The 167,157-nt window shown below is 32.5% G+C and carries 157 protein-coding genes and 2 tRNA genes (1 of these 159 cut by a window edge); 85 read left to right on the top strand and 74 right to left on the bottom strand.

Features of this window, described 5'->3' with window-relative positions:
• Both T1L09_RS08085 and T1L09_RS08080 read right to left on the bottom strand, forming a co-directional pair.
• Positions 1–1,976 (bottom strand): PKD domain-containing protein (locus tag T1L09_RS08085; protein WP_322550449.1); only part of this gene is annotated, 1,976 nt, incomplete at its 3' end.
• 11 nt (positions 1,977–1,987) lie between these two features.
• Entirely contained in the window at positions 1,988–2,383 is a 396-nt protein-coding gene (locus T1L09_RS08080; protein ID WP_322550448.1) for a hypothetical protein, read from the bottom strand.
• Between the two features lie 145 nt (positions 2,384–2,528).
• On the opposite strand from T1L09_RS08080, the gene folE reads away from it, so the two are divergent.
• The 4 genes from folE (at position 2,529) to lgt (ending at position 6,450) form a co-directional block, all read left to right on the top strand.
• Entirely contained in the window at positions 2,529–3,200 is a 672-nt protein-coding gene (gene folE / locus T1L09_RS08075; protein ID WP_322550447.1) for a GTP cyclohydrolase I FolE, read from the top strand.
• A gap of 310 nt (positions 3,201–3,510) precedes the next feature.
• Positions 3,511–5,001: a cysteine--tRNA ligase gene (cysS, locus tag T1L09_RS08070; protein ID WP_322550446.1), complete on the top strand. Its 1,491-nt coding sequence runs from the start codon at positions 3,511–3,513 to the stop codon at positions 4,999–5,001.
• A 52-nt stretch (positions 5,002–5,053) separates the two neighbouring features.
• Positions 5,054–5,311: a membrane protein insertion efficiency factor YidD gene (gene yidD, locus T1L09_RS08065; protein WP_322550445.1), complete on the top strand. Its 258-nt coding sequence runs from the start codon at positions 5,054–5,056 to the stop codon at positions 5,309–5,311.
• Between the two features lie 182 nt (positions 5,312–5,493).
• Positions 5,494–6,450, top strand: a complete 957-nt coding sequence (lgt, locus tag T1L09_RS08060; RefSeq protein ID WP_322550444.1) for a prolipoprotein diacylglyceryl transferase — start codon at positions 5,494–5,496, stop codon at positions 6,448–6,450.
• Between the two features lie 109 nt (positions 6,451–6,559).
• Here lgt and T1L09_RS08055 read toward each other — a convergent pair whose 3' ends face one another.
• The 8 genes from T1L09_RS08055 to T1L09_RS08020 all read right to left on the bottom strand — a co-directional run bounded on the left by T1L09_RS08055 (position 6,560) and on the right by T1L09_RS08020 (position 21,078).
• Positions 6,560–7,033, bottom strand: coding sequence for a gliding motility lipoprotein GldH family protein (locus tag T1L09_RS08055; RefSeq protein ID WP_322550443.1), 474 nt, complete (start codon positions 7,031–7,033; stop codon positions 6,560–6,562).
• A gap of 82 nt (positions 7,034–7,115) precedes the next feature.
• Positions 7,116–10,043 (bottom strand): protein translocase subunit SecDF, encoded by a 2,928-nt coding sequence (secDF, locus tag T1L09_RS08050; protein WP_322550442.1) that lies wholly within the window; start codon positions 10,041–10,043, stop codon positions 7,116–7,118.
• A 289-nt stretch (positions 10,044–10,332) separates the two neighbouring features.
• On the bottom strand, positions 10,333–11,265 hold the full coding sequence (gene mdh / locus T1L09_RS08045; protein WP_322550441.1) for a malate dehydrogenase: 933 nt from the start codon (positions 11,263–11,265) through the stop codon (positions 10,333–10,335).
• 278 nt (positions 11,266–11,543) lie between these two features.
• Positions 11,544–13,484 carry a DNA topoisomerase (ATP-hydrolyzing) subunit B gene (gyrB, locus tag T1L09_RS08040; protein WP_322550440.1) on the bottom strand — a complete coding sequence of 647 codons (1,941 nt, stop codon included), beginning with the start codon at positions 13,482–13,484 and terminating at the stop codon, positions 11,544–11,546.
• Between the two features lie 307 nt (positions 13,485–13,791).
• Positions 13,792–15,462, bottom strand: coding sequence for an asparagine synthase B (gene asnB / locus T1L09_RS08035; RefSeq protein ID WP_322550439.1), 1,671 nt, complete (start codon positions 15,460–15,462; stop codon positions 13,792–13,794).
• 225 nt (positions 15,463–15,687) lie between these two features.
• Positions 15,688–16,137, bottom strand: a complete 450-nt coding sequence (locus T1L09_RS08030) for a hypothetical protein (protein WP_322550438.1) — start codon at positions 16,135–16,137, stop codon at positions 15,688–15,690.
• A gap of 117 nt (positions 16,138–16,254) precedes the next feature.
• A complete protein-coding gene (locus T1L09_RS08025) occupies positions 16,255–18,012 on the bottom strand; it encodes a porin family protein (RefSeq protein WP_322550437.1) in 1,758 nt (585 codons plus the stop codon).
• A gap of 54 nt (positions 18,013–18,066) precedes the next feature.
• Positions 18,067–21,078, bottom strand: a complete 3,012-nt coding sequence (locus T1L09_RS08020; RefSeq protein ID WP_322550436.1) for a tetratricopeptide repeat protein — start codon at positions 21,076–21,078, stop codon at positions 18,067–18,069.
• A 189-nt stretch (positions 21,079–21,267) separates the two neighbouring features.
• Between T1L09_RS08020 and T1L09_RS08015 the strand changes: the two genes are divergently transcribed.
• Positions 21,268–21,951 carry a cell division ATP-binding protein FtsE gene (locus tag T1L09_RS08015; RefSeq protein WP_322550435.1) on the top strand — a complete coding sequence of 228 codons (684 nt, stop codon included), beginning with the start codon at positions 21,268–21,270 and terminating at the stop codon, positions 21,949–21,951.
• Entirely contained in the window at positions 21,952–22,833 is an 882-nt protein-coding gene (locus tag T1L09_RS08010) for a glycosyltransferase family 2 protein (protein ID WP_322550434.1), read from the top strand. It begins immediately after the preceding gene.
• Positions 22,834–22,854: 21 nt separating this feature from the next.
• On the opposite strand, the gene T1L09_RS08005 is transcribed toward T1L09_RS08010, so the two are convergent.
• From T1L09_RS08005 to T1L09_RS07995, 3 genes are read right to left on the bottom strand one after another with little or no spacing between them, the layout of a single operon-like run.
• Positions 22,855–23,931 carry a glycosyltransferase gene (locus T1L09_RS08005; RefSeq protein WP_322550433.1) on the bottom strand — a complete coding sequence of 359 codons (1,077 nt, stop codon included), beginning with the start codon at positions 23,929–23,931 and terminating at the stop codon, positions 22,855–22,857.
• Positions 23,932–23,983: 52 nt separating this feature from the next.
• Positions 23,984–24,382, bottom strand: a complete 399-nt coding sequence (locus T1L09_RS08000) for a sugar 3,4-ketoisomerase (RefSeq protein ID WP_322550432.1) — start codon at positions 24,380–24,382, stop codon at positions 23,984–23,986.
• Positions 24,336–25,178, bottom strand: coding sequence for a glycosyltransferase family 2 protein (locus T1L09_RS07995; protein WP_322550431.1), 843 nt, complete (start codon positions 25,176–25,178; stop codon positions 24,336–24,338). Before T1L09_RS07995 ends, T1L09_RS08000 begins: the two co-directional genes overlap by 47 nt.
• Positions 25,179–25,237: 59 nt before the next feature.
• Here T1L09_RS07995 and T1L09_RS07990 point away from each other — a divergent pair, with 59 nt between their 5' ends.
• Positions 25,238–26,422, top strand: a complete 1,185-nt coding sequence (locus tag T1L09_RS07990; protein ID WP_322550430.1) for a glycosyltransferase family protein — start codon at positions 25,238–25,240, stop codon at positions 26,420–26,422.
• Here the strand turns inward: T1L09_RS07990 and T1L09_RS07985 are convergent.
• The 3 genes from T1L09_RS07985 to T1L09_RS07975 are packed head-to-tail and all read right to left on the bottom strand — an operon-like array spanning position 26,360 to position 29,707.
• On the bottom strand, positions 26,360–27,607 hold the full coding sequence (locus tag T1L09_RS07985) for an O-antigen translocase (RefSeq protein ID WP_322550429.1): 1,248 nt from the start codon (positions 27,605–27,607) through the stop codon (positions 26,360–26,362). The genes T1L09_RS07990 and T1L09_RS07985 overlap by 63 nt on opposite strands.
• A 43-nt stretch (positions 27,608–27,650) precedes the next feature.
• Positions 27,651–28,730, bottom strand: a complete 1,080-nt coding sequence (locus T1L09_RS07980; protein ID WP_322550428.1) for a DegT/DnrJ/EryC1/StrS family aminotransferase — start codon at positions 28,728–28,730, stop codon at positions 27,651–27,653.
• Complete coding sequence (locus tag T1L09_RS07975; RefSeq protein WP_322550427.1) at positions 28,727–29,707, bottom strand: GNAT family N-acetyltransferase; 981 nt, start codon at positions 29,705–29,707, stop codon at positions 28,727–28,729. The genes T1L09_RS07980 and T1L09_RS07975 overlap by 4 nt, the downstream gene beginning before the upstream one ends.
• A 112-nt stretch (positions 29,708–29,819) precedes the next feature.
• On the opposite strand from T1L09_RS07975, the gene T1L09_RS07970 reads away from it, so the two are divergent.
• Entirely contained in the window at positions 29,820–31,607 is a 1,788-nt protein-coding gene (locus T1L09_RS07970; RefSeq protein WP_322550426.1) for a T9SS type B sorting domain-containing protein, read from the top strand.
• Positions 31,608–31,609: 2 nt separating this feature from the next.
• On the opposite strand, the gene T1L09_RS07965 is transcribed toward T1L09_RS07970, so the two are convergent.
• Positions 31,610–32,350, bottom strand: coding sequence for an RDD family protein (locus T1L09_RS07965; protein WP_322550425.1), 741 nt, complete (start codon positions 32,348–32,350; stop codon positions 31,610–31,612).
• 20 nt (positions 32,351–32,370) lie between these two features.
• Here T1L09_RS07965 and T1L09_RS07960 point away from each other — a divergent pair, with 20 nt between their 5' ends.
• The 21 genes from T1L09_RS07960 to T1L09_RS07860 all read left to right on the top strand — a co-directional run bounded on the left by T1L09_RS07960 (position 32,371) and on the right by T1L09_RS07860 (position 60,299).
• A complete protein-coding gene (locus tag T1L09_RS07960) occupies positions 32,371–33,348 on the top strand; it encodes a stage II sporulation protein M (protein ID WP_322550424.1) in 978 nt (325 codons plus the stop codon).
• Complete coding sequence (locus T1L09_RS07955; protein WP_322550423.1) at positions 33,332–34,270, top strand: hypothetical protein; 939 nt, start codon at positions 33,332–33,334, stop codon at positions 34,268–34,270. The genes T1L09_RS07960 and T1L09_RS07955 overlap by 17 nt, the downstream gene beginning before the upstream one ends.
• Positions 34,260–34,967 carry a DUF4129 domain-containing protein gene (locus tag T1L09_RS07950; protein ID WP_322550422.1) on the top strand — a complete coding sequence of 236 codons (708 nt, stop codon included), beginning with the start codon at positions 34,260–34,262 and terminating at the stop codon, positions 34,965–34,967. The genes T1L09_RS07955 and T1L09_RS07950 overlap by 11 nt, the downstream gene beginning before the upstream one ends.
• 1 nt (position 34,968) lies before the next feature.
• Entirely contained in the window at positions 34,969–36,156 is a 1,188-nt protein-coding gene (locus T1L09_RS07945; protein ID WP_322550421.1) for a DUF4350 domain-containing protein, read from the top strand.
• The gene (locus tag T1L09_RS07940; RefSeq protein WP_322550420.1) at positions 36,156–37,166 is read left to right on the top strand and encodes an AAA family ATPase; all 1,011 of its coding nucleotides are present in this window, start codon (positions 36,156–36,158) and stop codon (positions 37,164–37,166) included. The genes T1L09_RS07945 and T1L09_RS07940 overlap by 1 nt, the downstream gene beginning before the upstream one ends.
• 78 nt (positions 37,167–37,244) lie before the next feature.
• Entirely contained in the window at positions 37,245–38,525 is a 1,281-nt protein-coding gene (locus T1L09_RS07935) for a DUF58 domain-containing protein (RefSeq protein ID WP_322550419.1), read from the top strand.
• 285 nt (positions 38,526–38,810) lie between these two features.
• Entirely contained in the window at positions 38,811–39,809 is a 999-nt protein-coding gene (locus tag T1L09_RS07930) for an adenine-specific methyltransferase EcoRI family protein (protein WP_322550418.1), read from the top strand.
• Positions 39,810–39,812: 3 nt separating this feature from the next.
• Entirely contained in the window at positions 39,813–40,895 is a 1,083-nt protein-coding gene (locus tag T1L09_RS07925; protein WP_322550417.1) for an HNH endonuclease family protein, read from the top strand.
• Between the two features lie 100 nt (positions 40,896–40,995).
• Positions 40,996–41,727 carry a hypothetical protein gene (locus T1L09_RS07920; RefSeq protein WP_322550416.1) on the top strand — a complete coding sequence of 244 codons (732 nt, stop codon included), beginning with the start codon at positions 40,996–40,998 and terminating at the stop codon, positions 41,725–41,727.
• 729 nt (positions 41,728–42,456) lie between these two features.
• Positions 42,457–45,483, top strand: a complete 3,027-nt coding sequence (locus T1L09_RS07915; RefSeq protein ID WP_322550415.1) for an amidohydrolase family protein — start codon at positions 42,457–42,459, stop codon at positions 45,481–45,483.
• A gap of 2 nt (positions 45,484–45,485) precedes the next feature.
• Positions 45,486–46,778, top strand: coding sequence for an amidohydrolase family protein (locus T1L09_RS07910; protein WP_322550414.1), 1,293 nt, complete (start codon positions 45,486–45,488; stop codon positions 46,776–46,778).
• 63 nt (positions 46,779–46,841) lie between these two features.
• Positions 46,842–47,636 carry a TrmH family RNA methyltransferase gene (locus T1L09_RS07905; protein WP_322550413.1) on the top strand — a complete coding sequence of 265 codons (795 nt, stop codon included), beginning with the start codon at positions 46,842–46,844 and terminating at the stop codon, positions 47,634–47,636.
• Positions 47,637–47,772: 136 nt separating this feature from the next.
• Positions 47,773–49,989, top strand: coding sequence for a RelA/SpoT family protein (locus tag T1L09_RS07900; RefSeq protein WP_322550412.1), 2,217 nt, complete (start codon positions 47,773–47,775; stop codon positions 49,987–49,989).
• A 94-nt stretch (positions 49,990–50,083) separates the two neighbouring features.
• Positions 50,084–50,518, top strand: coding sequence for a Fur family transcriptional regulator (locus T1L09_RS07895; protein WP_322550411.1), 435 nt, complete (start codon positions 50,084–50,086; stop codon positions 50,516–50,518).
• A 29-nt stretch (positions 50,519–50,547) separates the two neighbouring features.
• Positions 50,548–51,819 (top strand): adenylosuccinate synthase, encoded by a 1,272-nt coding sequence (locus T1L09_RS07890; RefSeq protein WP_322550410.1) that lies wholly within the window; start codon positions 50,548–50,550, stop codon positions 51,817–51,819.
• A 113-nt stretch (positions 51,820–51,932) separates the two neighbouring features.
• Entirely contained in the window at positions 51,933–53,621 is a 1,689-nt protein-coding gene (locus T1L09_RS07885) for an OstA-like protein (protein WP_322550409.1), read from the top strand.
• A 45-nt stretch (positions 53,622–53,666) separates the two neighbouring features.
• A complete protein-coding gene (locus T1L09_RS07880; protein WP_322550408.1) occupies positions 53,667–54,860 on the top strand; it encodes an aspartate aminotransferase family protein in 1,194 nt (397 codons plus the stop codon).
• 125 nt (positions 54,861–54,985) lie between these two features.
• Positions 54,986–56,380, top strand: coding sequence for a tetratricopeptide repeat protein (locus T1L09_RS07875; protein ID WP_322550407.1), 1,395 nt, complete (start codon positions 54,986–54,988; stop codon positions 56,378–56,380).
• A 56-nt stretch (positions 56,381–56,436) separates the two neighbouring features.
• Positions 56,437–57,405: a DUF368 domain-containing protein gene (locus T1L09_RS07870; RefSeq protein WP_322550406.1), complete on the top strand. Its 969-nt coding sequence runs from the start codon at positions 56,437–56,439 to the stop codon at positions 57,403–57,405.
• Between the two features lie 65 nt (positions 57,406–57,470).
• Complete coding sequence (locus T1L09_RS07865; protein ID WP_322550405.1) at positions 57,471–58,226, top strand: shikimate dehydrogenase family protein; 756 nt, start codon at positions 57,471–57,473, stop codon at positions 58,224–58,226.
• A 189-nt stretch (positions 58,227–58,415) separates the two neighbouring features.
• The gene (locus T1L09_RS07860) at positions 58,416–60,299 is read left to right on the top strand and encodes a DUF349 domain-containing protein (protein WP_322550404.1); all 1,884 of its coding nucleotides are present in this window, start codon (positions 58,416–58,418) and stop codon (positions 60,297–60,299) included.
• Between the two features lie 160 nt (positions 60,300–60,459).
• Here the strand turns inward: T1L09_RS07860 and mazG are convergent, their stop codons facing one another.
• The 6 genes from mazG to T1L09_RS07830 form a co-directional block, all read right to left on the bottom strand.
• Positions 60,460–61,233 (bottom strand): nucleoside triphosphate pyrophosphohydrolase, encoded by a 774-nt coding sequence (gene mazG, locus T1L09_RS07855; RefSeq protein ID WP_322550403.1) that lies wholly within the window; start codon positions 61,231–61,233, stop codon positions 60,460–60,462.
• 108 nt (positions 61,234–61,341) lie between these two features.
• A complete protein-coding gene (locus T1L09_RS07850) occupies positions 61,342–61,785 on the bottom strand; it encodes a DUF5606 family protein (RefSeq protein ID WP_322550402.1) in 444 nt (147 codons plus the stop codon).
• A gap of 115 nt (positions 61,786–61,900) precedes the next feature.
• Positions 61,901–62,488, bottom strand: coding sequence for a peptide deformylase (gene def, locus T1L09_RS07845; protein WP_322550401.1), 588 nt, complete (start codon positions 62,486–62,488; stop codon positions 61,901–61,903).
• Positions 62,489–62,521: 33 nt separating this feature from the next.
• On the bottom strand, positions 62,522–62,932 hold the full coding sequence (ruvX, locus tag T1L09_RS07840) for a Holliday junction resolvase RuvX (RefSeq protein ID WP_322550400.1): 411 nt from the start codon (positions 62,930–62,932) through the stop codon (positions 62,522–62,524).
• Positions 62,933–62,965: 33 nt separating this feature from the next.
• Positions 62,966–63,292: an META domain-containing protein gene (locus T1L09_RS07835; protein ID WP_322550399.1), complete on the bottom strand. Its 327-nt coding sequence runs from the start codon at positions 63,290–63,292 to the stop codon at positions 62,966–62,968.
• A gap of 59 nt (positions 63,293–63,351) precedes the next feature.
• On the bottom strand, positions 63,352–63,816 hold the full coding sequence (locus T1L09_RS07830; RefSeq protein WP_322550398.1) for a copper resistance protein NlpE: 465 nt from the start codon (positions 63,814–63,816) through the stop codon (positions 63,352–63,354).
• A gap of 104 nt (positions 63,817–63,920) precedes the next feature.
• On the opposite strand from T1L09_RS07830, the gene T1L09_RS07825 reads away from it, so the two are divergent.
• The 3 genes from T1L09_RS07825 to T1L09_RS07815 are packed head-to-tail and all read left to right on the top strand — an operon-like array spanning position 63,921 to position 67,706.
• Positions 63,921–64,736, top strand: a complete 816-nt coding sequence (locus T1L09_RS07825) for a 2,3,4,5-tetrahydropyridine-2,6-dicarboxylate N-succinyltransferase (protein WP_322550397.1) — start codon at positions 63,921–63,923, stop codon at positions 64,734–64,736.
• Positions 64,737–64,764: 28 nt separating this feature from the next.
• Positions 64,765–66,642 carry an LTA synthase family protein gene (locus tag T1L09_RS07820; protein ID WP_322550396.1) on the top strand — a complete coding sequence of 626 codons (1,878 nt, stop codon included), beginning with the start codon at positions 64,765–64,767 and terminating at the stop codon, positions 66,640–66,642.
• The gene (locus T1L09_RS07815) at positions 66,642–67,706 is read left to right on the top strand and encodes a glycosyltransferase family 9 protein (RefSeq protein ID WP_322550395.1); all 1,065 of its coding nucleotides are present in this window, start codon (positions 66,642–66,644) and stop codon (positions 67,704–67,706) included. Before T1L09_RS07820 ends, T1L09_RS07815 begins: the two co-directional genes overlap by 1 nt.
• Here the strand turns inward: T1L09_RS07815 and T1L09_RS07810 are convergent.
• Positions 67,678–68,508, bottom strand: coding sequence for a glycosyltransferase family 2 protein (locus T1L09_RS07810; RefSeq protein WP_322550394.1), 831 nt, complete (start codon positions 68,506–68,508; stop codon positions 67,678–67,680). The genes T1L09_RS07815 and T1L09_RS07810 overlap by 29 nt on opposite strands.
• Before the next feature lie 24 nt (positions 68,509–68,532).
• Positions 68,533–69,297: a lipopolysaccharide kinase InaA family protein gene (locus T1L09_RS07805; protein WP_322550393.1), complete on the bottom strand. Its 765-nt coding sequence runs from the start codon at positions 69,295–69,297 to the stop codon at positions 68,533–68,535.
• 83 nt (positions 69,298–69,380) lie between these two features.
• On the opposite strand from T1L09_RS07805, the gene T1L09_RS07800 reads away from it, so the two are divergent.
• Positions 69,381–70,178 (top strand): glycosyltransferase family 2 protein, encoded by a 798-nt coding sequence (locus T1L09_RS07800; RefSeq protein WP_322550392.1) that lies wholly within the window; start codon positions 69,381–69,383, stop codon positions 70,176–70,178.
• On the opposite strand, the gene T1L09_RS07795 is transcribed toward T1L09_RS07800, so the two are convergent.
• On the bottom strand, positions 70,173–71,231 hold the full coding sequence (locus T1L09_RS07795) for a glycosyltransferase family 4 protein (protein ID WP_322550391.1): 1,059 nt from the start codon (positions 71,229–71,231) through the stop codon (positions 70,173–70,175). The two genes, T1L09_RS07800 and T1L09_RS07795, sit on opposite strands and share 6 nt — an antisense overlap.
• 167 nt (positions 71,232–71,398) lie before the next feature.
• Between T1L09_RS07795 and T1L09_RS07790 the strand changes: the two genes are divergently transcribed.
• From T1L09_RS07790 to T1L09_RS07765, 6 genes are all read left to right on the top strand, one after another.
• The gene (locus T1L09_RS07790; protein WP_322550390.1) at positions 71,399–71,968 is read left to right on the top strand and encodes an L-threonylcarbamoyladenylate synthase; all 570 of its coding nucleotides are present in this window, start codon (positions 71,399–71,401) and stop codon (positions 71,966–71,968) included.
• A 151-nt stretch (positions 71,969–72,119) separates the two neighbouring features.
• On the top strand, positions 72,120–73,535 hold the full coding sequence (locus tag T1L09_RS07785) for a CCA tRNA nucleotidyltransferase (protein ID WP_322550389.1): 1,416 nt from the start codon (positions 72,120–72,122) through the stop codon (positions 73,533–73,535).
• Positions 73,536–73,591: 56 nt separating this feature from the next.
• Positions 73,592–73,882, top strand: a complete 291-nt coding sequence (locus T1L09_RS07780) for a hypothetical protein (RefSeq protein ID WP_322550388.1) — start codon at positions 73,592–73,594, stop codon at positions 73,880–73,882.
• Positions 73,846–74,151, top strand: a complete 306-nt coding sequence (locus T1L09_RS07775) for a type II toxin-antitoxin system RelE/ParE family toxin (RefSeq protein WP_322550387.1) — start codon at positions 73,846–73,848, stop codon at positions 74,149–74,151. The genes T1L09_RS07780 and T1L09_RS07775 overlap by 37 nt, the downstream gene beginning before the upstream one ends.
• Positions 74,152–74,153: 2 nt before the next feature.
• Positions 74,154–75,173, top strand: coding sequence for a COX15/CtaA family protein (locus T1L09_RS07770; RefSeq protein ID WP_322550386.1), 1,020 nt, complete (start codon positions 74,154–74,156; stop codon positions 75,171–75,173).
• 54 nt (positions 75,174–75,227) lie between these two features.
• On the top strand, positions 75,228–76,001 hold the full coding sequence (locus tag T1L09_RS07765; protein WP_322550385.1) for a CDP-alcohol phosphatidyltransferase family protein: 774 nt from the start codon (positions 75,228–75,230) through the stop codon (positions 75,999–76,001).
• A 95-nt stretch (positions 76,002–76,096) separates the two neighbouring features.
• On the opposite strand, the gene T1L09_RS07760 is transcribed toward T1L09_RS07765, so the two are convergent.
• The 4 genes from T1L09_RS07760 to T1L09_RS07745 form a co-directional block, all read right to left on the bottom strand.
• On the bottom strand, positions 76,097–76,852 hold the full coding sequence (locus T1L09_RS07760; protein WP_322550384.1) for a LytR/AlgR family response regulator transcription factor: 756 nt from the start codon (positions 76,850–76,852) through the stop codon (positions 76,097–76,099).
• Positions 76,853–76,947: 95 nt separating this feature from the next.
• Complete coding sequence (locus T1L09_RS07755; RefSeq protein WP_322550383.1) at positions 76,948–77,316, bottom strand: 2TM domain-containing protein; 369 nt, start codon at positions 77,314–77,316, stop codon at positions 76,948–76,950.
• Between the two features lie 33 nt (positions 77,317–77,349).
• Complete coding sequence (locus T1L09_RS07750; RefSeq protein ID WP_322550382.1) at positions 77,350–78,693, bottom strand: 2TM domain-containing protein; 1,344 nt, start codon at positions 78,691–78,693, stop codon at positions 77,350–77,352.
• Between the two features lie 8 nt (positions 78,694–78,701).
• Positions 78,702–79,322 carry a hypothetical protein gene (locus T1L09_RS07745; RefSeq protein WP_322550381.1) on the bottom strand — a complete coding sequence of 207 codons (621 nt, stop codon included), beginning with the start codon at positions 79,320–79,322 and terminating at the stop codon, positions 78,702–78,704.
• 209 nt (positions 79,323–79,531) lie between these two features.
• Between T1L09_RS07745 and T1L09_RS07740 the strand changes: the two genes are divergently transcribed.
• From T1L09_RS07740 to T1L09_RS07700, 9 genes are all read left to right on the top strand, one after another.
• Positions 79,532–80,827: a chloride channel protein gene (locus T1L09_RS07740; protein WP_322550380.1), complete on the top strand. Its 1,296-nt coding sequence runs from the start codon at positions 79,532–79,534 to the stop codon at positions 80,825–80,827.
• The gene (locus tag T1L09_RS07735) at positions 80,806–81,405 is read left to right on the top strand and encodes an HPP family protein (RefSeq protein ID WP_322550379.1); all 600 of its coding nucleotides are present in this window, start codon (positions 80,806–80,808) and stop codon (positions 81,403–81,405) included. The genes T1L09_RS07740 and T1L09_RS07735 overlap by 22 nt, the downstream gene beginning before the upstream one ends.
• Positions 81,406–81,432: 27 nt before the next feature.
• Positions 81,433–82,347, top strand: coding sequence for a glutaminase (locus T1L09_RS07730; protein ID WP_322550378.1), 915 nt, complete (start codon positions 81,433–81,435; stop codon positions 82,345–82,347).
• Positions 82,348–82,394: 47 nt separating this feature from the next.
• Positions 82,395–83,348, top strand: a complete 954-nt coding sequence (locus tag T1L09_RS07725; RefSeq protein ID WP_322550377.1) for a lipid A deacylase LpxR family protein — start codon at positions 82,395–82,397, stop codon at positions 83,346–83,348.
• A gap of 85 nt (positions 83,349–83,433) precedes the next feature.
• Entirely contained in the window at positions 83,434–83,982 is a 549-nt protein-coding gene (locus T1L09_RS07720) for an IS1096 element passenger TnpR family protein (protein WP_322550376.1), read from the top strand.
• A 114-nt stretch (positions 83,983–84,096) separates the two neighbouring features.
• Complete coding sequence (locus T1L09_RS07715; RefSeq protein WP_322550375.1) at positions 84,097–85,155, top strand: nucleoid-associated protein; 1,059 nt, start codon at positions 84,097–84,099, stop codon at positions 85,153–85,155.
• A 143-nt stretch (positions 85,156–85,298) separates the two neighbouring features.
• A complete protein-coding gene (locus T1L09_RS07710) occupies positions 85,299–85,958 on the top strand; it encodes a TetR family transcriptional regulator C-terminal domain-containing protein (protein ID WP_322550374.1) in 660 nt (219 codons plus the stop codon).
• 56 nt (positions 85,959–86,014) lie between these two features.
• Positions 86,015–87,325 carry an ABC1 kinase family protein gene (locus T1L09_RS07705; protein ID WP_322550373.1) on the top strand — a complete coding sequence of 437 codons (1,311 nt, stop codon included), beginning with the start codon at positions 86,015–86,017 and terminating at the stop codon, positions 87,323–87,325.
• A 309-nt stretch (positions 87,326–87,634) separates the two neighbouring features.
• On the top strand, positions 87,635–88,399 hold the full coding sequence (locus tag T1L09_RS07700; protein WP_322550372.1) for an Eco47II family restriction endonuclease: 765 nt from the start codon (positions 87,635–87,637) through the stop codon (positions 88,397–88,399).
• Here the strand turns inward: T1L09_RS07700 and dcm are convergent.
• Entirely contained in the window at positions 88,375–89,613 is a 1,239-nt protein-coding gene (gene dcm / locus T1L09_RS07695) for a DNA (cytosine-5-)-methyltransferase (RefSeq protein ID WP_422718487.1), read from the bottom strand. The genes T1L09_RS07700 and dcm overlap by 25 nt on opposite strands.
• A gap of 469 nt (positions 89,614–90,082) precedes the next feature.
• On the opposite strand from dcm, the gene T1L09_RS07690 reads away from it, so the two are divergent.
• The 8 genes from T1L09_RS07690 (at position 90,083) to T1L09_RS07655 (ending at position 98,492) form a co-directional block, all read left to right on the top strand.
• Positions 90,083–90,811, top strand: coding sequence for a DUF3667 domain-containing protein (locus T1L09_RS07690; protein WP_322550370.1), 729 nt, complete (start codon positions 90,083–90,085; stop codon positions 90,809–90,811).
• Positions 90,812–90,907: 96 nt separating this feature from the next.
• On the top strand, positions 90,908–91,804 hold the full coding sequence (locus tag T1L09_RS07685; protein ID WP_322550369.1) for an ABC transporter ATP-binding protein: 897 nt from the start codon (positions 90,908–90,910) through the stop codon (positions 91,802–91,804).
• Positions 91,805–91,810: 6 nt separating this feature from the next.
• Positions 91,811–92,662 carry an ABC transporter permease gene (locus T1L09_RS07680; RefSeq protein ID WP_322550368.1) on the top strand — a complete coding sequence of 284 codons (852 nt, stop codon included), beginning with the start codon at positions 91,811–91,813 and terminating at the stop codon, positions 92,660–92,662.
• A 14-nt stretch (positions 92,663–92,676) separates the two neighbouring features.
• Positions 92,677–94,689: a choice-of-anchor L domain-containing protein gene (locus tag T1L09_RS07675; protein WP_322550367.1), complete on the top strand. Its 2,013-nt coding sequence runs from the start codon at positions 92,677–92,679 to the stop codon at positions 94,687–94,689.
• A 44-nt stretch (positions 94,690–94,733) separates the two neighbouring features.
• Complete coding sequence (locus T1L09_RS07670) at positions 94,734–95,744, top strand: DHH family phosphoesterase (protein WP_322550366.1); 1,011 nt, start codon at positions 94,734–94,736, stop codon at positions 95,742–95,744.
• 2 nt (positions 95,745–95,746) lie between these two features.
• Positions 95,747–96,304, top strand: a complete 558-nt coding sequence (gene gldI / locus T1L09_RS07665; protein WP_322550365.1) for a gliding motility-associated peptidyl-prolyl isomerase GldI — start codon at positions 95,747–95,749, stop codon at positions 96,302–96,304.
• A 2-nt stretch (positions 96,305–96,306) separates the two neighbouring features.
• Complete coding sequence (locus T1L09_RS07660) at positions 96,307–97,401, top strand: peptidylprolyl isomerase (RefSeq protein WP_422718486.1); 1,095 nt, start codon at positions 96,307–96,309, stop codon at positions 97,399–97,401.
• A 5-nt stretch (positions 97,402–97,406) separates the two neighbouring features.
• Positions 97,407–98,492, top strand: a complete 1,086-nt coding sequence (locus tag T1L09_RS07655; protein ID WP_322550364.1) for a peptidylprolyl isomerase — start codon at positions 97,407–97,409, stop codon at positions 98,490–98,492.
• 39 nt (positions 98,493–98,531) lie between these two features.
• On the opposite strand, the gene T1L09_RS07650 is transcribed toward T1L09_RS07655, so the two are convergent.
• The 6 genes from T1L09_RS07650 to proS form a co-directional block, all read right to left on the bottom strand.
• Positions 98,532–98,963, bottom strand: a complete 432-nt coding sequence (locus T1L09_RS07650; protein WP_322550363.1) for a hypothetical protein — start codon at positions 98,961–98,963, stop codon at positions 98,532–98,534.
• Between the two features lie 46 nt (positions 98,964–99,009).
• Entirely contained in the window at positions 99,010–100,806 is a 1,797-nt protein-coding gene (gene typA / locus T1L09_RS07645; RefSeq protein ID WP_322550362.1) for a translational GTPase TypA, read from the bottom strand.
• A gap of 138 nt (positions 100,807–100,944) precedes the next feature.
• Complete coding sequence (gene rpsT / locus T1L09_RS07640) at positions 100,945–101,196, bottom strand: 30S ribosomal protein S20 (RefSeq protein ID WP_322550361.1); 252 nt, start codon at positions 101,194–101,196, stop codon at positions 100,945–100,947.
• Between the two features lie 158 nt (positions 101,197–101,354).
• Positions 101,355–101,426, bottom strand: a tRNA-Glu gene (locus tag T1L09_RS07635).
• A gap of 30 nt (positions 101,427–101,456) precedes the next feature.
• Positions 101,457–101,528: transfer RNA gene (locus T1L09_RS07630), tRNA-Glu, on the bottom strand.
• Between the two features lie 84 nt (positions 101,529–101,612).
• The gene (gene proS, locus T1L09_RS07625; RefSeq protein ID WP_322550360.1) at positions 101,613–103,091 is read right to left on the bottom strand and encodes a proline--tRNA ligase; all 1,479 of its coding nucleotides are present in this window, start codon (positions 103,089–103,091) and stop codon (positions 101,613–101,615) included.
• Between the two features lie 101 nt (positions 103,092–103,192).
• On the opposite strand from proS, the gene T1L09_RS07620 reads away from it, so the two are divergent.
• The 4 genes from T1L09_RS07620 (at position 103,193) to T1L09_RS07605 (ending at position 107,758) form a co-directional block, all read left to right on the top strand.
• Complete coding sequence (locus tag T1L09_RS07620) at positions 103,193–104,248, top strand: hypothetical protein (protein ID WP_322550359.1); 1,056 nt, start codon at positions 103,193–103,195, stop codon at positions 104,246–104,248.
• A gap of 35 nt (positions 104,249–104,283) precedes the next feature.
• A complete protein-coding gene (locus tag T1L09_RS07615; RefSeq protein ID WP_322550358.1) occupies positions 104,284–105,822 on the top strand; it encodes an OmpP1/FadL family transporter in 1,539 nt (512 codons plus the stop codon).
• 247 nt (positions 105,823–106,069) lie between these two features.
• On the top strand, positions 106,070–107,374 hold the full coding sequence (rimO, locus tag T1L09_RS07610) for a 30S ribosomal protein S12 methylthiotransferase RimO (protein ID WP_322550357.1): 1,305 nt from the start codon (positions 106,070–106,072) through the stop codon (positions 107,372–107,374).
• Positions 107,375–107,380: 6 nt separating this feature from the next.
• Positions 107,381–107,758: a hypothetical protein gene (locus tag T1L09_RS07605; RefSeq protein WP_322550356.1), complete on the top strand. Its 378-nt coding sequence runs from the start codon at positions 107,381–107,383 to the stop codon at positions 107,756–107,758.
• 192 nt (positions 107,759–107,950) lie between these two features.
• On the opposite strand, the gene T1L09_RS07600 is transcribed toward T1L09_RS07605, so the two are convergent.
• The 5 genes from T1L09_RS07600 to T1L09_RS07580 form a co-directional block, all read right to left on the bottom strand.
• Positions 107,951–109,099, bottom strand: a complete 1,149-nt coding sequence (locus tag T1L09_RS07600; RefSeq protein ID WP_322550355.1) for a C40 family peptidase — start codon at positions 109,097–109,099, stop codon at positions 107,951–107,953.
• A 92-nt stretch (positions 109,100–109,191) separates the two neighbouring features.
• A complete protein-coding gene (locus T1L09_RS07595; RefSeq protein ID WP_322550354.1) occupies positions 109,192–110,733 on the bottom strand; it encodes an acyl-CoA carboxylase subunit beta in 1,542 nt (513 codons plus the stop codon).
• Positions 110,734–110,800: 67 nt separating this feature from the next.
• Positions 110,801–112,243 carry an acetyl-CoA carboxylase biotin carboxylase subunit gene (gene accC / locus T1L09_RS07590; protein ID WP_322550452.1) on the bottom strand — a complete coding sequence of 481 codons (1,443 nt, stop codon included), beginning with the start codon at positions 112,241–112,243 and terminating at the stop codon, positions 110,801–110,803.
• A 117-nt stretch (positions 112,244–112,360) separates the two neighbouring features.
• Positions 112,361–112,846 carry an acyl-CoA carboxylase biotin carboxyl carrier protein subunit gene (locus T1L09_RS07585; RefSeq protein ID WP_322550353.1) on the bottom strand — a complete coding sequence of 162 codons (486 nt, stop codon included), beginning with the start codon at positions 112,844–112,846 and terminating at the stop codon, positions 112,361–112,363.
• Between the two features lie 349 nt (positions 112,847–113,195).
• Positions 113,196–115,388 (bottom strand): B12-binding domain-containing radical SAM protein, encoded by a 2,193-nt coding sequence (locus T1L09_RS07580; protein ID WP_322550352.1) that lies wholly within the window; start codon positions 115,386–115,388, stop codon positions 113,196–113,198.
• Positions 115,389–115,503: 115 nt separating this feature from the next.
• Between T1L09_RS07580 and bshC the strand changes: the two genes are divergently transcribed.
• Both bshC and T1L09_RS07570 read left to right on the top strand, forming a co-directional pair.
• Positions 115,504–117,096: a bacillithiol biosynthesis cysteine-adding enzyme BshC gene (bshC, locus tag T1L09_RS07575; RefSeq protein WP_322550351.1), complete on the top strand. Its 1,593-nt coding sequence runs from the start codon at positions 115,504–115,506 to the stop codon at positions 117,094–117,096.
• A gap of 246 nt (positions 117,097–117,342) precedes the next feature.
• Positions 117,343–117,762: a nucleoside-diphosphate kinase gene (locus T1L09_RS07570; protein WP_322550350.1), complete on the top strand. Its 420-nt coding sequence runs from the start codon at positions 117,343–117,345 to the stop codon at positions 117,760–117,762.
• Positions 117,763–117,830: 68 nt separating this feature from the next.
• Here T1L09_RS07570 and T1L09_RS07565 read toward each other — a convergent pair whose 3' ends face one another.
• The gene (locus T1L09_RS07565; RefSeq protein ID WP_322550349.1) at positions 117,831–118,127 is read right to left on the bottom strand and encodes a DciA family protein; all 297 of its coding nucleotides are present in this window, start codon (positions 118,125–118,127) and stop codon (positions 117,831–117,833) included.
• 2 nt (positions 118,128–118,129) lie between these two features.
• A complete protein-coding gene (locus T1L09_RS07560; protein ID WP_322550348.1) occupies positions 118,130–118,546 on the bottom strand; it encodes a lipocalin-like domain-containing protein in 417 nt (138 codons plus the stop codon).
• A gap of 106 nt (positions 118,547–118,652) precedes the next feature.
• On the opposite strand from T1L09_RS07560, the gene T1L09_RS07555 reads away from it, so the two are divergent.
• Positions 118,653–119,708, top strand: a complete 1,056-nt coding sequence (locus T1L09_RS07555) for a serine hydrolase domain-containing protein (RefSeq protein WP_322550347.1) — start codon at positions 118,653–118,655, stop codon at positions 119,706–119,708.
• A 20-nt stretch (positions 119,709–119,728) separates the two neighbouring features.
• Here T1L09_RS07555 and T1L09_RS07550 read toward each other — a convergent pair whose 3' ends face one another.
• The 13 genes from T1L09_RS07550 to T1L09_RS07490 all read right to left on the bottom strand — a co-directional run bounded on the left by T1L09_RS07550 (position 119,729) and on the right by T1L09_RS07490 (position 128,236).
• A complete protein-coding gene (locus T1L09_RS07550; protein WP_322550346.1) occupies positions 119,729–119,905 on the bottom strand; it encodes a hypothetical protein in 177 nt (58 codons plus the stop codon).
• Between the two features lie 8 nt (positions 119,906–119,913).
• The gene (ftsY, locus tag T1L09_RS07545; RefSeq protein ID WP_322550345.1) at positions 119,914–120,867 is read right to left on the bottom strand and encodes a signal recognition particle-docking protein FtsY; all 954 of its coding nucleotides are present in this window, start codon (positions 120,865–120,867) and stop codon (positions 119,914–119,916) included.
• A gap of 101 nt (positions 120,868–120,968) precedes the next feature.
• Positions 120,969–121,121: a DUF4295 domain-containing protein gene (locus tag T1L09_RS07540; RefSeq protein ID WP_322550344.1), complete on the bottom strand. Its 153-nt coding sequence runs from the start codon at positions 121,119–121,121 to the stop codon at positions 120,969–120,971.
• 8 nt (positions 121,122–121,129) lie between these two features.
• Positions 121,130–121,312: a 50S ribosomal protein L33 gene (gene rpmG / locus T1L09_RS07535; RefSeq protein WP_008253902.1), complete on the bottom strand. Its 183-nt coding sequence runs from the start codon at positions 121,310–121,312 to the stop codon at positions 121,130–121,132.
• Between the two features lie 21 nt (positions 121,313–121,333).
• Positions 121,334–121,576, bottom strand: a complete 243-nt coding sequence (rpmB, locus tag T1L09_RS07530; RefSeq protein ID WP_008253904.1) for a 50S ribosomal protein L28 — start codon at positions 121,574–121,576, stop codon at positions 121,334–121,336.
• Between the two features lie 79 nt (positions 121,577–121,655).
• Complete coding sequence (locus T1L09_RS07525; RefSeq protein WP_322550343.1) at positions 121,656–122,903, bottom strand: CinA family nicotinamide mononucleotide deamidase-related protein; 1,248 nt, start codon at positions 122,901–122,903, stop codon at positions 121,656–121,658.
• Positions 122,904–123,026: 123 nt separating this feature from the next.
• Positions 123,027–123,371 (bottom strand): Hpt domain-containing protein, encoded by a 345-nt coding sequence (locus T1L09_RS07520; protein ID WP_322550342.1) that lies wholly within the window; start codon positions 123,369–123,371, stop codon positions 123,027–123,029.
• A 2-nt stretch (positions 123,372–123,373) separates the two neighbouring features.
• On the bottom strand, positions 123,374–123,985 hold the full coding sequence (locus T1L09_RS07515; RefSeq protein WP_322550341.1) for a fumarylacetoacetate hydrolase family protein: 612 nt from the start codon (positions 123,983–123,985) through the stop codon (positions 123,374–123,376).
• A gap of 60 nt (positions 123,986–124,045) precedes the next feature.
• The gene (locus T1L09_RS07510; RefSeq protein WP_322550340.1) at positions 124,046–124,816 is read right to left on the bottom strand and encodes a 3'-5' exonuclease; all 771 of its coding nucleotides are present in this window, start codon (positions 124,814–124,816) and stop codon (positions 124,046–124,048) included.
• A gap of 346 nt (positions 124,817–125,162) precedes the next feature.
• Positions 125,163–126,470: a dihydrolipoamide acetyltransferase family protein gene (locus T1L09_RS07505; protein WP_322550339.1), complete on the bottom strand. Its 1,308-nt coding sequence runs from the start codon at positions 126,468–126,470 to the stop codon at positions 125,163–125,165.
• Positions 126,471–126,554: 84 nt separating this feature from the next.
• Entirely contained in the window at positions 126,555–127,697 is a 1,143-nt protein-coding gene (locus T1L09_RS07500; RefSeq protein ID WP_322550338.1) for a glycosyltransferase family 2 protein, read from the bottom strand.
• A gap of 36 nt (positions 127,698–127,733) precedes the next feature.
• Positions 127,734–128,036, bottom strand: coding sequence for a type II toxin-antitoxin system RelE/ParE family toxin (locus T1L09_RS07495; RefSeq protein WP_322550337.1), 303 nt, complete (start codon positions 128,034–128,036; stop codon positions 127,734–127,736).
• Complete coding sequence (locus T1L09_RS07490) at positions 128,033–128,236, bottom strand: hypothetical protein (protein WP_322550336.1); 204 nt, start codon at positions 128,234–128,236, stop codon at positions 128,033–128,035. Before T1L09_RS07490 ends, T1L09_RS07495 begins: the two co-directional genes overlap by 4 nt.
• Positions 128,237–128,341: 105 nt before the next feature.
• Here T1L09_RS07490 and T1L09_RS07485 point away from each other — a divergent pair, with 105 nt between their 5' ends.
• The 7 genes from T1L09_RS07485 to T1L09_RS07455 all read left to right on the top strand — a co-directional run bounded on the left by T1L09_RS07485 (position 128,342) and on the right by T1L09_RS07455 (position 134,358).
• Positions 128,342–130,204 carry an ABC-F family ATP-binding cassette domain-containing protein gene (locus T1L09_RS07485; RefSeq protein WP_322550335.1) on the top strand — a complete coding sequence of 621 codons (1,863 nt, stop codon included), beginning with the start codon at positions 128,342–128,344 and terminating at the stop codon, positions 130,202–130,204.
• Between the two features lie 65 nt (positions 130,205–130,269).
• Positions 130,270–130,638: a four helix bundle protein gene (locus tag T1L09_RS07480; RefSeq protein ID WP_322550334.1), complete on the top strand. Its 369-nt coding sequence runs from the start codon at positions 130,270–130,272 to the stop codon at positions 130,636–130,638.
• Positions 130,639–130,677: 39 nt separating this feature from the next.
• A complete protein-coding gene (locus tag T1L09_RS07475) occupies positions 130,678–131,508 on the top strand; it encodes an O-methyltransferase (protein WP_322550333.1) in 831 nt (276 codons plus the stop codon).
• 97 nt (positions 131,509–131,605) lie between these two features.
• The gene (locus T1L09_RS07470) at positions 131,606–132,295 is read left to right on the top strand and encodes an ABC transporter ATP-binding protein (RefSeq protein WP_322550332.1); all 690 of its coding nucleotides are present in this window, start codon (positions 131,606–131,608) and stop codon (positions 132,293–132,295) included.
• Positions 132,296–132,311: 16 nt separating this feature from the next.
• Positions 132,312–132,479, top strand: a complete 168-nt coding sequence (locus T1L09_RS07465; protein WP_322550331.1) for a hypothetical protein — start codon at positions 132,312–132,314, stop codon at positions 132,477–132,479.
• Positions 132,480–132,720: 241 nt separating this feature from the next.
• Positions 132,721–134,109 carry an MATE family efflux transporter gene (locus T1L09_RS07460; protein WP_322550330.1) on the top strand — a complete coding sequence of 463 codons (1,389 nt, stop codon included), beginning with the start codon at positions 132,721–132,723 and terminating at the stop codon, positions 134,107–134,109.
• A 21-nt stretch (positions 134,110–134,130) separates the two neighbouring features.
• Positions 134,131–134,358 (top strand): hypothetical protein, encoded by a 228-nt coding sequence (locus T1L09_RS07455; RefSeq protein ID WP_322550329.1) that lies wholly within the window; start codon positions 134,131–134,133, stop codon positions 134,356–134,358.
• Between the two features lie 5 nt (positions 134,359–134,363).
• Here the strand turns inward: T1L09_RS07455 and meaB are convergent, their stop codons facing one another.
• Positions 134,364–135,455 carry a methylmalonyl Co-A mutase-associated GTPase MeaB gene (gene meaB, locus T1L09_RS07450; protein WP_422718493.1) on the bottom strand — a complete coding sequence of 364 codons (1,092 nt, stop codon included), beginning with the start codon at positions 135,453–135,455 and terminating at the stop codon, positions 134,364–134,366.
• Positions 135,456–135,573: 118 nt separating this feature from the next.
• Between meaB and T1L09_RS07445 the strand changes: the two genes are divergently transcribed.
• On the top strand, positions 135,574–136,971 hold the full coding sequence (locus tag T1L09_RS07445) for an FAD-binding oxidoreductase (RefSeq protein ID WP_322550327.1): 1,398 nt from the start codon (positions 135,574–135,576) through the stop codon (positions 136,969–136,971).
• Positions 136,972–137,091: 120 nt separating this feature from the next.
• On the opposite strand, the gene T1L09_RS07440 is transcribed toward T1L09_RS07445, so the two are convergent.
• Entirely contained in the window at positions 137,092–137,499 is a 408-nt protein-coding gene (locus T1L09_RS07440; protein WP_322550326.1) for a hypothetical protein, read from the bottom strand.
• Positions 137,499–138,071 carry a hypothetical protein gene (locus tag T1L09_RS07435; protein ID WP_322550325.1) on the bottom strand — a complete coding sequence of 191 codons (573 nt, stop codon included), beginning with the start codon at positions 138,069–138,071 and terminating at the stop codon, positions 137,499–137,501. The genes T1L09_RS07440 and T1L09_RS07435 overlap by 1 nt, the downstream gene beginning before the upstream one ends.
• Positions 138,072–138,371: 300 nt before the next feature.
• On the opposite strand from T1L09_RS07435, the gene T1L09_RS07430 reads away from it, so the two are divergent.
• Positions 138,372–139,040 (top strand): hypothetical protein, encoded by a 669-nt coding sequence (locus tag T1L09_RS07430; protein WP_322550324.1) that lies wholly within the window; start codon positions 138,372–138,374, stop codon positions 139,038–139,040.
• Positions 139,041–139,405: 365 nt separating this feature from the next.
• Here the strand turns inward: T1L09_RS07430 and carB are convergent, their stop codons facing one another.
• Positions 139,406–142,261, bottom strand: coding sequence for a carbamoyl-phosphate synthase large subunit (gene carB, locus T1L09_RS07425; RefSeq protein ID WP_322550323.1), 2,856 nt, complete (start codon positions 142,259–142,261; stop codon positions 139,406–139,408).
• Positions 142,262–142,504: 243 nt separating this feature from the next.
• Complete coding sequence (gene rpmH, locus T1L09_RS07420) at positions 142,505–142,666, bottom strand: 50S ribosomal protein L34 (protein WP_007136275.1); 162 nt, start codon at positions 142,664–142,666, stop codon at positions 142,505–142,507.
• Positions 142,667–142,834: 168 nt separating this feature from the next.
• On the opposite strand from rpmH, the gene T1L09_RS07415 reads away from it, so the two are divergent.
• Positions 142,835–143,353 (top strand): DUF2892 domain-containing protein, encoded by a 519-nt coding sequence (locus tag T1L09_RS07415; protein ID WP_322550322.1) that lies wholly within the window; start codon positions 142,835–142,837, stop codon positions 143,351–143,353.
• A 260-nt stretch (positions 143,354–143,613) separates the two neighbouring features.
• On the opposite strand, the gene T1L09_RS07410 is transcribed toward T1L09_RS07415, so the two are convergent.
• Together T1L09_RS07410 and T1L09_RS07405 are read right to left on the bottom strand one after the other, a co-directional pair.
• A complete protein-coding gene (locus tag T1L09_RS07410; RefSeq protein WP_322550321.1) occupies positions 143,614–144,504 on the bottom strand; it encodes a transglycosylase SLT domain-containing protein in 891 nt (296 codons plus the stop codon).
• On the bottom strand, positions 144,505–145,164 hold the full coding sequence (locus T1L09_RS07405; RefSeq protein ID WP_322550320.1) for an alpha/beta hydrolase: 660 nt from the start codon (positions 145,162–145,164) through the stop codon (positions 144,505–144,507).
• 51 nt (positions 145,165–145,215) lie between these two features.
• Here T1L09_RS07405 and T1L09_RS07400 point away from each other — a divergent pair, with 51 nt between their 5' ends.
• On the top strand, positions 145,216–145,497 hold the full coding sequence (locus tag T1L09_RS07400) for an N-acetyltransferase (RefSeq protein ID WP_322550319.1): 282 nt from the start codon (positions 145,216–145,218) through the stop codon (positions 145,495–145,497).
• A 47-nt stretch (positions 145,498–145,544) separates the two neighbouring features.
• Here the strand turns inward: T1L09_RS07400 and mtaB are convergent, their stop codons facing one another.
• Entirely contained in the window at positions 145,545–146,888 is a 1,344-nt protein-coding gene (gene mtaB, locus T1L09_RS07395; protein ID WP_322550318.1) for a tRNA (N(6)-L-threonylcarbamoyladenosine(37)-C(2))-methylthiotransferase MtaB, read from the bottom strand.
• 260 nt (positions 146,889–147,148) lie between these two features.
• Between mtaB and T1L09_RS07390 the strand changes: the two genes are divergently transcribed.
• On the top strand, positions 147,149–147,658 hold the full coding sequence (locus T1L09_RS07390) for a pyridoxamine 5'-phosphate oxidase family protein (protein WP_322550317.1): 510 nt from the start codon (positions 147,149–147,151) through the stop codon (positions 147,656–147,658).
• Between the two features lie 132 nt (positions 147,659–147,790).
• Positions 147,791–148,057, top strand: a complete 267-nt coding sequence (locus T1L09_RS07385; protein WP_322550316.1) for a hypothetical protein — start codon at positions 147,791–147,793, stop codon at positions 148,055–148,057.
• On the opposite strand, the gene T1L09_RS07380 is transcribed toward T1L09_RS07385, so the two are convergent.
• The 3 genes from T1L09_RS07380 to T1L09_RS07370 form a co-directional block, all read right to left on the bottom strand.
• The gene (locus T1L09_RS07380; protein WP_322550315.1) at positions 148,054–148,380 is read right to left on the bottom strand and encodes a hypothetical protein; all 327 of its coding nucleotides are present in this window, start codon (positions 148,378–148,380) and stop codon (positions 148,054–148,056) included. The genes T1L09_RS07385 and T1L09_RS07380 overlap by 4 nt on opposite strands.
• A 3-nt stretch (positions 148,381–148,383) precedes the next feature.
• The gene (locus T1L09_RS07375; RefSeq protein ID WP_322550314.1) at positions 148,384–149,559 is read right to left on the bottom strand and encodes a GlmU family protein; all 1,176 of its coding nucleotides are present in this window, start codon (positions 149,557–149,559) and stop codon (positions 148,384–148,386) included.
• Positions 149,560–149,693: 134 nt separating this feature from the next.
• Positions 149,694–149,948, bottom strand: a complete 255-nt coding sequence (locus T1L09_RS07370) for a type B 50S ribosomal protein L31 (protein ID WP_322550313.1) — start codon at positions 149,946–149,948, stop codon at positions 149,694–149,696.
• Positions 149,949–150,171: 223 nt separating this feature from the next.
• On the opposite strand from T1L09_RS07370, the gene T1L09_RS07365 reads away from it, so the two are divergent.
• The 6 genes from T1L09_RS07365 to T1L09_RS07340 all read left to right on the top strand — a co-directional run bounded on the left by T1L09_RS07365 (position 150,172) and on the right by T1L09_RS07340 (position 156,812).
• The gene (locus T1L09_RS07365) at positions 150,172–150,711 is read left to right on the top strand and encodes a DUF4199 domain-containing protein (protein ID WP_322550312.1); all 540 of its coding nucleotides are present in this window, start codon (positions 150,172–150,174) and stop codon (positions 150,709–150,711) included.
• Positions 150,712–151,653, top strand: a complete 942-nt coding sequence (locus tag T1L09_RS07360; RefSeq protein ID WP_322550311.1) for a glycosyltransferase family 2 protein — start codon at positions 150,712–150,714, stop codon at positions 151,651–151,653.
• A gap of 106 nt (positions 151,654–151,759) precedes the next feature.
• Positions 151,760–152,260, top strand: coding sequence for an ORF6N domain-containing protein (locus T1L09_RS07355; RefSeq protein ID WP_322550310.1), 501 nt, complete (start codon positions 151,760–151,762; stop codon positions 152,258–152,260).
• A 122-nt stretch (positions 152,261–152,382) separates the two neighbouring features.
• On the top strand, positions 152,383–154,110 hold the full coding sequence (locus tag T1L09_RS07350; RefSeq protein ID WP_322550309.1) for a phospho-sugar mutase: 1,728 nt from the start codon (positions 152,383–152,385) through the stop codon (positions 154,108–154,110).
• Complete coding sequence (locus T1L09_RS07345) at positions 154,110–155,939, top strand: ABC transporter ATP-binding protein (protein WP_322550308.1); 1,830 nt, start codon at positions 154,110–154,112, stop codon at positions 155,937–155,939. The genes T1L09_RS07350 and T1L09_RS07345 overlap by 1 nt, the downstream gene beginning before the upstream one ends.
• Before the next feature lie 174 nt (positions 155,940–156,113).
• Positions 156,114–156,812: a hypothetical protein gene (locus T1L09_RS07340; protein ID WP_322550307.1), complete on the top strand. Its 699-nt coding sequence runs from the start codon at positions 156,114–156,116 to the stop codon at positions 156,810–156,812.
• Positions 156,813–156,818: 6 nt separating this feature from the next.
• Here the strand turns inward: T1L09_RS07340 and T1L09_RS07335 are convergent, their stop codons facing one another.
• From T1L09_RS07335 to T1L09_RS07325, 3 genes are read right to left on the bottom strand one after another with little or no spacing between them, the layout of a single operon-like run.
• Positions 156,819–157,532, bottom strand: a complete 714-nt coding sequence (locus tag T1L09_RS07335) for a hypothetical protein (protein WP_322550306.1) — start codon at positions 157,530–157,532, stop codon at positions 156,819–156,821.
• Positions 157,533–157,570: 38 nt separating this feature from the next.
• Positions 157,571–160,039: a carboxypeptidase-like regulatory domain-containing protein gene (locus T1L09_RS07330; RefSeq protein WP_422718492.1), complete on the bottom strand. Its 2,469-nt coding sequence runs from the start codon at positions 160,037–160,039 to the stop codon at positions 157,571–157,573.
• A 9-nt stretch (positions 160,040–160,048) separates the two neighbouring features.
• Positions 160,049–161,731, bottom strand: coding sequence for a M23 family metallopeptidase (locus tag T1L09_RS07325; RefSeq protein WP_322550304.1), 1,683 nt, complete (start codon positions 161,729–161,731; stop codon positions 160,049–160,051).
• Between the two features lie 192 nt (positions 161,732–161,923).
• On the opposite strand from T1L09_RS07325, the gene T1L09_RS07320 reads away from it, so the two are divergent.
• The 3 genes from T1L09_RS07320 to rny all read left to right on the top strand — a co-directional run bounded on the left by T1L09_RS07320 (position 161,924) and on the right by rny (position 164,286).
• Positions 161,924–162,214, top strand: coding sequence for a hypothetical protein (locus T1L09_RS07320; RefSeq protein ID WP_322550303.1), 291 nt, complete (start codon positions 161,924–161,926; stop codon positions 162,212–162,214).
• Positions 162,215–162,221: 7 nt separating this feature from the next.
• Positions 162,222–162,515: a cell division protein ZapA gene (locus tag T1L09_RS07315; protein WP_322550302.1), complete on the top strand. Its 294-nt coding sequence runs from the start codon at positions 162,222–162,224 to the stop codon at positions 162,513–162,515.
• Positions 162,516–162,723: 208 nt separating this feature from the next.
• Positions 162,724–164,286 carry a ribonuclease Y gene (gene rny, locus T1L09_RS07310; protein WP_322550301.1) on the top strand — a complete coding sequence of 521 codons (1,563 nt, stop codon included), beginning with the start codon at positions 162,724–162,726 and terminating at the stop codon, positions 164,284–164,286.
• Positions 164,287–164,338: 52 nt separating this feature from the next.
• Here rny and T1L09_RS07305 read toward each other — a convergent pair whose 3' ends face one another.
• From T1L09_RS07305 to T1L09_RS07295, 3 genes are all read right to left on the bottom strand, one after another.
• Positions 164,339–165,838, bottom strand: a complete 1,500-nt coding sequence (locus tag T1L09_RS07305) for a sensor histidine kinase (protein WP_322550300.1) — start codon at positions 165,836–165,838, stop codon at positions 164,339–164,341.
• 103 nt (positions 165,839–165,941) lie between these two features.
• Complete coding sequence (xerD, locus tag T1L09_RS07300) at positions 165,942–166,841, bottom strand: site-specific tyrosine recombinase XerD (RefSeq protein ID WP_322550299.1); 900 nt, start codon at positions 166,839–166,841, stop codon at positions 165,942–165,944.
• A 75-nt stretch (positions 166,842–166,916) separates the two neighbouring features.
• On the bottom strand, positions 166,917–167,157 hold the end of the coding sequence (locus T1L09_RS07295; RefSeq protein ID WP_322550298.1) for a porin family protein. Its footprint extends 392 nt past the window's final position; the window shows 241 of its 633 coding nt (coding positions 393–633); the start codon falls outside the window, past its right edge; the stop codon is at positions 166,917–166,919.

The following is a 167,157-nucleotide window of genomic DNA, read 5'->3' as shown; positions in this document are numbered from 1 at the left end:
ATGGCATCTGCTGTTAAGATCGGCGTTGTGTATGTAGCACTTCCTGATGCATCTAATGTTACTGAAAAAGTACTTGTACCGTCACTAAAATCAACAACCGCACCAGGCGTTCCAGTGAAAGTCAACATTCCCACAGTACCTGAACAAATTGTATTAGCTGTAAAAGTAGCTGTGGGTGAAGGTGGTGAACAATCTATCATCACACAATTAAACTGAGTATATGCAGGACATGCAAGTGTAAAATCTTCTACTTTAACAAAAATTGGTGTTATCGCACTTGTTGCAGTAAAATTTACTGGTAATTGAGGAAAGCCTGCTTGAGCCTCAGCCGCTGATGCAAAGAAAAAAACATCATAATCAGCTGGATTTAAAGCCCCTAGAATTTCAGGAATTTCGTCACTTAAAATAAAATCATAAGTACAACTTTCTAAATCATCTGGCGTTAAATTAATAGGCGGCGCTGGCAAAACATCAATACATTTATTAACTACAGTTACACAACCGAAGTTATTTGTAATTGTAGCTGTGTAGCAAAAAGTACCATCTACTGGAGATTCAATTGTTGCCCCTGTAGGAGAAGATGCTGTAATAGTTGGGTCTGCTGACCAAACTACTGAAGTAATAGTAGGCGTAAAACTTAAACTAGCTGGTGTTAAAGCAGGATCAAAATTAATACTCCAATTGAATATATAACCATTATCAATACTATCCTCATCTGTAACTCTGATTGTCCAAATACCATTTAAAGGACTTCCTATCAAAGAAGCAAAACCTCCACTAGGCAAATATGTTCCCGCCTGAATTGTTGGGTTTCCATCTGTGGCATTTGTAGTAGGACCAGCAACTAAAGTTGTTGTACCTGTTGTTGCAAAACAGTAATTAAAACCAACCCCTGGCGTAGTAAACCCATCATCAACAGCATCACCTAAATAAGTACCACCTCCTCCCGGATAATCCTTTAGAACTGCTATTTGTCCTGATGGACTTATAATTTCAATACGTAAGTCACCTAAATACGAATGTTCCATATTAAGACAAATACCCTGTATTTGATTTACATTTGTCAACGATGTAGTTGAATTAAAACAATCTACAACGATGGAAGTTTCGTAAGCTACGCCGTTCCCATCAGGTAAAAAAGTTTGACCTGAAACTGGTGGAGCACAATTATAATCATATGTTTGAGGAAGAATGTCCAATTGAAGATTTAAAGGTGTGTTAAGACATGTTTCATCTGAAATAGACGTAATAGCCGCGACAGGAGGATCAGAAACCTGTATTACCTGGTTGATGAAATTTGAATTAATACATTGTAAAGCATCTCTAACAACAACATTTACTCTGTAAACTCCTGCAGTGGCAAAAGTATGTGTAACTGACTGACCCACTGCTGTGGCTCCATCATCAAAATTCCACGTGTAAGTTGCTCCTGCACCACTTCCAGAAAATGTGGAAGCGCCATTAAAATTGACAGACTGCCCTGCGCAAATTTTTATAATTCCATCTGCCGCTGCGGCAGGTGTAGCACTAGCTAAACTAGCCACAATTGTCTGACAAGGCGTAACACAACTTACATTTGCACTCCATCCTGATGCATTAGTAACACTGTCAGATGTAAATACAAATGTTAAACACCCAGAAGTATTTGCAGCAGTTGGTTGCAGCGTTAAAGGCAAATCGGTACCAGTATAAGTCACTAAAAGCGGCGCTGCTGTAGAATTTCCATCATAAACATAGAGAAAGTCAGCATTATTTTCTATATTAAATTGTGTGAAAACAAATCTAATTATACTTCCTGGCGTGCCGGGACAAAACGTTTTTGTGAAGTTTTGTGAATTTCCGTAATTACCCGTTCCACCTGAATCTACAAAAACCCCTGTACACGTAGTAACAGGTACATTTGACATAGTGTAAGTTTGTGCCGTTAATCCTATCGAAAATAAAATAAAGAAAAGAAAAATGTATTTTTTTATCATGATTGCTACGATTAAGGATTAATAATTATTAACCAATCTGAGTTATCAAAACGATAAACTTTGGTGTTTGGTGAAAAGAAATTCAAATTATATTTTAAAATATTGAAATTGTTTTCATCAAAATTAACATCTCTTTTTAATTCGCTTTTATATTTATTAAATAAGGGTGCATCTGAAATTTTTAGAAACTTTTCGTTTTCGTGACGTGGTTCTTGACTAAAAACAACTCTTTCACGCAATAGTTTCTGTAAATTTTTGTAGTGTTGACTATCTTTGGCGACGTTTTCGCCAAAAACTTCCTCAATAAATTGTTGCTCAAATCCGGGATTAGATTTAGCTGTAGTTTGTGAATATGTTATGTTAAAAACCAAAATGATTAACAGAACAAATAATTTATTAATTTTCATAGGTAATAAATAGTTTATTTAACAAATTTAACAAAAAATTATAACTAACAAATTATTTTTTGATAATTAACATATTCAAATTTTATTAAAGTTTAATTATTATCTTTGCTAGATTATAAAATTGCTAGTAATTTAATTGATACCAATGATACAAAACGAGGATTTTCAGGATGAATTAGGAAATAATCATGTTGCAACTAGTGCTGAAACGCCGATGCGTGCTGATGCTTTTGTGATTTCTGACGACGAAAAAATTGAATTGATAAAAAAAGATGTTGAAAAAATTCTAAACACCCTTGGTCTAGATTTAACAGATGACAGCTTAAAAGGAACTCCAAACCGTGTGGCTAAAATGTTTGTGAAAGAGATTTTTGGAGGATTGAATCCTGCAAAAAAGCCTAGTTCTTCAACATTTGACAACAAGTACAAATACAATGAAATGCTTGTTGAAAAAAACATTGTTGTTTACTCTACTTGCGAGCACCATTTGTTACCTATAGTAGGTCGCGCTCACGTAGCTTACATTTCTAAAGGAACGGTTGTGGGTTTATCAAAAATGAATCGTATTGTTGATTATTTTGCTAAAAGACCACAAGTGCAGGAACGTTTAACAATCCAAATTGTACAAGAATTGCAAAAAGTTTTAGGAACGGACGACGTAGCTTGTGTGATTGATGCAAAACACTTATGTGTGAATTCAAGAGGAATTAGAGACATCGAAAGTAGTACTGTAACAGCTGAATTTGGTGGTAAATTTAAAGATGATATTACAAGAAAGGAATTCTTGAATTATATTCAGTTGGATACGAAATTTTAAGGAAATTGTAGGTTATAAGTTCTAGGTTCTAGGTTGAATTAGATGATGAAATAAATTCAGTACGACAATACTGTTAATTAACTAAGTACTGACCACTGAATACTGAGACTGCCCACTGATTACTAACTTAGCCCTGATAGTAATGAAAAGCCCGGAACAAGAAAAATTTAGTTTTTGTTGTTTTAAAAATGCGACCTAAGAAGCACTTTTTAAAGCTTAAAAAAACAAATTTTTATGAGAGGACTTGCAATGAATAGCAGGATTGGCTTCAAAATATTGAAAAAAATTCAGCACAAGAAAATAATAAAACATGGAATTATATAAAAATCAAGCACTAAAAATCTACAACACACTTTCGGGTGACAAATCTATTTTTACTCCTATTCATGAGGGTACTATTGGAATGTATGTTTGTGGTCCTACGGTTTACAGCAATGTGCACTTAGGAAATGTTCGGACTTTTATGAGTTTTGATGTTATTTTTAGATACTTAAAACATCTAGGTTATAATGTGCGATACGTGAGAAATATTACGGATGCCGGGCATTTAACCGATGATGGTGACGTGGATAATGATCGTTTCGTGAAGCAATCGCGTTTGGAAAAATTAGAACCAATGGAAATTGTGCAGAAATATACTGTAGATTTTCATAAGGTTTTAGATACGTTTAATTTTTTACCGCCAACCATTGAACCTACAGCAACAGGCCATATTTTAGAGCAAATAGAATTGACAGAAAAATTAATTGCTGATGGTTTTGCTTATGAAAGTAACGGTTCTGTATATTTTGATGTGTTTGCTTACAATGCTAAAGGGTTGAATTATGGCGAATTAAGCAATAGAAATATTGAAGAATTATTCGCCAATACAAGAGATTTAGACGGTCAAAGTGAAAAGAGAAATCCGCAAGACTTTGCACTTTGGAAAAATGCTTCTCCAGCACATATTATGCGTTGGAATTCGCCTTGGGGTGAAGGTTTTCCGGGTTGGCATTTAGAATGTACTGCAATGAGCACAAAGTATTTAGGCGAAAAATTTGATATTCACGGTGGTGGAATGGATTTAAAATTCCCGCATCATGAATGTGAAGTAGCGCAAGGAAAAGCGAGCAATGGACATTCACCTGTAAACTACTGGATGCACACAAATATGCTAACAATGAACGGTTTACGTATGAGTAAATCGACAGGAAATTACATACTTCCGATGGAACTAGTGTCCGGACAAAATACTTTTTTTGAGAAAGCTTTTGCGCCAAATATCGTTCGTTTTTGTTTTTCACAGGCACATTATCGCAGTGTCTTAGATATTTCTAATGACGCAATGGTAGCAAGTGAAAAAGGTTTTAATCGTTTGATGGAAGCTTATAAATTAATGTCAAATTTAAACGCTAGTGCAACTTCGTCCTTTGACATAAAAGCATGGAGACAAACTTGCTATGATTCGATGAATGACGATTTTAATACGCCAATTTTAATTGCTCAATTGTTTGAAGGTGCGCGTTTTATTAATTTGGCAAACGATAACAAAGCAACCTTAACTTCTGAAGATTTACAACTTTTAGAAGCAACTTTTAATGGTTTCTTATTTGATGTTTTAGGGTTGCGAAATGAAGTTTCTGTCAGCGGAAGTTCAGATGCAACCGAAAAATTAAATGGTGTTGTTGAAATGTTAATTGGAATGCGCAACCAAGCAAGAGCCAATAAAGATTTCGCTATGTCTGACCAAATAAGAGATGAACTTTTAGCAATTGGTATTCAGTTGAAAGATGGAAAAGAAGGCACCACGTTTTCTGTATAACAAATAAAAAGTCTCTTTTACAGAGATTTTTTTATGTCCAAAATTAAAAATAATGTGTAAAAATAATAGTTCTATAAATCCAAAATCTTTAAAACAATGGTTAATTTTTCCGTTTGTTTTATTGGTTCGATTTTATCAAGTAGCTATTTCTCCTCTTACACCTGCCACTTGTAGATTTGAGCCGACCTGCTCTACTTACACGCTTCAAGCTTTAAAAAAGCACGGTTTATTTAGAGGCGGCTGGCTTTCATTTAAACGCATTGCGAGTTGTAATCCCTGGGGTAAAAGCGGTTACGATCCGGTTCCGTGATTTATCAAATTTAACTAAAAATTACCATTAAAACTTTATATATTTAAGCTTTCACTTCTTATCGCCCTTGAACTTGCGATTGTATTTGGATTTAAGCTTTAATTTCAAATTTCTTTGGACAATATTAACAACATTACCGATAATAATATTTATTTTTACTTTTTTAAAAAGAATAAGCACTTATGATTTACGCACTAAATATGGTTTGGAATCCTTCGGAAGGAATTGATTTAGGTTTTTTTATGTTACGCTTTTATAGCTTATCTTGGGTTTTAGCCTTTGGATTAGGTTGGTACGTGATGAAACCTATCTTTATAAGAGAAAACGAATCAGTAGATTCACTAGATAAACTTTTTGTTTATACGCTTGTAGCAACAATGTTAGGCGCAAGATTAGGGCACGTTTTGTTTTATCAATCTGAATTATTTTATGAAGATCCGTTGAGTATTATATTACCAATAAGTACAAGACCAACACTTCATTTTACAGGTTTTGCCGGCCTAGCAAGTCACGGTGCTGCCATTTCGATAATAATAACTATGTTTTACATTCAAAAAAGAGTCATTAAACGATCATTTTTATGGATTTTAGACCGCATTGTCATTCCGGTATCTTTGGGGGCAGTTTTTATTCGTTTGGGGAATTTTGTAAATTCTGAAATCATTGGTAAAGTAACAACGGCAGATAGTTTTCTGGCGATGAAATTTATCAAAGGAGAAGAATACAACGGTCCATTAGGCGCGCCGGCAATAACTTCACAAACTCAAATTCAAGATGCTAATCAGGCTTTTACAGCGGTTGCAAATGACCCTCAGTTTAGTTCGATTTTAGAAGCTTTTCCTTATCGCTATCCTGCACAACTATATGAAGCAATATGTTATATTTTTGTCTTCGCTATTTTGATGTTTTTATATTGGAAAACCGAAGCAAGAAACAAACCAGGCTATTTATTAGGACTGTTTTTAATTCTTTTATGGACGATTCGATTTGTAGTTGAGTTTTTCAAAGATAGCCAAGGTGGATTTGAGAAGTATCCGATATTTAACGCACTATCAACAGGACAATGGCTAAGTATTCCTTTTGTAATAATTGGCTTCTATCTCGTTTTAAAAGCAAAGGAAGTTAAACCATCGCTTTAGCCATTTACAAGCTTTAAAAAAAGAGTAAATTCTATTGTTGCAAAACCATATTAAAAATACAGTGTATAAAAAAAGCGATTAGAGATTCTAGTCGCTTTTTTTGAATCGGTTATTTAGTATTTTGGTGCTGTTCTTCGATATTGATTCCTATTCCTAAAACATTTGGTAAATAAGGACCGTTGAAATTATTTTTAATTCTGAAGGTATACTTTCCTTTTTGCAATTTGAAGTTGGGTTTAATTTGAAAATACACATCACAAATATCACCGGAGCAATCTCCAAGCTCTTTCCCTGAGTTATCTTTTAGTTGTAAATCTATTGGAAAGATTCCAGTACGTCCATCTGGTGAAGTAATTGCAACTTCTAAAGGAATCGATGCAAATTGGTAATCATAAATATGCCCAAAATGTAATTTTAACATCACCACAGCTTCTGAATTTTTATTTGAATACTCGAATAGTCTTTCGTCCGTTATATTCCAGCGATTATCTTTAAAATCTCTAGCAAAGGAACTATAGATTTCATTTGTATTGCAAGATTGAAACAAACTAAACATAAAGACAAAAAGCAATTTAGATTTCATAGCTATTAAATTTAAGAATTATAAATATAAAAAAAAGTCCTGACATACATCAGGACTTTTTAAAACTATATAAAATAAGTGTTTAGTCTTCTTTTTTGAATTCAGCCATTTTACGACCTTCTTTTTCTCCAATCGCATCTGCCATTACAGGTGTTGCGATAAATAATGAAGAATAAGTTCCTACTAAAATACCCACTAAGATAGCGAATACGAATCCTCTAATAGTTTCTCCACCCAAGATGAATATAGCCACTAATACAACTAAAGTTGTAGCGGAAGTATTCACAGTTCTAGATAATGTAGTGTTCAATGCTTTGTTCACTAATCCTTTGAAATCTGGCGACGAGTTATAATCTAAGTATTCACGTACTCTATCAAAAACAATTACGGTATCATTTAATGAATATCCAATTACGGTTAAGATTGCTGCTATAAATGCTTGGTCAATTTCCATGTTGAAAGGTAAAAAGCTATAGAAGAATGAGAAAATACCTAATACGATTATAACGTCATGCGTTACAGCGATTACGGCTCCAAATCCAAACTGCCATTTACGGAAGCTTATCATTAAGTAAACGAAAACAATAAATAAAGAACCTACAACTGCCCAGATTGAATTCGTTTTAATATCTTTTGAAACAGTTCCTGTTACTTTAGCCGAAGATAAAATACCGATAGTTTTTCCCTCATATAATGATGCAAATTTTTCGTAAGTTAAACCAGCTGGTAAATTTTTCTTTAAACCTTCAAATAATTTAACGTTTACCTCTTTGTCCACTCCTTCACCTTCGTCGTCAACTTTATATTTTGTAGTAATTTTTAATTGATTATCTGTACCAAAGATTTTAACCTCTGCTCCTGCTTCACCAAAAACAGCGCTTAAATCTTTCGTTACTTCATCTGCCACAACTGGCTTGTCAAAACGTACTTGGTATGTTCTACCCCCAACGAAGTCTATCCCTTGATTTAATCCTTTAGTAAATAAAGTAACTAAACTTAGTACCACCAAAATAGCTGAAATGGTGTAAGCCAATTTCTTTTTACCTAGAAAATCAAAGTTTAAGTTTTTAAACCAGTTCTTTGTTAATGTAGTAGAGAAGGTTAACTTTTCATTACGAGACAAACTAAAGTCTAAGATCATTCTTGTAACAAAAACCGCTGTGAACACAGAAGTAATAATACCAATTAATAAAGTCGTTGCAAAACCTTTAATCGGTCCTGTACCAAATACTAATAAGATGATTGCTGTTAAAGCAGTAGTTACGTTAGCATCAACAATTGAAGATAATGCTCCTTTCCAAGTAAATGCATAGTCAGTAGCTTCTTGAACTGTTCTTCCGTTGTCTAATTCTTCTTTTGCTCGTTCGAAGATAATTACATTGGCATCAACCGCCATACCTATCGTCAAAACGATACCTGCAATACCAGGTAAAGTTAATACCGCACCAAAACTTGCCAAAGCACCAAATATAAATAAGATGTTTACCAATAAAGCCAAGTTAGCGTAGAAACCAGCTTTCCCGTAATAAACTACCATCCATAATAGTACTAAAGAGAAACCTAAAACGAAAGAAATTAATCCGTTGTTGATTGCTTCTTGTCCTAAAGACGGACCTACTAATTCTGATTGTACAATTTCTGCAGTTGCAGGTAATTTACCCGCCCCTAATATTTTTGTTAAATCTTGTGCGTCTTCGATAGTAAAACTGCCCGAAATTCTTGAACTTCCTCCAGTAATTGCTTCGTTAACTTGAGGCGCAGAATAAACCGTGTTGTCCATTACAATAGCAATGAAACCTTGTTCTTTTGCAACTCTACTTGTTAATTTTTCCCACTCACGTGTTCCGAAAGTGTTCATATTCATACTAACGCCTTGTTTTCCAAATTCGTCAGCTTCAGCTCTTGTGTTAGTGATCATATCACCCGCTAACGCAGGTTTTCCAGAAGCATCACCTTTTAATAAATATAAACGTGTAAACTCTGGGTTTTTCTCATCTAATTTTTCCCAAGCTAATCTTGAATAAGTTAATTCAGATGGCAATAATGCTTTAATATCAGCTCTTTTAAAGTAAGAATTGATAAGTGCTGTATCTTTTACTTTAGCAATACCAATAACTGGTGAACCAACTGGTTGTTGTGATGTAGGTTGTAATTTATCAAAAAGTGGATTTACAACCGCAGTAGAATCTGCTTTATCTGTTAATAATGAATCGATTCCTGTTGTTTTAACCGGCGTATCTTTTTTAACAATTTCTGTTTTCTTTAATGCTTCATTTACTTGAATTAAGTAGCCAAAAGCTTCCGCATCTGTATGTGCAATCCAGAATTCTAATTGAGCAGAAGTTTGTAAGATTTTTTTAATTTTATCTACATCTTTTGCTCCCGGTAATTCTACCAAGATTCTTCCTGAATTTCCTAATAATTGAATGTTTGGTTGTGTAACACCAAATTGGTCAATACGCTCTCTTAGTACTTTAAAAGCACTTTCAACAGACTCATTAACTTTTTGTTTGATGATAGGTTCAACTTGTTTGTTGGTCATTCCTATAGTAACAATTCCGTCAAGATTTTTATTTCTAAAAATATCTACGTCAGCTAATTTTAAATTTGCTTTGTCAGCTTCATCAAAAAACGCATCTATAAAATCTTGATTTCCTTGTTGATTTAATTTTGCATCAGCAAGTGCTTTGTTAAAAGCTGGATTTTTTGTTTCGTTTGCCAATCCTTTAAGGATGTCTTTAACCGAAATTTGAAGAATTACGTTTAATCCTCCTTCAAGGTCAAGTCCTTTATTTATTTGGTTATCCGTTACTTCTTTGTATGTTTTTCCAAGAAATACTTTTTCTCTTTTTAAAGAGTCTAAGTACTGTAATTCTTTTTTGGAATCCCCTTTTGCGAACGCTTTAGCATCGTTTACAATGCCATTTGCTGCAAAGGTGAATGAAAGTTGGTACACACATACCAAAGCAAAGATAATTGCGAAAAATTTAATAAGTCCTCTATTCTGCATTAGTCTATAATTTATTATTCTTATTTTATAAAAACGGACAAATATATAATTTACAATAGGAAATAGCAATTTTATTTTGATTAAAATTCTTTTATACCCCTGATTGTAATGAAAAGCCTTTTATTTGTTAAAAATATCTAGATTTTACAACGAAAAACAGCGACCTAAGAAGCTCGTTTTTTGTTGATAAAACCTTATTTTTACAATAAAAGCTTGTAATGAAAAGCGGGATTAGGTTCAAAAAAAAACTGCCAATTTCTTGACAGTTTTAATATGAATTTACCTACTATTACAACACCGATTTTAAATCAGCATTCATAGCTCTAACTGCTTCTGCTGATTTTGCAAAAGCCGCTTTTTCTGTATCATTTAATTGTACGTCTATGATTTCTTCTACACCATTTCTTCCGATAATACATGGAACTCCCATGCAAATATCTTCTTGTCCATACTCGCCTTCTAGGAAAACTGAACAAGGAATCATACGTTTTTGGTTGTTTAAAATACTATCTACTAGATAAGCAACAGAAGCTCCTGGTGCATACCAAGCAGATGTTCCTAATAATCCTGTTAAAGTAGCTCCACCAACCATTGTAGAAGCCGCAACTTTGTCTAATTCTTCTTGTGATAAGAAGTTTGCAACTGGGGCTCCATTGTATGATGCTAAACGTGTTAATGGAATCATAGTTGTATCGCCATGACCACCAATAACCATTCCTTGTACATCATTAGCTGGTTTATCTAAAGCTTTTGATAAGAAGTACTTGAAACGAGAGCTATCTAGTGCGCCACCCATTCCAATTACTCTATTTTTAGGTAAACCTGTAGCTTTTAATGTTAAGTAAGTCATTGTATCCATTGGATTAGATACTACTACAATAATAGCTTCTGGAGAATGTGCTAAAATATTTTCCGCAACCGATTTAACAATTCCTGCGTTAATACCGATTAATTCCTCACGAGTCATTCCTGGTTTTCTTGGAATTCCTGATGTAATTACTACTACATCACTTCCTGCCGTTTTAGAATAATCTCCTGTTGTGCCGCTAACTTGTGTGTTAAAAACAGTTGTTGTAGCACATTGCATGATATCCATAGCTTTACCTTCAGCAAAACCTTCTTTGATATCGACTAATACTACTTCACTTGCAATTTCTCTGTACGAAATAACATCTGCGCACGTTGCACCAACATTACCAGCACCAACTATAGTTACTTTCATTTTGTTATGTATATAAAATTATTAAATTAAGATTAAATATTATGTTATTGTATTCTAATATTAACGATTACAAATTTACCAAAAAGCATTTAAAAAGTAGTTAAAATATTTGGTTATTTGATATCCATTTAAAACATTTTTGAAACTGTTTATCTTTTTTAGAATACAAAAGGGCATCTGAAAACAGACACCCTTTTTTTTATAATTTGAAGATAATTTGACTCATTTCTTTTTGTGATAAAAAGAAAGTAGCAAAACATCCTATTTTAAAATTTGAATTATGCATCAATTTTTGCGTAAGCAGCATTTTTCTCAATAAACTCTCTACGTGGCGGCACCTCATCACCCATTAACATAGAGAAAACTCTATCGGCTTCAGCTAAACTATCAATCGTAACTTTACGCATTGTTCTGAAATCTGGATTTAATGTTGTGTCCCATAATTGTTCTGCGTTCATCTCTCCAAGACCTTTATAACGCTGAATACCGGCACTTCCACCCATCCTTAAATTAGCAGAATCACGTTGATCATCATTCCAAGCATATTCTTTTTTGGTTCCTTTTTTAACTAAATATAAAGGAGGTGTTGCAATATAAACGTGTCCATTTTCGATTAACTCTTTCATGTAACGGAAGAAGAAAGTCAAAATTAATGTAGAAATGTGAGAACCATCGACATCGGCATCACACATAATCACCACTTTATGATATCTTAGTTTTGCTAAGTTCAAAGCCTTACTATCCTCTTCTGTACCAATTGTAACACCAAGCGCAGTAAATATATTTCGGATCTCTTCGTTTTCGAAAACTTTGTGTTGCATTGCTTTTTCAACATTCAATATCTTACCTCTTAAGGGCAGAATTGCTTGAAAAGCTCTATCACGACCTTGTTTTGCTGTTCCACCTGCCGAATCTCCCTCTACAAGGAAAATTTCACATCTTGCTGGATCTTGTTCCGAACAATCGGATAATTTTCCCGGCAATCCACCGCCACCCATAACGGTTTTACGTTGCACCATTTCACGTGCTTTTTTAGCAGCGTGACGTGCTTGAGCAGCTAAAATTACTTTTTGAACAATAATTCTTGCGTCATTTGGATTTTCTTCCAAATAATTTTCTAACATTTCTGAAACCGCCTGAGAAACGGGAGAAACTACTTCTCTATTTCCTAATTTGGTTTTTGTTTGCCCTTCAAATTGAGGTTCTTGTATTTTTACAGAAATGATCGCTGTTAAACCTTCACGGAAGTCATCTCCAGAAATTTCAAATTTTAATTTATCTAATAGTCCGGAAGAATCTGCATATTTCTTGAGCGTACGAGTTAATCCCATGCGGAAACCTTGCAAGTGCGTTCCTCCTTCGTGCGTGTTGATATTATTTACGTAAGAAAAAATATTTTCCGTATAACTATCATTATAAATAAGCGCTACTTCAACAGGAATATCGCCTTTTTCAAGCTCCATTGAAATTACATCACCAATTATAGGCACACGATTTCCGTCTAAAAATCTAATGAATTCTTTTAAACCTTCTTTAGAATGAAATGTTTCTAGTCTAGGTTCTCCTTTGTCATCTATATCTCGCTTGTCGGTTAAAGTGATTGTCAATCCTTTATTTAGGAAAGATAATTCGCGCAAACGAGAAGCTAAAGTATCGTATGAATATTCTAGTGTTTGTGTAAAAATAGAAGCATCAGGCTTAAAAGTGACTAAAGTTCCTCTTTTATCTGTTTCACCTATTTGTTTTACGGGATATAATGCTTTTCCTTTCTCATATTCTTGTTCGTAAACTTTTCCATCTTTAAAAACCGTTGCTCTTAAATGATCTGAAAGTGCATTTACGCACGAAACACCAACACCGTGTAATCCTCCAGAAACTTTATAAGAATCTTTATCGAATTTTCCACCGGCACCAATTTTTGTCATTACAACCTGAAGCGCCGAAACTCCTTCTTTTTTATGAAGGTCGACAGGAATTCCACGTCCGTTATCTTCTACAGAAACCGAATTATCTTCATTAATAGCTACAATAATAGTATCACAATGACCTGCTAAAGCTTCGTCAATTGAATTATCTACAACTTCATATACTAAATGATGCAAACCTCTTGTGCCCGTATCACCAATATACATCGAAGGACGCATTCTCACATGCTCCATCCCTTCTAAAGCTTGTATACTATCTGCTGAATAGCCACCTTTTTTAATTTCTTCACTCATATTTTTAAATCTTAAACGACTTTTCTATTAAACACACAAATATAACCTTTTAATAAAGAAAATGGCTAAAAAGCACCTTAAAATCGATTCAAGTTATCAACATTTGTTAATTTCTTCAAAGTCGCACAAATCGCATAAAAAAAGGCTAGAATCGAATTTTAGTTCGTTTAGCCTTAGGTTTAAAATGTAATATTTATAAAGTCGCTTAAAAGCCTTTTAATTGATTCATTTTTATTCTGGTAATTTCAGATTTTGGCATTAAAAATGCTAATTCACCAAATATCCGAAAATCAAACATCCAAAAATCTTAAACGAGATAAGCGTCTGAATGCACATTTGCAACTGCTCTCCCTGAAGGATCGTTCATATTTTTAAACGCTTCATCCCACTCTAACGCGATTTTTGTGCTACAAGCTACACTTGCTTCTTGCGGAACACTCAAAGCTGCTGCATCACTTGGAAAATGATTCGTAAAAATAGAACGGTAATAATATTCTTCTTTAGATGTTGGTGTTTGAATTGGGAATTTATATTTCGCATTCGCCAATTGTTCGTCAGAAACTTCTTTAGCCACGACTTCTTTTAAAGTATCAATCCAACTATAACCAACGCCATCACTAAATTGTTCTTTTTGACGCCAAGCCACACTCTCTGGCAACATATCTTCAAAAGCCTTACGCAAAACCCATTTTTCCATTCGTTCACCGTTAATCATTTTGTCTTGTGGGTTGATTCGCATTGCCACGTCCATAAATTCTTTGTCTAAAAATGGAACGCGACCTTCAATTCCCCAAGCGGCTAAACTTTTGTTGGCACGAAGGCAATCGTACATATGCAATTTACTTAATTTACGAACCGTTTCTTCGTGAAATTCCTGAGCATTTGGTGCTTTATGAAAATATAAATAACCACCAAATAATTCGTCCGAACCTTCTCCCGAAAGCACCATTTTGATTCCCATTGACTTGATTACTCTTGCCATTAAATACATTGGCGTTGACGCTCTAATTGTAGTTACATCATAGGTTTCAATGTTATAAATTACATCTTTAATAGCATCCAAACCTTCTTGAATGGTGAATTTTATTTCGTGATGAATCGTTGCTAAATGATCGGCAACTTTTCGGGCTGCAGCCAAATCAGGTGAACCTTCTAAACCCACTGCAAAAGAATGCAATTGCGGATACCAAGCTTCCGATTTTCCGTCGGTTTCAATTCGTTTTTGAGCATATTTTTTGGCTATAGCCGAAGTAATCGAAGAATCTAATCCGCCCGAAAGCAATACGCCATATGGAACATCACTCATTAATTGTCTTTTTACTGCTGCTTCTAATGCTTCTCTAATTTCGGTAATGCTTGTTTCGTTCTCTTTTACAGCGTCAAAATCCGTCCATTCTCTTTTGTACCATTGCACAAATTCGCCGTCATTGCTCGACATATAATGTCCTGGTGGAAATAACTCAATTTTAGAACACACTCCTTCTAATGCTTTTAATTCGGATGCAACAAAAAATGTTCCTTGTTGATCCCAACCTATATATAACGGTATAATTCCCATATGATCACGGGCAATGAAGTATTCATCTTTAGCAACATCATAGATTGCAAAGCCAAAAATTCCGTTCATTTCATCTATAAAATGCACTCCTTTTTCTTGGTATAAAGCCAAAATCACTTCGCAATCGCTTTCAGTTTGAAATTCAAATTTACCTTCGAATTGTTTTCTTAATTCTCGATGGTTGTATATTTCCCCATTAGCAGCTAAAACCAATTTTTTATCCTTTGATACTAAAGGTTGTTTCCCTGAAGCTGGATCAACAATAGCCAAGCGTTCGTGAGCCATTATTGCTTTTTCATCACTATAGATCCCACTCCAATCTGGTCCACGATGCCGCAATTTTTTTGACATTTCTAAAACCTTTGGTCTTACTGTTTCTGCTTTTTGTTTTAAATCGAATGCACATACTATCCCACACATAATTTTCAGTTTAAAAGGTTACAAGTTTAAAAGGTTAATTCAATAACCGTTTAAATCTTCAACAAAATTGAGTAATTAAGTTTAAGTACGAAACAATAAATTAACTATTAGTTATAAATAACAACTAAATAAATGCTTTTAGGCTTAATATGAAATCAAACAGAAGTGTTTTATTTACTTTTTATTACAAATCATAAAAAAACCACTTAAATAAGTGGTTTTGGTTTATTCTATAGTTCTAATTAGGAAAGTATTTAAGTTGATTTGAATGACATCACCTTCTGATTTACCCATTAATTGACTTCCCAAAGGAGATTCGGATGAAACGGCAATTATAGTTTTATCTTCTAATTGAATTTTAGGCAATGCACCGCTGATATAAAACCACATTTCATTGGCTTGAACCAAACTTCCCAAAGCGACTTTATTGTGTTTTGAATTGGCCTCAATTTTATCAATTATTGCTTTTTGATTTAGGTTTTCAGCCAATTTATGATTTAGTTTCTCTTGTTCTAAATGCATCATTGCTAAAGCGGTTTCGTGTTTATCACCAGCCGAACCTTTCGCATCATTTTGTGCATCTCGAGCTAAATCAGAAATCATAAAACGCAATTCTTGAATCTTTTCAGCTAAGAGACTTTGATAATGCGTTTTTATTTTTTGTTTGAATGTCATCTGTAAAAAAGTATTTAACCACAAAGTTCACAAAGAAAGCACGAAACACACAGCGAATTTTAAAGTAAAACGTAGTGAGCCTAGCGAAATCTTTGTGAACTTGTAGCTAATTTAACATTAAAAATCAAACTTATAATTTGCTCCTATCAAGATTTGTATTCCTTGCACAGGCATATTTGTCCAACGGTTGTATTGTTGGTTTGCTAAGTTATTTCCTTTTAAAAATCCCGTTAATCTTGCGTTGTATTTGTAACCAACGTGTGCATTTAAATCAAAATAACTGTCTAAATTTTGAACTTGTTGCGTGAATGTTGCTGGAAAAGCCATCATATCATCTTGCACTGTTACTCTATCTTTTCTTTCGCCTACAAAAAATACGTTCGCACCTGCGTACCATTTTTCATTGAGATCGAAATCAATTGAAGTTCCCACTTTTAATTGCGGTAAATTCCAAGCTTCTGATTCCATATCGGTTGAGAAGTTGTTATAAGTTGCATTAACTCCAAAAGTTACATTTTTAGAAAAGTCGGCTTTTAATTCTCCAAAAAGACTAATTGTTTTTACATTATCGTAAACAATTCCGAATGAATTTCCGTAAGCATAACCTTCCGTATTAGCATTTGCTGGATTGTATTCATTACTAACAAACATAACTTTATCGTCTTGATTCAAATAAGAAGCTCTTACATTGAAAGCAACTGAATTGGCTAATTTACCTTTTAAACCGGCATAAATGTCATATTTATTATCCGTTGGTGAAACCGAAATTGTTGGTGAAATAAATGCATTATCCTCCACGAAATCAGCATACGAATTTTGTTGTAAACTTCCTTCCGCACCAGCATAAGCGATCAAAATATCACCTACTAATTTGTAAGACGCTTTAACATTTGGATAAACAAAAATCTTACCATCACTTTCTCCATTTATTTTCGCAGTGGCATAGAAAACACCAACTCCAATTTGCACTGATAAATCATCTTGCTGATATAAAATACTTGGTTTAATTCCCGCAATAATAGTGCTGTACTTCAATTCTGAATTCACATCCAACATTCTTGCAAATGAACCACCTACGTAATCTACAACTAAATCAGCTTTAATTTTCTGACTCATTACTTCAAAGTCAAAATCTGGCTTGATGAAAAATCTGTTTTCACCTGAGCCAAATCCGTCAGAAAAACGTTTAAATTGCATCGTTGCATCCTTGAAAATTCCGTCTTTGAAACTCATTTTTCCTCCTAAAGCAATTGTGTTATAGCTTTGTTTTGAATCAATTCCACCTATTGTAGCATCATCAAAAAAGATGTTTTTAGTTGGTAAACCGTACCAATTATACACTTGATTTTTTACACCTAAATCTACATTCCAACTCATATCGCGTTCCCGCACACCATAAGTTAAATCTAAACTTGTGTTTCCATATTTATCGTCTAGTTCCAAATCTTTAATTCCGCCTTGAGAAGATAAATGACGGAACATTCCACCTACATAATTGCTTCGGCTTAAATTTTGTGTAATGAATAATTCGGCATTAATTGTTGGATAATTTCCAAAACCTAAAGTTGCATAATTATTGTATAATTTTTCTTTTTCGGTTTTATCAACTCCTGCTGCTTTTCCTTTTGCTGGTGTAAATGTTGATGCTACTGGAAACGAGAAAATATTATACTGAATCGTTTCTTTCTTTTGTTCTTCTTCATCTTCTAAAACTGGCGTTTCTTTTACTTTGAAAGCGTCAGAAATTGTTGGTGTGTAAGGTTTAACAATGTTTACAACTTCAGAACCAATGTTTTCATTCTTCTTTTGCGAAAACGAAAATTGGAATGCTGTGAAAACTATTAAAACGGATAAATATAATTTGTATTTGTTCATATTCTGATTATTTAGCTGCTAAAATTAATTCAGCAAGACAATGAAATTAGCTAATTATTTTGTGATTGATGAATTTCGTTTTGCTTCTTCTGATTTTATAAAATCTAATTCTTTTTGAGCTTCAGCCACTACATCTGCATATTCTGTAAAATTTTCAATAATACTTTTCAAAATTTCTGTAGCTTGGAAACTATCATTTAGTTGATAATAGTTCTTCGCCATTAACACCAATGCTTTTGCTCCAAAATATTTATAACCTGAATAATCGGTTGCAATTTTTTCAACTACTTTATTCGATGCTTCATATTTACCTTCTTTATTTTTGAAATAAGCATCAAAATACAAAGCTTCTGCCTTTAATTCGCCTTTTGCAATCTTATTCAAATTTGCGTAAGCCTCTTTTGCCTTTACTTCGTCATTTGTTTTAATTGCCGATCGAGCTACAATAATCTGTGCATCACTTTTTATTCGATCATCTACTTTGTCGTTTGCTAAAACTTTATCTGCATAAACTACGGCATTTGCATAATCCTGTTTTTCATAATATGATTTCATCAAATTTGATTTGGCGTACGTTCTGTTTTGAGGAAATTCAGCTTCTGCTTCTAGTCGTTTTAAAACTGGAATGGCACTGTCATAACTATTTAATTTTAAAAAGACCTGACACAATCTTGCTAACGCTTGCTCGGTGAATTCACTTCTAGGTTTTGCAATTACAAATTCATAATGTTTGACAGAATTTGCTTCCAAATTATCTGCAAAATATAATTGAGCTAAGTAAAAGTTTGCTTTTAACGAATGTAATCCGTTTGGAAATTTGCTAACATAACTTGTAAATCCTGAAATCGCTAATTTTGAATTATTTTGCAAATATTGTTTTTCGGCTGATTCATAAGTATCATTATCTAAATCTGCGTTTGAAACTTCTATGAATGATAGTGTTTTTACCCATTCTGCATATTCATCAACTTTTCCATTGTCTACATATATTAAGCGTGCTGTTGAAACCGCTTGAATTGATTCTGGCGAATTTGGAAATTCTGCCACAACCTTTTTGAATTTTACTAAAGCTGGTTCCGTTTTGTTTCCATTGTAATAAATTAATCCTTGTTTCAAAATTGCTTTCGCAACATAAGAACTAGATTTATAACCGTTAATTAACTTGTCATAGGTTGCAATAGCTTTTTCCGTTTGATTTTGATTTACATAAGTATTTCCTAATTCATATAAAGCATCATCTGCATATTGTGATTTTGGATATGTTTTCGAAAATTCCTCTAAATCTTCAATTTTACGATCAGGTTTACTAACAAATCCGTAACTAATTCCTTTTTGAAACGCCGCGTAATCTGCATCTACACTTTTCATATCGATTGCTTTATTGTAAGCGTCCATTGCTGGCCAATATTTTGTAGAAATGAAATTACAATCGCCCAAACGCAAATAAGCATCAGTCAATCTAACTTTATCGTCTTTTATGGCAACTGTAAAATCATCGAATTTTTTTATGGCATTATCGTAATCTTTCAATTTGAAATAAGCATACGCTAAATTGTAATTTGCATTTTTATATTCAGGTGTATTTGAAGCTTCTGAATTGTTTAAAAACTGTAAAAAACTTAATTTCGCGTCTTCAAATTGGTCCAAACTGTATTCTGTTTCTCCTTTCCAAAAAGTAGCTCTTGCCGTAAATTTTTTGTCTTTATTTTCGGCCAATGATTTCTTGAATAAACTGTAAGCATCCTTATAATTTCCATCCGTATACAATTCTAAACCTCGGTAGAAAGTAACTTTTTGATAAGCTAATTTATTTTCAGGTGATTTACTTTTTTCTAATAAAACTAAAGCTTCTTTATAATTTTTAGAAGTAATATATGAACTAATTAATAGCGTATTGATTTCTTGTTTGCTTGCCGAATTTGGGTATTTCGCCAAATAAGCATTCATAATCTCAGGAACCGATTGGTAGGGATTTCCAATTTCATAACTCAATTTAGCATAATTCAAAGAAGCATCTTCCTGAATTTTTGCATCGAATTGCATTTCAGAGGCTTTTTTAAACGCATTTAACGCTTGTTGTTTTTTATCAGTATTTAAATAACTTTCTGCTAAATGATAATAAGCATTTTGAGAAACTACATCATTTCCGTCGATAATTTTATTGAATTGCGTAATGGCGTTTTCGTAATCTTTTTGTTGATAATACGTATAACCCAACTGGTAGAAATCGGTGTTATTCCATTTTCCTCTTTTTCCTTTATAATCCAATAAATAAGGCAATGCTTTATCGTATTTCTTCAAGTTAAAATAACTTTCTCCAATAATCTTAGACAATTCACTTTTTTCATCCGCTTTCGATTTTGGCATTTGCGCTTCACCTAAATCAATTGCTTTTTGAAAATTCCCAAGTTTAAAATTCATATCGGCTTGAAAATAGCCCATTTTTTCTTTGTACTTGTCTTGGTCTGAAACTTGTTCGAAATATTCATTCGCACTTTTATAATCGTCGGTTTCATAAGACATAAACCCTAAATAATATTTGGCTTGACTTCCAAAAGTTTTAGAATTCACAACCATATTGAAGTATTTCGCCGCTTCTTTGTTGTTTTTAGTGGTGAAATAAGCATAACCTTTTTGAAAATTATATTTTTCTTTATCGGCAAATGACATCGAACTCGCATCGGCTTTATCAAACCATTCTATTGATTTTGGATAATTTCCTTCGTCAAAGTAATAATGTGCTACTTCAATATAAGCTTGATTCGTTTTTGTGCTTGTTGGATAATCTTCTACAAATTCTTCTACTAAAACATCCGCACCCATTTGGTTTAAACGAATAGCACAATTGGCAATATAATAAGCACAATCCGCTTCAACTTCTTGATTAGTAGCGTTGCTTTTCACTTTATCAAATAAAATTTGTGCCGATTGATATTGTTTGTCTTTATACAATTCAACAGCACGATCAAATTCGGTTAAGTCGTGAGTGTAAACGGCAGATTGTTGTGCAAAAAGAGTTCCAGAAAAGAAAACTACTAAAAAAGAAAGTTTTAAATACTTTATCATGTTTATTCGTTTATTATAAGTTCCAAATATAAGGCTTATTACTACTATAAACGAAGCAACTTAACATATTATTGTACTACTTTTGAACATAGTTTTTAACCAAAACTAGTTTATTTTGGCTAATATCATTTAAAATTTTGATACCGAACCATAAGTTGTTACTTTTACATTTTAAAATCTAAATTCACTATGGCAGAAGCAGTTCTATCTTTAAAAAACGTAACCATTTATCAAGATAAAAATCCAGTTTTAACCGATGTAAATATCGAAGTTCAAAAGGGCGAATTTATTTATTTAATTGGTAGAACCGGTTCAGGAAAAAGTAGTTTTTTAAAAACTCTTTATGCCGATTTAGCCTTAACTACGGGTGAAGGCAGTGTGGTTGACTACAATTTAGCCACATTAAAAGAATCTGAAATTCCTTATTTAAGAAGAAAATTAGGAATTGTTTTCCAAGATTTTAAATTATTACCTGATAGAAATATTAAAGAAAACTTACTTTTTGTTTTAAAAGCAACAGGTTGGGCAGAAAAAGCTGAAATGGAACTTAAAATTGAAGAAGTATTAGATAAAGTTGGCATGAAAGGTTTTGCACCGAAAATGCCTCATCAACTTTCTGGAGGTGAACAACAACGGATTGGTATCGCAAGAGCTTTACTAAATGACCCTGAATTAATTTTAGCAGATGAGCCAACCGGAAACTTGGACCCACAAACAAGTATTGAGATTATGGAAGTGCTTAGGAAAATTCATGAAAATGGAAAAACTATTTTAATGGCAACCCACGATTACGCTTTGGTTTTAAAATACCCTTCAAAAACTTTGAAATTTGATGAAGGTAAAATGTTTGAAGTAGTTCAAAGAGTGGTATAAATGTTATCGATACTAATTCCAACATATAATTATTCAGTTTTTCCGCTTGTTTTGGAATTAAAAAACCAAGCTGATTTATTAGCTATTCCTTATGAAGTTTTAGTTTTAGATGATGCAAGTACATTGTTTTTAGATGAAAATTCTAAAATACAAGAACTTGAATATTGTTATTATTTAAAAAATGAAATGAATATTGGTAGAACTGCAACAAGAAATTTTTTGGCTCAAAAAGCTAAATTCAATATATTATTATTCTTAGATTCGGACGTTTTACCTGAAAATAAATCCTTTCTATCTACTTATGCTGAAGCGCTTGATAATTTAGAAAACAAAGCAATTTTCGGAGGTTACAAATATTTTTCGGAAGTTCCTGAAGAATCACATTCTTTACGCTATTATTACGGAAAATCTAGAGAAGAAAAAGAAGCTTCGATCAGAAATAGAAATCCTTATGGATTCGTTTTTTCTGGAAATATGCTTATTCCAAAAGATGTTTTTTTAGCAAATAATTACAAAAAAGCTGATAATTTATATGGACTAGATATTATATTTTCATATCAACTTTATAATAATAAAATTCTAGTTACTCATATTGATAATGCAATTTTCCATTTAGGAATAGAAGAAAATGAAGTATTTTTCAATAAATCTTTAGCAAGTGTGAAATCGAGAAAAGAACTTTTATCAGACAATAAACAAGGCGCTGAAATAAATAGTTTATTACGTTATTTTCTGATTTTAAAAAAACTTAGACTCCTGTTTTTTGTAAAAACAGTATTTAAATTTAGTGAACGCTATTTAAAAAAACACGTAATTACAGAAAAACCAAACTTGTTTTATTTTGACTTATACCGTTTGGGATACATTTGCAACATCAAATAAATTCAAAAGATTTATCAAAATTTAAATTACAATAGCATTTCTCCATTTGTCTACTATTTGATCTAAATTATAATTTTCTGCCGTTTTGATTCCATTTTGAATGATCTTACTCAAATCGATTTGGTTTTTTAGAATTTGACTCAACTTTTGTTCAAATTCCTTGTGATTATCATCTTGAATCAAAAAACCACTAACATTATTGACTATAATATTTTTAGGACCAATTGGACAATCATAAGCAATTACGGGCAAACCACAGGTCATAGCTTCAATTAGAACAAGTCCAAAACCTTCATAACGCGAAGTCATTACTAAAACAGAAGATCCAAGATAAGCATCTTCGATATTATGAATTGGTTGTTTAAAAACAACTGAATCTTTTATTTTATAATTATCAACTAATTCAAACAAATATTTGGAGTAATTCGTTTCTTCTCCATAAATTTCTAAATGCCAATCTGAATTTTCTTTACTAACATTACTCCAAATAAGTAATAAACGATCTAAACCTTTCTCATGAGAATGACGTGCTATACAAATTACTTTTTTAGTTGTTCGCGCACTCTTTTTATTTGCCTTAAAAGGTAAAGGATTTGGGATTAATATGGGATTTGCAACATTCCACTCCTTAGCACTTTCTTCATTTAAGAAGATTACTTTATCATAATTTTTTAATCCTAGAAATCTAAAACTATTTTTAAAAAAAGTAGGGATAGAAAAACCTTTTGTAATATTTTCATATCTAGAAGTATGAATTTCAAAAATTAAATTAGAATTATGTTTTATAAAATAGGATAAGATAAAGCCTTTGAAACCATTATCAGTAACAATAATTGAATTTGGTTTTCTAATTTCCAATAATTCATTAATTTTTTTAAAATAGTTGGATAAATACTTTAAATTCGCTTTGTTTTTAGATAAATAATGAAGATTTATTTTCGTATTTAAATAGAAAAAAGGATTAATATTTTTTTCATCTTGACAAATTATATCAATTTCATAATTCCAATTTTCAATCAAATAATTTGCTTTTAAAGCAGTAACTCTAGCAACACCTCCATTATTTTTAATCGAAGGAACAATAAATACAATTTTCATATAGTGTATCTCTTTTATTTACGCCTGAGTTTAGAAAAACTTTCCAAATTTCTTAAGAGTTTAGAAAAAAATCTAATTCTCTTATATAATCATCCTCAGAAAAAACATCCGAAGCTAGAACTAAGCAAACGGCTCCCGAAGAAAAGTTTTTTAATTCACGCCAAATACCATTGGGAATTAACAACCCTTCGAAAGGTTTGTTTAAAGTAATTTTATTTATATTTTGACCATCATTCAGAATCACATCAAAACTTCCAGACAGAGCAACTAAAAACTCTTGTTGTTCAATATGAGAATGTCCACCGCGCTCCGCTCCGCTTGGTATATCGTATAGATAGTAAACACGCTTAATTTCAAAAGGAATAACTTTATTTTCAATAACTGATAAATTCCCTCTTGGATCTTCAATTTTTGGGATATTTAGTAGTTGGCAATTTAGTAGTGTTGACATAAGCTTGTTTTCCTTTTTTAGCCTGATTTATAAGATACGAAATTTCGGAAAAATTAATTTTACTTTGTTTGATATCAAAAAATAATTTCAAAGCTATCCAAAATAAATACATTTTACTAAAGATTCTATAAAAAACTGCACTTTGAATGTAGTAAATATCTGAAATATTAGATTTATCGATTGTGGAAGGAGAGTAATGAACTAATAAAACTTCTGGAAAAAAACCAATTTTTAATCCATTTTTAATTACATCAGCTACAAAAATTGCTTCTTCACCCATTGGAAATTTAGCTCCTAAACCAAAATCAGTATCAAAGTGAAGTTTAGAATTTTGAATACTTTCGCGTTTAAATCCTAATTCAACAGAAGATGTATTTAGAATTTGTAAATTAGATAATTTATCTTCAAAAACTTTGGGATATTTTTTTGCTAAACTACCTTTTCCATTTAAAAACTGAAAACGAAAGCCATGATGCGATATATGAGTATTAAAAGCTTCAAGGAATTTTGTCGTAAAATTCGGTTGAAAAACCACATCATCATCCGTAAAAATAATTAGTTCATTGCTGGCGTTTTTAAGTGCAATATTTCGACTATTAGATAAACCGTATGCAAAGCTATTGATCACCTTTATGTGCTCATTATCGGAAGTTAAAATTGCATTTTCAGTTGTTTGATTAACAATCAAAATTTTAAATTGCGAATAATCGGTAAACATAAAAATTGCTTTCAAAAAATCGAAATCTGTTCGATTCATTGTAGCAATTAAAATTTCGATATCTGAAATTTGATACATTTTTGGCAATTAAACTATATTTACACAAATATAGCGCATTTACAATTTAGAAATACAATATGAAAATACTTTTAGTTGGCGAATATAGTCGATTGCATAATTCTTTAAAAGAAGGATTGCTTGTACTTGGAAATGAAGTAACAATTGTAGGAACCGGAGATAAATTTAAACAATATCCTGTTGATTTTTCTATCTATGCCAGCATTTGCAACGACAATAAAATAGTGAATTTTATTTTTAAAAGTATTCGAAAAGTAACTGGCTTTGATTTTGAAAAAATTGAAAAAGCCATTCGATTTTATGTGCATTTGCCAAAATTTAATGACTTTGATCACGTTCAATTCATCAATTCGGATGCTTTAGAAACCTATCCCATTCTATCTCGCTTCTTGTATAAAAAGCTTTTAAAAAATATCCCAAGTAGCAGCTTGTTGATTTGCGGAGACGAAACACCTGTAATCGATTATTTACTTGAAAAGGAATTAAAAGATTCAATTTTAACCCCATTTCTAACTGATAATTTATTAAAGAAAGAATTCCATTTCCCTTTAAAATATAGAAAAGTTTCTTACCGGAAAACGTTTAACTGGTTGTCCAAAAATTGTCAACATTTAATTACGTCTGATTTAGATTATGAAATTCCGATGCAAAAAATGGGCTTTCAAACTACTTTTATTCCAAATCCTATAAATGTAGATTTGATAGCATTTAAAGAATTACAAATGGATGATAAAATCGTAATTTTTTTAGGTATAAATCGCTTAAGTTATGCTAGAAAAGGAATTATTTATTTTGAAAAAGCATTGCAAATTATTCAAGAAAAATATTGTGCTAAAGTGGAAATTATTATCACAGAAAACATTCCATATAGCGAATATATTAGCATTTATAACAGTGCTCATATTTTGTTAGACCAAGTATATGCAAATGACCAAGGTTATAACGCATTGGAAGCGATGGCACAAGGAAAAGTAGTTTTTACTGGAGCTGAGCCCGAATTTTTGGCACATTATAACCTCCCGGAGGATGCAGTTTGCATCAATGCTGTTTCTGATGCGTACGAAATAGTAAAGAAACTTTCGTTTTTAATTGAAAATCCTGATATAATAAGTGGAATTTCAACAAACGCGAGAAGTTTTATAGAAAAAGAACACGATTATAAACTTGTTGCGAAAAAATATTTAGCTATTTGGTCGGAGAAAAATAAACTTTCGAAAGTAAACACAAAGCACAATAAAATATAACACATTAGTTAGACCATAAGCCATAACTGCTCCGTTTGCATAATATATTGGAATCAACAAATAACTCAATAGGAAAAGCGCTCCAAAAGAAATAATTTCGGTAAAAAAATAAACTTTTACTATTTTTTTATAATAAAAACGGATTCCTAAAATTAAAGACATTGCTCTGAAAAAATCGCCAATCATTTGCCAAAAAAACAAATCGGAAACCGGAAGAAAACTTTTATTTAACAAAAATTGAATCGTTAAATTTCGAGAAAGATAAAGCACTATTAATCCTACTAAAAAAACAGGAATAATAGTTTTATAATAATTGAATGTAACAGTTCTTTCTGAGAAACTGTCTTTGTTTTTTGATAATTCAGGTAAAAAATAAAATGTAATTAACGAAGAAATAAAAAGCATATAAAATCCTGAAATTCGCAACATAGCTTCATAATATCCTGCAGCTTCTAAACTAGCCGTTTTACAAATTAAATTCCGAATAAAAATATAAATCATAGCGCCTATTGTAGCTGAAAAAAGCGTCATCAAACCTAGGGGTAGTAAATTTTTTAACTTCTGAAAATCGATCTTGTTTCTTGATAGGATTTCATTTAAAGTAAATAGTTTTTGAAAATAGCTTCCAGAAAATAAAAACTGGAAAAAGGAAAGAGCAGAAATTGAAATTAAAGCACCATAAACTCCAAATTTCCACATTAATATTAAAGAAATAAACAAACCCAGCAAAGTGCTATAAATGGTAATTTTTATAACTTTTTTATACAAACTAAACCCATTTATAATCGCAATAAAGAACAAATGAAACACCTGAAAAGGCAAGAAAAAAGCAACAAAATATAAAATATAATAGTAATTGTAATTGCTCCCAAAAATTTGATTTCCGAAAAATGAATTTCCAAAAACTAGAACCAAACATAAAGCCAAAACTACATAAAAAAGCGACCAAAATACATTGGCAACAAATTGAGTGGCTTCCTCTTTTTCGTCTTGATAATTTGCAACGGTTTTTACAATACCATTTTGCAACCCTAAGATTCCAATATTTTCAATAATGGTAGTGAAATTTCTTAAATTCCCCATCAAAGCCATTCCCGAAGGTCCAATAAGATAGGCTATCGCTTTGGAAGAAACAAAACCTGTAATTACTCGAGCTAAAATAGCCAAACTGTTTAAAGAAGACACTTTAAATACTTGATTCTGAAAAATTTTCTGGAAAATATTCAATTTAATACAAATTTAAAATGGTGCAAATCTTTTCAATTTCAACAGTTGTTAGCGTCGAATTCAACGGAATACTCAACACTTCCTTATGGATTTTTTCGGTAATTGGAAACGATAAATGATTCCAATCGGCCAACGCTTTTTGTTTGTGTGGCGGAATTGGATAATGAATCATCGAATCTATTCCATTTTCTTTTAAATGCGTTTGCAAAGCAGTTCTGTTTTCGGTCCGAATCACAAATAAATGAAATACGTGATTATTAGTTTCGTCCCAGAAAGGTAAAACTAGCTTGTCATTTTTAATTTGAGAAAGAAATATTTTTGCTATCGCTCTTCTTGTAGTATTTTCCTTATCTAAATGCGGAAGTTTTACATTCAAAAAAGTCGCTTGCAGTTCATCTAAACGTGAATTGACCCCAATAAATTCATTCTCATATTTGATTTTTGAACCATAATTTCGAAGCGAAAACAATACGTTTGCAACTTCAGCATCATTTGTTGTAATTGCACCGCCATCGCCTAAAGCACCCAAATTTTTACCCGGATAAAAGCTGTAAGCAACTGTGTTTTTACTTTTAGAATCTACTCCGTGAGCCTGAGCACCATCTTCGATTACAAGCAAATTATGTTTTTTAGCAATAGCATTTATCTGGTCCATTTCGCACAATTGTCCGTATAAATGAACAGGCAAAATAGCTTTTGTTTTTGAAGTAATTTTAGCTTCAATCAACTCCGGATTTATGTTATACGTTTCTAATCTAGGCTCCACCAAAACCGGAACTAAATCAGCTTGTAAAACAGCCAAAACACTTGCGATGTAGGTATTTGCTGGAACAATTACTTCATCTCCTTTTTGTAGTTTTCCTAAATGAATGTAAGCTTTAAAAATCAACACCAAAGCATCTAAACCATTTCCTACTCCAATACAATGTTTTGTGCCGCAACAAGATGCAAAATCAATTTCAAATTGCTTGACTTCATTACCTAAAATATACCAACCACCATCTAAGAATTGCTTCATCTTTTTTTGAAAAGCAACTTCAAAAGGTTGGTTTAATTTTTTTAAATCTAGGAATGGTATCATAATAATACGTTTTCTAAAAGTGAATAATTTTTGGTTTCTATTTCGTAGAAATTTTGAACAATTGTCCGAGCACCAAAACCTTCTTTCCAAAATTGAACGCCCCTATTAATATTTTGTCCTTGATTTTCGTTGGAAGGTCCAAGATCAAAATACTTTTTATGAACAAAAATTTCATTGATTAATTTTGAATATAAAAAATCTAAACTTCCCAATGCATTCGTTTCGGAATTACCAGAAATATATTGCGAATGAACCACATTTTTAGTTTCAAAAACTGTCGTTCCAGCAATAATTTTATTGTTGAAATAGACATTAAATTGTCGGATATTATTTGGAAATTTAGCTTTCAAACCCATAATTTCTTCTAATGAATGTACCGGATTTGTATTGTATTTTTGTTTTAGATTCGGAATTAAAACTTGATTCCAAAATTCCTCAAGATTCTCTTCTTCTATAACAACTAGATTATTTTTAATTCCTTTATTAATTTCTTGCTTTCTACTGTTCGAAAATTTATAATTCGAATGCAAATCGATTACTGATAAACTATCTTTCCGCACTAGTTTGGCATTTAAAATAAAACTCAAATAATCTACTTCATCCGAAGGAAAATCGCTGTAAATAGAAGGAATTTGCTTTAAATGTAATTTAGTAATTTCATTTTTATCTAAAAAAAACAGCAAACCATTTACCATTTCAATTACTTCCTGCAATTTTGTTTTTTGATGTAAAACTAATCCACCATAAGTTAAACCTTGATGCGAAAAAAGCGTCTCTTCTACTCTATTTGCGGGTAAAATAGCTTTCAAGTTTTGCTTTTCATCAAAAATAAGCAAAGAAAAATCGTGAAATCTATCCGAATGATATTCCATAAAATCGCGATGAAATAAAAATGTAGCATTTTTTGCATTGGCTACAAATTCATTCCAAATTACAACATCTTCCGATTGGTATTGTTTAACGATATACTTTTTCAAACCTTCTATTTAAAGTGGAAAATTACTAATTTTTTACTGGATAGGCTTTCAATATTCCATAATTTAAAAAAAATATAGTAAATTGGATCCATAAAATCTCAATTTCAACAAGTTGAAAAGAATAATTTGCCTTATTTTTCTCGTTCAAATCTTGTCTTCTACTTCCGCAAGAAGTCAGAATATTTCACTTTATGAACAAGTTAATGGTCGTTATGATTTCACTTTTGTAGGAAATACTATGAATAGTGCCGAAAATAATCCGTCACCTTTTTTGGTAACGGGAACTTCTTCTTCGGCCGATTTGAATTTAAATCCGGATGATACCTTACTAAAAGCCTATTTATATTGGGCAGGAAGTGGCGATGGCGATTTTGAAGTTGAATTAAATGGAATACCAATAACACCCGACCGAACATTTAGCCATTCTAGATTTTATGCTCCTTATAATTTTACTTATTTTAGTGCGTTCAAAGACATTACGACAATGGTTGCAGCGACAGGAAATGGCACTTATACTTTATCTGAATTAGATATTTCCCCCTTTGAAATGCTGCATTATAGTCGGAAAACCAATTTTGCAGGTTGGGCAATTTTAATCGTATACCAAAATGATGCACTTCCACTAAATCAATTGAATATTTATGATGGTTTACAAGGTGTTCCTGATAATTTACAAATTGATTTGACAAATTTATATGTGCTAGACAATAGTGGTGCAACGGCTGGTTTTATCGCTTGGGAAGGCGATTCACAATTAGCAACGGAGACATTTACGGTTAACGGAGTTGTTTTAAGTAATGCTTCAAATCCAGCAAATAATGTGTTTAATAGTACAAATTCCGTTACAGGTTCAAATACTTTATTTAATATGGATTTGGATATTTATGACATTGAAAATTATATTGAAGTTGGTGATACGCAAGCCACAATTAAGCTTTCTTCATCCCAAGATTTTATTATGATTAATACTGTTGTAACGAAATTAAACAGTCAATTACCCGATGCAACAATTGTTTTAGAAGATTATGAAACATCTTGTAATTCGGGAACCATCGAACTAAATTATACGGTTTACAATATAAATAGCACTGAATTATTACCCGCTGAAACTCCTATTTCTTTTTACATTGGCACCCAATTAATTGGCACTTCTGCGACTCAATTTGATATTTTAATCGGCGGAAATGAATCCGGAACAATCACATTAAATCTTCACGCTGAAACACCTGAAATTTTTACGCTTTTAGCGGTTGTAGATGATCTTGGAAATGGAAATGGCATCGTAACCGAATTGAACGAAAACAATAATTCAAATACTATTCAAGTTACGCAATGGTTGTCACCAAAATTCAATGCATTGCAAGATTTAATAAGTTGTAATTTAGGATTTACCAAAGCTATTTTTGACTTTTCAAACTATGAAGAATTAGTGAAGTCAGATGAAAATCACACCGTTTCCTTCTATAATTTTTTGGATGAAGCTATAAATGAAGTAAATCCGATTTCAAATACCAATACTTACGAGGCTTTTTATACACCAAAAGAAATCTTCATTCGAATTGAAAATGAACATTGTTATGCTATAACTTCTTTTAGATTACTATCAAGAAACTGCCCACCAATAGTTTATAATTTTGTTTCAGCAAACAATGATGGTTCAAATGACGGCTTTTTTATTGATGGTTTACGTGATATTTTTGTGAATTTTAAAGTCGAAATTTACAACCGTTGGGGAAGACATATTTGGACCGGCGATCAAAATTTACCCGATTGGAACGGTTATGTTGCGGAAGGAATTGGAAGTAAAAAAGCTCCAGCAGGAACATATTTCTACATTCTCTATCTGAACGATGTCGATTATTCACAACCATTAACGGGTTATTTATATCTTACGTATTAAGATTACATATTTTGGGTATAAAAATTATAATCTTTTAAAATAGTACGAATAAAATCTTGATCATTACCCGATTGATTTTTGATTCCGGTAACCGAAAGTACTTTATCTCGAAGTTTTATGATAGTTACATAATCTCTAGTAGAGGCTGCTGTTTCAAAAGTTTCTTTAATAATTCGGACATCATTATCCGATAATTTAATAACCAAAGGATAAGTCGGCACATAATCTGAATTTATATCTTGGATTATTGTATGATTGATGTTAATCTTATTCTTCAAACTAATTACAGCAGTTCCGGCAGCCATATCTCCTAGACGTTGGTTTTTGCTACTTGCAATTACAGCAATTAAGGCGATAATTCCGTTTCCAATCATAATTTCTACTAAACGAAACAACCAACGCACCAAATAATCACCAAAACCCGCTTGATAGCCGTCTAATTTAATAACTTTCGTTTTCATTATGCGTTTCCCGATGGTTTGTCCTTCAAATAAAGATTCCTGAATAATAGTGTAAAACATTATTGGCGAAAATATTACAAGATAAGCAGCCATTGTTGACCAATTGTCTAATGCATTAATTGCAGCTTCTAATCCACTTTGACTTAGAATAACACCAACAACTATCGCATAAGCTATCATCACCAGAATATCAAGTAGTTGCGCTACAATTCGATCGCCTACAGAAGCCGCAGTAAAATTTATATTAACATTTTGTGTCGTATTGATGGATAATTGTGTCATATTTTATATTTTAGCCTCAGATGAGAGAAATTGCATTTATTAAGCAAAATAAAGAAAAATGGCTTGAATTTGAACAAGCAATTTTTGGTAAAACTAAAAAAAATCCGGATGATTTAGCTAATTTGTACATACATTTAGTTAATGATCTTTCGTACGCACAAACCTATTACCCTAAAAGTAAGACGGTTGTTTACCTGAATCACTTAGCGGCTCAAACGTATCAGAAGATTTACAAGACCAAAAGAACGGAAACAAATCGAATAAAACATTTCTTTTTAACCGAAGTGCCACTTTTAGTTTATGAATATCGAAGATATATTTTATACGCTTTTCTACTTTTCGGAATTTTAACGGCCATTGGAGTTGTTTCCGCTAAGAATGATGCCAGTTTTGTTCGTTTAATTCTAGGCGATCAATACGTAAATATGACGTTGGAAAATATCGAAGAAGGAAATCCGGTTGCAGTTTATAAATCGGGAAGTAATTGGGGAAGTTTCATAGGAATTACGCTCAATAATTTACGCGTTGGAGCACTTTCTTACTTTTTTGGCATTTTTCTGGGTGTTGGAACCTTTTACATCTTGTTGAATAACTGCATTATGTTAGGTTCATTCCAATACTTTTTTTACCAAAGAGGAGTTTTTTGGGAAAGTGTCAGAGGAATTTGGATTCACGGTTCTATGGAAATTTTCGCAATTGTTATTGAAGCTGCCGCTGGATTTATATTAGGAGCCAGTATTTTATTTCCAAGAACATTTTCTCGGATGAATTCTTTTAAAATTGGTTTTAAAAACAGTTTCAAAATCTTCTTAAGTACGATGCCTTTTACCTTTGCAGCAGGTTTTTTAGAAGGCTATATTACCAGGTACGCAATGGAAATGCCAACCTATTTAAGCGTTGGAATCATACTAGTTACACTTTCCTTAATTAGTTTTTATTATTTAATTTATCCTTTTATCGTACATAACAAAACCAAAAAATATGTTTCAACTTTATAAAAAAAGAGATTTTAGTTCGTTAGTTGGTGCTACTTTTAACTTTTTTAAGTTGGAAGGAAAAAACTATTTCAAAAACTATTTCATCATCAACGGAAGTTTATTATTACTTTTAGTTGTTATCATCTATTTCTTCGCTAATATCTTTATTAAAGGTGCTTTTGCGAATCTTCAAACGGGTAACGAGGCAAATTTTATAAATGAAATGTATAGTAATTTGGGCTTATTCATAGGCCTTGGAGCTTTAATGCTATTACTTATTATTATTATTTCAATGTTAAACTATGCATTCCCATTAGGCTATCTAAAGCTGATGGAACAAAATAAAGAACGAAATTTCGAAAATCTTATTCACTATTTCAAAAGTAAATTAGGCCGAATTATAATTTTCTTTTTACTTTCTATCATAGTTTTATTTCCGTTGCTTTTCTTTGTAATGTTTCTTACTTTTCTATCTGTTTTTATCATTATTGGAATTCCTTTATTGTTTTTATTAATCCCAACAATGACAAGCTTTACTTCCCTTTTCTATATTACTTATATTTCGGAGGAAATTGGTTATTTTGAAGCTTTTGGAAAGGCTTTTAATATGTTAAAAAAGAACTATTTTCCTATAATTGGGGCAACATTTGTTATGTATATGATCATCCAAGTTACTTTGGGAATTTTTACGATGATTCCTTATATTATTGGGATGATATTCCTGTTTTCAAATCCAGAAGCTATCGAACAAAATGCAGAAAATAGTTTTTCTATTATAGCAATAATACTAATCGCAATTGTCATCATTTCAATCCTTTTCAATTACACATTACAAAATTTAATGCTTATCAATCAAGGAATTACTTATTACAGTTGTAAAGAAGAATTAGAAAATGTAAACCTTAACAACAGCATCGATTTAATTGGAACGGATGAAGCGTAAATTATTTCCATATTCCATTTTATTTTTCTTCGGAAATGCAATTGGCTTCTCGCAAGTGCAATCAGATACTATTTTTCATAACACGGGAAAATTTGGAAATTTAAAAGAGAAATATTCCGGTAACGATTTCAACTATATAGAAAGAACTAAAGTCGACACTTCAGCTTGGGATAGATTTTGGAGTGCCGTTGGTCGATTTTTAAGCAATCTATTCGATTTCGGAAATGGTGCAAAAGCATTGAGTGGTATTGAAATTCTAATGAAAATTATCGCTATTCTAGTCATTATTTTTGTAGTTTATCTCATCGTGAAAGTTTTAATAAACAAAGAAGGCGGATGGATTTTTGGAAAATCGGCAAAGAAAATAACTGTTTCAGAAATTACTGAAGAAGACATTCATTCGATGGATTTCTACAGTTCAATTACTAAAGCAAAAAAAGAAAACAACTGGCGATTAGCAACGCGATATTACTATTTATGGTTGCTGAAATCTTTTTCGGACAAGGATATTATTGAATGGGATATTGAAAAAACGAATGCCGATTATTTGAATGAAATTTCAAATTTGGAACTTAAAAAAGAATTTCAGTTTTTATCGTATGTCTATGAATACAGCTGGTATGGCGAATTTGATTTGACCAAAACCGATTTCGAAAGAACCGAAACTACTTTTCAAAAATTAATCGCAAGTAAATAAAATGCCAAAAAGTTTAAAAATATATTTATTCCTTTTAGTACTAATTTTTGTTGGTATTATTTGGGCTGATGCTACAAAAGATAAACCAATCAATTGGAGCGAAACCTATTCAATAAAAGATAAAATTCCTTTTGGGATGTATGTTTTCGACCAAGAACATAAAAATTATTTTAATACGCAAGAAGTAAAAAAGTTTAGCGAAACAGCTTATGAATATTTCGATAATAAATACAATCAAGAAGATTCAACTTATAACGTAAATGGAACCGTTTTATACATCGATAAAAAATATGCCATAGATGAAATTTCTGAAAAGGAATTGTTTTATTTTGCAAGTCACGGAAACGATGTGTTTTTGAGTACTTCCAATCTATCGCAATCAATGGCAGATTCTCTAGGTTTTGAAATCGGATACAATAATAATTTTATTGATTCGCTTCAATTCAAAACGGAATTGTTCGATAAACCAGATAATTTCTATTTTAAAAAAGGAGTAAACAATGCCTATTTTTCAAAAATCGATAGTACAACGACTTCAGTTTTAGGAACGCAAATCGATCCCAAAGGAAAATCAGAAACAAATTTTATTAGAGCTCCCTACAAAGGCGGTTTCTTCTATTTGCATTTGCAACCGGTAGTTTTTACCAATTATTATCTGTTGGATAAAAATATTAAATATGCCGAAGATGTCTTAGCTCCTATTCCTAGTGAATCAACAATTTATTGGAATGTCAATCAAGCAGAAGGCGTTTCGAATTCGCCAATGCGTTATTTATTGAGTCAACCGGCTTTAAAATGGGCTTGGTTTTTAGCTTGGATTACCTTTATCATTTTTATGTTTTTCAACGCGAAAAGAAGACAAAGAGTTATCCCGATTATCGAACCGTTGAAAAACACAACAGTTGATTTTACAAAAACCATTGGAAATCTCTATTATCAAGAGAAAAATCATCAAAATATTGCCGAAAAGAAAGTTATTTTCTTCTTGGAAAAAATCAGAAATGAATACTATATTGATACCTTTAATTTAGATGAAACGTTTATCAACAGACTGCATCAAAAAACGGGAAGCAATAAAAAAGATATAGAAGAAGTGGTTTTCTTAATTAAAAAAATCAGAAATCAAGGACAAACCACTGAAAAAGAATTAATTACTTTTAACAATTTACTAGAAAAAATCAACATATAATGGAAGATAATTTTGAAAATACAACTGAACAAAACGAAAACGTAAATTTCGAATCCCGTTTAAATTTACAACCGTTGCAAGAAAACGTTCAAAAAGTAAAAGCCGAAATCGGTAAAGTAATCGTAGGTCAAAGCAAAATGATTGACCAATTATTAGTCGCTGTTTTATCTAATGGACACGTTTTACTAGAAGGTGTTCCTGGTGTGGCAAAGACAATTAGTGCAAAACTTTTGGCAAAAACCTTATCGCTGGATTTTAGTAGAATTCAATTCACGCCCGATTTGATGCCTTCAGATATCATTGGAACATCCATTTTTGATTTGTCGAAATCGACTTTTGAATTTAAAAAAGGTCCGATTTTCTCTAATTTCGTTTTAATTGACGAAATCAATCGTGCTCCTGCAAAAACTCAAGCGGCTTTGTTTGAAGTTATGGAAGAACGCCAAATTACAGCAGACGGAACAACCTATATTTTAGAAAAACCGTTCTTAGTAATTGCAACTCAAAATCCAATTGAGCAAGAAGGAACGTATCGTTTGCCCGAAGCTCAATTAGACCGTTTCTTGTTCAAAATAACAATTGACTATCCAAATTTAGAAGAAGAAATTCATATCATTCAAAAAGAAAATGAATTACAAAGTCGTAATAAAATGGACACAATTGCTACCATTATTTCGCAAAGTAATATCATCGAATTTCAGGAATTAGTCAAACAAGTATTAATTGAGCCGAACTTAATTGAATACATTGCAAAAATTGTGTTGAATACGCGTGAAAATGCCTTTTTATATTTAGGTGCTTCGCCAAGAGCTTCGATTGCGATATTGAATGCTTCTAAAGGTTTTGCCGCTTTAAGAGGAAGAGATTTCGTTACGCCAGATGACATTAAAGAAGCGGCTATTCCGGTTTTGCAACACCGTGTTTTAGTTACTCCTGAACGTGAAATGGAAGGAATAACAAGTACTGAAATCATCAAACAAATTGTAGATTCTGTAGAAATTCCGAGATAAATACTTACGTTTTAATTCAAACTAATGATTCGATTTTTCAAACAACTTTACCTCAATAATTTCCTGTTTTATTGCCTTATGGGAATCATATTCCTATTTGTGGTAGCGGATTTTTTTCCGATGCTATATAATGGCGTTTGGTATTTGTTGTATCTTTTGATCTTATTTACAGCGATTGACATTTTACTGCTTTTTGCTTCTAATAAAAAGGTAATTGGCCTCCGAAATATGTCGGAAAAGCTTTCAAATGGCGATGAAAACGAAATTAGTATTGCATTAAACAATCAATTTACGTTTGCCGTTTCGGTAAAAATAATTGACGAAATTCCGTTTCAATTTCAACAGCGTAATTTTGAGGTGAAACGAAACATTAAACCCAAAGCAAAAGACGATTACCGCTATTTTTTAAGACCAACCGAACGTGGAGAGTATCTTTTTGGAAATTTAAATCTGTATGTAACTTCACCACTTCGGTTAATTAGCCGAAGATTTACTTACGATAACAATCAAATAGTGCCCACTTATCCATCGTATATGCAATTGCGTAAATACGATTTGATGGCTTTTTCTAATAATTTATCCCAATATGGTTTAAAAAAGATTAGAAGAATTGGCCACACAATGGAATTTGAGCAAATCAAGGAATATGTGCAAGGCGACGATTTGAGAACCATCAACTGGAAAGCTACGGCGAAGAAAAACCAATTAATGGTGAACCAGTTTCAGGACGAAAAATCGCAAAATGTGTATATGGTAATTGACAAAGGCCGCGTAATGAAAATGCCATTTAACGGATTGAGTTTGTTAGATTATGCCATTAACGCCACATTAGTTTTGTCCAACGTAATTCTAAAAAAACAAGATAAAGCCGGAATTTTAGCATTTTCCAAAAAAGTAGAAAATCGTGTAGTTGCCGAAAAAAGACAAAGTCAAATGCAACTCATTATGGAAAATTTGTACAATGTAAAGACTGATTTCTTTGAAAGTGATTTCAGTCGTTTGTATGTTGACATTAAGAAAAACATCAACCAAAGAAGTTTGATTATGTTGTATACCAACTTTGAAACGTTGGATGGTTTACACCGACAACTTCCCTATTTAAAAGGAATCGCGAAGAACCATTTGTTAGTTGTAGTGTTTTTTAACAATACCGAATTAAACGAATTAATACAGAAGAAAGCAGAGAATGTTCAAGAGATTTACGACAAAGTAATTGCTGAAAAATTTGTTTTCGAAAAGCGTTTAATTGTCAATGAACTAAGAAAATATGGAATCTATTCCGTTTTAACACAGCCCGATCAATTGACTTTAGATACCATAAATAAATACTTAGAAATCAAAGCAAGAGGGATTTTATAGTGCTATAATTTTACCGATGACAAAGAGCAAAATAGCTGATTTTGAAAATGAAGTTGTTAATTACATTATAGTTTTCTTTTTTCTCAACTACTACATTCACTTTTAAAAACAAGTTTTGATCTTTAGCAATTAGTTGTAGGCAATACTCGAGCTACACGAAACGCAGAGAAAAAAACATAAGAAAATGTGTTTTGAAATTTCAAAACACATTTTTTTTACTACAAAACTAAAAGTGGAAAATTCATATTAAAAAGCTATTTTTGTAAAACAACAATAAAAAATTAAATGGCAAAATCTTCAAATACAAATTTACGAAAAGCGGAAGGAGCTAAAAAAGATGAATTCTACACACAATTATCAGATATAGAAAAAGAATTAAGACATTATAAAGACCATTTTAGAGGTAAAGTTGTTTTCTGCAACTGTGATGACCCACGCGTTAGTAATTTTTTTCACTATTTTTCTTATAATTTTGAAAATTTAGGGTTAAAAAAACTCATTACAACTTGTTATAAAAATCAAGAAAGAGATTTATTCAGTGAAAATAAATCAGAAAAAGCAATTTATTTAGAATACAACGGTGATAAAAATGGAGATAAAATTCCAAATCCCGAAGAAATTGGTATAAATTATTTGGAAGGTGATGGCGATTTTAGAAGTGCAGAAAGTATTGAGCTTTTAAAACAAGCAGACATAGTTGTAACTAACCCACCTTTCTCTTTATTTAGAGAATATGTTAGTCAATTAATGGAATATGACAAAAAATTTATAATTATAGGGAATATGAATGCTATAACTTATAAAGAAATATTTAGCTTAATAAAATACGACAAATTATGGCTTGGTGCTTCTCTGGACGGTAGAAATATTTGGTTCAGAATACCAGATGAATATGAAAAATTCCATAAAATTGAGGATGGTGTAAAATATGCTTTTGTTGCAAGTACTGTATGGTTTACAAATTTAGATTATAAAAAGCGACACGATGATATTATATTATATAAAACATATGAAAATAATGAATCAGATTATCCTAAATATGACCATTATGACGCAATAAATGTTAATAAAACAAAGGAAATTCCAATGGATTATAAAGGTCTAATAGGTGTTCCAATTACGTTTTTAAATAAATTTAATCCTGACCAATTTGAAATTGTTGATGGTTTAAATAGATATAGTATTTTAGATGGACCAACAATTGAAACAAGAGGTAAATATTTAGCTCAAGTTAATGGAAAACCTTGTTACGTTAGAATTGTTATACGAAATAAAAAATTATAGAAAATGAAAATTGAACTTAAAGAAATATCTATTAGAGAAGTAGCAAATGAATATTTAAACGATAACGAAGAAGGGGTTGTAGGTTTTGGTGGTAAACTAAATATTCGTCCAAAATACCAACGTGAATTTGTTTACAAAGACAAACAAAGAGATTCTGTTATTGAAACAGTTGTTAAAGATTTTCCTCTAAATGTAATGTATTGGGTAAAAAATGAAGATGATACTTACGAAGTATTAGATGGTCAACAAAGAACAATTAGTATTTGTGAATATGTTACGGGAACATATTCTTTAAATTCAATGTACTTTCATAATCTTACAGATGTAGAACAAAACCAAATTTTAGACTATAAATTAATGGTTTACTTTTGTGAGGGTAACGATAAAGAAAAATTAGATTGGTTTAAAACCATTAACATAGCTGGTGAAAAACTTACAAATCAAGAATTAAGAAATGCAATCTATACAGGTTCTTGGTTAACAGATGCTAAAAAATATTTTAGCAAATCAGGTTGTCCAGCATACAGTATTGGAAGCGATTATATTTCAGGCTCTCCAATAAGGCAAGATTATTTGGAAACTATTATATATTGGTTAAGTGAAGATAATATTGAACAATATATGGCTGAAAATCAACACAAACCAAATGCAAATGAATTATGGCTATATTTTAATAGTGTAATGAATTGGATAAAAGTTGTTTTTCCAAAATATCGTAAAGAAATGAAAGGTGTAAATTATGGAGTTTTATATAACAAATTCAAAGACATTGAATTTGATGCTAAAAAACTCGAAGAAGAAATTACATTATTAATGCAAGATGAAGACGTAACAAAAAAATCAGGCATTTACGAATTTGTTATTACAAGAAATGAAAAGTATTTAAATATTCGTGCATTTACTGATAAGCAAAAAAGAGAGGCTTACGAAAGACAAAAAGGTATTTGTTCTAAATGTAAAGTAGAATTTGAGATAAGCGAAATGGAAGCTGACCATATTACACCTTGGCACGAAGGTGGTAAAACTACTGCTGAAAATTGTCAAATGTTATGTAAACACGATAACCGCATTAAATCAGGTAAGTAAAAATTTAAATAGTTCAATAATAAAATAAATGTTAAAGCGTTAAACATTCAAATAATTTTATATATTTTTGAATTATCATTAACTCTTTAACATTTTTATTATGGCATCAACATCAGAAGTCGGTCACGCAAAGAATGTAGCAAACTTTCAAGATTTAATTGAGTTTGTTACTGGGTATGGAGCAACTTACAATCCATCAAAAAACAGTCTTAAACTGCCACAACTCGTTGCACTAAAAGCAACGGCAGAAACAAAACTAACAGATGTAATCTCAAAAAATACCGCTTACAACAACAAAGTAAATGAACGTATGGTAGCTTTCAGCAACCTAAAATCTTTGTCAACTCGTTTAGTCAATGCATTGCAAACCACAGATGCAACAACCCAAACGATTAACGATGCTAAAACATTTAACCGCAAAATGCAAGGTAAAAAAGCGTCTGCTTCGCAAACACCAACAGACCCAAACGCACCAGCACCAAAAACAATTTCTACAAGCCAACAATCTTACGACCAACTAATACAACATTTAGCAGGCTTAAAGTCAGTCTTAGAAGAAGAATCAACTTATACTCCAAACGAAACCGACTTACAAGTTGCAACAATTGATGCAAAAATTGCAGACTTAACAGCTAAAAATACAGCAGTATCAACAGCATACACAAACATAAGCAATTCAAGAATTTCAAGAAACGAAACGCTCTATACAAGCGACAACGGCATTTTTGAAACAGCAAGCGAAGTAAAAAAATACATAAAATCTGTATTTGGGGCAAGCAGTCCACAATATAACCAAGTAAGCGGAATTAAATTCAGCAAACCAAAAGTGTAGCAGAACCCAAAACGAAAAAAAATAAAAAACAAAAAGACTTATGGCTCACGCAATAAGTCTTTTGTCATACTATTTCAGGTTATCGCCTACCCTATTTAGAAATTTAGCAACCGTGTTTAGATGTATAACAACCACTTTTAAATAGATGCAATACACCAAAAGAATTATAACAAACACAAATAGAAAACTGCTAAACATAAAGAGATATATGGCATACAATTTTAGATTTATGGCATACAATTTTAGATTTATGGCATACCTAAAAAGAAATATGGCATACATTTTTAGATGTAGAGCATACATAAATAGAAATCTACCGCACTACGAAAGGATACTGCTAACATCATTGCAATTGATATCCAATGTTTTAAAAGAAGTAATCCCTACATCAGCGGTTTGTAAATATCGTTTTATTTGGTAGTATCATCGCAATTAATTACTTGCAACAGAAACAAATTAAAAATAGATTTCAAACGAGAGTAACATTCATAAGCCACAAAACGGCTTGCGTTAGTGATGGAAGTAGCATCCTTTTTGTTTTTGTTTATCAAAAACAAAAAAGATAGAGGTGACAGCACGACCTGAAAGGGAACGCCCAAAAAAACAATCTGAAAACACTTCACAATCAAAACAATAAGATATTGAATATCGAAACAATTGTTAAAAAAATTTAATTAATTCATTATAGTAAGATAATTTTTATCTTTAGGCCTTTCAAAACCAAAAAATATGAGATATTTATCGTTACTGCTAGTTTTCTTGCTTTCCTTCAACGGAAATTCGCAAGAATACTTCCCAAAAAATGATGGCGTAAAACAAAGTTTTATAAACTATTACGCGTTAACTAATGCCACAATTTATGTGTCGGCCACGCAAAAACTTGAAAAAGCGACTTTGCTAGTCAAAGAAAATAAAATTATTGAAGTCGGCACTTCGGTTGCAATTCCAAAAGGTGCTATCGTAATTGATGCAACAGGAAAAACAATTTATCCTTCTTTCATAGAATTGTATAGTGAGTTTGGAATTACAAAACCAACCGCAAGACCAAGCGGAAATTTCAGTCCGCAATACGAGAGTAATCGCGAAGGCTATTATTGGAACGATCACGTAAAACCCGAATATAATGCCTACGAAAATTTAGGTTTTGAAGAAAAAAATGCTGGACTTTTAAGAGAAGCTGGTTTTGGAACTGTTTTGAGTCACCATAGCGATGGCGTTATTGCCGGAACAGGAATTCTTTGGACGTTAAATGAAAACGGTGGAAATGCCAACAGAATCATTAAAGACAAGGCTTCGCAACATTTTACCTTTAGCCGAAGTAAGTTTACCAAGCAAAGTTATCCGTCGTCAATGATGGGAAGTATGGCATTAATTCGTCAGGTTTTTCACGATGCAAAATGGTATGCTCAAGGCAATGCAACGAATAAAGATTTATCGTTAGAAGCATTTAATGCCAATAAATCATTGCTACAAATCATCAACGCCAACGATAAACTGACGGATTTAAGAGCTTCTAAATTAGGAAACGAATTTGGTGTAAAATTCTTAATCAAAGGCGGTGGAAATGAATTTGAACGTATTGATGAAATCAAAAAAACGGGTGCAACTTATATCATTCCGATCGATTTTCCAGAAGCTTATGATGTTTCGGATCCTTATTTAGCCCAACAAGTGAGTTTGAGCGATATGAAATTTTGGAATCAGGCTCCATTTAACTTGAAAATCTTAGCGGAAAATAATGTGCCTTTCGTAATTTCTTCAGCAGGTTTGAAGGATTTGAAATCGTTTTTACCGAATTTAAGAAAAGCCGTTTTATATGGTTTACCGAAAGAAAAAGCCTTAGTAGCCTTGACTGAAACGCCTGCGAAATTAGTCAATCAGTTTGATAAAGTAGGTTCAATTTCAAAAGGTAAATTAGCAAACTTCATCATCGTTTCAGGCGATTTATTTGATGAAAAAACTACGATTTTAGAGAATTGGGTGCAAGGAAACCGAAGTGAAATTGATAAAATAAATCCAACCGATATTAGAGGAACTTATGCTTTAACATTTGACAACCAAGAATTTGAACTAAAAATAAATGGCGAAACTTCAAAATTTGAAGCAAAAACCGTTCGTGATAGTTTAGATTATGGTACAAAACTACAATTTTCTGATCCTTGGGTGAATTTGGTAATTAGAAATCAAGATTCTACCAAAGCGAACTTCGTAAGACTTTCAGGAACTTTCGTTGCCGGAAGTATGCAAGGAAAAGCCGTTTTAGAAAATGGAAAAGAAACGACTTGGACAGCCATTAAAAAAGAAACCTCAGTTGTTGAAGAGAAGAAAGACGATAAAAAAGACGAAGAAAAAACGCCTGAAATGTATGCTGTTACATTTCCAAATATCGCTTATGGAACTACCGAAAAACCAAAACAGGAAACACTTTTATTCAAAAATGCTACGGTTTGGACCGGTGAAAAAGATGGAATTCTGAAAGAAACTGACGTTTTAATTACAAATGGAAAGATTTCGCAAATTGGTAAAAATCTTTCGGCATCCAATGCGAAAACAATTGATGCAACTGGAAAACATTTAACTGCTGGAATCATTGACGAACATTCGCACATCGCAATTTCAAATGGTGTAAATGAAGGCGGACAAAATTCATCAGCAGAAGTAACGATTGAAGATGTTGTAAATTCTGAAGACATCAATATTTATAGAAATTTAGCGGGTGGCGTTACTTCTTCCAATTTATTACACGGTTCGGCGAATCCTATTGGTGGTCGTGCTGCGTTTGTAAAATTGAAATGGGGTTATTCACCAGAAGAAATGATTGTAAAAGATGCTCCAAAATATATCAAATTTGCTTTGGGTGAAAACGTAAAACAATCGAATTGGGGTGAAAATGCTCGTAATCGTTTTCCGCAATCGCGTATGGGTGTGGAACAAGTTTATGAAGATTATTTCACCAGAGCACAAGAATATAAAAAGGAATGGGATGCTTTTAAAGTGGCAAAAGGAAAAAATAAAGTTTCACCAAGATATGATGTAGAAATGGAAGTTTTAGGCGAAATTTTAGCTAAGAAACGTTTCATTACTTGTCACACTTATGTGCAATCTGAAATCAATATGTTGCTAAAAGTCGCGGAACGATTTGATTTTAAAATTCAAACTTTTACACACATTTTAGAAGGTTACAAATTAGCCGATAAAATGGCGGAACACGGCGTTGCAGGTTCAACATTTGCCGATTGGTGGGCGTATAAATACGAAGTAAACGATGCCATTCCTTATAATGCTTCGATTATGCAAAGTCAAGGTGTGAAAGTTTCTATCAATTCAGATGATGCTGAAATGTCGCGTCGTTTGAATCAAGAAGCTGGAAAGACGGTAAAATACGGAAACGTTACCGAAGAAGAAGCTTGGAATTTTGTAACGATTAATCCAGCCCAAATTCTTCAAATTGACGATAAAACCGGAAGTATTAAAGTAGGAAAAGATGCTGATGTGGTACTTTGGACAGAAAGTCCGTTATCAATTTATACACGTGCAGAAAAAACGGTTGTAGATGGAATTGTTTTTTACGATTTAGCAAAAGAAAATGAAACTTTAGCAACAATCCAAAAAGAACGTGCAGAATTAATCAATTTGATGCTTGACGCGAAGAACAAAGGAATGAAAACGCAAATGCCTAAGAAAAAGGAAAACGGTCATTACCACTGTGATACTCTTGGTGAAAATTGCAAAGAATCTCACTACAAATACAATTAATTATGAAAAAATATATAGTTCTTTTATCGCTGTCTTTGTTTGGATTTGCCCAACAAACTCCAGCACCAAAACAAACTAAAAGCATTCTTATTTTAGGAGCGAAAGCCCATTTAGGAAACGGAAATGTAATTGAAAACAGTTTGATATCAATCATTGACGGAAAAATCGCAACCATTGGTGATGCCACAATAATGAAACCTGCAAAGCACGATGTTATGATTGATGCCTCAGGCAAACACGTTTATCCTGGCTTTATTGCTCCAAATTCAACTTTAGGATTGGTAGAAATTGATGCCGTTAGAGCTTCAGATGATGAAAGTGAAATTGGTGAATTTAATCCGCACGTAAGAAGTATTATTGCCTACAATTCAGAATCTAAACTCGTTGAAACTACGCGTCCAAATGGTGTTTTAATTGCACAAATTACCCCAAGAGGTGGAAGAATTCCAGGAAGTTCATCAATCGTACAATTAGACGCTTGGACTTGGGAAGACGCAACGATTAAAGCGAATGATGGCATTCACCTAAACTGGCCAAGAAGTTATTCAAGAGCAGGTTGGTGGGCGGAACCAGGAGGAATTGAAATGAACAAAAATTACGAACCACAAATTAAAGAAATTCAAGCTTATTTTGATAATGCTTTTGCCTATTTGGAAAGTAAAAATACTAAAAAAGATATTCCGTACGAAGCAATGAAAGGCTTACAATCAGGTGAAAAAACTTTATATATCAACGCAAATGGAGAAAAGGAAATTATTGATGCTGTTTTATTCAAAAAGAAAAACAACATCAAAAATATGACAATCGTAGGTGGATATTATGCTTTTAGAGTTGCACCATTATTAAAAGAAAATAATGTTTCTGTACTTTTAAAACGGATACACGATTTACCTTTGCTAGAAGATGAAGACGTTAATTTACCTTACAAAAACGCTAAATTATTAGTAGATGCGGGTGTTTTAGTCGGACTTCAAAATGCAGGAGATATGGAGCGTATGCAAACAAGAAACTTACCTTTTTATGCGGGAACTTGTGCCGCTTGGGGACTTTCAAAAGAACAAGCTTTGGAATTAATATCAGGAAATACCGCTAAAATTTTAGGAATTGATAAGCAATATGGAACTTTAGAAGCAGGTAAAAGTGCTACTTTGTTTATTTCAGAAGGTGATGCTTTGGATATGAAATCGAATTTAATTTCATTGGCTTTTATCGATGGTAGAAATATCAGTTTAGAAAGTCATCATACCGAATTGTACAAACGCTACAAAGAAAAATTTGAGCAAGCACAAAAATAATAGCAAAAGCCTTTCAGTAAATGAGAGGCTTTTTTTGTAGTTTTGCACTGTAAAATAAAATTAATGAAACAAATTACTTCTGTTCAAAATCCGTATATCAAATCGTTAGTTCAACTTCAGGAAAAAGCAAAAGTTCGCAAACAAACGGGCACTTTTTTAATTGAAGGAAAACGCGAAATTGAATTGGCACTAAAAGGAGGTTATGTTTTGGAAACTGTTTTGTTTTTGCCTGAAATAATTTCTGAAAAGGAAATAGGACACTTGTTAGGTTCGAGTTATGCCGATAAAATTGAAATTTCTAAAGATGTCTATCAAAAATTAGCTTATCGCGATACGACAGAAGGAATTTTAGCGATTGCCAAAACTAAATCATTGGATTTATCGGATTTAAAATTATCTAACAATCCTTTAATCCTTATTGGAGAAGCTTTAGAAAAACCTGGAAATATTGGTGCAATTTTAAGAACGGCTGATGCTGCAAATTGCGATGCCGTAATTATTGCCAATCCAAAAAGCGATTTATACAATCCAAATATTGTGCGTTCAAGCGTTGGTTGTTTGTTCACCAGACAAATTGCAATTGGATCAACAGAAGAAGTAATTGCGTTTTTGAAGGAAAATAACATTAATTTTTATTCGGCTACTTTGCAAGATTCTACTGAATATCACACACAAGATTACACTACTCCAACTGCTTTAGTTGTGGGAACAGAAGCAACGGGATTGTCTGAGAAATGGCGAACGGAAAGCACTAAAAATATTATCATTCCAATGCAAGGCGAAATTGATTCAATGAACGTTTCCGTTGCGGCTGCGATTTTACTGTTTGAAGCGAAAAGACAAAGACAATTTCAATAGCAATAACAAGTTCAAATTTCAATTTAAAAACAAGAAAAATTGAAATTTCAACTAATAAAATAATTTTTCAATTTTCTTTTAACATTATTGCATAATTCAAATTTTCGCCTTACTTTTAATAGGTTAAAGAAAGTATATGACAGAATTAGAATTAGAAGCCGAAAATAAAGCAATTGCCCAAGAATATAAAGAATTACTTCGCATTAGTTATCAAACCCTTACCGATGAAGATAAAAAAATCATCCGTAAAGCATTTGATGTAGCTGTTGACGCACACAAAGATCAAAGAAGAAAATCTGGTGAAGCTTATATTTTCCATCCTATTGCTGTGGCTAAAATTGTAGCGAGAGATATCGGATTAGGTGCTACTTCTATTGCCGCTGCTTTGATGCACGATGTGGTGGAAGATACTGACATAACGGTTCAGGACATTGAAAAAATGTTTAATCCTAAAATAGCACAATTAGTTGAAGGATTAACCAAAATTGCCAAAGTTAAAACCGACAAAGAAATTTCGATGCAAGCGGAAAATTTCCGTAAAATGTTGTTAACTTTAAATGACGACGTTCGGGTAATTCTAATAAAAATTGCTGATAGATTGCACAATATGCAGACTATGGGAAGTATGGCGGATTACAAGCAAGCCAAAATTGCTTCTGAAACTTTATATATTTATGCACCTCTCGCCCATCGTTTAGGTTTGTATAATATAAAAACGCACTTAGAAGATTTGGGTTTAAAATATACCGAACCAGAGGTTTACAACGAAATTGTAAGTAAAATTAAAGAAACCAAGGAAGAACAAGACGAATACATCAAATATATTTCGGAAATTTTAAGTAAATCACTAGAAGCAGAAGACATCAAATTCACGATTAAAGGACGACCAAAGTCTATTTATTCGATTCGTAGAAAAATGAAAGCGCAGAACGTCACTTTTGATGAAGTGTATGATAAATTTGCTTTAAGAATTGTGTACGAATCCAATCTTCACGAAGAAAAATTTGTGGCTTGGAAAATTTATTCTGTGGTAACTGATCATTATCGGCCTTCACCAAGTAGGTTGCGGGATTGGATATCATCACCGAAATCATCTGGTTATGAAGCGCTTCATATTACCGTAATGGGTCCGAAAGGCCGTTGGGTTGAAATTCAAGTGCGCAGTGAAAGAATGAATGAAATTGCAGAGAAAGGTTATGCTGCACATTATAAATACAAAACGGGTGCAACGGAAGAACACGGTTTAGAAATTTGGTTAAACCAATTAAAAGAAGCTTTAGAAAATTCTTCGGGGAATGCTGTGGATTTTGTAGAAGATTTCAAACTGAATTTGTATGCCAAGGAAATCTATATTTTCACTCCAAAAGGAGAAATTAAATCGTTACCAAAAGGTGCCACTTCTTTAGATTTTGCATTTAGTATTCACTCAGAAATTGGTGTTAAAACCAGAGGAACGAAAGTAAATGGAAAATTAGTTCCCTTAAACCACGTTTTAAACAGCGGTGATCAGGTTGAAATCATAACTTCAGTCAATCAAAAACCAACGATGCAGTGGTTGGATTATGTAACCACTTCAAGAGCAAAGAATAAAATAAGAAACGTTTTAAACGAAAATGTCAAAAAAATTGGAGAGGACGGAAAAGAACTTTTAGAACGAAAACTACGGCATTTAAAAATTTCTTTGAACGAAACTTCAGTCAACGAACTAGTTAATTTCTTCAAATTGAATACAAGTTTGGAGCTGTTTTACAAAGCCGGAATTGGCGCAATTGAAAACCAACAATTGAAAGATTATGCTGCTCAAAAAAGCAATACTTTAGTAAATTTCTTTAAAAAAACAATAAAACGATCTCCCTCATCAACTGACACTGTATACAAAAACGACCCTAATAAGAAATTTGACATGTTAGTTTTTGGTGCAGACCAAGATAAATTAGACTACAAATTATCTAATTGTTGCAACCCAATTCCCGGAGATGAAGTATTTGGTTTTGTAACAATTGGAGAAGGCATAAAAATTCATAAAAAAGATTGTCCGAATGCAATTAGTATGCAGTCAAATTATGCCTATCGAATTATGCAAGCTAAATGGATTGATTCTTCTGAACAAGAATTCAGAGCAATTTTAAAAATTACCGGAATGGACACGATGGGTTTAACCAACGAATTAACTAAAGTAATATCCAATCAAATGAGTGTTAATATTCAAAGTATTGGCTTGAGTAGTGATGCTGGAATCTTCACGGGTCAAGTTTCAGTTGTTGTTCAAAACAATACCATTTTAAAAAAACTAATCGAAAATATAAAAAAAGTAGACGGAATCGAAAAAGTAACAAGAGTGAATAATAATTAACAATAGTTAATAACTTAAATCTTGCGACTAACTTTCAGATTTCATACAAAGCAAAAATAACACTACCTTTGCAAATATTTCATTTTCAAAAACAATGGAAAACAAAAATCAAGAAACTGTAAAAAACGTTTTTACAAAATATTTAGAAGATAAAGCGCACCGTAAAACACCAGAGCGCTTTGCCATTCTTCAAGAAATTTACGATGCTACCGAACATTTTGATATCGAATCTTTGTATATCAAAATGAAAAATAAAAACTACCGAGTTAGCAGAGCTACACTATACAATACGATAGAACTATTATTAGAATGTGGTTTAGTTCGCCGTCATCAATTTGGACAAAATCAGGCACATTACGAAAAATCTTACTTCGACAAGCAGCACGATCATATTATTTTAACAGATACTGGTGAAGTTATGGAATTTTGTGACCCGAGAATTCAACAAATCAAACAAACTATGGAAGAAATGTTTGATATTGATATTCAAACACATTCCTTATACTTCTACGGAACAAAAAAGAAATAAATACACAAACAACAACAAACAACAACACAATGACTGTAGACTTACTACTTGGATTACAATGGGGAGACGAAGGAAAAGGAAAAATCGTTGACGTTCTAACTTCTAATTATGATATTATTGCTCGTTTTCAAGGTGGGCCAAATGCAGGACACACTTTAGAATTTGACGGAATTAAACACGTTTTAAGAACAATTCCATCGGGGATTTTTCATAAAAAATCAATCAACATTATCGGAAATGGTGTAGTAATTGACCCAGTAGTTTTCCAAAAAGAAATTGAAGGTTTGGCAAAATTCAATCTAAACATTGAAGGAAAACTATTAATTTCTAGAAAAGCACACTTAATTTTACCAACACATCGTTTATTAGATGCCGCTTCAGAAGCTTCAAAAGGAAAAGCTAAAATCGGTTCAACTTTGAAAGGAATTGGTCCAACATACATGGACAAAACTGGAAGAAATGGTATCCGTGTTGGCGATATTGAATTAACAGATTTCAAACAACGTTACAGACATTTAGCAGACAAGCACGAAGCAATGATTTCGTTCTATAATGTTGATTTACAATACGATTTAAAGGAATTAGAAGATGAATTTTTCGCTGCCATAAATGAGTTAAAAAAATTAACTTTCATAGACAGTGAAGAATATTTGAATAAAGCCTTAAAAGAAGGAAAATCAATTTTAGCAGAAGGAGCGCAAGGTTCTTTATTAGATGTTGATTTTGGAACGTATCCGTTTGTAACTTCTTCAAACACTACTGCTGCAGGAGCTTGTACTGGTTTAGGAATTGCTCCTAACAAAGTAAAAGACGTGTTTGGAATTTTCAAAGCTTACACCACAAGAGTTGGAAGTGGGCCATTCCCAACAGAAGATTTTGAAAGCGCTGGAGACACCATGGCAAAAGTTGGAAACGAATTCGGATCAGTTACTGGTCGTGCACGTCGTTGTGGTTGGTTAGACTTAGTAGCACTGAAATATGCTGTTCAAGTAAATGGAGTAACACAATTATACATGATGAAAGGCGATGTGCTTTCAGGTTTTGAAACGTTGCAAGTTTGTACAGGCTATAATTATAAAGGAGAAATCATTCAGCATTTACCTTACAATATTGAACCTGAAAACGTTACACCAATATTTACGGAAATGAAAGGTTGGAAAGCTGATTTAACAGGAATGACAACTTATGCTGAATTGCCAGTAGAATTGAAAGAATATATTGAATTCATTGAGAAGGAAGTTGAAGTGCCTATCAAAGTAATATCAGTAGGACCAGATAGAAAACAGACAATTACCAAATAAATTTAAAAACGCTTTCATTTGAAGGCGTTTTTTTTGCTTAAACTGATAATTTATTCTTAATTATCAATCCATTTTAGAGTTTTTAACTAAATTTGACTCAAAATAAATACGCCTTGAAAAAAACATTTTTTTATACTACCATTTTATTGTTTTTTGTAGCATTAGGATTAGCACAAGAGAACAAAGAAGTAATTCTTGAAAATTCTAATTTCACTGAAGAAAATGATTTTGAAGTTCCTGGAGCTGTTGTGTTCACAGGTGATGTTCGCGTTTTGCATAACGGTATAAAAATCCGCTGTAACAAAGCCTATTATTTCAAGGAAGAAAAATACTTGAAAGCTTTTGGCAATGTACAAATAAATCAGGGTGATACTATTTTTATGAACAGTAGATATGCTGAATATGATGCTAAAATAGAATATGCATTCGCTACAGGAGATGTTTCAATGCGTTCTCCAGAATCTACTTTGGTAACTGACACTATTTATTTTGACAAGAAAAACCAACAAGCTTTCTATAATTCATTTGGAACTATTCAAAATAAAGAAAATACATTAAAAAGTAAATCGGGTCGCTATTATATTGACCAAAAGAAATATAAATTTACAACAGCAGTCACCCTAACAAATCCGCAAAGTGTAATTAAAACAAATAATTTAGATTTCTATGAAGGTCCGGGACACGCTTATGTTTTTGGTCCTTCAACAATTACTAGTAAAGGAAATGTTATTTATACCGAGAACGGCTTTTACGACACTAAAAATGATGTTGGAAAACTTTCGAAAAACTCCAAAATCACATACGATAATAAAATAATTGAAGGTGACAATTTATTTTTTGACCAAAAGAAAAACTATTCTAGAGGAATTAACAATGTAAAAATCACCGATACCATTAATAAAGTTATTGCAACTGGGCATTATGCCGAATTGTATCGCAACGTCGAAACCAAAAAAGATTCAATGGTGTTGACAAAAAAAGCTTTGATTAAAACTTTAGTTGAAAAAGACACCATGTATATGCACGGAAAGAAAATTATTGTTTCCGGACCTCCAACAGATCGCGTAATTAGAGCTTCTAACAATGTTCGTTTTTACAAAACCGATATGAGTGGCAAATGTGATTCATTACATTCGAGCACAAAAAATCAGTTAACTCAATTAATTGGAAAACCGGTTCTTTGGAATGGCGACAACCAAATGACTGGCGACGTGATGCATTTAATTGGCAACAATCAAACTGAAAAATTAGATTCTCTAAAAGTTTTAAATAATGCTTTTATCATCCAAAAAGACACTTTAAGTAAAAATGGATTCAACCAAATGAAAGGTCAGAATCTGTATGGAAGGTTTGAAGATAATAAACTTCGGGAAGTGGATATAATAAAAAATGCTGAGTCTATTTATTACATTTGGACCGAAAAAAATGAGTTTGTCGGAATTAGAAAAGCTGTTTCAAGTCGAATTAATATGGAAATGAAGGACAATCAAATGGAAACTGTGACGGGATATACTAATACTGAAAGCAATATTTATCCTGAAGAAGAATTCCCTGAAAATGCTCGAAAATTAAGAGGTTTCTTATGGCGTGGCGAGGAACGAATTTTAACTAAAGACGATATTTTTCCTGCCGAAGAATTAGCGCTGGACGAAAAAGTACAAATCGAAGCGAAAAAGAAAGCAATTGAAAACGAAATACCGATGGAAATTCAAAAAGATGCCTTGGAAAATAATGCGACAAAACCTAAAGTAAAGAACAAAGCAAAAACAGCTGTGAAGACAGTAAAACCTGCGAAAAAATAATCTTTTAAAACGTTACTAAAGCGTACTATTAAACGATTCAACAAAATGATTAAAGATTTTTATAAATATCAAGCCCAAACATCACCTTATCCATTAGCTTTAGAAGTTGCTTATGCAAAAGGTTCCTATATTTACGACACAAACGATAATCCCTATTTAGATTTTGTCGCTGGTGTTTCTGCCTGCACATTAGGTCATCAACCGAAACGTGTTAATGATGCAATTAAGAAACAATTAGACTTGTATTCTCACGTAATGGTTTATGGCGAATATGCGCAACATCCAGCAACGGAATTGTGTAAATTATTAGCTGATAACCTTCCCTACCCGCTTACGAAAACCTATTTAGTAAATTCGGGAACCGAAGCTATTGAAGGTGCTTTAAAATTAGCAAGAAGAATTACTGGAAGAAGTCAATTGATTTCTTGTCACAATGCTTACCACGGAAATACGATGGGAAGTATGAGTGTGATGGGATTCGAGGAACGCAAACAAATTTTTCGCCCTTTGATTCCTGATGTCGATTTTATTACATTCAACAATGAAGCCGATTTAGAAAAAATAACTACCAAAACTGCTGGAATTCTTTTAGAAACAATTCAAGGAGGTGCTGGTTTTATTGAACCTCATAACGATTTTCTTAAAAAAGTGCGAAAGCGTTGTGATGAAGTTGGTGCTATTATGATTTTAGATGAAATTCAACCTGGATTTGGTCGCACAGGAAAACTTTTTGGATTTCAAAATTATGATGTTGTTCCTGATGTCGTAGTTATGGGAAAAGGAATGGGCGGCGGCATGCCAGTTGGTGCTTTTACAGCTTCAGAAAAAATGATGGATTTATTAAGTCACGATCCAAAACTCGGACACATTACAACTTTTGGCGGACATCCTGTCATAGCAGCCGCTTGTTTGGCAACGCTTCAAGAAGTAACAGAAACCAATTTAATGGTTGAAGCATTAGAAAAAGAACAACTGTTCAGAAAACTTTTAGTACATCCCTTAATTAAAGAAATTCGCGGGCGAGGTTTGATGCTAGCCGCAATGACTGATACTCCAGAAATCACAAATGAGGTAGTTTTAAGATGTTATAAAAAAGGATTAATCTTATTTTGGTTGTTGTTTGAAGCTTGTGCGGTGCGAATTACACCTCCTTTAACATTATCTAATGAAGAAATTAGAAAAGGATGTGGCATTATAATTGAAGTACTTAATGAAATTGAAAAGGAGTTAAGAAATTAAAAAATTATAGTTAGTAAAGTTATTGTAAATTGTTAATTAAATTGTTTACAACAAAAACTTTTCGAACAATTGTTTCTCTCTATTATTATTACCTTTATTTAGGATAATTCAAAAAAGAAAGCGCTATGAACTTGAGTCACGAAGAAGAAGAAAACAGCTTATCCTTATCTAAATTTGAATCAATGCTAAAAACTAACAAGGTTTTTTTCTTTGATTCTGAGGAGTTTGAAGATATTATTCTTCATTATATGGATACGGGAAGGATGAATTTAGCAAAAAAAGCGCTAAAATTAGGTTTGGAACAACATCCAAAATCCACCGGATTAAAACTAGTTCATGTTGAAATGTTAGTTTATGAAGACAAACTCGACATAGCTGAAAAGTTATTAAATGAGTTATATGCTATTGAACCAACAAACGAAGAAATTTACATCCAAAAAGCCAATATATATTCCAAAAAAGACGACCATGATAAAGCAATTGAATATTTAAAAATTGCTTTAGAATATACCGATGATTTTGCCGATGTACATTCTATGATTGGTATGGAATATCTTTTTATGGATAACTTAGAATTAGCAAAAGATCATTTTATCAAATGTTTAGACGAAGACACCGAAGATTATTCGGCACTTTATAATGTGGTTTATTGCTTTGATTTTCTAGATCAAAACGAAGAAGCTGTAGTTTACTTGAATAATTTTATTGATAAGAATCCTTATAGTGAAGTCGCCTGGCATCAACTGGGAAGACAATATTATGCCTTAAAAAATTATGAAAAAGCAGTTTGGGCTTTTGATTATGCAACGCTAATTGATGAAGGTTTCTTAGGAGCTTTTATGGAAAAAGCGAAGTCGTATGAAAAACTAAAAAACTATAAAGAAGCCATCGAATGCTACAAAATAGCCATTGAATTAGATGATCCATCTTCTTTTGTTTTACTTAGAATGGCAAAATGCTATGAACGTCTTGAAAACTATGAATTTGCATTAAATTATTACCAACAAACTGTGCACGAAGATCCGTTGTTAGACAAAGGTTGGATTGCAATTACTGATTTTTACATTCGGCAGAAAAACTATCAAAAAGCATTGTATTACGTAAATAAAGCAATCGCGATTGACGGAGAAAACCCACTATACTGGAAACGATATGCAGCAGTAAATAGTGCTTTACACTTTTTTGAAGAAGCAGAATTTGGTTACCGAAAAGCATTCGAAGCAGGCGATGTTAATTTAGATACTTTTACACTTTGGACCGATGTTTTACAATTTTTAGGTGAATTTGAATCATCAATTGAAATACTTACGAATGCTACGGAATTATTTCCAGAAGAATACGAAATTGAATATCGTTTAGCCGGTTTATATTTTTTAATAAACCAAACAAAAAAAGGCACTATTCACTTAAACAATGGATTAGAATTAAATTACAAAAACAAAACCGTTTTAAAAGATTATTTTCCAGTTGTTTGGGAACGAATAGAAGTTCAAAAAATAATTGCAAAATTTAAAAAATAAATACAAATTTTTAAAAATAACTTCCAAAGTAGAAATGCTTTGGAATTTTTATTGCTATGAGAAAACTATTCCCTGATTATTTAATTATTACACTAAAAGGTTTAGCAATGGGCGCTGCCGACGTAGTTCCTGGTGTTTCTGGAGGAACGATTGCCTTTATTTCTGGTATTTATCAAGAATTAATTGACAGCATCAATAATGTTAATTTATCTGTCCTAAAAACTTTGAAAAAAGATGGATTAAAAACTGCTTGGCAACAAGTTAACGGCAGTTTTTTACTTGCCTTATTATCAGGAATTTTCATCAGTGTTTTGACGTTTTCAAAGATAATTACCCATTTATTGGAAGATCATCCTATTTTAGTTTGGTCGTTCTTTTTTGGTTTAATTATTGCAAGTATAGCATTAATTTGGAAAGAAACAAGCAACTGGAAAGTAGTTGATATTTTAGCTTTAGTTATAGGAATTGTATTATCATATTACATCACAATTGCCAGACCAGTTAGCTCTCCAGACAGTTATTGGTATATATTTTTATCAGGTTTTATTGCAATTATAGCAATGATTTTACCTGGCATTTCGGGAGCTTTTATTTTATTATTAATGGGTTCTTATGAAGCGGTAATTGGAACAATTAATAAATTTAGAGAAGGAATTGTGAAATTTGATATGGCGATTTTAGGCGATGCAATGCTGAAATTAAGTGTTTTTGCGCTTGGTGCCATAATTGGATTAAAATCGTTTTCTAAAATCCTACATTGGATGTTTGAAAAACATAAAAATACCACATTAGCTTTGTTGATTGGTTTTATGGCCGGATCTCTAAACAAAGTTTGGCCTTGGAAACAAGTGTTAGAAACCAGAATAAATACGCACGGTGAGGTCGTTCCGTTTATTGAAAATAGTATTTTACCACAAAACTTTGAAGGAAATCCCCAAGTTATGACAGCTATTATTCTTGCAATTGTTGGGTTTTTTGTTATTTTCGGAATGGAAAAAATGGCAAGGAAATTAGGTAAAAATTAATCCATTTTAACACTAATTGAAAAAATTCTAAGTAACTTTGACTACTATTTTTAAAAGTAATCCCAATGAAAAAGAAAGTAAAAAAACAGTTAAAATTTGGTCTAATTGGACGAAATATCGACTACTCTTTTTCAAGAAATTACTTTTCTGAAAAGTTTGAAATTAATCATTTTGCGAATTGCGAGTATAGGAATTACGACATCCAAAGCATTAGTGAATTTCCAAAATTAATCAATGACAGCAAAGGTTTAGCAGGATTAAATGTGACAATTCCATACAAAGAAGAAATTATCCCTTTGTTGGATAAAATTTCGAAAAAAGCAAAAAAAATTGGTGCGGTAAATTGCATCACTATTTCAAAAAATAAAAAACTAAAAGGATATAATACAGATTATTATGGCTTCAAAAAAACACTTCAACCACTTTTAAAAGACCATCATAAAAAAGCACTAATTTTAGGAACTGGCGGCGCTAGTAAAGCGGTTGCTTATGCTTTACAGAAATTAAAAATTGAATATGATTTCGTATCGAGAACTCCGGATGAATTTCAGTTGGCTTACTCAGATTTGACTGCTGAAATTTTCGAAGAATATCACATTATCATCAATACAACTCCTATTGGAACCCATCCAAATATAGAAGATTGTCCTGATTTAGCTTATAGTTTATTTACGAAAAAACACATTGCATACGATTTAGTTTATAATCCGGAAGAAACTGCTTTTTTAAGAAAAGCTAAAGAACAAGGTGCAAAAATCAAAAATGGCTATGAAATGTTGGTTGTTCAAGCGGAGAAAGCTTGGAAAATTTGGCACGAATAAATTTCGAGAAAATTATATCATATACTTTACCAAAACAAATAAATAACTGGTTTACAGACTGTTAATTTTAACATAAATTAATACAACTTCCCATTCAAAGAAAATATCGTTTAATTGGCCGATTTTATTTGAATTTTCGCAGCGCTTTACTATCTTCACATATTATTAGTAACCTTAAGCATTTACACAATGTCAGAAGCACAACACGATAACCTGCAAAATGCAGACGGACAAGACGCAATTGAACAACAAGATGGTGTTACAATTATTAGTCAATCAGTTTTAGAAGAAATAGACAATTCTAATGCAGAAGAGAATGAAGATGATTCGATAAAAGGCAAACACGAAATTCCAATGTTGGAATACGATACGCTTTCTATGGAAGAGTTAACGGACGAATTAGAAAAATTGGTTACCAACGAAAAAGTGATGGCGATTAAAGACCACGTTGAGGAAATCAGAAAAGCTTTTTCAGACAAATACAGTCAATTTATTGATGAAAAAAGAGAAGAATTCAACGCCCAAAACAATGAAGAAGGCGTAGATTTTGAATATCATTTTCCACTTAAGAATAAATTTGATACGATATTAAATTCGTATAGAGCTAATAAATCAAAGCATTTCAAAGAATTACAAAACAATTTAGAGCACAATTTCACAACTCGTGAAAACTTAATTGAAGAGTTGAAAAACTTAATCGATTCTGGTGAAACTAATATTGGTGATATGTTTAAAAAAGCCAATGACATTCGTGATCGTTGGAAAAATGCAGGAGCAATTCCAAGAGATAAATACAATATTTTATGGAATAACTACCATTTCCATATGGAGCGTTTTTATGACGTAATGCATTTAGACAAAGAAGCGCGTGATATTGATTTGAAAAATAATTTAGAGCAAAAACAACATATTATTGTTAAAGCAAAAGAATTATTAAACGAAACGGATGTGATGAAAGCTTTCCGTGAATTGCAATTATTACACCGCGTTTGGAAAGAAGAAATTGGTCCAGTAGATAGAGATCAAAGAGAATTGATTTGGAATGAATTCAGTGAAATTACAAAGCAAATGCACGATAAACGCGAAGGTTTATACGCAGTTGCAAGAGAAAAAGAAACTGATAATTTAGCCATCAAAAATGAAATCGTCTTGCTAATTGAAACTTTGGGAAAAGAAAAAATCGATTCACATAGCGGATGGCAAGCACAAATAAAGAAATTAGAAGCTTTGCGCGAAGCCTTTTTCAAAGCCGGAAAAGTGCCGTCGGAAGTTACAGAAGAAACTTGGGGTAAATTCAAGAATGCAGTTAGAGCATTCAATGTGAATAAAAACGTATTTTACAAAGACATTAAACACGAACAACACGAGAATTTACTTAAAAAGCAAGCGTTGGTTGAAAAAGCAAAATCACTTCAAGAAAGTGCTGATTTCAATGCAGCAACTCCAGTTATGAAGCAAATTCAAAACGATTGGAAAAAAATTGGTCACGTTCCGAGAAAATATTCCGATACTATTTGGAAAGAATTCAAAGATGCTTGCAACGCTTATTTCGACAGAATGCACGAATCAAGAAATGCAGAAAGTACGGAAGAAGTAGAAGCTTTTGAAAAAAAGAAAACCTTCTTAGAGGATTTAAAATCTTTTGATTTAACAGGTGATCACAAAACGGATTTAGACGCAATTAAGGCACATATTGCTACTTGGAAAACTTTTGGAAGAGTTCCACACAATCGCAGACATATTGAAGGAAAATTCAATAAGATTTTAGATGCATTGTTTGAAAAATTAAGTTTATCTAAAAAAGACACAGAAATGTTACGCTTTAATAATCGTTTAGAGCATATGAATGAAAATGATGACAAACGTGCTTTAGAACAAGAGCAATATTTCATTAGAAAGAAAATTGACGAAGTTCAAGGTGAAATTTTCCAATTAGAAAATAACATTCAATTTATTAGTAGTAGTTCTAAAGGTAAAAATCCTTTTATTGAAGAAGTACAGAAAAGTATCGAACGCCATAAAGATGATTTAAAATTATGGAAAGAAAAACTACAACAAATTAAAAGTATGTAAAGAGAGAAATCCCAAGTAAAAGCTTGGGATTTTTTTTTAATAGATCTATAAAATTAAAGAGTGTTTTAGAATTTAAAGTTCTTTTTTATAAAGACGCTGAAATCGAATATTCAACGAAATTAGACGAGTTCGCGAAAAGAATAGTAAAATTGACTACAAACTACAACTGCTTCGCTTCTTCCCAAAAAATGTCCATTTCGGCTAGAGTCATATCAGATAATGATTTTCCTAATTCGGTAGCCTTACTCTCTAAATATTGAAAACGTTTGATGAATTTTTTATTAGTTCGTTCTAAAGCGTCTTCAGGATTTATTTTTAAAAATCGAGCGTAATTGATCATTGAAAATAAAACATCTCCAAATTCGGCTTCCATTTTCTCTTGATTACCTGCTTTTACCTCAACTTCCAATTCGTTTAATTCTTCTTGAACTTTATCCCAAACTTGATGCGTTTCTTCAAAATCGAAGCCAACTCCTTTTACCTTCTCCTGAATGCGACTTGCTTTAACTAATGCTGGTAAGCTTTTCGGAACACCTTCAAGAACTGATTTTTTACCTTCTTTTAGTTTTAATTTTTCCCAATTGCGTTTTACCTCCTCTTCATCTGCCACCACAACATCACCATAAATATGTGGATGACGATGAATTAATTTATCACATATTGCGTTCGCTACATCACCAATATCAAAAGCATTCGATTCACTTCCAATTTTAGAGTAAAAAACAATATGTAACAATACGTCTCCCAATTCTTTTTTGATTTCTTCCAAATCATTATCCAAAATTGCATCGCCTAATTCGTAAGTTTCTTCAATGGTTAAATGGCGTAAACTTTCTAAGGTTTGTTTCATATCCCACGGACATTTCGCACGTAAATCGTCCATAATATCTAATAAACGTCCGAAAGCTTCGAGTTTCTGTTCGCGTGTGTTCATAATCATTTGATTTGGTTGAGACAAGTCAGTTACTTGTCTGTAATATTTGTAAAAATAAAAAATCCCACGTGTAAAACGCAGGATTATTCGATATAATTTTTCTTTTACTTATTCAGCTGTAGGAGTTTCTTCTTCTTTAACTTCCTCTTTAATTTCTTTTGATAAAGCTTCAACTGATACAAATCCTTTTGGTTGTAACAAATTATACCAATTCAAGATTTTTTTGATATCAGAGGTATAAACTCTATCTTCATCAAATTCTGGTAAAATTTCTCTAAAATAAGCTTTCAATTTAGCATCATCTTCTTTGTGAGACATCGCTAATCCATCATTTTCTTTAGTCGCGATTGCTTTTAAAACTTCTGCTAAACGCACTTCCTCTGAATAGGTGTAAACTGCTATTTCAGATAACAAACTTACGTTTGCTCTCATTCCTACAGTTATTCTTTTACCATCTAATAAAGATTCGGCAACAAAACCTGTACGAGTTTGAATTTTTAATTCATATAATCCTGGTTTCCCAGAAACGGCTAATATTTTTTGAATACTCATCTTACTATTTATTAAGGTTGGCAAATATATATTTTTAAATTCCAATTTTCAAATTCCAAATTCCAAAAAAACAAAAAAAACTACTTTATGTTTTAATAATTAAATTTTGGTGATTTTATCTTGCTCTTTTATTTACAAATTTCATTTTATAATCGGGTCTTGCTTTACCATCCATAATATTTTGCAGTTTTTTAGCACATAATTTCTTTTTTAAAGAAGAAATATGATCCGTAAACAAAATACCTTCGATATGATCGTATTCGTGCTGAATAACACGAGCAATTAATCCATCATAAACTTCTATTTTTTTATTGAAGTCTTCATCAAAATATTCAATTGTAATAGTATCATGACGCAGAACATCTTCACGAACGTCTGGAATACTTAAACAACCTTCGTTAAACGCCCAAATATCACCTTCTTCTTTTATAATTTTAGCATTGATAAAAGTTTTCTTAAAATCTTTCATTAAAGCGGATTCTTCTTCAGAAATATCATCGCCATCACTAAATGGCTCAGTATCTACAACAAACAAACGAATAGGTAAGCCTACCTGAGGTGCAGCTAATCCGACGCCGTGTGCATGATACATTGTATCATACATGTTAGTAATTGTTTCTTTTAAATTGGGATAATCTTGTGGAATTTCCGCTCCTACTTTGCGTAAAACGGGTTCTCCATATCCATATATTGCTAAAATCATGGTGTTAGTATTATTTTTGGAAGTGCAAAAGTACTATTTTTTATAATGCAAATAATCTTGAAGCATAATTGTTGCTGCAATTTCATCAACTAATGCTTTATTTTGTCTTTGTTTTTTATTCAGACCGCTATCAATCATCGTTTGAAAAGCCATTTTTGAAGTAAAACGCTCATCTACTCTAGCCAAAGGCATATCTGGAAAGGCTTTGACAAAATTAGCTACAAAAGTATTGATAATTTCAGCACTTTGTGAAGGCGATCCATCCATCTGTTTGGGTTCACCGACAATAACTTGCACTACTTTTTCTTTTAAAAAATAGTCTTTCAAAAAAGGAATTGCCGTTTCAGACGCAATTGTAGTTAACCCAAAAGCAATCATTTGCATTTCATCTGTAATTGCAATTCCTGTTCTTTTAATTCCGTAATCTATTGCTAAAATTCGCATTCACTAATTAGTTTCGGCAAATATAAGTAGATATTATTTAATAATTTCAAACTCAGCTAAAGTAGCAATTTTACCTTTATTTAATTTTAATTTATTACCATCAAAATTATAATTATCAGCTATTTCGATTGCTTTGATTAGATTTTGTTCTTGCATTAAATCAGGACAAGCCATCATTGTTGAAGCTACTTTTGAAAAAGTAATAGTCGTTTCTTTTTCTTTCAATTCATACGATCCAAACAAATTATTACAACCTGCATAGGCAGAAAACTTACCATCTTTTGTAGAATTAATTCCCAATTCTCTTTTATCTTCTTTGTTTTTTGAAACTAATTGACCGTGTAATTTCACTAACGCCATTTAGAATTTTTCAATTCAACTTGTGCTGTTTCTTTTGAAGTTTCATTCGCTTTAATATCTTAATTTTTAGCAGGAGTCACTTCATCAACAGTTACTTTCGTTAATTCGTAAAGTTTTGCTAAATCTCCTTCTACACGTTTTCCATCACTATCTAAAAGAAATAAAATATTTTCACCTACAAAATATTGGTTAGGAGTTGCAGAACCAGAAAGTGTAATAATGCTTCCTGCTTCGTTCCAAGAATAGGTTCCTGTTTCTTTAAATACTTCTTTAGATTTTCCTTTATATACCATTTCTTCAGTATAAGAAGTTGAATCTAAAACCAAAGTTATTTCAATTGCCTCACAATCAGCACATGGCAAACTTCCTTTATAGGTTCCTTCATAATCTAAACTATTCATAGCATTGTGATGATCTGGAGCCATTGCAACTGAATCAATAGTGGTTTCAACATTCTTTGCCTCTTCTTTACAAGATAAAAAAGACAAACTAACAACTGCTAAAAGGATTAAATTTTTTTTCATAATGATTTGTTTATTTTAATTTTAAATAATTTATATAATGTCACTTCAAAAACAATTCCAAAATTATATAAAATAGTATATTTGCGTATAAATTTTTTTAAACAATGACTATTCTACAAACAAAAATAGAACAAGCATGGGGAAATCGTGCTTTGTTACAGGAAGATAACACGCAAAAAGCCATAAGAGAAGTTATTGAATTATTAGATAGCGGTAAACTTCGCGTTGCTGAACCAATAAATGATGGCTGGCAAGTAAACGAATGGGTAAAAAAAGCAGTGGTAATGTACTTCCCTATTCAGAAAATGGAAACCTGGGAAGCGGGTATTTTTGAATTTCACGATAAAATGTTGTTAAAACGCAATTATGCTGAAAAAGGTATTCGTGTAGTTCCAAATGCTGTTGCGCGTTATGGAGCTTATATTTCAAGCGGTGTTATTTTGATGCCAAGTTACGTAAACATTGGCGCTTACGTTGATGAAGGAACAATGGTAGATACTTGGGCAACCGTAGGAAGTTGTGCACAAATTGGTAAAAACGTTCACCTTTCTGGTGGTGTTGGAATCGGTGGTGTTTTAGAACCCTTACAAGCAGCTCCAGTGATTATTGAAGATGGTGCTTTCATTGGTTCAAGATGTGTTGTTGTAGAAGGCGTCCGTGTAGAAAAAGAGGCTGTTTTAGGCGCTAATGTCGTACTAACTGCTTCTACTAAAATCATTGACGTTACTGGTAACGAACCAAAAGAATATAAAGGAATAGTTCCGGCTCGTTCGGTAGTTATACCAGGAAGTTATACCAAAAAATTCCCAGCAGGTGAATTCCAAGTGCCTTGTGCCTTAATAATCGGTCAAAGAAAAGCTTCTACTGATTTAAAAACCTCATTGAACGATGCTTTAAGAGATTTTAGCGTTGCCGTTTAGTTAACTTATTAAAGCCTACAAATTATTTATGCAAAATTATTTTCAAAGTGTTAAACTGTTTTTTAAACGTTTTCTAATTGTCCTTTTTGTTTATCAAATTTGTAGGTTTTTATTTTATTTTTTCAACCGAAATGCCTTTGAAAGTATTTCGGCAAAAGGATTCTTAGGTGGCATTCATTTTGATTTATCGGCAATTGCTTACATAAATTTAATATTTGTAGTACTCCATCTTTTGCCTGGAAGCTTCAAATATAAACCCAACTATCAAAAAGGATTAAAAATTGGTTTTTATGGTGTAAATTTGATTTTCATCTTAACAAATTTCGTAGACTTTGAATACTTTAAATTCACTGGAAGACGAAGTACATTTGGAATGATCACCGCCAGCGGAATGGAAAATGAAATCGGCGGTTTAATCTTTTCTTTTTTAATGGAGTTTTGGTATATTCCTTTATTAGCCTTTGCATTATCTTTTGCATTTTGGAAAGCAATTCCTAATTTAAAGACTTCACCAGAAACAAGTACTAGTAAATTACAATTAGTAAAACAAAGTGGTTTGTTTCTGTTTTTAATAGCTTTTGTATTTCTATTAGGACGTGGCGGATTTCAGAAAAAACCTTTAAAAATAGTTGATGCTGTAAATTATGGTTCCATTAATCAATCGGCAATTGTTTTGAATACACCGTTTTGCATTTTAAAAACTATTGGTAAAAAAGAAACTTTAGAAGCGCCAAAATTTTATTCTGAAAGTGAATTAAATACTATTTTTAACCCGATTACTCAAACGAAATCGTCAGGAGAACCCACAAAAAAGAATGTAGTAATTCTAATTTTAGAAAGTTTTGGTAGAGAAAATTTACAGCGCGGACAAACACCTTTTATAGATTCACTAATTGAAAAATCATTGTTTTTTGAAAACGGATTTGCCAATGGGAAACTTTCGATAGATGCTGTTCCATCTACACTTTCTAGTATTCCTAGTTTGATGAATAATTCATTGATTACATCAAGTTATGCTATCAATGAAGTTTATGGTTTACCGAAAATTTTAAAAGATAATGGCTATCAAACATCTTTTTTTCATGGCGCTTTTAACGGAAGTCAAAATTTTGATCAATATTGTAAGGTTGCAGGTTTTGATGCTTATTATGGAAAAAACGAATACGAAGGTCCAGAAGCTTTTGATGGAAGATGGGGAATTTTTGATGAAGAATTTTTACAGTATTTTTCTGGTAAATTAACACAATTCAAACAGCCATTTTTTACAACTTTATTTACAATTTCCTCTCATAATCCGTATATAATTCCAGAAAAATATAAAGGTAAATTTCCGAAAGGAACTACTAAAATTCAAGAAACTATTGCTTACTCCGACTTTGCACTGAAACGATTTTTTGAAACTGCTTCCAAGCAAGAATGGTATAAAAATACGTTATTTGTTATTGTTGCTGATCATACTTCATCGGAACCAACTGAAGCTAAATTTAAAACGAATGTTGGAAAATTCAGAATTCCAATTTTATTCTTTGATCCGTCAAAACCTGAAATGGTGGGGAAAAATATGAAGAATTTACAGCAAATTGATGTAATGCCTTCTGTTTTAGATTATTTAAATATTGACACAAAAATGATTTCCTACGGTAAATCCTATCAATCAGAAAAAGATTTTGTAGTTTATTATTTAGACAACATTTACCATTATATTTCAGGCGATTTCTATCTGGCTTTCGACGGAAAAAAATCTTTAGGTTTATATAATTTCAAAAAAGATGAATTACTAAAAACCAATTTAATCAAAACAGATAAAAATAAAGCTAACGAAATGGAAAGTTTCATTAAAGCTTATATACAAAGCTTCAATGAAAGAACCATAAAGAATGAATTCACCTTAAAAAAAGAGAACTAATGATGCGTATATTAGTGATTCAACATAAAATGATTGGTGATGTTTTAGTTAGCAGCATTATTTGTAATAATTTACGAAAAGCTTATCCAACCGCTCAAATTGACTATTTGGTCAACGACAATACGGTTGATGTGTTGAAAGGGAATCCAAACATCAATAATTTGGTTGTTTTTGATAAGAAAGCACAAAACAGCACTGTTGAACTAATTAAATTTGCACTCGGTCTTAGAAAAAACAAATATGACATTGTTATTGATGCGTATTCGAAATTACAAAGTTGGATTATAGTTTTACTTTGTGGTGGAAAAACAAAAATATCTTATAAAAAAATAGGAAGAACTTTTTTGTACGATTACAATGTTCCTTTAGCTAAAAACCCAGAATCTAATTTAGGTTTAGCAATTGAACGTCGCTTATCACTGCTTTCACCTTTGCATATTATGGCAGAAATTGATCCAACACCAAAGTTGTTCCTAGACGAAAAGGAACAACAATTTGCCACCACACTTTTTGAACAACATAAAGTTGAGCCAAATAGAAAAACCGTGATGATTAGTTTGCTAGGAAGTGAAAAAATGAAAACTTATCCGCTTTCGTATATGGCGGAAGTTATAAATAGCATTAGCGATACATATAACGTAAATATCTTATTTAATTATTTCCCAAAACAACTAGAAGAAGCAACAATCGTCTATAAGCTGTGTTCGGAAAAAACTCAAAAAAATGTCTATTTTGACTTATTAGGTTCTAATTTGCGCGAATACATTGCAATTATGGATAAATGTGATGTAATAATTGGAAATGATGGTGGCGCTGTTAATTTAGCAAAAGCTTTAGAAAAACCTTCGTTTATAATTTTCTCGCCTTGGATTGAAAAGAAAATTTGGGCTACTTTTGAAGATGGCATACATCATACTTCTATTCATTTGACTGATATTCATCCGATACTTATTCTTGAAAAATCGGAAAAAGAATTGAAAGAAAATGCAATTGCTTTGTATGAAAATTTAGAACCGAAATATGTTATTAACCAACTTATTCCGTTTTTGAATCGCTATCTTTAACGATACCTGTGGCAATCCAAGTTATTCCATTTCTAATATTAAAAGCGCGAAGCGCTAAGTTTTTATTCCATTCTTCTTGATTGAAATAACCTCGCTTATGATCTAAATGCAAGCAAACTGCTGAATAGCGAATTTGCTTAGCTAAAATGCCGTAATTGAACAAGCGTTCGCCAACTTCTCTATCCAAACCGCCATATTGCATAATTTCATTAAAACCATTAACCGCCAATAAATCTGCCTTAAAGCAAGAAGTATTATGACCATTAAAAGTCTTTTTAGTTGGTGTTAACCAATTCATAATCAATGCAATAATATTATATTTAGTAAGTTTTGATAATTTAAAGCTTTTCTTTACCCCATTTTTTATCAACCAAGAAATCCTAAAACAGTTTTCGTTTTGAATATCTTCGACCTTAATTTTTGTCGAGGTTTCCATTGGCAATTTATAATAACCTCCTGAAAGGAAGTAGCCTTTTTCTTGGTATTTTAAATGTTGAGAAATGAAGTCTTTTCGTGGAATACAATCGCCATCTGTAAACAATAAATAATCAGCGTTCGTTTTTAAAATGGCTTTATTTAATATTTTACATTTTTGAAAACCATTATCTTCTTGCCAAACGTGAATAATAGGGAATTTAAATTTTCCTTGAAACGCTTCCACAACTTGCTTGGTTTTTTCGGTTGAACCGTCGTCAGCAATAACTACCTCAAAATCTTGCGCCGTTTGTAAGCTGTAGCCAACAAGCACTTTTTCGAGCCATTCTTCAGAATTGAATGTAGTAATTAATACTGATACTTTCATTTAAAAGATAAAAGGTGAAAATTACTACTTTTTCCAGAACTTTAGTTGTCGTTTGATTCTTTTTTTACGATTAAATCGGTATTGAAAATCTTCCGTAGCTTTCCACATCTTTTCAAATACTAAATCTTTGTTTTCGCCTGATAACTTAGCATATTCATCACTCATGATAACAATTAAATCTTTCTTTGGAGTAAGCCTCGAAAGATTTTTCATTCGTGTCTGAAAATCAATAGTTTGATGAAAATTCATACGATTTAAATCAACCAAATAAAAAGTATACTGTCCATTACCCTTGTTTTTAATCAAAGTATTTCCAGGTGAATGATCTAAGAATTCAATTCCTTTTTGATGCAGCTCAAAAGTGAATTTCGTAAACTGTCTGATGATTTCTTCCCTATTTTGAAAATTTTGATTAAGCTCCACTTCACGGAATTCGAATACATTTTCGAGATGTTCACAAGCATAATAACTATCGGTCAGTCCTATAAAATCGTAGTTCTCAAAAAAAGCAACAGGCTTTGGCGTTCCAATTTTCAGATCTATTAATTTTGATGCATATTCAAAAGAACGACGCGCTTTCGATTTACGAAAATATTTATAAGCTATTTTGTTAATAAAGTTTGGCTCTTTAAACGATTTAATACTTAGTGTTAAATCATCAAGTTCAAAAAGCTTGATTGAATTTCTGTTACCAATCACGAAATCTTTTCCTGAAATATTAAAATTTGCAACAAAAGTTTCTACTTTAGTTTTATATTTAGCAAAATTTAGATGATATTGGGAACGCATATATATTTTTTATCAAAAGTAGTTATTGTTGGTTATATATCCAATTTATTGAATATTTTTGCATAAATCTTTACTCGAATGTTATGGCAAAATTACCTAAATGCTCTTTAGTAACTCCAACTTTTAATTGGCCGGAAGCACTAGAACTTTTACTTTTAAGTATTGAGAAACAAAGTGTTTTTCCAGACGAAGTCATTATAGCCGATGACGGATCTTCAATTGAAACTAAAGAATTAATTGAACGTTTTCAAAAAAATTTCCCCATTCCTTTAATTCATATTTGGCATGAAGATAACGGCAATCAAAAGCCAAAAATAATGAACAAAGCTATAGCAAGTGCTCGCTATGATTATATTATTGAAATTGATGGTGATATTATTATGCATCCAGATTTTGTAAAAGATCATTTAACACATGCCGAAAAAGATGCTTATCTATTTGGTTCTAGAGTAAATATTCAGAAACGTATTTTAGATACTATTTTTAAAGATAAAATAACGCGTTTTCATTTTCTATCCAAAGGTATCAAGAAGAGAGCTCGCACAATTCGAATTCCTTTTTTAATGAAATTCGCTAAATTAATAGATAAACGTTCCTCTAAATTAAGAGGTTGTAATATGTCATTTTGGAAAGAAGATTTCATAAAAGTTAATGGTTTTAACGAAGCATTAGTGGGATGGGGAATTGATGATTCTGAAATGATACAAAGACTTCACAACATAGACATACAAGGTAAAAGGCTTAAAAACGCAGGTATAGCGTATCATATTTACCACAAGGAACAAGATAAGAGTCAAATTGAAATCAATAACATTATTGAAAAAGAAACTACAGATAAAAAAATAACCTTTATAAAAAAAGGAATTAACCAATATTTATAATTTTGAATTAATCACTCTCGAATATTCTTCTTGTGTTTTTTTTGCGATAAATGAAGCGGTGAAATTAAGTTTAATTATTTCTTTACTTTGTTCTACAAAAGCAGCTTTCGAATTTGAATTATCTAAAAGTGTTATTATTTTTGTCGATAGTTCCTTATAATCTTTTATAGGCGCAATGAAGCCATTTACGCCGTCTTGTATCACATCTGATACAACTCCAACTTTTGTAGATATAACGGGCGTTCCTATTAGCATGGCCTCTAGAACTGAAGTTGGTCCACCTTCCCGCTGAGAAGTCATTAAAAAAATATCAAATTGATTTAAAACGGAAGAAGCATTTTTAATTTTATCAGTAAAAACAATATGCTTATCTAATGATTTTTCCTTAACTAATTGCTTAAAATGTAATGTGTTCTTCGAAAACTCACCTATTTGAACAAATACAATATCAGTACGTTTTAACCTATGAATTACTTCCTCAACAACTTGTATAAATGTTGGAATGTCTTTAGCATTAGAATGGTTACCAATGTTTCCAATAATTTTGAAATCTTTAGTTATTCCAAATTGTTTTCTTAAATCAAGTGTAGGTTGTAAATTTTTTATTTCTACTGAAACACAATCATTAATTACAACAGTTTTATGTTTTGTTTTTATATCTAGTATCTTTTCTAAATCGCTTTGAACAGAGCTTGATACGCAAATGATTGAACTCAAACCCTTATAGTTATATTTTAAATTACTTAAAAAACTACTGCTACTACCCATTCCTTTTTTTGAAAAAATAGTTTGTGTATTTAATTTAAATAGAAAATCCGAAATAGCATAAACCGTTAAAGAATCGCTAGTATGGAGGTGAATTAAATCAGGTTTAATTTGGGTAACTAGGTCTTTTAGATAACGATAGTTAATCATTTTATTAAGCTTTTTACCTTTTGCTTCAAAAAAAGTAACATTAAGCTTTTGACACTCTTGCTGCAATAGCGAATTTTTTATTCCAAAAACCACATTTTCAACTGCTAGTTTTTCCAATTCAGGAAATAAAAAAATCATTTGTTGTTCATTTCCTCCCCAACCTTTTGCTCCTGAAATATGTAAAACTCTCATAAAAAAAAATTAAAAAAATATAGAAACTACTTCACTAAATCCTATCGAAAATAACTAAAATTATTCGTTCCTTTGCAAATATAAAACAGTAATTTCATTAAAGACTTCTATTTATGGAAAATATCAATACCGAAGTACACAACGCATACGAAATCATCAAAGAAGGCGGAATTATATTGTATCCAACCGATACCGTTTGGGGAATTGGCTGTGATGCGACCAATGAAGACGCTATTAAAAAAATTTATGCATTGAAAAAACGTGTTGAAAGCAAAAGCATGATTGTTTTGATGAACAGCGAACGCATGATATACAACGTTTTTAAAGAGGTTCCTGAAGTGGCTTGGCAAATTTTAGATTTATCGGAAAACCCAACGACATTAATCTTAGACAATCCAAGAAACGTAGCCAAAAATATAATTGCTGCAGACAATACTTTAGGTGTTCGATTGGTAAATGATCCATTTTGCTTCAAATTAATGGAACGCATGAAAAAACCATTGGTTTCCACTTCTGCAAATATTTCTGGAATCTTAAGTCCTACTTCATTTAAAGAAATTAGTCCAGAAATAATAAATGGTGTCGACTATGTAGTAAATTTGCACAAAGACAAAGTGTGCAAAAATCCTTCGACAATTATTAAGTTGGGATTAGATATGCAAGTCAAGGTTATTCGAAAGTAACAATTTTAGCGAAAGAGTAACTGATTAAATAAAAGAAGTCTGACTTTTTCTTTCAAGCTAAAGTTATCAAATTGCAATACTACACATTCAAAAGATAAGAATATAAAAATATGCAAATCTGCAATAATAGCAAATTTGTAAAAATTAAAGAATGAATTACAAACAACATTTAGAACATACTATCTTCCAAATAATTTCACAAGCGGCACAAGAATTAAACTTGGAGTGCTACGTAATTGGTGGTTTTGTTCGTGATATATTATTAGAACGCGATCACAAAAAAGACATCGATATCGTTGCTGTTGGTAGTGGAATTGAATTGGCTTTAAAAGTATCGGAACTAATTCCGTTTCATCCGAAAGTTCAAGTTTTCAAAAATTATGGCACGGCAATGCTTCGTTATGATGACATTGATGTGGAATTTGTTGGTGCTCGAAAAGAATCCTATTCGCACGATAGTCGCAATCCAATAGTTGAAAACGGAACTTTACAAGATGATCAAGAACGTAGAGATTTAACCATAAATGCGTTGGCTTTTTCGTTGAATGCTGAAATTTTTGGCGATTTATTAGATCCGTTCAATGGTGTTGCCGATTTAGAAAATAAAATTATCAAAACACCTTTAAATCCTGACATTACCTATTCGGATGATCCTTTGCGAATGATGCGTGCTATTCGATTTGCAACACAATTAGATTTTCAAATCGAGGACGCCTCTTTTGAAGCGATTTCTAGAAACAAAGAACGCATTTCAATCATTTCAGGTGAACGTATTGTCGATGAATTACATAAAATATTAGCTTCTGAAAAACCTTCAGTTGGGTTTATATTATTATACAAAACCGGACTTTTAGATATTATTTTACCGGAACTAACAGCTTTGAATAATGTAGAGGAAGTTGAAGGACATACACACAAAAACAATTTCTATCACACGTTAGAAGTTGTTGATAATATTTGTCCAAATACAGATGATGTTTGGTTAAGATGGTCCGCATTATTACACGATATTGGAAAAGCTCCGACAAAAAGATTCAACAAAAAACAAGGTTGGACATTCCATGGACACGAATTTTTAGGCGGGAAAATGGTAAAAAAAATATTTGAACGTTTGCACATGCCTTTGAATCATAAAATGAAGTTTGTACAAAAAATGGTTATGATGAGTTCGCGTCCAATTGTTTTGGCAGAAGATATTGTAACTGATTCAGCTGTTCGAAGATTGGTTTTTGATGCAGGAGAAGATGTAGAAAACTTAATGATTTTATGTGAGGCAGATATTACCACTAAAAATTCTAAGAAATTTCAGAAATATCATAATAATTTCAAAATCGTTCGTACAAAAATTGTTGAAGTTGAAGAAAAAGATAGAGTTCGTGAATTTCAACCGCCTATTTCAGGAGAAGAAATTATGGAATTATTCAATTTGAAACCTTGTAGAGAAATTGGCCAACTAAAAGAAGCGGTTAAAGAAGCAATTTTAGAAGGTGAAATTCAAAATGAATATGAAGCTGCGTTAGCATTTGTACTTAAAAAAGCTAAGAAAATGGGATTAGAAAGAGTTTAACTATTGTTTCATTTGAATATCAAATCAATTTATTAATTTTACTAAAAATATGGATTATGACAATTGCTGAAGAAAAATTAGAATTGATTCAAAAGATAATCGCTTGTAACGATATCACTATTTTAATGGAGATTAAAGCCCTACTTCTTGCTGATAAAAATCAATTGAATGAACCATCTAGCTCTTACGAAAAGAAAGAAAAAATTTATGTGTTCAATGAATGGCAACAGGAAAGAATTCACAAATCAATTAAACAAGTCGAAAACGGAGAATTTTTAACTGAAGAAGAGGCTGAAAAAGATATTCAAGAATGGTTCAAGGAACAAGAAAAATTATTTGGTCAGTAAATGCCGTTGAAGTCAAGAAAAATATCTTTAAATATTGGAATAATAGAAATAAATCAACTGTTTACAGTAAAAAATTAGACCGAATTTTTAAAGAAACACTTAAACGAATGACTACTTTCTCAGAAGGTTCAATTACGACTACTTATAAAAATATCAGAATGGTACTAGTACGAGATTATTACTTAATTTTTGAAATCACTGATAAATCTATTACCGTTTTAGACATTTGGGATACAAGACAAAATCCGGAAAATTTTCCAATAGAATAAAAATGAAAAATAATAAATCGGTCATTATTTGGCTACTTTCAGGGTGTATTTTACTATTTATTATGGTAATGGTGGGCGGAATTACACGTTTAACAAATTCCGGTTTATCAATGACCGATTGGCATTTAATCAACGACACCTTCCCTCCTCTTACAGAAGAAAAATGGATAGAGTATTTTGAAGAATATAAAAAATATCCGGAATACCTTCTTGTAAATCAATACAAAGATTTTCAACTAGATGATTACAAATTCATTTTCTTTTGGGAATGGTTTCATCGTTTTATTGGAAGAATTATTGGCTTGGTTTTCATCATTCCTTTTATTTATTTCTGGATTAAAAAACAATTGGATAAAGAAACCATCAAAAAATGTTTCATTTTGTTAGGAATGGGTGCATTCCAAGGTTTCTTAGGATGGTTTATGGTCGCAAGTGGCTTGAAAGATTTGCCCGATGTAAGTCATTTCAGATTGGCAATTCATCTAACTTTCGCCTTCATTACCTTTGCTTATACACTATGGGTAGCTTTAGATTTAATCTATCCAAACAGAAGATTACCTGTTTTACAATTACGAAAAATAGCTCGAATTACATTAGTAATTTTAATTATTCAAATTATATATGGTGGCTTTGTTGCAGGATTGAATGCAGGTTTGATTCACAATCACTGGCCTTTAATGAGTGATGGCCAATTTTTCCACGATAGTATCCGTTTAGAACAATCGAACTTAGTATTAGCTTTTACGGAAGGAAAAAGTGGCGTACAATTTATCCATAGAACTTTTGCTTATTTTGTAGTTGGAATGATAATTTTATTATTCATTAAAAGTCGAAATTTCATCTTAGATAAAGCGCAAGATAATGGCCTTAAAACAGTTCTGTTTTTTGTATTCCTTCAATTTATTTTAGGAGTGTTTACACTATTATATCACGTGCCAATTTGGTTGGGTTTAGCTCATCAGTTAATGGCATTTTTGTTATTAACCGCTATGACTTTTACGTTGCATCGTTTTTCAAAATAAATAATTATATTTGGTTTCCGACTATATTGTCACATTTACATTGATATTAATTACATGTCTAAACTTGCCGAAAAAGATAAATTTTTAGATTTATCTGACTATGGAAGACCTTTTGGTAAAGCGATTGCTTTACAATTAAAAAACACCAAATTCACACCGATTCACGTAACCCTACTTTTTGGTATTTCGGGATTAATTGCCATTTATTGCATTTTAGAAAACCACTATTTATTAGCTGGATTTTTCATTGTTTTAAAATCAGTTATTGATGCTGCCGATGGCGAATTAGCACGCTTAAAAAACACGCCTTCTTATGTGGGAAGATATTTAGATAGTGTCTTTGATATTATTCTGAACTTCTTGTTTGTACTGACAATTTGTTTCGTTTCGGAAACACCTCTTTGGATGGCATTTCTTGCTTTTTTTTGCATACAATTACAAGGAACATTATACAATTATTACTATGTGATTTTACGTCATAAATCTGTCGGTGGCGATTCTACTTCTAAAATATTTGAATACAAATCACCCACAGCTTTACCGGGAGAAAAACAAAGAAATGTAGATATTTTATTCAGAATTTATACAATCGTTTATGGTTTATTTGATAAAATAATTCACGCTTTGGATAGGAACGCCTACAAAGTAAAAACGTTTCCAAATTGGTTCATGACGGCAATATCTATTTATGGATTGGGCTTTCAATTGTTGCTAATTGCAATTATGCTGCCTCTAAATCTTATTGAATATATTTTGCCGTTTTTTATAATATTCACCGTATTCCTATTTGTATTTATTGCTATCAGAAAACGATATATTAAGGCTTAAAACGAATCATAGAATTTCTCTATAGTTGTTATTTAAAATATTGATTACCATAGCTTTAAATTAAATCAATTAAACATTGAATTAACTATGCATTTCTATCCAATCCACGCTTTAAAATCAGTAACTTTTTCTCTAGAAACGACAACTTCATCGTCTTTATAGGATGGTAAAATTACTTTTAAACGCGAATTGCTATACACCTGAATTTCCTTAATTGCTTTTAATGGAATGATGAATTTTCGGCTAACGCGATAAAAATCTTTCGGATCAAGCTCCACTTCTATTTGTTCTAAAGTGCCATCTAAAAGATAGTTCCGGTTTTCAAAAGTATGTAAATAAGTTCCTTTATTTTCGCTGTAAAAACACTCCACTTCATCAATTGAAATTACTTTCAGCTGTTGTCCGATTTTTACCGAAAAACGTTTTTTGTATTCTTTACTTTCAGTTCCTAAAAGCATCTTTTTAATCATCTCAAAATCGAAAGAAGAAACACTACTTTTTTGTAGTTGATTTTTGAACTTTGTAATTGCAATTGAAAGTTCTTCTTCGTCGATAGGTTTCAGCAAATAATCAATGCTATTTAACTTGAAAGCACGCAACGCATATTCGTCAAAAGCAGTGGTAAAAATGATAGCACTTTTGATGTCGATTTGCTCAAAAATCTCAAACGATAAACCATCCGATAATTGAATATCAAGAAATATTAAATCGGGATGTTTGTGCGATCTAAACCACGAAACAGCTTCTTCAACAGAATGTAACATTTGATTCACTTCTAATCCTAATTTTTCTATTTTTCTTTGCAATAATCTTGCAGCGGGTTTTTCGTCTTCAATGATAATTATGTTCATTTTAAATATTGATTATAAGTTTAAAGAGTTAAAAAAAATAAAAGGTTTTGAGGAAAATTTCAACGGAAAAATGGGGCTAAAAACTAAACACCAAATTACTGCCAACTCTTCTTTTTTTCTTCTTCCATAAATTGTTTCATCTTTTTTTCTTCCCAATCTTGTCCAAAAATAAAATTAGGTAAGAAAACAGAAAGCCCGTGTGCTAAAAGTCCCAATCCCCAAAAGAATAAGGTAAAAAAATTCTCCAATTTAAAATAACTTTCTCCTGGATTTAAATTTTTAATATTGATTATGACAATTCCAATATTAATGACCACGTAAACCAAAGCATGTGTATAAAACCCTTTTATTTTTTTTACTCGTTTAGTTGCTTCATAATATTTCGCTTCTTCCGGTGATGAAGGAATAAAATTTTTAAAATCTCTTCTGTCTAATCGTTGATCCATTCTATTTTGTACATTCATGATTTCTATATTTTTTTTAGTTGTATTGTTTAGCTAATCCCATTTAGGATTTTTTCCATTATTTTTATTCAATATTTCTTGTATTTTTCGCTCTTCCCAAGTTCTTCCATATCCAAAAACGCGAACTGCATGAAATGTTAATCCTAGTCCCCAGCCCAACATTGGGAACCAAAACCACTGAAAACCCGAAAAAGTATTTAAGTTAATAAAAATTAAAACAGGAATTACAATTAAATACGAAATCAAACTTCCATAAAATTCCTTCAATTCTTTTACTCTACTCGCAGCTCTTTCATAAGCTGAATTTTCATAATAATTTAATGATGTTTCCATAACTGATATTTGTTTTGTTAAAATTGGTAATTTTATCTTGAACGTCAATTCATTGTCTTGCACCTTTACATTTCTCGAAGTCAAAATGGCATATCTACTAACAATATTTTGTAATCCAACTCCTTTTCGCTCTTGTAAAACTTCTTTTTTTTGTTTGTTATTTTCAATTATTAATTCGTTCCCTTCAATTGAAATTTTAATGTGAAGTGGTTTTTTTTCACTTGCAATATTATGTTTAATGCAATTTTCTAATACCAACTGAAGAGAAAGCGGCACTACTTTTGCATTTTCATCTTCAAAATTATCTGGAATTTCGAAGGTTATACTATTTTCAAAACGCATCATCAATAAATTCATATACGTTTTGGCAAAGTGCAATTCTTCCGAAACAGAAACCAAATCTTTATCTTTTTGTTCTAAAACATAACGATAAATCTTCGACAATGAAGTGGTAAATTTTTGTGCATTTGCTGGATTTTCCTCAATTAGTGAACTCAAAACATTCAGACTATTAAATAAAAAATGCGGATCAATTTGATTCTTTAAGCTTTCAAACTGAGCAGAAGCAGTTCCTGCAATTATTTTTTGTTCTTTTACCTTATTTTCTTGATAGGCCTTGTAAAAATAAAAAGCGTGAAAAGCCAAGGTGATGAAAAATGTCAAAATAATTGCAACCAAGTAATTAGCTGTTCCTTCATTTTTAATAAAGTCCGAAAAATTAGTTCCTTCGATTATTACATCTTCAAAAATACGAAGTAAGAAAATAACTAAAATTGAAATTACAAATGAACCTAAAAAGCCAATTAAAATTCTTCTTTTTGTAAAGCGTTCGGCTTTAAAAATAGTATCTAAATAAATGAACAAGATGGCGTTAGCAAAATATAAGGCAAATCCGTAAAGAAAAGTATATCCAAAATTGATGACTAAATCCTTATTCACTGCCACGTTTATTCCACTTATCAATCGTATTACTACCAAAACTAAAAATACGGAAACGGATATTATTATCGCTCTTGGAACTTCTTTTATAAGTTTTTGTATCATTTTTGTGCTTATTTACAGTTTTTCGATGCTTCTTGAGCTTTTTCTAAACCCCAATTTGGATGCGAAGGAGTTTCAGGTTTAAAAGTAGCAAAAAGTTTGATTGATTTTTCAATTTGGCCACACATAGGTTGCGTATCTTGACCAAAATAATTTGCCATTCCCATTTCAAAAGAAGCTTTTTGAAAAACAACTCTTGGGTTTTCGGGAGCAATTTCATAAGCTCTATTAAGTAGAGACACGACATCTTCAGATAAAGTCCGGCCATAAGTCATCGGGTCATAAACAATCCAAGCCGTGTGAATCATAGCTTGCATCACTAAAACTTCCGGATTATCGCCAGCCAAACGATTACAAATATCTTGTGCTTTTTGTGCATTTTGTAATAATTCGATTGTTATTACTTTATCTTTTTCATCAAACGCTTGAATCGTATTTGACAATGCGACGTAATAATTTGGCAACCAATTCGCTTTTTCAACTGAAGCAATTCGTTCAAATTGCATTAAAGCTTCCGAAGTTTTGCCTTCTTTTAAGGTTTTTAAAGCCGAAGCCATTCCTTGATCAAATTTTGTTTGTGCTGTTACAACCGAAGCAATAAACAGGGCAATAAATGTAATAATTCGTATCATAATGTTAAAGATTTAATTGGTATTGAAATTGATTTTGAACTTGTTCCTGTTTGATGATTCAAAATTGCGATACTTCACACATTTTAAAAATTTATGTTGACCGAATTGTACTTTTTTACGGATGAATTGTATTTTTTAACTTTATTATAAACGTTATTATTTTCATAAGACTTAATTTTGCACTTTCACTTCATTTCCAAACTTGATTTATGAGCACTATAACTCACGTAAAAAAGCACTTTGTATTTATAAAATATCAAAAACTTATTATAGCCGCAATAGTAATTGGTTTTTTAGCTTCATTTTTAGCCATATCCTTAAAAAGAGGAACCGAACATTACGAAGAATTACTTTTTAATCAAGCTTCAAAAAATAATGTTTTATTGTTCGTGTTTCCTTTAATCGGTTTGACGATTATTGCTTTTTTACGATATTATTTGTTCAATAATAAAGCGAACAAAGGCATCAAGGAAATATTTGAAACTACCGAAAAAAGAAAAAACAGTTTACCGATTTACAAAATTCCTTCGCACTTCATCAATGGTTTATTTACCGTGATTTTTGGTGGCTCTACTGGAATTGAAGTTTCAACCGTTGTAGCTGCTGCAACAATTGGTTCGATAACCCAACAAAAAGAAAATTTATTAAATCGCCATAAATTAGAATTGATTTGTGCGGGTGTTGCTGCTGGAATTACCGCCCTATTCTTCAGTCCTTTTGCGGGAATTCTATTTGCTTACGAAGTAATTTCTAAAAAATTATCGAAAGCTTTTATTTTAGTTACTACAATTTCAGTTACAGTTTCGATTATAATTTGTTTGTTATTAAACGAAAAACCACTATTTAAAGTCGTCATCCAAGAATGGCAATGGAAAGCTTTTCCCTATTTCATTTTACTAGGAATTGTTGCGGGAATGAACGCGGTTTATCTTACAAAAACAGTACTATTCTTTAAAGCAAAATTCGCTACGTTCAAGAAAAATTCGACAAAAGTGATTATTAGTACGGTTTTCATAAGTATCGGATTATTCATTTTACCTCAATTATACGGTGATGGTTATCACGCAATCAAAGAAAATTTAGCAAATTCTAACACTTTGGTATTAACAATTCCACTATTCATCACGATTATCGGAATCATCATTTTCAAGCCGATTCTAACTTCACTTACACTTGCTGGCGGTGGCGATGGCGGCGTTTTTGCACCAAGTATTTTTATGGGTGGATTTATCGGTTTATTATTAGCCGTATTGCTGAATACTTTTTTTAATGCCAATGTAATTCCTCTAAATTTTATGATTATTGGAATGGGTGCGATGTTAAGTGCTAGTATTCACGCACCATTTACCGCTATTTTTTTAACTTGTGGCTTAGTCAATGATTACAGTTTATTATTTCCTATTTTAGTAACTTGCTTGGTTGCTAAATACGTTTCAAAAAGAATTTATCCTTTTACCGTTTATAGTTTCGCAAAAAATAAAGTATGTCTTCAAGAAAAAAAATAAAACGTAATTACAGAAAAGCAAAATACGTATTTTATAGAGAAACATTAATCGATTACCGAGAACATTTTTGGGCTTTTGTGGGCTCTTTTATAGGATTGGGATTAATTAGTATGCTACAATTTAAAATTTTTACACCGCAAGATTACGTTTTTTTAATCGGCTCATTTGGTGCTTCTTCCGTGCTAGTTTATGGCGTGATTGAAAGTCCGCTGGCACAACCTCGAAATTTAATTGGTGGTCACGTGGTTTCAGCATTAGTTGGTGTTTCCATCCAAAAGTTATTTCCCGATTTAATTTGGATCGCCGCACCACTTGCCGTTTCTTTATCCATCATAATGATGCAAGTTACTAAAACCTTACATCCGCCTGGTGGTGCTACGGCTTTGATTGCTATTGCAGGTTCAGAAAAAGTGAAAGAATTAGGTTATTGGTATGTTGTTTCTCCCGTTTTATTGGGAACAATAATCTTATTAATTACGGCTTTGGTGTTTAACAATATGTCGTCAAAAAGGCAATATCCAGCAAGTGGAAACTTTTTATCGAAAAAAGAACTTAAAAAACGAATCCCTTTTCTGTAAGTTTGTACTTTCAATAAAAACAGATTTATGGCATTTCAAGACATTTTAGATTCAATTTATACCGAAGTTCTTCAAGTTGAAAATACTGGAAAAGCTGCTGATTACATTCCAGAATTAGAAAAAGTAAATGCAGATAAATACGGAATTGCTTTAGTTGATAAATATCAAAATGTATTTACGAAAGGCGATGCAGATGAGAAATTTTCAATTCAAAGTATCTCGAAAGTAATTACAACGGCTTTAATTTTTTCGAAAATTGGAAATGATTTATGGAAACGTGTTGGTAAAGAACCTTCTGGAAATGCTTTTAATTCGTTAATTCAGTTGGAATTTGAAAAAGGAATTCCGAGAAATCCATTCATCAATGCTGGTGCTTTGGTAATTGCCGACTTAATGCTAGAACATTTCGAAAATCCAAAAGAATATTTACTAAATTTTGTACGAGAACTGTCCGAAAATCCAACGATATATTACAATCAAAATGTAATTCAATCGGAAACTGAAAATGGATTTAGAAATGCGGCTTTGGTTAATTTTATAAAATCGTTTGACAACATCAAACACAAACCCGAAGAGGTTTTAGACTTTTATTACCATCAATGTTCGATTGAAATGACTTGCGTGGATTTGGCCAAATGTTTTCAAGTATTTTCAAATAATGGTGTAATTCCGCAAAGCGACAAACAATTTCTAACGTCAAGCCAATGCAAAAGAATGAATGCGTTGATGCAAATGTGTGGCTTTTATGATCAAGCGGGCGAATTCACCTTTAAAGTAGGTTTACCCGGGAAAAGTGGTGTTGGCGGTGGCGTTGTTGCCGTTTTTCCAAATCATTATACCGTAGCCGTTTGGAGTCCGAAATTAAATAAAAAAGGAAATTCATTTTACGGTTTAGAAACCTTAGAACGCTTGACAACCGAAACTTCTTTATCCATATTTTAAATTTTATTTCAAGAAACCTAAAACAAGAAATCTTCGTATATAAATGTATGCGAAAATTATTCTTACTCCTGCTTATATCTATTTTACCGAAAACAATAGTTGCTCAAAAAATAGATAATATGGTTGCTTTTAGAACCAGTAAAAGTGATAGTTATTTTAGGTTTAACTATGAAAACGACTATTTTGCTTCCACAGATGAAAATTATACGCAAGGTTATAATTTAGAACTCGTGTTGCCTGTTTTTAAAAAGAATCCAATCAACTATCTTTTTTATAAACCTGAAAATAGTGCTATCAAATATGGTTTAGCACTAGAACATATTGGATTTACGCCAGACGCTTACGAAAAAACCGAAATTCAATATAACGATCGTCCTTTTGCATCAGCCATAATGCTAAAAAGTTTTATAATAGCAACCGATACGATTCAAAAAAGCAACTTTACTTCTTCATTCAGTTTAGGAATAATCGGTCCAGGAGCATTTGGAAAAGAAATGCAAGTTGGCATTCACGAAGCCACCGGAAATGTTATTCCGCAAGGATGGCGAAATCAAATTAAAAACGACGCCGTTGTCAATTATGAAATCGCTTACGAAAAACAACTTGTCCGACTAAAAAATATATTTTCATTGCAAACTAAAACAACATTGAAAGTCGGAACGTTACACACAAACGCTTCCGTTGGATTAAATGCTACAATCGGACTTATAAATAACGCATTTAATTCCTCAAAAGACACCTTCAATTTCTATTTTTATACACAACCTGTCGTTAGTGTTATTGGTTATGACGCTACTTTACAAGGCGGATTATTTAACAGAGAAAGTCTTTATGTAATTGGAAGTAATGACATCAATCGCTTTACAGCCCAACATAATTATGGTTTTATTTTAAAAACGAAAACACTTTATTTTGAATATTCCAGAAGTAGCATTACCAAAGAATTCAAATATGGAACTGCTGCAAAATGGGGCGGAATAAGAATTGGATTTACGTTCTAATAAAATCTTATTAACAATTCTCAAATAGCAAATGGCAAATCGTAAATAATACTTACTTTTGTAGTTCTTAAAAATTACAACCCTTATGATTTATAAATTCCGAGCTATTCTCGATGCAGAAGATGATATTTTTAGAGATATCGCGATAGAAAGTGACGCTACTTTAGAAGATTTACACAATGCCTTAATCAATGCTTTTGGTTTTGATGGAACAGAAGTTGGTGCATTTTATACTTGTGGAAAAGACTGGGCTTGGCACGAAGAAGATGGAATTCCAATGTTTGATACAGGCGATATTCCAGGTGAAATCAAAACAATGGCCGAGTACAAATTAGACGATTTAGTACACGAACAAAATACCAAATTAGTTTACATTTATGACTTATTTTCAATGTGGACCTTCTTCTTAGAATTAGCTGCAATTGAAGAGAAAATTCCGGGTGAAATCTATCCTTCACTTTTGTTTTCGCACGGTGAATTACCAGACGAAGCAGGTCAAAGTGGTTTAAGAGGCGATTTATCAAACGACGATATGTTTGGTGAATTTGAAGACGATTTAGACGACGATGATCTAGATATGTTTGAAGGCGACGAAGGCTTCGAAGATATGGGTTTTGAAGAAAACTGGAATTAATTTTAAAGGTTAAAAGATTGAAGGTTCTAAGTTTAGAAGGGATTCCTATTAAACAAAAAGCCTATTAAACTTTTAAACGCATAAACTCATAAACTCATAAACATTTTATAAAAAATGATCAATCTATTTAATACTCATATTGAGAATTTATCCATTCACCGCGTTGGAAACAAAAGTAGAAACGAAGCCTTGTTTTTATCAGACAATCCATATGGTTTGAATGATGAAATTATGCCTTTGTTAAAAGAATACTTCTTCAAATCGTTTAGAGAAAAAGAAGAAAACTACTATCAATTTGCACACGAAGTAGATTTAGAATACAACGATATGTATAATTTCGCAAGGGAAGTTTTCAATAATCCAAGCGAGATTCATAACGTATCTAAAAAAATCACAAAACACCTTTTTGAGCAATCAAATCATCCGCACATTAAAAACGGAGAAGTTTATGTGGCATATCTTTCACACGTTTCTATTGACAATAATGTAGTCGATGCAATTGGAATTTTCAAAAGTGAATTACAAACCGATTTCTTACAATTCGAAGAAAACGGAAGTAATTTGGAAATGATTTTACAACAAGGAATCAACTTAAACAAGTTAGATAAAGGTTGTTTAATTTTCAATTACAAAAAAGAAGAAGGTTATAAAATTTTAACGGTAGACAGCAATCGATACGATGCACGTTATTGGTTAGAGCATTTCTTATCAGTCGATGCTTTTCAGGACGAAAACTTTATGACTAAGAAATATTTAAAATTCTGTCAAGAGTTTGCAAAAGAAGTGGTGCTTCCGGCAGAAGACAAGCAACAAGAAGTTTTGTTTATGAACCGTGCCATCAATCACTTTGCGAAGAATGATGAGTTTGAAGAAACCGCTTTCTTGAATGAAGTAATGCAAAATCCGGAGTTTATTCCCGAATTTAAAAATTACAAAGTTGATAAAGGTGCAAAATATAGCATTGAAGACGTTTCCAAGTTTCCAATCGCAAATGCTGCGGTTACAGATGTGCGTCGTACTTTGAAAAACACAATTGTTTTAGATACCAATATCCAGATCAAATTAGATTTCATCAACCCAGAAAGTGCAGAGAAATTTGTAGAGAAAGGTTGGGACGAAGAAAAACAAATGTATTATTACTTGGTGTATTTCAACAAAGAACAAAAATCATAAGTTATTGCATTTAAAAAATACCAAGCCTCAGCTATTCATTTAGTTGAGGCTTTTTTTTGAAAGAACTTTAACACAATATTTTGTTTAATCATTTTACTTTTTAATTAAACGTTTTGTATCTTTGATAAAAATATAAAAGTATTATGGCAAAGAAAAAAGAAATTACCAAACAAGATATAGTAGGTTTTTACATTGATTATTTTTTAGAAAATAACAAACAACCTGAATCCGTTTACAAATTTGCGAAGCATTATGGGTTCGAAGAGCCTTTGTTTTACGCTACTTTTTCTTCATTCGAACAAATTGAAAAAACGTATTTCTCTTCGTTGTTTGAGCAAACCATTTCTTTATTAGAAAAAAGTGAAGATTTTGCAGGATACGATGCAAGAACAAAATTATTAAGTTTCTATTTCACTTATTTCGAAATGCTGACAGCAAACAGAAGTTTCACATTAGCACTTTTACAACAAGACAAAAACAAGTTGAAAAACTTAGCAAAACTTTCTGAATTCAGAAAACATTTCATCAACTTTTATAACGAACTAGAAATAGAGAAAATCGATTTAAAACAAGAAAAATTAGTCGAAATTCAAGAAAAAAGTATGAGCGAAATGGCTTGGTTCCAATTGCTAATTACTTTAAAATTCTGGATGGATGATACTTCGCTATCGTTTGAAAAAACAGATATATTCATTGAGAAATCGGTAAACACTAGTTTTGATTTGATGGACATTGCTCCGTTAAAAAGTCTAATTGACTTCGGTAAATTTATGTGGAAAGAAAAAGTTTCGTTTAAAATGTAATTTCCTTCAAACAAAAAGTTTGAGAACAATATAGCTTTAAATTTAAAGTAAAAAAAATGAAAACAATAGACAGTATTCCTACTTCTAAGATTCAACGTGCTTCAAAACTGATTCAAACCGGTGCAAAAGTTGGGGTTAATTACCTAAAATATTACGGGGACAAAATCACCAAATCTGAAGAAGAAGCCAAAGAAAACCTAAACATCAACAATGCTTCAGACATTTATGATGGCTTAAAACAACTTAAAGGAAGTGCTTTGAAAGTCGCTCAAATGTTGAGTATGGACAAAAATATCTTACCAAAAGCTTATGTGGAGAAATTCTCATTAGCTCAGTTTTCTGTGCCACCATTGTCGCCGCCTTTAGTGAATAAAACGTTTAAGAAATATTTTGGCAAACCACCACAGGAATTGTTTGATACCTTTAACTCGACTTCTGTAAACGCGGCAAGTATTGGACAAGTGCATCAAGCAACAAAAGATGGTAAAAATCTAGCAGTTAAAATCCAATATCCGGGAGTTGCCGAAAGCATCAGTTCCGATTTGGCGATGGTGAAACCAATTGCCATTAAAATGTTCAACATCAGAGGAAAAGACTCGGACAAATATTTCAAAGAAGTCGAAGATAAATTGATTGAAGAAACCAATTATGTTATCGAAGTCAAGCAAAGTATTGAAATGGCCGAAGCTTGTAAACACATTCCAAACCTGATTTTCCCACAATATTATGCCAAATGGTCTTCCGATAAAATCATTACGATGGATTGGATGACGGGCGAACATTTGTCTGAATTTACAGCTCACAACACCGATAACACCAAGTCAAATATCTTAGGCCAAACGCTTTGGGATTTTTATATGTTCCAAATGCACAACCTTAGAAAAGTCCACGCCGATCCGCATCCCGGGAATTTTCTAATCACAAAAGACACCCAATTAGTGGCTTTAGATTTTGGATGCATCAAAGAAGTGCCAGACGATTTCTACATTCCGTATTTTGAATTGGCCGAAAAGAAAAACCTAGACAATCCCGCATTCTTCAAGTCAAAATTATACGAATTGGAGATTTTAAGAAAAGAAGACACTGCAGAAGAAGTAGAGTTTTTTACCGAAATGTTTCACGAATTATTAAGCTTATTCGCCCGACCATTTCACGTAGAAACCTTTGATTTCTCAGACGAAGAATTCTTTGGTGCCATTGCCGATTTAGGCGAACGCTATTCAAAAAGCACCGAATTACGCAATATGAACGGCAACCGTGGCTCTAAACATTTCATTTACATCAACCGAACATTCTTTGGTTTATACAATTTAATGCACGATTTAAAAGCCGACAAAGTCCAAATCAACAACTTTAGAAAATACTAACTTTTTGCCCCATAATTACCTTAAGAATCCTCAACCCGCCATAGTTGGGGATTTTTTCTGTTCTTTATTTTTTGGGCGTGCCCTTTCAGGTCGTGCTCTCCGTTACAACCTTTTTGTTTTTAAAGGAAAAACAAAAAGGGTTTCCACTGCGATCACTCACGCAATATTGTGCTAAATTGATAAAATGGAATTTTATAATTTTAGAAATCAATAAGTGAATTTTTTAAAATAAATGATAAGCAATATTAACTTTTGAACGAACCAATTTAAATTCATATTTTAGCAAACTAAAAATTAATTTTAAAGATTATGAAAAATAAGTATGTAGATTTTATTTCTGACGAACATTTTATCGAATGCGTTGCAAACCTTCATAAAGCATACTTAAAGGCTAAAAACAACATTACAAAAAAGAATTTTTATGCGAATAAAGTTGATACTATAAAACTAACTTTTGATGCAAAATTTAATGAGATAAATGAAGAAAGTTTAATTCAAACTGAAATTTTACGCCAAATTGACAAATCAATAAATAATTCTATAGGAACATTTCACGAACAAATATTAGGTGGAATAAAAAACTTTGAAATTGGTAAATTAAGTGGTTTTGACATAAAAGCAAAAAATGATTCTCTATTCGCAGACATAAAAAACAAGCATAACACTATGAATAGCAGTTCTGCAGAAGCACTTTTTCAAAAGCTTTCGAGATATGCTGACACTTATAAAAAATCTAAATGTTACTGGGTTCAGATTTTAGCAAAAAGTAGTTTTTGTGAATTGTGGAAAGGAGAAATTAATGGAAAAGAATATAGCCATAGTAGAGTTTACAAAATTTCAGGAGATCAATTTTATTCATTACTTTCAGGAAAAGAAAATGCTCTATTTCAACTTTATAATAGACTTCCAATTGTTATAAAAGATTATCTAGCTTCAATTGAAAAAAGTGATTTAGTTAAAGATAATTCTGCACTAGATGAAATCAAAGACCAAACTAAAATTTCAAAAAAAACTGTTTTAGACCAAATCACTTTTGAAAATTATAGCTACTATTTAGGTTTTGACAAATTATAATAACTATTCAAAAATTTAATAACTGAATAACCTACTTCTTTTCCTAGATTAACAGGAACAGCATTTCCTATTTGCTTATACTGCTGAGCGACAGAACCTTCAAATTTCCAATAATCAGGAAACGTCTGAATTCGAGCATATTCTCGAACAGTAAATGGTCTAGTTTCATCAGGATGACATCTTTCTGTTTGTTTTTGAGCGGGACTACAAGTTAAAGTTAAACAAGGTTCGTCCCATCCTATTCTACGAGCAATTCCAGTTTTCCCTCCGCCAAGATGAAAACTTCCGCCCATAAATTCCTTTTGGATAAGTAAAGGCAAATCCCTCCAATAACCTTTTGGTGGAACTAGATCTAAAACATCAACTTTACTTTGTGGATATTTTGAACCTTCCGAATTAGGAACATCACAATCAAATAAATCACTTTTTTTTAAAGCATCTTTTAAATTATATATTTTTTTGTTTGGTTGCGGATATTCATACTGAACATCAATATCTTTTCTAATTCCAACAAGAATTAACCTTTCTCTTTTTTGTGGCACATTAAAATTAATAGCTTTTAAAACCTGAACAGGAACTACATTATAGCCTATTTCATCTAAAATAGAGATCATACCTTCTAGTGTTTTTCCTTTTTCGTGACTCAATAAACCCTTAACATTTTCTCCTATACAAATAGGAGGATTCACTTCTTTAACAACTCTAGCAAATTCATAAAACAAAGTCCCTCTAGCATCTGCTAAACCTAATTTTTTTCCAGCATAACTAAATGCTTGACAAGGAAATCCTCCGGTGACAACATCAACTTTATTTTCATAATTAGCGAAACTAAAAGATTTTATGTCGCCTTCCAATACATTCCAATTTGGTCGATTATTTCTTAAAGTACTACAAGCCCATTTATCAATTTCATTTAAAGCAACACATTTCAAACCCGCTTTTTCCATACCAATAGCCAATCCACCTGCACCTGCAAAAAGTTCTAAAGCAGTATATTCATTATGCGGTTCTACATAATTTGAAATACTTTCTTCATTATTAACATTTAAAAAATTAGAGAATAAAATATCAATATCCGATTTTCTGTACACTCTATAATTGCTAATTGGCTCGCGAACAGCAGATAATTTGCCCTCCTTGTCCCATCGTCTTAAAGTTTCTTTACTTTTTCCAATATATTCAGAAGTTTCCGAAAGCGTCATATATTCATTCATAACCAAATCATTTAACCTTACACATTGGTTACAAATTTAAAAGAAAAAACGGAAATATCAAATAAATCGAAAAAAAAATAATGACAATCAAAGCAAACAGCTAAAAAAGATAGTTTGCGGTTTTTTTTGTAATTTTATTTGTAAATAATATTTTTTAAATTTAAAAATTATAACAAGACATTTTTTCCCAACAATTGTTCGCTAATTAAAAAAACATTTCACTAACTATAAATTCAAACCAACCTAAATTTTTTACAAAAAAATGCCACAAGAAACTCAACCCAACAAACTATCACCAATAACCACCGCCTTATTCATAGGATTTATGTTTGGGATTATATTTTACAGCATTTCAAAAAAGAATTGGGGTTTCTTTACTTTAATTCCATTGTTTTTTGCCTACAAATTAATAAAGAATGCTAAGCTAAATCGCTAGAAACCTTCGAACGAAATAAACCTAAAACAACCAATGACAGCAATTTGTAAAAACTGTACTTCAGAAATCACACAAAATTTCTGTGCTAATTGCGGACAATCAGGGCAATTGCAAAAAATTGACGGTAAGTATATCATAAACGAAATCCAACAACTGTTTAATTTCGAAAAAGGCTTCTTTTACACGGCAAAAGAATTACTTATTCGTCCAGGAACAAGTGTAAAAGAATATATTATAAAAAACAGGAACAAACATATGAAACCTGTTACCTATTTAATTCTTACTTCCCTACTCTATTCCTTAGTTGCGGGAATCTTTAACGTGAATCAAATTTATAACGAAAAAGAAAAACTAATGTTCGAAAACTCGAGCATCGGTGATTTACAACATTGGGTTCAAACTAATTATGGTTATGCTAATATACTAATGGGATTTTTTATTGCATTGTGTGTTAAATTATTCTTCAGAAAACACCACTTCAATCGCTGTGAAATAGCAATGTTGATCTGTTTTATAATGGGCCAAGGAATGTTGTTTCTAACTGTCGAGGCCTTTTTTGTAGACGCATTAAGTAAATCAGCCTTCATTGGAGTAATGACTTTCACCTCTTTTGCTTATCCAACTTGGGCCATTGGTCAATTTTTTGACAGTAGAAAGTTTTCTAGTTATTTAAAAGCTTTTCTTGCTTATCTTTTAGGCTACACCTTATTTTATATCGCTATTATTATTGTGGGTTTGATTGTAGATTTGATTGTGCAATAACTATTAACTTTCCATTAAACTTCATTCTTAAAATTGTCCTAAGTAACAAAAATCAAAAACGTTCGTCTTATTCTTAAATCAAAAAACGAACAAACTTTGGAAACCATTTTAAAAATCAATAACCTCAATAAGATTTACAACAAACGCGTGCACGCGGTAAAAAACGTGTCGTTTGAAATCAAAAAAGGAAATGTATATGGAATTCTTGGACCTAATGGTTCCGGAAAATCCACCACTTTAGGAATTGTATTAAATGTTGTTAATAAAACCTCAGGCGACTTTGAATGGTTTGGCGGAAAAGTTGAAACGCACGATGCTTTGAAAAAAGTAGGTGCAATAATTGAACGTCCCAACTTCTATCCTTATATGACCGCTAAAGAAAATTTGGAATTGGTCTGTAAAATCAAAGGAACTCCCTTTTCAAAAGTAACCGAAAAACTAGAATTAGTTGGCCTTCTCGACCGACAAAATGACAAATTCAGAACTTACTCGCTAGGAATGAAACAACGTTTGGCGATTGCTTCTGCCCTATTAAATGATCCCGAAATATTAATTCTAGACGAACCTACAAACGGTTTAGATCCGCAAGGAATTCGTCAAATTAGAGATATAATTCGTGTTATTGCTTCCCACGGAACAACTATTTTATTGGCTTCGCACTTATTAGATGAAGTCCAAAAAGTGTGCAGTCACGTAGTTGTTTTACGTAAAGGCGAAATGTTATATCAAGGTTCAGTCAACGATATGATTGCAAGCAACAGTTTTTTCGAGTTGAAATCTAATGATATTCCGAAATTAAAAACAGTTTTGCAATCGCATTCTGCCGTAGACAAAATTGTGGACGAAGAAGATAAAATTTTGGTGTATGTCAAACAAGATATTCCTTCGGCCGAACTCAACGCTTACTTATTTGAACAAAAAATTGTTTTAGAACATTTGGTCAAAAGAAGAAACAGCTTAGAAGAACAATTTTTAGAATTAATCAAAAACTAACACGTAATGAAAAGATTACTATCCATAGAATTTCAAAAAATCTGGAAAAACAAAGCCAGTAAATTTCTACTCTTAACCTATTTTGTTTTATTAAGTTTCATCGCGTTAATTGCTTCTATAAAATTCAACATTGGTACTTTTGAAATCAATATTGCCGATCAAGGAATTTTTAATTTTCCTTACATTTGGCACTTTAACACTTATGTTGCGGCTTGGTTTAAGTTTTTCTTAGCTATAATTATTGTGTCAATGATGGCAAACGAATATACTTATGGCACTTTAAAACAGAATTTAATCGACGGTTTAAGCAAAAAAGAATTCATACTTTCTAAATTTTCTGTCGTAGTGGTTTTGGCTTTAGCTTCTACTATATTTGTTTTTATAATGTCGTTACTTTTAGGTTATTCATTCTCAGCTTACAATGAATTTTCGATTGTATTTTCCGATTTAGAATATTTATTGGCATTATTTGTAAAGCTTACGGCATTTTTCTCCTTTTGTTTATTTGTGGGAATTTTAATTAAAAGAAGTGCTTTCGCCTTAGGATTTATATTTGTTTGGTTTGTATTTGAGAAATTGTTTTACAGTATTTTGAAATTTCCAATTTTAAAAGGAACGAGTAAAACAGATAATTTTGCCGATACACTCTACAATTTCTTTCCTTTAGAAGCGATGAGCAACTTAATCAAGGAACCATTTACACGATTGAGTTTTGCAAAAACCCTAGAAACTACAATTGGTGGCGAGCAAGTAGCTAGAGATTACAGCATTCATTTTTCAGAAATCAGCATAGTAGTCGTTTGGACAATTGTATTTATTTTAACATCTTATTACATCGTAAAAAAGAGGGATTTATAGTATCTTTGCAAGCTATGCTTACAATAAAAAATACCCTTAAAATTGTATGTTTCGGATTATTTTTTCAATTCGGAAATGCCCAATACATCACTGTTGACCAAAATCGAACGCCGCAAGACTTAGTTGAAAATGTGTTGATTAATAGTCCGTGTGCCAATGTATCCAACATTAGTTTTTCTGGAGGAAATTATGCTTCGGGTGAAAAAAGTTTTGGTTATTTTGATGCCACTGGAACGACATTTCCCTTTGAAAAAGGAATTGTGCTTACCACAGGAAGAATCAATGATACTCCGGGACCAAACGCGTATATTTCTGACGGCGGCGGCGGAATGGGCTGGGATGGTGATTCCGATTTGAATCAAGCTTTGGGTTTGAGTAATACTTTTAATGCAACTATTTTAGAATTTGATTTCGTTCCTTTGGGCAATAAAATAAGCTTTGATTATATCTTTGCATCGGAACAATATCTTTTAAATCCGACGCCAAATCAATGTAATTTTACGGATGGTTTTGCATTTTTGTTGAAAGAGGCTGGAACCGCGACTTATCAAAATTTAGCGGTTATTCCGGGAACTACAACTCCTGTAAAGGTGAATACTGTTCGCGGTCCTGGAACCGCTTGTCCGCCAGCGAATGCTGCCTATTTTGATGCTTTTAATGCGGAAGAATATCCTACAAATTTCAACGGGCAAACGGTAGTTTTGACCGCACAATCTGATGTAATTCCTGGGACAACCTATCATATTAAATTAGTAATTGCCGATGAAGGAAATTACCGTTATGATTCGGCTATTTTCTTAGGTGGAGGCAGTTTTAACTTTGGTGGAAGCATTGGCGATAATCGATTAATTGCTACAGGAAATCCACTTTGTCAAAATGAAACTTTAGCCGTTGACGCCACACAAAATGGGGCAACCGGTTATAAATGGTATCAAAACGATGTTCTTTTAACGGGGGAAACCAATGCAACATACACCGTTAATTCTGCAGGGAATTATAGCGTAAAAGTTAATTATGGAGGAATTTGCGAAACCACATTGACTATCAAAATTGAATATGCGCCCACATTAATCACCAAACAAGATTTATTTACACTTTGTGATGCCGATGCGCTTCAAGATGGAAAAACTGCTTTCAATTTAACTTCAATTATACCTGATTTATTTACCAATTTACCTTCAAATTACAACATTTCATTCTTTGAAACGCCAACAAGCTCAACAGTTTTACCGGCCAATTATACCAATACAACTGCTTTCAACCAAACAATTTATGCTCGAATTACGAACATTCAAAATTGCTATTCGAATTATCCAGTGCAATTAAAAGTGAATACCTTCTCTACTATTTTGGTGGATGAAGAATTAGGATTGTGTGAAAATAACCCAATAATTCTGAATGCAGGAAGCGGATTTTCATCGTACAGCTGGAATACAAATCCGGTTCAAACCTCTCAACAAATAACTGTTAGTACAGCAGGAACTTATGTGGTAACACTTACAAATGCAACGAATTGTTCTAAAACCAAAACTTTTACGGTTACAGCTTCCGGAATCGCAACGATAACTAATATTTTGATTGATGATTTTGCTGCTAACAATTCGGCCATTGTCGAAACTACAGGTTTAGGTGTTTATGAGTTTTCTTTAAACGGAACAATTTATCAAAATTCAAATGTCTTCAATAATTTGGGAGAAGGAGAATATACAGTTTTTGTTAGAGATACCAAAGGTTGTGGCGTAGTTTCAAAAAGCTTTTACATCTTAAATTATCCAAAGTATTTTACACCAAATGGAGATGGATATAACGATTATTGGGAAATAAATAACTTAGACAAACGCAATTTACAAAATAGTATCATTTCCATTTATGACCGCTACGGCAAATTAATTACGCAATTATACCGTCAAAATTATGCTTGGGATGGTACATTAAATGGCCGACAATTACCAAGTACTGACTATTGGTTTGTAATGGAATTGACCGATGGCAAAACCGTAAAAGGACATTTCACACTAAAACGTTAGGCATAATAATTGCAGAATAGACTACAAAATAATATATTCGCACTATGATGCAAAAACACGAAATAGAAGCTATTAAATTAGCATTGGAAACACCAAAAAAAATCGCTATAATTCCACATAGAAATCCAGACGGCGACGCTATGGGTTCGACTTTAGGCTTATATCATATTTTAAAACAATTGCAACACGAAGTTGTCGTAATTGCTCCTAATGAATTTCCAGATTTCTTAGCTTGGCTTCCCGAAAGTGAAAAAGTGATGGTTTTTGAACGTAGTTTTGACAAATGTAAAACTGTTTTAGAAAATGCAGAACTTATTTTCACATTAGACTTTAATGCTTTGCACAGAACGGGCGAACAGATGGAAAAATTATTAAAAACGCTGACGGCTACTAGTGTTATGATTGACCATCATCAAGCTCCGGATGGCTATGCCACTTATACTTTTTCAGATACTGCTTATGGCTCTACTTGCCAAATGGTTTATGACTTCATCTATCAATTAGGCTATGAAAACTTACTTAATCAAACAGTTGCAACTTGTTTATATACTGGAATTGTTACTGATTCTGGAGGATTTCGTTTTCCTAAAACAACCAGTGCAACTCATAAATGTGTAGCCGATTTAATCGACAGAGGTATCAATAATAGTGAAATTCATAATTCATTGTTTGATGATTCTACTTATAATCGTTTATTATTGCTTGGAAAGGCTTTGCAGAATTTAAAAATCTTAAACGAATACAAAACTTCATATATTACTTTAAGTCAGGACGAATTGAATGAATTCGGGCATCAAAAAGGCGATACGGAAGGAATAGTAAATTATGGATTAAGCATTAAAGGTATTGATTTTACAGCGATTTTCATCGAGAACAAAGAAGAAGGAATTATAAAAATTTCCTTCAGATCACAAGGTGCTTTTGATGTAAACCAATTTGCACGCACGCATTTTGAAGGTGGCGGACACATTAATGCTGCTGGAGGGAAATCTTTTTTATCATTAGAAGAAACGGTACAAAAATTTATTGCTATTTTAGCAGCAGAAAAAAAATAAAAATGAAACTATATACCTACATACTAATTGCTTCGATGGCACTTCTTCTTGCAAGTTGTTCCAAACAACAGCAGCCGCGCTACCCAGTTTCCCATACATCAGGAACTTTTATAAAAGAATCAATCGAAAGAAATAAGAAACTAGTAGCTAGCGAAGAAAAACAAATCGATTCACTTATTAAAAGCGATACTTTAAAAGAATATATAGCTTCAAATAAAGGTTATTGGTATAAGTATGACAATAAGATAGAGGCTGTTTCTGATTCTCCTAAACGAGGTGATGTTGCTTATTTTGATTACGAAATAAAAAATATATTGAGTCAAATAATTTACACAAAAGCAGAAACAAAACCACAAGTTTACTATGTGGATAAAGAAAACATAATGATGGGCTTGCGTGACGGAATTAAATTAATGAAAAAAGGAGAAACAGTTACTTTTTTATTCCCCTCACACATGGCATTTGGCTATCACGGTGATAATAAAAAAATTGGCGTGAACGAACCGTTAATATGTACAGTTACATTAAATGATCTAAAAACAGACCCTCAAGCAAAATAAAAATGAAAACAATGAAACCAATTTCAATTTTACTATTATTTTTACTTACAATTTTTAGTTCTTGTACCAAATCGTATGACCAATTAAAAGAAGGAATCTATGTCGATATAGAAACCTCGAAAGGAAATATGATTGTACAACTAGAATACAAAAAAGTACCAAACACTGTTGCAAATTTCATTACACTATCGGAAGGAAAAAATCCGTTTGTAGACGAACAATTTAAAGATAAACCCTTTTATGACGGTTTAAAATTTCACAGAGTAATTCCTGACTTTATGATTCAAGGTGGTGATCCAAACGGCGATGGCTCTGGTGGACCTGGTTATAAGTTTAAAGATGAATTTCATCCAGACTTGAAACATACTAAAGCCGGAATTTTGTCTATGGCAAATGCCGGACCGGGAACCAACGGAAGTCAATTCTTCATTACGCACAAAGAAACGCCTTGGCTAGACAATATGCACAGTATTTTTGGCGAAGTAATTGAAGGCTTAGACGTTATTAATTTAATTACATCAGACGATATAATTGAAAAAATAACAATTGTTCGTATTGGTAATGACGCAAAGAAATTTGATGCCTTAAAAATATTTAAAAATTACTATTCCAAAGTTGTTAAAGAGCAGAAAGAAGACGAAGAGAAAGCAAAAATTTTAGCAGAAGGTAAAATTAAAGAAATAAACGACTTAAAAGTAAACGGAACAAAAACGGCTTCTGGATTAATTTACCAGATAACTGAAAAAGGTTCAGACAAAAAACCAACTACGAATAGTAAAGTTTTAATTAATTATTCTGGATTTTTAGAAAACGGATTGCAGTTTGACACAACTTCAGAAGCAAATGCCAAGCAATATGGTACCTACAATGCAAGCAAAGCAGCACAAAACGGTTATGCACCTTATCCTGCAATGATGAATAATTTACAATTTATTGAAGGATTTATTGAAGGTATTAAACTCTTGAATTATGGAGGAAAAGCAAAGTTATATATCCCATCCAATTTGGCTTATGGTCCACAAGGTGCAGGTGGAGTTATTCCTCCAAATGCAAATATTATTTTTGAAATCGAAATTTTAGAAAATCAAACAAAATAATCAGAATGAGAAACACAGTTAAAAATATTGCAATCGCTTTAAGCTGCATCACTTTAGGATTTGCGCAAAACAAAAAGCAAGAAGGTATATTTGCAGAAATAAATACAACAAAGGGTACGATAGTTGTTGCATTAGAATTTAAAAAAACACCGATTACGGTAGCGAGTTTTATCTCGTTAGCTGACGGAACAAACACGCAAGTAAAAGAATCTTTTAAAGGAAAACCTTATTTCAACGGATTAAAATTCCACAGAGTAATAAAAGATTTCATGATTCAAGGTGGTTGTCCAGAAGGAACGGGCTCAGGTGAACCGGGTTATAAATTTGTAGATGAAATCACTGATTTGACGCATAACAGTGCCGGAATTTTGTCGATGGCGAATTCTGGTGCTTCAACTAATGGAAGTCAATTTTTCATTACACACAAACAAACACCACATTTAGATGGTATACACACAGTTTTTGGTCATGTCATTTCTGGTCAAGAAATAGTAGATCAAATAGCACAAAATGATATTATCAATTCTATAGTAATCATTAGAAAGGGAAAGGAAGCTAAAAAGTTCAAGGCCGAAAAAGTTTTTAAAGCCTATTTTGATAACAAAGAAATCAACGATAAAATTCAGGGAGAAAAAAATGAAACTGCCATAAAGTTAATAAAGGCAGCCGTAGCAGAAAAACAAAGAATACAGGCCGCGATTGAAACTCAAAAATTAAAAGAAGCAAAAGAAAAAATTAGTAAAGAATTTGCAAACGCAAAGATAACTCCGAGTGGCCTTAAATATATCGTATTACAAGAAGGAACAGGAAGACAAGCGGTAGCAACCAGCAACGTTAAAGTGCATTATACTGGTATGTTTTTAGACGGGAAAGTTTTTGACAGCAGTGTACAGAGAGGACAAACAATAGATTTTGGCTTAAACCAAGTTATAAAAGGTTGGACGGAAGGTGTGCAATTGATGAAAGAAGGTGCAAAATATAAATTTTACATTCCAGCAAATTTAGCCTATGGTGAAAAAGGAGCTGGTGGAGTAATACCTCCAAATACTGATTTGATTTTTGAAATCGAATTGTTTAAACTAAATAACTAATAAAAAAGGCCGTTAAATGTTAGTAACGGCCTTTTTTTATTAAAATTTCCAATCGAATTCGTCTTTATCGCTAAAAACAGCTCCAACTTCTACTTTTACAATTTCATTATAATCTACGTGGAAAAAGATCCAATTGTCTTCGTTGAAATAACTCATCATTCCTTCAATAGTATCTATTTCAAAAGATTTAAGTTTATTTTTTTCTAATATTGGGAAGATTTCGCTCCAATTTTTACCAATTAAAGTAGTTCCAAATAACTTCACACTAGGCTGAGCGGTAGTAATATAACCTAATTTGAATGCTTCTTCTTTGTAAAAAATCAAACGTAATTTTCTTGTATTGTACATAAAGACAACATTTTCTTCTTCGTCTTTATATTGTGTGTCGGGCTTGCCCAAAACTTTAATAACATCTTGCTCCTTCATTCCGAAAAGCAAATTGTCAATTCCAAATTTTAATTTTATTTCCATTCTTGTAGATGCTAAAAAATCCCGATTTTCATCGGGATTTAGATTACTATAATTTAAAACGTTTTCTTTCGTTTTCTGTCAGATAAATTTTACGAAGACGAATAGATTTTGGCGTTACCTCAACATATTCATCTTTTTGTATATATTCTAACGCTTCTTCTAGTGAAAATTTGATTGGCGGGATAATTCTTGCTTTTTCATCATTTCCTGAAGAACGGACGTTTGATTGTTTTTTTGCTTTTGTTACGTTGATACACATATCATCGCCACGGCTATTTTCGCCAATTACTTGACCTTCGTAAATTTCCTCATTCGGGTCAACGAAGAATTTACCTCTATCCTGTAATTTATCAATAGAATAAGGAATTGCTTTTCCATTTTCCATAGAAATTAGAGATCCGTTATTACGTCCAGGTATATCACCTTTTAACGGTTCATAACCTATGTAGCGGTGTGACATAATTGCCTCACCAGCGGTAGCGGTAAGTAATTGATTTCTTAAACCAATAATTCCACGAGATGGAATGTTGAATTTAACAATCATACGTTCTCCTTTACCTTCCATAGAAAGCATTTCACCTTTACGGATAGAAACGAATTCTACAGCTCTACCTGAAAGATTTTCTGGTAAATCGATAGTCAATTCTTCAATTGGTTCACATTTAACACCATCAACTTCTTTGATGATAACTTGTGGTTGACCAATTTGCAATTCATAACCTTCTCTTCTCATTGTTTCAATTAGAACAGACAAGTGAAGTACACCGCGACCAAAAACCATAAATTTATCAGCAGAATCAGTTTCACCTAATTTCATTGCTAAGTTCTTTTCTAATTCTTTCGTTAGACGATCTCTAATGTGACGTGAAGTTACAAATTTACCCTCTTTACCGAAGAACGGTGAATCATTAATTGTGAACAACATACTCATTGTTGGCTCATCAATCGAAATTGTTTTTAATGCTTCTGGGTTGTCAAAATCGGCAATAGTATCACCAATTTCAAAACCTTCTACACCAATAATAGCACAGATATCTCCTGCAACTACTTCTTCTACTTTTTTACGACCTACTCCTTCAAAAGTATGTAATTCTTTAATTCTTGATTTGATAACTTTACCATCTCTTTTTACCAAAGAAATCGGCATTCCTTCTCTTAAAACACCTCTTTCTAAACGACCAATCGCAATACGACCCGTAAAAGAAGAGAAATCTAATGAAGTAATTAACATTTGTGGTGTTCCTTCAGAAACTTTAGGAGCAGGTACATTTGCAATAACCATATCTAATAATGGCTCTATGTTTTCAGTTTGATTTCTAAAATCATCTGACATCCAGTTGTTTTTAGCAGAACCATAAACTGTAGGGAAATCTAATTGTTCTTCTGTAGCGCCTAATTCAAACATTAAGTCGAATACTTTTTCGTGAACTTCTTCAGGAGTACAGTTTTCTTTATCAACTTTGTTAATAACCACACAAGGTTTTAATCCTAAATCAATCGCTTTTTGAAGTACAAAACGCGTTTGTGGCATTGGCCCTTCAAATGCATCTACTAAAAGACATACACCATCTGCCATATTAAGTACACGTTCAACTTCACCACCGAAATCGGCGTGACCAGGAGTATCGATAATATTGATTTTTGTTCCTTTGTAAGATACAGAAACGTTTTTAGAAGTAATGGTAATACCCCTTTCACGTTCTAAATCATTATTATCTAAGATTAAGTCTCCTGTGTTTTCGTTTTCACGAAACAACTGACAATGGTACATAATTTTATCAACCAAAGTAGTTTTACCATGGTCAACGTGAGCAATAATTGCAATGTTTCTAATAGAAGTCATTTATTAATTTTTAAGGGTGCAAATGTAATCTTTATTTTTTTAAATTACTATAGTAATCAATACTTTAGGAAAAAAAATAATCTATAAACCAAAAAAAGCTCCCATTATGAGAGCTTTATTATTTTTAATAGCACATTATTATAGTGTAGCTACGAATTTTGTTAATTTAGATTTTAAGTTAGAAGCTTTATTATCGTGGATAACATTTTTCTTAGCTAACTTGTCAATCATAGAAAAAACTGATGATAATTTTGAAGTAGCTTCAGCTTTATCAGTTGCTAAACGAATAGCTTTGATTGCATTACGAGTAGTTTTGTGTTGGTATCTGTTCAACACTCTTCTTTTTTCGTTACTTCTAATTCTTTTTAAAGCAGATTTATGATTTGCCATTTTGTTTCTTTTTTTAATTGTAATAATTGTTATAAACTACTAGTTAAAAAAGAAAAACCTCCCACAATCACTAAATGCAATTCCTTTGGTTTTAACTAATAAAACAATAATCGAGACACCAACTATTATTTTACAAAACTTATTTACAACTAATTCTGTAGCCCGTAGGGGAATCGAACCCCTCTTACATGGATGAAAACCATGCGTCCTAACCGATAGACGAACGGGCCATTAACCTATTCTTTTGTATTTTTACTAAGTAGCCCGTAGGGGAATCGAACCCCTCTTACATGGATGAAAACCATGCGTCCTAACCGATAGACGAACGGGCCATTACATTAATTTTGTAATGCGAGTGCAAAAATACAACTTATTTTGATATCTGCAAGACCTTCAATAAAAATTTTACTTTTTTTTTAATATGCCTTAGCAAAAAGCACACGCCCTTTTGATAAATTCCCCGTAAAAACGCAGCTTCCCAGCTCTTCTACTCTATCCAAAGCGATACAACGAATTGTTGCTTTTGTAACATCTTTTATTTTTTCTTCTGTTTCCGCTGTTCCGTCCCAATGTGCTGAAATGAATCCCCCTTTGGTCTCTAAAACTTCTTTAAATTCTTCAAAAGAATTTACTTCTGTAATATGTGAATCTCTATAATTCAATGCATTACTATACAAATCATTTTGAATTGTTACTAATAACTCTTGAACATAAAACTCAATTCCTTCTTTAGAAATGACTTCTTTTGATAAATTATCTCTTCTTGCTACTTCATACGTTCCGTTTTCTAAATCGTTAGGTCCGACTGCAATTCGGACAGGAACTCCTTTTAATTCCCATTCAGCGAATTTAAACCCTGGCTTTTGAGTATCTCTGTTGTCAAACTTCACAGAAACACCTAATTTTCTCAGTTCAGTCATTAGCGCATTTACTTGTTCCGAAATAGCATCTAACTGTTCATCAGTTCTATAAATAGGCACAATCACTACTTGAATTGGCGCTAAATTAGGAGGTAAAATCAATCCTTTATCATCAGAATGTGTCATTACCAAAGCTCCCATTAAACGCGTTGAAACCCCCCAAGACGTTCCCCAAACATATTCTTGTTTCCCTTCTTTATTTGCAAATTTTACATCAAATGCTTTTGCAAAGTTTTGGCCTAAAAAGTGTGAAGTTCCTGCTTGTAGCGCTTTTCCATCTTGCATTAAGGCTTCGATACAATACGTTTCTTCTGCTCCAGCAAAACGTTCTGTTTCTGTTTTCAAACCTTTTACAACTGGAATTGCCATAAAATTTTGAGCGAATTCAGCATAAACGTGCATCATTTTTTCAGATTCCTCAATCGCTTCTTGACGTGTTGCATGCGCTGTATGTCCTTCTTGCCATAAAAACTCCGCAGTTCTTAAAAACAGTCGTGTTCGCATTTCCCAACGCACTACATTTGCCCATTGGTTAATTAATAAGGGTAAATCCCTATAAGACTGCACCCAACCTTTATATGTAGACCAAATAATTGCTTCACTAGTAGGTCGAACAATTAGTTCTTCTTCTAGCTTAGCATTTGGATCAACCATTAATTTTCCGGGATTATTTTCATCGTTTTTTAAACGGTAATGTGTTACGATTGCGCACTCTTTAGCGAAGCCTTCTGCATTCTTTTCCTCAGCTTCAAACATACTTTTAGGTACAAAAAGTGGAAAATAGGCGTTTTCGTGACCTGTTTCTTTAAACATTTTATCTAATTGAGCTTGCATCTTTTCCCAAATTGCATAGCCGTAAGGTTTTATTACCATACAACCTCTCACTCCTGAATTCTCCGCCAAATCAGCCTTTACGACTAATTCATTATACCATTTGGAATAATCTTCCGCTCTTGTTGTTAAGTTCTTGCTCATTATGAATATTTTGGCATAAAAATTGTTTATATAAAATTTAACTAAATTGTTCGGCAAAAATAGTTAAATTTGAGGTGTCCAACAATAAAAAAATAAGCGCTATGAAAACTTATTCTACTATTAACAAAAAATACATTGCTTTTTCCTTATTTGGACTATTAGCAATTGGCACTACTTCGTGCGGTTCTTATCAAAACTCATCGTATTATGATAACGATGGCGTTTATCGTTCTGTAGAACGCCCTACGGAGCGAACTGAGAACAGATATACCGAACAAAATGTAGAAAAATCTAATGAGTATACGCAACAATTTAAAGCGATGCAGGAAGATTATTCATATTTTACTGACGTCGAGAATTATCAGTCGCAAGATCAAGATACAGTTGTTACGGTTTACCGAAATGATTATAACAACAATGATACTTACGCAGGTTGGGGTAACAACGCATCTGACGTAACAATCAATTATTACAATTCAGGTTGGAACAATTGGTATTCTCCTTATTGGGGCTATTCTAACTGGGGTTATGGCGGCTATTATGGAAGTAACTGGGGAATAGGTTTCAATTCTTGGTATGGTCCAAGTTATGGTTGGAATTCTTGGTACGGAAACGGCTGGGGAGGCTACTATGGCTCAGGTTGGGGAAATGGCTACTACAATAACGGGTATTACAACAATGGCTACTATGGCGGATATTACGGAAGAAACACAGTTCGTAACGCCGGAACAAGAGGTGGAAATGGTTATTACAACGCTAATCCCGGCAGAAATTCAGGGGTTAATAGCACTAGAGGCAGAACCAATAGTGATTTTTCAGGAACACCAAGAACAAGCACCCCAAGAAGTACAAATTCTTCACCAAGAACTTTTACGCCAAGAGAAAATTCTAATGCAACGCCAAGAACTTACACTCCTACAGGAAATTCTACAACAACACCAAGAAGTAGCACCACATCACCGAGAACTCAAACGCCAAGAGATAATTCTGTAGCACCAAGAACAAACACAACAAGAGATAATTCTAATTCACCATCAAGAAGTAATAACAGCTACTCTAGTCCTAGAAGTTCTTCAGGCGGAAGTTTTGGCGGAAGCTCTTCTGGTGGAGGTGGTGGAAGATCTTCTGGAGGTGGTGGAAGAGGTGGCCGTGGTTAGTAGTTAAAAGGAAAAACGTATTTAAATAAAATGCAATGAAAAAAATAATATTATCACTCTTGTTAGGTGGTGCGATGCTATCAACTGCGCAAGAAACAACAATAAACGATGCATTACGCTATGCAACGAATAATTTAACTGGAACTGCTAGATTTAGAGGAATGAGCGGGGCTTTTGGAGCTGTGGGAGGCGATTTATCTGCCATAACCGTAAACCCTGCTGGTGCTGCGTTTTTTAATAACAATTATGCAAGTGCTTCTGTTAGTAGTTACAATGCCACTAATAAATCAAATTATTTTGGTACAAAAACCAAAGAAAATTTTAGCACCTTAGATTTGAATCAAATTGGAGCGGTTTTGGTTTTTAATGATACTTCTGGAAAAACAGATTGGTCTCGAATTGTGGTAGGTTTAAATTATGAAAATACTAATGATTTTGATAATCGCTTATTTTCAGCTGGAGTTAACACAAACAATTCTATTGACCGTTATTTCTTAGACAAAGCACAAGGCTTGCCTCTTGAATATGTTGTTACAGAACCAGGAGGGTCGATCACTGGATTATATTCGTATTTAGGACAAACTGCAGGTTTAGGTTTTCCAGCACAACAAGCAATGCTGGCTTATCAAGGTTACTTAATAGATTCTGACGGACCTGGTTCTTACTATAGTAATGTGCCCACTGGCGGAAATTATTACCAAGATAATTACGTAACCACAACAGGATATAATGGAAAACTAGCTGCTAACTTTGCCACTTCTTACAAAGACAAGTTATTCTTAGGTGTTAATCTAAATGCTCATTTCACGGATTATGTAAAAAATTCGTCTGTTTTTGAAAGTAATAATAATCCTTTATATAACGATGGATTCACAATCAACAGTATTCAATTTGACAATGAATTATATACCTATGGAACTGGATTTTCTCTGAATCTTGGAGTTATTTATAAATTTACAGAAAATATTAGAGCTGGATTTGCCTACGAATCGCCAACTTGGTATCGTTTGAACGACGAATTATCGCAACGTTTAATTACGGACAGAACAAATGTGACAAGTGATGTCTTTCCTACAGCTGTGATTTCTCCAAATGTTACCAACATTTATGAAACATATAAAATACAGACTCCGAGTAAATTAACTTTTAGTGGCGCATATATCTTCGATAAAAAAGGCTTAATAAGCATTGACTATTCAACCAAAGATTATAGTAAAACTGAATTCAAACCAACAAACGATAACTTATATAGCAGTTTAAACAATCAAATGCGCAATCAATTAACAAATGCTTATGAATTAAGAATTGGTGGAGAATATAAAATTAAACAATGGAGTGTCCGCGGAGGTTACCGTTTTGAAGAAAGTCCCTACAAAGTTGATTTTGCAATGGGTGATTTAACGGGTTACTCAACTGGTCTAGGTTATAATTTTGGCGAAAGCAGATTAGACGTAGCTTATGCGAATGACCACAGAAGTTACAATGAATCTTTTATTTCTTCAGGAATGACAGATGCAGCTAGAATTAGAACTACAAATAACAATGTAACGCTTACGTATTCTATTAATTTCTAAAAATTTTAAATAGAAGACAAAACCACTTCCTCAACCGAAGTGGTTTTTTTTTAGACTGACCTCAGCTACTAGCCCCGATGGAAGTGGCATCCTTTTTTTGCTTTTCATTAAGCTACAAAAATTAAAAGCAAAAAAAGATAGAACGGACAGCGGGACCAAACCTTTAAAAAATTCACAATAGCTGGTGCTTCTACTGATTATTTTATGTAATTTTGCCCACCGAATGTTCGGGATCAAATTCAAAAGCATGAGAACCAAATCGTTAAAGAAAAATAAAATCAATGTAATTACGCTAGGCTGTTCAAAAAACACCTATGATAGCGAAGTTTTAATGGGACAGTTAAAAGCCAGTGGCAAAGACGTTGCTCATGAACAAGAAGGAAACATCGTGGTTATTAACACTTGTGGTTTTATTGACAATGCAAAGGAAGAATCGATCAATACGATTTTGGAATATGTAGAGAAAAAAGAACAAGGAATTGTTGATAAAGTATTCGTTACCGGATGTTTATCTGAAAGATATCGTCCTGATTTAGAAAAGGAAATCCCAGATGTAGATCAATATTTTGGTACGACAGAATTACCTTTATTGTTGAAAGCATTAGGTGCAGATTACAAACACGAATTATTAGGTGAACGTTTAACGACTACTCCAAAAAATTATGCCTATTTAAAAATCGCCGAAGGTTGTGATAGACCTTGTAGTTTTTGTGCGATTCCTTTGATGCGTGGAACTCACGTTTCGCAATCGATTGAAAAATTAGTGAGAGAAGCAGAAGGTTTAGCGAAAAACGGCGTTAAAGAATTGATTTTAATTGCGCAAGATTTAACGTATTACGGATTGGATTTATACAAAAAACGTAATTTGGCCGAATTGTTAGAAAACCTTGCAAAAGTTGAAGGAATTGAATGGATTCGTTTGCATTATGCCTTCCCGACTGGTTTTCCAATGGATGTTTTAGATTTAATGAAACGCGAACCTAAAATTTGTAATTATATTGATATTCCATTGCAACATATTTCAGATAACATCTTGAAATCAATGAAACGTGGAACTACAAAAGAAAAAACAACTAAATTGTTACAAGAATTTAGAGAAAGAGTTCCGGGAATGGCAATTAGAACCACATTAATTGTTGGATATCCTGGCGAAACACAAGAAGATTTTGAAACTTTACGTGATTGGGTTCAGGAAATGAAGTTTGAGCGTTTGGGTTGTTTTACTTATTCGCATGAAGAAAATACGGGTGCTTATGTCTTAGAAGATGATGTGCCACAAGAAGTGAAACAAGCACGTGCCGCTGAAATTATGGATTTACAATCTCAAATTTCTTGGGATTTGAATCAAGAAAAAATCGGTCAAACTTTTAAATGTGTTATTGATAGAAAAGAAGGCCAACATTTCATTGGAAGAACTGAATTTGATAGTCCGGATGTGGATAATGAAGTTTTAGTTGATGCTTCTAAATACTATTTAAAAACGGGGGATTTTGTGAATTTAAAAATCACAGATGCAACTGAGTTTGATTTGTACGCAGAGCCAATAATGTAAAATTTTATGAAAAAAATTTTTTTAACAATACTAACTATTTGCTCTTTTTATAATATATCTGCTCAAGTTGATAGAAGTATAGGTATCGGTCAATATAAAAATAATGTAAAACCTGATACAAAAATTGAAGATATTATAAATCAATCTGTAGCTAAATTTAAAGAAAAATTAAATCTAGATGGTTTTCAAGAAGCAGTTGCTCAGAACTTAGTAAGGAGTAATTATACTAAATCTAAAGAAATAATTGAATCAACTCTATATTCTAACGAAGAAAAGCGCGATCTAATAATTAAACAAGGCGATAATTTTAATTTAGAAATAAAAAAAGTACTTTCTAAAGAACAAGCTGAAAAATATGAAAAAATGATTGCTGAGAAAAAATAATCTAAATAGATGCAGTCAAAAAATAATAAATTAAAATAATTATTTAGACAATTAAAGATAAATGATATCCTTAATTCTTATAAATTTTGTCTATATTCTATTCTACAATTTTAAATTAAAAGATGAATTAGATCAGTTTTTATTGAATAATTAAAATATAAAATCCGTTTAAAAAAAAACGGATTTTATATTTTAATCTAATACTCGATTTACTTGCACAAATCTTCGTGCATAATAATGTTCTTTTGTGGATGAGATAATTACACCCGCTTGCACTGAAGAATGAATGAATTTAATTTCGTCTTCTAACACTTCCGTTACCATTCCAACGTGGTTTATATATCCTCTTCCGTTTGTAGTGAAGAAAATTAAATCGCCTTTTTGAGCATTCGAACGCTCCACTTTTGTTCCTGCGCCAACAGCCATTGATCCTGACGAACGCGGTAAAGTCATATCAATATTCTTAAAAGTAGCAAACATTAAGCCCGAGCAATCAAAACCAGCACTTGTTGTCCCACCACCACGATAACGAGTTCCAATATGTTGGGAAGCTTTCGCAATTAGAAAATCGGCTTTTGACATATTTGCCAAGGACAATAATTTTGTGTCTGGTTTTTCAACGATTTTAAATTTATTATCCTCGATTTCTAATGTTCCTAATTTAATAATTAGCAAATAACCTGCTGGTAAACTCTCTACAACTTCCTCATTTAATTCTTTTAATCGACTTAATTTTATTTTATATTTCTTCGAAATTTTATATAAAGTTTCTCCTTGCTGCACGGTGTGAATGATGTTTCCTAATTCGTCTTCGCAATCAATTGGAGCTTCCCAAACATCAGGCATAATAATTTTTGGTAATTCAGTTTTCTTTGGAACTTCCACCACTTGTTCTACTACTGTTTCTTTTTTGGAATCAAGCACAACAATCTTATCGCCAACTTGAATACTTTCTGGTGTAATAGTTGGATTTAATTCTTTTATTTTATCAAGTGAAATGCCGTATTGTTTTGAAATTTTATATAAAGATTCTCCAGATGCTACAATATGAATTTCAGTGTGTTCTACTTTTTCAGCAACTGATTTATTCTTTTTATCATCTTTCTTTTTATCATCATTCTTGTACTTTTTATTCGGAATTACCAAAGTTGTTTTGAGTTGTAATAAAGCTCCTTTTGCCTTAGGGTTTAATTCGTAGATGTCAGATTCAGTCACTTTATACTTTTTAGCAATCGAATAAATCGATTCACCACTTGCCACAGTATGTTTTATTGTCTTTTGTGAGAAAACAGCTGTAGAGACGAAAAAGAGTAAAAAAGTGGTTATTTTAAAAAATTGCATTCTGTAAGATTTTAATAATTCCTTTATTGCACAAAGGATTTGCAAGATAAAAAAACTCCCATAAATATGGGAGTTTTTAACATTAATTTATTTTATAAAGGAATATTTCCGTGTTTACGTTTTGGCGTATCGACCACTTTATTTTCTAGCATACTGAATGCTTTCATTAATTTTCTACGGGTATCGTGCGGTAAAATCACCTCATCAATAAAACCACGTTGAGCTGCAGTATATGGATTTGCAAATAATTCTGCATATTGTGCTTCTTTTTCTGCTAATTTTGCCGCAGGATCAGCTGCTTCGCTAATTTCTTTTTTGAAAATAATTTCGGAAGCTCCTTTTGCTCCCATAACTGCAATTTCTGCACTTGGCCAAGCAAAATTCATATCCGCACCAATGTGTTTTGAGTTCATAACATCATAAGCACCACCATAAGCTTTACGCGTAATTACCGTTACTCTTGGAACAGTAGCTTCGCTAAATGCGTATAGTAATTTTGCTCCGTGAACTATAATTCCGTTCCACTCTTGGTCGGTTCCTGGTAAGAATCCAGGCACATCTTCTAAAACCAATAAAGGAATATTGAAACAATCACAAAAACGTACGAAACGTGCCGCTTTAATTGAAGATTTCACGTCTAAACAACCTGCTAAAAATTTAGGATTATTTGCTACAATTCCGATACTTCTTCCGCCTAAACGAGCAAAACCTACAATAATATTTTCTGCAAAGTCTTTATGAATTTCAAAGAAAGAATCTTCGTCAATGATGTTTTCAATAACTTCAAGCATATCATAAGGCTTGTTGGCATTATCAGGAACAATTGTATCTAACTTCTCGCGTTTTTCATCACCAACTGTATAAGGTAATTTTGGAGTCGTTTCTCTATTATTTTGAGGCAGATAGCTTAATAAGTTTTTGATATCTTCTAAACATTCAATTCCGTTTGGTGAAGTAATATGTGCAACTCCAGACTTAGTTGAATGCGTGCTTGCTCCTCCTAATTCTTCCGAAGTTACTTCTTCATTCGTTACCGTTTTCACAACGTTTGGTCCGGTTACAAACATATAACTGCTTCCTTCTACCATCATAGTGAAATCGGTCATCGCTGGAGAATAAACCGCTCCACCAGCACAAGGTCCCATAATCGCAGAAATCTGAGGAATTACTCCTGAAGACTGAACGTTTCTAAAGAAAATATCAGCATAACCGCCTAATGACCGCACTCCTTCTTGAATTCTAGCACCACCCGAATCATTTAAGCCAATCATTGGTGCCCCACTTTTTAGTGCCATATCCATTACTTTGCATATTTTTTCTGCATGAGTTTCCGATAAGGAACCTCCAAAAACAGTAAAATCTTGTGCAAAAACATAAACAATTCTTCCGTTTATTGTTCCATAACCAGTTACTACTCCATCGCCATAATAGATTTCTTTTTCCATTCCAAAATCGGTAGTTCGGTGGGTAACTAACATTCCGATTTCTTCAAAAGAACCTTCATCCATTAAATATTCAACACGTTCACGAGCTGTTAATTTCTTTTTAGCGTGATGAGAAGCTATTCTTTTTTCGCCTCCGCCTAATTTGGCTAAAGCAATTTTATCGTTTAATACTTTTATTTTGTCTTGCATAATTATATTTTATTTTATCAATTTTCAGACTGAAACTCAACTGAACACTGAATACTGCGACTGAAAACTAGTTAATCGGTAGTCTCAACACTTTTTGATCTTCAAGATACGCTTGTAAAGCGATCATTGCTGCAATTTCTGCTTCGGTATCTAATTTAGATTTTAATTTTTCAGCATCATAATAAGCTTTTACAAAACCGGTATCAAAATCACCCGAACGAAATGCTTCGTGCTCCATTACAAATTTTCCAAAAGGTAATGTAGTTGCCACGCCTTCAATATGATAATTATCGATGGCTTTAATCATTAATTCAATTGCTTCCTCGCGGGTTTTTCCATAAGTTACCAATTTTGAAAGCATTGGATCATAATATATTGGCACATCCATTCCTTGTTCAATTCCGTTATCTACCCGAATTCCTTCGCCTTCTGGTAAAATATAAGTGCTTAAAAAACCAACATTTGGTAAGAAATCATTCATTGGATCTTCTGCATAAACACGAAGTTCCATAGCGTGCCCTTGGATCTGTAAATCTTCCTGCTTCATCGCTAAAGCCTCTCCTCTAGCTACTTTAATTTGCAATTCTACTAAATCTAATCCCGAAATCATTTCAGTAACTGGATGCTCTACTTGCAAACGCGTATTCATTTCTAAAAAGTAAAAATTTAAATTTTCATCCATTAAAAATTCAACCGTTCCAGCACCTAAATAATCGCACGCTTTTGCCACTTTTACGGCAGCTTCGCCCATTTCTTTTCTTTTTTCTGGGGTAAGAATAGCAGATGGTGCTTCTTCAACAACTTTTTGATGACGACGTTGAATACTGCATTCTCTTTCGAAAATATACAACACATTACCATGACTATCCGCCATAATCTGAATTTCGATATGACGTGGTTTTGTAACATATTTCTCAATAAATACTGAACCGTCTCCAAAAGCATTTACGGCTTCAGAAATTGCTCGATCCATTTGAGAAACAAAATCGGCTTCTTTTTCTACAATTCGCATTCCTTTTCCACCACCACCAGCGGCAGCTTTTATCAAAATAGGAAATCCGATTTTGGTTGCTATTTTCTTAGCTTCTTCGATATCGGTAATTGCATCTTCTGTTCCCGGAACCATTGGAATATTATATTCTTTAACAGCATCTTTAGCCGCTAATTTATTCCCCATCATTTCGATGGCTTTCGATTTTGGTCCGATGAAAATGATGTTATTTTTTTCGCATTCTTCAGCAAATTGCGAATTTTCGCTCAAGAAACCATATCCTGGATGAACGGCATCAACTCCAAGTTCTTTACAAACTTCAATAATTTTATCGCCTCTTAAATACGATTGATTGGATGGTGCTTCACCAATGCAAACTGCTTCATCAGCAAATTTTACGTGCAACGCATTTCTGTCGGCGGTTGAAAAAACAGCTACCGTTTTGATGCCCATTTTCTTAGCCGTTTTCATTACTCGAATCGCAATTTCACCACGATTGGCAACTAATATTTTGGTTATATTTTTCATTTATATTAAATTTTCCTTCTCCAGCTGAAGCGGGAGGCTATTCATTATTCAAACTCAATTAATAATTGTCCTTTATCTAATTCTCCAGCTAAAGCGGGAGGCTATTTATTATTCAAATTCTATTAATAATTGTCCTTTATCTACGGCGTTTCCTTTTACAACCGCAATTGATTTGATTATTCCATCTCTTGGCGAAAGGAAACTGTTTTCCATTTTCATTGCTTCCAAGATTAAAAGCGGATCATTTTCTTTTACAGCTTGTCCAACTTCTACGCTGATTTCAAGAATTAATCCGGGCATTGGTGCTTTGATAGCATTGACAACTTTAGTTTTACCACGCTCAATTCCCATACTTTTAATTAGTTCATCCAAAGGATTAGAAATGGCAACTTCGTAGGTATTGTTATTTACTTTAACTGTATATTTTTTGGCAATAAAATCTGTAGAAATGATTTCGACTTGGTAAGGTTTACTATCTTTTAAGACGTGAAATTTTGATTCTTCGACACGAACAGCATCGAGTTTTTCAAGATCGCTTTCTGTAAATTCAAAAGAATTTGAATTGTTTACAGAAAGTTTGTAGTTATTGTTCATATCAGCATTTTTAAGTGGTCGTAAATTTACAAAAAGAAACCGTTTTCGAAAATCTAAATTGTTATTAATTTGGTAAGTTGCTATAGTTTTGAAGCTTCAAGTGGAAATAAAGCATAAATAAACAATAATTTTCTTAAAAAGAATTTTATGAATTCAAATCAATTTATGAATTTATTACGGTTTGCGTTAGGGATCGAAGCGGCATCCTTTTTAGTTTTATAGGTTTGAAAAAACCTGTAAAACTAAAAAGATATAGCGAAGAGCCCGACCTGAAAGGGAACGCCCAAAATCAATGTCAATTTCAATATCAAAAATCAATTGCAATGTCGATGTAAATTGCAATATCAGATTAAAAAATCAATAAGCCGAATTGGCGTAAGGTTTGAACGGGTTTGCTGTACCAAAACAACTCAAAATCTTCGAAATTGGTCTCAAAATCGGCTTTTAATTGCGTAAATGTGGTTTTATTGTCTGAAAATATCGAAATTTTATCTAAAATTGCAACAAGCCATTTTCCTTCTTCGGCATTCAAAGTGATGTCGAATGTTTGGGTTTTGTGATGAAACGTTAACTTAATCATTTCCCACGAATTGCCTTTTTTAGACTTGGTGAAGGTTTCGGTTTGAGGCGTTCCGTCTAGCCAAATTACGCGAGCATTTGGTTTTGTGGTGAATTGCGGTTCCTTTTTTAGGCAATTTTGAATGAAATTTGACGGCACTTTAGTTTTTGGGATTTTGAAATCAAACCAATCTTGCAAATCGTAGTCGAAACAAATGCCGTGCATATAATTGAACAACGATTTCTTCAATCCGAAGCTGAATTTCTCGTGATTGATTCCGGTTTTATCCTTGAAATTGATGTCGTTATTTGCGAAAGTAATCGCGTTTTTCTCGGGAGTTACGCCAAATTCTTCCGGCAACATTCCGATTGGCGAATGAGCCGTCATCGCAAATTGATGCCAAAATCCACTTTGCAACACACCGGATTCAAACAATTGACGCACCATTTCTAAACTGTCCACGGTTTCCTGAATCGTTTGCGTGGGAAAACCATACATCAAATAAGAATGCACCATAATGCCACTTTCAGTGAAATTTCTGGTGACTTGTGCGACTTGTTCAACGGTTACTCCTTTTTTAATAAGTGCTAGAAGTCGGTCTGAAGCCACTTCCAATCCGCCAGAAACAGCAATGCAGCCGGAAGCTTTTAGTAAAATACATAAATCGGCTGTAAAACTTTTTTCGAAACGAATATTCGTCCACCACGTGACTACGATATTGCGTTTGATGATTTCCAAGGCAACTTCGCGCATCAATGCTGGCGGTGCGGCTTCATCTACAAAATGAAATCCGTTTTCGCCCGTTTGTGCGACCATTTCTTCCATTCTATCTACTAAAATCTTAGCAGCGATGGGTTCGTAAATCTTTATATAATCGAGTGAGATGTCGCAAAAAGTACATTTTCCCCAATAGCAACCGTGTGCCATTGTGAGTTTATTCCATCGGCCATCGCTCCATAAACTGTGCATTGGATTGGCGATTTCGATTACTGAAATGTATTGATCTAATAGTAAATCGGAATAATCGGGCGTTCCGACTTCGCTTTGTTTGTAATCGTGACGTATTGTGTTATTTTTATAAACTACTTCATCATTTTCTAGAAGAAATGTGCGTTTAAATTCAGGTTCTACAGTAAGATCTGGATTACAAACTGCGTTATGTAGTAATTCTACTGGTAATTCTCCATCATCTAAAGTTATAAAATCGAAAAACTCAAAAACACGTTTGTCTTTTAATTCGCGTAATTCCGTATTAGGAAAACCTCCGCCCATTGAAACGTTAATCGTTGGATAATTTGCTTTTATGAATTGGGCACATCGAAAAGCACTGTATAAATTCCCTGGAAAAGGCACTGAAATTAAGACCAATTTAGGTTGAACCAATTGAATTCGTTCTTCTAAAATGCGAAGTGTACTTTTGTCGAAAAATGTCAGGTCGTTTTGAAGGTATTCGTATAATTCGTCGAAGGAGTTTGCACTTCTTCCTAAACGTTCGGCATAGCGACTAAAACCGAAATTCTCATCGATGCATTCGACAATAAAATCCGATAAATCTTCAAGATATAATGTGGCTAAATGTTTGGCTTTGTCTTGCATTCCCATAGTTCCGAATGCATAATCCATATCGTCTAATTGTGCAAAACGAGAAGCTTCGGGAATGAAATTACCTGAACAAATTTGTCGGGCTAGCGAAGGATTTTTGCCTTGAAGAAACGCAATTATTGAATCCACCGTTTTGATGTATTCGTTTTTCAAAGCAATAATTCGCTGGGTATTTTCTGAAAGTTCGGCATCAGAATCAACCGATTGAAACATTGCAATCAATTCATTTTTTGAAAATACGTCAATAATAACTTCGATACCTAAATCCATTTGAAATGCACTAATATTTTTAGTGTTCAAAAAACCTTTGATGTATGCCGTTGCCGGATACGGAGTATTTAGTTGGGTAAAAGGTGGCGTAATTAATAAAATGTCTTTCAATGGAATTGCTTTTTGCAAAGGTAGAATTAAAACAATAGCCTTTTAACTATAAATTGGCAAAATGTTCTTTAACCGCTTTTGAATTTTGATTATTTTAGCACAAAAATATATTATAATGCCAAGTGACTGTATAACCTATCAAAATTCGGGATATTTCTCAAAACTAATAGTGGATTATTTAGATGAAAAGTCTGAATTGCACTCCTTGTATAACAGATTTCCGAAAATTGAGAACTTTCAGGCACAAATTGAAGAGAAAGCAAGTAACTTTCCTATTGAAAACAGAATAATTTTAGTGGAATCATTGGAAAAACAATATCAAAATTTTGTTATTTCTGAAGCGACTTCTAACAACATTCAATTATTAAAAGATTCCAAGACTTTTACCGTCACAACCGGTCACCAATTGAATTTATTTACCGGGCCGTTGTATTTTTTATATAAAATTGTTTCGACCATTAATTTGTGTACAGAATTGAAATCGGTTCATCCGGAATATAATTTTGTACCCGTTTATTGGATGGCAACGGAAGATCACGATTTTGATGAAATCAATTATTTTAACTTCAAAAATCAAAAGATTCGTTGGAATCGCGAGAGTTTTGGACCTGTTGGAAGACTTTCTACGGAAGGATTAGAGGAAGTATTTGAAACTTTTTCGAAAGAATTGGGTTTAGGAACGAATGCCGATTTTATTCGGGAATTGTTTAAAAAATCTTATTTAGAACATTCGAATTTGGCAGATTCGACTCGTTTTTTAGCGAATGAATTGTTTAAAAACGAAGGTTTATTGATTCTTGACGGTGATTCACACGAGTTGAAGAATTTGTTTATTCCGTTTGCGAAGAAAGAATTGTTGGAGCAAACTTCATTTGAGAAAGTAAACGAGACACTTCCAAAATTAGTCGACTATAACATTCAAGTGAATCCGCGAGAAATTAATCTTTTTTATATTGAAGATGATTTACGCGAACGTATTGTTTTTGAAGACGAAGTTTATAAAGTTAATAACACGAATACCACATTTACCGAAAGTGAAATTTTAGCGGAATTGGAAAATAATCCGGAAAAATTTAGTCCGAATGTGATTTTAAGACCGCTTTTTCAGGAAGTTATTTTACCTAATTTATGTTACATTGGAGGAGGAGGCGAAATTGCTTATTGGTTGGAATTAAAAGCGAACTTTGAGGCAAATAACGTTACTTTTCCGATGTTATTGATCCGTAATTCTGTCTTATTAGCTACTGAAAAACAAGCTTCTAAATTGGATAAATTAAAATTGAATTGGGAAGATGTGTTTCTAACGCAACAAACTTTACTTGATAAAAAAACAAATGAATTATCCAGTTTTACTATTGATTTTTCCACACAAAAGGAAGCGTTGAAGCAACAGTTTGAAGGGTTGTATGAAATTGCGAATCAAACCGACAAATCGTTTATTGGTGCAGTAAAAGCACAAGAAGCGAAACAAATGAAAGGTTTAGAACATTTAGAAAAACGTTTATTGAAAGCGGAACGCAAAAACCACGCCGATCAATTAGAACGTATAACTCTTATACAAAATGAGTTGTTTCCTAACAAAGGCTTGCAAGAACGTCAGGTTAATTTTAGTGTGTTTTATTCGGAATTTGGTTCGTGTTTAATTGCTGATTTATTGAAAGAATTAAAACCTTTAGAACAAGAATTTAAGGTCGTTGTTTTGAAATAAATTTACTATTTTTCACACTTCTAGAAATATCGAAAGTAAACAACAATCAAAGACCATACTCCTCTAGCCCTGATTGCAGTGGAAATCTTTTTCTAAAATCTTTTAATTTTAGAAAAAATTGCAACGGAAAGCAGGAATATGGCAACCAAAAAAGCCCAAGCGATTAGCTCCAAAAACTTTTAATTAAGAATTATTATTTTTTAAACAAAAATCGTACCTTTGCACTCAAATTAAAAAACAAGAAAAATGGCTACAAATAGAACATTTACAATGATTAAACCAGATGGTGTTGAAAACGGACACATTGGTGGGATTTTAAATATGATTACTGAAGGTGGATTTAAAATCGTATCTTTAAAATTAACGCAATTGACTGTTGCTGATGCTCAAGCATTTTATTCAGTGCACGCGGCAAGACCATTTTATGGTGAATTAGTTGAGTTTATGTCTAGAGGGCCTATCGTTGCTGCAATCTTAGAAAAAGAAAATGCTGTTGAAGATTTTAGAACTTTAATTGGTGCTACAAATCCTGCTGATGCTGCTGAAGGAACTATCCGTAAAAAATATGCAAAATCTATTGGTGAAAATGCAGTTCACGGTTCAGATTCTGATGAGAATGCTGCAATTGAAGCTGCTTTCCATTTTGCTGGAAGAGAAATGTTCTAGATTTCTGATTTAAAGAAATTTTAAGCTTATATATTAGAAAAAACTCGTTTCAATTGAAACGAGTTTTTTTATCTTAGCACTAAAGTTTGAACCAAATCTTTTCGAAGTTCTTCGTTAATCATTTTTATGATTTTGTCTTTTCCGTAGCTTAATTCTTCCCGCAAAACGGCAGAAGACAAGGCTACATAAAGTGTTGTTCCTTTCAACTGAATTTCTGTAGTATAGTTGTTAACGCCATTTCCCATAAGGTTTTTCCAAGCATCGCGGACATTTACAACGTCCATTCCACCTTCCAACTTATTTTGTGTAACAAATTGTTTTAATACATCGCCAATTGAGCTTTCCTCACTGAATCTTTTTGCCATAATTATTTTACTGTAAAAGGAACAGGTCTTTTATAATGATATTCTAATTCTTGTTTGTTTTTAAGGACTAATTTTTCTGCTGTTAATTTAATAATACTTTCGTCCCAGTTTGCGTAATTTGTTTTGTAACGAATTGTAGCATCGCCATCTTTTACAAAAATTGTAATATCTTCCTCTGAATCATTTGTTAAATAAGTTCCATCTACCTGTGGCATAACCTTCTTTCGGAAACCTTTTTTATCTTCTACTTTGAAAAAATCAACTGTTTCATTAATTTTATACTCTTTCTTTTCTCCATCTGGCAACATTACTTTTTCTATTTCCCAATAGCCATTTAGATTTTGTAAATCGGCTTCAGTTATGGATTGTTTGCAGGAAACCAAAAGACTAAAAACAAGGAATAGAACAATTTTTTTCATAATATGCGTTTTTAATTATGGTATAAAATTACAATTATTTATCATTTGAAGTAAACTATTTGATACATTTATTGTCTAATAAAGATAATCCCTAATTTTGGAACCAATGAAAAAATTAACTATCCTTTTATTAACGCTAACATTAGTTGGATGCAGCGCTGATGAGTCTTCAAATGCACAAGAAAACATGTATTTTCCTCCAATAGGATCAACTACTTGGGAAACAAAATCGATTGGAAATTTAGGTTGGAACGCAACAGCCGTTGCCCCTTTATTATCTTATTTAGAAGAAAAACATACCAAAGGTTTTATTATTTTACAAAATGGAAAAATCGTTATAGAGCATTACTTCAACGGACATTCGGCTACCGAACCCTGGTATTGGGCAAGTGCAGGAAAAACGCTTACCGCAACAGTTGTTGGAATTGCCGAAAAAGAAGGCTACTTAAATACCAATAATAAAGTTTCTGATTATTTAGGAACAGGTTGGACGAGCATTCCAGTGTCCAAAGAGAATCTAATTACCAATAAACATCTTTTAACAATGACATCAGGTTTAAATGATCAGCTTGGCGATGCTGTTTCACCAGATAATTTACAATATGTAGCGGATGCAGGAACGCGATGGGCTTATCACAATGTTTATGTGAAATTACAAGATGTCGTTGCCCAAGCAAGCAATCAAACTTGGAATAACTATTTCAATATTAAATTAAGAGATAAAATAGGAATGACAGGGTTATGGTTTTCTTTTAACAACTCGAGCGTTTATAGAAGTAATACTCGGAGCATGGCCCGATTTGGATTATTAGCACTAAATGAAGGAAAATGGGAAAACAATCAGGTTGTTCCACAAAATTATATGCAGAACGCCACGACAACTTCTCAAAACATCAATTTAGCTTATGGCTATTTGTGGTGGTTGAACGGAAAAACTAGTTTTCATTTACCACAAACTCAATATCAGTTTCCAGGAAATTTAATTGTGACAGCTCCTGCAGATATGTATTGTGCTTTGGGTAAAGATGACCAAAAAATATATGTGATACCTAGTAAAAAATTAGTTATCATTAGAATGGGCGAAGCAGCTGATGACTCAAATGCAGCCTTATCTGACTTTGATGAAGTATTGTGGGAAAAAATTAATGCTGTTATAAATTAACAGCATTAATTTTAATTTATTCACTTCTTAACTGATTTTTTTACACTAGTTAATTTTACGATCACATACATAATTATTGCAAATGATGACAATCGTAATAGCAAGATTACATTTTCATTCTCAAATGGAATTGCCACTAAAGCCAATACAATCGCTACTATTAGTAGCCTAACTGTTTTATATTTAAAAAAGTTCATTTTTACTTCTATTTAAAAAACGAATCAACAAACTCATATTTGTTGAAAACTTGTAAATCCTCAATTCCTTCACCAACACCAATATACTTGACAGGGATTTGAAATTGGTCTGAAATACCAATAACTACTCCTCCTTTTGCCGTTCCATCTAATTTAGTTACTGCTAAGCACGAAACTTCGGTAGCTGCTGTAAATTGTTTGGCTTGCTCAAAAGCATTTTGTCCTGTAGAACCATCTAAAACTAAAAGCACATCATTTGGCGTGTTTTCAACTACTTTCTGCATTACTTTTTTCACCTTAGAAAGTTCGTTCATTAATCCAACTTTATTATGTAAACGACCGGCAGTATCAATAATAACAATATCTGCATTTTGAGCTACGGCGCTTTGTAATGTGTCAAAAGCTACGGAAGCTGGATCACTTCCCATTTGTTGTTTAACGATTGGCACGCCTACTCTATCTGCCCAAATTTGCAATTGATCAATAGCTGCAGCTCTGAAAGTATCCCCAGCTCCTAAAACAACGCTGTAACCCGCTTTTTTAAATTGATAAGCTAGTTTCCCAATAGTAGTTGTTTTACCAACACCATTAACACCAACAACCATCAACACATAAGGTTTAGTGTCTTTTGGAATTATGAATTGCGTAGCTTCTCCAGAATTTGTTTCTGATAATAAGCTTGCAATTTCTTCTCTAAGAATTTCATTTAATTCACTTGTTCCTAAATATTTGTCTTTAGAAACTCGTTCTTCGATTCTTTCGATAATTTTTAATGTAGTTTCTACACCTACATCAGAAGAAACAAGTATTTCTTCTAAATTATCAAGAACTTCATCATCTACTTTAGATTTTCCTGCAACGGCTTTAGTTAGTTTTGAAAAAAAGGAGGTTTTCGTTTTTTCCAAACCTTTATCTAAAGATTCTTTTTTGTCAGAAGAAAATATTTTTTTAAAAAAACTCATAGGTATTTTATTATAGAGGTTTACTCTAATCCGAAACAAATGTAAAAATAAAAAAGCTACTTTCAAACGAAAGTAGCTTATCTATATAATTGTTTTATGAATTATTTCTTTTTCAAGAATTCATCAACTAATTCAGGAGCCATCACAGATTCAGTGAATGTGTATGCACCAGTTTTAGGAGATTTAACCATTTTAATAGCTTTGGTTAATCTCTTAGAAGCTGTTTGTAAGGTTGCTACGGTTTTCTTTGCCATGACTTATCTTATTTAATTTCTTTGTGTACTGTTACTCTTTTTAAGATTGGATTAAACTTTTTAATCTCTAATCTGTCTGGAGTATTCTTTTTGTTTTTTGTAGTAATGTAACGAGATGTTCCAGGAACTCCTGAAGTTTTGTGCTCTGTACATTCTAAAATAACTTGGATTCTGTTACCTTTCTTTGCCATCTTGATATATGTTATTGCGGATTATACAGATTTTACAAATCCGTTTGCTTTTGCATTTTTCAATACAGCAGCAATTCCATTTTTATTAATAGTTTTTAATGCAGCAGTTGAAATTTTCAACGTTACCCATCTATCTTCTTCAGGAATGTAAAAACGTTTTTTTACTAAATTAACAGAGAATTTTCTCTTTGTTTTATTCATAGCGTGAGAAACATTGTTCCCTACCATTGCTCTTTTACCTGTAAGTTCACAAACTCTTGACATTATTATTCAGCTTTATTTCGTTATCTAAAATCAGGGTGCAAAGAAACAAAATCGTTTTCAAATACACAACTATCTTTTACTATTTTTTTAAAATTTCTTTATAAATAAGCTCTAAGGCTTTACTAACCGCCCGATCTATTACCTTTTCTCTGGGCTGACCAAAGTTGAATTCTTCGGAAAACACACCATTTGGCGTCGCAATTGCAATAAAAACCGATCCAATTTCTGCATCTGAATCGCCTTTACTAGGTCCGGCATTTCCGGTTGTAGCGATAGCAAAATCTGTTTTCATCATTTGTTGCACACTTAAAGCCATTGCTTCTGTAATTTCTGCACTAACAACGCTATATTTTTCTAGAATTTCTTCTGAAATTTGCAAGACATCTACTTTTGCTTGCGAAGCATAACTCACAACACTTCCTTTGAAATACTTAGAAGCACCCGGAATTTCAGTTAACATCGATGCAATCTTCCCTCCTGTGCAACTTTCCGCAGTCGCTAATGTCAGATTCTGCTCCGTTAACAACTTCCCTAAAACAACCTCTATTGTTTCGTCTTCGTTATAGCCAACAATAATGTCGTGAATTAACAAATCGAGCAATTCAACTTGCTTTTTTATTTCATTTTTAAGTAGTTCTTGATCAGTTCCTCGCGCTGTTAATCGCAACCTTACTTTTCCAGGACTTGGTAAATAAGCTAGACGAATGAAGTCGGGTAAATTATCTTCCCATTCTTCAATTTCTTCTGCAATTAAACTTTCTCCACGACCATAAGTCATAATAGTCTGATGCACAATAAAAGGACGTTCAAACTTAGTAGCCAAAGCCGGAACAACTTCATTATCAACCAAATATTTCATTTCGTAAGGAACACCTGGCAAGGAAATGAAAACTGTATTTTCTTTTTCCATCCACATTCCGGGAGCTGTTCCTACTTGATTAAAAAGCACTTTCGCTTTTGTAGGAACTAACGCTTGTTCTTTATTAATTTGAGTAATTGGTCGCTTATAAAAGCCTTCAATAATTCCTTTTACGTGAAGCAAAACAGCTTCATTTTCGACTAAAGTATCATTAAAATAATCACAAAATGTTTTCTTAGTAATATCGTCTTTGGTTGGACCTAATCCGCCAGTAACTATCACAACATCAACTTTATTTTGTAATTTTTCGAAAGTATCTAAAATATGTGTTTTATCGTCTGAAATGGAGATCATTTCGTTCGTTGCAATACCGATTTTATCTAAAGCTTTTGCAATGTAAGATGAATTTGTATCTACAATTTGGCCAATAAGAATTTCATCGCCAATAGTAATAATTGTCGCTTTCATAGGTTAAATTTTATTTTTCTATGGAAACCTCTGGAATTACATTTTTAAGCTAATAAGCTTTATTTTAGAAACTTATTGTAAAAAGTAATTTCACAAGTAAAAATATATGTTTGGGAAACTTTTTTAAATTTTAAAGTCTTTTTTAATTTCTTTTATGGCTAAATCCACTCGATCTCTCAAAGATTTGAATACTTCTTTAATTTCTTTCTTTTTGCCTTCTGCTTTAGCCCAAGTCATTATCTGAATGTTCTCTTCGTATGCAATATCCATTCCTAATAGATCTAAAGTAGGCTTAATTTTATGACAAGCTGCATACGTTCTTGTATAATCTTTTTCCTTGATAGCACCTTTTATTGATTTAATTTCAGCCGGAACTTCCTCTAAAAATAGAGTTACAATCTGTAACGCAAATTCAGTATCGTTCTCCGAAATTTCATACACTTTTGCTAAATTATACTGTAACGCCATTTTTATTTAATTTGAATTTTAAACATTTGTTTTTCTTCTATAAATCCTTCTAAAACATCGCCTTCTGTAACTTTTGCAACACCTTTTGGTGTTCCTGTAAAAATAATATCACCTTTTTTCAGTGTAAAATATTGAGAAACATAGGCAACTAATTCATCAATTTTCCATAACATTAAGTTAGAATTTCCAACTTGAACACTATTCCCATTTGACTTTAATTCAAAGTTAATATTTTCTACAGAAGAAAAATCTTTTACCGATATAAAGTTACCAATAACCGCTGAATGGTCAAAAGCCTTTGCTTTTTCCCACGGTAATCCCTTGTCTTTCAATTTGGTTTGAACATCTCTAGCTGTAAAATCGATTCCCAAACCGATTTCATCGTAATATTTATGTGCAAATTTTGCATCGATGTATTTTCCTACTTTACAGATTTTTACCAAAAGTTCCACTTCGTGATGTACATCATTTGTGAATGGCGGAATTACGAAAGGTGTTTTTTTTGGCAAAACCGCTGTATCTGGTTTCATAAAAACAACAGGTTCTGTTGGTTTTTCGTTATTTAATTCGGAAATATGGTCAACATAATTGCGACCGATACAGATTATCTTCATAGAAAAGTGGTCAGTGGTCAGTTTCTTAGTCCATTTATTAAACTAAAATAACTGACTAATTTATTTAGTGTTTAACTTTCTTAATTTAATAGCGGTCAATACTTTTTTAGTATATAATGGAAAATCAGCATTTTGTAACCAACTGAAATAACCCGGTTCTCTGTCTAAAACCTCATCTACTAAAACGCCTTTATGTTTTCCAAAAGTAAAAATTTCTTTATCTTCATTGTTTAAAGCGATAAATCCTGCAAAATCAACCGAACGTTTTCTTGTGGTGAATTCGGACAGAAATTTCATATCGTTTTCTAAATCGGGATAGCGGTCTAATTGTGCTTTTAGAATTTCGTAAGTCGCCATGGTATCTGCTTCTGCCGAGTGGGCATTTTCTAAACTTTCGCCACAATAAAATTTATAACCTGCACTCAATGTTCTTTCTTCTTTCTTGTGGAAAATTGTCTGAATATCTACAGAAACTCTGTTTTTCATATCAAAATCGATTCCAACGCGTAATAATTCTTCTGCCAACAACGGAATATCAAATCGGTCGGAATTGAAACCTGCCAAATCTGAATCTTTAATCATATTGTGCACTTGTGATGCCAATTCTTTAAAAGTAGGTTCGTTTGCGACTTTCTCATCTGTGATTCCGTGAACGGCAGTGGTTTGCGGTGGAATTGGAATAGTAGGATTTACCAACCAAGTTTTACTTTCTTTATTTCCGTTTGGAAAAACTTTAAAAATCGAAATTTCTACAATTCGGTCGCGAGCCACATCAATTCCAGTGGTTTCGAGATCGAAAAAACAAATAGGGCGTGATAATTTTAATTCCATAGCGTTTAAATATCTTACAAAGATAAATGTTTTAGCGTAAGATTTTCTAAAAGAAAGTATAAAAAAGGACTACAAAAGAAGGTTTTATGATTTAAATTCTGACAAAGAATCAATTCATTTCCGGTTTAGCACTGATGGGAGTGGCATCCTTTTTTGAAAACCCAACAGGTTGCAAAAACCTGTTGGGTTTTCAAAAAAGATAGAACGGACAGCAGGAATAAGGTTTCCAAAAATGCCCGAACGATTCGCTCCATAAAAAAAACCGACAGCTTTGCAACTATCGGTTTATAAGTGCTTTGAGAATCTGAAACGAGTTTAGATTGCCAAATGTATCTTTATTCTAAGATTAATAATCTCTATTTACATCAAATGCTTCTAAATATTCGGCTACTCTTTTTACGAAGCTTCCTCCTAATGCACCATCTACAACGCGGTGGTCGTATGAGTGCGATAAGAACATTTTTTGGCGGATTCCGATGAAATCTCCTTCTGGAGTTTCGATAACTGCTGGTACTTTTCTGATGGCACCAAGAGCTAAGATTCCGACTTGTGGTTGGTTGATAATTGGTGTTCCAAAAACCGAACCGAAAGTTCCAACGTTTGTAACGGTATAAGTTCCGCCTTGTGTATCGTCTGGTTTTAATTTTCCTGCTTTTGCACGACCTCCTAAATCGTTCACCGCTTTTGCCATACCTACCAAATTTAATTGGTCTGCATTTTTAATAACTGGTACGATTAGGTTTCCGTTTGGTAAAGCCGCTGCCATTCCTAAGTTGATGTTTTTACGTTTGATGATTGTATCACCATCCACCGAAATGTTCATCATCGGGAAATCTTTCAACGCTTTTGCAACTGCTTCCATCATAATAGGTGTGAAAGTTAATTTTTCACCTTCGCGTTTTTCGAAAGGTCCTTTTACTTTATCTCTCCATTTTACGATGTTCGTTACATCCACTTCAATAAATGACTGCACGTGAGCAGAAGTTTGTACCGAAGCTACCATATAACCAGCAATCAGCTTACGCATTCTGTCCATTTCAATTACCTCATCACCTCCATTTACTGAAACTGGTGCTTTTGGAGCTTCCACTTTAGCTGTCGGAGTTGCTTGAGTTGCCTGAACATTTGCGACAACTGGTTGAGCAACCGCTTGTGTTCCTCTATTTTTGATATAATTTAATAAATCTTCTTTGTTTACACGACCGTCTTTTCCAGAACCTGCAATAGCTTCTAGTTCCGCCAATGAAATTCCTTCTTCTTTAGCAATATTTTTTACTAAAGGAGAGAAAAATTTATCAGATGCAGAAAAATCGGCAGTCGAAACCGTTTCTTTAGCTGTTTCCATTGTTTTTGCAATTTCCGCAACCGCAACTGGTGTATCAGCTTTAACTTCTGGTGTTGCAACTGCTCCGCCAGCGGTTTCAATGATTGCAATAGTTTGACCTACTTGCACTACATCGTCTACGTTAAAAAGAATTTCAACAAGAGTTCCTGCAACTTCTGAAGGCACTTCGCTGTCTACTTTATCAGTAGCGATTTCTAGTACTGCTTCGTCCATTTCGATGGTATCACCAACGTTCTTTAACCAGTTGGTAACCGTTGCTTCTGCAACACTTTCTCCCATTTTGGGTAATTTCAATTCAAACTTTGCCATATCTTTAAACTAAAGTTGTGTTTTTTCTATTTGATTGCAAAAATACTAATTTTTAGTTCGATTTGTAACTAATTCAATAAATTTTTACAACAATTTTATTTGTCCTCGATCATTTGAATTATTACTACCGATTAGATAATTAGAACTCGCAATGTAATTCTTAAAACTTAAATTTTTATTTGCATTTGATTGCATAAAAGTAATGATTTCACAGAAACTAATGGTAGTTGTATCAAAAATGATTTCAATATTTTCTTTCGGATTATTTACAAATTGATTAAAATCAGCTAAATATGTTGTTTTTTGGTCTAAATTTATTTCGAAATTTCTTTTAGAAAACACTACATATTCCGAAATTATTCGGATTTCTTGCTTCTGTTGGCTTTTCTTTAGTAGGCTGAATACGAAACTTCCAACTTGCATCATTACATCAAAAAACCAGGATTTCTTGAAGTGTTTTTTGTAGAAAAATTGCATTGCTTCACGAAAACGCTTCATATAGGTTCCGTCTCTAATAGTGCTTTCGCCTTTATAATGAATTACTGAAGTTTCGTGGAAGTAATAATTTGATTTTCCAGCTTTCAAAACCAGGTAACTCAAATCAATATCATCGGAATACATAAAACAGTTTTCGTCGAAACCGCCAACTTGCAGATATAAGTCAAGTTTTAAAACCATAAAAGCCCCCACAAGAATCGAAACTTTGCCCGATTCATTTTTCGATAAATGTTGGGCATAATATTGATTGAACCAATTTGAGTTCGGAAAAAGTTTATACAATCCGAAAATCTTAGTAAAAGCGACCCAAGGTGTTGGAACTCCCCGCTTTGATTCTGGTAGGAATGCTCCTGAGCCATCGATTAACTTACATCCTAATATGCCAAGCCCCCCAGCCCCCAAAGGGGGAGTTTGACAAACTTTACCAAAAATTTTAGTAAATGTATCTTCGGCGACGATTGTGTCTGGATTTAAAATGCAGAGATATTCGCCTTTTGCTTTGGCAACTCCGATGTTATTCCCTTTTGGGAAACCTGAATTTTCTTTGTTTTCGATTAATTTTATGTGCGGAAATTTCGCTTTCATCATTGCACAACTATCATCTGGTGAGTTGTTATCGATTACGATGATTTCACCGTCAATTCCAGCTAAAGCTTTTTCAACACTTAAAACGCATTGTTCAAGGAAATAACGAACATTATAATTGAGGATGATTACGGATAGTTGCATTCTTATAGTAATGTGATAAAGTTTGAAATTGTATATTTATAACAATTTCAGTAAATCGTTTGGGTTTTTAAGGTTGTTCCAGAACAAAATTAATTCAATTGAATGTGACTTTTCATTTACTCTATAAAATAAAGTTGTTTGTTTTGAAAGTGTAAGTGAACAGGTATTTTTATAATTTAACTTTCCTATTAAGGGATTTTGGGAAATTCGAACTATTTCATCATTAACAAGTTTTTCAAAATTTACAACTTCTTTAATAGTCCATTTTTGATAAATAAAATCAACCTCTTCAAAATATGACCTAGTAGCAGAAAAAGTCCACTTTACTTCATAAATCATTTTAAGAAAGGATATTTTTCTTTCATCATTCTCATAACCTCTTCGTGAGAAATAAATTTTCCTTCTTCCGCTTCTTGAATGGATTGCTCTAATAATTGAATTAAAACAGGATGCAACACTTCTGAAGTAGCCTCATTGTTTTGAGTTACTTCGTAAATTTCGGAAGGTTCTGCTATTTTTTTGATCTCTTTCTTGCTCATAACCATCAATTATATCCCAAATATACAAAAAATATAGACCGATTCTTTATCCTGAGAATAATAAGCTACTTTTGCATTTTTAAATTCTGAATTCAAAAAATTACTATGAATTATTTATCAGTTGAAAATATCTCTAAAGCTTACGGCGAACGCGTTCTATTTGACAGTGTATCGTTTGGAATAAACAAAGATCAAAAAATTGCATTCATCGCAAAAAATGGCTCGGGAAAAACCACCATTATGAATATGATTAACGGTCTTGACGAACCCGATACGGGACAAATTGTTATGCGTAAGGATATCAATATGGCGTTTTTGTCGCAAAGCAATAATTTACAAGACGAATTAACGGTTGAAGAGAATATTTTCGCATCAGACAATGAAATTTTAAAAGTAATTGAGCGTTACGAAAAAGCATTAGAAAAACCAGAAGATGAAGAAGCTTATCAAAGAGCTTTTGACGATATGGACCGCCACAACGCTTGGGATTTTGAAACACAATTCAAGCAAATTTTAACGAAATTAAAGTTAGAAGACTTGAAATTGAAAGTTAAAAGTATGTCGGGAGGCCAAAAGAAACGTCTGTCATTGGCAATCATTTTAATTAGTAAACCCGATTTATTAATCTTAGACGAACCTACCAATCACTTGGATTTAGAGATGATTGAATGGTTAGAAGATTATTTTGCAAAAGAAAACATCACCTTATTTATGGTAACGCACGACCGTTTCTTTTTAGAGCGTGTTTGTAACGAAATCATTGAATTAGATAACGGAAAAATTTACCAATACAAAGGAAACTATTCCTACTATTTAGAGAAAAAAGAAGAACGAATTGCTTCTGAAAATTCGAGTATTGATAAAGCTCAAAACCTTTTTGTGAAGGAATTGGCTTGGATGCGTCGTCAACCAAAAGCAAGAACTACCAAATCAAAATCGCGTCAAGATGATTTCTATGTAATTAAAGAAAAAGCAGAAAGCCGTCGTAAAGAAAACGTGGTGGAGCTTGAAATCAATATGGAACGTATGGGTAGCAAGATTATCGAGATGGTAAAACTGCACAAAAGCTTTGGCGATCACGTAATTTTGGATGGTTTCACTTATGCGTTCCAACGCGGTGAACGTATTGGAATTATTGGTAAAAACGGAACAGGAAAATCGACTTTTTTAAATATTTTAACTCAAACCGCTCCACCAGATTCGGGAACGGTAACGATTGGTGAAACGATTAAAATCGGTTACTATACCCAAAGTGGTATCAATCCAAAACCGGGACAAAAAGTAATCGATATTATTAAAGAATATGGTGAATATATTCCACTTACTAAAGGTAGAATTATTTCGGCAACGCAATTATTAGAACGTTTCTTGTTTGATGCTAAAAAACAATATGACTTTGTAGAAAAATTAAGTGGTGGCGAATTAAAACGTCTGTATTTATGTACGGTTTTGATCCAAAATCCAAACTTTTTGATTCTCGATGAACCTACAAATGACTTGGATATTGTTACTTTGAACGTATTGGAAAGCTTCTTATTAGACTTTCCCGGCTGTTTATTAGTAGTGAGTCACGACCGTTATTTTATGGATAAAATTGTAGATCACTTATTCGTTTTTAGAGGTCAAGGTGTTATTGAAGATTTCCCAGGAAACTATTCTGACTTTAGAAGTTATGAAGATTCGGCTGATGTTGCTCAAAAAGAGGAAAACAAAGCAGAGAAGAAAGATTGGAAACAGAACAATCCTACAGGAAACTTAACTTTCAACGAACAGAAAGAGTATCAAAAAACAGAAAAAGAAATTAAAGATTTAGAAGCACAAAAAATCGCGATTGAACAACTTTTTGCAGATGGAAAAGTCGCCGACGAAAGCATTGCAAAGAAAGCTAACGAATTACAGAATATCATTAATAAAATTGCATCTAAAGAAGAACGCTGGTTTGAATTGAGTGCGAAAATGGAAGGATAAGAAAGTCGCAGTTTTCAGTTTTCAGTCGCAGTTTTCAGTCTCAGTTCACAATAATTAGGTAATATATGGATTATAAGGAATTATTAGCTTATCAAAAAGGTTTTTCATTGGCGATGATGATTTTCAGAACAACGGTGACATTTCCATCAGAAGAAAAATATTCTTTAACAGATCAGATTAGACGTTCTTCAAGAAGTGTTTGTGCTAATATTGCAGAAGCTTACAGAAAAAGAAGATATGTAAATCATTTTATTAGTAAGTTGACAGATTGTGATGCTGAGAACTCAGAAACTTGTGTCTGGTTAGATTTTTCTTTGGAATGCGGTTACATATCGGAAGAAATTCACTTAGAATTCACTAACAGATCTAAAGAAGTAGGAAAATTGATTAACTATATGATTAATAATCCTGAGAAATTTGGATGTAAAATATAAAATAAGAAGGAACTAAACTGTAAACTGCGACTGAAAACTGTGACTATTTTACTATCCTACATAAAATTCCTTCTAAACTCTACCAACGAACACGGCGTGCATTCGCCTTTTGTGTTTGATTTGGTTATGAAATGCATTTACGATAAGACGAATTATCCCGAATACGAAGTTTTAAAAAACTACCGAAAATCTCTTTTAGAAAATAAAAACACAATTGAAGTAACCGATTTTGGTGCTGGATCACGAGTTTTTAAATCTAATACTCGAGAAATTGCTAAGATTGCAAAAACAGCTGGAATTACATCAAAAAATGTGGAACTACTATTTAGAATCGTCCATTACTTTCAACCCAAAACTATTTTAGAAATCGGAACTTCTTTAGGATTAGCAACTTCTGCCCTGTCTTCCGGAAATCAAAATGCTGAAATAACTTCATTAGAAGGTTGTCCCAATACAATGGCAATTGCAAAAGAAATGTTTCAAGTTTCAAGTTTCAAGTTTAATGCTGAAAATATAAAATTTGTCAACACAAAATTTGAAGACTATCTAAATAACTGCCAACTAAAAACTGAAAACTGCCAACTGATTTATTTCGACGGCAATCATTCCAAAAAAGCAACTTTAGCCTATTTTGAAGCCTTATTACCAACAATTTCAAATGATTCCATTTGGATTTTCGACGACATTCATTGGTCACTTGATATGGAAGAAGCTTGGGAATCCATCAAAATTCATCCAGAAGTTTCGGTAACGATTGATACTTTTCAATGGGGAATTGTCTTTTTCCGAAAAGAACAAAATAAAGAACATTTCATAATCTACCCAAATCGCACTTGGAGTTCGTACTTATTTGAGAAATTTAGATTTTAGTGTAACAAAATACTTTCTTTTTCTACTTATAGAAACAGTTTACCTGCATAACATTGTCATCTCGAGCGCAGTCGAGAGACTAAATTCTAAATTCATTATGGCAAATCCGTTAATCAAAATAACCAATATCAAAAGAGATTTCCCTTTAGGAAACGAAATCGTTTATGTTTTAAAAGGCATCGATTTAGAAATCAAGAAAGGCGAATATGTTGCGTTAATGGGACCATCAGGTTCGGGAAAATCGACTTTAATGAACCTTTTGGGTTGTTTGGACACGCCGACATCGGGAACCTACATCTTAAACGGAAAAAACGTTAGTGAAATGCAAGATGATGAACTTGCTGGCATCCGAAATAAAGAAATCGGATTCGTATTTCAAACCTTCAATTTAATGCCCAGAACTACCGCTTTGGACAATGTTGCGTTGCCAATGGTCTATGCCGGACATTCAAAATCAGAACGCATTGAGCGTGCAACAGAAGTGTTAACGCAAGTCGGTTTAAATGACCGAATGGACCACAAACCCAACCAACTTTCCGGTGGCCAACGTCAGCGTGTAGCCGTTGCTAGAGCCTTAGTTAACAAGCCTTCTATTATTTTAGCCGATGAACCAACCGGAAACTTAGACAGTAAAACTTCGGTAGAAATAATGGGCCTTTTCAATGAAATCCACGCCCAAGGAAATACTGTTATTTTAGTAACACACGAAGAAGATATTGCCGCTTATGCTCACAGAATCATCCGTTTACGCGATGGAGTGATTGAAAGTGATAAGCCAAATAAATAATAAAAACCAATAGAATATGAATTCATTAAAAAAAATCGGCGTTACCGTTATGGTAATCGGTGCGGCGTTAGCATTGTACAATATGTATAACAATGTTTCAGTTTATACCAACTATGCTTTTTATATCGTAATAATTGGAATGATACTTACGGTTCTTCCTACGTTTCTTAATAAAAGTAAATAAGTTTTGCGGTTTTTAGAAAATAATTTATTTTTCTAGAAGCGAATGTTCGGGCATTTTTGTTGTCCTTATTCCTGCTGTCCGTTCTATCTTTTTTTTCAAACCTAACAGGTTTCAAAAACCTGCTAGGTTCGAAAAAAAAGAATACCACTTCCATCAGTCCCGAAAATTTGGGATATAAGCCAATCATTTTTTTGCTTGCATTCGTTTTCAAAAGAACTATCTTTGCCCGAAATTGCAGAAAATGACCTTATCTACTTACACAAAAGAATTCGCATACAATTTCAAACTCGCCTACCCTATTATTTTAGGAATGGTTGGGCACACAATTGTTGGAATTGTAGATAATATAATGGTTGGGAAGTTAGGTGCTACAGAATTAGCAGCGGTTTCGCTTGGAAATAGTTTCATCTTTGTGGCACTTTCCATCGGAATCGGATTTTCAACAGCTATTACACCTTTAGTTGCAGAATCAGATGGACGAAATGATGTTGCCGCGGGTCGTTCTGCTTTTCATCACGGATTGTATTTATGCACCATTTTGGGTGTTGCCTTATTTGCTTTAATCTTCCTATCAAAACCATTAATTGGATTTATGGGTCAACCCGATGCTGTTGTAGATATGGCAAAACCGTATTTAGACATTGTAGGATTTTCGTTGATTCCATTAATCATTTATCAAGCCTACAAACAATTTGCCGACGGATTGAGTGAAACCAAATATTCAATGTGGGCCACCATTATTGGAAACATCACCAACGTAATTATCAACTATTTTTTAATTTACGGAATTTGGATTTTCCCACAATTAGGAATTGTTGGAGCTGCTATTGGAACCATCGCTTCTCGTTTTGTAATGCTCGGTTTTATGCATTATATGATGAATTTAAAACCAAAATTTCATCCTTATTTTAAAGGCTTTAGTCTAAAAGAAATTAAGAAGGAAGTCAATAAAAAAATCATCAAAATCGGAATGCCATCTGCTATGCAAATGTTTTTCGAAGTCGGATTGTTTACTGGGGCCATTTGGTTGTGTGGAATGATTGGAACCACCAGTCAAGCAGCCAATCAAATTGCCTTGAGCTTAGCATCATTAACCTTTATGTTTGCAATGGGATTGAGTGTAACGGCAATGATCAGAGTTGGTAATCAAAAAGGATTAGGCGATTATGTCAATCTTCGAAAAGTAGCACTATCCATATTTTTATTGGCAACAATTATTGAAATATTTTTTGCGCTTTTATTTGTAGTTTTACACAAAGTATTACCGTATATATTTGTAGATATTAATGATCTTAAAAATCTAAGTGAAAATTTAGAAGTAATCGCCATTGCAACAAATTTATTATTAGTTGCGGCTGTTTTCCAAATTTCTGATGGTCTACAAGTAGTTGCATTAGGTGCTTTGCGTGGTTTACAAGACGCTAAAGTTCCGATGTATTTAGCTTTTATCTCGTATTGGGTTATTGGTTTTCCAATCTCAATTTATTTAGGGTTAGAAACTGAATTAAAAGCTGTTGGCGTGTGGATTGGACTTTTAGCGGGCTTAACGGCAGCTTCCGTTTTATTATTTATGCGTTTCAACTATTTGACAAAAAAATTAATTCGCGAAAAAGAATTAGCACAAGTTTAAAAATTAAAAAAAAATAACGATATGACTTATCCAAAATTTGTAATCGGTGACAACACTGACTTTCCGGAAGATATTTTCATCATTCATTTAGAATATCCAAGATTCATTATCAATTTAAAAGATGACGAAGTAGAATTTCTTGAAGATATTGAAGAAGAAGATGAAAAAGAATTAGAATCAGAAATGGAGCATTTAATCACTATTGCTGGTGAATTTTATGACCGTGAAATTGAACGTTACGAAGAGTAATTCATTTATGCTTTAAAATATTTTTTCAACAAATTCATAGCTGCTGCAAAAGGTGATCTTTCATTGTTTTGCACGGCTTTTTTGTTTTCTTCTAATAATTTTATAATCTCAGGATGGTTGTAAAAGTTTAATTTCAATTGTTCGTTAATGGTCTCCATCATCCAAAATTGATTCTGACTTTGACGCTTTTCTTCAAAATAATGATTAGTTTTTACCATTTCAAAATATTCGGAAATAATTTCCCAAATAGCACCAATTCCAGTTTGTTCATAAGCACTACAAGTTGTTACTTTTGGAATCCAACCACTACTTTTCGCAGGAAATAAATGCAACGCACGATTAAATTCTGTTTTCGCTAATTTTGCTTTTTGAATATTATCACCATCTGCTTTGTTGATTACAATAGTATCCGCCATTTCCATAATGCCACGTTTAATCCCTTGTAATTCATCACCAGCACCAGCAATTTTCAATAATAAAAAGAAATCAACCATACTGTGAACGGCAGTTTCGCTTTGGCCTACTCCTACTGTTTCAATAATAATTGTATCAAAACCACAAGCTTCGCACAAAATTATTGATTCTCTGGTTTTTCTAGCTACTCCACCTAAAGTATCACCCGAAGCACTTGGTCTGATAAATGCATTTTCGTCTTTTACCAATTCTTCCATTCGGGTTTTATCGCCTAAAATACTTCCGTGACTAATAGATGAACTTGGGTCAACCGCTAAAACCGCAACTTTTTTTCCGATTGAAGTCAAATACTTTCCAAAAGCTTCAATAAAAGTACTTTTACCAACACCCGGAACACCTGTAATTCCAATACGTACCGATTTATTAGCGTGTGGCAAACAATCCTTAATCACTTCATTCGCTTTTTCCAAATGTTCAGGATTTGTACTTTCTACCAAGGTAATTGCACGACTTAATGCGGTTTTATCACCATTCAAAATTCGAGTCACTAATTCTGCTGCCGAAGGTTGTTTTCGTCGGAATTGCTGAATTTGTTGTGCCACTACAGCACTCATAGCTTGCGGTTGATCGACACCGTGAACTTCGGATAAGGCTGATTTTTTATTTGGTGTTTTCAAAAGAATAATTGCTTTGTGTAAAATTACAAAAAATGTAGGAATATAAAACAGTTGAAAACAGAAGGTTTAATTTCCTCCTACATTTATTTACTATTTTTATATCTTTACACTTCAATTTTATATTATGAATTCTGAAATATTACTTGCACTTGAAAACATTGTCGGTTCTGCCTATATTTTTACAGATGATGCTACGCGAAATACCTACGGTCACGATGAAACAGAAGATTTAAGTTTTCCGCCTCAAGTTGTCGTTAAACCTGCAAATACATTTGAAGTTTCTGAAATTTTAAAGATTTCAAATCGTTATAAAATTCCGACCGTACCAATTGGTGCGAGAACAGGATTAAGTGGTGGTGCTTTAGCAATTTATGGCGGTATTGGAATTTCAATGGAACGTTTTAATAAAATTCTTGAAATTGATGAACGTAATTTACAAATCACCACAGAACCCGGCGTAATTACACAAGTGCTGCGCGAAGCTGTAGCTGAAAAAGGTTTGTTATATCCAGTTGATCCGAGTAGTATGGGAAGTTGCTGGATTGGAGGAAATATTGCAGAAAATTCAGGCGGTGCAAGAGCTTTGAAATATGGTGTTACCAAAGATTACGTCTTGAATTTAGAAGTAGTTTTACCGACAGGTGATATCATTTGGACCGGAGCAAATACGTTGAAAAATTCAACAGGTTATAATCTAACACAATTGATGGTTGGAAGCGAAGGAACTCTAGGAATTGTAACCAAAGCGGTATTGAAATTGATTCCTCAAAATAAACATAATATCTTACTTTTAGTTCCCTTTGTGAAGGCAGAAGAAGCGTGTGAAGCCGTTTCAGCGATTTTTAGAGCTGGAATTACACCGAGTGCTTTGGAGTTTATGGAACGTGATGCTATTGATTGGACCTTAAAATTTGTAGACGGTTTGAATGTGAAAGTAAATGACCACATTCAAGCGCATTTACTGATTGAGGTAGATGGAAATTATCCCGAAATTTTGATGCAAGAAGCCGAACAAATTTTAAAAGTTGTCGAACAATTTGACATTGATGAAGTATTATTTGCCGATACTGAAGAACAAAAAAATGCATTGTGGAAATTACGTCGTTCGGTGGCTGAAGCTGTAAAAGCTAATTCTATTTACAAAGAAGAAGATACGGTTGTTCCAAGATATGACTTGCCTAAATTATTAAAGGGCATAAAAGAAATTGGATCGAAATATGGTTTTCAATCAGTTTGTTATGGGCACGCAGGTGATGGAAATTTACACGTGAACATCATAAAAGGCGAAATGTCTGATGACAATTGGCACACACAAGTTCCGCTCGGAATTAGAGAGATTTTTGAATTAACAGTTAGCCTAAAAGGAACACTTTCGGGTGAACACGGCATTGGATTAGTTCAAAAAAACTATATGGATATTGCTTTTTCAAAAGTACATCTCGAATTAATGGAACGCATAAAAGCAATTTTTGATCCGAATAATGTATTGAATCCTGGAAAGATTTTCCCGGATGAGACATAGATTAATTCCTCTAAAAATAGTTATAAGAACATAAGAGTATACCTTAAAATAATTATTTTTATAAAAAAAGGTCAAATTGGGGCTGAATTTGACCTTTTTTATATGTTTTACTAACTAAAATTACCTCCCTAAAAACTCCACCAAATTTGCATCTGCATTTTTAAACGTGGGCAGTTGTTCGATGATACTTGCAACTCGCTTTTTATTTAACTTCATCGTAATATCTGCTTCAGTAGTAAACAACAAAGCCCACATAAATGGATTATTGATGTATTGCGTCAGCTCTGTTTCCAATTCTTCTATTGGATAAATGTGTAAAACTTCTTGCTTTTCAGTAATGTAAATTTTATGCGTCATCGCTAATTTCAAAATATTGTCTTCTACTATCGTTTTGACATAAATATTTTGTAATTCTGGTTTTCCAATGGTTTTTGAAAGTGTTAATTTAGCAAATGTTCCATTGGCAATGCTAGCTTTAACCTGATTAAAAAACGCTGTGTAAACTATATTATTTGCTTGTGTATCCATTAAAGTCCTAATTGTTTTTGTATTTTGTCATTGAAAATCATTAAGAACATTTTGTTGTCCTTGTCTTTGTTTAAAAACTTCCATTTGTTATTCGTTAAGCCATCAGCAACAGCAATTAGTGTAGCTCTTAATTCAATTTTGAAAGTGTTCGTTAATTTATTATAAGTTACCTTTTCTGCTTCCATATTTGACTTAAAAACATCAACCATAGCTTCTCCATCTTCCATTTGCGTTTTAAAAGTCATTTCCATTACATTGTTATACGTAATGATGCAGAAGGTTTTATCTTCAATTTTCTTAACTTCACCAAATGAAAATTTTGGATCAACTTCAACTAATTTGATTGAAAATTGTTCGTTATCCATCATTTGACCAAACATTTGTTTCATCTGATCTTTCGCAACTATATCAAAAACCTTTGGATAAGTTGTATCGAAAATATCATCAAAATTCATTTTTATGCTTGCATTATAAGAACGTAACGCTTCCGATTTTAAGGAATTCAAATCTTGAGCTAAAACAGCAAGTGTTTGGAACAAGAAAAAGGTAAAGGCTAGCAATCTAATTTTCATAGGAAGTATTTTAATTTTCCTCAAATATAAAAAATCCCCAACAACTATTAGCTATTGAGGATTGATATTAATCTCTTTTAGGAGAATTTTTTTTATCGCGTTTTTCTTCTTTTTTCTCTTTTGCCGTCTTTAAAGGCTCTTTTTTTGCTGTTTTCTTTGCATCTTGACTTTTTGCCATAATAACCAATTTAGTTTAAAGTAAATGTAGCGAATTATCGGACAATAAAAAACTCTATTAGGAATAATATCCTAAAATAAAATATTTTGTTATATTTACCCAACGTAAAAAAAACTATTATTATGAAAAAAATCACAACAATTGCAGCCACATTTCTATTGTTTGCTGGAGTAACAATGAATGCACAAACGGCATTGAAAAAAGGTTCAGTTACCTATAAAATGGAAATGACTGGAAATGATGAAGCTAGTGCGATGATGGGCGAAAGTACAATGGCTGTTCATTTTGATGAAAAGATGCAAGCGACAGATATGAACATGATGGGCGGTATGATGTTAATGAAAACTATTACACCAGTAGGAAATCTTAAAGATTCCAAAATGACAATTGAAGTGATGGGAATGAAATATGAGATTATTGAAATCGGTGAAGAAGCTTTAAAAGAGAGTAAAGGTATTGGAAATTTAGAAAATGCTTTAGAAGTTAGTTATGACAAAAAAGACACCAAAGAAATTGCAGGTTTTAAATGTTATAAAGCTATTGTAAAAATGAACGACGGAACTACAAATGATTTTTACATTACAGAAGGAATAGCAGTTCAAGATTCAAAGGACGCAAAAGTAAAACTTGCTGGATATCCTTTACAAATGAAAACTACAACTCAACAAGGAGAAATGACTATGACAGCAACTTCGTTTTCAAAAGATTTACCTAAAGATTGTTTTTCTGTAGGTGAAGGATTTACAAAAGTAACTATGGAAGAATTCCAAAAACAAATGGGTGGTATGTAATTTATAGCAACTTTATTTAAAAAAAAAGGCATCAAGAAATTGATGCCTTTTTTTTGTTTAAGTACAAAATCTGCGTTTTTTATTTCACAAAAACCGAATTTCAAAACCAAAATCCTAGTAAACACTGGAAAAAAAAAGTGAAAATGTACAGAAAATCTGTAACAGTAATAAAAAATAATTTTCTAAATTCGTACAAGAAGAATAAGACATAATACAGAAACCAACTTAAACTTCTATTAAAATGAAAAATAATTAAATACAAATTAGAAACCAATTTGTATAGGAAAGATACTTCTTTTGTAAACTTTAGGGGTAGAGTTTGCAAATTAAAAAATCCCAATCTTATGATTGGGATTTTTATTTTTTTAATTCGTTAAATACATTTTTCTTCTGGCGTATAAATCATAGAATTGATCGTCTTTTAAATCATCTATAAACAAGATACTTTCTCCAGTTGATTTCATTTCTGGTCCTAATGCTTTGTTCACATTGGGAAACTTACTAAAAGAGAAAACAGGTTGCTTAATTGCATATCCTTTTAATTGTGGGTTGAAATTAAAGTCCGTCACTTTATTGTATCCTAACATTACTTTCGTAGCATAATTTACATAAGGTTCGCCATACGCTTTTGCGATAAATGGAACGGTACGAGAGGCCCTTGGATTCGCTTCAATAATATAAACGATATCATCTTTAATTGCAAACTGGATGTTGATCAATCCAACTGTATGCAAAGCTCTTGCAATGTTGTGCGTATGATCTTTGATTTGTTGCATTACAAACTCACCTAAGTTAAACGGAGGCAAAGTTGCATTACTATCACCAGAATGGACACCGCAAGGCTCAATATGCTCCATAATTCCAATGATGTATACATTTCCATCTGCATCGCAAATGGCATCTGCTTCAGCTTCGATGGCGCCATCTAAATAATGGTCTAATAATAATTTATTTCCTGGAATCGATTTTAATAAATCAATTACATGTTCTTCTAATTCTTGTTTGTTGATGACAATTTTCATTCCTTGTCCTCCTAAAACATAAGAAGGGCGAACTAATAATGGAAAATCCAAAGTATCGGCTAACTTTGAAGCTTCTTCTGCACTTTCTGCAATTCCAAATTGTGGAAATGGAATTTTCAATTCCGTTAATAACTCAGAAAAACGCCCTCTGTCTTCAGCTAAATCCAAAGCATCAAAACTAGTTCCCAATATTTTTATTCCGTATTTAGATAATTTTTCGGCTAATTTTAAAGCTGTTTGGCCTCCTAATTGAACGATTACACCTTCTGGTTTTTCGTGCTGAATGATGTCGTAGATATGTTCCCAAAATACTGGTTCGAAATATAATTTATCAGCCGTATCGAAATCGGTAGAAACCGTTTCTGGATTACAGTTAATCATAATCGTTTCGTAACCACATTCTTTAGCTGCTAAAACGCCGTGAACACAAGAGTAATCGAACTCAATTCCTTGTCCAATTCGGTTTGGTCCTGAACCTAAAACGACTACTTTCTTTTTATCTGAAACAATACTTTCGTTATGCACGTACGTTGTTCCGTCTGGTTTTTCGATTTCGGCCTCAAAAGTCGAGTAGAAATAAGGCGTAACTGCTTTAAATTCTGCCGCACAAGTATCTACTAATTTGTAAACACGTTTTACATTTTGTTCTTCACGTAATTTATATACTTGACTTTCCAAACAGCCCATCATGTGTGCTATTTGTCGATCACCATATCCTTTTTGTTTTGCTTCTAAAAGCAATTCTTTAGGTAAAGTATCTATTTTATAATTTGAAATTTCTCTTTCTAAATGAAATAATTCCTCATATTGCTTCAAAAACCACATATCGATTTTTGTGATTTCGTGAATTCTGCTCAGCGGAATTCCCATCGCAATCGCATCATAAATTACGAAAACTCTATCCCAACTTGCGAAAGTTAATTTTTCTATTATTTGATCATAATTTTTGTAGCCCTTTCCGTCTGCTCCTAATCCATTTCGTTTAATTTCTAAGGATTGTGTGGCTTTGTGAAGTGCTTCTTGGAACGAACGGCCAATTCCCATAACTTCTCCTACTGATTTCATTTGAAGTCCTAACGTTCGGTCAGCGCCTTCAAATTTATCAAAGTTCCATCTTGGTATTTTTACGATTACATAATCTAGAGTCGGTTCAAACAAGGCCGAAGTTGATTTTGTAATTTGATTTTGCAATTCATCTAAGTTATAGCCCAAAGCTAATTTTGAAGCAATTTTAGCAATTGGATAACCTGTTGCTTTTGATGCTAATGCAGAAGAACGAGAAACACGAGGATTGATTTCAATCGCTACAATATCTTCTTTTTCATCTGGTGAAACTGCAAATTGCACGTTACAACCTCCAGCAAAATTACCGATAGAACGCATCATTAAGATCGCCATATCACGCATTCTTTGGAATGTTGTGTCTGATAAAGTCATCGCAGGTGCTACTGTAATTGAATCTCCCGTATGAATTCCCATTGGATCCATATTTTCGATGGTACAGATAATTACGACGTTGTCGTTGCTATCACGTAACAATTCTAGTTCGTATTCTTTCCAACCCATTAAAGCTTTATCAATTAAAACTTCGTGAATTGGTGACATTTCTAATCCGTAAGTTAAAGCAGCATCGAAATCTTCTTTTTTGTAAACAATTGCCGCTCCTGTTCCTCCTAAAGTAAACGAAGGACGAATTACAAGTGGAAATCCATATTCTTGTGCAATTTCTTTTCCTTGTAAAAAAGAGTTAGCCGTTTGAGCGGGAGCTTGAGGAATTCCTATCTTATTTAATAAGTTTTTAAATTGCTCTCTATCTTCTGTAATGTTGATTGCGTTGATGTCAACACCAATTAATCGCACGCCGAAATCAGTCCAAATTCCTTTTTCGTCTGCTTCGATACATAAATTTAAGGCTGTTTGTCCGCCCATTGTAGGCAAAACAGCATCAATTTGTGGATGAGCTTTAAGGATTTCAATGATTGATTTTGTAGTTAATGGCTTCAAATAAACGTGATCGGCCATTGTAGGATCGGTCATAATCGTTGCCGGATTGGAGTTAATTAAGATAACTTCCACTCCTTCTTCTCGAAGGGAACGAGCCGATTGCGAACCAGCGTAGTCAAATTCGCAAGCTTGACCAATTACGATGGGTCCTGAACCTATGATTAAAACGGATTTAATTGAATTGTCTCTTGGCATTGTAGTGTGTTGTTAGTTGTGTTGTGATACGATACGATACGATTCGATAAAATAATTCTTGATTGATGCACTTTGCACTAGCCCTGATTGGAGCGGAAATCCTTTTTTGTTTTCTTTTAAAACAAAAAAGATTAGAGTGGAAAGCGGGAAACAGCTCCTAAAAATCAATATTTTCTAAAAAACTTTAAAAAAAAGCCGCTACTAATAAAAGTAACGGCTAATATATTGTTTTAAGCTAAAACATTATTTTTTGTGTCTTGGTTCGCAAGAAACAGTCAATTTATGTCTTCCTTTAGCTCTTCTACGAGCAAGCACTTTTCTTCCATTTGCAGAAGCCATTCTGTCCATAAAACCGTGCTTATTTCTTCTTTTTCTTTTTGATGGTTGAAACGTTCTCTTACTCATTAGTAGTATTTTTTAAATCTATAATAAAATTCTTTTTTAAAACTCAACGGAATTCATCTCCTGAAAACCGAGTGCAAATATACAAAGACTTTTTTTATTCACAAGTACTTTTTTAAAAATATTTCGAATTCATTTTATTATCTTTGCAGTTCACAAAAATATACAAAAATGTTTCACAAAAATATCAAATTAGTTTTAGCAGGTCTTTTAATAGCATTTTCTATTTATTTGTTTTCTGTTGGCGGAAATATCGGAAATGGAATATTCATTTTACTTTTATCAATCATCCCAATTTTCTTATACTTTAAGAACGAATTTATCTTATTAGCTTTTTTAAAATTAAGAAGTCAGGATTTTCCTGGAGCACAAAAATGGTTAACTTACATCAAAAATCCTGAAGCGGCATTGATTAAGAAACAACAAGGATATTTCAATTATCTGCATGGTTTAATGGTTTCGCAAACGAATTTGAACGAAGCAGAGCGTTATTTTAAAAAAGCAATTGCACTTGGACTGTCTATGGATCAAGATTTAGCCTTGGCAAAATTACAATTAGCTGGAATTGCAATGACGAGAAGAAGAAAAATGGAAGCAACTTCATTATTAAATGAAGCAAAAAAATTAGACAAACAAAATATGTTGAAAGAGCAGATAAAAATGATGAAAGATCAAATGAAAAAAATGTAATTCATTCCTTTTTAAAATTAAGAAGCACCTTTTTAGGTGCTTTTTTTGTTAAATTTCGGACTATTTTATAAATTTAACAAAACACAAGACCGATAACCGATTAATTTTCATAACTTTATGGTATTGAAATTGTTTTTAGAATTAATACATTACTTATTGTCCACATAGAAAAGCAGTTATATTGAGACTACATCTTGAACTTATATCGTAGCTCAATTTTTTTTGATTACAATACAACCGTACTTCTATGTGGATTTTTTTTACTTATTATATCCTGAAGTTGGAATTTCTATTTCATATTGCTTTCCAGTTGCAACCGTTAATTTTCTATCGCGTAACCAAGGATTGTGAATTTTTAAGATTTTATAGTTGATTCCTTGCGTTAAAGCAAAAGTAGCCAAATCCGTAATTGTAGAATCTACAACAACTTTTCTAGTTGGAAGATTAACATATAAAGCTTCAGTAGGGATTAAATATCCATATTTATCGGCGTTTTTCATAATTTCTTTCAAGGCTAAAATCCTAAAAACATAACGAGATGTTTCTTCCGTTAGGAGCAAATCATAATAATCTGACACTTGTTGTTCCTTCAATTTATTGTTAACACCTGTCATTCCACCATTATAAGAGGCTGCAGCTAAGGTCCAAGAACCGAATTTTTCTTTAGCTACTAATAAATACTTACAAGCGGCTTCAGTTGATTTTTCTAAATGATAACGCTCATCTACCTCATCAGTAACCTCCATTCCTTTTTCTTTTGCTGTTTCCGGCATAAATTGCCAAACGCCTCTTGCTCCTGCTGGCGAAACGGCATTTACTAAACTACTTTCAATCACAGCCAAGTATTTAAAATCGTCTGGAACACCATATTTTGCCAAAATAGGTTCGATAATTGGAAATGCTTTATTGGCGCGTTTTATTACTAAAGTTGTATTGGTATGATAATTTATATTGGTAATCATTTCTCTGTCTAAGCGCTCTTGCACATCTGCTATTTGAGTTGGAACTGTTTCATTGGCAAAATTCATTTGTAAATTATAGCCAATTGGAGCAAATTTCGTTGAGCCTGAAACCTCACCATAGATTAAAAAGCTTCCTACAAAAGCAATTGTTGCAATCAATACTGTTTTTTTTATCATCACTTTTTTCATTTATTGAAGTATTATTTTTGGTAAATTTTCATTAAACCATTTGTATTTATTGATAATCATAATGTGTGTTCCGCCTTTTACACCAATGCAATTTTGTATGTTTTTTATCGGAAAAACCTCATCCGCGTCTCCTTGTATATGGATTATATTTTTATCAGCAATTTTCTGATGCCACAACAATACATTTTCAATAGACCAATCCAAATATTTTTTATCTCGAACAGATAAATATTTTTCGTATAATTTCAATCTTTTTTGAATGATATCACTTCCAAAAGCATATTTCACCAATAATTCAACATTAGCTAATAATTGCGTTGGTAAAATTTTGTACACTTTTGTCGCTTTCGCCATTTTTAATCGAGAAGGAAATTCGGTATTTGATTTAACACTCGAAATAATAATGACTTTCTTAGTTGGCATTAGTTTTGCCATTTCTTGTACCAAAATTCCTCCGAACGAAACACCAATCAACACCGGATTTTCATGCAGAATCTTCGCGCTCATTCGTTCTGCATACGATTCGATACTTTCCTTATCATTTGGCAAAAACCATTCCAAAAAGTACATTTCAAATTGATCTTCGGGCAATTTAATATTTTCAAAAATCGTGGAGCTTGCTGCCAAACCAGGCATAAAATAAACGGGGATTTTGGTCATGGTTACTATGTGAAAAAAGTTTCGTAAATTTGCACTCTAATTGAAATTATCATGGAAATCAAAGATAATCAACTTTTAAGACAATTTGAAATTATTACAGCAACAGGTTTAGTGGCTATTGAATACTCTGTTCAAGAGCGGAAATTATTTTTAACCAAATTCTGTGCTAACAACAATGAAGAGGAAGAGTTGCAGAATGAATTCATACAAAATGTATTAGAATTGGCTGTTGAACGAAAATTAAAAGTGGTGCCAACACACGCTAGATTTATAAGTTTCTTCAGAAAAAACCGTAAATATCGTGAACTTTTGCCTCCTGGATTAATGATATAATTCTGTGTCACTAAAAGATTATTAAAAAAATCCAAATTCCAAACTGATTAAACAGCTGGAATTTGGATTTTTTCGTTTAAGAATGCTAAACGCACGCTTCCATCTTCGTCAATTTTTGTTAAATTTATTTGGTGTAAAGTATTCACTAATGCCGGATTCCAAGGTGTTTTTACTTTAACGTAATTTTCTGTAAATCCGTGAATGTATCCTTCTTTATTTTCACTTTCGAATAAAACCGTTCGGTTCGTTCCAATTTGACTTTCGTAAAATGCTCTTCTTTTCTTAACGGAAAGTCCGCGTAACATTTTACTTCTTTTGGAGCGCACATTTGCTGGAACAACACCATCCATTTCAATTGCTTCGGTATTATCTCTTTCTGAATAAGTAAAAACGTGTAAATAAGAAATATCTAAATCATTCAAAAAATGATACGTTTCTAAGAAATGTTCATCCGTTTCTCCTGGAAATCCGACAATCACATCCACACCAATACAAGCGTGAGGCATTACTTCTCTAATATTTTTAACATGATCGGTATACACTTCACGTAAATAACGGCGTTTCATTTTTCTTAAAACATCATTACTTCCAGATTGTAATGGAATGTGAAAATGCGGTACAAATGTTCTACTTTTCGAAACAAAATCAATGGTTTCGTTCTTTAACAAATTAGGTTCAATTGAAGAAATTCGCAAACGTTCAATACCTTCAACTTCGTCCAAAGCTTTTACCAAATCTAAAAAAGTATGCTCGTGTTTTTTATTTCCAAATTCGCCTTTACCGTAATCTCCTATGTTTACTCCGGTTAAAACGATTTCTTTGATGCCTTGTTTTGAGATTTCTGAAGCATTTGTTAATACATTTTCCAAAGCATCACTTCTCGAAATTCCACGCGCTAGCGGAATTGTACAATAGGTGCACTTATAATCGCAACCGTCTTGTACTTTCAAAAAAGCACGTGTTCTGTCGCCAATTGAATAACTTCCTTCATAAAAATCAGCTTCTTCAATTTCGCAAGAATGCACTTCGCCCATATCGTTTTTGGACAAATCATTAATATAATCTGTGATTTTGAATTTTTCTGTGGCGCCTAAAACCAAATCTACACCATCAACTGCTGCTAATTCTTCCGGTTTTAATTGGGCATAACATCCAACAGCCGCAACAAATGCCTTATCATTTAGCTTCATTGCTTTTTTTACAATCTGTTTGAATTGCTTGTCTGCGTTATCGGTAACTGAGCATGTATTAATAACATACATATCTGCTACTTCTTCAAAATCAACACGTTCAAATCCTTCGTCTTGAAAATTTCTCGCAATTGTAGACGTTTCTGAGAAATTTAATTTACAGCCTAAAGTATAAAAGGCTACTTTTTTCTTGTTTTCCATAAGTAAGCTCAATCGATGAAATCGTTGTCAAAAATTGAGATGGCAAAGATAGTATTAATGTGTGAAATAGACAAAATCTCATTTGCTGCATTTTTGAATTCGAAAATTAAAAATATTGGGGGAAAAATCATAAAATTCGTATAAATCATTCACAGTCAGATTTAATAGATTTAGAATCTTATAAAATATAATAAAAATGATATAATGAATGGTGAAGCATTTTTATAGAACTTTGATTATTAATTAAAAAAAGAGAAACTATGTCAAAGGAAAACTTATTCAATAAAGAAGCAATTGCAAAACTAAAAGAACTTTCTGAAAAGGCAAGAACTTGTATGTTTATCACAAATTTAGAAAGTAAATTACCTTTCAATGCTAGACCAATGAGTCTTCAAAATTGTGATGAAGAGGGAAATTTATGGTTTATAAGCAGTAAAGAAAGTAATAAAAATATGGAAATCGCTAGTGATAATAAGGTACAATTGTATTTTATGAATAATGGTGATTATGAATATTTATCAGTTTTTGGTAAAGCTTATATTTATGATGATAAAGCAACAATTGAAGAAAAATGGTCCTTATTTGCCAATGCTTGGTTTGATGGAAAAGATGATCCAGAAGTAAGTGTTATTAGAATAGTTCCAGAAGAAACTTATTATTGGGATACAAAAGCAGGAAAATTTGTATCGTTGATGCATTTCTTTACAGCAATAGTAACAGGAAGCAAAGCAGACAATAGCGATGGTATAGAGGGAAAAATAGAAATATAATAGGAGCCTGTTCAAAGATCGTTAAGAAATTAACGGTCTTTTTTATTTATTTTCTCACAAAATACTTATGCGATACTTAAAATAGATGTAATTTGTTCTCTTAAAATGAAGGAAGACTTAAATTTATAGAAAATGGCAGGAGAAGGTTCAATGTTGCACGCAATAAAAAGTTTAGCGTATAATAAATCGTTACGCAATAAATTTGACCGAACAAGTTGGAAAGATTATAAAAGTACTAAAAGTCAGCCGTTAATTGATCACATTCAAGCAAGTCCGGAGTTTCTTGCCGAAATAAGAACTCGTTTGCAAGCAGAAAATAAAAAGAGCAAAAAACAGCTAATTATATTTATAATAATAGTATTTATCAGCTTTTTAGCGGTGTATTTTTACATCAACTAATCCATTTCTGACTTTCCAATATCTTGAATGGAATCTTTTATAATTACAACGTCTCTTTTCCATACTTTTTCTAATAGTAAGTAAAAAAGATAACAAGCAATTCCACCTATTAAAATTCCGACTACATTAATTAACACACCGTCAAAATCAATTCCTAAATCAAAAAGTTCACTTACAACAGCAATTAATAATGCGCCTATTATTTGGCCACTGTAATAAACAACAACTCCCAAAATAGCATATAACCATTTGTTTTGATTAAATTTTTCTGCTAATTGATAAAAATATTTACCAATCCAATATATAAATAGAATCCCTAACATATTTTATTCTTTTCTAAATTTATTAGTTTCTTCGAAAACATATTCTAAAATTTTCGCGTCTTCTTCTGAAAATTCAACATTTCGTCTTGCCATTACAATTTTTGCAGTTTGAAATGCTTTTGAAGTTAAATAAGTACTAAAACCAGCAGCACCACCCCAAGAAAAACTCGGTACAAAATTTCTTGGAAAACCAGCACCAAAAATATTTGTTGAAACTCCGATTACAGTTCCAGTATTAAACATAGTGTTTATACCACATTTACTATGGTCGCCCATCATTAAACCACAAAATTGCAAACCAGTTTTTGCAAAACCTTCTGTTTCATAACTCCACAACCGTACTTCTTCGTAATTATTTTTTAAGTTTGAATTATTTGAATCGGCACCAATATTACACCATTCACCTAAGACTGAATTTCCTAAAAAACCATCGTGCCCTTTGTTTGAATAACCGAATAACACCGAATTGTTCACTTCTCCTCCAATTACCGAATGGGGTCCAACGGTTGTTGCTCCGTATACTTTAGTTGCTAATTTCACTCTTCCAGATTCGCACAAAGCAAATGGTCCACGAATTACCGAACCTTCCATAATTTCGGCATTTTTACCGATATAAATTGGTCCAGTTGAAGCATTTAAAGTAACATATTCTAACTTTGCTCCTTCTTCAATGAAAATATTTTCAGGCGAAATAACATTGACTGATTTTGGAATTGGTTGTGAGGTTCTATCTTCTGTAATAAAATCGAAATCTTCGCGAATTGCGGCGTCGTTTTTGGAAAAAATATCCCAAGTGTTTTCAATACGCAAGAAATCTCCTTCGAAATCAATTAATTCGTATTCGTCAAAATTGATATCTTCTTGGGTGTCGGTGGTGTAAAAAGCAATAATTTCTTCGTCTAAAATAATAGCTTCGTTTGGATTCAAATTTTGAATCATTTCCACTAAAACCGGATTTGGCAAGAAAGAAGCATTGATCATAACGTTTTGCTCCATTTCAACCATTGGATATTTTTCTGTTAAATATTCCTCAGTTACTGTTGTGGTTGTAGTTCCTAGATAATTTTCCCATTTTTCGCGAATGGTTAAAATTCCAACCAAAATATCCGCAACTGGTCGTGTAAATGTAAAAGGTAGTAACGCATTGCGAACCGTTCCATCAAAAAGTATGTAATTCATGTTATATCGAGTTGAGAGAAGTTATGACTTGTCTGTACATTAAATAATAGTATTTCTAAAAAAGCAAAATTACAATTTATTCCATAAAAAAAGCCTCACAAATGTGAAGCTCTTTATTATTTTGAAAAATTCGATTAGTTTTTGTCGAATTTAGCGTATTTAGTTTTGAATTTATCAATACGACCTGCAGTATCGATAAGTTTAGATTTACCTGTGTAAAAAGGATGAGAAGTTCTAGAGATCTCCAATTTGTATACTGGATATTCAACACCTTCGTGTGTAATTGTTTCTTTAGTTTCTACTGTTGATTTAGTGATAAAAACATCTTCATTTGACATGTCTTTAAATGCAACTAATCTGTAATTTTCTGGGTGTGTTCCTTTTTTCATTTTGTAAATCTTTTTATTAAGTGATTATAACTTGTTCCGCGGCTTTATTTTACTAAAGGTGTAAACAGTTTATAACCTTTTGTTTTTAAACATTTTTATATTCAGAGTGCAAAAGTACATTTTATTTTTAATTTACCAATGTTTATGTAACTTTTTTTTATTTATTTACTCTTATATACAAACCATTAGAATTCTTATCTTTGTAAATTAATAAATAAACTTTATGCAAGAAATTACTTCACCAGGAAAGTCGGCTTTAAATTATGGCGTAGCATTTGGAATCATTATGATACTAGAATTTGTTGTTATGTATGTTTTGGACATTAACCCACAAGACGCTCCGTTAGTCGGCGTTATAATTAACGTGCTAAATTACGTAATTCTTCCGTTTGCATTTATTTATTTAGCAGCCAACAATTTTAAACTAAATTTCAACAAAGGCTTTATATCTTTAAGCGAAACTCTTAAAATAGGACTTACCGTTTGTGCGTTAGCCGCATTAATGTATGGTATTTTCTATTTAATATTTGATATAATTGTGCCTGAGTTCAAGCAAGAATTATTGTCAAAAATTCAAGAAGTAACAGTAAAACAAACACCTAGTATAACATCAGAGCAATTAAAAATGTCAATGAAATTTGTAGAGATGTTTATGAGACCTTACGTAGTTATTCCATTTACGATATTAATGTATTGCGTTATTGGTTTAATACATGCTCTAATTGTTGGTTTAGTAATCAAAAAAGACAAACCTGCATTCTAAATGAATTTATCCTTAGTTATTCCCTTATTAAACGAACAAGAATCGTTGCCCGAATTACACAATTGGATTGTAAAAGTTATGAACGCTCATAACTTTTCTTATGAAATCCTTTTTATTGATGATGGTAGCACGGATGCTTCTTGGCAAACGATTACGACACTTTCTGAAAAAAATCCGAATGTGAAAGGGATTCGTTTTTTAAGAAATTACGGAAAATCGCAAGCATTGCACGCTGGTTTTAACAAAGCACAAGGCGATGTTGTAATTACTATGGATGCCGATTTACAAGATAGTCCGGATGAAATTCCAGAATTATATCGTTTGATTAGGAACGATAACTATGATTTGGTTTCGGGATGGAAGAAAAAACGCTACGATTCTGTGATGATGAAAAACATTCCATCGAAGTTATTTAACTGGGCGGCTCGAAAAACTTCGGGTGTTACTTTGAATGATTTTAATTGTGGTTTGAAAGCCTATAAGAATATTGTTATTAAAAACATTGAAGTTTCGGGCGAAATGCATCGTTATATTCCAGTTTTAGCAAAAAATGCTGGATTTGGTAATATTGGCGAAAAAGTAGTCATTCATCAAGCCAGAAAATACGGAAGTTCTAAATTTGGAATGAGTCGTTTTGTGAATGGTTTTTTAGATTTAATTACGATTTGGTTTATTTCCACTTTCGGAAAAAGACCGATGCATTTATTTGGACTTTTAGGAACTGTGATGTTTGTAATTGGCTTTTTATTTGCACTTTATTTGGGAATTGATAAATTATTCATCCACAAAACAAGCCGATTAATTACAGATCGACCTCAGTTTTATTTATCCATCACAGCAATGTTAATTGGAACACAATTGTTCTTAGCCGGATTTTTAGGCGAAATTATATTAAGAACCAAAAACAACGAAGAACGCTATAAGATTTCGGAAGTGTTATAAAAAATAGAACTTGAGGTCGCAAATTGTGACCTCAAGTAAAAATAGTAATGAATAACAGCTTTTATGTTATTTATATTAAAGTAAGAAAACAACAAATATACACGCCATGCAAACCTTAGAAATTATCCACAACAAAATTCATGTGATTAGAAACCAAAAAGTGATGTTAGATTTTGATTTAGCAAACCTTTATGAAATTGAAACCAGAGTATTAAAACAAGCAGTTAAAAGAAATTTAAACAGGTTTCCAGAGGATTTTATGTTTGAATTACATGCAGATGAAATTGAAAACTTGGTATCACAATTTGTGATACCATCTAAAAGCAAATTAGGCGGGTCGAAGCCTTTTGCCTTTACAGAACAAGGCGTTGCAATGCTTTCTTCTGTATTGAATTCAAAGAAAGCAATTGCAGTAAATATTGCGATTATGCGTACTTTTGTGGTGTTGCGAAATTCACTTTTATCATTAGAAGAAATTTCGAAAAGAATCACTGAAGTTGAAAATAAATTTCCTGATATTTATAATGCACTGAACTTCCTTATGGAAACCAATCAGCAAGAGACAGAACAAAAACAAAGAAGCCCAATAGGTTTCCAAAAGAAATAAAGAATACGAACAGGTCTAGCCCTGATAGGAGCGACATCCTTTTTTAATTGCCTTGGGTTAAAACCCAAGGCAATTAAAAAAGATATAGCGGATAGCAGGATTGGCTTCAAAAAAATAAGAATATGCATATTGAACAAAGTATTTTAAATAAAGTAAACGAGTGGCTAACCCCTACTTTTGACGAGGAAACGCAAGCGGCGATTTTGGAAATGATGACTTCGGCTCCAAAGGATTTAGAAGAGAGTTTCTATAAAAATTTAGAGTTTGGAACCGGCGGAATGCGCGGCATAATGGGCGTTGGAACCAATCGCATCAACAAATATACGTTGGGTAAAAACACGCAAGGTTTGTCTGATTATTTAAAGAAATCGTTTCCAAACGAACAATTAAAAGTTGCGATTGCTTACGATTGCCGTCACAACAGTGATACCTTAGCAAAAGTGGTTGCGGATGTTTTTTCGGCCAATGGAATTCACGTGTATTTGTTTTCAGAAATGCGTCCGACGCCAGAATTATCTTTTGCGGTTCGTTATTTGAAATGTCACGCTGGAATTGTGTTGACGGCTTCTCATAATCCACCAGAATATAACGGTTACAAAGTGTATTGGCAAGATGGTGGCCAGTTAGTTCCGCCAGAAGATGCAGCAATTATTAAAGGAATTGAAGCCTTAAAATACAGTGAAATTAAGTTTGAAGCCAACGAAATTTTAATTGAATACATTGACAAAGAAGTGGATGAAGCGTTTGCTAAATCTACGATTGAAAATGCAAGTTTTAACACGCCAGCTGAAGCAAAAGCGAATTTAAAAATCGTTTACACATCATTACACGGAACTTCTATTAAAGCGATTCCGAATGTGTTGGAAAAAGCAGTTTATACCGATGTGCAAATTGTGCAGGAACAAGCCGAACCGAACGGAGATTTCCCAACGGTAAAGTCACCAAATCCTGAAGAACCAGAAGCTTTATCGATGGCAATTGCTTTAGCCGAGAAAACGGGTGCAGATATTGTTGTGGGAACGGATCCGGACTCCGACCGATTAGGTGTTGCTGTTCGTGATTTAGACGGAAATATTAAATTATTAAACGGAAACCAAACGATGGTTATTATGACCGCGTTTTTATTAGAACAATGGAAACGCACTAATAAATTAACCGGAAAAGAATTTATAGGATCTACAATTGTTTCCACGCCGATGATGTTAGAATTAGCAGCGGCTTACGACGTGGAATGTAAAGTAGGATTAACTGGTTTTAAATGGATTGCGAAATTCATCAAGGATTTTCCAGAATTACAATTTATTGGCGGTGGCGAAGAAAGTTTTGGTTATATGGTTGGCGATGCGGTTCGTGATAAAGATGCCGTTGCCGCTATCTTATTAGTAAGTGAAATTGCGGCTCAAGCAAAAGCTTCGGGAAGTTCGATTTATCAAGAATTAATGAATTTATATGTTGATTTTGGTTTTTATAAAGAATCGCTAATTTCGATTACTAAAAAAGGAATTGAAGGTGCGAATGAAATCAAACAAATGATGGTGGAATTACGCGAAAATCCACTAACTGAAATTAATGGGGAACGCGTAGTTTGTATCGAAGATTATCAAAGTTCGAAAGGAAAAGACTTTATGAATGCTGATGAATTTGAAATTACGATTCCAAAATCAAATGTTTTAATTTACTATTTGGAAGACGGCAGCAAAATTTGTGCGCGACCAAGTGGAACAGAACCAAAAATAAAATTTTACTTTAGTGTAAATGCACCTTTAGACAGTGTTGCTGAAGCAAAAGAAGTAGAAAACGACTTAGATAACAAGATTGCAAATATCATTGCAGCAATGAAATTGAACTAATGGACGCAAATCTAATTAAACTTTTACCGTATACAAAACCATATAAAAAACACATTATCTTTAATGTAATTTTTAATGTATTATATGCTTTATTTAGCACTATTTCTATGGTAACAATGTTTCCATTATTAGAAGTACTATTCAAAACAGGTAAAGAAGTTACTATAAAACCAGAATACACAGGAATTGCGAATGTGGTAGATTTTGGAAAAGATTTTTTATTTTATCATATTTCAGCATTAAATAAAGAAAACGGACCTCAATTTGCATTATTATTAGCTGTTTCGCTCGTAATTATAACTTTCCTTTTTAAAAATTTATTCAATTATTTGGCTTCTTATCATATAATGCATCTGAAAAACGGTGTTTTAAGAGATTTAAGAAAAAATATGTATTCAAAAATCATAGCATTACCGGTTTCATATTATTCTGAAAAAAGAAAGGGTGATGTTATGGCAAGAATGTTGGGTGATGTAAACGAAGTACAGAACTCATTTTTCCAGATATTAGAACTTATTGTAAAAGAGCCACTAACCATAGTATTTGCATTGATTACAATGCTAAATATAAGTGTACAACTTACTCTTTTTGTTTTTATTTTTATTCCAATTTCTGGATTTATTATCTCAAAAATCGGAAAGAATTTAAAGGCAAAATCTATAAGGGCTCAACAAGAAAATGGCTTTTTAATATCAGTGGTTGAAGAAAGCTTGGGAGGCCTTAAAGTAGTAAAAAGCTACACAGCAGAACCTATCTTTAAAGAAAAATTCAACAATTCCATCAATCGATTGCTAAAATTATCAAACAGTATTGGTAATAAAAATAATTTGGCTTCTCCTATGAGTGAGTTTATGGGAATTGTAACTATTGCAATTCTGTTATGGTATGGAGGGAATTTAGTTTTAGTAGAAAAAACACTTGAAGGATCGTTGTTTTTAGTATATATGCTTTTAGCATATAACATTTTAACACCTGCAAAAGCAATTTCAAAAGCTTCTTATGCTGTGAAAAATGGTTTAGCTGCTGCAGAACGTGTTTTTGAAGTTTTAGAAGTTGAAAACAACATTACTGATAAAGAAAATGCGATTAAGAAAGAGGACTTCAATCAAAAAATAAGTATTGAAAATATTAACTTCGGTTATGGAGAAGAAAATATTTTGAAAAACTTTTCTTTAGAAATTCCGAAAGGTAAAACAGTGGCATTAGTTGGGCAATCAGGTTCTGGAAAAAGTACGATTGCGAATTTATTGACGCGTTTTTATGACGTGCAAGAAGGAACAATCAAAATTGACGGAACAGATATCAAAGATATGACGCTAACTTCATTACGAGATTTGATGGGGTTGGTTACACAAGATTCTATTTTGTTTAATGATTCCATCAAAAATAATATTCTTTTAGGCAAACCAAACGCAACGGATGAAGAGATTATTTCAGCTTTAAAAATTGCTAATGCTTATGAATTCGTGTCAGATTTACCAAACGGAATTGAAACCAATATTGGTGATGCTGGAGGAAAACTTTCGGGTGGACAGAAGCAACGCTTGTCAATTGCGAGAGCGGTTTTGAAAAATCCACCAATTATGATTTTGGATGAAGCTACTTCGGCTTTGGATACGGAAAGTGAAAAATTCGTACAAATTGCTTTAGAAAATATGATGCAAAATCGTACTTCGGTTGTAATTGCACACCGTTTGTCTACGATTCAAAAAGCAGATAAAATTGTAGTAATGCAAAAGGGTGAAATAGTAGAACAAGGAACGCACTTTGAATTATTAGCTATAAACGGAACGTATTCGAAGTTAGTGATGATGCAGAGTTTTGAGTAAAAAATTGAACGCGGATAATACGGATTCGCTAGTGCGAAACGCAGATTAATACGGATTTTTGAAAACATAAGTCATTTAAGTTTTTTGAAGAGTAACTTTTCATTAAAGTTCATTTAAGATTTTAAAGATTTCTTAAATCTGTGTTGTAAAATTTGATATTGTAATTGAAAAAAAATGTATGTAAACAACTCCAATATTACACTACCTGATGATAAGACCATTATTTGGAAATATTTAGATTTATCTAAGTTTTTAGATATGTTGTTGTCTAAGCAGTTGTTTATGTCGCGGTCGGATAAATTTGAAGATCAGTATGAAGGTACATTTTCCGAACCTACTTTTGAAGAGATTAGAAAAATTTCAGCTGATAATCCAAGGTTTTTAGATTTTTATAAATCGCATCGGGAGAAAGTTACCATCAGCAGTTGGCACATTAACGAATACGAATCGTTTGCAATGTGGCAAATTTTCACACAAAACACAGAAGGTTTAGCCATTCAAACTACAATTGGTCGTTTAAAAAAAGCCTTGGAGCAAGAAAAAAGAACCGAGCAATTTATAGGCGAAGTCAATTATATCGATTACAAAAAAGAATTTATCCCGTTTGATGATCACTTCTTTCCATTTTTGTTCAAGCGTAAAAGTTTTCAATACGAACGTGAAATCCGAATTATTTCCGATACCTCTAAAAAAGATATGCGAATTGATAATGGATTAAAAGTAGAAGTTGCCCTCGACAAATTAATAGAAAAAATCTACATTCATCCTAAAAGTGAAAATTGGTATAAGAAATTGGTAATCGAATTAGTATCTAAATTGGGATGTGACTTTACAATTGAAAAATCAGATTTAGAAAGCGATATATTGATTTAGATTAAACTAATTTGGCTTATACATTTCTACTTTCCAATCTTTGGCTACCAAATCTACGAAGTGGTAATGCACTTTATCGTTTTTGTCGAAAGCACCATTTTTATTGATGTCTTCAATACATCTGAAATACAAACGATTTTGTGCTTCAACAATATTCCAATCGATTAATTCTTGAAATTCTTCTGATAATTTTGTAAAATTTTCGCCATCAGCCGTACTCAAATATAAGGACTTTATGTCGTTTTGATTGATTTTTCCATCTTTATTCGTATCCGAATCTACCAAAGTATACACAAACATTTGTTTTTTAGTTCTAAGAGCAACTGCTTCTAAATATGTAGCAGTCTGAATCTGGATTTTTTCAGTTGTTAACGGTTTAATCGATGAAGAATCGATATGTTGAAAATTTAAATTGTCAAAATACCCGGTTATTTCAAAGCGATTATAATTAGAAATGGCATAACTCACCTGATTGGTTTTACTGCTTCCGTACGCTTTACTATCGGTGTCATAAACACGCACATCTCCAATTGGATGAATTAAATAATGTGTTCCTTCCATCAAAATAGGTAAATCGGCCACTTTAAATGAAGCCGTATCTCTAGCAGTATTTTCCACTTTAGACTTACCTTCTTCGTAAATTACTTTTGGTGTAGCTTTTTCTTCTTTACAACTTACTAAAGCCGTTACTAATAATAGGGATGCGATAATTCGTTTCATATAAAATAAATATAGTCAAATATACTAAAAAACATTGATTACAACCTTGCAATCAGTTTTAGATTAAAAACTCTTGTGGTCATATAATTAGGAACACCATATTGTGATTTGGTGTAAACGTCTCTAACCCAAGTATTCGTAATAGCATTTTGGTTGTTGAATAAGTTGAAAATTTCTAATCCCAGTGAAAATTCTCCAAAAGGTTTCAACCACATTTTATCCGATTTTATTTTTTCATCTTTGAATACAAATGAGAATCCCACATCGGCTCTTCGGTAATCATTTAAACGTAATTGGTAGTTATAAGGATCTGAATAGGAAGGCGAACCTCCTGGCAATCCTGTATTATAAACCAAATTCAGATACAATCTTAAGTTCGGAATATTAGGCATATAATCCTGAAATAAAACACCAAACTTTAAGCGTTGATCCGTTGGACGCGCTATAAAGCCCTTCCCATCTTGATTTTCTTCCGTTTTTAAATAACCAAAACTAAACCACGATTCAGTTCCAGGAACAAATTCTCCATTTAATCTCGCATCAAAACCATAAGCATAAGCTTCAGCATCGTTGTTTGCTCTGTAGCGAATTTGAACGTTATCAATCGTGTAAGTATTTACGTCGGTAATATTTTTATAGTAAGCTTCCGAAACTAATTTGAACGGTCGTTGCCACATTTTAAAACTGTAATCATTACTCAAAACTAGATGAAATGATTGTTGGGCTTTAACATTGGTTTGCACTATCCCATCATAATCACGAAGTTCTCTGTAAAACGGCGGCTGATGATACAAACCTCCCGAAATACGGAATAGCATATCCTTTTCCCAATCCGGTTTGAAGGCAAATTGCACTCTTGGTGAAAACGTTATTTGGCTATCTCCTTTTGGGCGACCATCGGCCTCTACTTGCCATTGATGGGCACGAATTCCGGCATTTAACCAGTAATCGTGCGTTCCAATTTTTCCTCTATAATTCATTTGAGCATAACCAGAAAGTCTATTTATTCTCGTATAATTTGTAGCTCTTACGTTTTGATAAGGCTCTAATGGTCCAACATATGGATTGTATGGTTGATTATTTTGATAATCCAAAATAGGATTTGGCAAAGAAAATCCGGCTGAATCGATTACTTCCCATTCAACAATACGATCACGAATGTCTTCCATCGTAAATTTTGCTCCCCATTCAATTTGAAATTTCTTATTGACTTCATGAAAACCTTTTACTTCCGCATTTACAATTAAAGCGTCTAAATCATTACGCGCATGATTTAATTGCGAACCAATTCCTCTTGTAAAAACAACATCGCCAAAAGTTTCTGAACCTATATTTGCGTCTACTTCACCCAAGCGATACTGCGCTAAAATGTCATAATATTCTTGTTCTTGTGTGTGATATCCTGAAAGGAAAAACTTCAACTTATTGTTCTCGTTATATTGAAAAACGGCTTTTCCGGCACCAAATACGGTTAGATATTTATCTTTTTCTTGTCCCTCATAAAAAACAACTAAAGCAATGGGTTCATCTATTGTACCAAAATTTGTTTGACGCGTTAGCGGTTCATAATTGTATCTGTTTTGAGAGATATTTCCCAAAAAACTATATTGCCATTTGGTTGAAGCATTGAAATTCAACAAGGTTTGCACGTCGAAAAAAGTCGGTCTAAAATTAGTTTCTGTTTCCTGACTATTTACCAATAGACTGTTATCTCTGTAGCGAACTCCCGTAATATTTGACCATTTTTGATTTTTAGAAATTCCTTCAACGGTTAGGCTTCCGCCCAAAAGGCTCGCTTCTAAACTCGCACCAAATTTCTTCGGATTTCTATAGGTAATATCTAAAACTGAAGATAATTTATCACCATATTTCGATTGAAAGCCACCAGCTGAGAAATCAACATTTTGAACCATGTCGGTATTGGTAAAACTCAATCCTTCTTGTTGTCCTGAGCGAATTAAAAACGGACGATATACTTCAATTTCATTAACATAAACTAAATTTTCATCATAATTTCCGCCACGAACAGCATAGGAAGTACTTAATTCATTATTGGAATAAACGCCTGGTAATGTTTTAATAATATTTTCAATTCCGGCATTAGCACCAGGAATTGTTCGAATAACCAGCGGATCGATTGTAGTGACGCCTTCGACGCGCTTTTTACTATTTCCGGTAACAACAACTTCGCCAATTTCTTCGACTTTAGCGTTCAAAACCGGATTAAATTCATAATCTTCGTTAGATTTTAAAGTTACACTTACTTTATAATTTTTGAAAGATACGTGCGAAAAAACGACTGTAACTTTCTTATTAGCAGGAATTTCCAAAAGATAAAAACCATTAGAATTTGTGACGGTTCCTAATTCGCCAACTTCGACACCTACATTTTCTATTGGGTTTTGAAATTCGTCTAAAATAACGCCCTTAATTCTTGCTTTTTGAGCAACGGCAACTACAGAAATCAAACTAAAAACTAAGAGTAAAAATATCTTTTTCAACTGAATGCGTTTTAATTATTTCAAGAAATGAGATTCAAAGGTAGTTGAATTTTGTAAATTATCAGTCACCACAATCTTTAAATCGTTCCTACCTGAAACGCAAATATTATCGTCTAAATTGTGCACTAATTTTTTTGTTTTGTAATCATATTCCATTAAAATCCACTTTCCGTTTAAATATCCGTTATACGTATCGATGTCTGAATGCAAATCGCTGACCGAAACACTAATTGTTTTTTGGGTTCCTATTTCTTTACCTTCAATAAAATTAACATTAGAAATTCTTGGTGGTGTATTGTCTTGTGCTAACTTAAATTTTCCAAGAGTTTTTGTTCTGACAGAAAAATTATTTCCCTTTCGATACGTTCTATTGTATTTCAATTTGTAACCCTCAAGCGATGCAATATAAGTTTTACTCAATTGTTCTTCCGTTAAACCTTGTACATCATTAAAGGTTATCGTTATATTTTTATGCACTGGTACGCTATCATCGTGCAAAGTTACCGTGTCATTTCCAACTTCAAAATTGATATAAAAATTGTTGTAAAAAGCATTTTCAGGAATGTAAACTGAAACATTCTGTTTTTCAAAAATAGATTCTGTTTTAGCCTTGATGTAAAAAGGTGTTTTTTTAATTTGCTTTTTGATTACTGTTTCTTGATTAGCAAATTCAATTGGAATAATCAAATCGACCTTATTGCCGTGGAAATCATATAATTCTACTTTATAGGTGTAATTGGAATTAGGTTGAATTCTTAAAATTCCATCTTTTTTATTTTTTGAAACAATAGAAAGCGGATAATCATTCCACTGAAATAATTTTTGAACACGCTGTCCCATATCGTGAAGACGTTCATAATCGATAAAATTATTAACATATCGCGATTCATCAAATGTAAAAGTATCAAAACCATATTGATATTGTAAAACGCCGTTTAAATAAGCTTTCACCTTGTACAGTCCGTTTTTATTATACCCATTCGTACAAAAGTCATACGCATTAATTCCGAACGCGACACTTCCATTAGTTTTAACTTTCACACTTAGATAACTACCATCCGATTGTTTAGTAAACGAAATATTAATTGGTTTTTGCGATGTATTTACTGTTGTCGAATCTATTGGATAAGCCACCACTCCTTGAATAATTGGCTTGCGTTCATCACTAATTATTTTTTTCATTCCGAAGTGCATCGGATTTATAATTTCTTCTGATTTGGTATCTCTGAATTCAAAATGTAAATGTGGTCCGCCACTTCCGCCTGAATTCCCAGAGAAAGCGATAATATCTCCTTTTTTTACCGGTAATTCTGAAGGGTATAAAAACATTTCTATCTCATAATTTTTTTCTTGGTAATGCCTTTTCTTAATATATTCTTGAATTGCACCGTTTGCCTTTTGCAAATGTCCATAAACCGAAGTATAGCCATTGGGATGCGTAATATAAATGGCTTTTCCGTATCCAAAAGTAGAAATTTTAATTCGGGAAATATATCCATCTGCGGAAGCATAAACAGGCAAACCTTCAACACCTTTAGTTTTCATATCTAGCCCGGAATGAAAATGATTGCCTCTTAATTCACCAAACGAACCCGATAAATCAATTGGAATATCTAACGGCGATTGAAAATAATCTTGCGGATAATCTTGGCTCAAAACAAATAAGGGAAAGCATAAAAAGGTAAATAAAAATTTCATAAATTGTCTGTTTAACGCTAAAATAATAAAAAAAAATGAGTTAATGTAAATAAAAACGTACTACTAAATAATTGATTAGAAATCAAGCGATTGCAAGCGATAAAAATTAAATAGTAAAATTTACTAAAAACTATTGTGTTTTTTCAATACTAATGTTAACTTTGTGACATATTGAAATGAAATGCATCATTAATGAACGGAATATCTGAATTAATTGATTCCCTAGAAGTTAAATTCTTTAAACTCAATCAGAAATTGGTTCAGTTACAAAAGAAAAACCTAGAACTACAAGAAGAACTGTTGGTTTCGCAAAGAACACAGCAGAATCAATCTGATGAGATTGCTTCTTTAGAAAGTCAATTGGATACGTTAAAAATGGTCAATTCGTTACTAGGCAGTGAAGAAAATAAAAGAGAAACAAAACTCAAAATAAATTCATTAATTCGTGAAATCGATTATTGTATAGCCCAACTTTCTGATTAGAAAGCATATGAGTGAAAAACTGAAAATAAAAATATCAATTGCAGACCGAGTATATCCATTAACCGTAGATATGTCTCAGGAGGAAGGGCTTAGAAGCGCTTCAAAAAAAATTGATACGATGATAAAACAGTTTGAACAAAGTTACGAGGTTAGAGATAAGCAAGATGTTTTAGCTATGTGTGCGCTACAATTTGCCGCACAAGTGGAACAAAAACAGATATCGGGATCACAAGACAATGAAATAGCATTAACCAGATTGCAAAATTTGGATAAAAAATTGGGCGAGTTACTCTCGAAATAAATACGTTCTTACAATACAATCAAGATACTGCCTACATTAGTATATATTTGGTAAACTCAACACTAACAAATTAAACGAGTGAATCTTTGCAACTATAACAAGCCCTTTAGTGGGAAGTTTGAACTGTGAGTTAGCTCAAATCTTGTATAACGGAGTTTATACAAACTTCTAATGTAGGCTTTTTTTATATAATTTTTTTAAACATAACATGGAAATACTAATTGGAATAATTGCAATAATAATCGGGATAGGAATTGGCTTTGGAATTGCTAAATTTTTAGAAAAAAACAATGCTTCGGCATTAATTAAAAGAGCTAAAAAAGAAGCTACTTCAATTTTAAAAGATGCCAAGACTGATGCAGAAGCAACTAAGAAAGAAAAAATTCTTCAAGCCAAAGAAAAGTTTTTAGAATTAAAATCAGAACACGAGCAAGTAATATTGGCTCGTGATAAAAAAACAGCTGAGGCTGAAAAAAGAACACGTGATAAAGAATCACAAATTTCTAGTGAATTAGCAAAATCGAAAAAAGTAAACGATGAAGCGGAAGCTAAAATTGTAGACTATAATACAAGATTAGAACTTTTAGACAGAAAACAACAAGAAATTGATCGTTTGCACAAAAGCCAAGTGGAACAATTAGAAGTTATTTCTGGATTGTCTGCTGAAGATGCTAAAAATCAATTAGTAGAAAGTATGAAGGCTGAAGCTAAAACTAATGCAATGTCGTTCATTCAAGATACCGTTGAAGAGGCAAAATTGACAGCGCAACAGGAAGCTAAAAAAATCATCATCAACACTATTCAACGTGTAGGAACTGAAGAAGCAGTGGAGAATTGTGTTTCTGTATTTAACATTGAATCTGATGATGTAAAAGGAAGAATTATTGGTAGAGAAGGTCGAAATATTAGAGCTTTAGAAGCGGCCACTGGAGTTGAAATCATTGTTGATGATACGCCAGAAGCGATAATTTTATCTTGTTTTGATCCTGTAAGAAGAGAAATTGCTCGTTTGGCATTACACAAATTAGTTACTGACGGACGTATTCATCCAGCACGTATTGAAGAAGTTGTAGCTAAAACAGCAAAACAAATTGACGAAGAAATTATCGAAACTGGAAAACGTACCGTAATCGATTTAGGAATTCACGGTTTACATCCAGAATTAATTAAGGTTGTGGGAAGAATGAAATACCGTTCTTCTTACGGACAAAACTTATTACAACACTCTAGAGAAGTTTCTAAACTATGTGGTATAATGGCTGCTGAACTTGGATTAAATGTAAAACTAGCCAAAAGAGCTGGTTTATTACATGATATTGGAAAAGTACCAGATACTGAAAGTGAATTACCTCACGCAATCTTAGGAATGCAATGGGCTGAGAAATATGGTGAAAAAGAAGAAGTTTGCAATGCAATTGGAGCGCATCATGATGAAATTGAAATGAAATATTTAATTTCACCGCTTATCCAAGTTTGTGATGCAATTTCTGGTGCAAGACCTGGCGCAAGAAGACAAATATTAGATTCGTACATTCAACGTTTAAAAGATTTAGAAGATATCGCTTTCGGATTTAATGGAGTGAAAAACGCATACGCAATTCAAGCAGGTAGAGAATTACGTGTTATTGTAGAAAGTGAAAAAGTATCTGACGATGCTGCAGTTAACTTATCGTTCGATATTTCTCAAAAAATTCAAACTGAAATGACATATCCTGGTCAAGTGAAAATTACGGTTATTCGTGAAACTAGAGCAGTGAATATTGCAAAATAATTGAAATTATTATATACTAAAAGAGGCTTGTAAAATTACACGCCTCTTTTTTTTATTTTTTAAAATACACTTTAAACGTTGATCCGACTTTGGGCTCACTTTCCACCTCAATCTTCCCTCCCATCGTCTCTATTTGATTCTTTGTAATATAGAGACCAACACCTCTCGAATCTTCGTAATTATGGAATGTTTTATACAATCCAAAAATGACATCACTATATTTATCCATATCAATACCTATTCCATTATCAGAAACCTCAAGAATTAAGTGGTCATCGGTTTCTGCTAAATCAAACTTGATCTTAACATCTTGTTTGCTGTCATCTGAGTACTTTATTGCATTTGTCACTAAGTTCAAAAGAATACTTTCTAAATAGGCAGGAATACAGTTGACTAAAATTTCGTTTTGGACATTATTTTCAATATATATCTTTTTATTTTTCACATCTTCAACCAAAATATATAACATTCTTTCGATGTAATCTCTCAAAATCAAAGATTCATATTCTTTATTGGTTTGTGCATGGACTTTTACCAAATCATTTAAATTCTCAATAGTTTCGTTCAGTTCTTTAGAAACAATACCAATATTTTCAAAAGTTTTTTCATGCGTAAAACTTCCATCAACATTCAATTCCAACAACGATTTTATATTACCAGCGTGTGTGCGTAAATTATGGGAAACGATATGAGCAAAATTTAACAACTTGTTGTTTTGAACATTTACAATCTCCAACATTTTTAATAATTCTTGTTCTTTTTCTTTTTGAGCCGAAATATCAGTATGTGTTCCTGCTATTCGCAATGGTTTTCCATCTTCATCACGCTCTATAACTTTCCCTCTGTCTAAAATCCATTTATAATTTCCATTGCATAACACACGATGACAAGTTTCATAAAAAGGTATTTTATTTTCGAAATGTAAATTGATATTTCCATAATATTCAGCTCGATCATCTGGATGAACTCTTTCATCCCACTCTTCAGGTGAAGCCACCAGGTCAGATTCGTTTAATCCTAAAATCTTCATAGATTCGGAAGAATAATATACTTTATTGGTTATCACATCCCAATCCCAAACACCTCTATCTGACGCTTGTACTGCAAAATGATAACGTTCATCTGCAACTCTTAACTGAATTTCTTGTTCTTTTATAGTAGTAATATCAGATAACAAACCATAAAAAATAGTTTCTTCATTGTCTCCTTCTTTTGGTGTAGCTTCAATTCGCAACCATTTATAGCTGCTATCTGGTAACAGAAAACGGAAATCTACTTCCCATTTTGTTGTAGTTGTCACCGCCACATCAAAGGAATGTTTAAATACTTTTAAATCACTTTCATAAATTCGATACTTTGCAAAATTATCCGAATCTTCGAGAATTTCCTTAATCGAAAATTGATATAAAAATTCAATTGGCTTACTGATAAAATCCAAATGAATTTCTCTTGAATCCGTTACGCGAATCTGAAATATGATATTCGGCAACTGCTTAATTAAACTTTCGTATAATTTATTTAAATCTTCGGGTTTCTTTGTACTAAAAATCATTAGATTAGGCATTAACTTAAAAAAAATACGATAAATTTCAGTAAGTTTTCAAAATTACTAAAAATCCGTAGTAAAACTTATTAATAACTTAACAAATATACACTTATTTTCTTGGATGAAACTGACGCAGAACCTTTGCCAAATGCTTTTTATCTAGATGCATATAAACTTCAGTCGTTGTAATCGATTCGTGACCTAACATTAGTTGTATTGAACGTAAATCGGCACCATTTTCTAGCAAATGAGTTGCAAAAGAATGTCTAAATGTATGTGGACTTATAGTTTTTTGTAAATTGATAACAATTGCAAGATTTTTAATAATTGTAAAAATCATCGCTCGCGTCAATTGTTTTCCTCTTCGATTTAAAAACAAAGTATCTTCAAATCCTTTTTGAACGGGAATATCTTTGCGAATTTGATTTACGTAAATTGTAATATATTTAACTGTAGAGCTTCCTACTGGTACAAAACGTTGTTTATTTCCTTTTCCCGTAACCTTCACAAATCCTTCGTCAAAAAACAAGTCAGAAATTTTTAAAGTTATCAATTCTGAAACCCGCAAACCACAACTATACAACGTTTCTAGCATTGCTTTATTTCGTTCACCTTCTGGCTTTGATAAATCAATTGCAGCAATTAAAGCATCGATTTCGGTTGTTGACAAAGTATCAGGTAATTTTCTTCCTGTTTTTGGTACTTCAATTAATTCCAAAGGCGTTTCATTTCGATAATCTTCAAAAATTAGAAAATTAAAAAAACTCTTTAAACCTGAAATTAAGCGAGACTGACTTCTGGGATTTACTTTTGAAGCGATTTCATAAATAAACTGTTGAATAACATCTTCACCAATATGAATAGGCGCTATTTTAATATTTTTTTCTTCTAAAAAAAACACCAATTTTTCAACATCAAAAGTGTAATTATCAATAGTGTTTTTTGACAATCCACGTTCTAAACGCAGGTAATTTTGATATTCTTTAATATAGGATTGCCATGTCTTCATCGCTCAAATATAGTAAATATTGTGTAAAAAAAATCCCGCTATGCAGCAGGATTTTTTTTGTATTATGCTAATGAATTAGAATCTAAACCCTAAACCTATTTGAAAAACAGAATTTTTAATATCATTGTTATTACCTTCCGCATCTCCAATTTCTGTTAACCCAGATTGATATCTTGCATTTGCAAAAATAACATCAGTAAATTCATAATTCATCCCTATAGCTATACCAAAATCAGTTGATTTCAGCATATCTTTTGCATCAATTGTTTCTGAACCAACGCCTTGTATGTTTGCTTTTAATTTAGCACTTGTCAAA

This window comes from Flavobacterium psychraquaticum (assembly GCF_034497725.1).
Lineage (GTDB): Bacteria > Bacteroidota > Bacteroidia > Flavobacteriales > Flavobacteriaceae > Flavobacterium > Flavobacterium psychraquaticum.
The sequence above is the reverse complement of the archived record's forward strand: the minus strand, read 5'-3'. Positions and strand labels throughout refer to the sequence as shown.

Bases quoted from the DNA above. Each gene is read 5' to 3' on its own strand.
- ftsY (WP_322550345.1), bottom strand. From the start codon at position 120,867: ATGAGTTTTTTTAAAAAAATATTTTCTTCTGACAAAAAAGAATCTTTA.
- T1L09_RS07435 (WP_322550325.1), bottom strand. From the start codon at position 138,071: ATGAAAATTAGATTGCTAGCCTTTACCTTTTTCTTGTTCCAAACACTT.
- T1L09_RS07605 (WP_322550356.1), top strand. From the start codon at position 107,381: ATGAAAAAAATTTTTTTAACAATACTAACTATTTGCTCTTTTTATAAT.
- T1L09_RS07400 (WP_322550319.1), top strand. From the start codon at position 145,216: ATGGAAATCAAAGATAATCAACTTTTAAGACAATTTGAAATTATTACA.
- T1L09_RS07930 (WP_322550418.1), top strand. From the start codon at position 38,811: ATGGCAAAATCTTCAAATACAAATTTACGAAAAGCGGAAGGAGCTAAA.
- T1L09_RS08055 (WP_322550443.1), bottom strand. From the start codon at position 7,033: ATGAAATCTAAATTGCTTTTTGTCTTTATGTTTAGTTTGTTTCAATCT.
- T1L09_RS07565 (WP_322550349.1), bottom strand. From the start codon at position 118,127: ATGGCAAAAAGATTCAGTGAGGAAAGCTCAATTGGCGATGTATTAAAA.
- def (WP_322550401.1), bottom strand. From the start codon at position 62,488: ATGATTTTAGCAATATATGGATATGGAGAACCCGTTTTACGCAAAGTA.
- T1L09_RS07560 (WP_322550348.1), bottom strand. From the start codon at position 118,546: ATGAAAAAAATTGTTCTATTCCTTGTTTTTAGTCTTTTGGTTTCCTGC.
- carB (WP_322550323.1), bottom strand. From the start codon at position 142,261: ATGCCAAGAGACAATTCAATTAAATCCGTTTTAATCATAGGTTCAGGA.
- T1L09_RS07525 (WP_322550343.1), bottom strand. From the start codon at position 122,903: ATGAAAGCGACAATTATTACTATTGGCGATGAAATTCTTATTGGCCAA.
- T1L09_RS07910 (WP_322550414.1), top strand. From the start codon at position 45,486: ATGAAAAAATATATAGTTCTTTTATCGCTGTCTTTGTTTGGATTTGCC.
- rpsT (WP_322550361.1), bottom strand. From the start codon at position 101,196: ATGGCAAATCATAAATCTGCTTTAAAAAGAATTAGAAGTAACGAAAAA.
- T1L09_RS07540 (WP_322550344.1), bottom strand. From the start codon at position 121,121: ATGGCAAAGAAAACCGTAGCAACCTTACAAACAGCTTCTAAGAGATTA.
- T1L09_RS07720 (WP_322550376.1), top strand. From the start codon at position 83,434: ATGATTTATAAATTCCGAGCTATTCTCGATGCAGAAGATGATATTTTT.
- T1L09_RS07945 (WP_322550421.1), top strand. From the start codon at position 34,969: ATGCCAAAAAGTTTAAAAATATATTTATTCCTTTTAGTACTAATTTTT.
- T1L09_RS07335 (WP_322550306.1), bottom strand. From the start codon at position 157,532: ATGAAACGAATTATCGCATCCCTATTATTAGTAACGGCTTTAGTAAGT.
- T1L09_RS07600 (WP_322550355.1), bottom strand. From the start codon at position 109,099: ATGCAATTTTTTAAAATAACCACTTTTTTACTCTTTTTCGTCTCTACA.
- T1L09_RS07765 (WP_322550385.1), top strand. From the start codon at position 75,228: ATGTCTAAACTTGCCGAAAAAGATAAATTTTTAGATTTATCTGACTAT.
- T1L09_RS07805 (WP_322550393.1), bottom strand. From the start codon at position 69,297: ATGCGTTCCCAATATCATCTAAATTTTGCTAAATATAAAACTAAAGTA.
- T1L09_RS08030 (WP_322550438.1), bottom strand. From the start codon at position 16,137: ATGACATTCAAACAAAAAATAAAAACGCATTATCAAAGTCTCTTAGCT.
- rpmB (WP_008253904.1), bottom strand. From the start codon at position 121,576: ATGTCAAGAGTTTGTGAACTTACAGGTAAAAGAGCAATGGTAGGGAAC.
- T1L09_RS07700 (WP_322550372.1), top strand. From the start codon at position 87,635: ATGAAAAATAAGTATGTAGATTTTATTTCTGACGAACATTTTATCGAA.
- T1L09_RS07675 (WP_322550367.1), top strand. From the start codon at position 92,677: ATGCTTACAATAAAAAATACCCTTAAAATTGTATGTTTCGGATTATTT.
- asnB (WP_322550439.1), bottom strand. From the start codon at position 15,462: ATGTGTGGGATAGTATGTGCATTCGATTTAAAACAAAAAGCAGAAACA.
- secDF (WP_322550442.1), bottom strand. From the start codon at position 10,043: ATGCAGAATAGAGGACTTATTAAATTTTTCGCAATTATCTTTGCTTTG.
- T1L09_RS07710 (WP_322550374.1), top strand. From the start codon at position 85,299: ATGGCAAAGAAAAAAGAAATTACCAAACAAGATATAGTAGGTTTTTAC.
- dcm (WP_422718487.1), bottom strand. From the start codon at position 89,613: ATGAATGAATATATGACGCTTTCGGAAACTTCTGAATATATTGGAAAA.
- T1L09_RS07730 (WP_322550378.1), top strand. From the start codon at position 81,433: ATGGCATTTCAAGACATTTTAGATTCAATTTATACCGAAGTTCTTCAA.
- T1L09_RS07755 (WP_322550383.1), bottom strand. From the start codon at position 77,316: ATGAATGTACAAAATAGAATGGATCAACGATTAGACAGAAGAGATTTT.
- folE (WP_322550447.1), top strand. From the start codon at position 2,529: ATGATACAAAACGAGGATTTTCAGGATGAATTAGGAAATAATCATGTT.
- T1L09_RS07760 (WP_322550384.1), bottom strand. From the start codon at position 76,852: ATGAACATAATTATCATTGAAGACGAAAAACCCGCTGCAAGATTATTG.
- T1L09_RS07865 (WP_322550405.1), top strand. From the start codon at position 57,471: ATGAAAAAGAAAGTAAAAAAACAGTTAAAATTTGGTCTAATTGGACGA.
- proS (WP_322550360.1), bottom strand. From the start codon at position 103,091: ATGAGCAAGAACTTAACAACAAGAGCGGAAGATTATTCCAAATGGTAT.
- T1L09_RS07780 (WP_322550388.1), top strand. From the start codon at position 73,592: ATGACAATTGCTGAAGAAAAATTAGAATTGATTCAAAAGATAATCGCT.
- T1L09_RS07835 (WP_322550399.1), bottom strand. From the start codon at position 63,292: ATGGCGTTAGTGAAATTACACGGTCAATTAGTTTCAAAAAACAAAGAA.
- T1L09_RS07375 (WP_322550314.1), bottom strand. From the start codon at position 149,559: ATGAATTACATACTTTTTGATGGAACGGTTCGCAATGCGTTACTACCT.
- T1L09_RS07870 (WP_322550406.1), top strand. From the start codon at position 56,437: ATGAGAAAACTATTCCCTGATTATTTAATTATTACACTAAAAGGTTTA.
- T1L09_RS07555 (WP_322550347.1), top strand. From the start codon at position 118,653: ATGAAAAAATTAACTATCCTTTTATTAACGCTAACATTAGTTGGATGC.
- T1L09_RS07415 (WP_322550322.1), top strand. From the start codon at position 142,835: ATGTTTCACAAAAATATCAAATTAGTTTTAGCAGGTCTTTTAATAGCA.
- T1L09_RS07935 (WP_322550419.1), top strand. From the start codon at position 37,245: ATGGGAATCATATTCCTATTTGTGGTAGCGGATTTTTTTCCGATGCTA.
- bshC (WP_322550351.1), top strand. From the start codon at position 115,504: ATGCCAAGTGACTGTATAACCTATCAAAATTCGGGATATTTCTCAAAA.
- T1L09_RS07480 (WP_322550334.1), top strand. From the start codon at position 130,270: ATGGATTATAAGGAATTATTAGCTTATCAAAAAGGTTTTTCATTGGCG.
- T1L09_RS07725 (WP_322550377.1), top strand. From the start codon at position 82,395: ATGCGAAAATTATTCTTACTCCTGCTTATATCTATTTTACCGAAAACA.
- T1L09_RS07820 (WP_322550396.1), top strand. From the start codon at position 64,765: ATGCAAAATTATTTTCAAAGTGTTAAACTGTTTTTTAAACGTTTTCTA.
- T1L09_RS07875 (WP_322550407.1), top strand. From the start codon at position 54,986: ATGAACTTGAGTCACGAAGAAGAAGAAAACAGCTTATCCTTATCTAAA.
- T1L09_RS07440 (WP_322550326.1), bottom strand. From the start codon at position 137,499: ATGGATACACAAGCAAATAATATAGTTTACACAGCGTTTTTTAATCAG.
- T1L09_RS07790 (WP_322550390.1), top strand. From the start codon at position 71,399: ATGGAAAATATCAATACCGAAGTACACAACGCATACGAAATCATCAAA.
- T1L09_RS07940 (WP_322550420.1), top strand. From the start codon at position 36,156: ATGGAAGATAATTTTGAAAATACAACTGAACAAAACGAAAACGTAAAT.
- T1L09_RS07495 (WP_322550337.1), bottom strand. From the start codon at position 128,036: ATGATTTATGAAGTAAAGTGGACTTTTTCTGCTACTAGGTCATATTTT.
- T1L09_RS07670 (WP_322550366.1), top strand. From the start codon at position 94,734: ATGATGCAAAAACACGAAATAGAAGCTATTAAATTAGCATTGGAAACA.
- T1L09_RS07360 (WP_322550311.1), top strand. From the start codon at position 150,712: ATGAATTTATCCTTAGTTATTCCCTTATTAAACGAACAAGAATCGTTG.
- rpmH (WP_007136275.1), bottom strand. From the start codon at position 142,666: ATGAGTAAGAGAACGTTTCAACCATCAAAAAGAAAAAGAAGAAATAAG.
- T1L09_RS07995 (WP_322550431.1), bottom strand. From the start codon at position 25,178: ATGTATCAAATTTCAGATATCGAAATTTTAATTGCTACAATGAATCGA.
- T1L09_RS07620 (WP_322550359.1), top strand. From the start codon at position 103,193: ATGAAAACTTATTCTACTATTAACAAAAAATACATTGCTTTTTCCTTA.
- T1L09_RS07740 (WP_322550380.1), top strand. From the start codon at position 79,532: ATGAGCACTATAACTCACGTAAAAAAGCACTTTGTATTTATAAAATAT.
- T1L09_RS07980 (WP_322550428.1), bottom strand. From the start codon at position 28,730: ATGATACCATTCCTAGATTTAAAAAAATTAAACCAACCTTTTGAAGTT.
- T1L09_RS07305 (WP_322550300.1), bottom strand. From the start codon at position 165,838: ATGATTTTTAGTACAAAGAAACCCGAAGATTTAAATAAATTATACGAA.
- T1L09_RS07860 (WP_322550404.1), top strand. From the start codon at position 58,416: ATGTCAGAAGCACAACACGATAACCTGCAAAATGCAGACGGACAAGAC.
- T1L09_RS07455 (WP_322550329.1), top strand. From the start codon at position 134,131: ATGACTTATCCAAAATTTGTAATCGGTGACAACACTGACTTTCCGGAA.
- T1L09_RS07445 (WP_322550327.1), top strand. From the start codon at position 135,574: ATGAATTCTGAAATATTACTTGCACTTGAAAACATTGTCGGTTCTGCC.
- T1L09_RS07800 (WP_322550392.1), top strand. From the start codon at position 69,381: ATGGCAAAATTACCTAAATGCTCTTTAGTAACTCCAACTTTTAATTGG.
- T1L09_RS08020 (WP_322550436.1), bottom strand. From the start codon at position 21,078: ATGATAAAGTATTTAAAACTTTCTTTTTTAGTAGTTTTCTTTTCTGGA.
- T1L09_RS07385 (WP_322550316.1), top strand. From the start codon at position 147,791: ATGGCAGGAGAAGGTTCAATGTTGCACGCAATAAAAAGTTTAGCGTAT.
- T1L09_RS07815 (WP_322550395.1), top strand. From the start codon at position 66,642: ATGATGCGTATATTAGTGATTCAACATAAAATGATTGGTGATGTTTTA.
- T1L09_RS07510 (WP_322550340.1), bottom strand. From the start codon at position 124,816: ATGGAATTAAAATTATCACGCCCTATTTGTTTTTTCGATCTCGAAACC.
- yidD (WP_322550445.1), top strand. From the start codon at position 5,054: ATGTGTAAAAATAATAGTTCTATAAATCCAAAATCTTTAAAACAATGG.
- T1L09_RS07795 (WP_322550391.1), bottom strand. From the start codon at position 71,231: ATGATTTTTTTATTTCCTGAATTGGAAAAACTAGCAGTTGAAAATGTG.
- T1L09_RS07990 (WP_322550430.1), top strand. From the start codon at position 25,238: ATGAAAATACTTTTAGTTGGCGAATATAGTCGATTGCATAATTCTTTA.
- T1L09_RS07370 (WP_322550313.1), bottom strand. From the start codon at position 149,948: ATGAAAAAAGGAACACACCCAGAAAATTACAGATTAGTTGCATTTAAA.
- T1L09_RS07595 (WP_322550354.1), bottom strand. From the start codon at position 110,733: ATGCAAGACAAAATAAAAGTATTAAACGATAAAATTGCTTTAGCCAAA.
- T1L09_RS07465 (WP_322550331.1), top strand. From the start codon at position 132,312: ATGAATTCATTAAAAAAAATCGGCGTTACCGTTATGGTAATCGGTGCG.
- mdh (WP_322550441.1), bottom strand. From the start codon at position 11,265: ATGAAAGTAACTATAGTTGGTGCTGGTAATGTTGGTGCAACGTGCGCA.
- T1L09_RS07365 (WP_322550312.1), top strand. From the start codon at position 150,172: ATGCAAGAAATTACTTCACCAGGAAAGTCGGCTTTAAATTATGGCGTA.
- T1L09_RS07825 (WP_322550397.1), top strand. From the start codon at position 63,921: ATGACTATTCTACAAACAAAAATAGAACAAGCATGGGGAAATCGTGCT.
- T1L09_RS08015 (WP_322550435.1), top strand. From the start codon at position 21,268: ATGGCAGAAGCAGTTCTATCTTTAAAAAACGTAACCATTTATCAAGAT.
- T1L09_RS07680 (WP_322550368.1), top strand. From the start codon at position 91,811: ATGAAAAGATTACTATCCATAGAATTTCAAAAAATCTGGAAAAACAAA.
- T1L09_RS07950 (WP_322550422.1), top strand. From the start codon at position 34,260: ATGAAGCGTAAATTATTTCCATATTCCATTTTATTTTTCTTCGGAAAT.
- lgt (WP_322550444.1), top strand. From the start codon at position 5,494: ATGATTTACGCACTAAATATGGTTTGGAATCCTTCGGAAGGAATTGAT.
- T1L09_RS07515 (WP_322550341.1), bottom strand. From the start codon at position 123,985: ATGAAGATAATCTGTATCGGTCGCAATTATGTTGACCATATTTCCGAA.
- T1L09_RS07955 (WP_322550423.1), top strand. From the start codon at position 33,332: ATGTTTCAACTTTATAAAAAAAGAGATTTTAGTTCGTTAGTTGGTGCT.
- T1L09_RS07785 (WP_322550389.1), top strand. From the start codon at position 72,120: ATGAATTACAAACAACATTTAGAACATACTATCTTCCAAATAATTTCA.
- T1L09_RS07550 (WP_322550346.1), bottom strand. From the start codon at position 119,905: ATGAACTTTTTTAAATATAAAACAGTTAGGCTACTAATAGTAGCGATT.
- T1L09_RS07655 (WP_322550364.1), top strand. From the start codon at position 97,407: ATGAGAAACACAGTTAAAAATATTGCAATCGCTTTAAGCTGCATCACT.
- T1L09_RS07520 (WP_322550342.1), bottom strand. From the start codon at position 123,371: ATGGCGTTACAGTATAATTTAGCAAAAGTGTATGAAATTTCGGAGAAC.
- T1L09_RS07390 (WP_322550317.1), top strand. From the start codon at position 147,149: ATGTCAAAGGAAAACTTATTCAATAAAGAAGCAATTGCAAAACTAAAA.
- T1L09_RS07470 (WP_322550332.1), top strand. From the start codon at position 131,606: ATGGCAAATCCGTTAATCAAAATAACCAATATCAAAAGAGATTTCCCT.
- T1L09_RS07345 (WP_322550308.1), top strand. From the start codon at position 154,110: ATGGACGCAAATCTAATTAAACTTTTACCGTATACAAAACCATATAAA.
- T1L09_RS07915 (WP_322550415.1), top strand. From the start codon at position 42,457: ATGAGATATTTATCGTTACTGCTAGTTTTCTTGCTTTCCTTCAACGGA.
- T1L09_RS07340 (WP_322550307.1), top strand. From the start codon at position 156,114: ATGTATGTAAACAACTCCAATATTACACTACCTGATGATAAGACCATT.
- T1L09_RS07355 (WP_322550310.1), top strand. From the start codon at position 151,760: ATGCAAACCTTAGAAATTATCCACAACAAAATTCATGTGATTAGAAAC.
- T1L09_RS07485 (WP_322550335.1), top strand. From the start codon at position 128,342: ATGAATTATTTATCAGTTGAAAATATCTCTAAAGCTTACGGCGAACGC.
- T1L09_RS07690 (WP_322550370.1), top strand. From the start codon at position 90,083: ATGACAGCAATTTGTAAAAACTGTACTTCAGAAATCACACAAAATTTC.
- T1L09_RS07905 (WP_322550413.1), top strand. From the start codon at position 46,842: ATGAAACAAATTACTTCTGTTCAAAATCCGTATATCAAATCGTTAGTT.
- mtaB (WP_322550318.1), bottom strand. From the start codon at position 146,888: ATGGAAAACAAGAAAAAAGTAGCCTTTTATACTTTAGGCTGTAAATTA.
- gyrB (WP_322550440.1), bottom strand. From the start codon at position 13,484: ATGAGTGAAGAAATTAAAAAAGGTGGCTATTCAGCAGATAGTATACAA.
- T1L09_RS07880 (WP_322550408.1), top strand. From the start codon at position 53,667: ATGATTAAAGATTTTTATAAATATCAAGCCCAAACATCACCTTATCCA.
- T1L09_RS07715 (WP_322550375.1), top strand. From the start codon at position 84,097: ATGATCAATCTATTTAATACTCATATTGAGAATTTATCCATTCACCGC.
- T1L09_RS07405 (WP_322550320.1), bottom strand. From the start codon at position 145,164: ATGACCAAAATCCCCGTTTATTTTATGCCTGGTTTGGCAGCAAGCTCC.
- T1L09_RS07615 (WP_322550358.1), top strand. From the start codon at position 104,284: ATGAAAAAAATAATATTATCACTCTTGTTAGGTGGTGCGATGCTATCA.
- typA (WP_322550362.1), bottom strand. From the start codon at position 100,806: ATGACTTCTATTAGAAACATTGCAATTATTGCTCACGTTGACCATGGT.
- T1L09_RS07830 (WP_322550398.1), bottom strand. From the start codon at position 63,816: ATGAAAAAAAATTTAATCCTTTTAGCAGTTGTTAGTTTGTCTTTTTTA.
- T1L09_RS07380 (WP_322550315.1), bottom strand. From the start codon at position 148,380: ATGTTAGGGATTCTATTTATATATTGGATTGGTAAATATTTTTATCAA.
- cysS (WP_322550446.1), top strand. From the start codon at position 3,511: ATGGAATTATATAAAAATCAAGCACTAAAAATCTACAACACACTTTCG.
- T1L09_RS07890 (WP_322550410.1), top strand. From the start codon at position 50,548: ATGACTGTAGACTTACTACTTGGATTACAATGGGGAGACGAAGGAAAA.
- T1L09_RS07965 (WP_322550425.1), bottom strand. From the start codon at position 32,350: ATGACACAATTATCCATCAATACGACACAAAATGTTAATATAAATTTT.
- rny (WP_322550301.1), top strand. From the start codon at position 162,724: ATGGAAATACTAATTGGAATAATTGCAATAATAATCGGGATAGGAATT.
- T1L09_RS07410 (WP_322550321.1), bottom strand. From the start codon at position 144,504: ATGAAAAAAGTGATGATAAAAAAAACAGTATTGATTGCAACAATTGCT.
- T1L09_RS07900 (WP_322550412.1), top strand. From the start codon at position 47,773: ATGACAGAATTAGAATTAGAAGCCGAAAATAAAGCAATTGCCCAAGAA.
- T1L09_RS08000 (WP_322550432.1), bottom strand. From the start codon at position 24,382: ATGTCAACACTACTAAATTGCCAACTACTAAATATCCCAAAAATTGAA.
- T1L09_RS07320 (WP_322550303.1), top strand. From the start codon at position 161,924: ATGAACGGAATATCTGAATTAATTGATTCCCTAGAAGTTAAATTCTTT.
- T1L09_RS07705 (WP_322550373.1), top strand. From the start codon at position 86,015: ATGAAAACAATAGACAGTATTCCTACTTCTAAGATTCAACGTGCTTCA.
- T1L09_RS07325 (WP_322550304.1), bottom strand. From the start codon at position 161,731: ATGAAATTTTTATTTACCTTTTTATGCTTTCCCTTATTTGTTTTGAGC.
- T1L09_RS08025 (WP_322550437.1), bottom strand. From the start codon at position 18,012: ATGAACAAATACAAATTATATTTATCCGTTTTAATAGTTTTCACAGCA.
- T1L09_RS07810 (WP_322550394.1), bottom strand. From the start codon at position 68,508: ATGAAAGTATCAGTATTAATTACTACATTCAATTCTGAAGAATGGCTC.
- rimO (WP_322550357.1), top strand. From the start codon at position 106,070: ATGAGAACCAAATCGTTAAAGAAAAATAAAATCAATGTAATTACGCTA.
- T1L09_RS07925 (WP_322550417.1), top strand. From the start codon at position 39,813: ATGAAAATTGAACTTAAAGAAATATCTATTAGAGAAGTAGCAAATGAA.
- T1L09_RS07895 (WP_322550411.1), top strand. From the start codon at position 50,084: ATGGAAAACAAAAATCAAGAAACTGTAAAAAACGTTTTTACAAAATAT.
- T1L09_RS07315 (WP_322550302.1), top strand. From the start codon at position 162,222: ATGAGTGAAAAACTGAAAATAAAAATATCAATTGCAGACCGAGTATAT.
- rpmG (WP_008253902.1), bottom strand. From the start codon at position 121,312: ATGGCAAAGAAAGGTAACAGAATCCAAGTTATTTTAGAATGTACAGAG.
- T1L09_RS07570 (WP_322550350.1), top strand. From the start codon at position 117,343: ATGGCTACAAATAGAACATTTACAATGATTAAACCAGATGGTGTTGAA.
- T1L09_RS07430 (WP_322550324.1), top strand. From the start codon at position 138,372: ATGAAAAAAATCACAACAATTGCAGCCACATTTCTATTGTTTGCTGGA.
- T1L09_RS07500 (WP_322550338.1), bottom strand. From the start codon at position 127,697: ATGCAACTATCCGTAATCATCCTCAATTATAATGTTCGTTATTTCCTT.
- T1L09_RS07660 (WP_422718486.1), top strand. From the start codon at position 96,307: ATGAAAACAATGAAACCAATTTCAATTTTACTATTATTTTTACTTACA.
- T1L09_RS07735 (WP_322550379.1), top strand. From the start codon at position 80,806: ATGTCTTCAAGAAAAAAAATAAAACGTAATTACAGAAAAGCAAAATAC.
- T1L09_RS07770 (WP_322550386.1), top strand. From the start codon at position 74,154: ATGAAAAATAATAAATCGGTCATTATTTGGCTACTTTCAGGGTGTATT.
- T1L09_RS07505 (WP_322550339.1), bottom strand. From the start codon at position 126,470: ATGGCAAAGTTTGAATTGAAATTACCCAAAATGGGAGAAAGTGTTGCA.
- T1L09_RS07775 (WP_322550387.1), top strand. From the start codon at position 73,846: ATGGTTCAAGGAACAAGAAAAATTATTTGGTCAGTAAATGCCGTTGAA.
- T1L09_RS07920 (WP_322550416.1), top strand. From the start codon at position 40,996: ATGGCATCAACATCAGAAGTCGGTCACGCAAAGAATGTAGCAAACTTT.
- T1L09_RS07960 (WP_322550424.1), top strand. From the start codon at position 32,371: ATGAGAGAAATTGCATTTATTAAGCAAAATAAAGAAAAATGGCTTGAA.
- T1L09_RS07460 (WP_322550330.1), top strand. From the start codon at position 132,721: ATGACCTTATCTACTTACACAAAAGAATTCGCATACAATTTCAAACTC.
- T1L09_RS07745 (WP_322550381.1), bottom strand. From the start codon at position 79,322: ATGATACGAATTATTACATTTATTGCCCTGTTTATTGCTTCGGTTGTA.
- T1L09_RS07750 (WP_322550382.1), bottom strand. From the start codon at position 78,693: ATGATACAAAAACTTATAAAAGAAGTTCCAAGAGCGATAATAATATCC.
- T1L09_RS08010 (WP_322550434.1), top strand. From the start codon at position 21,952: ATGTTATCGATACTAATTCCAACATATAATTATTCAGTTTTTCCGCTT.
- mazG (WP_322550403.1), bottom strand. From the start codon at position 61,233: ATGAACACACGCGAACAGAAACTCGAAGCTTTCGGACGTTTATTAGAT.
- T1L09_RS08005 (WP_322550433.1), bottom strand. From the start codon at position 23,931: ATGAAAATTGTATTTATTGTTCCTTCGATTAAAAATAATGGAGGTGTT.
- T1L09_RS08080 (WP_322550448.1), bottom strand. From the start codon at position 2,383: ATGAAAATTAATAAATTATTTGTTCTGTTAATCATTTTGGTTTTTAAC.
- T1L09_RS07350 (WP_322550309.1), top strand. From the start codon at position 152,383: ATGCATATTGAACAAAGTATTTTAAATAAAGTAAACGAGTGGCTAACC.
- xerD (WP_322550299.1), bottom strand. From the start codon at position 166,841: ATGAAGACATGGCAATCCTATATTAAAGAATATCAAAATTACCTGCGT.
- T1L09_RS07850 (WP_322550402.1), bottom strand. From the start codon at position 61,785: ATGAGTATTCAAAAAATATTAGCCGTTTCTGGGAAACCAGGATTATAT.
- T1L09_RS07585 (WP_322550353.1), bottom strand. From the start codon at position 112,846: ATGAACAATAACTACAAACTTTCTGTAAACAATTCAAATTCTTTTGAA.
- T1L09_RS07490 (WP_322550336.1), bottom strand. From the start codon at position 128,236: ATGAGCAAGAAAGAGATCAAAAAAATAGCAGAACCTTCCGAAATTTAC.
- ruvX (WP_322550400.1), bottom strand. From the start codon at position 62,932: ATGCGAATTTTAGCAATAGATTACGGAATTAAAAGAACAGGAATTGCA.
- gldI (WP_322550365.1), top strand. From the start codon at position 95,747: ATGAAACTATATACCTACATACTAATTGCTTCGATGGCACTTCTTCTT.
- T1L09_RS07650 (WP_322550363.1), bottom strand. From the start codon at position 98,963: ATGGAAATAAAATTAAAATTTGGAATTGACAATTTGCTTTTCGGAATG.